The sequence below is a fragment of the Pseudoxanthomonas mexicana genome (genome assembly GCF_046736355.1).
Lineage (GTDB): Bacteria > Pseudomonadota > Gammaproteobacteria > Xanthomonadales > Xanthomonadaceae > Pseudoxanthomonas_A > Pseudoxanthomonas_A mexicana_B.
The window spans coordinates 114,549-343,708 of the sequence record NZ_CP157201.1 but is presented as its reverse complement, the minus strand read 5'-3'; the positions used below and the strand labels follow the sequence as shown (position 1 = coordinate 343,708).

General features: G+C 70.0%; 190 protein-coding genes, 4 pseudogenes and 2 riboswitches (2 of these 196 cut by a window edge). Of the genes and pseudogenes, 120 read left to right on the top strand and 74 right to left on the bottom strand.

Features of this window, described 5'->3' with window-relative positions; translation table 11 throughout:
* Both AAG688_RS01460 and AAG688_RS01455 read left to right on the top strand, forming a co-directional pair.
* A protein-coding gene (locus AAG688_RS01460; RefSeq protein ID WP_411833598.1) for a hypothetical protein crosses the window boundary here: on the top strand, window positions 1–104 show its 3' portion. 292 nt of this gene lie to the left of the window's left edge; 104 of the gene's 396 nt are visible here — the last part of the coding sequence; the start codon falls outside the window, past its left edge; the stop codon is at window positions 102–104.
* Between the two features lie 126 nt (window positions 105–230).
* Entirely contained in the window at window positions 231–710 is a 480-nt protein-coding gene (locus AAG688_RS01455) for a tRNA (cytidine(34)-2'-O)-methyltransferase (protein ID WP_411833596.1), read from the top strand.
* 103 nt (window positions 711–813) lie between these two features.
* On the opposite strand, the gene AAG688_RS01450 is transcribed toward AAG688_RS01455, so the two are convergent.
* The 5 genes from AAG688_RS01450 to AAG688_RS01430 form a co-directional block, all read right to left on the bottom strand.
* On the bottom strand, window positions 814–2,079 hold the full coding sequence (locus tag AAG688_RS01450; RefSeq protein ID WP_411833595.1) for an NAD(P)/FAD-dependent oxidoreductase: 1,266 nt from the start codon (window positions 2,077–2,079) through the stop codon (window positions 814–816).
* Window positions 2,076–2,798 (bottom strand): M15 family metallopeptidase, encoded by a 723-nt coding sequence (locus tag AAG688_RS01445; RefSeq protein WP_411833594.1) that lies wholly within the window; start codon window positions 2,796–2,798, stop codon window positions 2,076–2,078. The genes AAG688_RS01450 and AAG688_RS01445 overlap by 4 nt, the downstream gene beginning before the upstream one ends.
* A gap of 36 nt (window positions 2,799–2,834) precedes the next feature.
* On the bottom strand, window positions 2,835–4,415 hold the full coding sequence (locus tag AAG688_RS01440; protein ID WP_411834907.1) for a serine hydrolase: 1,581 nt from the start codon (window positions 4,413–4,415) through the stop codon (window positions 2,835–2,837).
* A gap of 83 nt (window positions 4,416–4,498) precedes the next feature.
* On the bottom strand, window positions 4,499–7,540 hold the full coding sequence (locus AAG688_RS01435) for a carboxypeptidase regulatory-like domain-containing protein (RefSeq protein ID WP_411833593.1): 3,042 nt from the start codon (window positions 7,538–7,540) through the stop codon (window positions 4,499–4,501).
* A gap of 15 nt (window positions 7,541–7,555) precedes the next feature.
* On the bottom strand, window positions 7,556–9,007 hold the full coding sequence (locus AAG688_RS01430; RefSeq protein ID WP_411833592.1) for a transglutaminase-like domain-containing protein: 1,452 nt from the start codon (window positions 9,005–9,007) through the stop codon (window positions 7,556–7,558).
* A 247-nt stretch (window positions 9,008–9,254) separates the two neighbouring features.
* Here AAG688_RS01430 and AAG688_RS01425 point away from each other — a divergent pair, with 247 nt between their 5' ends.
* From AAG688_RS01425 to AAG688_RS01400, 6 genes are all read left to right on the top strand, one after another.
* Window positions 9,255–10,697, top strand: a complete 1,443-nt coding sequence (locus AAG688_RS01425; RefSeq protein ID WP_411833591.1) for an SH3 domain-containing protein — start codon at window positions 9,255–9,257, stop codon at window positions 10,695–10,697.
* Between the two features lie 5 nt (window positions 10,698–10,702).
* Window positions 10,703–11,800, top strand: a complete 1,098-nt coding sequence (locus AAG688_RS01420; RefSeq protein ID WP_411833590.1) for a dipeptide epimerase — start codon at window positions 10,703–10,705, stop codon at window positions 11,798–11,800.
* An 80-nt stretch (window positions 11,801–11,880) separates the two neighbouring features.
* Window positions 11,881–12,735: a MurR/RpiR family transcriptional regulator gene (locus AAG688_RS01415; RefSeq protein WP_411833589.1), complete on the top strand. Its 855-nt coding sequence runs from the start codon at window positions 11,881–11,883 to the stop codon at window positions 12,733–12,735.
* A gap of 15 nt (window positions 12,736–12,750) precedes the next feature.
* Window positions 12,751–13,542 carry a L,D-transpeptidase family protein gene (locus AAG688_RS01410; protein WP_411833588.1) on the top strand — a complete coding sequence of 264 codons (792 nt, stop codon included), beginning with the start codon at window positions 12,751–12,753 and terminating at the stop codon, window positions 13,540–13,542.
* A complete protein-coding gene (locus AAG688_RS01405; RefSeq protein ID WP_411833587.1) occupies window positions 13,539–14,816 on the top strand; it encodes a dicarboxylate/amino acid:cation symporter in 1,278 nt (425 codons plus the stop codon). Before AAG688_RS01410 ends, AAG688_RS01405 begins: the two co-directional genes overlap by 4 nt.
* A gap of 221 nt (window positions 14,817–15,037) precedes the next feature.
* Window positions 15,038–15,646, top strand: a complete 609-nt coding sequence (locus AAG688_RS01400) for a diffusible signal factor-reguated Ax21 faimly protein (protein WP_411833586.1) — start codon at window positions 15,038–15,040, stop codon at window positions 15,644–15,646.
* A 293-nt stretch (window positions 15,647–15,939) separates the two neighbouring features.
* Here the strand turns inward: AAG688_RS01400 and AAG688_RS01395 are convergent, their stop codons facing one another.
* The 5 genes from AAG688_RS01395 to AAG688_RS01375 form a co-directional block, all read right to left on the bottom strand.
* On the bottom strand, window positions 15,940–16,962 hold the full coding sequence (locus AAG688_RS01395; RefSeq protein ID WP_411833585.1) for an NAD(P)H-dependent glycerol-3-phosphate dehydrogenase: 1,023 nt from the start codon (window positions 16,960–16,962) through the stop codon (window positions 15,940–15,942).
* Window positions 16,963–17,014: 52 nt separating this feature from the next.
* Window positions 17,015–17,530, bottom strand: coding sequence for a protein-export chaperone SecB (gene secB / locus AAG688_RS01390; protein WP_411833584.1), 516 nt, complete (start codon window positions 17,528–17,530; stop codon window positions 17,015–17,017).
* A gap of 95 nt (window positions 17,531–17,625) precedes the next feature.
* Window positions 17,626–18,060 carry a rhodanese-like domain-containing protein gene (locus AAG688_RS01385; RefSeq protein WP_411833583.1) on the bottom strand — a complete coding sequence of 145 codons (435 nt, stop codon included), beginning with the start codon at window positions 18,058–18,060 and terminating at the stop codon, window positions 17,626–17,628.
* 145 nt (window positions 18,061–18,205) lie between these two features.
* Entirely contained in the window at window positions 18,206–18,628 is a 423-nt protein-coding gene (locus tag AAG688_RS01380) for a hypothetical protein (RefSeq protein ID WP_411833582.1), read from the bottom strand.
* 76 nt (window positions 18,629–18,704) lie between these two features.
* Window positions 18,705–19,178: a YiiD C-terminal domain-containing protein gene (locus AAG688_RS01375; RefSeq protein WP_411833581.1), complete on the bottom strand. Its 474-nt coding sequence runs from the start codon at window positions 19,176–19,178 to the stop codon at window positions 18,705–18,707.
* Window positions 19,179–19,194: 16 nt separating this feature from the next.
* Between AAG688_RS01375 and AAG688_RS01370 the strand changes: the two genes are divergently transcribed.
* From AAG688_RS01370 to AAG688_RS01355, 4 genes and pseudogenes are all read left to right on the top strand, one after another.
* The gene (locus AAG688_RS01370; protein ID WP_411833580.1) at window positions 19,195–20,007 is read left to right on the top strand and encodes a uroporphyrinogen-III synthase; all 813 of its coding nucleotides are present in this window, start codon (window positions 19,195–19,197) and stop codon (window positions 20,005–20,007) included.
* Window positions 20,004–21,023 carry a uroporphyrinogen-III C-methyltransferase gene (locus tag AAG688_RS01365; protein ID WP_411833579.1) on the top strand — a complete coding sequence of 340 codons (1,020 nt, stop codon included), beginning with the start codon at window positions 20,004–20,006 and terminating at the stop codon, window positions 21,021–21,023. Before AAG688_RS01370 ends, AAG688_RS01365 begins: the two co-directional genes overlap by 4 nt.
* 10 nt (window positions 21,024–21,033) lie before the next feature.
* Window positions 21,034–22,291, top strand: a pseudogene (locus AAG688_RS01360) (heme biosynthesis protein HemY).
* Between the two features lie 230 nt (window positions 22,292–22,521).
* Window positions 22,522–23,604 (top strand): class I SAM-dependent methyltransferase, encoded by a 1,083-nt coding sequence (locus AAG688_RS01355; protein ID WP_411833578.1) that lies wholly within the window; start codon window positions 22,522–22,524, stop codon window positions 23,602–23,604.
* A gap of 87 nt (window positions 23,605–23,691) precedes the next feature.
* Here AAG688_RS01355 and AAG688_RS01350 read toward each other — a convergent pair whose 3' ends face one another.
* Complete coding sequence (locus AAG688_RS01350) at window positions 23,692–24,972, bottom strand: acetyl-CoA C-acetyltransferase (protein WP_411833577.1); 1,281 nt, start codon at window positions 24,970–24,972, stop codon at window positions 23,692–23,694.
* Window positions 24,973–25,088: 116 nt separating this feature from the next.
* Between AAG688_RS01350 and AAG688_RS01345 the strand changes: the two genes are divergently transcribed.
* Window positions 25,089–25,976, top strand: a complete 888-nt coding sequence (locus AAG688_RS01345) for a hypothetical protein (protein WP_411833576.1) — start codon at window positions 25,089–25,091, stop codon at window positions 25,974–25,976.
* Between the two features lie 186 nt (window positions 25,977–26,162).
* On the opposite strand, the gene AAG688_RS01340 is transcribed toward AAG688_RS01345, so the two are convergent.
* Window positions 26,163–26,738, bottom strand: a complete 576-nt coding sequence (locus AAG688_RS01340) for a superoxide dismutase family protein (RefSeq protein ID WP_411833575.1) — start codon at window positions 26,736–26,738, stop codon at window positions 26,163–26,165.
* 202 nt (window positions 26,739–26,940) lie between these two features.
* Between AAG688_RS01340 and AAG688_RS01335 the strand changes: the two genes are divergently transcribed.
* Window positions 26,941–27,243 carry a hypothetical protein gene (locus AAG688_RS01335; RefSeq protein ID WP_411833574.1) on the top strand — a complete coding sequence of 101 codons (303 nt, stop codon included), beginning with the start codon at window positions 26,941–26,943 and terminating at the stop codon, window positions 27,241–27,243.
* Between the two features lie 19 nt (window positions 27,244–27,262).
* Here AAG688_RS01335 and ntrC read toward each other — a convergent pair whose 3' ends face one another.
* The 5 genes from ntrC to glnA all read right to left on the bottom strand — a co-directional run bounded on the left by ntrC (window position 27,263) and on the right by glnA (window position 33,399).
* Window positions 27,263–28,699, bottom strand: a complete 1,437-nt coding sequence (ntrC, locus tag AAG688_RS01330; RefSeq protein ID WP_411833573.1) for a nitrogen regulation protein NR(I) — start codon at window positions 28,697–28,699, stop codon at window positions 27,263–27,265.
* Window positions 28,689–29,744 (bottom strand): two-component system sensor histidine kinase NtrB, encoded by a 1,056-nt coding sequence (locus AAG688_RS01325; protein WP_411833572.1) that lies wholly within the window; start codon window positions 29,742–29,744, stop codon window positions 28,689–28,691. Before AAG688_RS01325 ends, ntrC begins: the two co-directional genes overlap by 11 nt.
* 62 nt (window positions 29,745–29,806) lie before the next feature.
* On the bottom strand, window positions 29,807–31,111 hold the full coding sequence (locus AAG688_RS01320) for an ammonium transporter (protein ID WP_411834906.1): 1,305 nt from the start codon (window positions 31,109–31,111) through the stop codon (window positions 29,807–29,809).
* A 58-nt stretch (window positions 31,112–31,169) separates the two neighbouring features.
* Entirely contained in the window at window positions 31,170–31,508 is a 339-nt protein-coding gene (locus tag AAG688_RS01315) for a P-II family nitrogen regulator (protein ID WP_411833571.1), read from the bottom strand.
* 481 nt (window positions 31,509–31,989) lie between these two features.
* A complete protein-coding gene (gene glnA, locus AAG688_RS01310; protein WP_411833570.1) occupies window positions 31,990–33,399 on the bottom strand; it encodes a type I glutamate--ammonia ligase in 1,410 nt (469 codons plus the stop codon).
* 229 nt (window positions 33,400–33,628) lie between these two features.
* On the opposite strand from glnA, the pseudogene AAG688_RS01305 reads away from it, so the two are divergent.
* Together AAG688_RS01305 and AAG688_RS01300 are read left to right on the top strand one after the other, a co-directional pair.
* Window positions 33,629–34,422: pseudogene (locus tag AAG688_RS01305) on the top strand (undecaprenyl-diphosphate phosphatase).
* A 70-nt stretch (window positions 34,423–34,492) separates the two neighbouring features.
* A complete protein-coding gene (locus AAG688_RS01300; RefSeq protein WP_411833569.1) occupies window positions 34,493–35,314 on the top strand; it encodes a DUF4377 domain-containing protein in 822 nt (273 codons plus the stop codon).
* A gap of 36 nt (window positions 35,315–35,350) precedes the next feature.
* Here the strand turns inward: AAG688_RS01300 and AAG688_RS01295 are convergent, their stop codons facing one another.
* The 9 genes from AAG688_RS01295 to AAG688_RS01255 form a co-directional block, all read right to left on the bottom strand.
* Entirely contained in the window at window positions 35,351–35,974 is a 624-nt protein-coding gene (locus tag AAG688_RS01295; RefSeq protein WP_411833568.1) for a YbhB/YbcL family Raf kinase inhibitor-like protein, read from the bottom strand.
* 63 nt (window positions 35,975–36,037) lie between these two features.
* Entirely contained in the window at window positions 36,038–38,107 is a 2,070-nt protein-coding gene (locus AAG688_RS01290) for a tetratricopeptide repeat protein (RefSeq protein WP_411833567.1), read from the bottom strand.
* Window positions 38,108–38,331: 224 nt separating this feature from the next.
* The gene (locus AAG688_RS01285; protein WP_411833566.1) at window positions 38,332–39,318 is read right to left on the bottom strand and encodes a YheT family hydrolase; all 987 of its coding nucleotides are present in this window, start codon (window positions 39,316–39,318) and stop codon (window positions 38,332–38,334) included.
* Window positions 39,319–39,472: 154 nt separating this feature from the next.
* Window positions 39,473–40,270: a lysophospholipid acyltransferase family protein gene (locus AAG688_RS01280; RefSeq protein WP_411833565.1), complete on the bottom strand. Its 798-nt coding sequence runs from the start codon at window positions 40,268–40,270 to the stop codon at window positions 39,473–39,475.
* A 94-nt stretch (window positions 40,271–40,364) separates the two neighbouring features.
* Window positions 40,365–40,793, bottom strand: coding sequence for a hotdog fold thioesterase (locus AAG688_RS01275; protein WP_411833564.1), 429 nt, complete (start codon window positions 40,791–40,793; stop codon window positions 40,365–40,367).
* 142 nt (window positions 40,794–40,935) lie between these two features.
* On the bottom strand, window positions 40,936–42,900 hold the full coding sequence (locus AAG688_RS01270) for a phospholipase D family protein (protein ID WP_411833563.1): 1,965 nt from the start codon (window positions 42,898–42,900) through the stop codon (window positions 40,936–40,938).
* Window positions 42,897–43,469 carry a YceI family protein gene (locus tag AAG688_RS01265; protein ID WP_411833562.1) on the bottom strand — a complete coding sequence of 191 codons (573 nt, stop codon included), beginning with the start codon at window positions 43,467–43,469 and terminating at the stop codon, window positions 42,897–42,899. Before AAG688_RS01265 ends, AAG688_RS01270 begins: the two co-directional genes overlap by 4 nt.
* The gene (locus tag AAG688_RS01260) at window positions 43,466–43,942 is read right to left on the bottom strand and encodes a SixA phosphatase family protein (protein WP_411833561.1); all 477 of its coding nucleotides are present in this window, start codon (window positions 43,940–43,942) and stop codon (window positions 43,466–43,468) included. The genes AAG688_RS01265 and AAG688_RS01260 overlap by 4 nt, the downstream gene beginning before the upstream one ends.
* 22 nt (window positions 43,943–43,964) lie before the next feature.
* Window positions 43,965–44,597 carry an AAA family ATPase gene (locus AAG688_RS01255; RefSeq protein WP_411833560.1) on the bottom strand — a complete coding sequence of 211 codons (633 nt, stop codon included), beginning with the start codon at window positions 44,595–44,597 and terminating at the stop codon, window positions 43,965–43,967.
* 227 nt (window positions 44,598–44,824) lie between these two features.
* Between AAG688_RS01255 and AAG688_RS01250 the strand changes: the two genes are divergently transcribed.
* The 6 genes from AAG688_RS01250 (at window position 44,825) to AAG688_RS01225 (ending at window position 51,689) form a co-directional block, all read left to right on the top strand.
* The gene (locus AAG688_RS01250; RefSeq protein ID WP_411833559.1) at window positions 44,825–46,309 is read left to right on the top strand and encodes an AAA family ATPase; all 1,485 of its coding nucleotides are present in this window, start codon (window positions 44,825–44,827) and stop codon (window positions 46,307–46,309) included.
* A gap of 231 nt (window positions 46,310–46,540) precedes the next feature.
* The gene (locus tag AAG688_RS01245; protein ID WP_411833558.1) at window positions 46,541–47,215 is read left to right on the top strand and encodes an ABC transporter ATP-binding protein; all 675 of its coding nucleotides are present in this window, start codon (window positions 46,541–46,543) and stop codon (window positions 47,213–47,215) included.
* Window positions 47,199–48,188, top strand: coding sequence for an HlyD family secretion protein (locus AAG688_RS01240; RefSeq protein ID WP_411833557.1), 990 nt, complete (start codon window positions 47,199–47,201; stop codon window positions 48,186–48,188). Before AAG688_RS01245 ends, AAG688_RS01240 begins: the two co-directional genes overlap by 17 nt.
* The gene (locus AAG688_RS01235; protein WP_411833556.1) at window positions 48,185–49,153 is read left to right on the top strand and encodes an HlyD family secretion protein; all 969 of its coding nucleotides are present in this window, start codon (window positions 48,185–48,187) and stop codon (window positions 49,151–49,153) included. The genes AAG688_RS01240 and AAG688_RS01235 overlap by 4 nt, the downstream gene beginning before the upstream one ends.
* Complete coding sequence (locus tag AAG688_RS01230) at window positions 49,150–50,442, top strand: efflux RND transporter periplasmic adaptor subunit (protein WP_411833555.1); 1,293 nt, start codon at window positions 49,150–49,152, stop codon at window positions 50,440–50,442. Before AAG688_RS01235 ends, AAG688_RS01230 begins: the two co-directional genes overlap by 4 nt.
* Entirely contained in the window at window positions 50,439–51,689 is a 1,251-nt protein-coding gene (locus AAG688_RS01225; RefSeq protein ID WP_411833554.1) for an ABC transporter permease, read from the top strand. The genes AAG688_RS01230 and AAG688_RS01225 overlap by 4 nt, the downstream gene beginning before the upstream one ends.
* A 218-nt stretch (window positions 51,690–51,907) precedes the next feature.
* Here the strand turns inward: AAG688_RS01225 and AAG688_RS01220 are convergent, their stop codons facing one another.
* Together AAG688_RS01220 and AAG688_RS01215 are read right to left on the bottom strand one after the other, a co-directional pair.
* Complete coding sequence (locus AAG688_RS01220; RefSeq protein WP_411833553.1) at window positions 51,908–53,080, bottom strand: hypothetical protein; 1,173 nt, start codon at window positions 53,078–53,080, stop codon at window positions 51,908–51,910.
* Between the two features lie 58 nt (window positions 53,081–53,138).
* Window positions 53,139–54,053, bottom strand: a complete 915-nt coding sequence (locus AAG688_RS01215; RefSeq protein WP_411833552.1) for an AEC family transporter — start codon at window positions 54,051–54,053, stop codon at window positions 53,139–53,141.
* Between the two features lie 123 nt (window positions 54,054–54,176).
* Between AAG688_RS01215 and AAG688_RS01210 the strand changes: the two genes are divergently transcribed.
* The 4 genes from AAG688_RS01210 to AAG688_RS01195 all read left to right on the top strand — a co-directional run bounded on the left by AAG688_RS01210 (window position 54,177) and on the right by AAG688_RS01195 (window position 60,006).
* Entirely contained in the window at window positions 54,177–54,836 is a 660-nt protein-coding gene (locus AAG688_RS01210) for an alpha/beta hydrolase (protein WP_411833551.1), read from the top strand.
* Entirely contained in the window at window positions 54,833–55,996 is a 1,164-nt protein-coding gene (zapE, locus tag AAG688_RS01205) for a cell division protein ZapE (protein WP_411833550.1), read from the top strand. The genes AAG688_RS01210 and zapE overlap by 4 nt, the downstream gene beginning before the upstream one ends.
* Before the next feature lie 61 nt (window positions 55,997–56,057).
* Complete coding sequence (locus tag AAG688_RS01200; protein WP_411833549.1) at window positions 56,058–56,828, top strand: SIR2 family NAD-dependent protein deacylase; 771 nt, start codon at window positions 56,058–56,060, stop codon at window positions 56,826–56,828.
* Window positions 56,829–57,061: 233 nt separating this feature from the next.
* Window positions 57,062–57,362: riboswitch (cobalamin riboswitch) on the top strand.
* 277 nt (window positions 57,363–57,639) lie between these two features.
* Entirely contained in the window at window positions 57,640–60,006 is a 2,367-nt protein-coding gene (locus AAG688_RS01195; RefSeq protein ID WP_411834905.1) for a ribonucleoside-diphosphate reductase subunit alpha, read from the top strand.
* A gap of 45 nt (window positions 60,007–60,051) precedes the next feature.
* On the opposite strand, the gene AAG688_RS01190 is transcribed toward AAG688_RS01195, so the two are convergent.
* The gene (locus AAG688_RS01190; RefSeq protein WP_411833548.1) at window positions 60,052–60,405 is read right to left on the bottom strand and encodes a four helix bundle protein; all 354 of its coding nucleotides are present in this window, start codon (window positions 60,403–60,405) and stop codon (window positions 60,052–60,054) included.
* 68 nt (window positions 60,406–60,473) lie between these two features.
* Between AAG688_RS01190 and AAG688_RS01185 the strand changes: the two genes are divergently transcribed.
* Window positions 60,474–61,520 carry a ribonucleotide-diphosphate reductase subunit beta gene (locus AAG688_RS01185; RefSeq protein WP_411833547.1) on the top strand — a complete coding sequence of 349 codons (1,047 nt, stop codon included), beginning with the start codon at window positions 60,474–60,476 and terminating at the stop codon, window positions 61,518–61,520.
* A gap of 106 nt (window positions 61,521–61,626) precedes the next feature.
* The gene (locus AAG688_RS01180; RefSeq protein WP_411833546.1) at window positions 61,627–62,019 is read left to right on the top strand and encodes an acyl-CoA thioesterase; all 393 of its coding nucleotides are present in this window, start codon (window positions 61,627–61,629) and stop codon (window positions 62,017–62,019) included.
* A 104-nt stretch (window positions 62,020–62,123) separates the two neighbouring features.
* On the opposite strand, the gene metE is transcribed toward AAG688_RS01180, so the two are convergent.
* From metE to AAG688_RS01160, 4 genes are all read right to left on the bottom strand, one after another.
* Entirely contained in the window at window positions 62,124–64,403 is a 2,280-nt protein-coding gene (gene metE, locus AAG688_RS01175; RefSeq protein ID WP_411833545.1) for a 5-methyltetrahydropteroyltriglutamate--homocysteine S-methyltransferase, read from the bottom strand.
* A gap of 211 nt (window positions 64,404–64,614) precedes the next feature.
* Window positions 64,615–64,850, bottom strand: a riboswitch (cobalamin riboswitch).
* Window positions 64,851–64,930: 80 nt separating this feature from the next.
* Entirely contained in the window at window positions 64,931–65,353 is a 423-nt protein-coding gene (locus AAG688_RS01170; RefSeq protein WP_411833544.1) for a hypothetical protein, read from the bottom strand.
* 215 nt (window positions 65,354–65,568) lie between these two features.
* Window positions 65,569–66,360, bottom strand: coding sequence for an ABC transporter permease (locus AAG688_RS01165; RefSeq protein ID WP_411833543.1), 792 nt, complete (start codon window positions 66,358–66,360; stop codon window positions 65,569–65,571).
* Window positions 66,357–67,271, bottom strand: coding sequence for an ATP-binding cassette domain-containing protein (locus AAG688_RS01160; protein WP_411833542.1), 915 nt, complete (start codon window positions 67,269–67,271; stop codon window positions 66,357–66,359). Before AAG688_RS01160 ends, AAG688_RS01165 begins: the two co-directional genes overlap by 4 nt.
* A gap of 349 nt (window positions 67,272–67,620) precedes the next feature.
* Between AAG688_RS01160 and AAG688_RS01155 the strand changes: the two genes are divergently transcribed.
* Window positions 67,621–68,946 carry a M20 family metallopeptidase gene (locus AAG688_RS01155; RefSeq protein ID WP_411833541.1) on the top strand — a complete coding sequence of 442 codons (1,326 nt, stop codon included), beginning with the start codon at window positions 67,621–67,623 and terminating at the stop codon, window positions 68,944–68,946.
* 67 nt (window positions 68,947–69,013) lie between these two features.
* On the opposite strand, the gene AAG688_RS01150 is transcribed toward AAG688_RS01155, so the two are convergent.
* Complete coding sequence (locus tag AAG688_RS01150) at window positions 69,014–69,562, bottom strand: NMCC_0638 family (lipo)protein (RefSeq protein ID WP_411833540.1); 549 nt, start codon at window positions 69,560–69,562, stop codon at window positions 69,014–69,016.
* Window positions 69,563–69,694: 132 nt separating this feature from the next.
* On the opposite strand from AAG688_RS01150, the gene queF reads away from it, so the two are divergent.
* The 4 genes from queF (at window position 69,695) to AAG688_RS01130 (ending at window position 73,968) form a co-directional block, all read left to right on the top strand.
* On the top strand, window positions 69,695–70,510 hold the full coding sequence (gene queF / locus AAG688_RS01145) for an NADPH-dependent 7-cyano-7-deazaguanine reductase QueF (protein WP_411833539.1): 816 nt from the start codon (window positions 69,695–69,697) through the stop codon (window positions 70,508–70,510).
* 118 nt (window positions 70,511–70,628) lie between these two features.
* Window positions 70,629–70,931: a LysM peptidoglycan-binding domain-containing protein gene (locus AAG688_RS01140; protein WP_411833538.1), complete on the top strand. Its 303-nt coding sequence runs from the start codon at window positions 70,629–70,631 to the stop codon at window positions 70,929–70,931.
* A 38-nt stretch (window positions 70,932–70,969) separates the two neighbouring features.
* Entirely contained in the window at window positions 70,970–71,458 is a 489-nt protein-coding gene (locus AAG688_RS01135; RefSeq protein WP_411833537.1) for a hypothetical protein, read from the top strand.
* A 278-nt stretch (window positions 71,459–71,736) separates the two neighbouring features.
* Window positions 71,737–73,968 carry an NADP-dependent isocitrate dehydrogenase gene (locus AAG688_RS01130; RefSeq protein WP_411833536.1) on the top strand — a complete coding sequence of 744 codons (2,232 nt, stop codon included), beginning with the start codon at window positions 71,737–71,739 and terminating at the stop codon, window positions 73,966–73,968.
* A 180-nt stretch (window positions 73,969–74,148) separates the two neighbouring features.
* Here AAG688_RS01130 and AAG688_RS01125 read toward each other — a convergent pair whose 3' ends face one another.
* Window positions 74,149–74,355 carry a hypothetical protein gene (locus AAG688_RS01125; protein WP_411833535.1) on the bottom strand — a complete coding sequence of 69 codons (207 nt, stop codon included), beginning with the start codon at window positions 74,353–74,355 and terminating at the stop codon, window positions 74,149–74,151.
* A gap of 110 nt (window positions 74,356–74,465) precedes the next feature.
* Here AAG688_RS01125 and AAG688_RS01120 point away from each other — a divergent pair, with 110 nt between their 5' ends.
* The 4 genes from AAG688_RS01120 to AAG688_RS01105 all read left to right on the top strand — a co-directional run bounded on the left by AAG688_RS01120 (window position 74,466) and on the right by AAG688_RS01105 (window position 80,768).
* Window positions 74,466–75,344 carry a LysR substrate-binding domain-containing protein gene (locus tag AAG688_RS01120; protein ID WP_411833534.1) on the top strand — a complete coding sequence of 293 codons (879 nt, stop codon included), beginning with the start codon at window positions 74,466–74,468 and terminating at the stop codon, window positions 75,342–75,344.
* A gap of 29 nt (window positions 75,345–75,373) precedes the next feature.
* Entirely contained in the window at window positions 75,374–77,083 is a 1,710-nt protein-coding gene (aceK, locus tag AAG688_RS01115; RefSeq protein WP_411833532.1) for a bifunctional isocitrate dehydrogenase kinase/phosphatase, read from the top strand.
* A gap of 62 nt (window positions 77,084–77,145) precedes the next feature.
* Window positions 77,146–79,851 (top strand): GNAT family N-acetyltransferase, encoded by a 2,706-nt coding sequence (locus tag AAG688_RS01110; RefSeq protein ID WP_411833531.1) that lies wholly within the window; start codon window positions 77,146–77,148, stop codon window positions 79,849–79,851.
* Between the two features lie 65 nt (window positions 79,852–79,916).
* Window positions 79,917–80,768: a class I SAM-dependent methyltransferase gene (locus tag AAG688_RS01105; RefSeq protein WP_411833530.1), complete on the top strand. Its 852-nt coding sequence runs from the start codon at window positions 79,917–79,919 to the stop codon at window positions 80,766–80,768.
* 84 nt (window positions 80,769–80,852) lie between these two features.
* Here the strand turns inward: AAG688_RS01105 and AAG688_RS01100 are convergent, their stop codons facing one another.
* Window positions 80,853–81,848, bottom strand: coding sequence for an integron integrase (locus AAG688_RS01100; protein ID WP_411833529.1), 996 nt, complete (start codon window positions 81,846–81,848; stop codon window positions 80,853–80,855).
* A gap of 177 nt (window positions 81,849–82,025) precedes the next feature.
* Between AAG688_RS01100 and AAG688_RS01095 the strand changes: the two genes are divergently transcribed.
* From AAG688_RS01095 to AAG688_RS01035, 13 genes are all read left to right on the top strand, one after another.
* Window positions 82,026–82,571: a hypothetical protein gene (locus AAG688_RS01095; protein WP_411833528.1), complete on the top strand. Its 546-nt coding sequence runs from the start codon at window positions 82,026–82,028 to the stop codon at window positions 82,569–82,571.
* A gap of 2,661 nt (window positions 82,572–85,232) precedes the next feature.
* Entirely contained in the window at window positions 85,233–85,751 is a 519-nt protein-coding gene (locus AAG688_RS01090; protein ID WP_411833527.1) for a hypothetical protein, read from the top strand.
* A gap of 69 nt (window positions 85,752–85,820) precedes the next feature.
* The gene (locus AAG688_RS01085) at window positions 85,821–86,339 is read left to right on the top strand and encodes a DUF6933 domain-containing protein (RefSeq protein ID WP_411833345.1); all 519 of its coding nucleotides are present in this window, start codon (window positions 85,821–85,823) and stop codon (window positions 86,337–86,339) included.
* A 206-nt stretch (window positions 86,340–86,545) separates the two neighbouring features.
* Complete coding sequence (locus tag AAG688_RS01080) at window positions 86,546–86,905, top strand: hypothetical protein (RefSeq protein WP_411833344.1); 360 nt, start codon at window positions 86,546–86,548, stop codon at window positions 86,903–86,905.
* A gap of 1,784 nt (window positions 86,906–88,689) precedes the next feature.
* A complete protein-coding gene (locus AAG688_RS01075) occupies window positions 88,690–88,917 on the top strand; it encodes a hypothetical protein (RefSeq protein ID WP_411833526.1) in 228 nt (75 codons plus the stop codon).
* Between the two features lie 19 nt (window positions 88,918–88,936).
* A complete protein-coding gene (locus AAG688_RS01070; protein WP_411833525.1) occupies window positions 88,937–89,644 on the top strand; it encodes a hypothetical protein in 708 nt (235 codons plus the stop codon).
* A gap of 866 nt (window positions 89,645–90,510) precedes the next feature.
* The gene (locus AAG688_RS01065; protein WP_411833524.1) at window positions 90,511–90,813 is read left to right on the top strand and encodes a type II toxin-antitoxin system RelE/ParE family toxin; all 303 of its coding nucleotides are present in this window, start codon (window positions 90,511–90,513) and stop codon (window positions 90,811–90,813) included.
* On the top strand, window positions 90,810–91,106 hold the full coding sequence (locus AAG688_RS01060) for an addiction module antidote protein (protein WP_411833523.1): 297 nt from the start codon (window positions 90,810–90,812) through the stop codon (window positions 91,104–91,106). Before AAG688_RS01065 ends, AAG688_RS01060 begins: the two co-directional genes overlap by 4 nt.
* 59 nt (window positions 91,107–91,165) lie before the next feature.
* Window positions 91,166–91,597, top strand: a complete 432-nt coding sequence (locus AAG688_RS01055) for a hypothetical protein (RefSeq protein WP_411833522.1) — start codon at window positions 91,166–91,168, stop codon at window positions 91,595–91,597.
* A gap of 63 nt (window positions 91,598–91,660) precedes the next feature.
* A complete protein-coding gene (locus AAG688_RS01050) occupies window positions 91,661–92,194 on the top strand; it encodes a DinB family protein (protein WP_411833521.1) in 534 nt (177 codons plus the stop codon).
* Window positions 92,195–92,285: 91 nt separating this feature from the next.
* The gene (locus AAG688_RS01045) at window positions 92,286–92,564 is read left to right on the top strand and encodes a type II toxin-antitoxin system RelE/ParE family toxin (RefSeq protein ID WP_411833520.1); all 279 of its coding nucleotides are present in this window, start codon (window positions 92,286–92,288) and stop codon (window positions 92,562–92,564) included.
* Window positions 92,564–92,857, top strand: coding sequence for a HigA family addiction module antitoxin (locus AAG688_RS01040; protein WP_411833519.1), 294 nt, complete (start codon window positions 92,564–92,566; stop codon window positions 92,855–92,857). Before AAG688_RS01045 ends, AAG688_RS01040 begins: the two co-directional genes overlap by 1 nt.
* A gap of 101 nt (window positions 92,858–92,958) precedes the next feature.
* Window positions 92,959–93,501, top strand: a complete 543-nt coding sequence (locus AAG688_RS01035) for a pseudouridine synthase (RefSeq protein WP_411833518.1) — start codon at window positions 92,959–92,961, stop codon at window positions 93,499–93,501.
* Window positions 93,502–93,663: 162 nt separating this feature from the next.
* Here the strand turns inward: AAG688_RS01035 and AAG688_RS01030 are convergent, their stop codons facing one another.
* Together AAG688_RS01030 and hrpB are read right to left on the bottom strand one after the other, a co-directional pair.
* Window positions 93,664–94,029, bottom strand: a complete 366-nt coding sequence (locus AAG688_RS01030) for a hypothetical protein (RefSeq protein WP_411833517.1) — start codon at window positions 94,027–94,029, stop codon at window positions 93,664–93,666.
* Between the two features lie 94 nt (window positions 94,030–94,123).
* Window positions 94,124–96,664 carry an ATP-dependent helicase HrpB gene (hrpB, locus tag AAG688_RS01025; protein WP_411833516.1) on the bottom strand — a complete coding sequence of 847 codons (2,541 nt, stop codon included), beginning with the start codon at window positions 96,662–96,664 and terminating at the stop codon, window positions 94,124–94,126.
* Window positions 96,665–96,792: 128 nt separating this feature from the next.
* Here hrpB and AAG688_RS01020 point away from each other — a divergent pair, with 128 nt between their 5' ends.
* Window positions 96,793–97,581, top strand: coding sequence for a TatD family hydrolase (locus AAG688_RS01020; protein ID WP_411833515.1), 789 nt, complete (start codon window positions 96,793–96,795; stop codon window positions 97,579–97,581).
* Between the two features lie 41 nt (window positions 97,582–97,622).
* Here AAG688_RS01020 and panE read toward each other — a convergent pair.
* From panE to AAG688_RS01005, 3 genes and pseudogenes are all read right to left on the bottom strand, one after another.
* Window positions 97,623–98,565, bottom strand: a pseudogene (panE, locus tag AAG688_RS01015) (2-dehydropantoate 2-reductase).
* A gap of 134 nt (window positions 98,566–98,699) precedes the next feature.
* The gene (locus AAG688_RS01010; RefSeq protein WP_411833514.1) at window positions 98,700–99,470 is read right to left on the bottom strand and encodes an ABC transporter permease; all 771 of its coding nucleotides are present in this window, start codon (window positions 99,468–99,470) and stop codon (window positions 98,700–98,702) included.
* On the bottom strand, window positions 99,467–100,429 hold the full coding sequence (locus AAG688_RS01005) for an ABC transporter ATP-binding protein (RefSeq protein WP_411833513.1): 963 nt from the start codon (window positions 100,427–100,429) through the stop codon (window positions 99,467–99,469). Before AAG688_RS01005 ends, AAG688_RS01010 begins: the two co-directional genes overlap by 4 nt.
* Before the next feature lie 155 nt (window positions 100,430–100,584).
* Between AAG688_RS01005 and AAG688_RS01000 the strand changes: the two genes are divergently transcribed.
* The 5 genes from AAG688_RS01000 (at window position 100,585) to AAG688_RS00980 (ending at window position 107,311) form a co-directional block, all read left to right on the top strand.
* A complete protein-coding gene (locus AAG688_RS01000) occupies window positions 100,585–101,295 on the top strand; it encodes a ferredoxin--NADP reductase (RefSeq protein WP_411833512.1) in 711 nt (236 codons plus the stop codon).
* A 218-nt stretch (window positions 101,296–101,513) separates the two neighbouring features.
* Window positions 101,514–103,679, top strand: a complete 2,166-nt coding sequence (locus AAG688_RS00995) for a methyl-accepting chemotaxis protein (RefSeq protein WP_411833511.1) — start codon at window positions 101,514–101,516, stop codon at window positions 103,677–103,679.
* A 167-nt stretch (window positions 103,680–103,846) separates the two neighbouring features.
* Entirely contained in the window at window positions 103,847–105,352 is a 1,506-nt protein-coding gene (locus AAG688_RS00990) for an alpha/beta hydrolase (RefSeq protein WP_411833510.1), read from the top strand.
* Window positions 105,353–105,386: 34 nt separating this feature from the next.
* A complete protein-coding gene (locus tag AAG688_RS00985; RefSeq protein ID WP_411833509.1) occupies window positions 105,387–106,133 on the top strand; it encodes an ATP-binding cassette domain-containing protein in 747 nt (248 codons plus the stop codon).
* Complete coding sequence (locus tag AAG688_RS00980) at window positions 106,130–107,311, top strand: ABC transporter permease (RefSeq protein WP_411833507.1); 1,182 nt, start codon at window positions 106,130–106,132, stop codon at window positions 107,309–107,311. Before AAG688_RS00985 ends, AAG688_RS00980 begins: the two co-directional genes overlap by 4 nt.
* A 244-nt stretch (window positions 107,312–107,555) precedes the next feature.
* On the opposite strand, the gene AAG688_RS00975 is transcribed toward AAG688_RS00980, so the two are convergent.
* From AAG688_RS00975 to rpmH, 5 genes are all read right to left on the bottom strand, one after another.
* A complete protein-coding gene (locus tag AAG688_RS00975; RefSeq protein WP_411833506.1) occupies window positions 107,556–108,542 on the bottom strand; it encodes an energy transducer TonB in 987 nt (328 codons plus the stop codon).
* 102 nt (window positions 108,543–108,644) lie between these two features.
* Entirely contained in the window at window positions 108,645–109,982 is a 1,338-nt protein-coding gene (mnmE, locus tag AAG688_RS00970; protein ID WP_411833505.1) for a tRNA uridine-5-carboxymethylaminomethyl(34) synthesis GTPase MnmE, read from the bottom strand.
* A 205-nt stretch (window positions 109,983–110,187) separates the two neighbouring features.
* On the bottom strand, window positions 110,188–111,897 hold the full coding sequence (yidC, locus tag AAG688_RS00965; protein WP_411833504.1) for a membrane protein insertase YidC: 1,710 nt from the start codon (window positions 111,895–111,897) through the stop codon (window positions 110,188–110,190).
* Between the two features lie 37 nt (window positions 111,898–111,934).
* On the bottom strand, window positions 111,935–112,336 hold the full coding sequence (gene rnpA / locus AAG688_RS00960) for a ribonuclease P protein component (protein WP_411833503.1): 402 nt from the start codon (window positions 112,334–112,336) through the stop codon (window positions 111,935–111,937).
* An 85-nt stretch (window positions 112,337–112,421) separates the two neighbouring features.
* Window positions 112,422–112,562: a 50S ribosomal protein L34 gene (gene rpmH, locus AAG688_RS00955; RefSeq protein WP_024892171.1), complete on the bottom strand. Its 141-nt coding sequence runs from the start codon at window positions 112,560–112,562 to the stop codon at window positions 112,422–112,424.
* 352 nt (window positions 112,563–112,914) lie between these two features.
* Here rpmH and dnaA point away from each other — a divergent pair, with 352 nt between their 5' ends.
* The 12 genes from dnaA to AAG688_RS00895 all read left to right on the top strand — a co-directional run bounded on the left by dnaA (window position 112,915) and on the right by AAG688_RS00895 (window position 125,782).
* Window positions 112,915–114,261 carry a chromosomal replication initiator protein DnaA gene (dnaA, locus tag AAG688_RS00950; RefSeq protein ID WP_411833502.1) on the top strand — a complete coding sequence of 449 codons (1,347 nt, stop codon included), beginning with the start codon at window positions 112,915–112,917 and terminating at the stop codon, window positions 114,259–114,261.
* Window positions 114,262–114,490: 229 nt separating this feature from the next.
* Window positions 114,491–115,591: a DNA polymerase III subunit beta gene (gene dnaN, locus AAG688_RS00945; RefSeq protein WP_411833501.1), complete on the top strand. Its 1,101-nt coding sequence runs from the start codon at window positions 114,491–114,493 to the stop codon at window positions 115,589–115,591.
* A gap of 435 nt (window positions 115,592–116,026) precedes the next feature.
* Window positions 116,027–117,139, top strand: a complete 1,113-nt coding sequence (gene recF, locus AAG688_RS00940) for a DNA replication/repair protein RecF (protein ID WP_411833500.1) — start codon at window positions 116,027–116,029, stop codon at window positions 117,137–117,139.
* A 97-nt stretch (window positions 117,140–117,236) separates the two neighbouring features.
* Window positions 117,237–119,678 (top strand): DNA topoisomerase (ATP-hydrolyzing) subunit B, encoded by a 2,442-nt coding sequence (gene gyrB, locus AAG688_RS00935; protein WP_411833499.1) that lies wholly within the window; start codon window positions 117,237–117,239, stop codon window positions 119,676–119,678.
* Entirely contained in the window at window positions 119,679–120,464 is a 786-nt protein-coding gene (locus AAG688_RS00930; RefSeq protein ID WP_411833498.1) for a lysostaphin resistance A-like protein, read from the top strand.
* A 78-nt stretch (window positions 120,465–120,542) separates the two neighbouring features.
* Complete coding sequence (locus AAG688_RS00925; RefSeq protein ID WP_411833497.1) at window positions 120,543–121,352, top strand: M48 family metallopeptidase; 810 nt, start codon at window positions 120,543–120,545, stop codon at window positions 121,350–121,352.
* 136 nt (window positions 121,353–121,488) lie between these two features.
* The gene (locus AAG688_RS00920; RefSeq protein WP_411833496.1) at window positions 121,489–122,685 is read left to right on the top strand and encodes a heme biosynthesis protein HemY; all 1,197 of its coding nucleotides are present in this window, start codon (window positions 121,489–121,491) and stop codon (window positions 122,683–122,685) included.
* A 159-nt stretch (window positions 122,686–122,844) separates the two neighbouring features.
* Window positions 122,845–123,516, top strand: coding sequence for an energy transducer TonB (locus AAG688_RS00915; protein WP_411833495.1), 672 nt, complete (start codon window positions 122,845–122,847; stop codon window positions 123,514–123,516).
* Window positions 123,517–123,592: 76 nt separating this feature from the next.
* Window positions 123,593–124,348 (top strand): TonB-system energizer ExbB, encoded by a 756-nt coding sequence (exbB, locus tag AAG688_RS00910; protein WP_411833494.1) that lies wholly within the window; start codon window positions 123,593–123,595, stop codon window positions 124,346–124,348.
* Between the two features lie 45 nt (window positions 124,349–124,393).
* Window positions 124,394–124,819 carry an ExbD/TolR family protein gene (locus tag AAG688_RS00905; protein WP_411833493.1) on the top strand — a complete coding sequence of 142 codons (426 nt, stop codon included), beginning with the start codon at window positions 124,394–124,396 and terminating at the stop codon, window positions 124,817–124,819.
* A gap of 3 nt (window positions 124,820–124,822) precedes the next feature.
* Complete coding sequence (locus AAG688_RS00900; RefSeq protein ID WP_411833492.1) at window positions 124,823–125,233, top strand: ExbD/TolR family protein; 411 nt, start codon at window positions 124,823–124,825, stop codon at window positions 125,231–125,233.
* A gap of 132 nt (window positions 125,234–125,365) precedes the next feature.
* A complete protein-coding gene (locus AAG688_RS00895) occupies window positions 125,366–125,782 on the top strand; it encodes an ExbD/TolR family protein (protein ID WP_411833491.1) in 417 nt (138 codons plus the stop codon).
* A 64-nt stretch (window positions 125,783–125,846) separates the two neighbouring features.
* Here AAG688_RS00895 and AAG688_RS00890 read toward each other — a convergent pair whose 3' ends face one another.
* The 3 genes from AAG688_RS00890 to cls form a co-directional block, all read right to left on the bottom strand.
* Complete coding sequence (locus AAG688_RS00890; RefSeq protein ID WP_411833490.1) at window positions 125,847–126,614, bottom strand: pyridoxine 5'-phosphate synthase; 768 nt, start codon at window positions 126,612–126,614, stop codon at window positions 125,847–125,849.
* A 23-nt stretch (window positions 126,615–126,637) separates the two neighbouring features.
* Window positions 126,638–126,904 carry a hypothetical protein gene (locus AAG688_RS00885; RefSeq protein WP_411833489.1) on the bottom strand — a complete coding sequence of 89 codons (267 nt, stop codon included), beginning with the start codon at window positions 126,902–126,904 and terminating at the stop codon, window positions 126,638–126,640.
* A 67-nt stretch (window positions 126,905–126,971) separates the two neighbouring features.
* On the bottom strand, window positions 126,972–128,426 hold the full coding sequence (cls, locus tag AAG688_RS00880; RefSeq protein WP_411833488.1) for a cardiolipin synthase: 1,455 nt from the start codon (window positions 128,424–128,426) through the stop codon (window positions 126,972–126,974).
* Between the two features lie 148 nt (window positions 128,427–128,574).
* On the opposite strand from cls, the gene AAG688_RS00875 reads away from it, so the two are divergent.
* From AAG688_RS00875 to AAG688_RS00855, 5 genes are all read left to right on the top strand, one after another.
* Window positions 128,575–129,651 (top strand): PA0069 family radical SAM protein, encoded by a 1,077-nt coding sequence (locus AAG688_RS00875; RefSeq protein ID WP_411833487.1) that lies wholly within the window; start codon window positions 128,575–128,577, stop codon window positions 129,649–129,651.
* Window positions 129,652–129,808: 157 nt separating this feature from the next.
* Window positions 129,809–130,921: a GNAT family N-acetyltransferase gene (locus AAG688_RS00870; protein WP_411833486.1), complete on the top strand. Its 1,113-nt coding sequence runs from the start codon at window positions 129,809–129,811 to the stop codon at window positions 130,919–130,921.
* A gap of 92 nt (window positions 130,922–131,013) precedes the next feature.
* Entirely contained in the window at window positions 131,014–132,024 is a 1,011-nt protein-coding gene (locus tag AAG688_RS00865) for a GNAT family N-acetyltransferase (protein WP_411833485.1), read from the top strand.
* Window positions 132,025–132,205: 181 nt separating this feature from the next.
* Window positions 132,206–133,264, top strand: a complete 1,059-nt coding sequence (locus AAG688_RS00860) for an efflux RND transporter periplasmic adaptor subunit (RefSeq protein WP_411833484.1) — start codon at window positions 132,206–132,208, stop codon at window positions 133,262–133,264.
* Window positions 133,261–136,341, top strand: a complete 3,081-nt coding sequence (locus AAG688_RS00855) for an efflux RND transporter permease subunit (RefSeq protein ID WP_411833483.1) — start codon at window positions 133,261–133,263, stop codon at window positions 136,339–136,341. Before AAG688_RS00860 ends, AAG688_RS00855 begins: the two co-directional genes overlap by 4 nt.
* Before the next feature lie 134 nt (window positions 136,342–136,475).
* Here AAG688_RS00855 and AAG688_RS00850 read toward each other — a convergent pair whose 3' ends face one another.
* Window positions 136,476–137,267 carry a hypothetical protein gene (locus AAG688_RS00850; protein ID WP_411833482.1) on the bottom strand — a complete coding sequence of 264 codons (792 nt, stop codon included), beginning with the start codon at window positions 137,265–137,267 and terminating at the stop codon, window positions 136,476–136,478.
* 182 nt (window positions 137,268–137,449) lie between these two features.
* Here AAG688_RS00850 and AAG688_RS00845 point away from each other — a divergent pair, with 182 nt between their 5' ends.
* The gene (locus tag AAG688_RS00845; protein ID WP_411833481.1) at window positions 137,450–137,920 is read left to right on the top strand and encodes an MgtC/SapB family protein; all 471 of its coding nucleotides are present in this window, start codon (window positions 137,450–137,452) and stop codon (window positions 137,918–137,920) included.
* On the opposite strand, the gene AAG688_RS00840 is transcribed toward AAG688_RS00845, so the two are convergent.
* Window positions 137,911–138,510 (bottom strand): DUF938 domain-containing protein, encoded by a 600-nt coding sequence (locus AAG688_RS00840; RefSeq protein ID WP_411833480.1) that lies wholly within the window; start codon window positions 138,508–138,510, stop codon window positions 137,911–137,913. The genes AAG688_RS00845 and AAG688_RS00840 overlap by 10 nt on opposite strands.
* Before the next feature lie 7 nt (window positions 138,511–138,517).
* The gene (locus AAG688_RS00835) at window positions 138,518–139,351 is read right to left on the bottom strand and encodes an NYN domain-containing protein (protein ID WP_411833479.1); all 834 of its coding nucleotides are present in this window, start codon (window positions 139,349–139,351) and stop codon (window positions 138,518–138,520) included.
* 139 nt (window positions 139,352–139,490) lie between these two features.
* Between AAG688_RS00835 and AAG688_RS00830 the strand changes: the two genes are divergently transcribed.
* The 10 genes from AAG688_RS00830 (at window position 139,491) to AAG688_RS00785 (ending at window position 152,922) form a co-directional block, all read left to right on the top strand.
* Complete coding sequence (locus AAG688_RS00830) at window positions 139,491–141,116, top strand: TldD/PmbA family protein (protein ID WP_411833478.1); 1,626 nt, start codon at window positions 139,491–139,493, stop codon at window positions 141,114–141,116.
* A 216-nt stretch (window positions 141,117–141,332) separates the two neighbouring features.
* A complete protein-coding gene (locus AAG688_RS00825) occupies window positions 141,333–142,967 on the top strand; it encodes a TldD/PmbA family protein (protein ID WP_411833477.1) in 1,635 nt (544 codons plus the stop codon).
* Between the two features lie 101 nt (window positions 142,968–143,068).
* Window positions 143,069–144,403, top strand: coding sequence for a TldD/PmbA family protein (locus AAG688_RS00820; RefSeq protein WP_411833476.1), 1,335 nt, complete (start codon window positions 143,069–143,071; stop codon window positions 144,401–144,403).
* 189 nt (window positions 144,404–144,592) lie between these two features.
* Window positions 144,593–145,300 (top strand): DUF4159 domain-containing protein, encoded by a 708-nt coding sequence (locus AAG688_RS00815; protein WP_411833475.1) that lies wholly within the window; start codon window positions 144,593–144,595, stop codon window positions 145,298–145,300.
* 76 nt (window positions 145,301–145,376) lie between these two features.
* Window positions 145,377–146,375: an AAA family ATPase gene (locus tag AAG688_RS00810; protein WP_411833474.1), complete on the top strand. Its 999-nt coding sequence runs from the start codon at window positions 145,377–145,379 to the stop codon at window positions 146,373–146,375.
* A gap of 10 nt (window positions 146,376–146,385) precedes the next feature.
* On the top strand, window positions 146,386–147,282 hold the full coding sequence (locus tag AAG688_RS00805; protein ID WP_411833473.1) for a DUF58 domain-containing protein: 897 nt from the start codon (window positions 146,386–146,388) through the stop codon (window positions 147,280–147,282).
* 109 nt (window positions 147,283–147,391) lie between these two features.
* A complete protein-coding gene (locus AAG688_RS00800) occupies window positions 147,392–148,585 on the top strand; it encodes a BatA domain-containing protein (protein WP_411833472.1) in 1,194 nt (397 codons plus the stop codon).
* Window positions 148,582–150,744, top strand: a complete 2,163-nt coding sequence (locus tag AAG688_RS00795) for a hypothetical protein (protein ID WP_411833471.1) — start codon at window positions 148,582–148,584, stop codon at window positions 150,742–150,744. Before AAG688_RS00800 ends, AAG688_RS00795 begins: the two co-directional genes overlap by 4 nt.
* Window positions 150,741–152,579: a carboxypeptidase regulatory-like domain-containing protein gene (locus tag AAG688_RS00790; RefSeq protein WP_411833470.1), complete on the top strand. Its 1,839-nt coding sequence runs from the start codon at window positions 150,741–150,743 to the stop codon at window positions 152,577–152,579. The genes AAG688_RS00795 and AAG688_RS00790 overlap by 4 nt, the downstream gene beginning before the upstream one ends.
* Window positions 152,580–152,610: 31 nt before the next feature.
* A complete protein-coding gene (locus tag AAG688_RS00785) occupies window positions 152,611–152,922 on the top strand; it encodes an I78 family peptidase inhibitor (RefSeq protein WP_411833469.1) in 312 nt (103 codons plus the stop codon).
* Window positions 152,923–153,108: 186 nt separating this feature from the next.
* On the opposite strand, the gene AAG688_RS00780 is transcribed toward AAG688_RS00785, so the two are convergent.
* Window positions 153,109–154,215 (bottom strand): DNA topoisomerase IB, encoded by a 1,107-nt coding sequence (locus AAG688_RS00780; RefSeq protein WP_411833468.1) that lies wholly within the window; start codon window positions 154,213–154,215, stop codon window positions 153,109–153,111.
* 125 nt (window positions 154,216–154,340) lie between these two features.
* On the opposite strand from AAG688_RS00780, the gene AAG688_RS00775 reads away from it, so the two are divergent.
* The 6 genes from AAG688_RS00775 (at window position 154,341) to AAG688_RS00750 (ending at window position 166,255) form a co-directional block, all read left to right on the top strand.
* Complete coding sequence (locus AAG688_RS00775) at window positions 154,341–154,706, top strand: I78 family peptidase inhibitor (protein WP_411833467.1); 366 nt, start codon at window positions 154,341–154,343, stop codon at window positions 154,704–154,706.
* Between the two features lie 537 nt (window positions 154,707–155,243).
* Window positions 155,244–159,701 (top strand): glutamate synthase large subunit, encoded by a 4,458-nt coding sequence (gene gltB / locus AAG688_RS00770; protein ID WP_411833466.1) that lies wholly within the window; start codon window positions 155,244–155,246, stop codon window positions 159,699–159,701.
* Window positions 159,702–159,816: 115 nt separating this feature from the next.
* Window positions 159,817–161,268 (top strand): FAD-dependent oxidoreductase, encoded by a 1,452-nt coding sequence (locus AAG688_RS00765; RefSeq protein WP_411833465.1) that lies wholly within the window; start codon window positions 159,817–159,819, stop codon window positions 161,266–161,268.
* Between the two features lie 402 nt (window positions 161,269–161,670).
* The gene (locus tag AAG688_RS00760) at window positions 161,671–164,595 is read left to right on the top strand and encodes a TonB-dependent receptor domain-containing protein (protein ID WP_411833464.1); all 2,925 of its coding nucleotides are present in this window, start codon (window positions 161,671–161,673) and stop codon (window positions 164,593–164,595) included.
* A 113-nt stretch (window positions 164,596–164,708) separates the two neighbouring features.
* Window positions 164,709–165,188: a hypothetical protein gene (locus AAG688_RS00755; protein WP_411833463.1), complete on the top strand. Its 480-nt coding sequence runs from the start codon at window positions 164,709–164,711 to the stop codon at window positions 165,186–165,188.
* A gap of 185 nt (window positions 165,189–165,373) precedes the next feature.
* Window positions 165,374–166,255, top strand: a complete 882-nt coding sequence (locus AAG688_RS00750) for a methylglyoxal synthase (protein ID WP_411833462.1) — start codon at window positions 165,374–165,376, stop codon at window positions 166,253–166,255.
* A 278-nt stretch (window positions 166,256–166,533) separates the two neighbouring features.
* Here the strand turns inward: AAG688_RS00750 and AAG688_RS00745 are convergent, their stop codons facing one another.
* Window positions 166,534–166,977, bottom strand: coding sequence for a hypothetical protein (locus AAG688_RS00745; protein ID WP_411833461.1), 444 nt, complete (start codon window positions 166,975–166,977; stop codon window positions 166,534–166,536).
* Between AAG688_RS00745 and AAG688_RS00740 the strand changes: the two genes are divergently transcribed.
* Window positions 166,976–167,401, top strand: coding sequence for a PepSY domain-containing protein (locus tag AAG688_RS00740; RefSeq protein WP_411833460.1), 426 nt, complete (start codon window positions 166,976–166,978; stop codon window positions 167,399–167,401). The genes AAG688_RS00745 and AAG688_RS00740 overlap by 2 nt on opposite strands.
* 44 nt (window positions 167,402–167,445) lie before the next feature.
* On the opposite strand, the gene AAG688_RS00735 is transcribed toward AAG688_RS00740, so the two are convergent.
* The 5 genes from AAG688_RS00735 to folE form a co-directional block, all read right to left on the bottom strand.
* Window positions 167,446–168,714: a TCR/Tet family MFS transporter gene (locus AAG688_RS00735; RefSeq protein ID WP_411835048.1), complete on the bottom strand. Its 1,269-nt coding sequence runs from the start codon at window positions 168,712–168,714 to the stop codon at window positions 167,446–167,448.
* A gap of 224 nt (window positions 168,715–168,938) precedes the next feature.
* A complete protein-coding gene (locus AAG688_RS00730) occupies window positions 168,939–169,826 on the bottom strand; it encodes a D-hexose-6-phosphate mutarotase (RefSeq protein ID WP_411833459.1) in 888 nt (295 codons plus the stop codon).
* Complete coding sequence (locus tag AAG688_RS00725; RefSeq protein ID WP_411833458.1) at window positions 169,823–171,130, bottom strand: lytic murein transglycosylase; 1,308 nt, start codon at window positions 171,128–171,130, stop codon at window positions 169,823–169,825. Before AAG688_RS00725 ends, AAG688_RS00730 begins: the two co-directional genes overlap by 4 nt.
* An 80-nt stretch (window positions 171,131–171,210) precedes the next feature.
* Window positions 171,211–171,609 (bottom strand): YchJ family protein, encoded by a 399-nt coding sequence (locus AAG688_RS00720; RefSeq protein WP_411833457.1) that lies wholly within the window; start codon window positions 171,607–171,609, stop codon window positions 171,211–171,213.
* 88 nt (window positions 171,610–171,697) lie between these two features.
* Window positions 171,698–172,300 carry a GTP cyclohydrolase I FolE gene (folE, locus tag AAG688_RS00715; protein WP_411833456.1) on the bottom strand — a complete coding sequence of 201 codons (603 nt, stop codon included), beginning with the start codon at window positions 172,298–172,300 and terminating at the stop codon, window positions 171,698–171,700.
* Window positions 172,301–172,449: 149 nt separating this feature from the next.
* Between folE and AAG688_RS00710 the strand changes: the two genes are divergently transcribed.
* On the top strand, window positions 172,450–174,312 hold the full coding sequence (locus tag AAG688_RS00710; RefSeq protein WP_411833455.1) for a DUF885 domain-containing protein: 1,863 nt from the start codon (window positions 172,450–172,452) through the stop codon (window positions 174,310–174,312).
* A gap of 223 nt (window positions 174,313–174,535) precedes the next feature.
* Here the strand turns inward: AAG688_RS00710 and AAG688_RS00705 are convergent, their stop codons facing one another.
* Window positions 174,536–174,763, bottom strand: coding sequence for a hypothetical protein (locus AAG688_RS00705; RefSeq protein WP_411833454.1), 228 nt, complete (start codon window positions 174,761–174,763; stop codon window positions 174,536–174,538).
* A gap of 431 nt (window positions 174,764–175,194) precedes the next feature.
* On the opposite strand from AAG688_RS00705, the gene AAG688_RS00700 reads away from it, so the two are divergent.
* The 6 genes from AAG688_RS00700 (at window position 175,195) to AAG688_RS00675 (ending at window position 181,525) form a co-directional block, all read left to right on the top strand.
* Complete coding sequence (locus AAG688_RS00700) at window positions 175,195–176,283, top strand: hypothetical protein (RefSeq protein ID WP_411833453.1); 1,089 nt, start codon at window positions 175,195–175,197, stop codon at window positions 176,281–176,283.
* A gap of 20 nt (window positions 176,284–176,303) precedes the next feature.
* On the top strand, window positions 176,304–176,975 hold the full coding sequence (locus tag AAG688_RS00695; protein ID WP_411833452.1) for a hypothetical protein: 672 nt from the start codon (window positions 176,304–176,306) through the stop codon (window positions 176,973–176,975).
* Window positions 176,976–176,991: 16 nt separating this feature from the next.
* Complete coding sequence (gene lnt / locus AAG688_RS00690; RefSeq protein ID WP_411833451.1) at window positions 176,992–179,463, top strand: apolipoprotein N-acyltransferase; 2,472 nt, start codon at window positions 176,992–176,994, stop codon at window positions 179,461–179,463.
* 268 nt (window positions 179,464–179,731) lie between these two features.
* A complete protein-coding gene (locus AAG688_RS00685) occupies window positions 179,732–180,244 on the top strand; it encodes a DUF2975 domain-containing protein (protein ID WP_411833450.1) in 513 nt (170 codons plus the stop codon).
* Between the two features lies 1 nt (window position 180,245).
* Complete coding sequence (locus tag AAG688_RS00680; protein ID WP_411833449.1) at window positions 180,246–180,467, top strand: helix-turn-helix domain-containing protein; 222 nt, start codon at window positions 180,246–180,248, stop codon at window positions 180,465–180,467.
* Between the two features lie 59 nt (window positions 180,468–180,526).
* On the top strand, window positions 180,527–181,525 hold the full coding sequence (locus AAG688_RS00675) for an alpha/beta hydrolase family protein (RefSeq protein ID WP_411833448.1): 999 nt from the start codon (window positions 180,527–180,529) through the stop codon (window positions 181,523–181,525).
* Between the two features lie 289 nt (window positions 181,526–181,814).
* On the opposite strand, the gene recD is transcribed toward AAG688_RS00675, so the two are convergent.
* The 3 genes from recD to recC are packed head-to-tail and all read right to left on the bottom strand — an operon-like array spanning window position 181,815 to window position 190,836.
* The gene (gene recD, locus AAG688_RS00670; protein ID WP_411833447.1) at window positions 181,815–183,758 is read right to left on the bottom strand and encodes an exodeoxyribonuclease V subunit alpha; all 1,944 of its coding nucleotides are present in this window, start codon (window positions 183,756–183,758) and stop codon (window positions 181,815–181,817) included.
* Window positions 183,755–187,471 (bottom strand): UvrD-helicase domain-containing protein, encoded by a 3,717-nt coding sequence (locus AAG688_RS00665; protein ID WP_411833446.1) that lies wholly within the window; start codon window positions 187,469–187,471, stop codon window positions 183,755–183,757. The genes recD and AAG688_RS00665 overlap by 4 nt, the downstream gene beginning before the upstream one ends.
* Window positions 187,468–190,836, bottom strand: a complete 3,369-nt coding sequence (gene recC, locus AAG688_RS00660) for an exodeoxyribonuclease V subunit gamma (RefSeq protein WP_411833445.1) — start codon at window positions 190,834–190,836, stop codon at window positions 187,468–187,470. Before recC ends, AAG688_RS00665 begins: the two co-directional genes overlap by 4 nt.
* 165 nt (window positions 190,837–191,001) lie before the next feature.
* Between recC and AAG688_RS00655 the strand changes: the two genes are divergently transcribed.
* The 6 genes from AAG688_RS00655 (at window position 191,002) to AAG688_RS00630 (ending at window position 195,240) form a co-directional block, all read left to right on the top strand.
* Window positions 191,002–191,787 (top strand): ABC transporter ATP-binding protein, encoded by a 786-nt coding sequence (locus AAG688_RS00655; protein ID WP_411833444.1) that lies wholly within the window; start codon window positions 191,002–191,004, stop codon window positions 191,785–191,787.
* 124 nt (window positions 191,788–191,911) lie between these two features.
* Window positions 191,912–192,661 carry an MlaE family lipid ABC transporter permease subunit gene (locus AAG688_RS00650; protein ID WP_411833443.1) on the top strand — a complete coding sequence of 250 codons (750 nt, stop codon included), beginning with the start codon at window positions 191,912–191,914 and terminating at the stop codon, window positions 192,659–192,661.
* Between the two features lie 33 nt (window positions 192,662–192,694).
* The gene (mlaD, locus tag AAG688_RS00645; protein ID WP_411833442.1) at window positions 192,695–193,213 is read left to right on the top strand and encodes an outer membrane lipid asymmetry maintenance protein MlaD; all 519 of its coding nucleotides are present in this window, start codon (window positions 192,695–192,697) and stop codon (window positions 193,211–193,213) included.
* Between the two features lie 5 nt (window positions 193,214–193,218).
* Window positions 193,219–193,881 (top strand): phospholipid-binding protein MlaC, encoded by a 663-nt coding sequence (locus AAG688_RS00640; RefSeq protein ID WP_411835047.1) that lies wholly within the window; start codon window positions 193,219–193,221, stop codon window positions 193,879–193,881.
* On the top strand, window positions 193,865–194,167 hold the full coding sequence (locus AAG688_RS00635) for an STAS domain-containing protein (RefSeq protein ID WP_411833441.1): 303 nt from the start codon (window positions 193,865–193,867) through the stop codon (window positions 194,165–194,167). Before AAG688_RS00640 ends, AAG688_RS00635 begins: the two co-directional genes overlap by 17 nt.
* Window positions 194,168–194,199: 32 nt before the next feature.
* The gene (locus AAG688_RS00630) at window positions 194,200–195,240 is read left to right on the top strand and encodes a VacJ family lipoprotein (protein ID WP_411833440.1); all 1,041 of its coding nucleotides are present in this window, start codon (window positions 194,200–194,202) and stop codon (window positions 195,238–195,240) included.
* A 17-nt stretch (window positions 195,241–195,257) separates the two neighbouring features.
* Here the strand turns inward: AAG688_RS00630 and AAG688_RS00625 are convergent, their stop codons facing one another.
* Window positions 195,258–196,586, bottom strand: a complete 1,329-nt coding sequence (locus AAG688_RS00625; RefSeq protein ID WP_411833439.1) for a DNA recombination protein RmuC — start codon at window positions 196,584–196,586, stop codon at window positions 195,258–195,260.
* Window positions 196,587–196,660: 74 nt separating this feature from the next.
* On the opposite strand from AAG688_RS00625, the gene AAG688_RS00620 reads away from it, so the two are divergent.
* Window positions 196,661–197,011, top strand: a complete 351-nt coding sequence (locus tag AAG688_RS00620; protein ID WP_411833438.1) for a DUF488 domain-containing protein — start codon at window positions 196,661–196,663, stop codon at window positions 197,009–197,011.
* 192 nt (window positions 197,012–197,203) lie between these two features.
* A complete protein-coding gene (putP, locus tag AAG688_RS00615) occupies window positions 197,204–198,688 on the top strand; it encodes a sodium/proline symporter PutP (RefSeq protein WP_411833437.1) in 1,485 nt (494 codons plus the stop codon).
* Window positions 198,689–198,760: 72 nt separating this feature from the next.
* Here putP and AAG688_RS00610 read toward each other — a convergent pair whose 3' ends face one another.
* The gene (locus tag AAG688_RS00610; protein ID WP_411833436.1) at window positions 198,761–199,930 is read right to left on the bottom strand and encodes a class I SAM-dependent rRNA methyltransferase; all 1,170 of its coding nucleotides are present in this window, start codon (window positions 199,928–199,930) and stop codon (window positions 198,761–198,763) included.
* A gap of 246 nt (window positions 199,931–200,176) precedes the next feature.
* On the opposite strand from AAG688_RS00610, the gene AAG688_RS00605 reads away from it, so the two are divergent.
* From AAG688_RS00605 to AAG688_RS00595, 3 genes are all read left to right on the top strand, one after another.
* Window positions 200,177–201,139: a TerC family protein gene (locus tag AAG688_RS00605; RefSeq protein WP_411833435.1), complete on the top strand. Its 963-nt coding sequence runs from the start codon at window positions 200,177–200,179 to the stop codon at window positions 201,137–201,139.
* Window positions 201,140–201,229: 90 nt separating this feature from the next.
* On the top strand, window positions 201,230–202,003 hold the full coding sequence (locus tag AAG688_RS00600; RefSeq protein ID WP_411833434.1) for a rhomboid family intramembrane serine protease: 774 nt from the start codon (window positions 201,230–201,232) through the stop codon (window positions 202,001–202,003).
* A gap of 127 nt (window positions 202,004–202,130) precedes the next feature.
* Window positions 202,131–203,273, top strand: coding sequence for a glycoside hydrolase family 18 protein (locus AAG688_RS00595; RefSeq protein ID WP_411833433.1), 1,143 nt, complete (start codon window positions 202,131–202,133; stop codon window positions 203,271–203,273).
* Window positions 203,274–203,534: 261 nt separating this feature from the next.
* On the opposite strand, the gene AAG688_RS00590 is transcribed toward AAG688_RS00595, so the two are convergent.
* Window positions 203,535–205,790 carry a TonB-dependent receptor gene (locus AAG688_RS00590; protein ID WP_411833432.1) on the bottom strand — a complete coding sequence of 752 codons (2,256 nt, stop codon included), beginning with the start codon at window positions 205,788–205,790 and terminating at the stop codon, window positions 203,535–203,537.
* A gap of 209 nt (window positions 205,791–205,999) precedes the next feature.
* On the opposite strand from AAG688_RS00590, the gene AAG688_RS00585 reads away from it, so the two are divergent.
* Window positions 206,000–207,025: an AIM24 family protein gene (locus AAG688_RS00585; protein WP_411833431.1), complete on the top strand. Its 1,026-nt coding sequence runs from the start codon at window positions 206,000–206,002 to the stop codon at window positions 207,023–207,025.
* A gap of 172 nt (window positions 207,026–207,197) precedes the next feature.
* The gene (locus tag AAG688_RS00580; protein WP_411833430.1) at window positions 207,198–208,223 is read left to right on the top strand and encodes a patatin-like phospholipase family protein; all 1,026 of its coding nucleotides are present in this window, start codon (window positions 207,198–207,200) and stop codon (window positions 208,221–208,223) included.
* A 257-nt stretch (window positions 208,224–208,480) separates the two neighbouring features.
* On the opposite strand, the gene AAG688_RS00575 is transcribed toward AAG688_RS00580, so the two are convergent.
* Together AAG688_RS00575 and AAG688_RS00570 are read right to left on the bottom strand one after the other, a co-directional pair.
* Complete coding sequence (locus tag AAG688_RS00575) at window positions 208,481–209,107, bottom strand: N-methyl-D-aspartate receptor NMDAR2C subunit (protein WP_411833429.1); 627 nt, start codon at window positions 209,105–209,107, stop codon at window positions 208,481–208,483.
* 109 nt (window positions 209,108–209,216) lie between these two features.
* Entirely contained in the window at window positions 209,217–209,696 is a 480-nt protein-coding gene (locus tag AAG688_RS00570; RefSeq protein WP_411833428.1) for an Lrp/AsnC family transcriptional regulator, read from the bottom strand.
* Between the two features lie 127 nt (window positions 209,697–209,823).
* Between AAG688_RS00570 and phhA the strand changes: the two genes are divergently transcribed.
* From phhA to AAG688_RS00545, 5 genes are all read left to right on the top strand, one after another.
* Window positions 209,824–210,711, top strand: coding sequence for a phenylalanine 4-monooxygenase (gene phhA / locus AAG688_RS00565; RefSeq protein ID WP_411833427.1), 888 nt, complete (start codon window positions 209,824–209,826; stop codon window positions 210,709–210,711).
* A 201-nt stretch (window positions 210,712–210,912) separates the two neighbouring features.
* Complete coding sequence (azu, locus tag AAG688_RS00560; RefSeq protein ID WP_411833426.1) at window positions 210,913–211,368, top strand: azurin; 456 nt, start codon at window positions 210,913–210,915, stop codon at window positions 211,366–211,368.
* Between the two features lie 104 nt (window positions 211,369–211,472).
* Window positions 211,473–213,602, top strand: a complete 2,130-nt coding sequence (locus AAG688_RS00555) for a TonB-dependent receptor family protein (RefSeq protein WP_411833425.1) — start codon at window positions 211,473–211,475, stop codon at window positions 213,600–213,602.
* A gap of 111 nt (window positions 213,603–213,713) precedes the next feature.
* On the top strand, window positions 213,714–214,820 hold the full coding sequence (locus tag AAG688_RS00550; protein ID WP_411833424.1) for a sensor histidine kinase: 1,107 nt from the start codon (window positions 213,714–213,716) through the stop codon (window positions 214,818–214,820).
* Entirely contained in the window at window positions 214,817–215,452 is a 636-nt protein-coding gene (locus AAG688_RS00545) for a response regulator (protein ID WP_411833423.1), read from the top strand. The genes AAG688_RS00550 and AAG688_RS00545 overlap by 4 nt, the downstream gene beginning before the upstream one ends.
* A 279-nt stretch (window positions 215,453–215,731) precedes the next feature.
* On the opposite strand, the gene AAG688_RS00540 is transcribed toward AAG688_RS00545, so the two are convergent.
* On the bottom strand, window positions 215,732–216,967 hold the full coding sequence (locus AAG688_RS00540) for an MgtC/SapB family protein (protein WP_411833422.1): 1,236 nt from the start codon (window positions 216,965–216,967) through the stop codon (window positions 215,732–215,734).
* 95 nt (window positions 216,968–217,062) lie between these two features.
* On the opposite strand from AAG688_RS00540, the gene AAG688_RS00535 reads away from it, so the two are divergent.
* Window positions 217,063–218,091 (top strand): class 1 fructose-bisphosphatase, encoded by a 1,029-nt coding sequence (locus tag AAG688_RS00535; RefSeq protein ID WP_411833421.1) that lies wholly within the window; start codon window positions 217,063–217,065, stop codon window positions 218,089–218,091.
* Between the two features lie 176 nt (window positions 218,092–218,267).
* Here the strand turns inward: AAG688_RS00535 and AAG688_RS00530 are convergent, their stop codons facing one another.
* Window positions 218,268–218,834: a nucleoside 2-deoxyribosyltransferase gene (locus AAG688_RS00530; protein WP_411833420.1), complete on the bottom strand. Its 567-nt coding sequence runs from the start codon at window positions 218,832–218,834 to the stop codon at window positions 218,268–218,270.
* A gap of 90 nt (window positions 218,835–218,924) precedes the next feature.
* Here AAG688_RS00530 and AAG688_RS00525 point away from each other — a divergent pair, with 90 nt between their 5' ends.
* Window positions 218,925–219,623 (top strand): 2OG-Fe(II) oxygenase, encoded by a 699-nt coding sequence (locus AAG688_RS00525; RefSeq protein ID WP_411833419.1) that lies wholly within the window; start codon window positions 218,925–218,927, stop codon window positions 219,621–219,623.
* Window positions 219,624–219,770: 147 nt separating this feature from the next.
* Here AAG688_RS00525 and AAG688_RS00520 read toward each other — a convergent pair.
* Window positions 219,771–223,486, bottom strand: a pseudogene (locus tag AAG688_RS00520) (indolepyruvate ferredoxin oxidoreductase family protein).
* 162 nt (window positions 223,487–223,648) lie between these two features.
* On the opposite strand from AAG688_RS00520, the gene AAG688_RS00515 reads away from it, so the two are divergent.
* A complete protein-coding gene (locus AAG688_RS00515) occupies window positions 223,649–224,275 on the top strand; it encodes a tetratricopeptide repeat protein (protein WP_411833418.1) in 627 nt (208 codons plus the stop codon).
* Window positions 224,276–224,421: 146 nt separating this feature from the next.
* On the top strand, window positions 224,422–226,137 hold the full coding sequence (ggt, locus tag AAG688_RS00510; RefSeq protein ID WP_411833417.1) for a gamma-glutamyltransferase: 1,716 nt from the start codon (window positions 224,422–224,424) through the stop codon (window positions 226,135–226,137).
* A gap of 68 nt (window positions 226,138–226,205) precedes the next feature.
* On the opposite strand, the gene AAG688_RS00505 is transcribed toward ggt, so the two are convergent.
* The 3 genes from AAG688_RS00505 to AAG688_RS00495 all read right to left on the bottom strand — a co-directional run.
* The gene (locus AAG688_RS00505) at window positions 226,206–228,269 is read right to left on the bottom strand and encodes a TonB-dependent copper receptor (RefSeq protein WP_411833416.1); all 2,064 of its coding nucleotides are present in this window, start codon (window positions 228,267–228,269) and stop codon (window positions 226,206–226,208) included.
* 140 nt (window positions 228,270–228,409) lie between these two features.
* The gene (locus tag AAG688_RS00500) at window positions 228,410–228,841 is read right to left on the bottom strand and encodes a DUF2946 family protein (RefSeq protein ID WP_411833415.1); all 432 of its coding nucleotides are present in this window, start codon (window positions 228,839–228,841) and stop codon (window positions 228,410–228,412) included.
* A 91-nt stretch (window positions 228,842–228,932) separates the two neighbouring features.
* Window positions 228,933–229,160, bottom strand: the 3' portion of a protein-coding gene (locus AAG688_RS00495; RefSeq protein ID WP_411833414.1) for an ExeM/NucH family extracellular endonuclease. The gene runs 1,545 nt beyond the window's last position; the window shows 228 of its 1,773 coding nt (coding positions 1,546–1,773); its start codon lies beyond the right edge, outside the window; the stop codon is at window positions 228,933–228,935.

The window sequence follows — 229,160 nt, the reverse complement described above, 5'->3', positions numbered from 1 at the left end:
ACATCACCGACCTGCCGGCCGTCACCGTGCGCCCGTCGGTGCAGGACATGCAGCACGTCGCCCGGCAGGCCGGCGCGCTGGCCGCCCAGTTGGCCTCGCGTTGAGGAAACCTCGCTCCACGCTGCAACGCTTGACCGGTTTCCCCGATGCAAGGCCGGCTGCGGCCGGTAGCAAACGCCACGACGTCCCCGCTGCATCGAGCGCCTTCCGCGCCGCGTAGAATGCGCGCGATGAGCGACTCGCCGGATATCGACGTCCTGCTGTACCAGCCGGAAATTCCCCCGAATACCGGCAATGTCATCCGCCTCTGCGCCAACACCGGCGCGCGCCTGCACCTGATCCAGCCGCTCGGCTTCGAGCTGGAGGACAGGCAGCTGCGCCGCGCCGGCCTGGACTACCACGAGTACGCCACCCTGCGCGTGCATCCCGACCTCGATGCCGCGCTGGCGGCCATCGCGCCGCGCCGCCTGTTCGCACTGAGCACGCGCGGCCGCCAGCGCTACGACCAGCCGCGCTACCGGCCCGGCGACGCCTTCCTGTTCGGCCCGGAAACCCGCGGCCTGCCGCAGCAGGTGCTCGACGCCCTGCCCGAACCGCAACGCCTGCGCCTGCCGATGCGCCCGGACAACCGCAGCCTCAACCTGTCCAACAGCGTGGCGGTGGTGGTGTTCGAGGCATGGCGGCAGATGGGGTTCGCCGGCGGCGCGTGATCGCCGCGCGTCGTGGCATCCGCCAAGCACGTGGGAGCGACGTGAGTCGCGACAGAGTCCTCCGGCAATCCGTCGCGACTCACGTCGCTCCCACCGCGGCTGGTCAGGCGAAGCGATCCAGCCGGTAGGGCGCCATCGCGATATCGGTCGCCTCGCCGGCCATCATCCGGTCGATCAGCCGCCCGCTGATCGGCCCCTGGGTCAGTCCCAGGTGGCCGTGGCCGGTGGCGATGTAGAGGTTCTCGCCGGCCACGCGGTCGAGGATCGGCAGCGAGTCCGGCGTGCACGGGCGGTTGCCGGCCCACTCGGCGTCGGGCTCGCCGGACAGCGCGGGAAACAGCGCGCGCGCCTGCGGATCCAGCCGGCGGATCAGCGCATAGCGCGGATCCCGGTCGAGCCCGGTCAGCTCCTTGATGCTGGTCATGCGGATGCCCTGCCGCATCGGCGAGACCACCATGTAGCGCTCGGCCCACAGCGTCGGCCGCCGCACCACCTCCTGGTGCTGCGGATACATCAGGTGGTAGCCGCGCGCCGGGATCACCGGCAAGCGCACGCCGAACGGCCGCAGCAGCCGGTTGCTCCACGCGCCGGCGGCGACCACCACCTGGCCGACCTGGGCCTCGCCGGCGCTGGTGCGCAGCCGGTAGTCGGTGCCGCGCCGCTCGATCGCCTCGACCCCGGCGATCAGCACCTGCGCGCCGCGCGCACTCAGGTCGTTGAACAACCGCCGGCAGAACTCGCCCGGATCGCGCATCGCCAGCGAATCGCGCTGGAACACCGCGCGCTGGAAACCCGGGCCGATGCCCGGTTCCAGATCGCGCAGCTGCGCGCCGTCCAGCACGTCGAAGGCCACGCCGCGCTCGCGCATCAGCTCGCGCTCCCACTGCCCACCCGCGAACGTGGCCTCCTCGCTGTAGACGTGCAGGTAGCCGGTGTGCGCGATCAGCTCCTGCGCGCCGATGGCCTCGCCCAGTTCCAGCCAGGCCGCGCGCGCGGCGGTGTTGATCGCGTGCAGCGCCTCGATGATCGGCATCACCCGCTCGCGCCGGCCCTCGCGCAGGAACCGCAGCAGCCAGCCCGCGTAGCCGCGGCTGGCGCCCCAGTCCAGCTTCAGCGGGGCCAGCGGATCGGCCAGCATCCGCAGCGCCTTCCACGCGATGCCGGGCGTGGACTGCGGCAGCAGGTTGCCGATGGAGATCGATCCGGCGTTGCCGAACGAGGTCTCGCCGGCGGGCCCCTTGGCGTCGATCAGCAGGCACGACAGTCCGCGCCGGCGCAGGTGGAAGGCCACCGACAGGCCGACGATGCCGCAGCCAATCACCGCCACGTCGGCGCGATGCGGCGGGCGCAGGGAGAGGGGAGGATTCATTCGATGGGGATGTCGTAGGCGGTGCGTGGGGCGGGTTCGGGTTTCAGGGTGTAGTGCCACCATTCCAGCGGATGGTTGGCGAAGCCGTGCCGCGCCATCGCGCGCAGCAACTGCTGGCGGTGCTCGCGCGGCGCGCCGACGATGCGCGGGTCGGCGGTGTTGGCCAGGGTGTCGAAATGATCGAAGCCGGTGCCCATGTCGAGCGGCGCGCAGGCCTCGCCGTCGCAGCGCGCCAGCGACAGGTCCACGGTGGCGCCGCGGCTGTGGCCGGAAGTCTCGGCGATGTAGCCGTCCAGCAGTCGAGGCTTGTCCAGGTTGGGGTAGTAGTCGGCCTTGCTGCGCTGATCGGGATCGCGCGCCCAACGCACGAAGGCGGCGACCGCACGCGCCGGCCGGTAGCAGTCGTAGACGATCAGCCGCAGTCCTTCCCCGCGCAGATCGGCGGCGACCCGGGCCAGCGCCTCGGCGGCCGGTCGCAGCAGGTAGCACTTCGGCGCACGGTAGCCGTCGACGGGTGCGCCGGTGAAGTTGTGTGGGCCGGCGTAGCGGATGTCGAAGATCGCGTCCGGCACATAGCCGGTGGCATCGACCAGATCGGTCTGCGCGAACGTGGTGGCCGGGGACACGACGACGGACGCGGCCGCGACGACAGTGGCCAGGCAGGCCAGCGACATGCCCAGCCAGCCGCGCACGATGGCGCGACGCAGCCTTCTATCCATCGTCGCCGCACTCACTTCCGCAGCCTGCGCCATCGTTCACCTGCAATCGCCCACGCGCTGGAAATCGAGATCCTGGTAGTCGTAGCTGAAATCCGCGTCCGGATCCACGTGCGACAGCTTCAGGCCGACGGGCGGCCCCGCGAAAAACGCCAGCCAGGCTTCCGCATCGACGCTGTCCTCGTGCCAGTCGACCAGCCAGCGCTCGCCGACCCGCATCACCCGGCCGGTCAGCATCGGCGAGCGCGCCGCGGCGAAGGTGACCCGATCGCCACCGCCGCAGATGTCCACCTCGCCGAACCACGGATCCCGGTAGCGGCCCAGCCAGTCCCGCATCTCGCGCGCGCTGGCCGGGCGGCGGCCGCGCGTGTCGATGAGTTCGCGGCTGGCCACGACCTCGGCGCGCTCGGCCGCCAGCGCGTCGGCATGGCGGGCCACCGTCTGCGTGGCGTCGCCGGGCCGGGTGTAGTGCTTGGTCAGCGCCTGTCCCAGCGCGGTGCGCGCGGCCTCGCCCTCGCCGTTGATCAGGATGACGATGCCGACCTTGCGATCCGGCAGCAGGATCACCGACGAGTACATGCCGGCCAGGGTGCCGGTATGCGCAACCTTCCACTGCCCGTCCACGTCGGACAGCCGCCAGCCGTAGCCGTAGGCGGAGAAATGCGTGTCGTCCCACTCACGCATGCGCCGGCTCACCGGCATCGGCATGTGCGCGGTCCACGCCGCGCGCCGCTGCACTTCCGACAGCCAGCCCGGATAGCGCCGCGGATCCAGCCAGGCGCCGATCCAGGTCAGCATGTCGTCCAGGCCGCACCGGATCCCGCCGGCCGCCATCGAGGTGATGTCGGGCACGACGTCGCCGTCCTCGCGGATCACCTTGTTGCCGGCCGCGGTGCGCGCGTGCGGCTGGGCGACGTTGCCGACTTGCCTGCGGTTCCACTGGCCGACCTGGCAGCGCGCCATGCCCAGCGGCTCGAACAGTTCGCGCCTGACCAGCGTGTCATACGGCGCGCCGCCGGCCGCCGCCGCGACTTCGCCGGCGACCACGTAGAGCAGGTTGTCGTAGGCATAGTGCGAGCGGAAGCTGTGGGTCGGCTTCAGGTGCGCCAGCCCGGCGATGATGTCGGCGCGGGTGAAGCGGTTGGGCTCGGGCCACAGCATCAGATCGCCGGCGCCCAGCCCCAGGCCGCTGTTGTGGATCAGCAGATCCCGCACCTGCATGTGCTGCGTGACCCACGGGTCGTACATGCGGAAGTCCGGCAGGTGCCTGATCACCGGATCGTCCCACTTCAGCTTGCCGGCATCGACCAGCCGCGCCAGCACCGCGGCGGTCATCGCCTTGCTGTTGGAGGCGATCTTGAACAGCGTGTCGGCGTCGATGGCCTGCCCGCCGCCGGCTTCCAGTTCGCCCGCCGTGCGGCGGTAGACGATCTCGCCATCCTCGATGACGCCGACCGCCAGGCCGGGCAAGGCGTAGCGTTCGAGCGTCGCGTCGAAGGCGGCATCGAAGGGCGGGGCCGCGCCCGCCAGGCCGGCGACAAAAAACAGGCCCACCGAAAGCAGGCGGGCCGGGAGGGAGAAACAGGTCTTCTGCGGTTGCCGGATCCCGGTCTTGCGCATCTCGTCCACGTCCATTGCATTGCGCCCCGAATTGCACCCCGAAAGGCTGTCCACCGCGGGGTGGACAGCCGGAGCCATCGGGATCAGAAGTTCCAGGTCACCACCAGCTGCGCATAGCGCGGCGACTGCCAGCGGGTGCCGGTGCCGAAGGTGGAACGTACGACACCCGGATTGGACTCGTAGCGCGCACGCACGTTGATCACTTCCTGTTCGTTGAGCAGGTTGTAGACCGACAGGCGGGCCTTCAGGTCGATGCCGTCGACCGGCAGCGTCCAGGTGACGTTGGCGCCCAGGTTGTAGATCCACGGCATGCGGCCGAACGCGCCGCGCGGGGAATATTCGTAGACGCGGTCCGTGTAGCGGTAAGGCTGGTTGGTCGCGGGATTGATGCCCGAGCAGTTCTGCACGCACAGCCAGCCGGTGCCGCCGCCGCTGCCTTCGCTGGTATAGCTGGCCACGGCGAAGTCCTCGTCCGGCCAGGTGACGCCGAAGGCGGTGATCGGGCCGCCGGACAGCGCCGTCAACGTGCCGCCGAAGGTCCACATCTCGTTGAGCTTGTAGCTGCCGCGCAGCTTGATCTGGTGGCGATGGTCGTTGAACAGATCGCCGTAGCGTTCGTTGTTGGCCGGGTGATCCCAGTGCTGGACCATGCCGGTGTCGCCGTAGTTGGTGTCGGAGTTGACCGGGCCTTCGTGGTTGCCCTCCGACCTGGACCACAGGTACGACGCATTGAACGCCCACTTGTCGTCCCAGGCGCGGTCGATCTGGAATTCCAGCGCCTTGTAGGTCCGCTTGGGCTTGGAATAGCCGATGATGCGGTTGCTGCCGACGGTGATGTAGCCCTCCTTGGAGGTGTCGATGGTGACCCAACCGTCCTGGGCGCAGCCCATCGCGGTGGTGCCCCACAGGGTCAGCTCCTCGCCCGGGTTGGCGATCGGCCACAAGGCGGCATGGCGCACGCCGCACAGGGCGTTGATGCGGATGTCGTCCATCGCGTTGGGCATGCGCCGGTAAGTGGCGTTGACGCCCCACGACCAGGCCTGGTTGATCATGGTCTGGAAGCCGAGGATGGCCTCGTCCTGGTAGACCGCGTCGAGGTCGTCGTCCACGCTCTGGCGGTAGTCGCGCACGCTGATGTTGAACTGATCGTCCACCGGGCCGATCTGCGCGCCGATGATCGGCGCCATGTAGGGCGCGCCGGTCACCGGGTTGGTCTCCTGCCGCCAGCCGTCCAGCACGTAGAAGCTGCGCTCGTCGAGCAGGCCGCCGGCGAAGTTGTAGCTGATGATGCTGGTGACCGGCATGTAGTAGCGGCCCAGGTTGCCGAACAGCTTGGTGCTGCCGTCGCCCTTCATGTCCCACGAGAACCCGAACCGCGGCGACACCAGCTTGTCCAGCTTGATGAAGCTGTCGCCGGCGGCGGTCTTGTTGTCGAAGGTGTCCATGCGCAGGCCGAGGTTCAGCAGCAGGTTCGGCGTGATGCTCCAGACGTCCTCCAGGTACCAGGCGCTGGCCTCGATGTCGAACACGCCGCCGTCGGCGCGCTCGCGCGCCATCAGGAAGGCATTGACGCCGGCGGGCAGCGGCGTGCCGTTGTCCAGCACCTGGGTCGCGCTGGTGCGGCCGTAGGCCGTGTACTGCTTGCCATCGCCCGGGTAGAAGGTGACCCGGTCGGTGGTCATCAGCTCGTGATCCCAGCCGAAGCGCAGCAGATGGTTGCCCAGCGCCCATTCGAAGTCCAGGCGCTTGGCCTTGCGCTCGTCCTCGTGCGAGACCACGTTGGAACCCGGATGGCAGCCGAGCGTCGGACTGCCCATGCCGCGGTAGACCGCACCGTAGGAGGCGTTGTTGTAGGTCACCCAGCTGCACGGACCGTCCACCGGCGAGCGCACGAAGCTGCTGCTGCGATTGATGCCGTACAGGGCCTTGGCGGTGAAGTTCTCGCCGAAGTGGCCGGTGTAGGCGATCGATCCGCTCTCGCCGCCGCTGGAGGAGGTGGATTCGGTGGGCGCCGCGCTGCCCCGGGTGGCGGTGTCGAAGTTGTAGGAATACTGGCTGTTGTCGACGTCGCCTTCGTCGGAGAAGGCGGTCAGCTCCAGCGAGTGGTTCTCCGTGATGTTCCAGTCCAGCTTGGCGCCCCAGAAGCCGTTGTCGGATCTGCTGTCGGTCCAGTTGCTGCCGGCGGAATTGGTATAGCCGGAGTTGCTGTCGCGGTGCTCGTACATCGCGAACAGGAACAGCCGATCCTCGATGACCGGGCCGGAGGCCCAGACGTTGGTCTTGGTGAAGCTGTTGCGGTCGTGGCTGCCGCGGACATTGGTGGTGCCATCGGCGTAGTAGCGGTCCTCGAAGGAGGAACGCCAGGCATTCGGTTCGAAGGTGACTTCCACGCCCCCCTGGAATTCGTTGCTGCCCGAGCGGGTCACCGCGTTGATCACGCCGCCGGTGCTGCGGCCGAACTCGACCGAGTAGCCGCCGGTCTTGACCTGGAACTCCCGGAAGAACGCGAACGGCGCGGTCGAGAAGCTGTGCCGCCGGTAGAAGTCGGTGACGTTCAGTCCGTTGATGAAGATCGAGTTCTCCGCGATCGAAGAACCACCGAAGGAGATGCCGCCGAAGCTGGCATTGCCACCGACCACGCCCGGCGCCAGCAGCGCGACCGAGCTCAGGCTCTGCGCCACCGGCAGGCGCGCGATCTCCTCGCGCGTGATGTTGGTCGCCGACTCGGTGGATCGCACGTCCACGCGGTTGACCACGCGCGAACCGATCACCTGCACGGCATCCAGGTTCACCAGGTTGCCTTCGCTGCCCAGGTTCACCGTGGTGGTGCCGCCCAGCGCCACGCTGACCGCGAGCGGGCTGCCCACTTCGGAGCCTTCGCGCTTGACCTGCAGGCTGTAGTCGCCCACCGGCAGCTGGGTCAGGCGATAGCTGCCGTCCGCGCCGACCGTGACCGTGCGGCTGGCGCCGGTCGCGGTGTTGGTGATGGTGATCTGGTCGCCCGCGTTGGCGCGGCCCGCGACCGCGCCGGTGACGCTCTGCGCGAACGCCATCGGCGCCATCGTCCCCAGACACGCACCCAATGCCAGGCACAATGCCGCTTTGCGAATAGTCTTGCCTTTCATCCCCGCTCTCTCCTGCTAGATGTCTGGTGTTGGTTGCGCCGGATACCGCTGTCCGCTGCCCTTGACCGGCAGCATCTTCCATTCGAAGTCGTAACCCCATTGATCGAAGTAGAGGTTGCCGCCGCTCCACTCCGCTTCCCCTCGCTGCAGATCGACCGTCTCGGAGCGGAAGTGCCGCTTGGCCGGGACGAAGTCGCGCGAATAGTCGTCGTTGAAGGCGATGCGGTACGCATCCAACCCGCCGAGGTAGAACCCGCGCAGCGCCGGATCGCCGCCGTCGAGCAGGCCGGTGGTGACGTCCATCGGCACCCAGCCGTAGGGCGCCAGGTACAGCCAGCCCCAGTCGTGCATGTTGTCGTAGCCGACGTCCTCGTCCGAGTACACCCAGCCGGACTGCCAGCGCGCCGGGATGCCGTTGAGCCGCAGCAGCGCGATCAGCAGCAGGGTCTGCTGGCCGCAGTCGGCGTGGCCGGCGTGCAGCGCGTAGTCGCTGATGTTGGAGATCGTCGAGTACTCGCGCGCGCCCGCCCACGGGATGTCGTCGACCGCGGCGAACAGTTTCTGCGCGATGCGGTAGGGATTGCGCTCGTCGCCGACCACGCGCTCGGAGAAGCGCCGCAGCGCCGGCGTGAACACCACGTGCGGCGCGCGCGGTTCGACGAACGGCGCCAGCTCGGGCGTGATCCGCGCCGGCACCACCTTGTCCGGATCGATGTCGAAGCGGCGCGCGTAGATCGTCAGCTCGTAGGTGACGTCGAAGCGGGTCGGCTGGCCGGCCTGCGCGGCGCGTTCCAGGTAGGCGGTGCGCTGCAATGCGGATGCCGGCGCCACCTGCGCGCCAGCCGGCGTGCTGGCGATCAGCGCGATGTCCTCCTGCTGGCCCGGGATCTGGCGCGGGTAGGGAATCCACGCGCGGATCGTCTCGCCCGCCGGCACCGCATCGGCCTTGACCGTCAGCGACTGGGTGATGCGCACGCGCCGTGGCGCCACGCTGGTGGAACCGCTGGCGTGCGCGGCCTCGACCACTTCGCGGTGGTGCGGATGCAGTCGCTCGTACGGGCCTTCGCTGAAAGGACGCGGCGAGGCGCGGCGCGCGGCCGCCTGCGGGCTGAGCCGGAACAGGTTGGAGACCGAGCGGGCGAAGTAGCGGCGCTGGCCGTCGATGTCCAGGTGCTCGATCAGGCCGGCCGCGTCCCAGGCATCGAACTCCGCCTCGCTGGCGTCGGGCACCTGCGCGCGCAACCGCGCCAGCGCCTGCGCGCGGTCGAGCGGGAAATCCAGGCGCATCCGCCGCATGCGCTCGCGCTCGAAGCGCAGCGCATCGTGCGTGCCGCTTTGTCCCGGCGAGGCGGCCAGCGCGGAGGCGATGCGGCGCTCGGCCTGCGCGAAGCGGCCGGCGTCGACGTCGGCGATCACCTGCGACAGCGTCGCGTCGATCGGCTCCGCGGCGGCCAGGGCGGACGCCATCAGGAGTACCATCACGCCGGCGCGCGCAAGTCCACGCCGCGCCCATGCCGTGCGCGCACGGCCGGCTGGCTGGCGATTGCGATGCTGGCCCCCACTGGTTTCCACGTCGTTCACGGCCCCGTCCGACTGGTGAAAGGCTGTGTAGCACGGCCGGAGACGGGGGTCAATAATTTATTCTTGTGTTTTTCAAGATAAGAAGTAAGTATTCCTAATGCCGCCGGACCGGCGGATAACGGACAGGGACAAGATGAAGCCGTATCCACCCGTCAATCCGCGTGCGGCCCGCGCCGCCGCGTACCACCGGCCGCTGCTGGCCGTGTTCCTGTTCTGCCTGGCCGTCCCCGCACTGGCCTATCGCGCGCCGCCGCCAACGCACGACACCGGCACCGGCGTCATCGGCCTCGAAGCCGTGCAGTTGCAGCCGTCGCACTGGATCGCACGGCAGCGCCAGCCGGACAAGGTCATCCTCGACCGCGCCGCGATCGCCGCGCAGAACGCGGCGATGCGCCAGCGCGATCCGTCGCTGCGCGACATCGAGGCGCTGCCGGCGCGGATGCCCGGCGCGCAGATCCGCAAGGAAATCGAATCTTTGTCGGCGCCCCCTGCGCGCGCGCTGTACGACGAGAGCGGCGCGGCCATCCCGGCCGATGCGCTGTCGCGCATTCAGGCCAACCTCGCGCTGGACGCGGTGCCGGCGCAGCAGGCCGTGCGCCACGGGCTGGTCGTGCACCGCGCCGACCTGCGCACGTTCCCCACCTCCCTGCGCGCGTTCAGCACGCAGGGCGAGACCGACATCGACCGCTTCCAGGAATCGGCGCTGTTCCCGGGCGACGCGGTCGCCGTGCTGCACGCCAGCGCCGACGGCCAGTGGTGGTTCGTCGCCAGCGAGCGCTACACCGCCTGGATCGAGCAGCGCCACGTCGCCCTCGGCGACAAGGCCGAGGTGTTCGGCTACGGCCGCAAGTCGCCCTACCTGATCGTCACCGGCGCGACCGTGCGCACCAACCACACGCGCGAGCGGCCGCAGGTCTCGCAACTGCAGCTGGACATGGGCGTGCGCGTGCCGCTGCGGGCCGACTGGCCGCCGGCGCAGCCGGTCAACGGCCAGCATCCGCACGCCTCGCACGTAATCGAGCTGCCGGTGCGCGACGACGCCGGCCGGCTGGCGTTCGCGCCGGCGCTGCTGCCGCGCAGCGCCGACGTGGCGCCGGACTACCTGCCGCTGACCGCGGCCAACCTGCTGCGGCAGAGCTTCAAGTTCCTCGGCGAGCGCTACGGCTGGGGCCACGGCTACGACGCACGCGACTGCAGCGGCTTCGTCTCCGAGATCTACCGCAGCTTCGGCGTGCTGCTGCCGCGCAACACCCGCGACCAGGCGGTCAGCCCCGCGCTCAACCGCATCGCCTTCTCCGAGGGCGACGATGCGCGCAGGCGCAGCGCCGTCGTCCGCGACCTGCAGGTCGGCGACCTGGTCTACATCCCCGGCCACGTGATGATGGTGATCGGCCACGAGGACGGCATGGGCTGGGTGATCCACGACACCAGCGGCGGCAGCTGGCGCGGCGCCGACGGGCAGCGCGTGCGCGCCGGCCTCAACGGCGTGTCGGTCACCCCGCTGGATCCGATGATGTTCAACGACACCCAGACCTACATCGATCGCATCACCAGCATCCAGCGCATCAGGCCCTGACCCCCATGAAGATCACCGACATCCAGCTCGGCATGCTGCGCGTGCCGCTGAAGACGCCGTTCAAGACCGCGCTGCGCACCGTCGACACCGTCGAGGACATCGTCGTCATCGTGCATACTGACAGCGGCCATGTCGGCTACGGCGAGGCGCCGGCCACCGCGGTCATCACCGGCGACACCCACGGCTCGATCGCAGAGGCGATCCGCCGCTTCATCCGCCCGCGCCTGATCGGCCAGGACATCGCCAACCTCAACCGCATCACCGACCTGATCCAGACCGCGCTGGAGCGCAACACCAGCGCCAAGGCGGCGGTGGAGATCGCCGTCTACGACCTGTGGGCGCAGCTCTACGGCGCGCCGCTGTACAAGATGCTCGGCGGCGGCGATCCGGTGATCACCACCGACATCACCATCAGCGTGGACTACATCGACAAGATGGTCGCCGACTCGATCAGCGCGGTCGAGCGCGGCTTCGAGTCGCTGAAGATCAAGGTGGGCAAGGACATTGGCCTGGACATCGAGCGGGTCAAGGCGATCTACTCGGCGGTAGAGGGACGCGCGCTGCTGCGGCTGGACGCCAACCAGGGCTGGACCGCCAAGCAGGCGGTGTTCGCGATGCAGCACCTGGAGGACGCCGGGGTGGTGCTGGAGCTGCTGGAGCAGCCGGTCAAGGCGCGCGACATCGACGGCCTGAAGTACGTCACCGACCGCGTGCACACGCCGGTGATGGCCGACGAGAGCGTGTTCGGCCCGACCGAGGTCATCGACCTCATCAAGATGCGCGCGGCCGACATCATCAACATCAAGCTGATGAAGACCGGCGGCCTCTCCAACGCCGTGCGCATCGCCGACATCGCCGCGCTGTACGGCGTGGACTGCATGATCGGCTGCATGATCGAGACCAGCATCAGCGTCGCCGCCGCCGTGCACCTGGCGGTGGCCAAGTCCGGCGTGATCACCAAGGTCGACCTGGACGGGCCGTCGCTGTGCCAGTTCAACCCGGTCGAGGGCGGGGTCATCTTCGACGAGTCGGAGATCTCGATCACCGACGCGCCGGGCCTGGGCATCCGCGAGATCCGCGGCCTGGAGCTGCTGCCGGAATGAGCGCGCGGCGGCCGCCGGTCCGCAGCGGCCGCAACCACGAGCCATTGCCATCGCCCCTGCCCGGAGACGAAGATCGGCCCATGCCGCCCCTGGTGAAAATCCGCTCCGAACGCGACCAGATGTCGGCCATCGAGCGCCGCATCGCCGACTTCATCCTCGAGAACGCGCACCTGCTGCGCGACTATTCCTCGCAGCAGCTGGCCAGCGCGCTCGGCATCAGCCAGTCCAGCGTGGTCAAGTTCAGCCAGAAGTTCGGCTTCAAGGGTTATCCGGACCTGAAGTACTCCATCGGCGAGGCGATCGCCCGCAACGGCAACGGCCAGCCGCAGCCGCGCGACGGCGGCGACAGCGCCGCGCAGGACGCCTACGCGCGCCTGCAGGACGACCTGCGCCGCAGCAAGGCCGCCGCCGAGGAGGAGACCCGCCTGCTCAACCCGCGCGAGCACATCGAGCCCATCGTCGAGCTGATCGACCGCGCCGGCAAGGTGTTCGTCTGCGGCCTGGGCGACGACGGGCTGTTCGCGCGCGAGTTCGCGATGCGGCTGTCGCTGCTGGGCCTGCTGACCGTGCACCACGCCGATCCGATCCTGATGATGGCCAACCTGTCGGCGGCGCGCCCGGGCGACGTGCTGCTGATGTTCTCCGAGTTCGGCAGGCTGCCCGAGCTTTCGCAGATCAGCCGGCAGTTCCAGGCCTGCGAGGGCAAGGTCATCTCGATCACCCGCCACACCGCCAACGCGCTGCGCGCGCACGCCGACGCCGCGCTGGTGATCTCCGCGCACGACCCGGCGCCGCACGTGGCGCAGCTGCTGTACCGCTCCTCGCTGCAATCGCTGCTGGACTTCCTGTTCGTGCTGCTGTGCCAGGCCAATCCGGATCGCCACCGGCAGTTGAACATCAACCTCGAACGCATCCAGCACCTGCTGGAGTCCTGATCCGCCGGAGCCGCCATGCCCCGCCTCTTCCGCGCCCTTTTCCGTCGCCCCGTTCCCTTCGCGCTGGCCCTGCTGGCGCTGTCGCTGCCCGCGCTGGCGGCGGCCGCGCCGTCGCCGCTGCCGTGGCGCGACGCGCGCCAACTGGTGCTGGTGCTGACCCCGGACTGGGACGCCACCACCGGCACGCTGCAGCTTTTCGAGATGCGCGACGGCCGCTGGCGCGAGGTCAATGCACCGCTGGAGATCGCGGTCGGCCGCAGCGGTTCAGCCTGGGGCGCCGGCCTGCATCCGGCGCAGCCCGGCGGCCCGCACAAGCGCGAGGGCGACGGTCGCGCGCCGGCCGGCGTGTTCGTGATCGGCGAGGCGTTCGGCTACGCCGCGCAGGCGGCCACGCGCATGCCGTACCGACCGATGCAGGCCAGCCACTACTGCATCGACGTGCCCGCCTCACCGCTGTACAACCGCATCGTCGACACCCGCGAGGTCGGCGAGGCGGCCGCCGCCGGCTCGACCGAGCCGATGCGCCTGGACCTGCACAACGACGGCGATCCGCGCTATCGCCTGGGCCTGGTCATCGGCCACAACGAGCGCGCCGAGGCCGGCGCGGGCAGCTGCATTTTCGCCCACCTCTGGCGAAAGCCCGGCGAAGCCACCGCCGGCTGCACCGCGATGGCGCCGGCGTCGATGGACGCCCTGCTGGCGTGGCTGCAACCGCAGGCGCGGCCGGTGCTGGTGCTGCTGCCGCGCGCCGAGCATGTGCGGCTGGCGCATGAGTGGGCGCTGCCCGGCGCGGAGCCGGCCCGGTGAGGTGGCCCGGCGCGACCGCGCGCGTACTGCTGGGCCTGCTGGCCGGCGCGGTGGTCGGACTGGCGCTGGCGCACTGGAACCCCGCCGCGGCCGAGCGCGCCGTCGCCATCGCCCAGCCGATCGGCCGGCTGTGGCTGAGCGGATTGCAGATGACGGTGGTGCCGCTGGTGCTGGCGCTGGTGATCCTTGGCGTGGCCACCGCCAGCGACGCCGCCGCGTCCGGGCGGGTGGCGCGGCGCGCGATGATCGTGTTCATCGCGCTGCTGTCGCTGTTCGCCGCCTACGCGGCCACCGTGGCGCCGCTGGTGCTGTCGGCGATGCCGCACAGTCCCGAGCTGACGGCCACGCTGCGCGGCACCCTGCCTTCCGCCGGCGAGGCCGCCGCGCCCGGCATCGCGGCCTGGGTCGGCGGGATCATCCCGAGCAACGCGATCATGGCCGCCGCGCAGGGCGCGATGCTGCCGGTGGTGGTGTTCGCGCTGTTCTTCGGCTTCGCGCTGACGCGCGTGCAGGCCGAGCGCCGCGCGCAGGTCATCGGCCTGTGCCACGGCATCGCCGACACCATGATCGTGATCGTGCGCTGGATGCTGCTGGCCGCGCCGATCGGCGTGTTCGCGCTGGTGCTGGCGGTATGCGCGCAGGCCGGCATCGGCGTGATCGGCGCGCTGGCCGGCTACATCGTCCTGCAATGCGGCATGTACCTCGGCGCCACGCTGATCTGCTATGCGCTGGTGGCGCTGCTGGCGGGCGGCTCGCCGCTGGCCTTCGCCAAGGCGATCCTGCCGGCGCAGGTGGTCGCGGCCAGCACGCAGTCCTCGCTGGCCTCGCTGCCGGCGATGCTGGAGAGCGCGCGCTTCCGCCTCGGCCATCCGCGCGCGGTCGCCGCGCTGGTGTTGCCGATGGCGGTGACGCTGTTCCGCATCACCAGCCCGATCCAGTACATCGTCGCCGCCTGCTTCGTCGCCTGGGCCTACGGCATCGAGCTGGGCGCGGTGACGCTGGCCGCCGGCGCGGCGCTGGCGGTGGTGATCAGCCTGGGTTCGATCGGCCTGCCCGGGCAGGTCAGCTTCATGGCCACGGTGATGCCGGTGACCCAGTCGATGGGCCTGCCGATCGAACCGCTGGGCCTGCTGCTGGCGGTGGACACCATCCCCGACGTGTTCGCCACCACCGGCAACGTCACCGGCGATCTCACCGCCACCAGCATCGTCGCCCGGCACAGCCCGGACGCGCAGGACAGCGACGAGGACGCGCCGGGAATCGCCGCGGATTGATTCCACTGTCGTGTGGCGTTGGCGGCTCCACCGTCGCCACGCCCGCGCGCATCGTTCCGGCACTCGCGAGGGCACACGGTGCGTGATGCGCAATGCATCACGCGGTGATGTGCCGGAAGTTCCGCAAGGCGCCGGGTGATTCATGTACCGCTCAGTTTGTTATTCAGTGCGCATTGCAGCGGCGAACGGATACTTCACGCACCGATAGCGCAGGCTTGCGCATGCACTTGGGCATCGGCACGACAAAACAAGAAAACAGAGGATTGTTGATCATGAAGAAGTCCTTGCTTGCCCTGACCCTGCTGGCCGCTGCCCCGTTCGCCGCCTCGGCCGCCGATGGCGTGAGCTACAATTACGTCGAAGGCGGCTATGTCGCCAGCAACACCGATATCGCCGATGCCGATGGCTGGGCGTTGAAGGGATCGGTCGCGCTCCATCCCAACTTCCACCTGTTCGGCGACTACCAGTCGCAGGAACTGGACGATTTCCAGAACGTCGACATCAACAACTGGCGCCTGGGCGTGGGCTACAACCACGGCCTGTCGCAGCGCGTGGACCTGCTGACCCGCGTCGCCTACGAGCGCTACGACATCGACTACGCGCCCAAGCTCGACGGCTACAGCGTCGAGGTCGGTGTCAACGGCGCGATGACCCACCGCCTCAACGGCTATGCGCTGGTCGGCTACGAGAACGGCGACGAATACGATGGCGATTTCTACGGCCGGCTCGGCGCGCAGGTGAAGTTCTCGCCGAACTGGAGCGCCTCGGCCGACGTCAAGTTCTCCGACGGCGACACCCAGTGGTTCGTCGGTCCGCGCTTCAGCTGGTAAGCGGATCCGCGGTTCCCGCGACGTGTTCCCTCTCCCCCACGTCGCACCGAAGCCCGGCTTATGGCCGGGCTTCTTCTTTATGGTGATGCCGGGATTGGGGATTGGGGATTAGGGATTGGTTGGAGCGTGGGTCGCCGGCATGGCGGGGAGCCGAGCAAGCTCGGCTCTACAGAGCCAAATACGTTGTAGAGCTGAGCTTGCTCGGCTCGCGCACCCACCGGCGGATTCTTCTTTTCCGAATCGCCAATCCCGAATCCCCGCTCTCAACGGACGAATGTCCGGTCATCCCCGCCTCAACGAAACAACGTCTGCGGATACTCGGGCTTCTGCTCGCGCGCCAGCAGCTGGCGCAGGCCCTCGGCCGGGGTCAGGTCGCCGTGCAGCACCGCGCGCACGGCGCTGGAGATCGGCAGGTCGATGCCGTGGCGCTCGGCCTGGCGCATCACCTCGTTGGCGGTCTGCACCGACTCGACCACCTGGCCGATCGCGCGCACCGCCTCGTCCAGCGACTGGCCGCGTCCCAGCGCCAGGCCCAGGCGGCGGTTGCGCGACAGGTCGCCGGTGCAGGTCAGCACCAGGTCGCCCAGCCCGGCCAGGCCCATCAGCGTCTCCGGCTTGCCGCCGATCGCCGCCGACAGCCGCAGCATCTCGTTGAGGCCGCGGGTGATGAGGCCGGCGCGCGCGTTGAGGCCCAGCTGCATGCCGTCGGCCACGCCGGTGGCCACTGCCAGCACGTTCTTCATCGCCCCGCCCAGCTCGGCGCCGACCATGTCCTCGCCGGTGTAGGCGCGGAAGGTCGGGCCGTGCAGCACCTCGGCCACGCGCTGGGCGAAGGCCGCGTCCTGGCCGTGCACGGTGACCGCGGTGGGCAGGTCGAGCGCAACCTCCTTGGCGAACGAGGGGCCGGTCACCACCGCCAGCGGCACGTCGGGGCCGAGGATGTCCTCGGCCACCTCGTGCAGGAAGCGGCCCGAACCGGGTTCGAAGCCCTTGGTCGCCCACGCCACGCCGGCATTCGCCGGGCGCAGCGGCGCCAGCGCGTGCAGGGTCTCGGTGAAGGCGTGCGAGGGCACCACCACCAGCACCAGGTCGACCCCGGCCATCGCCGCGGCCAGGTCGGTGGTGGCGCGCAGCGATTCCGGCAACGGGATGCCGGGCAGGTAGCGGGTGTTCTCGTGCGCGCCGTCGATGGCCGCGCTGACGGCGGCGTCGCGGCCCCACAGGACCACGCGATGGCCGTTGCGGGCCATCAGGGTGGCCAGCGCGGTGCCCCAGGAGCCCGCGCCGAGCACGCAGATGCGCAGCGGATCCGTCATCCGTCACCCCTGGCGGCGCGATGCGCCATGACGGGAGCGTGCGGCACGCCGATCAGGCGTTGCCGGCCGGTTCCGTGTTGGCCAGTTCGCCGCTCTGCTCCTGGCGCTGGCGCAGGGTCTCGGCGTACAGCGCGTCGAAGTTGATCGGCTGCAGGAAGAACGGCGGGAAGCCGCCGGCCTGGACCAGGTCGCTGATCAGCTGGCGCACGTAGGGGAACAGGATGTTCGGGCACTGGGTGCCGAGCAGCACGTCGATCGCCTGCGGCTCCAGGCCGACCAGGCCGAACACGCCGGCCTGCTGCACCTCGGCCACGTAGGCGGTCTTGTCGCCGGCCTTGCAGGTCAGGGTGACGCCGAGCACGACCTCGAACATGTTCTCGTTCAGGCGCTGCACGCGCTGGTTGAGGTTGAGCTGCAGTTCCGGCTGCACGTTCTCGCCGAAGATGGCCGGGGCGCCGGGGACTTCGAACGAGACGTCCTTGACGTAGATCTTCTCGACCGTGAAGGCGGGGCCAGCGGCGTCGGTGGCGTTGGGCGCGACCGCGCCGTTGGTGTTTTCGTCGGACATCTCGTGACTCCAGGAAATCGGTGGTTGAACGGTGAATGGGCGATTATGTCATGCCGATGGCGGCGCGCCCGGCTCGGTTCAAGGGGCCGGCGGGTTCAGCGACCCTTGACCAGCGGCAGATCGGCCTGCTGCCAGGCGGCCACGCCGCCGTCGAGCCAGTAGACCTTCTCGAAGCCGGCCTTCTTCAGCCGCTTGGCCGCGCCGGCCGAGGCCTGGCCGTTGCGGCACACCAGCACCACCGGCTGCGCGCGCGCGCCGGCCAGCAGCTTGCCCTGCGGATCGAACTGGCTGAGGGTGAGGTTGCGGCTGCCGGCGATGTGGCCCTTCTCGAAGTCGGCGATGGCCGACAGGTCGATCACCAGCGCGTTCTCGCGGTTGATGAGGCCGGTCAGTTCGGCCGGGCGCAGGGCCTTGTAGCCGCGGGTCAGGCGGGCGATCTCGGTGGCGATGATGGCCACGGTCAGGCCGGCCAGGGCCAACGACAGCATCGGGTGGCGACCGGCGAAGGCCAGCAGTTCTTCAGGATTCACGGCAGGGAGCGAGGTGTTCCGGCGGGGCGGCGATTGTCGCATAGCCCAGCAGGCCGGCGCGCCGGGCGCGTGGGGCGGCGGGAAGCCGGGCTTTGACAAGAGTCGTCATCCCCGCGCAGGCGGGGATGACGAGCGGAAGCGGGTTTCAACTGCCTTCCCAGAGATCCGGCAGGGTGTCGGCCAGCCACCAGCGCTTGGCCGCCTCGTCCCAGCGCCAGCGCTCGCGGAAGCGCTGGGTGCGCTCGGCCATCGTGTGGCGGTTGATCACGCGCAGCTCGATGACCCGGACCAGGGTGCCGTCGGCCTCGACCAGCGCGTGCAGGTCGCGGTAGCCGGAAACCTGGATCTGTTCGTAGCGGGCAAATTCCAGCTCGGTCATCGGATCGCGCTCGCGCACGGCCGGATCGACCATCTGCCAGGCGCCCTCGAAATCGCCCCAGCGGATCGCCGCGGCGAAGGCGTTCTGGGCCTGCTCCAGCTTGTTGCGCTGGCGCGAGTTGAGCGCGTCGGCCGGCAGCGCCTGCGCGATCAGCGCCGCCGCCAGCACCAGTTTGAGGATTGCCCGCATCGCCTGCTCCCGATCAGTGCCGCCATCCTAGGGCGTGCGACGCGGTTTGGGGTGAACGAAGGCCCCGCGGCCCCGCTCAGCCGGGCGCGGGCGCCTCCTTGGCCAGGGCGACGAAACGCCCGGACAGCGTGGCCGCCACCCCGCCTTCCGGCAGCGCGACCTCGGCGCGCAGCTGCACGCGGGCGCGCCCGCGCTGGGCCAGGGTGCGCAGGAACTCGTCCCACGACTGCCCCTCGTCGAGCGCGGCGCTCGCATGCAGGTCCGATCGCAACGGCGCCAGATAGCGGACCTGGCTGTCGGCGACGTAGACCTCGGCCGCCACGCCGGCGCGCTCCAGCCGCATCGCCACCAGTCCCCAGCCGGCCAGCGTCATCAGCGAGACTAGGCTGCCGCCGAAGGCGGTGCCCTTGTCGTTGACGTTGGCCGCCAGCGGCGCCGACAGCCGCAGCCGCCCGCCTTCCATTCCCTCGACCCGCACCTGCATGGCCGCCACCGGCGGCATCGCCGCGTATTCGCGCCGCAACGAGTGCAGCGCCGTTTCCTCACCCATCGACGATAATCTCCGCATGGCATCCCACGACGCGGCCCGATGGTACGTGATCTCGCTGCGCCCGCAGGGCGGCCACGCATCGCTGCGCCGCCTCGCGCGGCGCCACGGCGCCGGCCTGCTGGCGCTGTCGCCGTGGCGGCTGCAATCCCTCGACGGCGCCGCCGCGCGCGCGGCGCTGGCACGGGCGCTGGCGGCGGACGTGGTGCTGTTCACCAGTCCGGCGGCGGTGGTCGCGGCGCGGCGGCTGTCCGCGCTGGCGCCCCGGCGCGGCCAGTTGTGGACGACGGTCGGCGCCGGCACCGCGGCCGCCTTGCATGAAGCCGGCGTGGACGACGTGCTGGCGCCGGCGCGGATGGACAGCGAGGGCCTGCTGGCGCTGCCGCCGCTGCAGGATCTGCATGGCCGCAGCGTCGGCCTGGTCACCGCGCCGGGTGGCCGCGGGCTGATCGCGCGCACGCTGGCAGACCGTGGCGCTTCGATACGCCGTGCCGAGGTCTACCGGCGCCTGCCGTTGGCGCCCTCGCCGCGCGCGCTGGCCCGCCTGCGTGCGCTGCAGGCGCCGGCCGTGCTGCTGCTGAGCAGCGGCGAGGCGCTGGACACGCTGCTTCGGCAACTGCCCGCCGACGCGATCGCGCGGCTGCGCGCGCTGCCGGTGATCGCCGCCAGCGCGCGCCTGGCCGATCAGGCGCGCGCGCTCGGCTTCGCACCGGTGTCGCGCGCCGACGGCCCGCAGCCCGGGCAGTTGTTCGCCGCGGCGGCCGCCGCCGTCACGCCGCTGCGTTTAGCATCCGATTCCCTCCCGACCGCGCCAACCGGAACGCCCGCGTGACCGATGCAGCACCCGCCACCCCCGTTTCCCGCCGCGCCCGCCCGGGCCTGTGGCTGCCGCTGATCGCCGTCGCGGCGATCGCCCTCGGCGGCTGGTACGGGTGGACGCACTGGCAATCGCGCCAGGCGCGCATGTCGGCCGACGAGCAGGCCGCCCTGCAGCGCATCGCCGCGCTGGAACAGCGGGTGGACGCGCTGCGGCAGACCCAGCGCACCCAGGCCCAGCGCATCCAGGACGCCGTGACCACCCACCGCATCCTGCGCGACGAGGTGCTGGCGCTGGGCCAGCGCGGCGCGCTGCTGGAAGAGACGGTGGCGCGGTTGTCCGACTCCGACCGCCACGGCGCGCAGGCGTTGCGGCTGGACGAGGTCGAGCTGCTGCTGTCGCTGGCGGCGCAGCGGCTGGCCATCGCCGGCGACGCCGACGGCGCGCGGCGCGCCTATGCGCTGGCGGCCGACACCCTGGAAGGCATCGACGATCACCGCCTGCTCAACCTCCGCCAGGCGCTGGCGCAGGAGCGCGACGCGGTCGAGGCGCTCGGCGCCGGCCCGCAGGCGACGCTGGCGGCGCGGCTGGATCGCTTCGCCGACGCGCTGGCGCGGCTGCCGCGCGTGGACGCCACGACGCCTTCGGCGCGGCCGACCTGGCAGCGCGTGCTGGCGCCGCTGGTCGAAGTGCGCCCGACCCGGGCCGGCAGCCCGCTCGGCCCGGCCGATCGCCAGGCCGCCGAGGCGGCAATGCACATCGATCTGGCGCTGGCGCGCGCGGCGCTGGAGCGCGGCGACGGCGATGGCCTGCATGCCGCGCTGGCGCGCGTGGACGCCTGGCTGCCGCGGTTGTGGCCGGATTCACCGGCGCTGCGGCAAGGTCGGGCCGAACTGCGGCAGCTGCGCGAACTTCCGCTGGAGATCGACTCGCCGTTGATCGGCAGCACGCTGCGGCAGCTCCACGAAATCCGTCGCACCGGCGCGCCCGCGCGGCGGCCGCCATCGCAACCGCTGGTGGAAGCGCCGTAAGGAGGCACGAATGAAACCGTTCCGGACCGTGGTGATCCTGCTGCTGCTGATCGCGCTGGGCGTGTTCGGCGCGCAATGGCTGGCGCAGCAGCCGGCGCGCGATCTCGGCGAGGTGTTCGTCCGTTTCGGCGGCTACGACTACAGCACGACCGGTCCGCGCGCCCTGCTGGCGCTGGCGCTGGCGTTCTTCGGGCTGTGGCTGCTGGCGCGGCTGCTGGCGCTGCCGTTCCGGGTCTGGCGCCGGCACCGCCGCCGGCAGGCGCGCGCGCGGCTCATCGAGGGCCTGGCCGCCTTGCAGGCCGGCCACTGGCAGCGCGCCGAGCGCCTGCTCGAACGCGCCGCGCAGGATCCCGAAGCCGGCGCGCTGGCCGAAGCCGGGCGGGTGCGCGCCGCCGATGCGCGCGGCGACGCCGAGGCCGCGCTCCGGCACCTGCAGGCGCTGGCCGGTCGCGATCCCGCCGTCGCCGCGCTGCTCGCCGCCGAGCGCGCGCTGGCCGCCGGCGATCCGCGGCAGGCGCTGGCCACGCTCGACGATCCCGCGCTCCAGCCGCCGCCGCCGCGCGGCCTGGCGTTGCGCGCGCAGGCGCTGGCCGAGGCCGGCCGCGCCGGCGAGGCCTACGGCCTGCTCGGCGCGCTGCGCCAGCAGCAGGCGCTGTCGCCGACCACCCTGGCCGCGCTGGAAGCGCGCCTGGCCGCGCAGTCGCTGGCCGAGGCCGGCGACGCCAACGTGCTGGCCGAACGCTGGGAAGCCATGCCCAAGCCGCTGCGCAGCGATGCGGCGGTGGTGGCCGCCTACGCCCGCCGCGCCGCCGCCCTGCGCTGGGACGACGCCGCCGCGCACAGTCTGGAACACGCGCTGGACGAACGCTGGGACGAGGACCTGGCGCTGCTGTACGGCCGGTTGCCACTGGCCAAGCCCGACGCCCGCCGCGCCAGCGCGCAGCGCTGGCTGCAGGCGCACCCGGCCAGTCCCGGCCTGCTGGTCAGCCTGGCCCTGCTGGCGCGCCTGGCAGGGCCAGTGGACGCAGGCGCAGGAATTCCTGCACCGCGCGCTCGCCCAGGGCGCCGGCGCCGAAGCCTGGGAGGCGCTGGGCGACGGCCTGGCCGAAGCCGGCGACGACGCGCTGGCCCGGCTCAGCTACGCCAACGCCCTGCGCGCCGAGCGCGGCGAACCCGCGCAGGAACTACCCGGCCGCGACATGAGGCAGCGCATCCACGACCAAGCGGTCATCGAGGAACGCAACGAATTCGGCCTGCCGCGCGGCTGAAACAGCCGCCATGAGGTCGAAGGAAACCCCGCTTCATGGGTTTTGCCGTGGGCGCCATCCGTCGCGCCCGTGATTCTGCGTCCAGGCCCGGAAACCGCGGCGATCGCACAATCCCCGGCGTGGTGCCCGACCGCCGCATGCGATGGCGTCACGCCAGGCACGATGCATGTCCCGCCAGGCCAAACCTGTATCCTCAGGCGCACGCCCTGACTGCAGGAACGGCCAGAACAATGACGGATTACGCCAGCCGGCTAGCCCAGGAGAAGCACACGTTCGACAACAACGTATGCGTCCATGATCTTCCGGAGATATTCCATTACTGGTCGAACAAGTATCTCCGTCCGTTCATCAACACCTTCGGCTACGACAACATAGAACACTTCTTCGTGCTCGAGAGCAGCCGCACCTGGAAGCCCGGCGGCGCGCCGCTGCGCATCGCCAGCGTGGGCAGCGGTGACTGCGCCATCGAGACGAAAATCGCCTCTGGCCTGTCGGAAGCGGGCGTGCAATTCCGTTTCCTGTGCCTGGACATCAGCGACGCCGCGCTGGGCCGGGGTTCGCAGTTCGTGCAGGAAGCCGGCCTGAGCGATCGCTTCGACGTCCGGGTCCACGATTTCAACCAGGGGCTGCCAGAGGGAACCTTCGACGTCGTCATCGCCAACCAGTCCCTGCATCACGTGGTCGAACTGGAAAGGCTTTACGCGTCCATCAAGCGGCAGCTCGCCCCGGGCGGATGCTTCCTGGTCTCCGACATGATCGGCAGGAACGGCCACATGCGCTGGCCGGAAGCGCGCACGCTGGTGGACGAGGCCTGGGAATGGCTGCCGGAGCGGTACCGCTACAACTGGCAACTGCAGCGGCAGGAACAGCAATTCATGGACTGGGACTGCTCCCAGGAAGGCTTCGAGGGTGTCCGGGCGCAGGAAGTGCTGCCGTTGCTGCTGGAGCATTTCCAGCCGCGGGTCTTCATGGCCTGGGGGAACATCATCGACGTGTTCATCGATCGCGGGTTCGGGCACAACTTCCACCAGCAGAGCGAGTGGGACCTGAGCTTCATCGACCGCGTCCATGCGATCGACGAACAGGCGATCGCGGAAGGCCGCATCAAGCCCACCCACCTGCTGGCCAAGTTCCAGAACGAACCAGGCGACTGCGTGTGCCCGCCCGGGATGACGCCGCAAGGCGCCGTGCGCGTGCTTGCAGCTCCGCCCTCGTACCGCCCATTGCCGTTGCCACGCGCCCTGAAGGACGTGTTGCGGCGCGTACCCGGGCTGGTGCCGCTGTACGAGCGCCTGCGGGACGGGCCAAAGTAACGTCGTCGGAGCCGCCGATCGACAGGGCGATCCCGCCTGTGGGGGACGGAGGATGGGCGCGCGAGGCACCGCCTGCGCGATAACCGGCTAGCGCTCGACGATCGCCACCACGCCCATGCCGCCGGCGGTGCAGATCGAGATAAGGCAGCGGCCGCCGCCGCGCTGCTGCAGTTCCTTGGCGGCGGTGGCGACGATGCGCGCGCCGGTGGCGGCGAACGGATGGCCGGTGGCCAGCGAGGAACCGTTGGGGTTCATCTTGTCCGGGTCGATGCGGCCCAGCGGCGCGTCCAGGCCGAGGCGGTTGCGGCAGTAGTCCTCGCTCTCCCACGCGCGCAGCGTGCACAGCACCTGCGCGGCGAAGGCCTCGTGGATCTCGTAGAAATCGAAGTCCTGCAGGGTCAGGCCCTGGCGCCGGAGCATCTCGGCCACCGCCACGGTCGGCGCCATCAGCAGGCCCTCGCCGTGGACGAAGTCCACCGCCGACACGTGCGCGTCGCGCAAATAGGCCAGCGGCTCGTGGCCGTGCGCCTGCGCCCATGCCTGGCTGGACAGCAGCACCGCGGCGGCGCCGTCGGTCAGCGGGGTGGAGTTGGCGGCGGTCAGGGTGCCGCGGCCGGAGGTCTTGTCGAAGGCCGGCTTCAGCGTCGCCAGCTTCTCCAGCGAGGTGTCCGGGCGCAGGATGTTGTCGCGGGTCTGGCCGCGGAACGGGGCGATCAGGTCGTCGAAGAAGCCGCGCTCGTAGGCCGCCGCCAGCTTGTGGTGCGAGGCCACGGCGAGTTCGTCCTGCGAATCGCGCGAGATGTTCCACTGCTTGGCCATGTCCTCGCAGTGCTCGCCCATGCTCTTGCCGGTGCGCGGCTCGGCCACGCCGGGGAACTCGGGCTTGAACTCGCCGAACTTGAAGCCCGACGCCAGCGCCTTGAGCTTGTCCCGGGTGGTCTTGGCGCGGTTGGCCGCCAGCAGGCGCGCGCGCAGCTTCTTGCCGTAGACGATCGGCACCTCGGAGGTGGTGTCCGAGCCGCCGCCGATGCCCGAGTCGATCTGGCCTAGCGCGATCTTGTTGGCGATGTGGACGATGGTGTCCAGGCTGGTGCCGCAGGCGCGTTGCAGGGTGATGCCCGGGGTCAGCGGCGACAGTCCCGAGGACAGCGCGGCCTCGCGGCCGAGGTTCCAGTCGGAGGAGTGCTTGATCACCGCGCCCATCGCCACTTCGCCGAGCTGCTGGCCGTGCAGGCCGAAGCGCTCGACCAGCGCGCCCAGCGTGCGCACCGACATGCCCAGGTTGCCGACGTCCGAATAGGCGGTGTTCTGGCGGCAGAACGGGATGCGGACGCCGCCGAGGATGGCGACGGGACGTACGGATGGCATGGGCAACCTCATCGGGCGGACAGGCGTGGGGACGATGCTGAAAAAACGCCGCGCCACCTCGGCGGGCATAATGTGGGCCAGTGTAATCCGCGCTCCCACCGCCGCCAAACGCCGACATGACTCGATCCACAACAGAACATCACATGATGGGCGTGATGGCGCTTGAGCTTTCCGGCGGCGACGCGCCGGCGGTCGACGCGCTGCCGCCCGCGCAGGCCGGCCTGCTGGCCGAGCGGCTGGGCCGGGATCTGGCCGGGCTGGTGCCGCAGGTCGCGCAACTGGATCTGTGCCTGGCCGCCGCGCACTTCGATCCGGCCGAGGCGCTGCGCCCGGGCTGGCCGCTGCACCAGCGCCTGCTGGAACTGCGCCAGCGCGCGCCCGGCCGCGGCGAGGGCAACCGCATCATCGCCTTCGGCGCCGACGCGCACGGCGAGGTGCCGCAGCCGTTCCAGGCCGACCCCGGCCTGCGCGGCGGCGCGCTGCGGGTGCTGCCGTTCGTGCTCGCCGGCGAGGCGGAATTGCTCGACGCGGCGGCGGCGCGGCTGGAGGACACGCTGCTGGAAACCGGCATGGCCGGCGCCGACACCGCACTGCTGGCGCAGCAGGCGTTCGCCGCGCGCATCGAGCATGCGCGCTACCTGACCGCGCACGATCTGGCCGCGCTGATGGCGATGCAGTACCGCAACAGCGGGCTGGAGGCGCTGTGGCCGATCATCGAGACGGCGCTGATGGCCGGCGAGGAGATCGCCTGGCTGGACGCGCCGCCGGAACCGCTGCTGCGCTACGGCGGCGACGGCCAGGCGCAGATCGCGTTGTTCGAGCCGGCGGCCTGGCGCGCGCGCTATGCGCCGGCGCTGGAAGACGAGGCCCAGCTCGACCGCGCCCACCAGTATTTCCAGATGCGCCAGCAGCAGCTGGCGGCGGTGCTGGAGGCGCATGGCATCGCGGTGACCTTCGCGCATTGCCCGGGACAGGCGGATCCGCGACAGGCGCTGGCGGACTGAGCGCCGCGCGGCGGCCTTTGCGCATGCATGGAGCGGAGCGGGCTCCGCTCTACAAGATGGAAGGTGCCTGTAGAGCCGAGCTTGCTCGGCTCCGAGCGGACAAGCAGCGGAGCAAGCTCCGCTCTACAACAGCCGAGCTTGCTCGGCTCAGGAGGCGCCAGCTATCGAAATGAACGCCGGGACGAATCAGCGGGTGACGGTGATGACGCCGCAGGCCAGCCGCGCGCCGGCGTTGCCGGTGGGCTGGGTCCGGTAGTCGTCCGGGGCGGCGTGCACGATCAGGCCGCGCCCGGCGATGTCGTTGGCCGCGCCGCCGCCGAGGGTGACGCCGACCGCATGCGCATTGATCTTCGCCACGCCCTGCGCGTCGGACACGATGTTGTCCATGTCGCCGGCGTGGTGCGGGCCGGAGGCGGCCTTGCCGTGCGCGGTGTTGAAGGGATTGAAGTGCGCGCCGGCGCTGCTGGCGTCGGCCGCGCTGCAGTCGCCCTTCTCGTGCACGTGGAAGCCGTGCTGGCTGTTGGGCGGCAGGCCGCCGACCTCGCCGGTGATGTGCACGCCATTGCCCATCGGCGTGAGGGTGACCTTGCCGCTGACCAGGCTGCCGGAGGCCGAGGCCAGGTTGGCCACCGCCTGCTGGGCGGTGCCGACGGAAGGGGCCGGATCGGTGGCGGGCGCGGCCGGCACGGTACGCTCCGGTGCGCTGCTGCACGCGGCGACGGACAGGCTGGCGGCAAGGGCGATCAGGGCGGAACGGCGCATGTTCGGAATCTCCGGATGAAGCGTGGGCTCGGGGGCGGCAACGGTAACCGTCCCGGCATTCATGTTTCATGAAAAACGGCCTGCGCTTCGCTTCCGTGCATCCGGAGGCGCCGTCCGTCACCTGCATGCACGACACGCCGCCGCGCCGCCTCGCGCCTGAGGGAAGATGCGCGCCGGGTTCGACCGTCACAGGGGAATGTGCATGCCATCGAAGGGAAAGCGCCCGACCACCGGCTTCTGGCTGTTGCCGCTGCTGCTGGCCGCCTGCGGCGGCCTGAAGTCGCACGGCGACGATCAGTACAGCCTCGGCCGCACCGACCGCAGCGCCAACGCCTCGACGATACGGCTGTGGATCGATCTGGAAGCCGAGGCGCGCAACCATTGCAAGGGGATGGGACGGCAGTTCCGGCTGCTGCAGAAGGTCGGCGCGGACCGGCCGAAGCCGGTGCGCGCGCGGGTGTACTTCTTCTGCGACAAGCCGGCGCCGGCGCAAGCGGCGCGCTGACTCCGCGGCGCGGCGCCTTTCAGCGCTTGCGCCGGCCCGGCCCGAGCTTGCGGGTGACGGTGTTGCGGCCCACGCCGAGCCGGGCGGCGGCCTCGGCGCGCCGGCCCTGGGTCGCTTCCAGCGCCGCTTCCAGCAGCGCCTTGTCGAAGCGCTCGCGCGCCTGTGCGTGCAGCCCTTCCGCGCCCTCGGCCAGGCGCCGCCGCGCCCATGCCGCCAGCGCGGCGTCCCATTCGCCATCGCTGCCGCCGTCGCCCGGAGCGGCCTCCCGCCGGCCCAGCGCGCCCTCCACGTCGGCCGCGCCGATGACGTCGCCCGGGGCCAGCGCGGCCAGCCGCCAGCAGACGTTCTCCAGTTCGCGCACGTTGCCTGGCCATGCGTGCGCCTGCAGCGCTTCCAGCGCGGCCGGCGAGAACCGCTTGCCCGGCGTGTCGAGCCGGCGCGTGGCCGTGGCCAGGAAGTTCTCGGCCAGCTGCGGCACGTCGGCGCGCCGCTCGCGCAGCGGCGGCAGCGGCAGCCGCACCACGTCCAGCCGGTGCAGCAGGTCGGCGCGGAAGCGGCCCTCGGCGACCAGCCGCTCCAGCGGCTGGTGGGTGGCGGCGATGACGCGCACGTCGACGCGGATCAACTCGCGCCCGCCGACGCGGAAGAACTCGCCCTCGGCCAGCACGCGCAGCAGCCGCGTCTGCAAGGGCAGCGGCATGTCGCCGATCTCGTCGAGGAAAAGGGTGCCGCCGTCGGCCTGCTCGAAGCGGCCGATGTGGCGCCTCGAAGCGCCGGTGAACGCGCCGGCCTCGTGGCCGAACAGTTCGCTCTCCAGCAGTTCGGCCGGGATGGCGGCGGTGTTCAGCGCGACGAACGGCTTGCGCGCGCGCGGCGACTCGTGGTGCAGCGCGTGCGCGACCAGTTCCTTGCCGGTGCCGGTCTCGCCGGTGATCAGCACCGACAGCGGCGCCTGCGCCAGCCGGCCGATCGCGCGGAACAGCGCCCGCATCGCCGGAGTGTCGCCGATCAGGCGCGGGCGTCCGGCCGGTTCGCCACCGTCATCACCGGGACGGGCATCACCGCCCTCCTCGCCCGGCAGCGCGCGCGCCGCCAGCGCGATCGCGTCGTCGAGATCGAACGGCTTGGAAAGGAACTCGTGCGCGCCGCCGCGGAACGCGCCGGCGGTGCTGGCGACGTCGGTATAGGCCGACATCACGATGACCGGCAGTTGCGGATGGCTGGACTTCAGCCGCTCCAGCAGCGCCAGGCCATCGTCGCCGGGCATGCGCACGTCGGTGAACAGCAGATCCGGCGCGCCGCGCGCGTCCAGCGCGCGCATCACCGCGTCGGCGCTGTCGAAGCCGTCCACCGCGTAGCCGACGTCGCGCAGCGCGGTGGACAGCACGAAGCGCACCGAGCGGTCGTCGTCGACCACCCAGACCTGCGCCGATGCCGAAGCGCGATCAATGGACATGGCGGGATTCCTCCTCCCCGTCCTGCGGCTGCGGCAGCAGCAGGGTGAACACGGTATGCCCGGGCCGCGAGCGGTAGCTCAGCGTGCCGCGGTGCTCGCGCGCGACCTGCTGCGCCAGCGCCAGCCCCAGCCCGCTGCCCTCGGCGCGGCCGGACACCAGCGGCAGGAACAGGTGCTCGGCCAGCTCGTCCGGCACGCCGCGGCCGTCGTCGACGATCTCCACCCGCAGCGCCATCGCATGCAGGTGATCGTGGATGCGCGAGCCGTGCTCGACGCGGGTGCGCAGCACGATGCTGGCGGCGCCGGCCTGGAGGGCGTTGCGGACCAGGTTCCAGACCGCCTGGGTCAGGCGATCGGCGTCGCCCGGCAGCTCGGGCAGGCTGGGGTCGTAGTCGCGTTGCAGGCGCACCGACCAGCCGCCCTCGGCCTCGGCCAGGCGCAGCACGCGCTCCAGCACGGCGTGGATGTTCAGCGGCGCGTGCGGGCGCGGCGGCGAGGGCGACAGCAACTGGTCGAGCAGGCCGTTGAGGCGGCCGATCTCCGATTCGATCAGCGCGATCAGTTCGCGCTCGTCGTCGTTGTCGCCGCGATGGCCGGCGCGCCGCGCCAGCAGTTGCGCGGCGCCCTTCAACCCGGCCAGCGGGTTGCGCAGCTCGTGCGCCAGCCCCTTCAGCGCCGCGCCGAACGCGCTGGGCAGCGCCTGCGCCGGGTCCGGCGACGGGAACTCGTCGACCGGATGCGCCTCCAGCAGCCAGCCGCCGCCGTCCGTGCGCGACAGCCAGCCCTCCGCGAAGCGCGGCGCCTCGCCGGGCATGGCCACCGCCATGCGGTGCAGGCGCAGCATGTCGCGCCCGTCGGTGTTGTCCAGGAAGCGAGCCATCGCATCGCCCTCGATTTCCAGCGCCGCCAGCGGCTGCCCCAGCAGCCTCCGCGCGCTGACGCCCAGCCAGCGGGAGAAGGCGGGATTGACGCCGAGGATGGCGCCGCGCGGATCGGCCCAGGCCACCGGCGTGTTCAGCGCGTCGAGGCTGGGGTGGGAAGACATCGGAGGAGAATCCGGGAACGGCATTGCACCAGTTTAGTGCAAAGCCGTCCCCGACAGCGCGCTCAACTCTCGTAGGCCGATTCGCCGTGCGAAGTAATGTCCAGGCCCTCGCGCTCGGCGTCCTCGCTCACCCGCAGGCCGAACACCGCCTTGGTGACCAGCAGCGCGAGCGCGGTGACCACCGCGCACCAGGCGATGGTGAAGCCGACGCTGACCGCCTGGATCCAGACCTGCGCGCCGATGTCCAGGTCGGCCACGGTGCCGCCCAGCGACTGCGCGCTGAACACGCCGGTCAGCAGCGCGCCGACGATGCCGCCGATGCCGTGCACGCCGAACACGTCGGCGGTGTCGTCCACGTTGAGCAGCTTCTTCAGCCCGGTCACGCCCCACACGCAGAGCACGCCCGCGGACAGGCCGATGACGATCGCGCCGAGCGGGCCGACCGTGCCGCAGGCCGGGGTGATGCCGACCAGGCCGGCGACCGCGCCGGAGGCCGCGCCCAGCGCCGAGGGCTTGCCCTTGAAGATCGCCTCGACCAGCGTCCAGCCCAGCACCGCCGCCGAAGTGGCCAGCAGGGTGTTGATGAAGGCCAGCGCGGCCACCGTGTCGGCGGCCGCGGCCGAGCCGGCGTTGAAGCCGAACCAGCCCACCCACAGCAGCGTGGCGCCGATGAAGGTGTACGGCACGCTGTGCGGCTTGAGCGCGGCCTGCCCGTAGCCCAGGCGCTTGCCGAGGAACCAGGCGGCGACCAGCGCGGCCACGCCGGCGTTGATGTGCACCACCGTGCCGCCGGCGAAGTCGATCGCGCCCAGCTCGCCCAGGTAGCCGCCGCCCCAGACGATGTGCGCCATCGGGATGTAGCTGAAGGTGAACCACAGCACCGAGAACAGGATCACCGACTTGAACTTGATGCGCTCGGCGAAGCCGCCGACGATCAGCGCGGTGGTGATGCCGGCGAAGGTGGACTGGAACGCGACGAACAGCAGTTCCGGCAATCCGCCGTCGAGGGTGTCGGCGGTGATGCCGCGCAGGAAGGCTTTCTCGGTGAAGGAACCGAAGAACGCGTTGGCCTCGGTGAACACCGCGCTGTAGCCGTAGAACGCCCACAGGATCACCACCAGCGAGAACACCACCAGCACCTGGCTCAGCACCGACAGCACGTTCTTCGATCGCACCAGGCCGCCGTAGAACAGGGCCAGGCCCGGCACCGTCATCAGCAGCACCAGCAGGGTGGAAGTGAGCATCCACGCCACGTCGCCGCGGTCGTAGGCGGCCGCTTCCGCCAGCGGCGCGACGGCTTCCTGCGCGTTCGCCGCGATCGCCACGCCCATCGCCACCAGGCCGCACAGCGCGGCCAGGCACGGCATCTGCGCACGGGCCTTGAGCCCGTCGATCAATCGAGTCTTCATGTGGGGGCTCCGGGGATTAGATCGCGTCCGCGCCGACTTCGCCGGTGCGGATGCGGATGACCTGATCGATGGCGGCGACGAAGATCTTGCCGTCGCCGATCTTGCCGGTGCCGGCGGCGGCCTGGATGGCCTCGACGACGGCATCGAGGCGCTCGTCGGTGACCACGGTTTCGATCTTGATCTTGGGCAGGAAGTCGACGACGTACTCGGCGCCGCGATACAGCTCGGTGTGGCCCTTCTGCCGGCCGAAGCCCTTGACCTCGGTGACGGTGATGCCGGACACGCCCGCCTGCGACAGGGCTTCCCGCACCTCGTCGAGCTTGAACGGCCGGATGATGGCGGTGATCAGTTTCATGCGCATACCCCGATGGTGGATGGAACCGGCCGGCCCGAGCGCCGGCGGTTTCATTGCACCCGTGCGCACGGCCTCCCGGCGGTGGACACGAAGTCGGTGCGGAGCGATGCACGAACCGCATCCATGCCCGCCGCGATCAGCTGCGGCGGGAACGGACGACGTGGGAGGGAGCTGCGGTTCATGGACCTCTCCTGGGTTTGCCCGGTTACAGCGTTGTTGCGATCTCCTGAAGCGTTTGCGGCGTTGCCGGATGTTGCCCCGGTTCCCCAACCGGGCAGAGGCTGCGGCGATGGCGACGGGTGGGAGGGGTGAACCGTCTCCATCGCCGCAGTAACCCTGTCGAAACGGACTCCGTCGGCACGGTGCTGCGGGCATTGCAGCGGGCCGGGAAGGATGCCGGCGCAGCATTGCCGCGCATCCGTTCCGGATGCCCGCCGCGCCGCGGGGGCCGGATATCCGCCCCTCCGCAGCGCATTGCGGGTCAGCTCGCGTAGTACAGCTGGTATTCGAGCGGATGGGTCGCCGCGCGGAAGGCGGTGACTTCCTTCATCTTCAGCGCGATGTAGGCGTCGATGAAGTCGTCGCTCATCACCCCGCCGGCCTTGAGGAACTCGCGGTCGGCGTCCAGCGCCTCCAGCGCCTGGTCCAGGCTGGAGCAGACCTGCGGGATGTTCTTCTCCTCTTCCGGCGGCAGGTCGTACAGGTCCTTGTCGCTGGGCGCGCCCGGATCGATCTGGTTCTTGATGCCGTCCAGGCCGGCCATCATCAGCGCGGTGAAGGTCAGGTAGCCGGATTGCAGCGGATCCGGGAAGCGGATCTCGATGCGGCGCGCCTTCGGGTTGGACACCCACGGAATGCGGCACGAGGCCGAGCGGTTGCGCGCCGAGTAGGCCAGCATCACCGGCGCCTCGAAGCCCGGCACCAGCCGCTTGTAGCTGTTGGTGCCGGAGTTGGCGAAGGCGTTGATCGCGCGGGCGTGCTTGAAGATGCCGCCGATGTACCACAGCGCCATCTGCGACAGGCCGCCGTAGCCGTCGCCGGAGAACAGGTTGGCGCCGCCCTTGGCCAGCGACTGGTGCACGTGCATGCCGCTGCCGTTGTCGCCGACGATCGGCTTGGGCATGAAGGTGACGGTCTTGCCGTTGCGGTGGGCGACGTTGCGGATCACGTACTTCATCCGCTGCAGCTCGTCGGCCTTGGCGACCAGGGTGTTGAACTTGGCGCCGATCTCGCACTGGCCGGCGTTGGCGACCTCGTGGTGGTGCACCTCGACCTCGATGCCGACCTGCTCCAGCGTCTTGCACATCTCCGCGCGCAGGTCGTGCAGCGTGTCGGTCGGCGCCACCGGGAAATAGCCGCCCTTCACGGTCGGGCGGTAGCCGGTGTTGGTGCCGCCGTAGCTCTTGCCGGTGTTCCAGGCGCCTTCCTCGGAGTTGATCTTGAAGAAGGCGTGGCCCATGTCGTTGGCGAACTGCACCGAGTCGAAGATGAAGAACTCCGGCTCCGGGCCGAAGAACGCCAGGTCGGCGATGCCGCTGGCCTTGAGGTAGGCCTCGGCGCGCTTGGCGATGCCGCGCGGGTCGCGCGCGTAGCCCTGCATGGTGGCCGGGTCGAGGATGTCGCAGCTCAGCACGATGGTCGGATCGGCGTAGAACGGATCCAGGTAGGCGGTGCTGGCGTCGGGCAGCAGCACCATGTCCGACTCGGCGATGCCCTTCCAGCCGGCGATCGAGCTGCCGTCGAACATCTTGCCGTCCTCGAACAGCGCCGGCTCGACGATGCTGACGGGGAAGGTCACGTGCTGCTCGATGCCGCGCATGTCGACGAAGCGCAGATCGACGAATTCGGCCTTGCTGTCCTTGATCAGCTTTTCAACATTGTCCGCGGACATCGCTTGGAACCTCGGGTGGGTTTGGAAGGGTGAGCAGGGAATAGCAATCGCCGTGCCAAGCCCAAGGCCACGCCAAGCCCTTGATTTGCAATGAAACCGCCGGGCTCGCGGCAAGTCCACGCACCTTCATGGTGCGCATTCCGGATGGAACGCCCCGGCTGGGTGCGCGTGCCGCCGATCCGGCCCATCCTCTATGCTGTGCGCCCATTGCCCCCCGCGATGCCGCCCCATGACGGATACGCTCGCCGCGCTGCTGCTCGGCATCATCGAAGGACTGACCGAGTTCCTGCCCATCTCCAGCACCGGCCACCTGCTGATCGCCCAGCACTGGCTCGGCGCGCGTTCGGACTTCTTCAACATCGTCATCCAGGCCGGCGCGATCCTGGCCATCACCCTGGTGTTCCGGCAGCGGCTGTGGCAGCTGGCCACCGGCTGGCGCGAACCGGCCAACCGCGACTACATCGGCAAGATCGCGGTGGCCTTCCTGGTCACCGCGCTGGTCGGCCTGCCGGTGCGGCTGGCCGGCTGGGAGCTGCCGGAGACGGTGACGCCGGTGGCCTGGGCGCTGGTGCTGGGCGGCGTGTGGATGCTGGCGGCCGAACGGCTGGCCGAGCGCCGCGGCGACGTCGCCGCGATCACCTGGAAGGTCGCCGTGCTGGTCGGCTTGGCGCAGGTGGTGGCCGGCGTGTTCCCGGGCACCTCGCGCTCGGCGGCGGCGATCTTCATGGCTATGCTGGCCGGACCAGCCGGCGCTCGGCGGCCACCGAGTTCGTGTTCCTGGTCGGCATCCCGACCATGTTCGCCGCCAGCGGCTACGCCTTCCTGGAACTGGCGATGGAAGGCGATCTGCGCGAGGAAGCCTGGGGCCAGGTGGCGCTGGCCTTCGCCGCGGCCACCGTCACCGGTTTCGTGGTGGTGCGCTGGCTGCTGGGCTATATCAAGTCGCACCGCTACACCGGCTTTGCCGTGTACCGCATCGTGCTGGGCGCGCTGCTGCTGGCGCTGATGCCAGCCGGCAGTTGATCGGTTCGGCTTCACCCCGTTTTCCGCGCCGGTGCGTTTGACTGCATCCCATCTAACGAGGACTGCCCCCATGACCCGCGCACTCCTGCCTTCCCTGCTCGCGCTGGCGCTGGCCGCCTGCGCGCGTGACAACGCTCCGGACGCCTCCACCACGCCCGTCGCGCCGGCGACGCCGGCGGCCGTGACCGCAGCGGCCACCGACGCACCCGCCCTGGAGGGCTACCACTGGCAGCTCAGCAGTGCCGCCGACGCCCAGGGCCGGCGCATCGACACCCTGTTCGCGCGCGACGACAAGCCGGTGCAGCTGGAGTTCGGCGAGGGGCGAATCGGCATCGCCAATACCTGCAATCACATGGGCGGCAGCTACGCCGCCAGCGGCGACACCCTCACGGTCGGCCGGCTGGTCTCGACCATGATGGCCTGCACCGACAACGCGCTGATGGCCCTGGACCGCGAGGTCGGCCAGCGCCTGGAAGGCCCGCTGGCCTATGCGCTGCAAGCCGGCGAAATGCCGCAGCTGACCCTGACCACCGCCGGCGGCGACGTGCTGACCTTCCTCGGCAAGCCCACCGCGCAGACCCGCTACGGCGGCCCCGGCGAGCGCGTGTTCCTGGAAGTGGCGGCCGAGACCAAGCCGTGCAGCCACCCGCTGATCCCGGACAAGCAATGCCTGCAGGTGCGCGAGATCCGCTACGACGAGAACGGCGCGAAGATCGGCGAACCGGGCCAGTTCCAGCACTTCTACGACGAGATCGAGGGCTATGCCCACGAACCGGGCGTGCGCCACGTGCTGCGGGTGGACCGCTACACGGTGAGGAACCCGCCCGCCGACGCCTCCGCCCACGCCTACGTGCTGGACAGGGTGGTCGAATCGGAAACGGTCAGGCCGTAGGGCAGGTTCCAGCCCGCCAGCCCCGCGCTTCCATGCTCAGGCCCGGTCCGCCCGCAACCGCGGATTGAGCGTATAGGTGCCCTGCCACTGCGCCTGCGCCAGCACGTGCCCCTGCACGGCATCGCGCACGTCGGCGGCGGTGAAGCGCTCCGGCAGGTCGAGCCTGGCCACGTCCAGCGCGTACAGGGTGAACACGTAGCGGTGCACGCGCGCGTCGTTGAACGGCGGGTACGGGCCGTCGTAGCCGAAGTAGTCGCCGCCCATGTCGGCGTCGCCGGCGAACCAGCCGGTGTAGTCGTTCAGGCCCTGGCGCGCGCCGGGCGGACCGGAAGGCTCGCGCTTGCCGCCGGGGGTGACGCCGTCGCTGCAACTGCCGGCGGCGATGGCGCGCACGTCCGCGTCGATGTCGATCACCGCCCAGTGCACGAAGTCAGCTCGCGGCTGGTCGGCGGGGATCTCCATGTCGTCGCGGCCGACCGTCGCGGCCACCGTCGGCGCGTCCGGGTCCACGCACAGCAGCGCGAACGAGGCGGCGCCGGCCGGCACGCCGTCCCAGCCCAGCTGCGGGTTGCGGTTGGGCGCGAAGCCGTCCGCCCGCCCCATCGCGAACGGCTCGGGAATCGGCTGGCCATCATCGAAACTCTCGCTCCACAGACGCATGCGGTCCTCCTGTTTCGTGGGATGAGGCGGTCATCGCGGCGGCGCGACGGCCGCCGCGTGGATTCAGATCTCCGGGTAGCCCAGCCGCTGCGCCACCGGCTCCAGCGCAGCGAACGGCGCCTTCAGCGCCTGCGCATAGTTGCGCCAGTGGCCGGCCGGGAAGCGGCCCGGGCCGGGCGGCGGCGGCGGCGGCATCGCCGTCTCCAGCGCCTGCCCGATGGCGGCCGAGATCGCCGCCGGCTCGTGCAGCAGGCCGTCCAGGCGGATCAGGCGATGCGGGTAGGCGTCGCGCTCGTGCAGTTCGGCCACGTGGGCCATCACCGCGGCCAGCCACTCGGCGGCCTGCTGCAGGTCGGCGATCGCCAGCGGCGCCGGCGCGCCGAACGCCAGCCAGTCCAGCAGCATGTCGCGCGGGTCGCGCAGGCCGATCAGCAGCACGCCGTGCGGCAGTTGCGGGCGCAGCGCGTGCAGCAGCGCGTTGTCCCACCACAGCAGCCAGTCGACGATGTTGTCGCCGGCGATGGCGCGGGCCGGGAATGCCGCGCGCCAGCCTTCGATCAGCGCCTGGCCGGTCATCTGCCCGCCGGCCAGCGCGGCCGGGGTGTTGTAGTTCTGGAAGCCGTCCTGCGGCGGTCCGGCGGTGAAGCGATCGGCGCGGAGCCAGCCGCCCGGCACGTTGACCACCGCCGCCATCGCCTCCACGCCGCTGCCCGGCGCGCCCCACAGCAGCAGCGGGCGCGCGCCCTGCGGCTCCGGCGGCGACGCCAGCGCCGGCCAGGCCTGCACCGGCTCGGTCGGCGTCCACAGCGGCAGCCGCGACGGTGCGGTTTCCTGCGCCAGCGCGGTCCAGGTGGCGACCGCGTCGGCCTGGCGGCCGGCGCGGTCCTGCACCAGGCCGAGCCAGTTGCGCAGGTTCTGCCGGGCCAGCGGCTCCTGCGCGGCGTCGATCAGGGACTGCACGCGGGCGATGGCCGCGGCCGGTTCGTCGCGCGCCAGCAGCGCCTCGACCAGCCGCTGCTCGGCGCTGGTGCGGCCGGGTTCGCGCTCGACGATGCGCTGCGCCACCGCCTCGGCGGCGACGGCGTCGCCGGCGTGATCCAGCGCGGCCATCTGCGCTTCCAGCGCCGGCAGGTGCGCAGGCATCGCGTTGACCCAGCGCTGGGCGACCGCGCAGGCCTCCGCGCTGCCGATCGCTTCGAACAGCAGTCGCGCCAGCCACAGGTCGTGCGAGTCCGGCGTGGTCGCCAGCGCCGCGTCGAGCGTGTGGCGGGCGTCGTCCCGCGCGTCGAGCCGGCGCCAGGCCTCGATGATCGCCAGCAGGGTCTGGCGATCGCGCGGCTGGGCGGCCAGCGCGGTACGCAGCAGTTCCAGCGCCTCGGCATCCTGCCCGGCGGCCAGCCGCAGCTGGCCGGCATAGCGGTGCAGGGCCGGGCTTGCGCCGGACTTGAGCAGCGGCGCCAGCTCGTCGGCGGCCTCGGCCGGGCGGCCCTGGCGGTGGATCAGCTCGGCGATCAGGCTGTGCAGGCTGGTCGCGGCCGGGTTGCGCTCGACGATGCCGCGGAAGGCCTGCTCAGCGAACGCCCAGTGCTGCTTGGCCATGTAGATGAAGCCGAGCGCATAGCGGATCTGCGCATCGTCCGGGGCCTGCTGGCTGGCCGCCACGACCAGCCGCAGCGCCCGATCGGCGTCGCCGCGGCGCAGCGCGACCATGCCGTCGATGGCGGCCAGTTGCGGGTGATCCGGCGCGACCCGCGCGGCCAGCCGGCTCAGCCGCTCGGCCTCGTCCAGGTCGCCGCGGCCCAGCGCCAGCTGCGCCTGCATGGTGTAGGCCATGAACTGGTTGGGATCCAGGCCGCTGGAGGCGGCCAGCGCGGCCAGCGCCTCGTCGTTGCGGCGCGCGCCGATCAGCACGCCGGCGCGGGCCAGGTGCAGCTCGGCGTCTTCCGGCGCCAGCGCGATGGCGCGGTCGATGCTCTCCAGCGCCGCCTCGGCCTGGCCCTGCTGCTGCAGCGCGGCCGCCAGCCAGCGGTGCGCCTGGGCGTCGTCGGGATTCTCGCCGACCAGGATCTGGGCGGTGGTCAGCGCCATCGCGCTGTCGTTGCGGCGCAAGGCCTGGATGACGGGGTCGTACATGGATGCGGGTCTGCTGCGGGCAAACCGCGATTGTAGCCCGGTGCCCGCCGGCGGCCGGCGGTCGGAAATGGCGCCTGGGCCGCCGTGAGGCACGGGGCGGGCCGCCGGCAGGGCGGGGAGCCGAGCAAGCTCGGCTCTACAGCGTCAAACCTGTCGTAGGGCCGAGCCTGCTCGGCTCGCCGCGGACCAGGCGCGCGGCAAAACACTCCAGGTGCGTGACGCGCCTAGCCGGCCGCCGCCAGCCGGTCGGCCACCCAGCGCTCGGCGAAGCCGTCGCCGGCGGCGTTCTCGATGAAGCCGCAGTGGCCGCCCCACGGCGCGATCTCCAGCCGCGCCAGCGGCGGCAGCCGCCAGTGGCGGAAGCTGTCGAAGGGGATGACCGGGTCGTCCTCGGCCATCAGGATGTCGGCCGGCACCCGCAGCCCGGCCAGCCGCTCGCCGGCGATCGAATAGCCGTCGAAGTACTCGTCGAGCGAGGCATAGGCGGTGTGCCGGCGCACCAGCCAGTCGGTCAGCGCGCGGATGTCCAGCGCCAGCACGGCGTCGTCGAAGTCGTGCCGCCGCGGGAACAGCGCGCGCTTGCGCAGCAGCGAGCTGCGCCACTTGCGGGTGAAGTACCAGTCGTACAGCGCCGGGCCGCTTTCGATGTGGCTCATCGTGGTGGCCGGATCCAGCACCGGGCACACCGCCGCCACCCGCCGCAGCGGCAGGCCGGCCTGCGGCGCGCGCAGCGCCAGCCGCAGGGCGAAGTTGCCGCCCAGCGAATAGCCGGCCACCACCATCGGGCGGGGGGCGAAGCGCCGGCCGATGTCGGCCACCGCGTGCACCACCTCCTCGATCCGGTTGGAGTGGAAGATGTCCTCGTTGAGGTGGTGGGTGTCGCCGTGATCGCGGAAGTTCAGCCGCACCACCTCGTAGCCGAGCGCCAGCATGCGCGCGGCGGTCATGCGCATGTAGCTGGACTCGGCGCTGCCCTCCCAGCCGTGCAGCAGCACCGCCAGGCCGCGCGCCGGCTGCCCGGGCAGCGCGCTGTGCCAGCCCTGCAGGCGCACGCCGTCGCCGCCGTCGAGGATGTGCTCGGTGGTCACCGCACCGCTGCTGGCCAGCAGGCGCTGGCCGCGGTGGCGGCGCAGCGCGCTCGAACCCAGCACCGATTGCAGGTGCGGGTTGCGCAGCCAGCGCGGCGGGCGGTAGTCGGCGACGGCGGTCATGGGGGCAAGGTAGCGCGGATGACGGTGCAGTGCACCATTCCGTGGCTTCGCTGAAGGTTTCTCCGGGTCCGGGCCGCCCGCGCCGGCGCGGCCCTGCTTCTGCTGTCACGGAACCGGCGCGGCGCGGCGGACACCCGCGGCCGCGGCTCGCGGATCAATCCGACGCCATCGCCACGACGATGCGCTCGCGCGAGAGCTCGGCGATGCGCCGGCGGCCCTCGACGTCGGAGACGCGGATCGGCTCCAGGAAGCAGATGTCGGCGCTGCGCGCCGGCTCGCCGAGCAGGCGCACGAAGTTGGCGAAGAAGCTCTCGCCGGGCGCGAACGCCACCCGCGGCTGCGCCGCGCCGCGCGGCCCGTAGCGCAGCGCGACCGGCTGCACCGGCACGTCGGCCTCGACCGCGGCCAGGAAGATGCGCGCATGGAACGGCCCGACCGCGTGGCCGTCGCGGGTGCGTCCTTCCGGGAACACCCCGACCGAATGCCCCTCGCGCAGCCGCCGCAACATCTCGTGCAGCACCCCGCCCAGCGATTCCTGGCTGCCGCGCTTGTGGAAGATGGTCTGCCCGCGCGAGGCCAGCCAGCCGACCAGCGGCCAGCCGCGGATCTCCTGCTTGGCGACGAAGCCCATCATGCGCTGGCTGTGCAGCGCCTCGATGTCGATCCAGCTGACGTGGTTGGCGACGAACAGCGTCGCCCCCGGCAGCGGCGTGCCGACCCGGCGCAGGCGGAAGCCGAAGATGCGCATCAACCCGCCCGACCACCAGCGCACCACCGCGTGCTCCAGGCGCTCGCCGCGCACGCGCAGATCGCCCATCGGCGGCAGCATCAGCAGCAGGATCGCCGGCAGGCCGATCGACAGGTGCAGCAGCAGCAGCGGCAGCCGGTACAGGTAGCGCGCGGCGCGCGCCAGGCCGCCGCCGGCAGCGGCGGAAACGGGGGGGTTGTTCATGGGGCGCCACGATACCGGATGGTCCGCCGCAGCGCGAAGCCGGTCCGGTGCGGCCGCGCAATCCGGCCAGACCATTGGCAGACCGGCGCCGCCTTCATGGCCGCGCGACCGGCACCACTGCCAGGGTCAGCCGCGACACGCACACCGGCTTGCCGTCGTCGTTCTCGATGCGGATCTCCCACACCTGGGTGCTGCGGCCGACGTGCAGCGCGCGCGCGGTGCCGGTGACGGTGCCCTCGCGCATGGCGCGGATGTGGTTGGCGTTGATCTCCAGCCCGACCACCATTTCCCTTGTCGTGTCCACGCACAGGTTGCCGGCGATGCTGCCCAGCGTCTCGGCCAGCGCCACCGACGCGCCGCCATGCAGGATCCCGTATGGCTGCACCGTGCGCGCATCGACCGGCATCGTCCCGCGCAGCCAGTCCTCGCCGGCCTCGGTGAGGACGATACCCAGGTGCGAGACCAGGGTGTCGCGGGCGTGGGCGTTGAGGGCGGGGAGGTCTACGGGGCGGAGGAAGGGCATGGGATGGAGGGACTGGAGGCTAGGGGCTAGAGGCTAGGGGCTAGGGGCTAGGGGCTAGGGGGATGTTGCATCGACTGTGGCAATAAAGCACTCGCAAATTCCAAGGGCCTTTTCCTAGCCCCTAGCCTCTAACCCCTAGCCTCTAAAGAATAGGCACCAACCCCGCCCCGAACGCCGTCAGCACCCGCGTATACAGCCACTTGGCGCCGATGTTGACCTCGGGGAAGTCGCCGACCGGGACGTGGCAGCGGTGGAACTGCGGGTCGCGCGGGCCCAGCGGCTGCGGGCAGTCCGGACCGGGGCGGAATTCGTAGCTGGTGGCGTAGCGCCACGGCCATACGTCGAACAGCGGCAGCGCCTCGGACACCTTGCCCAGGCTGTAGTCCAGGCCGGAGAACACCGGCGGCTTGGCGCGCGGGGCGATCACCCACGAGTTGGCCGGCGCGATGTCGCGGCGGATGCTGGCCGCCAGCGCCTGCGCGAAGCCCTCGTCCTCGATCACCACCGCGCTCTCGGTGTTGTAGTTCTCCGAGCGCGGGTCGAAGTTGTGGGTGCCGATCACGGCGATGCGGCGGTCGATCACCATCGACTTGGCGTGCAGGCCCATGCGGATGCCGGCGCGCTTGAGCGGCAGCGGCTCGGAACCGGCGCCGCTGCTCAGGAACGAGGGCCGCGACTCGGTGCGCTGCAGCCGGCGGGTGGTTTCGCCAGCGCCGGCGCGCCCGGACGGACCGGTGGATCCGGACGGTCCCAGCGAACCCGACGGGCCGAACGGCCGCGGGCGCGGTTCACTGCCGGGCGGCGGCGGCGGTGCCGACAGCGCGGCGTAGTCGACCGGCGCGTCCTCCGGGAACGGCTTGTACTCGTAGATCTGGAAGCCGAGCTCGCGCAGGTGGCGGCGCTTGTACTTGAACGACATCGAGTAGACGACCGGGTTGTCGGTGGCCGCCAGGCTGTTGGTGGAGACGATGATCTCCGGCGGCGGCCGGGCGAGGCGAAGCTCGCGGAAGACCTCGCGCGCCCGCTTCGACAGCACCAGGTACGGGGTCTGCAGCAGCACCTCCTCGCGCGCGTTGCGGATCAGCGCCTCCAGTTCCGGCCCGGCCGGCGCCGCGTCCGGCACCGCGCTGCGGCGGTGCTTCTGCGGCAGGTCGGCGGCGTAGCGGACCGCGCCGACCGGATGGGCCTGCCGCACGAACAGCGCGTCCATCAATTCCGCGTCGTCGGCCTCGCGGCGGATCTCCTCGACCCGCGCCGGGCGCAGGAAGTCGCGCGCCGGCATCGCCGGCACGCCCTCGCGCAGCAGCGTGCGGCCGACGTCGTTGAGCGCCTCGGCCGGGGTGCTGCGGCGCGCGTTCCAGAACAGCTCGAAGTTCTCCGCCATCGCCCGCGCCTCCGGCCCGGCGATCAGCACGTCGCGGTCGCGGAAGTTGTACTCGGCGTCCCAGTCGTAGTAGTCGTCCTGGTAGTTGCGCCCGCCGGTGACGCCGATGCGGCCGTCGATCAGCAGCAGCTTGGTGTGCATGCGCTGGTTGAAGCGGCGGAAGCAGCACAGCACGCTGCCGGCGTAGTCGAAGTAGTTCAGCTTGGCCTTGCCGAAGCTGGGATTGTAGATGCGCACGGACAGGTTCTCGTGCGCGCCGGACAGCGCGGCCAGGATCTGCAGGTCGGCGATCGCCGAGAGCTGGTCGATCAGCAGGCGCACGCGCACGCCGCGGCGGGCTGCGGCCAGCAGTTCGTCCAGCACCAGCCGCGCGCTGTCGTCCTTGTCGAAGATGTAGGTCTGCAGGTCGATGCTTTCGCGCGCGCTGCGCAGCAGGTTCAGCCGCGCCAGCAGCGCGTCGCGGCCCTCGTCGAGGATCAGCGCGTAGTGGCGCGGCGCCTGCGCGGTCGATTCGGCCAGGGCGGCATCGCCCAGCGCGTGCAGCGGCGAGGCGATGGCGCAGTTGTCCGGGCCGGCGCAGTCGACCACGTCCGAGCGCGCGGCCGCGGCGATGCCGGCGGCGCGCTGCTTCTGCGCCTGCGACAGCCCGGCGCAGGCGCTGCACAGCAGCGCGAGCCACAGCACCGCGCAGCGCGCGGCCAGGCGTCCGGCAGGCAGGTTCATTCGGTATCGGTTTCCTTCACGCGTGCGCGCAGCACGAATACCACGCGGTCGTTGACCGCCAGCTTCCAGTCGTCCATGTCGAAATCGCTGCGCCGCACCGTGCCGGTAGCCACCACGTCGCAATCATAAGCCGGACGCGCGCATCCGGCCGGCGCGACGACCAGCGTCTCCGGCCGGCTGATGCCGCGGATCACCAGGTTGCCGGGCAGCTTCCCGCCCTGCGCCAGCAGTTCCGGCTCGTAGGGCCGGGAGGTGAACACCACCTGCGGCCAGCGCGCCGACTCGAAGAACTTCTCCCCGCGCGCCCATTGCGTGTAGCGCGGATGATCGAGGATCTCGACCTCGCCGGTGAACATGCGCAGCAGCACCTGCTGGCGGCCGTCGGGCAGCCTGCTCACCTGGCCCTCGTAGGTGGGGAACACGCCCTCCAGCTTCTGCCCCCAGCGCGTGCTGAGCTGGAAGCCCAGCCGCGTATGCGCCGGATCGAAGTCGCCGCCGGCCCAGGCGCACGGCGCGCACAGCAGCATCCCTCCCAGGCCCAGCCAGCCGCGCCGGGCGATGGGGGTCATGGCCACCAGAAGGCGGACAGCCGCGCCACGCCCGGTTCGATCGCGGCCTGGTCCGGCAGCGCCAGCACCGCGATGCCGGCGGTCGGCATGCCGCGGTAGTCGCCGGACTGGCCGCTGTGCATCAGCGCGGCCAGCCGCTCGAAGCCCGGGTTGTGGCCGACCATCATCAGCCGCCCGGTCTCGCGGTGGGCGTCGGCCAGCCCGGCCAGGGTGCCGGCGGTGGCCTCGTAGATGGCGTCCTCCAGCCGCTGCTCGACGTAGCCGATGGCGGTCAGCACGGCCTCCAGCGTCTCGCGCGCGCGCCGCGCCGGCGAGCACAGCACGCAGTCCGGCACCAGCCCGTTCTCGGCCAGCCAGCGCCCGGCCGCCTCGGCCTCGGCCAGGCCCTGCGGCGACAGCGGCCGGTCGATGTCGGCCTGATCGGGCAGGGTCGGCTCGGCATGCGCGTGGCGCAGCAGGATCAGTTCACGCATTCGCGCATCTCCGTCATGGGGTTCAGGCTTTCTTGATCCATTTCAGCAGCGGCTCCCAGTCGGCCTGGTGCTCGCGCACCTGCGCGGAGCGGTAGTCGAACAGGCTGCGGCCTAGGCCGGCCAGCACCACGTAGGCCTGGGTGTCGCGCAACTGGGCCACGACCGGGTACGGCCAGGCCTTGAGCATCTCCAGCGCCTGCTGCGAGGCGTTGGTCCACGGCTTGCTGCGGTTGATCACCAGCCCCACCGGCAGCTTGCGCTTGTGCACCCGCGGCACCTTGGCCAGGGTGTTGAGGAAGTTGACCGTGGCCTCGATGTCCAGCGCCGACGGCTGCACCGGCACCACGATGGCGTCGACGTGATCGAGGAAGCCGTCCAGGTCGTCGGCCATCGCGCCGGCGGCGGCGTCGATGACCACCCGCTCGGCGTCGTCCGGCAGCCAGGTGCGCCAGGCGCGGCGGCCGCTGGCGTCGATCGGCAGCACGGCGCTCTCCAGTTCGGCGCGGCGCTCGGCCCAGCGGGTCGAGGACCCCTGCGGATCGGCATCGACCAGCACCGTGCGCCTGCCCTCCAGCGCGAAATGCGCGGCCAGGTTGGTGGCTATCGTGGTCTTGCCGGCGCCGCCCTTGGAGCTGGCGACCAGAATCGTCTTCATGCGCGCACCTCGTTGTCCGGGAAACCGCAGCGTACACCGCGGGAAGTTAAGGGGGCAGGGGTGGGGCTTAGGGGCTAGAGGCTAGAGGCTAGAGGCTAGGGGCTAGCGACAGATACGCACTGTCTCCAGCGACACGCTCGTTCTTTTCCCTAGCCCCTAGCCTCTAGTCCCTAATCCCTAACCTCCGCCCCCCTGCTATCTTTCCCGCCTCACGCAACGGACGCCCCATGAACGAGCTGCAAGATCTGACCGCGCTGATCCGCGCCAACACCCCGCTGATCGTCGTCGAGACCCAGGACGAGGCGCGCGTGGTCGAGCTGTTCCGGCAGGCGCTGGCGCAGGTGTGGCGGGCGCTGTACCGCTGGACCATCACCGAAGGCCTGCGCCGCATGGACATGGACCGCGAGGACGAGGCCGAGGGCCCGCCCGACGCCAGCGCCGCGCTGCAGGCGATGAAGCAGGCCGAGCAGCGCGGCATCTACCTGCTGCTGGATTTCCACCCCTACCTGGGCTACGCCAGCAGCCAGCGCCAGCTGCGCGACATCGTCCAGCGCCGGCACACGCTGCCGCACGTGGTGGTGCTGATCGGCTCGAAGATCGAGCTGCCGCCGGAACTGGACGCGCTGGCGGTGCGCTTCAGCCCGCGCCTGCCCGACGCCAACGCGCTGCTCAAGCTGGTCCGCGAGGAGGCGGCGCACTACGCGCGCGAGCACGGCGGCCGCCGGGTCGAGGCCGACCAGGAGGCGGTGCGCCAGATCGTGCGCAACCTGCAGGGCCTGAGCCTGACCGACGCCCAGCGCATCGCCCGCCAGCTGATCTTCGCCGACGGCGCGCTCAGCGCCTCCGACCTGCCGCAGCTGGCCAGGCTGAAGTTCGAGCTGCTCAACCGCAGCGGCCACCTGCACTACGAATACGACACCGCGCAGTTCGCCGAGGTCGCCGGCGCGGCGCGGCTCAAGCGCTGGGTCGAGCAGCGCCGGGCGGTGTTCGTCTCCGGCAACGCGCCGCCGGGGCTGGACCCGCCCAGGGGCATGCTGCTGCTCGGCGTGCAGGGCTGCGGCAAGTCGATGCTGGCCAAGGCCACCGCCGCCGGCTTCGGCGTGCCGCTGCTGCGGCTGGACTTCGGCACCCTGTACGACAAGTACCACGGCGAGACCGAGAAGAACCTGCGCGCCGCGCTGGCCTCGGCCGAGCAGCTGGCGCCGTGCGTGCTGTGGATCGACGAGATCGAGAAGGGCCTGGCCAGCGGCGGCGGCGAGGACGGCGGGGTGTCGCGGCGCGTGCTCGGCTACCTGCTGACCTGGATGGCCGAGCGCAAGGGCGCGGTGTTCATCGTCGCCACCGCCAACCAGGTCCACGAGCTGCCGGCCGAACTGCTGCGCAAGGGCCGCTTCGACGAGATCTTCTTCGTCGACCTGCCCTCGCCCGACGCGCGCGTGGAGGTGCTGCGCGTGCACCTGTCGCGGCGCGGGCTGGACGCGGACGCCTTCAACCTGCCGGCGCTGGCCGCGGCCGGCAACGGCTTCTCCGGCGCCGAGCTGGAGCAGGCCATCGTCTCGGCGCTGTACGCCGCCCACGCCGAGCAGCGGCCGCTGGACACCGAGCTGGTGATGCAGGAGATCCGCGGCACCCGCCCGCTGTCGGTGATCATGGCCGAGCAGGTGCAGGCGCTGCGCGAGTGGGCGCGGGATCGCACGGTGGCGGCGGATTGAGAAGGCCCGGCGCGGCGGCGGCCGATTGCGCGGCCGCGGCGCCTCTGTGATGCTCGCGCCTGCCGTGACGGAACGCCCCCAGCCGATGAAGCCAGCCGAAGACCCCGATCGCCCCCGCCCCACGGATGGGCCTGCCGGCGGCACGCGCGCGCGGCCGCGCCGGGAACCTTCCCCGCGTCCCGAGGGTCATGTCTGGCCGGAACAAAGTCGCGAGCGGGGAATCGTGCGTCCATGATCGAACTGCGTGATGTGCGCCGCCACTACGCGATGAGCGGCCAGACCGTGCACGCGCTCGCCGGCGTGGACCTGCGCATCGAGGCCGGCGAGTTCGTCGCCATCACCGGCCCGTCCGGCTCGGGCAAGTCCAGCCTGCTGAACATCCTCGGCTGCCTGGACCACCCCAGCAGCGGCCACTACCTGATCGAGGGCCGCGACGTGGCAAGCCTGGACGACGAATCCAGCAGCGACATGCGCAACCGGCGCATCGGCTTCGTGTTCCAGAGCTTCCACCTGCTGCCGCGGCTGACCGTGCTGGAGAACGTGCTGCTGCCGTTGCGCTTCCACCGCCAGCCCCCGCCCGGCGCGCGCGATCGCGCGCTGGCGCTGCTGGATCGCGTGGGCCTGCGCGAACGGCGCGACCACCGGCCCAACGAGCTTTCCGGCGGGCAGATGCAGCGCGCCGCGATCGCCCGCGCGCTGCTGCTGCAACCGGCGCTGCTGCTGGCCGACGAGCCCACCGGCAACCTGGATTCCAGGAGCGCGGCCGACGTGCTGGCGTTGATCGACGAAGTGCACGCGGGCGGACAGACCGTGGTGCTGGTGACCCACGATCACGACGTGGCGGCGTGCGCGCCACGCCAGGTGAAGCTGCGCGACGGGAAGATCGAGCATGACCAGAAACATTGATCGCGCCCGCGCGCTGCTGCTCGCGTTGGGCCTGTGCGGCCTGCCGGCCCACGCGGTGGTGCTGACCGGCGAGGTGCGCGCGGTGGACGCGCAGCAGATCATCACCCCGCAATCCAACAGCTCGCCGGTGGTGATCCGCTACTACGTGCCCGAGGGCCAGCGGGTCAAGGCCGGCGACGTGGTGCTGCGCATCGATCCGGGCCAGTCGGCCAGCCGCATCCCCGACCTGGAGGCCGAGATCGAGCAGGCCCAGGCGAAAAGCGCCAAGGAAGTGGCCGAACTGGAAGTGAAGGCACTGGACGCCGGGCTCGCGCTGATCGACGCCGAGGCCGAGCTGGGCATCGCCCGGCTCGACGCCACCATCCCGCGCGAACTGATCTCCGGACTGGACTACGACCGCAACCAGGGCGAGCTGGATCGCGCCGGGCGCGAGGTCGAGCTCAAGCGCAAGGAGCTGGCGGCGGCGCGCGCGGCGGTGCAGCGCCGCATCGAAGACGCGCGGTTGCAGGTGCAGAAGCTGATCCTGCAACGCGACTACCACGCCGCGCTGGTGCTCACCTCGGAGGTGCGCGCCGACCGCGACGGCATCGTCGTCCACGGCTTCAACAACAATTGGATCGGCGGGCGCATCGACGAAGGCTCCTCCACCATGCCCGGCAGCAAGGCCGGCGAGGTGGTCAGCGGCGGCCGGATGAGCGTGCGGGCGTGGGCGCTGGAACCCGATCGCCGGGACCTGCGCGCCGGCCAGCCGGTCGAGTTGAGCTTCGACGCCCTGCCGGGCAAGCGCGTCCCGGGCCGGATCGAGTCCATCTCCGGCGCGCCCGACAGCAAGCCGGAATGGGGCAAAGGCCGCTATTTCGCCGTCGACGTAGCGCTCGACACCTCCGGCCTGGCGCTGATGCCCGGCATGAGCGTGCGGGTCGTCGCCCGACCGCAGGCGACGCCGGCCACCGGCGCGGGAGCGGTGCGATGAGGCGCGCGATGATGATCCTGCTGCTGGCCGCCGCGACGACGGCGCCGGCGCACGCGGCCGCCCTGCGGGTGGACGGTGAGGTCTATGCGCAGAGCAGTTCGCCGCTGATGCCGCCGGCGGTGGATCGGCTCTGGCAGTTCAACATCACCCGGCTGGCCCCGGACGGCAGCCGGGTCACCAAGGGCGACGTGGTGGTGGCGTTCGACAGCAACGAACTGGTCCGCCAGCTGAGCGAGAAGCAGAGCCTGTTGCAGGAGAAGAAGCGCGAGCTGGAGAACCTGGAACTGGACCTGGCCGAACGCGAGCGCAGCGAGCGCCTGGCCACCGCCGAGGCCGAGTCGCAGCAGGAGAAGGCGCGCCGCAAGACCGAGCAGCCGCGCCAGCTGGTCGCCGCGCTGGAGTACGACAAGCTGGTCGAGCAACGCCGCCGCGCCGAACTGCGCGCGCAGCTGGCGGCGCGGCGCGAACGGCTGGCGACCGAGCAGCGCAGGCAGGAGCGCCGGCTGGTGCAGTCGCAGCTGGCGCAGCTGCAGGCCGACGTGGACCGCCTGCAGGCCTCGATCGCCGCGCTCAACCTGGCCGCCCCGCGCGACGGCGTGATCATGCACAAGAGCAGCTGGAGCGGCGAGAAGTTCGACGTCGGTTCGCAGGTCTGGCGCGGCCAGACCATCGCCGAGATCCCCGACACCACGACCCTGGCCGTGCGCGCGCAGCTGCCCGAGCGCGATCTGCGCCGGGTGTCGGTCGGCGCGCCGGCACGGATCGTGGTGGAAGGCGGCGGCGGCAGCGTGCACCTCGGCAAGGTGGCGAGCATCGGCCGGGCGGTGCGCAGCAAGTCGCAGGTGCAACCGGTGCCGGTGCTGGACCTGGACATCCGCCTGGACGATCCGAAGGCGCGGCTGCGCCCGGGACAGGCGGTGCGGGTGGAATTGATCGTCGCCGGACCCCGGGAGAAGCAATCGTGAGCCGCATCCGGCATTCGCTGTGGCTGGCCATGCCCGCATTGCTCGCCGGCGCGCTGGTCGCCTGCGGCCCGGCCGCGCAACCACCGGCCAGCGAGACCGTGGTCCGCGGTCCGTTGGTGCTCAGCGTGGTCGGCGAGGGAGAGCTGCGTTCCTCCAGACCGACGCCGCTGAACGTGCCCGGCAAGAACTGGGCGGCCCGCCAGGTGACCTGGATGCTGCCCGAGGGCAGCCTGGTCAGGAAGGGCGACCTGCTGGCCCGCTTCGTCTCGCCCGAAGGCGAGCAGCAACTGGCGCAGGCGCTGATCGATCTACAGCGCAACGCGCTGGCGCGCGCGGCCAAGAGCGGTGAACTGGACGCCGGCCAGGGCCGCGTGGCGGTGGATCTGTCGCAGGTCGCGGTGCAGCTGGGCATCGCCCAGCGCTACGCTGAGGCCGATCTCGGCACCATCGCGCGCAACCAGGTGCTCGACGCGATCGAGGACGTGGGCTACCTGGAGGTCCGCCAGGACGTGCTCGAATGGCGGCGCGACCAGTCCGGCGTGCGCGGCGGCGCCGAGCTGGCCGTGCTGGACGCGCAGCGCGCGACCTTCGACATGAACGCCAGGACCCGCCAGGCCGACATGGACGCGCTGGAACTGCGCGCGCCCAACGACGGCGTGCTGCTGCTGACACCCAACTGGTCGGGCGACAAGCCGATGCCGGGCGCCAACCTGCGTGCCGGCTTCGAGTTCGGCAGCCTGCCGGACACCGCGGCGATGGAGATCGAGATCGACCTGCCGCAGATCGAGGCGCAGGGCGTGCAGGTGGGCGCCGCCGTGGAAATGCACCCGGTCGGGCGGCCCGACCAGCGCATCGCCAGCACCCTGTCCTGGGTCGCCAGCGCGGCCAAGGTCAAGGGACGCGAGAGCCCGGTGAAGTACCTGTCGATGCGCGCGCCGGTGCCGGCCGAGGCGGTCGGCAAGTACGGCCTGATCCCCGGCCAGCGCTTCCAGGCCAGGGTGGTGCTGCTGGACGCGCCCGAGGCGCTGGGCGTGGCCAACGTCGCCATCGAGCAGCGCGACGGCCGCGCCTGGGTGCGGGTGCGCGAGGGCGGGGAGTACGTGCCGCGCGAAGTGGAACTGGGCGTGCGCGGGACCGCGCGCTCGCAGGTGCTGTCCGGACTGAAGCCCGGCGATCAGGTACTGCTGTCGGCGGGCGCGCAGGCGCCCGCTCCCGGCGAGTCCGGGGAAGACGCAGCGCAGGCGGCCGCCGGCCAGGCCGGCGACGACAGCGCGGGAGCGGCGCGATGAACCGCCTGCTGACCCGTCTGCCCGCGGTCTGGCGCGAGGCCGTCGAGGAACTCTGGCGCCGCCGCCTGCGCACGCTGCTCACCCTGCTCGGCCTGATCTTCGGCGTCGGCGCCATCGTGGCGATGCAGGCGGTCGGCGAAGGCAGCCGCCGCGAGGCGCTGCGCCTGGTCGAGGGACTGGGCCTGCACAACCTGATCGCCGAGGCCAAGCCGCAGGACGAGGCGACGCTGAAGGAAACCCGCGAGCGCAGCCTGGGCCTGAGCGTGGCCGACGCCGAGGCCGCGCTGGCGGTGGTGCCCGGCGCCGAACGCCACGGCGCGGAAAAGCGCATCCGCACCCATTCGGTGTTCAGCGACAGCGGCCGCAGCGATGCGCAGGCCAGCGGCGTCGGCGCGCACTGGTTCGACCTGTCCTCGCTGCGGGCCGGCCAGGGCCCGCTGCTGGACGCGGACGACGAGGCGACGCTGGCGGCGGTGGCGGTGCTCGGGCACCAGGCCGCCGCGGATCTGTTCCCGCAAGGCGGCGCCGTCGGCGGGCTGGTCAAGGTCAACCACGTCTGGCTGGAGGTGGTCGGCGTGCTGGCCGATCGCGATCTCGGCCAGGACAGCTTCGAGGGCGTGCAGCTGGGCTCGGAAAGCAACCGCATCTACCTGCCGCTGGCGAGCGCGAGCGCGCGTTTCCGCTTCCAGCCGCAGGAGGACGAGGTGGATCGCTTCCTGCTGCGCCTGGACGACCCGAACAAGCTGGCCGCGGGCGCCGGCGTGCTGTCGGCGGTGCTGGACCAGCGCCATGCCGGCGTGACCGACTACCAGCTGATCGTGCCGCAGCAGCTGTTCCAGCAGCACCAGCAGACCCAGCGCATCTTCCAGGTGGTGATGGGCGCGATCGCCGGCGTCAGCCTGCTGGTCGGCGGCATCGGCATCATGAACATCATGCTGGCCAACGTGCTGGAGCGGCGGCGCGAAATCGGCCTGCTGCGCGCGCTGGGCGCGCGGCGACGCGACGTGATCGCGCAGTTCCTGCGCGAGGCCAGCGTGATCTGCATCGCCGGCGCGCTGCTGGGCCTGCTGTTCGGCGCGGCGCTGGCCTACCTGATCGCCACCTTCGCCGGCTGGCAGGTCGCCTGGGCGCCGCTGCCGATCCTGCTCTCGGCCGCGTTCTGCGCGCTGGTGGGCCTGGGCTTCGGCGTCTATCCCGCGCGCCAGGCCGCGCAGCTGGATCCCATCGCGGCGCTGCGGCACGAGTGAGGCCGGCGCCGCCGGCCGAACCAGCCTTGTAGAGCCGAGCTTGCTCGGCTTGCTGCTGCCCGGAGACAAGCAGCAGCCCTGGCAATGCCCGCCGCACCGCATCGCGGCGACCTGGGAGCCGAGCAAGCTCGGCTCTACAAGAGGAATAACCCCGCCTCGGACGCTCGTGCCGGACCGGCCTCGTGGAGCCGAACTTGCCCGACTCGCCCTCAAACGCGCTATGCGCCTGGACTCGCCTGCGCATCGTTCGGATTGCGCATCGCCTGATCCCGCGGTTGCCAATCCTGAGGCGGCTCCGGCGGTATCCCCTGCGCCTGCAGCAGCCAGCGCATCGCGGCCGGTTCGCCTTCGTCGATGAACCAGTCCGCATATCCTTTCGGCAGCGGCGCCTGATCCGGACCTGACGGCAGCATGCGCGCCAACGCGCTTTCATGAATCCAGCGGATCCGGCGCAGCCGCGCGCGCCAGCCGGCGTTGCCCGGCTCGCCTTCGGTCAGTTCGACCAGCCGCGGCAGCGCGACCATCGGCCCCAGCAGGGTGGACTCGTCGGCGGCGAGCAGGGTGAACACGCGTATGCATTCCGCGCGCCGGACGGCATCTTCGCGGATGGCCCGCGCCTCGCAGCGCCGGGGCACCTCCGCCATCGCCGGCATCGCCACCGCCGCCAGCATCGCAATGACGAAGGCGTCGGCCATGTCCTCGACTTCGGCCGGGCGTCCCAGGCCCATCCACACGCCGTGCGCATGCGCCAGGCGCGCGTCCAGCGGCGGCAGCGGGACTTCCCGCTGGATGTCGCGCAGCAGGCGGCCCAGTTCCAGGAAGCGGCTGCGATGGACCGTCGCTTCGGTGGCGGCGCGCCAATGCCGCTCGGCCGCCTGCGCATCGCCCCTGTGCGCCGCCTCGGCCAATGCGCGTAGCCGGATCTCGGCATTGTCCGGATCCTGTTGCAGCAGCGAGCGCAGCAAGCGCTCCCTGTCGCAGGGAGCGTCTTGCGACATGCAGACATTGGCCAGCGCCCAGTCCACCAGGACGTCGCGGGGATCGGCGCGGTCGGCCGCTTCCAGCCAGCCCCACGCTTCCGGCGCCATCCATGTTCCGGCTTCCACCCCGGCGTCTTCCCGGGCCGGCAACATCAGGGCCGCAGCGAGCAGTTCGCGCGGCGTCCCGCGCGCGGCCACCACAGGCAAGTGCGTCTCCAGCGCCAACCGATAGCGTCGCATCCAGTCGCGGTTCAACGCCTCCAGCCCGGGATCTTCCTGCAACCGCTGCGACTCGGCCAGCCAGGCCAGCGTGTCGGCACCCGCCTGGCCGGCAGGCGCGCCGGCCTGCACCGTGGCCGCCAGCATCAGGCCCAGCGACGCGCCGAGAAATCCCTTCGCCTTCCTGTTCATCGCACACTTCCGTTGCGGGCAGGCCGGTACCGTCGCACGGCGCACGGCTTCCTTCAACTCAGGCGAACCGCCCGGCCACCCACGCCCACATCGGCAGCGTGATCAGCGACAGCAGGATGCCGTAGCCGACCAGCGCGGCGGCCAGGCGCGGGGCCAGGTTGTGCGAGATGGCCAGCGCGGCGGCGGTGATCATCGGCGGCATCGCCGACTCCAGCACGTTGGCCTGCAGCATGCCGCCGTCCATGCCCCACAGCAGCGACAGCGGCAGCGCCAGGGCCGGCAGCACCACCAGCCGCAGCAGCAGGCCCACCGCCAGCGGCTTGACCTCGTCGCGCGGCATCCGCAGCTGGATGGTCAGGCCCACCGCCAGCATCACCAGCGGCAGCAGCGCGTCGGCCAGTTTCTGCAAGGCGTCGGCGATCCATTGCGGCGGCTGCGCCGGCATCAGCGTCAGCCCCAGCAGCAGCGCCCACACAGGCGGGAACCTGGCGATGCGCAACGCGATCCCGCGCGCGGTCGGCGGCGCGTCGCCGCCGTAGCGCGCCAGCACGTACAGGCCGAAGGTGGACAGCAGCACGAAGGTGCCGAACTGGTCGTACACCACCGCGTACGGCAGCGCGTCCTCGCCGACCAGCGCGCGCACCATCGGGTAGCCGATGAAGCTGCTGTTGCACAGCGCCACGCCCAGCAGCAGCACGGCGTGCTCGTCGCGGCGGAACTTCAGCCAGCGCGTGGCCAGCGCCACCAGCGCCACGGTCGCCAGCGTCAACAGCCAGGGCGTGACGATGACGCCGATCAGCGAGACGTCCACCCGCAGCCGCGGCACGTAGATCAGCACCGCCGCCGGCAGGCAGACGTACAGCACGATGCGGTTGAGCACCTCGGCGGCGCTGTCCGGCAGCAGCTTCAGGCGCGCGAACAGCATGCCGATGGCGAGCATCGTCAGGATCAGCGCGAAGGCGTCCAGGGCCATGTAGGCAAACCGCGTGGCGGAAGGCCGGCTGAGGATCGCACGCGTCCCGCGCTTCCGGGCAGCACCGGAGTCCACGGTTCGCGCGAAAAACGCGGCCGCATCGCCAGGCCGTATCATGGCGGCATGGACAACCCGCGCTTTCCCGCCGAATCCGGCCCCGTCACCCTGCAAGGCCCGGCCGGGCCGATCGAGGCGATCGTCGAATGGCCCGACGAGGGCACCCCGGCGCTGCCGCTGACCGCCATCGTCTGCCATCCGCTGCCGACCGAGGGCGGCACGATGCACAACAAGGTGGTGGTGATGGCCGCGCGCAGCCTGCGCGAGCTGGGCGCGGTGACGGTGCGCTTCAACTTCCGCGGCGCCGGCGAATCGGCCGGCAGCTTCGACCACGGCGCCGGCGAGGGCGATGACCTGCGCGCGGTCGCCGACTGGGTGCGCGCGCAACGGCCCGGCGCGCTGTGGCTGGCCGGCTTCAGCTTCGGCGCCTACGTGTCGCTGCGGATGGCGCAGGCGCTGCGGCCCGACGTGCTGATCTCGATCGCGCCGCCGGCCGGGCGCTGGAAGTTCGCCGAGATCGTGCCGCCGAAGGAGCGCTGGCTGGTGATCATGGGCGAGGAGGACGAGATCGTCGATCCGCAGGCGGTCTACGACTGGGTCGACGGCCTGTCCGATCCGCCCGAACTGATCCGCATGCCCGAGACCAGCCATTTCTTCCATCGCAAGCTGATGGATCTGCGCGGCGCGATCAAGCACGCGGTCAAGGGCTACCTGCCGTCGGCATGAATACGCGGGAACTGGAACAGGCGGCGGAAGCGCCGTCGCGCGCCTACGCGCGCGGCGTGGCCGAGGGACGCTGGCAGGACGATCCGGCCCAGCACGAGGCGTTGCGCGAGCTGGATCGCATCCACGCCGCGCTGCTCGCCGACGGCGGCGAGGGCTGGCTGGATCGGCTGTCGGCGCGCTGGCGCAGGCCCGCGCCGGTGCCGGGCCTGTACCTGTGGGGCGGGGTGGGACGCGGCAAGACCTTCCTCATCGATCTGTTCTACGAGCAGTTGCCGCTCCCTGTTTTCGTGACCGCAGGTCACGCCAAAGCGCAGAGCGGCATCCGCAACGGCAAGTACCGCACCCACTTCCACCGCTTCATGCGCCAGATCCACGAGCGCCTGCGCGAGCACGCCGGCCAGGCCGATCCGCTGGCGCGCATCGCGCAGGAATGGCGCGGCCGGCTGCGCGTGCTGGTGCTGGACGAGTTCTTCGTCACCGACATCGGCGATGCGATGCTGCTGGGCAGGCTGCTGGAGCGGCTGATCGCCGAGGGCGTGACCCTGGTGACCAGTTCCAACACCGCGCCGGAGAACCTGTACAAGGACGGCCTGCAGCGCGAGCGCTTCCTGCCGGCCATCGAGCTGCTGCGCCGCCATTGCGTGGAAGTGCACGCGATCGGCGCCGAGGACTACCGCCTGCGCGCGCTGACCCGCTCGCCGGTCTACCGCGCGCCGCTGGACGGCGGGTCCGACGCCTGGCTGTGCGAGCGCTGGAAGGAACTGAGCGCCGGCAGCGACGCGCGCGGCGGCCACATCGTCATCGAGGATCGCCGCATCGACGTGCGCGCGCGCGGCAAGGGCATGGCCTGGTTCGACTTCGCCGCGCTGTGCGAGGGCCCGCGCGGCACCGCCGACTACATCGAGATCGCGCGCGAGTTCCACACCGTGCTGCTCGGCGGCATCCCGCGCTTCGACGCGCTCAACGAGGACGCCGCGCGCCGCTTCGTCAACCTGATCGACGAGATCTACGACCGCCACGTCAACCTGGTCTGCACCGCCGCCGACGCGCCGACCGCGCTCTACGCCGGCACCCGCCTGCAGGGCGCGTTCGAGCGCACCGCCTCGCGCCTGATCGAGATGCGCAGCGCCGAGTACCTGGCCACGCCGCACCGCGCCTGAGCCGTTGCCATCGCCGCGCCGGTGGCGAAAGATGGCCAGGCAGAACTCGCGGGGAGACGCCATGACATCGCCGGCCCTCGACGTCGCCGCCACGCTGTCGGACTGGATCCGGCAGGCGCGGCGCATCTGCGTGCTGACCGGCGCCGGCATGTCGGCCGAAAGCGGCGTGCCGACCTTCCGCGGCGCGCACGACAGCTTGTGGTCGCGCTTCGATCCGCAGCGGCTGGCCACCGCCGAGGCGTGGCGCGCGGACAGCGCGCTGGTGTGGGGCTGGTATCGCTGGCGGATGGCGCGGGTGCGGCGCGCCGAACCGAACGCCGGCCATCACGCGCTGGCGGCGCTGACGCGCCTGCATGGCGATCTCGCGCTGGTCACCCAGAACGTCGATGACCTGCACGAGCGCGCCGGCAGCACGGTGGAGGCGCATGTGCACGGCAGCCTGTTCGCGCTGCGCTGCTTCGATTGCGCACAGCCATATGAAGGGGAATGGCAGGACTGCGATCCAGACACGCCGCGACTGCGACTGCCGCCGCCGGTCTGCACCGCTTGCGGCGGCCAGGTGCGACCGGGCGTGGTGTGGTTCGGCGAGGCGCTGCCGGCCGACGCCTGGAACCGCGCCGAGCAGGCCACGCTGCGTTGCGAGCTGATGCTGGTGGTCGGCACCTCAGGGCTGGTCCACCCGGCTGCCGGACTGCCGGGCCTTGCGCAGCGCCACGGCGCGCGCGTGGCCGAGATCAACCCGGAACCGACCGCGCTGTCGCCGTCGATGGATCTGGCCTGGCGAGCGAACGCCGCCGAAGCGTTGCCGGAACTGCTGCGGCGGATGGCCTGACCGCGAGCACGCGGGCTCCCTCCGCCCGTGGGAGCGACGTCAGTCGCGACGGTTATCGTATCGGCAACGCCCCTGTCGCGACTGACGTCGCTCCCACAGGGAGAAGGCAAGGAGAACCTGCCGCTTCATGGCCTGCGCGATTCCGCGTGACGCTTCTCGCCATGCGCAGCCGTGGCGCTACGAGGTTTCACGGTCCAACTACAACATCTAGGATTGACGCCTCCCCTACACCCCCCTATCTTGTGCCGGTCGGTTCCGGTGGTGGCTAGCCACCGGATTGAAAGGGAAGCCGGTGAAGGCCCGAAGGGCCCATTCCGGCACTGCCCCGCAGCGGTAACCGGGAACGAACCCGCCACGAAAGCACTGGGACCGCACGGTCCTGGGAAGCGGCGGCTAGGAAAGGGCAGGAGTGAGCGAGGAGAAGTGAGGAGTGAGCGGGGAGCAGAAAGCTCTTGCTCACTCCTCACTTCTCTCCCCTCACTCCTCGCCCCAGGCCCGCAAGTCCGAAGACCTGCCGACAGCCGCGCGTTGCACACCGCGCGGTGCCGGCCGCGGAATCTCCGGGGGGAGATGGCTGGCGAAGCAGGGACGGCCGCAGCCTCGTCTGCGCGATCTCGCCGCCTGCGACGCCGCTTTTCCATCCTGCGATCCGCGTACGGCCTGCGCAGCCTGCGAGGGACGGGCCGCCGCGTGCACCACGCACTGGAGCAAGCCCGTGACCCAGACCGATACCGCCGTGGCCGACGCCGCCGGCACCGCCCCGTCCCAGAAGGACGCGTTCTCGCTGACCTCGCCGCCCACGGCCACCGCGATGAGCGTGACCAAGCGCAACGGCAGCCGCGAGCCGGTGGACCTCAACAAGATCGTCCGCGCCGTGCAGCGCAACTGCGAGGGCCTGCACGCCATCGACCCGATGCGCGTGGCCACCCGCACCATCTCCGGCCTCTACGACGGCGCCAGCACGCGCGAACTGGACGAGCTGTCCATCCGCACCGCCGCGCTGCTGACCGGCGAGGAGCCCGAATACAGCCGCCTGGCCGCGCGCCTGCTGGCCGGCTACATCGCCAAGGAAGTCACCGGCCAGGAGATCCACGCGTTCTCGCAGTCGGTCACCCGCGGCCACGAGGTCGGCCTGATCAACGATCGCCTGCTGGGCTTCGTGCAGACCAACGCGCGCAAGCTCAACGACGCGCTGGACGCCTCGCTGGACCTGCGCTTCGACTACTTCGGCCTGCGCACGCTGTACGACCGCTACCTGCTGCGCCACCCGCACACGCGCAAGGTCATCGAGACGCCGCAGCAGTTCTTCCTGCGCATCGCCTGCGCGCTGAGCGAGGACGTGCCCGAGGCGCTGGCGCTGTACCGCCGGATGGGCAACCTGGACTACCTGCCCAGCTCGCCGACGCTGTTCAACAGCGGCACCACCCACGAGCAGCTGTCCTCGTGCTTCCTGCTGGACTCGCCGCAGGACACGCTGGAATCGATCTACCAGAAGTACGGCGACATCGCCCAGCTCTCCAAGTTCAGCGGCGGCATCGGCGTGTCGTACACCCGCGTGCGCTCGCGCGGCTCGCTGATCAAGTCCACCAACGGCCACAGCAACGGCATCGTGCCGTGGCTGAAGACGCTGGATTCGTCGGTGGCGGCGGTCAACCAGGGCGGCAAGCGCAAGGGCGCGGCCTGCGTCTACCTAGAGACCTGGCACGCCGACATCGAGGACTTCCTGGAACTGCGCGACAACACCGGCGACGAGGCCCGCCGCACCCACAACCTCAACCTGGCCAACTGGGTGCCGGACCTGTTCATGAAGCGCGTCGAGGCCGACGGCAACTGGTCGCTGTTCGATCCGCGCGTGGTGCCGGAGCTGACCGACCTGTACGGCGAAGCCTTCGAGCGCGCCTACGCGCAGGCCGAGGCGCAGGGCAAGGCGGTCAAGACGATCCCGGCGCGCAAGCTGTACGCGCGGATGATGCGCACGCTGGCCGAGACCGGCAACGGCTGGATGACCTTCAAGGACAAGTGCAACCGTGCCAGCAACCAGACCCTGCGCACGGGCAACGTGATCCACCTGTCCAACCTGTGCACCGAGATCCTGGAGGTCACCTCGGCCGAGGAGACCGCGGTGTGCAACCTGGGTTCGATCAACCTCGGCAACCACTTCGACAGCGATCCTGATGACGGCCGCGGCTTCTTCGATTTCGACAAGCTGGCCGAGACCGTGCGCCTGGCCGTGCGCCAGCTCGACCGCGTGATCGACCTGAACTTCTACCCGATCGAGTCGGCGCGGCGCGGCAACCTGCGCTGGCGCCCGGTCGGCCTGGGCTGCATGGGCCTGCAGGACGTGTTCTTCCGCCTGCGCCTGCCGTTCGACAGCGAGGAGGCGCGCAAGCTGTCGGCCAGGATCGCCGAGTCCATCTACTACCACGCGCTGGAGACGTCGGTGGAACTGGCGCAGGAGCGCGGCCGCCATCCGTCCTTCGCCGATACGCGCGCCGCCAATGGCGAGCTGCAGTTCGACGCCTGGGGCGTGGCGCCGGGCGCTCCTGATGGAAGCGGGGCCGAGCGCTGGAACGCGCTGCGCGAGCGCATCAAGGAGCACGGCCTGCGCAACTCGCTGCTGATCGCCATCGCGCCGACCGCGACCATCGCCTCCATCGCCGGCTGCTACGAGTGCGTGGAGCCGCAGGTGTCCAACCTGTTCAAGCGCGAGACGCTGTCGGGCGACTTCCTGCAGGTCAACCGCTACCTGGTCGACGAGCTGAAGAAGCTGGGCCTGTGGACGCCGGAGATGCGCGACGCGATCAAGCTGTCCGAGGGTTCGATCCAGGGCATGGCGCAGGTCCCGGAAACGCTGCAGCAGGTCTACCGCACCGCGTGGGAACTGCCGATGCGCGCGCTGATCGACATGGCCGCCGGCCGCGGCGCCTTCATCGACCAGTCCGCCTCGCTGAACCTTTTCATGGAAAGCCCCAACATCGGCGCGATGTCGTCGATGTACATGTACGCGTGGAAGCAGGGCATCAAGACCACCTACTACCTGCGCTCGCGCCCGGCCACCCGCATCGCCAAGACTACGGTCAGCACCGTCGCGGCCACCGAACCCAAGCGCGAGTACACGCCGACCGAAGCCATCGCCTGCTCGCTGGAGAACCCGGAAGCCTGCGAGGCCTGCCAGTGAGGCAGGAGTGAGCGGAGAGGAGTGAGGAGTGAGCGGAAGGCGGGTTCATGCGGGGCGGGAACGTTGGCGCAGGGTGGTAAGCATTCTGCTGATTTCGTCGATCAAGCCTAGCGGTATGGCCAACGAATCGGAGGGTAGCCAGCCCAGGCGGCCGCAAAGTAGAAGTTGTGTGTGCAGCTCTGACAGCGACCCATGCGCGACCGCCAGGAACTGCCGCCGCTCGCTCTTCGATTCACGCGTCCAGCCCTCCGCGATATTGCTGGCAACGGAAACGGCCGCGCGCGTGATCTGCAGGCGGATTCCGTATCGCTCCTCGCCCGGCAATCGAACCACGCTCCTGCACGCCAGTTCCGCCAATTCCATCGCCTTGTTCCATAGCTTCGTTTCCATGTAATGCATCGCGCGTTCCTCCACTGTCCATCGTGACCGGGTATCGCCATTCGCTCCATCAGAGGAATCCCATTCCCATGTCAGCCATTGCCCCACTCACTCCTCACTCCTCTCCGCTCACTCCTCGCCTCCTGGATCCCGGCTTCGAACTGACCCTGCGCCCGATGCGCTACCCGCAGTTCTACGACATGTACCGCGACGCCATCAGGAACACCTGGACGGTGGAGGAGATCAACTTCCAGATCGACATCACCGACCTGCACGCGAAGATGACCCCGGCCGATCGCCACCTGATCCACCGGCTGGTCGCCTTCTTCGCCACCGGCGACTCGATCGTGTCCAACAACCTGGTGCTGAACCTGTACCAGCACCTCAACGCGCCCGAGGCGCGCATGTACCTGTCGCGCCAGCTGTACGAGGAGGCGCTGCACGTGCAGTTCTACCTGACCCTGCTGGACAACTACCTGCCCGACCCGGCCGAGCGCTTCAAGGCCTTCGCCGCGGTGGAGAACATCCCGGCCATCAAGAAGAAGGCCGACTTCTGCTTCAAGTGGATCGACAGCATCCAGGATCTGAGGCGCATCGAGACCCGCGACCAGCGCCGCCAGTTCCTGCTCAACCAGATCTGCTTCGCCGCCTGCATCGAGGGGCTGTTCTTCTTCGCCGCCTTCGCCTACGTGTACTACTTCCGCTCGCGCGGGCTGCTGCCGGGGCTGGCCTCGGGCACCAACTGGGTGTTCCGCGACGAGAGCTGCCACATGGAGTTCGCCTTCGAGTGCGTGCGCACCGTGCGCGAGGAGGAGCCGGACCTGTTCGACGAGCGGATGCAGGAGCAGGTCTACGAGATGCTGGCCGAGGCGATCGAGTGCGAGGTGCAGTTCGCCGAGGACGTGCTGTCCGGCGGCGTGGCCGGCATTTCCACCCGCGACATGCGCCAGTACCTGCAGCACTGCGCCGACCAGCACTTCGCCAAGCTCGGCATGGCCAAGCGCTACGACGTGCGCAACCCGCTGCCGTTCATGGAATTGCAGGACGTGCAGGAACTGACCAACTTCTTCGAGCGGCGCGTGTCGGCCTACCAGGTCGGCGTGCAGGGCGAGGTCGGTTTCGATCACGCGTTCTGATCACGCCTCCCCGATTCCCCTGTGGGAGCGACGTCAGTCGCGACTCCAGGATTCGTCCAGCCCATCGAGAAGTCGCGACTGACGTCGCTCCCACAAGTTCATGCCCATGCCCGCCCCCACCGAAGCCCGCCTGCTGGAAATCGTCTTCCCCGACCACGCCAACCACCTCGGCACGCTGTTCGGCGGCCAGGCGCTGGCGTGGATGGACAAGGCCGCCTTCATCGCCGCCTCGCGCTACGCGCGGCGAACGGTGGTGACCGCGCGCTCGGAGCAGGTGGACTTCCGCGTGCCGGTGCGGCAGGGGCAACTGGTCGAATTGGTCGCGAAGGTGGCGGGGGTCGGCCGCAGCTCGATGAAGGTGGAGGTGGAGCTGTTCACCGAGGATCTGCACAGCGCCCGGCGCGAACTGTGCACCACCGGCCACTTCGTGATGATCGCGCTGGACGAGGACGGCAAGCCGGCGACGGTATCGCCATTGGCGCCTCTGGCCGGCGCGTAGGGTGACCCGGCCCGTCAGCCAAGCCCTGCCATCCCTACGAATCGCGCAACCCCGCCGGTGGGAGCGACGTCAGTCGCGACCGACGTCGCTCCCACCGGGCTTGTTCATGCCGCGGCGCGCAGGGCCTTGGCCGCCTCCACCATCGCGGTCAATGCGGTGCGCACCTCCGGCCAGCCGCGCGTCTTCAGCCCGCAGTCCGGGTTGACCCAGATCTGCTCGGGCGACAGCACCGCCCTGGCCTTTTCCAGCAACTCCACCATCTCGCCGGTGTCGGGCACGCGCGGGGAATGGATGTCGTAGACGCCGGGGCCGATCTCGTTCGGATAGCGGAACTGCACGAAGGCGTCCAGCAGCTCCATCCGCGAGCGCGAGGTCTCGATGGAGATCACGTCGGCGTCCATCGCCGCCACCGCGTCGATGATGTCGTTGAACTCCGAGTAGCACATGTGGGTGTGGATCTGGGTGCGGTCGGCCACGCCGGAGGCGGCGATGCGGAAGCACTCCACCGCCCACGCAAGATAAGCCGGCCAGTCGGCGCGGCGCAGCGGCAGGCCCTCGCGGATGGCCGGCTCGTCGATCTGGATGACGCCGATGCCGGCCGCCTCCAGGTCGGTGACCTCGTCGCGCAGGGCCAGCGCGATCTGCCGGCAGGTCCGCGAGCGCTCCTGGTCGTCGCGCACGAACGACCATTGCAGCACCGTCACCGGCCCGGTCAGCATGCCCTTCATCGGCCGCTGCGTCAGCGACTGCGCGTACCGCGACCAGCGCACCGTGATCGGCGCCGGGCGGGTCACGTCGCCGTAGATGATCGGCGGCTTGACGCAGCGCGAACCGTAGCTCTGCACCCAGCCCTGCCTGGTGAAGGCGAAGCCGTCAAGCTGCTCGCCGAAATACTCGACCATGTCGTTGCGCTCGAACTCGCCGTGCACCAGCACGTCGATGCCGATTTCCTCCTGGAAGCGCACGCACTTCTCGGTCTCGGCCTCGAGGAAGGCCTCGTAGTCGGCGTCGCTGAGCTTGCCGGACTTGTTGCCGGCGCGCGCCTCGCGCACCGGCTGGGTCTGCGGGAACGAGCCGATGGTGGTGGTCGGATAGGCCGGCAGCCGCAACGCCTGCGACTGCACCGCGCGCCGCGCGTCATAGGGCGACTGGCGGCGCGCCGATGCCTCGTCCAGCGCGGACAGCCGCGCGGCCACTTCCGGCTTGTGCACGCGCGGCGATTGCCGGCGCGATTCCAGTTGCCTGCGCGACTGCGCCAGCGCGGCCTCGGCCGAGGCCTCGCCGTCCAGCGCGTCGGCCAGCACCTTCAGCTCGCCGATCTTCTGTTTCGCGAACGCCAGCCAGCCGTGCAGATCCGCCGGCAGCGATTTCTCGCTGTCCAGATCCACCGGCACGTGCAGCAGCGAGCACGACGGCGCCAGCCACACCCGCTCGGCGCCGAGGCTGCCGGCGGCGTAGCGCGCCAGGATCAGCGCGTTGTCCAGCGGGCTGCGCCAGACGTTACGGCCGTCGATCAGGCCCAGCGACAGCACCCGCGGCTTCGGCAGCGCCTGCAATACCGCGTCCAGCTGTTCCTTGCCGCGCACCAGATCCACGTGCAGGCCCTCGACCTGCAGCCCGGCCGCCAAATCGAGGTTCTCGCCCAGCGCGCCGAAATAGGTCGCCAGCAGCAGCTTCGGCCGCGCCGCCTGCGCCAATGCGGCATAGGCGCGGCGGTAGGCGGCGTGCGCGGCTTCGTCCAGATCCAGTACCAGGCAGGGCTCGTCGATCTGCACCCATTCGGCGCCGGCGTCCTTCAGTTTCGCCAGCAGTTCGGCGTAGACCGGCAGCAGCCTGTCCAGCAGCGCCAGCCGGTCGCTGCCGTCGACCGTCTTGGACAGCAGCAGGAAGCTGACCGGCCCCAGCAGCACCGGCCGCGCGTCGAAACCGGCCGCGCGCGCCTCCAGGAACTCGGCCACCGGCTTGTCGTCGCGCAGGCGGAAGTCCTGCCCGGCATGCAGTTCCGGCACCAGGTAGTGGTAGTTGGTGTCGAACCACTTGGTCATCTCCAGCGCGCGCAGGTCCACGCCGTCCTTCTGCACGCCGCGCGCCAGCGCGAAGTAGCCGGCCAGCGGATCGGCGTCGGCCAGGCGGCGGTAGTCGGCCGGGATCGCGTCGAACAGGAAGGCGGCGTCGAGCACGTGGTCGTACAGCGAGAAGTCGTTGCTGGGCAGCACCTGCGCGCCGGCTTGGCGTTGCAGCTGCCAGTGGCGCAGGCGCAGCTGGCGCGCCTCTTCCTGCAATTGCGCGGCGGACGCTTCGCCGCGCCAGTAGGCCTCCAGGACGCGCTTGAGTTCGCGCCGTGCGCCGATGCGCGGGAAGCCGAGATTGGTTACCAGTGTCATGTTGCGTTTCCTCATGCGGGGTCGGATGAGGAACGAAGGAACCGCCAGGCCGCGCGCCCGGCGGCGCGTTGCCCACGACAGCGACCTTCGCCCCCTCGGGCGAACCGGAACCGCAAGCGGGGGCGCGGGCGGACGCGCCCATACCCGGCATCGGGCAGCACGCGTCGTACCGGCCACCTCCCCTCGGAGGTTCCAGGTCAGGCGGAAGACGGACGGGTCTTCCGGCCGAGGCAGGTCTTCGGGCTCATGGACGTGGCCTGGCGACAGGCCGCCTACTGCCCGTCGCTTCCCGGTCGCGGGGGACCAGTGCGGGTGACGGGGGTCGTTTCCAAATACCGCTGCGGGGCAGCGCCGGAATGGGGCGATGTAACGCCCGCACCGGCTTCCCTTTCAATTCCATCGCTTCATTGGGATGAAGCGATGGAAACCTCGACCCACGCAAGTTACGCCGTGCGGGAAGGGGCGTCAAGCGGTGGTTCTGGCCTTCAATCCGGACCACGGCGTCGGCTTGAACGAATCGCTCGACGCTATGGCGATACCTTCGCAAGGGTCACGTCCAGGCTGCCGCCGACGCCGCAGAAGCTGCGGCAATTTCCCGTGCTCCCGACGGTCACTCGATCCACCGAGAAATCGAACCTGATGACGCAGCTGCCATTTTCCTCCGGGACCCCATAGCTCTCATGGCCTTGCTTCCAGCGCCAGTAGGCCGGCTGGTTCCTGAAAAGGAAATGGCGTCCATCCTCGGCCTGCCTTGCAATACCCGGCGCCTCGCACCGGCGCTGCCCGTCGACGACAAGGCTGAAAGCAATCTCCTGCCCGCCCTGCAGCACAATCAGGTGCGCGCTCCCGTCCTCGCTGCGCCAGAAGCTGTCGCCCGGCTCGTCTGCGTGGACAGCGGGGGAAAACAATGCAGACGCGATCAGGACTGGAATCCAGCGCAGGGTGTCCAAGCGGCTAATCCCCCCGGAGTTGGGTCGAATCTCAAAGCATCCATCGAACGACTCGGAGGGCTGCTCCGAGTATTGAACCTGGAATGTCGATTCAACCTGCGTACCGATGCAACTCATTTGGCGAACGGCGTCCATCCCTTGCTGGACCGGATGCGCATGGTGCACGGATGAGTCACTACAGCCGCCGCTACACGATGCCGGCACGCGACGGCCCATCACGGATATTCGGCGCGCCGGAACTCCCACAGTCCCAGCGCCGTCACCAGCAGCGCGCCGCCGATGCTGAGCATCAACACCTGGGGCAGGTGATCCTGCGACTGGCTCAGCATCGACACCGGCAGCGACCAGGGGTACCACGGTCCGAACGTCTTCGACTGCCCGATCAGGAAGCCCATCACCGTCATGCCCATGCCGATGCCGCAGGCGACGGCGAAGCTGCGCCAGCGCAGCGCAATCCAGGTGTGCAGCGCCACGATCAGCAGGCTGGCGGCGAAGATCTTGCCAGCAGTCATGGCCAACAGCGGCCACGGCGGTGGCCCGGCGATGCCGAGCTTCGGCTGGAAGGCCGCCAGCAGCCATCCGCCGATCGGCAGCAGCAGGAAGAAGCACAGGTGGGCGATCGCCAGCAGCGCCGCCAGCATGATCAGCTTGGCCAGGTAGTACGCCTCGCGGCGCAGCGGCAGCGCCAGCAGGTGCCGCCACTTCTGCCCGCCATGCTCCAGCGCCGCCAGCAGCGCCGCCTCCAGGGTGACGAACAGCGGCAGCATCAGGAAGGCCCATAGCCCGAGCATCCCGTAGCAGAGCCGCGTCCATGCCTCCAGCGGTTGCAGCGCCGCGTTCGGCGGGTTGACCAGCAGTTGCAGCACCACCACCAGCCCGACCAGGCCCGGCGCGACCACGGACATCCACAGCACCAGCGTGCCGCGCAGCTTGAGCGACTCGGCGTGCAGCGCGCGCAGCAGCGACGACGCATGCGAAGGCATGCCCGCGGCCCGATCGGTGTTCATGCCGCGCACGCCTTGCCGGAACCGCCGGTCAGTTCGAAGAACAGCGACTCCAGCGTCACCGGTTCGAGCGCCAGGTGCGACACCGCCACGCCCTGCGTCACCAGGCGGCGGTTGATTTCGGCGGCCGGCAGGTGCGAGACGATGTGCAGCGTCCGCTCCGTATCGAGCGCGAGGCTTTCGCAGGCCTCGCCTAGCAGCGCCGTGGCGCGCTCCGGCGCATCGCAGCGCAGCGCCAGCCGCGGCCGCGCGCGCCGGCGCATTTCCTCCAGCGTGCCCTGGAAGCGCAGGCGGCCGCCGTCGAGCACGCCGGCATGGGTGGCGACCAGCTCGACCTCGGACAACTGGTGGCTTGAGACGAAGACGGTGATGCCTTCCTCGCCGGCCAGCCCGCGCAGGATCCTGCGCAGATCCTGGATGCCGGCCGGGTCCAGCCCGTTGCCGGGCTCGTCCAGCACCAGCAGCCGCGGCCCGGCCATCAGCGCCAGCGCGATGCCCAGGCGCTGGCGCATGCCCAGCGAATACTCGGCCACCTTCTTGCGGCCCACGCCGGCCAGGCCGACCCGCTCCAGCACCGCGTCGATGCGCGCCTTCGGCAGCGCCAGCAGGCGGCGGCTGATCTCCAGGTTGGCCCGGCCGTCCAGGTGCGCGTACAGCGACGGCATCTCGACCAGCGCGCCGACCTGCGCCAGTGCGGCGCGATCGCCGCGGTGCAGGGGCCGATCGAACAGCCGTATCTCGCCCGAATCCGGGCGCAGCAGATCCAGCAGCAGGCGGATCGTCGTCGTCTTGCCCGCGCCGTTCGGGCCGAGGAAGCCGTAGACCACGCCCTGCGGCACCGCCAGGTCGAGGTCGGCGACGCCGTGGTCGCCGGCGAAGCGCCGGGTCAGCGCGCGGGTCTGGATCGCGAGCATGGCGTCATGCGCCCGTTCGAGGATCGCGACGCCGGTCCGGCGTCGAGGACTCGCGGCTGCGGGAAACAACGTCGTGGCGCATGGGAACATCCTCCTTGAGAGCGCCGCCGCAAGCCGGATTGCGGGGCGCGTGCATCCCTGCGTTATAGCAGCCGGCCCGCGAGCCGGGCCAAGGCAGGAAGTCACCCAACGATCGGGCCGGGCGCATGCCGCCGCGACCGCACCTCCCGCGCACGATGCGCTCCGCCGCGTCGCTGGCGGGCGGTTTCCCCCGCCCGGGCGGCGTGCATTCGCCCATGCCCGGCCAAACTGCTCTAGCATCGGCGCATCGTCCCGCCGGAGTCTCCCGATGCGCCACGTCCATCGCTGCGTTTCCCCGTTGCTGTTGTCGCTGGCCATCGCCTGGCCGGCGCATGCCTGGCAAGCGCCCGCGCAACGCCCGGAAGTGGCGGCCGCCGCGCAGAAGCTGCAGCAGAAGGTGATCGACTGGCGGCGCGACTTCCACCAGCACCCGGAGCTGTCCAACCGCGAGCGGCGCACCGCGGCCAAGGTGGCCGAGCACCTGCGCGCGCTCGGCCTGCAGCCGCGCACCGGCATCGCCCACCACGGCGTGGTCGCCGTCATCAAGGGCGGCCGGCCCGGCCCGCGCATCGCCCTGCGCGCCGACATGGACGCGCTGCCGGTGACCGAGCAGACCGGGCTGCCGTTCGCGTCCAGGGCCACCGACACCTACCGCGGCGAGACCGTCGGGGTGATGCACGCCTGCGGCCACGACGCCCATACCGGCATCCTGATGGGCGTGGCCGAGGCGCTGGTGGCGATGCAGGATCGGCTGCCGGGCGAGGTGATGCTGATCTTCCAGCCGGCCGAGGAAGGCGCGCCGATCGGCGAGGACGGCGGCGCGCAGATGATGCTGGCGCAGGGCCTGTTCGCCGACTTCAAGCCGGAGGCGGTGTTCGGCCTGCACGTGTTCTCCTCGGTGCCGGTCGGCCAGATCGCGGTACGCCAGGGTCCGCTGATGGCCGCCTCGGATCGTTTCAGCATCCGCGTCGTCGGCCGGCAGACGCACGGCTCGCGGCCCTGGGGCGGCATCGATCCGATCGTCGCCACCGCCGACCTCATCGGCACCGCGCAGACCATCGTCAGCCGCCGCAGCGATCTGTCGAAGCAGCCGGCGGTGGTGACCTTCGGCGCGATCAAGGGCGGCATCCGCTACAACATCATCCCCGACGACGTCGAGGTGGTCGGCACCATCCGCACCTTCGACGAGGACATGCGGCAGAAGATCTTCGCCGATTTGAACAACGTGGCCTCGCACGTCGCCGCCGCGCACGGCGCGCGCGTGGAAGCCAAGGTGCCGGACGCCGACGGCAACCCGGCCACCGTCAACGATCCCGCGCTGACCGCGCGCATGCTGCCCAGCCTGCAGGCGGTGGCCAGCGCCGGCAACGTGTACGAGCCGCCGCTGCAGATGGGTTCGGAGGATTTCTCGCTGTACGCGCAGCAGGTGCCGTCGATGTTCTTCTTCGTCGGCGCCACCTCCGCCGGCATCGATCCGGCCACCGCGCCGAGCAACCATTCGCCGCAGTTCCTGCTCGACGAGCAATCGCTGGACGTGGGCCTGCGCGCGCTGTTGCAGGTGACGCTGGACTACCTCGACAAGCCGGCCGGATAGGGGCCTGCCCGGAGAACTTCCGGACGGGCATCGTCATCCCCGCACAGGCAGGGATGACGATGCTTGCTCAGGGATTCCCTGCCGGTTCGTCGACCAGCGCCAGCGACGCCATCGCCTGGATCGTCGCCGACGTCTCGCTCGACGTGGTCAGCGTGAACAGCAGGGCGGCGCGCTCTCCCGGACGGTGCCAGGCATAGGCGACCGTCCTCAGGGCGCCCCCGCTGGGCCCGGCATCGTCCCGGGGACTAGCCACCATCGGCGCCGGCGCGGTCGCCGCCAGGGCGGTGAAGCCGGCGTGGACCTGCTCGAGGTCGGCGCGCTGCGCGGACACCGCGCACACGCCGTCCTCGCGCAGCGCGACCACATGGCGGCCGGCGGCGGTGCGCAGCGTCCACGCCGTGCCCGGCTGGCCACCGAGGAAGAACGAGGCCGGCTGCTCCTTGATCACGCTGGCCCCGCGCGCGGACATCGCCTCGCGCAACCGGTCCTGCGCATGGAAGTGCGCCACGCACGTGGTCGCGAACAGGTCGATGAAGTCGGTGGCCGGCGGCGCCTGCGCCGCGGCGGCCTGGAAAGGCAGCGCCAGGGCCAGGGCGGCGGGCAGGAAGGTGCGCATGGCGGGATCCGGCGGAAGGCGGGCGGCAGGTTCGATGCGCGGCGATCTTATCGCCCTCCGCGTTCCGTGCCGCCGGCGGGCGCGCCTTCCGTATACCTGCCGCTCAAGCGGCAGCGCTTAGACTCGCGCCCCATGAACACCCCGCAAGATTCCAGCCTGGGCAAAGACGTCGCCTACCCGAGCCGGTTCGACCCCACCCTGCTGTTTCCCATCCCGCGCGCGCAGGGCCGCCAGGCCCTCGGCCTGGACGCCGGCGCGCTGCCCTTCACCGGCCACGACCGCTGGCACGGCTACGAGCTGAGCTGGCTCGACGCGCTGGGCAAGCCGCGGGTGGCCACCGCCACCTTCACCGTGCCGTGCGACTCGCCGCAGCTGATCGAATCCAAGTCGTTCAAGCTCTACCTCAATTCGCTCAACGGCACCCGCTTCAACAGCGACACCGCGGTGCTGGACCGGCTGACCCTGGACCTGTCGGCGCGCGCCGGCGCCGACGTCGCCGTGGCCTTCGGGCTGCCGCCGGTGATCGAGTTGGAGGAAGGCGAATCGATCGACACCCAGGGCATCGAGATCGATCACTACGGCCCGCCGCGGCCGCAGTACCTGGTCGCCGATCCGCAGGCCGTGGTCGACGAGACCCTGACCTCGCAACTGCTCAAGTCCAACTGCCCGGTCACCGGCCAGCCGGACTGGGCGAGCGTGATCGTGCGCTACCACGGCCCGCGCATCGATCGCGCCGGGCTGCTGCGCTACCTGGTCAGTTTCCGCGACCACGCCGATTTCCACGAGCAGTGCGTCGAGCGCATCTTCCACGACCTGATGACGCATTGCGCGCCGCGTTCGCTGTCGGTGGAGGCGCGCTACACCCGCCGCGGCGGGCTGGACATCAACCCGTGGCGGGCCACGCCGGGATTCCAGCCGCCGGTGGCGCGGCGCGATCCGCGCCAGTAGGCGCCGCGTGGCCGCCACGGCGCGGCCACGGCCTTCTTCACAAGACTGGCATGCCTTCTTAACGGGGGCCGTGCAAGGCTGCGTCCACTCCCGCGACTTTCCCGCAAAGGATGTGGACATGAGCACCGAGAAGAAGGCCGACTTTTCCGGCGTCAGCACCCGCGTCGACAGTTCCGAGCAGATCGTCGGGAAGGCCGATTTCTCCGGCGTCACCACCCAGGTGGACAGCTCCGAGGAAATCACCGGCATGCCGACCTACACGGTCGAGAAGGGCGATTCGCTCTCCAGGATCGCCCAGGCGCACTACGGCAACGCCAATGCGTGGAAACAGATTTTCGAGGCCAACCGCGACGTGCTCGACGATCCGGATCGCATCTTCCCCGGCCAGGTGCTGAAGCTGCCGCCGCAATCCTCGCTCTGATCCCTTCCTTACCTCCCCACCGCCAAGGACAGATCACCATGACCGCTACCCGTCTTTCCCACGCCCTGCTGATTGCGCTGGCCGGCAGCATCGCCCTGGTCGGCTGCAAGCGGGACGAAGAACCCGTCGCCGTCACCCCGCCGGCCGACACCACGCCGGCGCCGATGCCGACCGATCCGCTGCCGCCGCCGTCCTCGCCGGTGGCCGCCACCAGCGTCACCATCGGCAACAGCGCCGCCGCCGACCGCTCGGTCGCCGCGACCAGCACCTTCGCCACCAGCGACAGCATCATCGTCTCGGTGCGCACCGACGCCGCCACCCCGGCCGACGCCACCATCGACGCCAAGCTGACCTACCAGGACGGTCAGGTCGCCGGGCAGGAAACCGCCACCGTGCGCGCCGAGGACGCCGGCGTCACCAACATCACCTTCCGCAACAGCAACCCGTGGCCGGCCGGCCGCTACAACGTAGACGTGACCGTCAACGGCCAGCCGGTCGGCATGACCCAGGAAATCGAGGTCAGGTAAGCCGGAACACCCTCTCTCCCCACCCCTGTGGGCAAGCTCGGGCGTGGAGCCATCCACGCCCGCTTTTTTTGTCCTTTTTTCGCCCGACTCCGGTAAGGCTTCACCTGTAGAACGGAGCTTGCTCCGCTCTGCCCGGCGCCATCGCCCTCCCGGCACCGCGAGCGTCCCCGGGAGACGGCCAACCGGCTCCATACCCCGACGTTTTTGCCCTGCGCGCGGCCAGGCGCGACAATGGCGCGTTGACTTGCCCAACGTCCATTGCCGAGAGTCCTGATCCCATGTCGGATACCCCCCGCATCATCTACACCCTGACCGACGAAGCGCCGTTCCTCGCCACCCAGTCGCTGCTGCCCATCGTCGAGGCGTTCGCCGCCCCGGCCGGCATTGCCGTGGAGACCCGCGACATCTCGCTGGCCGGACGCATCCTGTCGCAGTTCCCCGAATACCTGTCCGAAGCGCAGAGGATCAGCGACGACCTGGCCGAGCTGGGCCAGCTGGCCACCCGCCCGGAGGCCAACATCATCAAGCTGCCCAACATCAGCGCCTCGGTGCCGCAGCTCAAGGCCGCGATCAAGGAATTGCAGGCGCAGGGCCATCCGCTGCCCGACTACCCGGACGAGCCGAAGGACGACAGGGAAAAGGACGCCAAGGCGCGCTACGACAAGGTCAAGGGCAGCGCGGTCAACCCGGTGCTGCGCGAGGGCAATTCCGATCGTCGCGCACCGCTGTCGGTGAAGAACTATGCCCGCAAGCACCCGCACCGCATGGGCGCGTGGAGCGCGGATTCGAAGACGCACGTGGCGCACATGGCGTCCGGCGACTTCTTCGGCAGCGAACGCTCGGCCACGCTGGCCAATGACGGCGCGCTGAGGATCGAACTGGTCGCCGCCGACGGCGCGGTCACCGTGCTGAAGGACAAGGTCAAGGTGCAGGCCGGCGAGATCGTCGATGCGGCGGTGATGAGCCGCAAGGCGCTGGCCGCGTTCATCGCCGGGCAGATCGCCGACGCCAAGGCGCAGGGCGTGCTGTTCTCGCTGCACCTGAAGGCCACGATGATGAAGGTCTCCGATCCGATCATGTTCGGCGTGGTGGTGGGCGAGTTCTACAAGGACGCGCTGGCCAGGCATGCCGCCGTGCTGGAGAAGATCGGCTTCGATCCCAACAACGGCATCGGCGACCTGTACGCGCGCCTGGGCGCGCTGCCGGCCGAGCAGCAGGAGGCGATCAAGGCCGACCTGCAGGGCGTCTACGCGGACGCTCCGGCCGTGGCGATGGTCAATTCCGACAAGGGCATCACCAACCTGCACGTGCCCAGCGACGTGATCGTCGACGCCTCGATGCCGGCGATGATCCGCGACTCCGGCAAGATGTGGAACGCCGAGGGCAAGCTGCAGGACACCAAGGCGGTCATCCCGGATCGCTGCTACGCCGGCATCTACCAGGCGGTGATCGACGACTGCAAGGCCAACGGCGCGTTCGACCCGGCCACGATGGGCAGCGTGCCCAACGTCGGCCTGATGGCGCAGAAGGCCGAGGAATACGGCAGCCACGACAAGACCTTCCAGATCCCGGCCGACGGCGCCGTGCGCGTCACCGACGATGCCGGCCAGGTGATGTTCGAGACGAAGGTGGAAGCCGGCGACATCTGGCGCATGTGCCAGACCAAGGACGCGCCGATCCAGGACTGGGTGAAGCTGGCCGTGGGCCGCGCGCGCCTGAGCAGGACGCCGGCGGTGTTCTGGCTGGACCGCAACCGCGCGCACGACGCGCAGGTGATCGCCAAGGTCGAGCGCTACCTGAAGGACTACACCACCGACAACCTCGACATCCGCATCCTGCCGCCGGAAGAGGCGATGAAGTTCTCGCTGGCGCGCATCCGCAAGGGCGAGGACACCATTTCGGTGACCGGCAACGTGCTGCGCGACTACCTGACCGACCTGTTCCCGATCATGGAGCTGGGTACCAGCGCCAAGATGCTGTCGATCGTGCCGCTGATGGCCGGCGGCGGCCTGTTCGAGACCGGCGCCGGCGGTTCCGCGCCCAAGCACGTGCAGCAGTTCCTGGAAGAAGGCTACCTGCGCTGGGATTCGCTGGGCGAGTTCCTGGCCTTGGCGGCGTCGCTGGAGCACCTGGGCCAGCGCTACCTCAACACGCCGGCCAAGGTGCTGGCCAACGCGCTGGACGTGGCCAACGGCCGCATCCTCGACGAGAACCGCTCGCCGGCGCGCAAGGTCGGCGAACTGGACAACCGCGGCAGCCACTTCTACCTGGCCCTGTACTGGGCGCAGGCGCTGGCCGCGCAGGACGACAACGTCGAGCTGAAGGCGAAGTTCGCGCCGCTGGCGAAGGCGCTGGCCGACAACGAGGCCGCCATCCTCGCCGAGTTGAACGGCGCGCAGGGCAAGGCCCTCGACATCGGCGGCTACTACCACCCGGACCTGGCGAAGACGTCCGCGGCGATGCGCCCCAGCAAGACCTTCAACGACGTGCTGGCGACGCTGTCGGCCTGATCGCGACGCGTCCCGTGGTACCCGCAACGCCCGGCATCATGCCGGGTGTTGTGTTTTTCGCCCCGTACTCTCCCCTGTGGGAGCGACGTCAGTCGCGACGCCAGGACCATCTTCGTCGCGACTGACGTCGCTCCCACGGAGACCTCCCCGGGACGTTCCAAGGAAACAGCGGCAACGAAGTCACCGCACGCAGGCGGCGGGCGCCGAGCCGCCGCACCGCGCATTGGTGGCGGGTCCTGTCGCGGCATCGTGGACGGGGCACCTGCATTCTTCCTGTTCCTGCGGCGCGGCCGTGCAGGGATGGGCGATGTGGCCATGCAGGAACAACATGCCCTGGCTCATCCCGCCCAGTTGCCGCCACCACCGCGATTTGTCTTCGCCATGCATGGGATTCGCTCCGTTGCGCCGTCTCCGGCTTGAATGGGCTGCCAAGGTAGGCGCATCATCGGCGCCAAAAAAGCGAAACTCCCGCAACCCAGTCTTGAGGTGGATTCAAGATGAGCCGATTGCCGCTGGACCAGGTGGACGCCTTCGTCACCGCCGCGCGGCTGCGCAACCTGACCCGCGCGGCCGAGGCCATGCACCTGACGGTCAGCGCGCTGAGCCACCGCATGCGCCTGCTGGAACAGCGGCTGGGGCACAAGCTGCTGGCGCGCGGGCCGCGCGGCGTGGAGCTGACGCCCGACGGGCAGCGCCTGTTCGACGCGGTGTCCGCGCCGCTGGACGCCATCGAGCACGCACTGCGCCGCGCCACCCTGCGCAACGATCACACGGTCACGCTCAGCCTGATCCCGTCGATGGCCACCGCCTGGCTGGTGCCGCGCCTGCCGGCGTTCCTCGCCGCGCACCCGGAGCTGGGCCTGAACCTGCAGTCCAGCACCCACGTGGTGGACTTCGAGCGCGAGCCGGTGGACCTGGCGCTGCGGCTGGGCGGCGGCCGCTGGCCCGGCGTGCAGGCGGAGTTCCTGTTCCACGAATGGATCACGCCGGTCGCCAGTCCCGCGCTGGTCAAGCGGCACGGCAGGCCGCCGGCCGACCAGATGGCGAGGCTGCCGCTGCTGGGCGATCCGGCCAATCGCTGGAAGGACTGGTTCGAGCACTTCGGCGGCCAACCGCCGGCGCGCTACGTGGCGCAGTTCGACGACACCGAGACCCTGCACCAGGCCGCCGCGCAGGGCGTGGGCGTGGCGCTGGCGCGCTGGACGCTGGCCGAACCGCTGGTCAAGGCCGGCCGGCTGGTGGCGCTGACGCGCAAGCGCCTGCAGGCCGACTTCGCGCATTACCTGGTGTACCCGGAGCGCAGCCTGGCCCATCCCGGCTTCCGCAAGGTGCGCGCGTGGCTGCTGGAGCAGGCGGGCGCGGCGGCGGAGCAATGACTCCAGCCGTGCGCGGCTAACATCGCCGCATGGTCCAAGCCGACGCCATCGCCCGCCTGATCCACGACGCCTTCGCCGACTACCACGCGCGCTTCGGCGAGATCACCCGCCGCGCGCGGCCGCGCTTCGAGGCGATGGACTGGGCCGGCGCGCGCGCCGATGCGGTCGAGCGCATCGCGCTGTACGACCAGTGCATCGCCGAATGCGCGCTGCGGCTGCAATCGGCCTTGCTGGAGGCCGCCCACGACCGCGCGCTGTGGTCGGCCGCGCGCGACGCCTTCGAACGCCTGGTCGCCGGGCTGATCGATCGCGAGCTGTACAAGACCTTCTACAACACCCTGACCCGGCGCTTCTTCCGCACCCGCGGCGTGGATGCGTCGATCGAGTTCGTCGCCCTGGACATCGAGCCGACCGACGCGATCACCCACCCGGTCGCCCGGCACAGCTACGCGGTGTCCGAGCAGCGGCCGACCGAGGCCTTCGCGCGCGTGCTCGGCGACTACGCCTTCGACGTGCCCTACGCGCACCGGACCCGCTGCGCGGCGGCGATCGCGGTGCGCCTGCAGGACGACCTGGCGCACTGGGGCGAGCATCCGGTGCGCTCGATCGAGCTGCTTGACACGGTGTTCTACCGCGAGCGGCGCGCCTACCTGGTCGGCCGCGTGTTCGGCGAGCACCGCTTCTCGCCGTGCGTGATCGCGCTGGTCAACGACGGCGGCAAGCTGCGCGCCGAGGCGGTGCTGACCCGGCGCGGCGACGTGGCGCAGCTGTTCGGCACCTCGCGCAGCTACTTCCATGCCGACCTGCCGACGGTGGGCGACGCGGTGGTGTTCCTGCGCACGCTGCTGCCGCACAAGCCGATCGACGAGATCTACACCGTGCTCGGCCGCGCCAAGCAGGGCAAGACCGAGCGCTTCCGCACCTTCTTCCATCATTTCCACGGCCATCCTGACGAACGGCTGGTGCACGCCGAGGGCACGCCGGGGATGGTGATGGCGGTGTTCACCCTGCCCAGCTACCCGCTGGTGTTCAAGGTGATCCGCGACCGCTTCGCCTATCCCAAGGCGCTCAGCCGCCAGGACGTGGAGGACAGGTATTCGCTGGTGTTCCACCTGGATCGCGTCGGCCGCCTGCTCGACACCCAGCCGTACCGCTTCCTGCGCTTCCCGCGCGCGCGCTTCGCCCCGGTCCTGCTGGACGAACTGCTGCAAGCCTGCACGGGCAGCGTCAGCACCGAGGGCGAGGACGTCATCGTCCACCTGTGCTACGTGCAGCGGCGGCTGCGCCCGCTCAACCTGTACCTGCGCGAGCAGCGGCCGGAGGCCGCGCGCGAGGCCGTGCTCGACTACGGGCAGGCGATCAAGGACATGGCGTGCAACGACATCTTCCCCGGCGACATGCTGCTGAAGAACTTCGGCGTGTCCCGGCACGGGCGCGCGGTGTTCTACGACTACGACGAGATCCGCCCGGTCACCGGCTGCGAATTCCGCGACTGGCCGCAGCCGGGCTGCCACGAGGAACGGATGGCCGCCGAGCCGTGGTTCCATGTCGGCCCGGACGACGTGTTCCCCGAGCGCTTCCGCCTGTTCCTCGGCCTGCCGGCGCCGCTGGCGCGCGCGCTGGAGGCCGCGCACGGCGAGCTGTTCGACCCGGCCTGGTGGCGCGATCTGCAGGCGCGGCTGCGCGCCGGCGACTGGCCGGACACGCCGCCGTATCCGCCTTCGCTGCGGCTGGCATGAGGCATGATCCGCTCACATCCCCCCGTGTAACGTAACCGCATGCGCGCAACGGCTGTCCCGCGATGAGTACCTACCGGCTTTCCTCGGTGTTCCGGCCGCAGGCGGTCGCGGTGGTCGGCGCCAGCCCGCGCGCCGGCTCGGTGGGCCGGGCGGTGATGCGCAACCTGCGCGCGGCCGGGTTCGCCGGCAAGCTGGCGCTGGTCAACCCGCGCTTCGCCGAGATCGACGGCATGGCCACGGTGGCGCGGCTGAAGGACCTGCCGTGGACGCCGGACCTGGTGGTGATCGCCACGCCGGCCGCGCTGGTGCCGCAGGTGGCCGCCGCCGCCGCCGACCAGGGCGCCGGCGCGGTCATCGTGCTCACCCCCGGCCTGGGCGAAGGACCCGGCTCGGCCGCCGCGCAGCTGGAAGAACTGGCGCGCGCGCGCGGGCTGCGCATCCTCGGCCCGCACTGCCTGGGCGTGATCGCCCCGCACGTGCGGCTCAACGCCAGCATCGCCGCGCACTACCCGCAGGCCGGCGACCTGGCGCTGATCTCGCAGTCCGGCGCCATCGCCGCCGGCGTGGTCGAGTGGAGCGCGCAGCGCGGCATCGGCTTCTCGGCGGTGGTCTCGCTGGGGCAGGCGATGGACGTGGACTTCGGCGACCTGCTCGACTGGTTCGCCACCGACTACCGCACCCGCGCGATCCTGCTGTACGTCGAGCGCATCGGCGATGCGCGCAAGTTCATGTCGGCCGCGCGCGCGGCCGCGCGCGCCAAGCCGGTGGTGGTGATCCGCCCGGGCCGGCACGAGCGCCGCCCGCGCCAGCGGCTGATGACCCATACCGCCGCGCTGGCCACCCGCGATGCCGCCTATGGCGCCGCGTTCCGCCGCGCCGGCCTGCTGCGCGTGCAGTCGCTGGACGAGCTGTTCGCCGCCGCCGAGACGCTGGGCCGCATCCACGGCTTCCCCGGTGAGCGGCTCGGCATCCTCAGCACCGGCGGCGGCGTGGGCCGGCTGGCGCTGGACCGGCTGATCGATCTGGACGGCCTGCCCGGCCAGGTGTCGGAGCAGACCCGGCAGGCGCTGGACGCCGCGCTGCCGGGGCTGTGGCGCGGCGAGGCGGCGGTGGACATCATCGGCAACACCGGCCCCGAGCGCTATGCGCGCGCGATCCACGCGATGCTGGACGAGCCCGGCAGCGATGCGCTGCTGATCATCAACGTGCCCACCGCGATGTCGCCGGCCAGCGAGTCGGCGCGCACCCTGATCGAGGCCTGGCGCTCGCGCCCGGCCGGCGCGCAGCGCAAGCCGGTGTTCGCGGTGTGGCTGGGCGGCGACGGCGAGGCCACCGCGATGCTGACCGCCGCCGGCATCCCCACCTTCGCCACCGAATCCGACGCGGTGGAGGGCTTCATGCACCTGGTCCGGCACCGCCAGGCGCAGGCCGCGCTGATGGAGACCCCGCCCAGCCTGCCGGAGGATTTCGTCGTCGCCACCGCTACCGCGCGCGCGCGGGTGGAAGCGGCGCTGGCCAACGGCCAGACCTGGCTGGATCCGCTGGCCGCCGCGCAGGTGCTGGGCGCCTACGGCATCCCGACCGCGCCGGTGTGGCGCGCGGCCGACGCCGCCGAGGCCGCGCGGCTGGCCGCGCCGCTGATCGCGCAGGGGCAGACGGTGGCGGTGAAGATCCTCTCGCCGGACATCGCCCACAAGTCCGACATCGACGGCGTGCGCCTGAACCTGATCAGCGAGGCGGCGGTGCGCGAGGCTGCCGAGGGCATGCTGCAGCGCGCACGGCTGGCGCGTCCGGATGCGCGCATCGAGGGCGTGATCGTGCAGCCGACGCTGCTGCGGCCGAAGGCGCGCGAGCTGATCGCCGGCATCGCCGACGACGAGGTGTTCGGCCCGGTGGTCGTGTTCGGCCGCGGCGGCACCGCGGTGGAGGTCATCAACGACAAGGCGCTGGCGCTGCCGCCGCTGGACCTGCGGCTGGCGCACGAACTGATCGGCCGCACGCGGGTCTCGCGCATCCTCAAGGCCTACCGCGACGTGCCGGCCGCCGACGAGCGCGCGGTCGCGCTGGTGCTGGTCAAGCTGGCGCAGCTGGCCGCCGACATCCCCGAGATCCGCGAACTGGACATCAACCCGCTGCTGGCCGACGCCGACGGCGTGATCGCGCTGGACGCGCGCATCGCGGTGGCGCCGACGCGGCGGCTGCACAAGGGCCGCGGCCACCCGCGCTTCGCCATCTTCCCCTACCCCAGGGAATGGGAGCGCACGCTGGTGCTGTCCGACGGCAGCATCGCGTTCGTGCGGCCGGTGCGGCCGGAGGACGAGGCGATGTTCCGCGAGTTCTTCACCCACGTCAGCGACGAGGACCTGCGGCTGCGCTTCTTCCAGTCGGTGCGCCACTTCAGCCACGAGTTCATCGCCCGCCTCACCCAGCTCGACTACGCGCGCTCGATCGCGCTAGTGGCGATCCGCCCGGAGGACGGCAGCATGCTCGGCGCGGTGCGGCTGCTGGCCGACGCCAACTACGATCGCGGCGAGTACGGCATCCTGGTGCGCTCGGACCTGAAGGGCCACGGCCTGGGTTGGCGGCTGATGACCATCATGATCGAGTACGCGCGTTGGCTGGGCCTGAACGTGGTCGAGGGCCAGGTGCTGCGCGAGAACCGCACGATGCTGGAGATGTGCCGCCAGTTCGGCTTCCAGGTCAAGCCGGATCGCGACGATCCCACGCTGATGGACGTGACCCTGCCGGTCGGCGACCACCCCGCCTGACCTGCACCCGGCCGCGCGCCGGCACATGCTAGGCTCGCGCCACCTTTTCCAAGGGAGACCCCAGCATGAACCGGATAGCCTTCTCGCTGGCGCTGCTGCTCGCGCCCGCCGCCCCGCACGCCCTGGCCCACGATCACGCCGCGCACGCCGGACACGCGGCGCAGGATGCGCAGGCCGCGCTTTCGCTGGACCAGGCGCTCAAGGGCGACTGGCGCACGCCCGACTTCGCCAAGCGCGACGCCTGGCGCAATCCCGCGCAGACGCTGGAGTTCTTCGGCCTGGCGCCGGAGCAGACCGTCATCGAGATCACGCCCGGCGGCGGCTGGTATTCCGAGATCCTCGCCCCCTACCTGCAGGCGCGCGGCCGCTACGTCGCCGCCGTGGTCGACCCGGCCGCGGTGTCCGATCGCGCACGCGACTACCAGCAGCGCGCGCGCGACTCGCTACAGGGCAAGTTCGCCGCCGCGCCGGCGCAGTACGGCAAGGCCGGGGTGGTGGCCTTCGACCCGAAGGCGCCGTCGTTCGGCCCGGCCGGCTCGGCCGACCTGGTGCTGACCTTCCGCAACGTGCACAACTGGCGCGCCAACGGCCAGGCCGAGGGCATGTTCAAGGGCTTCTTCGACGTGCTCAAGCCCGGCGGCGTGCTCGGCGTGGTCGAGCACCGCGCCAACGCCGACGTGCCGGCCGACGACAGGAGCGGCTACGTCGGCGAGCAGCAGGTGATCGAACTGGCGCAGGCCGCCGGCTTCCGCCTGGCCGGCAAGAGCGAGGTCAACGCCAACCCGCGCGACAGCAAGGACCACCCCAACGGCGTGTGGACGCTGCCACCGACCAACAACCACCCGGAAGCCGATCGCGGCAAGTACCAGGCCATCGGCGAGAGCGACCGGATGACGCTGAAGTTCGTCAAGCCGTAAGGGCGGGGATTAGGGATTGGGGATTGGGGATTCGCGCGATCCCCGGTCCTCTAGCCCAGGTAGCGCCGGCGAATGCGCGCCATCTCAATGATCGAGTGGACTCAGCACGCCCCCGGCGCCCCGATTCAGCACATGCGTGTAGATCTGGGTGGTGGCGAGGTCCTTGTGGCCCAGCAGCTCCTGCACGGTGCGGATGTCCGCACCGGTTTCCAGCAGATGGGTGGCGAATGAGTGGCGCAGCGTATGGCAGGTCGCCGGCTTGTCGATGCCCGCCAGCCGGCGCGCACGCTGTACCGCCCGCTGCAGCACGCTTTCATCCACGTGGTGGCGACGCAGCCGCCCATCGCGAGGATCGCGCGACAACCTGGCTGACGGAAACACGTACTGCCAGCCCGGATCACGGCACGCACCCGGGTATTTGCGTGCCAGCGCATGCGGCAGCCAGACCTCGCCCGCACCTTGCGCCAGATCACCGGCATGCAGCACCCGCGTCCTCTCCATCGCCGCCTGCAGCGCCTCGCGCAACCGTTGCGGCAATGGCACGCGCCGGTCCTTGCCGCCCTTGCCGTCACGCACCACGATCTCGTTGCGGGCAAAGTCCACGTCCTTCACCCGCAGCCGCAGGCACTCCATCAGGCGCATGCCGGTTCCGTAAAGCAGCGCCGCCATCAGCCAGGCCTGCCCCTCCAGCACGGCCAACAGGCTCGTCACTTCCCCGCGCGACAGCACGACGGGAATCCGCCGCGGCCGCTTGGCCCGCACCACATCCTCCATCCACGGCAGATCGATGCCCAGCACTTCGCGGTACAGGAACAACAGCGCCGCCAAGGCCTGGTTCTGCGTACCCGCCGCTACCTCGTGCCGGGTGGCCAGCACGGTCAGGAAGGCTTCCACTTCGGCAGCGCCCATCCCGGCCGGATGACGCTTGCCATTGGCCAGGATGAATCGCCGGATCCAGCCGACATAGGCCTGCTCGGTACGGCGGCTGTAGTGACGCACCCGCAGCGCCGCCCGCACCTGATCCAGCAACCGCGGCGGACGCCCGCCCGTTACACCTTCCACATCGCCTGCGTAACTCATACACCCGCTTCCCCGAGCGATAACGCAAGCACACTGGCAGCCTCCCGGCACCGTGTCTGTCATCCAACCCATTGATTCGAGGTAGGAATCTTCCGGTTGGAATTTCCCTTGCGACTATCCCATACTCCGCGCAACACCCCGTTTATGGGGTCGAATAGGTGTTAGGTTGCGCACCAGATGGCATTCTTAGCTGAAACATTAGTAGACGAGTGGCTTAACCGCCAAGGTTATTTCACTGTCCGCGGTCTCAAGGATGGTGTGTCAGAGATTGACCTGCTAGGCGTTCGTCCCGGCCCCAAAGGGCTTGAGGCATGTCATGTAGAGGTGCAGGCCAGCTTCAGGCCCGTTGGCTACATAACGCCAATAACAAAGGAGGATCTGGCTGGCTTCGCCAAGTCCAGAACCAGCGCAAAGGCCAGACCCGAGGCACTACTTCAAAGCAGCGTTGCTGCCTGGGTCAAAAAGAAGTTCACTTCACGCGGTAAGGTCGCAACAAGAGAGCGCGCTTGGCCCGGCTTGTCGTGGCAGTACATGTTCGTCCACGCCATCGTTCGCGAGCCGCTTGAGCTTTCGCTTATTGCAAACTACGGCATCAAGGTTGTTCCATTCCATGCCGTACTCAACGAGCTCAAGCATGTGTCAGCAACGCAGCGCGGCGGTGCGGGCACGGATATCTCAGAGATCGTGGAGTACTTTTCTCAGCATGGCGCAAGCGCAACCTAACAATTCATTCAAGCCGACGCCGCTTCGCGGCGCGGCTTAATTCAGGTGTTATACGTGGGTTGGCGTTCAGTAGTTCTTCGCGGCTTCGCCCACTTTCCCCGAGGCTGTTCCACCGCGTGCACACGGCACAGCCCGTTTCTGTTGCATGGCGTTCGCGCCGCGAGTCTTGCGGAGAGTTGGCCGGCTTGCGGCCCGGCGGCGCTGTCGGCTCCGGTGCCAGGCGGGCCTTTCCCTTGCTATCGGCTGGCGGCCGGTGAGGGTCGGCGCCCGGTCATGCCCGTCCCGTTGCCGTGTGGCGGCTTCGACGTTACCTTGGCGCATAACCAATCATTCAAGCCGAAATTGCTTCGCAATTCGGCTTAATTCAGGGCGTTATACGTGGGTTGGCGTTCAGTAGTTCTTCGCGGCTTCGTCCACTTTCCCCGAGGCTGTTCCACCGCGTGCACACGGCACAGCCCATTTCTGTTGCATGGCGTTCGCGCCGCGAGTCTTGCGGAGAGTTGACCGGCTTCCGGCCCGGCGGCGCTGTCGGCTCCGGTGCCAGGCGGGCCTTTCCCTTGCTATCGGCTGGCGGCCGGTGAGGGCCGGCTCCCGGCCATGCCCGCCCCATTGCCGTGTGGCGGCTTCGGCGTTACCTTGGCGCATAACCAATCATTCAAGCCGAAATTGCTTCGCAATTCGGCTTAATTCCGGCGTTATACGTGGGTTGGCGTTCAGTAGTTCTTCGCGGCTTCGTCCACTTTCCCCGAGGCTGTTCCACCGCGTGCACACGGCACAGCCCATTTCTGTTGCATGGCGTTCGCGCCGCGAGTCTTGCGGAGAGTTGACCGGCTTCCGGCCCGGCGGCGCTGTCGGCTCCGGTGCCAGGCGGGCCTTTCCCTTGCTATCGGCTGGCGGCCGGTGAGGGCCGGCTCCCGGCCATGCCCGCCCCATTGCCGTGTGGCGGCTTCGGCGTTACCTTGGCGCATAACCAATCATTCAAGCCGAAATTGCTTCGCAATTCGGCTTAATTCAGGGCGTTATACGTGGGTTGGCGTTCAGTAGTTCTTCGCGGCTTCGCTCACTTTTGACTTGGCTGTTCCTTGGCTAGCGCACGGCACAGCCCGTTTCAGTTGCATGGCGTTCGCGCCGCAGGGCTTGCGGAAGGTTGACCGGCTTCCGGTCTGGCGGCGCTGTCGGCTCCGGTTACAGGCGGGCCTCTCCCTTGCTATCGGCTGGCGGCCGGTGAGGGTCGGCTCCCGGTCATGCCCGTCCCGTTGCCGTGTGCCGGCTTCGGCGTTACCTTGGCGCATAACCATTCGTTCAAGCCGAAATTGCTTCGCAATTCGGCTTAACTCAAGCGTTATACGTGGGTTCGCTTTCAGTAGTTCTTCGCGGCTTCGCTCACTTTCCATCTAGCTGCTCCTTGGCTAGCGCACGGCACAGCCTGTTTCAGTTGCATGGTGTTCGCGCCGCAGGACTTGCGGAAAGTTGACCGGCCTCCGGCCCGGCGGCGCTGTCGGCTTCGGTGCCAGGCGGGCCTTTCCCTTGCTATCGGCTGGCGGACGGTGAGGGTCGGCCCCCGGCCATGCCCGTCCCGTTGCCGTGTGCCGGCTTCGGCGTTACCTTGGCGCATAACCATTCGTTCAAGCCGAAATTGCTTCGCAATTCGGCTTAACTCAAGCGTTAGGGGGCACATGAAAGTTCCTGTGGCGGCCACGATTCTTCTACTGCTATCTGGCTGTGCCCATTGGTTCGGCCCCGCCCACGGCACCTTTAATGCAGTTGGTGCCACGCCAGGCGATGAGCCGTGCCAGCTATCCGTAGGTCCAGTCGGCTCCAGCAACCCTGCACGGGAGTGGACCGTTTTGGGCAGCTTCCGCCAAAGCGTGCTGGTAAATCCTTCTCCCAGCGGCCATCGTATCGCCCTCATCTGTGATGGCAGATTGGCCGCGGAGCGCACGTTCAAGTATGGTCGTGATGTAGGTATTGGCGGGGAGCTTGCGGTCAATGGCAGTGCCCCCTAACAATTCATTCAAGCCGAACCCGCTTCGCGGGTCGGCTTAATTCTGGTGTTATACGTGGGTGGCGTTCAGTAGTTCTTCGCGGCTTCGCTCACTTTTCACTTGGCTGTTCCTTGGCTGGCGCACGGCACAGCCCGTTTCAGTTGCATGGCGTTCGCGCCGCGAGTCTTGCGGAGGGTTGACCGGCTTCCGGCCCGGCGGCGCTGTCGGCTTCGGTTCCAGGCGGGCCTCTCCCTTGCTATCGGCTGGCGGACGGTGAGAGTCGGCCCCCGGCCATGCCCGTCCCGTTGCCGTGTGGCGGCTTCGGCGTTACCTTGGCGCATAACTAGTCATTCAAGCCGAAATTGCTTCGCAATTCGGCTTAATTCAGGGCGTTAGGCCGCAGTGGGTCAAAGTTCGGGGCGGTTCCTGCCTCGGCAAATCCACCGGCTGTTTGCCGGTCGGCTCCGGCTACCGTTCTTCACTGTCTTCGGTGTCGGCAAGTTCGCGGCTTCGGTCTTGGCGTCATGGTTGCCACGCTCGGTTTGCACTTGGCTACGGTTACTCCGCGCGTCCGGCTTCATCGGGTCAAGCCCCGGCCATAGGGCTGTGGCATCATCTGCTTCCGGTACGTTGTTCAAAACAGGCAGCGCCGGCCCGGCTAGTAATCCCTCGGCCCATGCTGCCTAACAATTCGTTCAAGCCGAACAACAATCGCTACGCGATTGTTGTCGGCTTAACTCCGGTGTTAGGCGCAAATGGAGATGTGCTGATGAACTGGAAGACAAAGCTCCTATCGATCATGATCGCCCTGTTGCTTGGAGTAGTGCATTTCTATCTCCTGCTCCGGTTCTGGGGATTGTGGGCAGCGCAGAACCCTTTGCCGTCCTTCCTGATCAAGGACGCAGGAATGGGTGAGGCTTACCGCTGGGTCCTTTATCCCGTGGACTTTCTCACCTCCGTTCTTCTTTGCGTCCCGCTAGCCACCATCTTGCTCAGGCTTCGCCCTTCAAGAATCTGGCTCTACGTGGCAATCGCGGTGCTTCCGTATTTCGCATACAGCAATGCCCACCTTGTTGGTAATTCGGTACCAGGGCAGCTATTGCCCGCCTTCGCTTTCGGCTGGGTCATGGAACTGCTCATTGTTCCTGCGGCAGTCTTGTTGGTCGGCCTTCTGACGCGTCGGTTTGGCGCCTAACAATTCATTCAAGCCGACACCGCTTCGCGGCGCGGCTTAATTCAAGTGTTAGGCCGCATATGACACGTCATGGCTAATCTGATCATTACACGCGCCATAGCTACGAGAGCTCGTATCAAACGAGATCACTTGGGCGAAGCGCGGCCAACCGACGCGCCGCTTGGTAATTGGCACGTTACGTTCCTGCCAATGGCGGAGCGGAACGCCTTTGTATATATGAGTAGTCGCACTCAGCTGAGCTTCCTCATGCTGGAGGGAGAGCGCCTCACGCCCGAAAAGCTGTTCATTAGCCTGATTCGGGGCATTTCCCTAGTGCTTGAGCTCGCTGGTTACCCGGAGCATGTGCGAGATCGAGTGATGAACGGGTATCGCTCTGTTGCATTTGCGCGAGCTTCTGATCTTTCCCAGCTCGGCGTGCTGACCAACTATGCGCTCGACTATGAGGGTTTCATTGAGCAAGATGGTGGCTTGAATCGCTGCAGTCTTGACCAGTTGGTAATTGACATGAACGCTCGGCCCTCCAAGAAGCTAGGGTTCAGTACGCCACTTGAAGAGACCGCTAAGGCGCTCGGCGTGCGGCCTAACTAATCATTCAAGCCGATGCCGCTTCGCGGCATGGCTTAATTCTGGCGTTAGGCTTCAGCCAAAGACCATCACTAGGCAAACAAATGCTTCGATTCTTTATTGCCGCGCTACTCCTCTTGACGCTAATTGGCTGCACAGGGAGGGGGCCTTTTCAGCAAGTTCAACTTTGCTTACATAACCAAGCGGGCAGCCAACTCTTCGTTCACGAAATGAAGAAGATATCCATCGCGCATGGCATGAAATTCACGGACAGAAGCAGCGAGACGAACAGAGGACTTACAACACTCGGAAGGAAACCGGGCTATCAGGTCATGAATATCAGCGCCATAAGAGATGATGGCGTTGGCTGGGGCGCGGGGAATACGGGTTTGTCGGAGTTTGAAGTGAGCATTGGCTTCGGAGGGCTAAACTCCCCGGCAGCGCAGGAATTCGCTAATGCTGTCATTGGACTTCTTGAGCAGAATTGGCGTGTCTATCATGTGCCTCAGAATCAAGGCGCTTTCCCAAGGTGTGTGGCGCAGAAGCCTAACAATTCATTCAAGCCGAAGCCGCTTCGCGGCTCGGCTTAATTCAGGCGTTAGGCCGCAGTGGGTCAAAGTTCGGGGCGGTTCCTGCCTCGGCAAATCCACCGGCTGTTTGCCGGTCGGCTCCGGCTACCGTTCTTCACTGTCTTCGGTGTCGGCAAGTTCACGGCTTCGGTCTTGGCGTCATGGTTGCCACGCTCGGTTTGCACTTGGCTTCGGTTACTCCGCGCGTCCGGCTTCATCGGGCAAGCCCCGTCCATACGGCTGTGGCATCATCTGCTTCCGGTACGTTGTTCAAAACAGGCAGCGCCGGCCCGGTTAGTAATCCCTCGGCCCATGCTGCCTAACAATTCGTTCAAGCCGAACAACAATCGCTACGCGATTGTTGTCGGCTTAACTCAAGCGTTAGGGGGCACATGAAAGTTCCTGTGGCGGCCACGATTCTTCTACTGCTATCTGGCTGTGCCCATTGGTTCGGCCCCGCCCACGGCACCTTTAATGCAGTTGGTGCCACGCCAGGCGATGAGCCGTGCCAGCTATCCGTAGGTCCAGTCGGCTCCAGCAACCCTGCACGGGAGTGGACCGTTTTGGGCAGCTTCCGCCAAAGCGTGCTGGTAAATCCTTCTCCCAGCGGCCATCGTATCGCCCTCATCTGTGATGGCAGATTGGCCGCGGAGCGCACGTTCAAGTATGGTCGTGATGTAGGTATTGGCGGGGAGCTTGCGGTCAATGGCAGTGCCCCCTAACAATTCATTCAAGCCGAACCCGCTTCGCGGGTCGGCTTAATTCTGGTGTTATACGTGGGTTCGCTTTCAGTAGTTCTTCGCGGCTTCGCTCACTTTCCATCTAGCTGCTCCTTGGCTAGCGCACGGCACAGCCTGTTTCAGTTGCATGGTGTTCGCGCCGCAGGACTTGCGGAAAGTTGACCGGCCTCCGGCCCGGCGGCGCTGTCGGCTTCGGTGCCAGGCGGGCCTTTCCCTTGCTATCGGCTGGCGGACGGTGAGGGTCGGCCCCCGGCCATGCCCGTCCCGTTGCCGTGTGCCGGCTTCGGCGTTACCTTGGCGCATAACCATTCGTTCAAGCCGAAATTGCTTCGCAATTCGGCTTAACTCAAGCGTTATACGTGGGTGGCGTTCAGTAGTTCTTCGCGGCTTCGCTCACTTTTCACTTGGCTGTTCCTTGGCTGGCGCACGGCACAGCCCGTTTCAGTTGCATGGCGTTCGCGCCGCGAGTCTTGCGGAGGGTTGACCGGCTTCCGGCCCGGCGGCGCTGTCGGCTTCGGTTCCAGGCGGGCCTCTCCCTTGCTATCGGCTGGCGGACGGTGAGAGTCGGCCCCCGGCCATGCCCGTCCCGTTGCCGTGTGGCGGCTTCGGCGTTACCTTGGCGCATAACTAGTCATTCAAGCCGAAATTGCTTCGCAATTCGGCTTAATTCAGGGCGTTATACGTGGGTTGGCGTTCAGTAGTTCTTCGCGGCTTCGCTCACTTTTCACTTGGCTGTTCCTTGGCTGGCGCACGGCACAGCCCGTTTCAGTTGCATGGCGTTCGCGCCGCGAGTCTTGCGGAGGGTTGACCGGCTTCCGGTCTGGCGGCGCTGTCGGCTTCGGTTCCAGGCGGGCCTCTCCCTTGCTATCGGCTGGCGGACGGTGAGGGTCGGCCCCCGGCCATGCCCGTCCCGTTGCCGTGTGGCGGCTTCGGCGTTACCTTGGCGCATAACCAATCATTCAAGCCGAAATTGCTTCGCAATTCGGCTTAATTCAGGGTGTTAGCACAGTTGAGGTCGTCATGCCCGAGTATAGATATCAACCCTACTACAGCTACAACGGCCCTATGCATGAGCAGAAGTTCCGTGAAGAGCTATCTCCTGATGAGGTGGATCGTCGGATCGAATCGTTCTTCGCTGAAGTAGGAAGATACTTTGAGGATACCGGGGCGGTCATACAGCCGATTCAAGGCGGGATCGTAAGCATCACCACAGATGCTTCTCAGAAGGAATGCGACGAAAGGGTGAAGCGCTGCCTAAATAGTCTAGATCTTTATGCAGAGAAGATTAAATAGAACCCAGATGGAGAATCCAATGAGACTGATCTCCTTGATTTCACTACTAGCATTTACTGCCTCGTGCTCGGCAGAATCACAAGCTCCCGTTCCGCAGACACAAGAGCCACCTCAGCCGCAGATTAGTAAAATTGCAACGCCGGAAATACTAGGCACAACGGTAAAATATGCAGAGCACCTGATTGGCAGCCCCGCGATGCGAGAGGGTGCTGACTTGAGTGGAAATAAAATAAACACCTACCGCATGGAAAAATGCGTCATCGAATTAGGCATAGATGGGTCCAATGTTGTCAGCGTCAGGCTTCACCTAATCAACGGTTGCGATGTAGATGTGAGCGACATTGTAAACAAGCCCAATACGAAAGCGACAGAAACAACCTTCAAAGACTACGCCTACCGCGGCGACTTGCACTTCACAGACCCCCAACTCCCCTCATGCAACGCGTGCGGGGAAGGGCCTGTATACGCCCTAATCGATGGTGTTGGAGCAACTGGCAACTACGATATTCAGCTTGGTGCCTTCGGAGTCATCCATGATGAATATCAGGTATGGCGAGACCTGCTGCGGAGTGCCGGAGTTGATGGAGACACACTCCCCACCACAGCCGAAGGCTGTCCTCTTCGGAAGTACGATGAGCAGGCATTCTCGTTAATGAAGGACTTCAAGGTGGAGAGTATTGCGTTCGGTCAACGCGGATACTTACAGCCTGCATGCCGTGGAAACTAGCGGCAGGGTGCTAACAATTCATTCAAGCCGACGCCGCTTCGCGGCGCGGCTTAATTCAGGCGTTAGGCCGCTATGAAGAAGTTCGCGATCTTTTCAGTCATAGCTCTAATCCTGAGCGCTTGTGGATCTGGCACATCTGTAAATTTCCGCAACTCCAGCGAGCATCAGCTAGAACAGGTCATTCTTTCCGGTAGCGGTTTCGAAAAGAGTCTCGGAGCAATAGCACCAGGCCAGCTAATCCAAGTGAGAGTCCGCCCAACGGGAGAGTCGGCATTGGCCGTAAGCTTTGTAGCCAAAGGGCAGCATTTCAGCCATGAGCCACAAGGCTACTTTGAGGGCGGCGGTATGTATAAGGTATCCGTCACAGTCGGCCGTGATCTCTCGGTTGTGGTGGACTCCGAGATTGGGCCGTACTGATGGCGCGGCCTAACAATTCATTCAAGCCGACGCCGCTTCGCGGCACGGCTTAATTCTGGTGTTATACGTGGGTGGCGTTCGGTAGTTATTCGCGGCTTCGCTCACTTTTGACTTGGCTGCTCCTTGGCTGGCGCATGGCACAGCCCGTTTCTGTTGCATAGCGTTCGCGCCGCGAGCCTTGCGGAAGGTTGACCGGCCTCCGGCCCGGCGGCGCTGTCGGCTTCGGTTCCAGGCGGGCCTCTCCCTTGCTATCGGCTGGCGGACGGTGAGAGTCGGCCCCCGGCCATGCCCGTCCCGTTGCCGTGTGGCGGCTTCGGCGTTACCTTGGCGCATAACTAGTCATTCAAGCCGAAATTGCTTCGCAATTCGGCTTAATTCAGGGCGTTAGGCCTGCCTTCCAGGCTGCTCGGTGACTTGACAGTGATGTATCCCACCGGATACAGTGCGCCATGATCACGTTCCTCCGCACACCCGAGTTCGATGCTTGGCTCAAGGCGCTGCGTGACCCGATTGCCAAAGCCCGTGTTATTGCTCGCGTCCGCTCGGCGGAGGCAGGGAACCTTGGAGACGTAGCACCGGTTGGAGATGGCATCTCGGAGATGCGGATCCATGTAGGGCCTGGGTATCGGCTTTACTACTGCCGCCGGGGCGATTTGGTCTATTTGCTCTTGTGCGCTGGCGACAAGTCCTCCCAGCAGCGAGACATCCGCACAGCTAAAGCCTTGCTCCAAGGCCTGGAGAGTTCCCCATGAAAAAGATCGCCGTGTTCGACGCTGCGGACTACCTGGACAATGATGTCGTCATTGCCGAGTACCTGAACGCCGCTCTTGAGGACGAGAACCCCAATGTGTTCCTACAAGCCATTGCGGATGTGGCCAAGGCGCGCGGCATGACAAAGCTCGCCAAGGACACTGGACTTGGTCGCGAGAGCCTCTACAAGGCACTCGCTCCGGGGGCTAAGCCTCGCTACGACACTATTATCAAGCTTGTCCGTGCGCTCGGGGTCGAGCTTCACACGTCGCCAGCCCATGCAGGGCAGGCCTAACGATTCGTTCAAGCCGATGCCGCTTCGCGGCACGGCTTAACTCGGGTGTTAGGCGCTACATGGAACTTCTCGGCTTCTCAATTTCCAAGGACTGCATCTCGCTTAATTGTGGGTCTGACTGCTTTGACTTGCACAACAATTTCGACTTTCAAGGCTTGAGTTACAACCCGATCAATCGGACTTTGGAGTTGCTTTGGCATCGGGGGACTGGCAACTGGGTAAAGGACACTGACCCAGCCAGCCTCCGACTCGATTTCTCCGGGGTATACCTACTCAAGGCACAGGAACGTGATCCTGAGTTGCCATTCTCGGAAGACGATTGTTTGGACACGATTGGCTTCATTTGGGACGACATGCTTGTTGAGATGAGGGGCTATACATCCAATGAGCCAAAAGACGGCTGCTCTCACCTCATCACCAGTTTCATGAGTGGATTTAGCATAAAAATTGGCGCACAGTCAGCAGCCTTGCATGTAGCTGGTAGCGCCTAACAATTCATTCAAGCCGACGCCGCTTCGCGGCGCGGCTTAATTCAGGCGTTAGGCCTCACGCGAATGACACCCTCAGCTGTAACATTGATGGCAAATTACAACCGCTGGATGAATAAGCGGATGTACGAGGCTGCGGACAATCTCTCAGCAGAAGACATCGCAAGGGATCGCGGCGCATTCTTCGGGTCTATTCTCCAGACCCTTAACCATATCGCTGTTGCCGACACCATCTGGCTACACAGGTTCTCGCAGCATCCTAACGCGTCCGCGTTGCGGGAGGAGTTGGTAGCATTTCCTCAGCCAGACTCTCTACGACAAGAGCTAGCCAGCTCTCTCTACGATCTACGGCAGCACCGGGACAGGCTAGATGAGGTCATTCTAGGCTGGTCTAGCACCCTTACATCGGAGCAGCTTGCGTCTCCGCTCGTGTATCGCAATATGGCCGGACAGTCCTTCTCAAGGCAGTTCGGTTACCTAGTTCAACACTTCTTCAACCACCAAGCGCACCATAGAGGCCAGGCCAGTACTTTGCTATTTCAAGCAGGTGTAGACATTGGGGTTACTGACTTGCTTGCTGTAATCCCCAGTGAGGGCTAAAAATTCGTTCAAGCCGACGCCACTTTGCGGCGCGGCTTTACTCAGGGGTGAAGCGCTTGTTGCGTGATGCGCAACATGATACAGTTGCATCATGATCAAGACGTTCCGGCACAAAGGGCTGCGCCGCCTCTTTGAGACAGGCAGCACCTCGGGCGTTCAGGCTAGTCATGCCAAGAGGCTCCGGATGCAATTGGCCGCCTTGGACACAGCCCAGACAATCGAGGATATGGACATCCCGGGTTTTCGCCTTCACCCGCTTAAAGGTGAGCTACGAGGGCGCTGGTCAATCATGGTCAATGGCAATTGGCGAGTTACGTTTGAGTTCAAAGACGGAAACGCCTATGTCTTGGACTACGAGGACTATCACTAATGACTATGCACAATCCTCCTCATCCCGGTGAGTTCATCACCGACATCTATCTTGAGCCCTATGGCATCAGTGGTCGTGAGCTTGCGGACAAGCTGGACGTAGCTGCATCTACTCTCAGCCGCATCCTTAAGGGTTCCAGTCGGGTCACTCCCGAGATGGCGCTCCGCTTGTCCAAGGCCATTGGTCGCAGCCCCGAGAGTTGGCTTGCCATGCAGGATGCTCATGATTTGTGGCTTGCTCGCCAGAGTGTCAATCTGCAAAGGGTTGGCAAGCTCAAGCTGACCGCGGCCTAACAATTCAAGCCGACGCTGCTCGGTATTTCCTTCGGTTCAGCAGGCATCCTGATCTAATCCCCAGGCGTGGCCCAATGCCAAAGCCAGGCCCGATATCCCCCGTGCTCATCGCCTTCAACAAGCCGTTCAACGTACTGTGCCAATTCACCGCTCGCAGCGTGCCGCCGCGGCGCACGCTGGCGGAGTTCGGCCTGCCGCCGGGCGTCTACGCGGCCGGGCGGCTGGACCATGACAGCGAGGGGTTGCTGCTGCTGACCGACGACGGCGCGCTGGCGCACCGGCTGACCGATCCGCGCCACAAGCAGGCCAAGACCTATTGGGTGCAGGTCGAGGGCGCGCCGGACGAGGCGAAGCTGGATGCGCTGCGCCGCGGCGTGCTGCTGAACGATGGGCCGACACGTCCGGCGCAGGTGGCGCTGCTGGAAACCCCGCCGGCGTTGTGGCCGCGCGATCCGCCGGTGCGCCACCGCAAGACGGTGCCCGACCACTGGCTCGCGTTGACCATCAGCGAGGGCCGCAACCGCCAGGTGCGGCGGATGACCGCCGCCGTTGGCCTGCCGACGCTGCGGCTGGTGCGGGTGACGATCGGCAATCACGCACTGGGCGATCTGCAGCCGGGGCAGTGGCGCGAGGTCGGGCGCTGACGTCTTCCGGCCGGCCACGGACAGCCACGGCCGCCTTCTGCCAAATCCATCGCGCAAGCACACGACGAGGCCGGATGCGGCGATGACACGCATCCGGCCGGAGTTCCTTGTTCTGCTGCTTTTTTCGACTGGTATGCCGGGCGCCAGCCGCTCCGGCGACGCTTATTCGGTCGCTTCGGCCGAGGCCGTGCGGCGGCTGCGAGCCGCGCTCCTGCGCGCCGCGCCGTTGCCCTTGCGCGTCTCGATGCGGCGGGCATCGCCTTCGATCGGTGCGTGTTGCTGATCCTTCTTGCGCTTGCGGTAGACCGCATAGGCCAGCAGGCCCGCGCCGGCTGCGGCGGCGACCGCGACGGCGGGATTGCGGCGGATGAAGCCGCGCGCGACCTTCAGCCCGGTCTTGGCCGCGCCCAGCGCGGCGCCGGTCTGCAGCAGCTTCTGCGCGTTGGGGACGACAGCATGCTTGAGGCCGCTGCCGGCGTGGCTGGCCATCGACATGGCGCGGTCGGTGAGATGGGTCAGCTTGTTCATGGGGGATCCTGTAGCGAAACCGGACGAGGAACACAGTCTCCACCGGCCGGTGTCTACGGCGCGTTACGGCAACCGGCCGCGGCGTGGACGGCGTTCACGTCCCGCGCGGCTTGGCCCGGTGGGTGGCGGTGGCGGTCCACGGATCGTCCGGCCAGGGATGCCTGGGATAGCGTCCCTTCATCTCCTTCTTCACTTCCGGATAGGTGCGCTCCCAGAAGCCTTCCAGGTCCTGGGTCACCTGCAGCGGCTTGCCGCCCGGCGAGAGCAGGTGCAGCAGCAGCGGCACGCGGCCGTCGGCGATGCGCGGGGTCCGGGCCAGGCCGAACAGCTCCTGCAACTTGACCGCCAGCACCGGCGGCTGGCCGTGCGCGTACTCGATGCGCCGCTCCAGGCCCGAGGGCACGCTGATGCGCACCGGCGCCAGCGCGTCGATGCGCTGGCGCTGCGACCAGTCCAGCGGCGACTTCAGCGCCTCGGACAGTTCGCCCTCGTCCAGCGCGTCGAGCCGGGTCTTGCCGGCCAGCGCCGGGCGCAGCCAATCGCCCAGCGTCGCCAGCAGCGCCTCGTCGGACAGGTCCGGCAGATCCAGTTCGGGCATCCATTCGCGCAGGCAGCGCGCGCGTTCGCGCCATTGCCGCAGTCCTTCCGTCCACGGCAGCGCGTCCAGGCCCGCCTCGCGCACCGCTTCGGCCAGCGCGGCGGCGGCCAGCGCCGGGTCGACGCGGCCGGCCGGGCGGGCGTCGATCACGATGCGATCGAAGCGGCTCTCGCGCTGCGCCACCAGCGCGCGCCGTTCGCCGTCCCAGCGCACGAAGTCGCCAGTGACGAAACGATCGGCGAAATGCCGGCGCAGGTAGCCCTCGTCCACCGGCGCGCCGCGCAGCACCAGCCCGTCCTTGGCCTCGTGGCGCAGCTCGCCGGCGACGATCCACGGTTCACCGAACAGCGCGCTGTCGTCGAACAGCCGCGCCATCCGCCCGTTGGCCAGCGCATAGCGGCGCGGCTGCTGCGGGTGGCGCCAGCCGATGCGGTCCGGATAGGCATGCGCGAGCAAATCGCCGAGGCGGTGCGCCTCGACCTCGGCTGGCGGCGGCGCCTCGGCGCGCAGGCGGCGGCGCCACTGTTTCGCGGCGGCGTCGATCGCGGCCAGGCCGCCGCGGTGCGCGTCGGCCGGTGCGCGGCCGTGGCGGAACGCGGCCAGCGCCCGCCAGCGCGCGGCCAGCGCGTCGCCGCCGGCGCGCAGCGGATCGCGTGCTTCGACCAATGCGGCGAGATCGCAGGCCAGCGCGCGCTCGGCCCCGTCGCCGGCGGCCAGCAGCATCGCCGCCAGGCGCGGATGCGTGCCCAATGCCAGCATCCTGCGCCCGGCCGTGGTGATGCGCAGGCCGGCGTCGAGCGCGCCCAGCCGTTGCAGCAGTTCGCGCGCGGCGGCCAGCGCGCCGGTCGGCGGCGCATCGACGAAGCGCAGCGCGTCGCTGCCCCAGGCGGCCAGTTCCAGCGCCAGCGAGGCCAGTTCGACCTGCGCCATCTCCGGCCGCCGCTGCGGCTCCAGCCGCTGCGATTGCGGCCATAGCCGGTAGGCGAAGCCTTCGGCGACGCGGCCGGCGCGGCCGGCGCGCTGGTCCGCCGAGGCCTGCGAGATCGCCACCACGTCCAACCGCGCGAAGCCGCTGTTGGGGTCGTAGCGCGGCTCGCGCGCCAGTCCGCTGTCGATCACCACGCGCACGCCGGGCAGGGTCACCGACGACTCGGCGACGTTGGTGGCCAGCACGACGCGGCGGCGGCCGTGCGGATCCGGTTGCAGGGCGGCGGATTGCTGCTCGACCGACAATTCGCCGTGCAGGGGAAGCACGACTACGCTGTTTTTCGTCGCTGCCGGGTTGCCCCCACCCCGGCCCTCCCCCGCAAGCGGGGGAGGGAGCGACAGGGTTTCCAGCGCGGCCTGCAGCCGCGCGATCTCGCGCTGGCCGGGCAGGAACACCAGCACGTCGCCGGGATGCTGCGCCAGCGCGTGCTCGATCGCGCGGCGCGCCTGTGGCTCCAGCGCCTCGTCGCGGCGCGCGGGGAAGTGCGTGACTTCGACCGGATAACTGCGGCCGGCGCTGGACAGCCGCGGCGCGTCGAGGAACGCGGCCAGCCGCTCGCCGTCCAGCGTGGCCGACATCGCCACGATGCGCAGGTCCTCGCGCAGCTGCGACTGCACGTCCAGCGCCAGCGCCAGGCCGAGATCGGCCGACAGGTGGCGCTCGTGGAACTCATCGAACAGGATCGCCGCCACGCCTTCCAGCAACGGATCGTCCTGGATCATCCGGGTCAGGATGCCCTCGGTGACCACCTCGGCGCGGGTGCGCGCCGACACCTTGTTCTCGAAGCGGATGCGGTAGCCGACGGTCTGCCCGACCGGCTCGCCGAGTTGCGCGGCCATGAAGCCGGCGGCCGCGCGCGCGGCGACGCGGCGCGGTTCCAGCATCAGGATGCGCTTGCCGGCGGCCCACGACTCGTCCAGCAGCGCCAGCGGCACCTGGGTGGTCTTGCCGGCGCCCGGCGGCGCTTCCAGCACCAGGCGCGGATGCGCGGACAGGCTGCGGCGGATCTCCGGCAGCAGCGGGGTAATCGGGAATTCGGGCGAAGCCATGCGCAAAGCATAAGGCTTCCCGCTTCCGCGCCCGTGGGAGCGACGTCAGTCGCGACGCTTCCCGGTAAAGCCCCATCGCGACTGACGTCGCTCCCACATGTAAGGAGGACGCCCGCTAAAATGGCGGCATGCAACTGATCGACATCGGCGCCAACCTCACCCACGACTCCTTCGACCACGACCGCGACGCGGTCCTGCAGCGCGCGCGCGACGCCGGCGTGGCGCGCATGGTGGTCACCGGCGCCAGCCGCGAGCACTCGCCGAAGGCGCTGGAACTGGCGCGCGCGCATCCGGGCCTGCTGTACGCCACCGCCGGCGTGCATCCGCACCATGCGCTGGAATACACCGACGAGTGCGACGCGGAGATGCGCGCGCTGCACGCGCATCCGGAAGTGGTGGCGGTGGGCGAATGCGGGCTGGACTACTTCCGCGACTTCTCGCCGCGCCCGGCGCAGCGCAAGGCGTTCGAGCGCCAGTTGCAGATCGCCGCGGAGAACGGCAAGCCGCTGTTCCTGCACCAGCGCGACGCGCACGCCGACTTCGTGGCGATGATGAGGAACTTCGACGGCCGCCTCGGCCCGGCAGTGGTGCACTGCTTCACCGGCACGCGCGAGGAACTGTTCGACTGCCTCGACCACAACTGGCACATCGGCATCACCGGCTGGCTGTGCGACGAGCGCCGCGGCGCGCACCTGCGCGAGCTGGTCCGGCACATCCCCGCCGACCGGCTGATGATCGAGACCGACGCGCCCTACCTGCTGCCGCGCACGCTGCGGCCGATGCCCAAGGATCGCCGCAACGAGCCGGCGTTCCTGCCGCACATCGCCGAGGAGCTGGCGCGCGATCGCGGCGAAGACGTGGCCGTCACCGCTGCGGCGACCACCGCGACCGCACGCGCGTTCTTCCGCCTGCCTTAGAACATCCGCCGAGCAAGCTCGGCGCTACAACGGCGGCGGCTTCAGCCGCGCCTGGACAGCGTCGCCTGGTAGCACTGCAGGTGGACCCACGCAGCCCGCAGCAGCGGATGCGGCACGCCGGCGGCGGCGGCGCGCGCGGCCATGTCGCCGACGATGTGCGCCGCCTCGACCTGCTGGCCGGCCTCCAGGTCGCGCAGCATCGAGGACTTCACCTCCGAGCCGGGCAGGGTGAGGCCGGTGCGCGCCTGCTCGCGCGCCTTGTCCGGCACCGGCTGGCCGGCGGCGGCGGCCACCGCGAGGCATTCCTCGTGCAATGCGGCCATCAACGCCGCACCGCCCTCGGCGGCGACGATCCCGCCGATGCTGGCGCGCATCAGGCAGGTGCCGGCCGCCAGCGCGGCGAGGAAGCTGAACTTGTTCCACTGCGCCTGCGCGATGTCGGCGCTGTAGTCGTGCCCGATGCCGGCCGCCGCGCACAGCCGCGCCAGTTCGCGCAGGCGCGTGCCGCGGTGCTGGCCGACGCGCTCGCCGAAGGTGATCGAAGGCCAGGCCGAGGTGGAGGATCTCGCCGCGCGGCCCCAGCGTGGCGCTGATGAAGCACAGCCCGCCGAACACGCGCGCGTGGCCGAAGCGCGCGTCCAGCGCTTCGTAGTGGCGCAGGCCGTTGAGGATCGGCAGCACGTCGGCGCCGGCCTGCACCGCCGGCGCGATCGCGTCCATCGCGTCGTCCAGGTCGTAGGCCTTGCAGCTGAGCAGGACCAGATCGAAGCGCGCCTCGCCCAGCGCGTCGGCCAGCTCGGCGGTGGTCAGCACCGGCACGCGCAGGTGTGCATCGCCGAGCGGGCTGATCAGCTGCAGGCCGTGCTCGCGCAGCCGCGCGGCGCGGGTGGGCCGCAGCAGGAAGGTGACGTCCGCGCCGGACTGCGCCAGGCGTCCGCCGAAGTAGCCGCCGGTGCCGCCGGCGCCGAGGATCAGGATGCGCATGCGTGGTCTCCCGCCATCAAGCCGTCGTCGAACTTCAAGGTCCCGGCGCTCGCCCCGCCAGGTCCTGGCCACGATACCCGACCGGCGCGCGCGGCGCCGGGATCAGGCCGGCCGCGAAGATGCATCGCGGCCGATCAGCTGCGCAGCCCCACGCCCTTGCCCAGCAGCCGCAGCCCCAGCGCGCCCAGCGCCAGGACGAAGCCGATCATCAGCGCGTAGGCGATCCACAGCGGCACGTCGGAACTGCCGAGCAGGCCGTAGCGGAACGCGTTGACCATGTAGAAGATCGGGTTGGCGTGGGTGGCCGCCTCGGCCCAGCCGGGCAGCAGGGTGACCGAGTAGAACACGCCGCCCAGGTAGGTCAGCGGGGTCAGGATGAAGGTCGGCACGATGGCGATGTCGTCGAACTTGCGCGCGTAGACCGCGTTGACGAAGCCGGCCAGCGAGAAGATGGTCGCGCCCAGCAGCACGGTCGTCAGCGTCACCAGCGGGTGCGGGATGCGCACCTTCGTGAAGCACATCGCGATCGCCAGCACGATGGCGCCGACCATCAGCCCGCGCAGCACCGCGCCGGCCACGTAGCCGAGCAGGATCACCCAGTTCGGCATCGGGCTGACCAGCAGTTCCTCGACATGGCGGCCGAACTTGGCGCCGAAGAAGCTGGAGGAGATGTTGCCGTAGCTGTTCTGGATGATGCTCATCATCACCAGCCCCGGCACGATGAACTCCATGTAGGTGTAGCCGCCCATGTCGCCGATCCTCGAGCCGATCAGCCCGCCGAAGATCAGGAAGTACAGCGTCATCGTGATCGCCGGCGGCACCAGGGTCTGGCCCCAGATGCGCAGGATGCGCGCGACCTCGCGGCGGACGATGGTGCCCAGCGCGACCAGGTTGGGATGGCTCATGCCGCCTTCTCCCGCGCGCCTTCGCCGGTGAGCCGCACGAACAGCTCCTCCAGCCGGTTGCTCTTGGTGCGCATCGAGCGCACGGTGATGCCGGCGTCGCCGAGCGTGGCGAACACGCGATTCAGATCCATCGCCCGCGGCATGTCCAGGTCCAGCGTGTGCCCGTCCAGCGCAATCAATGTGGCGCCTTCGATCGCCGGCAGCTGCGCCGGCAGCTCGCCGTCGATGTCGAACAGGAAGCCCTCCACGTCCAGCTTGGCCAGCAGCGCGCGCATCGGCCCCTGCTCGACGATGGTGCCGTGGTCGATGATCGCCAGGTTGCGGCACAGGCTCTCGGCTTCCTCCAGGTAATGCGTGGTGAGGATGATGGTGGTGCCGGCGGCGTTGATGTCCTTCAGCGTCTTCCACATGCCGCGGCGGATCTCGATGTCCACGCCGGCGGTCGGCTCGTCGAGGATCAGCAGCTTCGGCCGGGTCATCATCGCCCGCGCGATCATCAGCCGCCGCTTCATGCCGCCGGACAGCGTGCGGCTCATCAGCGCCGCCTTGTCCCACAGCTGCGCGCGGCGCAGTTCCTCCTCGGCGCGCTGCAGCGCCTGCGCGCGCGGCACGCCGTAGAAGCCGGCGTAGTTGACCAGGATGTCGAGCGGCTTCTCGAACATGTTGAAGTTCAGTTCCTGCGGCACCAGCCCGAGCAGGCGCATGGCCGCGCTGCGCTCGCGGACGAGGTCGGTGCCGAACACCTCGACCGTGCCGGAACTCTTGTTGACCAGCGAACTGACGATGCCGATGAGGGTCGACTTGCCGGCGCCGTTGGGGCCGAGCAGGGCGAAGAAATCGCCCGGCGCGACCTGCAGCGACACGCCGCGCAGCGCTTCGACGCCGTTGTCGTAGACCTTGCGCAGGTCGGTGACCGCCAGCGCGGGAACGGCGGGGGAAGCGGGAAGCTGCGGTTGCATGGGGCCTTTGCCGCGCCTGCGGCGTGCGGGGGGACGCGAGCGCTTATTATAGGCGGCCCGCCGGGGCGGCCCCGGCACCACATCGTTCCATCGCAACCGTATTGGCCACCGTCCCCGCCTCCCGCCTGTTCCCGCTCAGGCTCGTCGAACGCCGCATGCTGGCCCCGGCCATGTGGCATTTCGCCTTCGCCCGCGACGACGGCGCACCGCTGGACTTCATCCCCGGCCAGTTCATCCAGATCCATTTCGAGCAAGCCGACGGCACGCCGCAGCGGCGCAGCTACTCGCTGGCCACGATCCACGATCACGCGCTGGGGCCGGGCGAGGCGGTGGAGATCGCGGTCAGCTTCGTGCCCGGCGGCGCGGCCACCGCGCTGTTCGAGGCGCTGCCGGTGGGCGGCCAGGTGCAGGCCAGCGGTCCCTTTGGCCGCTTCTGCCTGATGCCGGGCGATCGCAACCGCCGCTACCTGCTGATCGCCACCGGCACCGGGGTGACCCCGTACCGCTCGATGCTGCCGCTGCTGGCCGACCAGATCGCCGGGCGCGGCATCGAGGTGGTGCTGTTGCAGGGCGCGCGCTCGCCGGCCGAGCTGCTGTACGGCGGGGATTTCCGCGCCTTCGCCGAGCGTCATCCAGGTTTTCGCCACGTGCCGTGCTTCTCGCGCGAACTGCCCGCGCAGCCGCACCCGGACGTGCGCCAGGGCTACGTGCAGCAGCACCTGGCCGAGTTCGCGCCGGATCCGGAAGGCGACATCGCCTACCTGTGCGGCAATCCGGACATGGTCGATGCCTGCGCCGAAGCGCTGGCCGGCGCGGGGCTGTCGCCGGCGCGCATCCGCCGCGAGAAATACGTCAGCAACAAGTAGCCCACGCGACAGGGCGCCTGAAAACCACGCATCCGGCAAAGCGATTGGCGTGGATTGCTTCATGACGATGAACGAACCGCAGCCAAATCCGGCGCGGGCTTGACCCAGATCAAATCTTCGCCAATCCCCGTTCAATGCGCGCGGGCGCGGGTCGATAGCAGTCTGGCCCCCTGGATTGATCGTCGTCGGGGCGTCCCCCCACTACCTCAAGACAGACCATGAAGATGCTTCAACGCCTGCGGGTTGGCATGCGACTCGCGCTTGGATTCGGATTGCTGCTGGCGCTGCTGGCCGCCTCGACCTCGCTGGCCGTACACCGGCTCGGCGGCATCGAGGATCAGATCCACGAGATCACCGAAGTGCACAACCAGAAGCTGTACCAGCTGACCAAGATGCGCAGGGACAACCTCAGGATCGAAACCACGATCCGCGACCTCATCATCGCCCCGGCGCAGGCGCGCGACGGCATCGTGGCGCGCGTGGGCGAGTTGCGCGGCGGCTACGCCGAGTCCGCCGCCGCGCTGGATGGATTCAGCTTCACCGGCGCCGAAGCCAAGGCGCGCGAGGCCATCTCGGCCGCCGAACTGGCGGCGCGGGAAAAGACCAACGCGATCATCGAGATGGCGATGGCGGACCAACAAGAAGAAGCCGCCGCGATGCTGTTCGGGCCGGCCGTGGAGCTGTTCAGCCGCCGCTCGGCCGCCATCCAGGAAGCCGTCGACCTGGAGAACACCCTGCTCGCCGGTTCCGCGCAGCGTGCCAACGCGGCTGCGGTCGGCGCCACCTGGACGCTGCTGGTGTTCGGCATCGTGGCCGCGGTGGCCGGCGTGCTGTCGGGCTGGCTCATCACCCGCAGCCTGGTGGATCCGTTGCGGCGGGCGACCGGCGTGGCCGACGCCATCGCGCACGGGCGCCTGGACAATGCGATCCCGGAGCAGCCGGGCGATGAAACCGGTCAACTGCTGACCAGCATGCGGCACATGCAGGACGAGTTGCAGGCCGTGCTGGGGGCCTTGTCGGACATGGCCCGCCGCCACGACGAAGGCCAGATCAGCTTCCGCATGGACGACAGCCGGTTCGCCGGCGAATACGCCCGCATGGTGCGCGACACCAACGCGGTGGTCGGCTCCCATGTCGATCTGAAGATGCGCCTGGTGGCGATCATGCAGCGTTACGCGCTGGGCGACCTGAGCCAGGACATGGAGCGCCTGCCCGGCGAGAAGGCGGTGGTGACCGAGGCCATGAACGCCACCAAGGCCAGCCTTGCCGCCATCAACGGCGAGATCAAGCAGCTGGCCGGCGCGGCGGCGGCCGGCGACTTCAGCCGGCGCGGCGACGTCGAACGCTACCAGTACGACTTCCGCGAGATGGTCCAGGGCCTCAACCACCTGATGGAAACCACCGGCGGCAACCTGGACGAAGTCTCCACCCTGCTGCAGGCCATCGCCCGCGGCGACCTGACCACGCGCATGCAAGGCGACTTCCACGGCGTATTCGCCCGCATGCGCGACGACGCCAACGCCACCGTCACCCAGCTCACCGACATCGTCGGCCGCATCCAGCAATCCTCGCTGCACATCAACACCGCCGCCGGCGAAATCGCCTCCGGCAATGCCGACCTGTCGCGTCGCACCGAACAGCAGGCCGCCAACCTGGAGGAAACCGCCGCCTCGATGGAGGAACTGACCTCCACCGTGCGCCAGAACGCCGACTCCGCACGACAGGCCAACCAGCTCGCCATCGGCGCCGCCGGCGTCGCCTCGCAGGGCGGAGCGGTGGTCGGCCAGGTGGTCACGACGATGCTGGAGATCGAGCGGTCCTCGCACAGGATCGCCGAGATCATCTCGGTCATCGACGGCATCGCCTTCCAGACCAACATCCTGGCGCTCAATGCCGCGGTGGAAGCGGCGCGTGCCGGCGACCAGGGCCGCGGCTTCGCCGTGGTCGCCTCGGAGGTGCGCACGCTGGCCCAGCGCAGCGCCAGCGCCGCCAAGGAAATCAAGCAGCTCATCGACGATTCGGTGGGCAAGGTCGCCGAGGGTTCGGTGCTGGTCAACCAGGCCGGCAGCACGATGTGCGAGATCGTCGCCTCGGTGCAGCGGGTGACCGACATCATGGCTGAAATCTCCGCCGCCTCGCAGGAACAGTCGGTCGGCATCGAGCAGGTCAACCAGACCATCACCCAGATGGACGAGACCACCCAGCAGAACGCGGCGATGGTGGAGGAAGCCTCGGCCGCCGCGCGCAGCATGGAAGAGCAGGCCATCGCCCTGACCCAGGCCGTGTCGGTGTTCCGCACGCAGGCCGGATCGCCGGCGGGAGCAACGCGCGGGCACGTGGATCAGATCGTCGCCCGGGAGCCGCGCGAGCGCCTTTGCGCATAGGAGGCACGCCCTCCGCCCTGCCGCTCGCATCGTCGCGGACGGCAGGGCATCGGTATGCAACACGGCGCGGGCGGGCCTGCCCGCCGCGCCGTCGATGTCCCTGGGTCACATCCTGTCGCCGCGGCCGTCATGGCATGCTGTAACGGTTTTTCCCCAAGGACAATTCGATGCGCGAAACCAGATTGATGCTGGCCGCCGCGGTGGCGATGCTGCTGGCCGGCTGCCAGGCCGACGGCGGCGGCGACACGGGCGACGACGCCGTCCAACACTACGGCAAGATCGCCTTCACCCCCTGCACGCTGGCCACGCCCTACAGCACCCGCACGATCGCGGCCAAGTGCGCCACGCTGCCGGTGGCCGAGGATCCGCAGGCGCCGGACGGCCGCCGCATCGACCTGCACCTGGCCTGGCTGCCGGCGACCAGGCCCGGCGCGGCGACCGACGATCCGGTGTTCTACCTGGCCGGCGGCCCCGGCCAGGCGGCGATGGAAACCTGGCCCTCGATCGACGAGGCCTTCTCCGAGGTGCGCAAGCAGCGCCACGTCATCCTGCTCGACCAGCGCGGCACCGGCAAATCGCACCCGCTGCGCTGCAAGGACGACAGTGGCGCCAACGCCTACAGCGACGGCACCGACCTGGGCGAGGAAGCCAACCGCCGCTTCGCCCAGCGCTGCGCCGAAAGCCTGGACGCCGATCCGCGCCACTACGGCACCACCGACGCGGTGCGCGATCTCGACAGCGTGCGGCAGGCGCTGGGGGTGGAGAAGATCAACCTGGTCGGCAGTTCCTACGGCACCCGCGTCGCCCAGCAATACGCGATGCGCCATCCGCAGCACACCCGCACGATCGTCATCGACGGCGTGGTTCCCAACGAGCTGGTGCTCGGCAGCGAGCACGCGCGCAACCTGGACCAGGCGCTGGCGCTGCAGTTCGAGCACTGCCAGGAATCGCCGGCCTGCAAGGCGCGCTACGGCAGCGACATGCGCGAGCAGCTGCGCGCGCTGATGCAGCGCCTGCAGGCACAGCCGCAAACGGTGCAGTACCGCGATCCGTCCAGCGGCGAACTGCGCGAGGACAAGGCGACCGACGCCACGGTGGCCGGGTTGACCCGGATCTTCTCCTATGCGCCGCATGCCGCCGCGCTGCTGCCGCTGGTGCTGTCCGAAGCCGACCAGGGACGCTACGGCCCGCTGATGGCGCTGAGCCGGATGCTGCAAAACCAGCTCGGCGAGCAGTTCAGCCACGGCATGCAGCTGTCGGTGATCTGCAGCGAGGACGCCGACCTGCTGCAATCCAACCCGGACGACGCCGCCACCGTGCTCGGCAACACCCTCAACGACGCGCTGAAGGCGCAATGCACCGGCTGGCCGGTCAATCCGCGGCCGCAGGACTTCCACGCGCCGCTGAAGACGGACGTGCCGGCGCTGCTGCTGTCGGGCGAACTGGACCCGGTCACGCCGCCGCGCTACGGCGACCAGGTGGTCGCGCACCTGCCCAAGGGCCGCCACCTGGTGCTCAAGGGCCAGGGCCACGGCACCTTCGCCGTCAGCTGCATGCCCAAGCTGGTCAGCCAGTTCATCGAGAAGGCCGACGCGGCCGCGCTCGACGCCGGTTGCCTGGACAACCTCGACTACGTGCCGCCCTTCACCGGCTTCAACGGGTGGGAACCATGAGCCGTCCTTCCCTCGCACCAGGAGCAATCCCCGCATGATCATCGCCCGCGATCTGCACAAATCCTTCAGGACCAAGACCGGCACGGTCACCGCCGTGGACGGCGTCAGCTTCGAGGCCCGCGACGGCGAGATCACCGGCCTGCTCGGCCCCAACGGCGCCGGCAAGACCACCACCATGCGCATGCTGTACACGCTGATGCGCCCGGACCGTGGCGAGGTCACGGTCGACGGCGTCGACGCCGCGCGCGAGCCGCACAAGGTCCGCCGCGCGCTGGGCGTGCTGCCGGACGCACGCGGCGTCTACAAGCGGCTGACCGCACGCGAGAACATCGCCTACTTCGGCGAGCTGCACGGCCTGTCGCGCGCGCGGATCGAGCAGCGCACGCAGGCGCTGTCGGACGCGCTGGACATGGGCGAAATCCTGGATCGCCAGACCGAGGGCTTCAGCCAGGGCCAGCGCACCAAGACCGCGATCGCGCGCGCGCTGGTGCACGACCCGCGCAACGTGATCCTCGACGAGCCGACCAACGGCCTGGACGTGATGACCACCCGCGCGATGCGCGGTTTCCTGCAGCGGCTGCGCGACGAAGGCCGCTGCGTGATCTTCTCCAGCCACATCATGCAGGAGGTCGCCGCGCTGTGTGATCGCATCGTCGTCATCGCGCAGGGCCGCGTGGTCGCCGCCGGCAGCGCCGACGAACTGCGCGCGCAGACCGGCGAGCAGAACCTGGAAGACGCCTTCGTCAAGGTCATCGGCTCGGAGGAGGGCCTGCACGTATGAGTATCTTCAGCACGCTGTTGACGGTGATGCGCAAGGAACTGCGCGACCTGTCGCGCGACCGCCGCACGCTGGCGCTGACCCTGTTCCTGATGCCGCTGCTGTACCCGGCGCTGATCCTCGGCATGGGCGCGCTGGGCGAGCAGCGCGTACGCACCCAGATCGACAAGAAGCTGGAGGTGCCGATCATCGGTGCCGAGCGCGCGCCCAACCTGGTCGCCTTCCTGGCCACCCACGGCATCCACGCCGTCGAGGCGCCGGCCGATCTCGACGCCGCCATCCGCAGCCAGGAGATCGACGTGGCCCTGCGCGTGGACGAGCACTACGAGCAGGACTGGCGGCAGGGACGGCCGGCGCTGGTGGAGATCGTCATGGACAGCACCAGCCGCGCCGCCGAGATTCCCGCCGCGCGCCTGCGCACCGCGCTGTCGGGCTACAGCCAGCAGGTCGGCGCGCTGCGCATGCTGGCGCGCGGCATCGACGCCTCGGTCGCCAAGCCGGTCAACGTCGGCACCCGCGACCTGGCCACGGCCGAGGCCAAGCGCAGCAGCGTGATGGCGGTGATGCTGCCCTACCTGCTGATCCTGACCTCGTTCATCGGCGGCGCCTACCTGATCCTCGACGCCACCGCCGGCGAGCGCGAGCGCCATTCGCTGGAGCCGCTGCTGACCACGCCCGCCCCGCGCGGGGCCATCGTCAGCGGCAAGATCGCCGCCGCCTGCCTGGTCGGCCTGGCCACGCTGCTGCTGACGCTGCTGGCGTTCAAGCTCAGCGCCCAGCTCTCCAGCGACATCGGCCGGCGGATGGACGTGTCGTTCCTGGCGATCGGCAAGATACTGCTGGCGCTGCTGCCGATGCTGTTCATCGGCACCTCGCTGCTGACCTACCTGGCCGCCTCGGCCAAGAGCATGAAGGAGGCGCAGAGCCACATGACCTGGCTGATGCTGGCGCCGATGATTCCGACCTTCGCGCTGATGGTCAATCCGGTGAAGGCGCAGCTGTGGCAGTTCGCCGTGCCGTTCCTGGCGCAGAACCAGCTGCTGCTGAAGATCATCCGCCACGAACCGGTCAGCGCGCAGATCTGGGCGATCTACCTGCTGGCCGGCATGGGCATGGCCGCGCTGTTCTGGTGGGCGGCGGTGCACCGCTACCAGCAGGAGAAGCTGGCCATCGCCGGCTGACCGCGGCGCGGTCCGAAAGCGGAGCCCGGGTGCGCGAGCGCCCGGGCTTCGTCGTTCCTGCCGGCGTTCATTCCCATTCGGCCGCGGGAGGGTGTAGAGCGGAGCTCGCTCCGCTGCCCCGCCCGCGCATGGGCAAGGCCAAGCACCAAGCGTACTGATGAAAGGCGCTGCCGAAGCTGGCGTTCCACAACGAAGAAAGGGCGGATTTTTCCGCCCTTTCCGCTTGCTTGCCCATCGCCGGGTTTCAGCCCGGATTGAAGCCGATCGTGCGGCGGGTGGTGACCGGCGCCGGGACCGGCTCGAACTTCCAGCGGCGCACCGCGTTGATCGCCTCGCGGTCGAACACCCGCGCCGGATTGGAGCGCACCACGCGGGCGGCGGTGACCGAGCCGTCGGTGCCGACGGTGATCTCGACCAGCACCTCGCCGCTGGTGCCGGCGCGCAGGGCTTCCGGCGGGTAGCGCGGCGCCGGCGTGCTGATCGCGCGCAGCGTCGCGGCCGAGGCGGCCGGCGCAGGCGAGGCCGGCGGCGGCGCGGCGGCGGCGGCACGGGCGGCGGCGGCCTCGCGTTCGCGCTGGGCGGCGGCCTGGCGCTCGGCTTCCTGGCGGGCCGTTTCCTGCTGCGCCGCCAGCTGCTGGGCGGCGGCGGCCTCGGCCTGGCGCTGCTGTTCGGCCTGCTGGGCCAGGCGCTGCTGTTCCTGCTGGCGCCGCTGTTCCTCGGCCGCGGTGCGGGTCTCGGTCTCCTGAGCGCGCCGGGCCACCGTTTCCTGCGCGGTGGCGATGCTCTGCTTCAGGCGTGGCAGCGCCGGCGCCTTCGGGTCGGTCTTCTCGATCAGGGCGTACAGGCGCTGGGCCTCGGTGAATTCCTCGCGCGCGATGCTCTGCTCGGCGGCGATCAGCGTGTACGGCAGCAGGTCGGTCAGCGCGCTGGTCACGCCGGCGTCGGTGGGCAGCTTGTCGCGCAGCGCCAGGTAGTACTCCATCGCGTTGTCGCCGCCCGGCGCGTAGATGCGGTTGTCGCGCAACGCGTTGGTGGCCGACTCGCGCAGCTGTTCGGCGCTCATCGCCTGCACCTGCTCGGAGACCGCGGCCGGCGGCGGCACAGCCTTGGCGGCAGGCTGGCCGGCGGCGGGCTGGCCGGCCGGGACGTCGGTGGCCGGTTCCTGCTTGGAGCAGGCGGCCAGCGCGAACAGCAGCAGCAGCGGCAGCGCGTGCCGCGGCTTCACGGACATCTTGTTGGACAGCATTGGTACTTCCCCCGTAACCCGAATTGAAAACTTCCCCAAGGCGCCTAGCACGCGGCATGCCGCCGCATTTGTCAACCGATCGGCGCGCTATTTGCCGATGCAGAAGGTCGAGAAGATACGGCCCAGCATGTCGTCCGGCGACACCTTGCCGGTGATTTCGCCCAGCGCGTCGTGCGCCAGCCGCAATTCTTCGGCCGCCAGCTCCAGTCTTTCGTGACCCAGTTCACTGTTCGCCGCATCGGCATGGCGCTGCGCACGCGCCAGCGCCTCGACGTGGCGGGTGCGCGCGCTGAACTCGCCCTCGCCGCCCTCGCCAGCGTCCTGCAGCGCCAGCGCGCGCAGGCGGCGGTGCAGCGTCTCCAGGCCGTAACCGGTGGCCGCCGAGACGTGCACGGTTTCCCCGTCGTCCGCCGGCGGCAAGGCCAGCAGATCGACCTTGTTGTGGATCCACAGCCGGCGCGGCACGCCGGCCAGCGCACCGGCCACCGCCGCCGCGCCGCCGGCCGGGTCGCGCGCATCGACGACGATCAGCGCCAGGTCGGCGCGCTCCAGCTCGGCGCGGGCGCGGCGCATGCCCTCGCGCTCGATCGCATCGCCGCCCTCGCGCAGGCCGGCGGTATCGACCAGGTCCACCGCCAGCCCGTCCAGGCGGATGGTCTCGCGCAGGGTGTCGCGGGTGGTGCCGGCCACGTCGGTGACGATGGCGCGCTCGCTGCCGGCCAGGGCGTTGAGCAGCGAGCTCTTGCCGGCGTTGGGCGGGCCGACGATCACCGCGTGCACGCCGTCGCGCAGGCGGCGGCCGCGCTCGGCCTCGGCCAGCAGCGCGGCCAGCAGCGCGCGCGCCTGCGCCAGGCCGGCGCGCACTTCCTCGCCGCCGAGGGTCTCGATCGACTCGTCGGCGAAATCGATCGCCGCCTCGACGTGCACGCGCAGCGCCAGCATCCGCGCGGCGATGTCCTCGACGCGGCGCGAGAACGCGCCGTCCAGCGAACGCCGCGCCGCGCGCGCGGCGCGGCTGTCGGCGGCGGCGATCAGGTCGGCGATCGCCTCGGCCTGGACCAGATCCAGGCGACCATTGAGGAAGGCGCGCTCGCTGAACTCGCCCGGACGCGCGGCGCGCGCGCCCAGTGCCAGCGCGCGCGCGATCAGTTGTTGCAGTACGACCGGGCTGCCGTGCGCCTGCAGTTCGACCACGTCCTCGCCGGTGAAGCTGGCCGGCGCGGGAAACGCCAGCGCGATGCCATCGTCGATGGCGTCGCCGGCCTCGTCGCCGAAGCGGACGTGGTGCGCGTGGCGCGGACGCAGCGCGCGGCCGCACAGCCGATGCGCGATCGCCATCGCCCGCGGCCCGGACAACCGCACGATGCCCACGCCTCCGGCGCCCGGTGCGGTGGCGATGGCGGCGATGGTGTCGGTGGAGGGCATGGCTGGGGCTAGGGGCTAGGGGCTAGGGGCTAGGGGCTAGGGGCTGGGGGCTGGGGGCTGGGGGCTAGGGGCTAGGGGCTAGGGGCTAGGGGCTAGGGGCTGGCGAAAGCGTAGCTTCTTCGCGGGGCGGGTGTCGTTTCGATTTTTGCGCGCTTGCGAAGAACCCGCCTTGCGGCGGGTTCTTCGGGTGTCGCTTGTGCCGCGCTTACTTGGTCGCGGGCTTGGCGGCCGGTTCGCCGTGGCGCTTGGTCATCCACCACTGCTGCAACAGGCCCAGCGCGCCATTGGTGACCCAGTACAGCACCAGGCCGGACGGGAAGAACGCCATCATCACGCCGAACACCAGCGGCATCAGCTGCATCATCTTCTGCTGCATCGGGTCCATGCCCGGCGACGGCGTCATCTTCTGCGTCAGCCACATCACCACCGCGTTGAGCACCGGCAGGATGAAGTACGGGTCGCGCGCGGTCAGGTCCTGGATCCAGGCGAACCACGGCGCGTGACGCAGCTCCACCGATTCCACCAGCACCCAGTACAGCGCCAGGAACACCGGCATCTGGATCAGGATCGGCAGGCAGCCGCCCATCGGGTTGATCTTCTCCTTCTTGTACAGCTCCATCATCGCGACCTGGAACTTCTGCCGGTCGTCGCCATAGCGCTCCTTCAGCTGCTGGATGCGCGGCTGGATCTTGCGCATGCCGGCGAAGCTCTTGTACTGCTTGGCCGACAGCGGATACAGCACCAGCTTGACCAGGATCACCAGGCCGATGATCGACCAGCCCCAGTTGCGCAGGAAGCCGTGCAGGAAGTTCAGCACCCAGAACAGGCCCTGGCCCAGCAGCGCCAGGATCGAGAACTGGCTGTAGTCCACCGCGCGATCCAGGCCCTTGACGCCGGCCGCCTCGATCTTGTCGACCAGCTTGGGGCCGACCCACAGGCGGGCGGTGGTGCTGGCCTGCTGGCCGGGCGCGACGTTGACGCCCGGGCCCAGCTCGCGGATCAGCGCGCGCCGGCCGCCGGCCGGGGTGTCCAGCGAAATGGTCGTGGTGTCGGCGGACTCGGGAATCCACGCGCTGAAGAAATGGTGTTGCAGGATCGCGATCCAGCCACCGGTGACCTGCTTGTCGACGCGGCCGTCCTCCAGGTAGTCCTCGTTGAACTTGCGGCGCTGGTAGCCGCCATCCCACCAGGTCGCGCCGTTGAAGCTGAAGGACTCCGGGCTGGTCATGCCGGTCTTGATCTGCGGCGGCGTGCGCTGCAGCTGGCGGTAGACGTAGCCCTGCCAGGGCGCGCCGCCGGCGTTGGCGACCTCGTCGCGCACATCGATGGCGTAGTTGCCGCGATGCAGGGTATAGGTGCGGCGGATCGTCACCCCGTCCGGGCCCTGCCACAGGAACGGCACCGAGACCTGCGCCTCACCCTTGGCCAGCACGACCTCGCCGCTGCCGTTCTCGGGCACGAACCCGCGCTCATGGCTGGGCGCCGCGCCGCCGGCGCTGACCCAGCCGCTCTCGGCCACGTAGTAGTGCGCCGGATCCTGGCTGAACAAGCGCACCGGCCCGCTGCCCGGCTGCTTGCTCTGCGGGTAATGCAGCAGATCGGCCTCCAGCACGCTGCCGCCGTCGAGCACCAGCCGCAGCACGTCGGTGCTGACGGTGACGCGCTGGCCGGAGACGCTGGCGTCGGCGCTGACGACCGGCTCGACGCCGGGCGCCATCGGCACGCTGCCGCCGGTCGGCGAGGCGGGCACGGCCGCCGCCGGCGCGCCGGGAACGCTGCTGCCCGCCGTCTCCTGGACCGCGGCCACCGGCTGCGCCGGCTGGGCAGGGGCGGCCTTCTCCTTGCCCCACTCCATCCACAGCAGCACGGCCACCATCAGCCAGGCGAAAATCAGGAAAATGCGGGTCTGGTTCATCAGGCAGGCAGCCTCGACCGGCGCGGGCGTCCGGTTCTCAAGGGGAAGAGGATGGGGTGATAGTGGCCGGCGGCATTGTGCCGTCCGCTGCGGTCACGGGCAATGCGCCGGCACGGAGCAACACGCCCTGGAACGCCGCGCGCAGCTGCGCCGGCGAGGCCTGCGCGGCGCCGGGCCGGGCAACCACGACGTAGTCGCCGGCGTGCAGCTGCGCGCGCTGCGCACGGAACTGCTCGCGCAGCACCCGCTTGATCCGGTTGCGCACCACCGCACGGGTGCTGACCTTGCGCGAGACCGCCAGGCCCAGCCGCGCGGCCGTGCCGTCCTTGAGCCAGTGCAGGCTGAGCAGGGGATCGGAAACGCGACGCGCCTGCTCGAACACCCGCGCATACTCGCGCCGGCTGCGGACCCGGGCGCCGGGCGGGAAAGTGGCGGTCATGACACGACAGAAGCCCGCGCTTGCGGCGCGGGCTTTGCGTTTGCAACGGGCATTGCGAGGTCTTGCCGCGGATGCGGCAAAGCCATCAGGCGCTGAGGCGCTTGCGGCCCTTGGCGCGGCGGCGGGCCAGGATCTTGCGGCCGTCGGCGGTCTTCATGCGGGCACGAAAACCATGATCGCGCTTGCGCTTGAGGTTGCTGGGTTGATAGGTGCGCTTGGTGGCCATGGGGCCCTCGGGCGGTTGGCAGGTGGAAAGAACCGGAAATTCTATAGGAACCAGCGGTTTGGGATCAACTCCTGCGGTGGCGGCGGAACCGGCGGCGGTCCCACCGGCAAGTGTTCCACAGCTTGGCAACAACCCGGCCGGTGGCGGCCACCGCAAGGCCCGCCGGGCCTTGCGGCGCGGCAGGCGGGCATATCGGGCACCTTCGCACACGCCCCTCGCCACGTTTCATCCACATGTTATGCACAAACGTCGTTGGCGCGACCCGGAGGCGATGGTAGTCTGGCTGGCCCGGTTGTTCCGCCTGCGCGCGCGCCTTCGCGCGGCGCCTGGCCTTATCAAGAAGAGATTTCCCTTGTTCCAGTCGACCGATGCCTGGCCGCGATGCCTTGAACGCCTGGAGGCCGAGCTGCCGGCCGAGGACGTGAGCGCCTGGCTCAAGCCGTTGCAGGCCGAACAGCGCAGCGATTCGATGGTGCTGTACGCGCCCAACGCCTTCATCCTCGAACAGGTGCGCGATCGCTACCTCGGCCGCATCCGCGAGCTGCTGGATCACTTCGCCGGCCAGCGCGAGGTCTCGGTGGAAATCGGCTCGCGCAGCCGCAGCGCCGAGACGGCCGCGCCCGCCGCGGCCAACGCCGCCGCGGTCGGCATGGCCACGGGGTCCTACGAGCCGTTCGCCGGCAACCTCGATGGCCACTACACCTTCGACAACTTCGTCGAGGGCCGCAGCAACCAGCTCGGCCGCGCCGCCGCCTGGCAGGCCGCGCAGAAGCCGGGCGACCGTGCGCACAACCCGCTGCTGCTGTACGGCGGCACCGGCCTGGGCAAGACCCACCTGATGTTCGCCGCCGGCAACGAGATGCGCCGGCAGAACCCCGCCGCGCGCGTGCTGTACCTGCGCAGCGAGCAGTTCTTCAGCGCGATGACCAAGGCGCTGATCGAAAAGTCGATGGACCAGTTCAAGCGCCGCTTCCAGCAGGTCGACGCGCTGCTGATCGACGACATCCAGTTCTTCGCCGGCAAGGACCGCACGCAGGAGGAGTTCTTCCACACCTTCAACGCGCTGTTCGACAGCCGCCAGCAGATCATCCTGACCTGCGATCGCTACCCGCGCGAAGTCGAGGGCCTGGAGCCGCGGCTGAAGTCGCGCCTGGCCTGGGGCCTGTCGGTGGCGATCGAGCCGCCCGACTTCGAGACCCGCGCGGCGATCGTGCTGGCCAAGGCGCACGAGCGCGGCGCGCAGATCCCCGACGACGTGGCCTTCCTGCTGGCCAAGAAGATGCGCAGCAACGTGCGCGACCTGGAAGGCGCGCTCAACACGCTGGCCGCGCGCGCCAACTTCACCGGCCGCGCGATCACCACCGAGTTCGCCCAGGAGACCCTGCGCGATCTGCTGCGCGCGCAGCAGCAGGCGATCAGCATCCCCAACATCCAGAAGACCGTGGCCGACTACTACGGACTGCAGATCAAGGATCTGCTGTCCAAGCGCCGCACCCGCTCGCTGGCGCGCCCGCGCCAAGTGGCGATGGCGCTGGCCAAGGAACTGACCGAGCACAGCCTGCCGGAAATCGGCGACGCCTTCGCCGGCCGCGACCACACCACGGTGCTGCACGCCTGCCGCCAGATCCGCTCGCTGATGGAGACCGATGGCAAGCTGCGCGAGGATTGGGATAAGTTGATCCGTAAACTCAGTGAGTAAGCCGCGCCGGAACTGTGGACAACCTGTGGCCGCAAAATCGGCGACAATTTATCCACAACTTTCACGACCACTCCGAGGCGGCTTGTCCACGGGCTTGGAAGCAGAAGAAAACAGATAATAATCAATCGGTTAAAGCACTTCTGCACCGAAAATCGCGAAACCAGCACCACCAGCTTTAGATCTTTTCCTACGTTTTTAGAAGCATCAGGCACAAGGGGCGAGCATCCACATGCGTTTCAGTCTGCAGCGCGAAGCATTCCTCAAGCCGTTGGCCCAGGTGGTCAACGTCGTCGAACGCCGGCAGACGCTGCCGGTCCTGGCCAACTTCCTGGTGCAGGTGCAGGACGGACAGCTCTCGCTGACCGGCACCGATCTGGAAGTGGAAATGATCGCCCGCAGCGCGGTGGACGATGCGCAGGACGGCGAAACCACGATCCCGGCACGCAAGCTGTTCGAGATCGTCCGCGCCCTGCCCGACGGCAGCAAGGTCACCGTCAGCCAGAGCGGCGACAAGGTCACTGTGCAGGCCGGCCGCAGCCGCTTCACCCTGGCGACCCTGCCGGCCAACGACTTCCCGTCGGTGGACGAGGTCGAGGCGACCGAGCGCGTCGAGATTCCCGAGGCCACGCTGAAGGAACTGATCGAGCGCACCGCCTTCGCGATGGCCCAGCAGGACGTGCGCTACTACCTCAACGGCCTGCTGTTCGACCTCAACGAGCGCCTGCTGCGCTGCGTGGCCACCGACGGTCACCGCCTAGCGCTGTGCGAGTCGCCGCTGGAAGGCGCGGCCATGTCCAAGCGGCAGATCATCGTGCCGCGCAAGGGCGTGACCGAACTGCAACGCCTGCTGGAAGGCGGCGATCGCTCGCTGGAACTGGAAGTCGGCCGCAGCCACATCCGGGTCAAGCGTGACGACGTGACCTTCACTTCCAAGCTGATCGACGGTCGTTTCCCCGATTACGCCGCGGTGATCCCGATCGGCGCGGATCGCGAGGTGCAGTTGGATCGCGAAGTGCTGCGCGCGGCCCTGCAACGCGCGGCGATCCTGTCCAACGAGAAGTACCGCGGCGTGCGCGTCGAGGTTTCGCCCGGCCAGTTGAAGATCAGCGCGCACAACCCCGAGCAGGAAGAGGCGCAGGAAGAGATCGAGGCCGACACCAAGGTCGATGGCCTGGCCATCGGCTTCAACGTCAACTACCTGCTGGACGCCCTGTCCGCGCTGCGCGACGAGCAGGTCATCATCCAGTTGCGCGACGCCAATTCCTCCGCGCTGGTGCGGGAGGCCGGCAGCGAGAAGTGCCGCCACGTGGTGATGCCGCTGCGGCTCTGACGTTTCGTGTTTCACGTGGAACAGAACGCCCGGCATCGCCGGGCGTTCCTGTTTGCGTCCTTCGGACCTTGGGCGGCAATCGGCAAGCCGAGCAAGCTCGGCTCTACAAGATTGGCTGGTCCGGCATCGGGAGTGCCACTGGTGCCGTTGTAGCCGGCCGGGAGCGTTCGCTACGACGAAAGCCCCAGATATCCCCCTGTAGAGCCGAGCTTGCTCGGCTCCCCAGCCCAGCCCGCCGGCCTCTTGCCCTGCAGCGCCCCGGACACGCCGACAAGCATCTCCGAGTACGCAACACACCCTGCCCAGGACAATAAATCGCCGAAGAGTCCGCTACCTGTCTTCATTCCCCCTTCGGACATGACCCTTTCCCGATCCCGCTAGAATCACTCCCATGCCGCTCCCCGCTCCCGCTGTTTCCCCCAAGGCCTCCCCTCCATGCAGGTAACCCGCCTGGCCGTCGCCGGGCTGCGCCGTTTCGACCAAGCCGAACTGCTCCCGGCAGCGGGGTTGAACCTCATCTATGGCGACAACGGCGCCGGCAAGACCAGCCTGCTGGAAGCCCTGCACCTGATGGCCTATGGCCGCAGCTTCCGCGGCCGGGTCCGCGAAGGGCTGATGCGCACCGGCCGGGAGGCGGTCGAGGTCTTCGTCGAATGGCAGGAAACCGCCTCCCCGCGCCTGCGCCGGGCTGGATTACGGCATACCGGGCAGAACTGGACCGGCCGTCTCGATGGCGAATCCGTCTCCCAGCTGGGCGAACTGTGCGCCGCGCTGGCGGTGGTCAGCTTCGAACCGGGCAGCCATGCGCTGGTGACCGGCACCGGCGAACCCCGCCGCCGCTTCGTCGACTGGGGCTTGTTCCACGTGGAACAGGATTTCCTGAACCGCTGGCGGCGCTATGCCCGCGCGCTGAAGCAGCGCAATGCCCTGCTCAAGTCCGGCGCGCCGGAACGGCAGCTGGATGCCTGGGATCACGAGCTGGCCGACAGCGGCGAACCGCTGACGGAGCGCCGTCAGCAATACCTGGAACAGCTGCAATTCCAGCTGCAGGCCGTGGCCGGCGAGCTGGTCCCGTCGCTGGGAGAAGCCAGCCTCGGCTTCCAGCCGGGCTGGCGCCGCAGCGAGGTGTCGCTGGCCGATGCCCTGCTGCTGGCCCGCGAGCGCGACCGCAGCCTCGGCTACACCACCCAGGGACCGCATCGCGCCGACTGGAAGGTGCAGTATGCGTCGCTGGCGCCGGGAGAAACCCTGTCGCGCGGCCAGGCCAAGCTGACCGCGCTCAGCTGCCTGCTGGCCCAGGCCCAGGACTATGCCCGGCGCCGCGGCGAGTGGCCGGTAATCGCGCTGGACGATCTGGCGTCCGAACTGGATCGCCGGCACCAGCGGCGCGTGCTCGACCGGCTGGTGGCCAGCGGCGCGCAGGTCTTCATCACCGGGACCGAGGTTCCCCCGGGGCTGGATCCGGCGACGCGCCCCGGCGCCCTGTTCCACGTGGAACAAGGCCAGGTCCAGCGGCTCGAACCGCAGGCGCCGTCGGGGCCCGCCTGACCCCGGATGCTATAATTGCGTCCTGTTTCCCATCGCCCGTAAACCGCCGTTTTCCCTCCTGGAAAGCGCGGGTGCGCGATGCAGCCGACCGAAGCGAATGACCGACGAAACGACGACTCCTGTACCGAACGGCAACTACGATTCCAGCAAGATTACCGTCCTGCGCGGCCTGGAGGCGGTCCGCAAGCGTCCCGGCATGTACATCGGCGACGTCCACGACGGCACCGGCCTGCACCACATGGTGTTCGAGGTGGTCGACAACTCGGTGGACGAGGCGCTGGCCGGCCACGCCGACGATATTGTCGTCAAGATTCACGAGGACGGCTCGGTCTCGGTGTCGGACAACGGCCGCGGCATCCCGGTCGACATCCACAAGGAGGAAGGCGTCTCCGCGGCCGAGGTCATCCTCACCGTGCTGCACGCCGGCGGCAAGTTCGACGACAACAGCTACAAGGTCTCTGGCGGCCTGCACGGCGTCGGCGTGTCGGTGGTCAATGCGCTATCCGAGCACCTGTGGCTGGACGTCTGGCGCGACGGTTTCCACCACCAGCAGGAATACGCGCTGGGCGAGCCGCTCTATCCGCTCAAGCGGCTGGAGCCTTCCGAGCGGCGCGGCACCACGCTGCGCTTCCGGCCGGCGGCGGAAATCTTCACCGACACCGAGTTCCACTACGAGATCCTGGCGCGCCGCCTGCGCGAGCTGTCGTTCCTCAACTCGGGCGTGAAGATCACTCTGGTCGACGAGCGCGGCGAGGGCCGCCAGGACGTGTTCCAGTACGAGGGCGGCATCCGCAGCTTCGTCGAGCACCTGGCGCAGGTGAAGACCCCGCTGCACCCCAACGTCATCTCCGTCACCGGCGAGGCCAACGGCATCGTGGTGGACGTGGCCCTGCAATGGACCGACGCCTACCAGGAGACGATGTTCTGCTTCACCAACAACATCCCGCAGAAGGACGGCGGCACCCACCTGGCCGGTTTCCGCGCCGCGCTCACCCGCACGCTGACCAACTACATCGAGCAGAACGGCATCGCCAAGCAGGCCAAGGTGTCGTTCTCCGGCGACGACATGCGCGAGGGCCTGATCGCGGTGCTGTCGGTCAAGGTGCCGGATCCCAGCTTCTCCAGCCAAACCAAGGAGAAACTTGTCAGTTCCGACGTGAAGCCGGCCGTTGAAAGCACGTTCGGCGCACGTTTGGAGGAGTTCCTCCAGGAACACCCGAACGAGGCGCGCGCCATCGCGTCCAAGATTGTCGATGCCGCGCGTGCCCGTGAGGCCGCCCGCAAGGCGCGCGACCTGACCCGCCGCAAGGGCGCACTGGACATCGCCGGCCTGCCCGGCAAGCTGGCCGACTGCCAGGAGAAGGATCCGGCGCTGTCCGAGCTGTTCATCGTCGAGGGCGACTCGGCCGGCGGCTCGGCCAAGCAGGGCCGCAACCGCAAGAACCAGGCGGTGCTGCCGCTGCGCGGCAAGATCCTCAACGTCGAGCGCGCGCGCTTCGACCGCATGCTGTCCTCGGCCGAGGTCGGCACGCTGATCACCGCGCTGGGCACCGGCATCGGCAAGGACGAGTACAACCCGGACAAGCTGCGCTACCACCGCATCATCATCATGACCGATGCCGACGTCGACGGCTCGCACATCCGCACGCTGCTGCTGACGTTCTTCTACCGGCAGATGCCGGAGCTGATCGAGCGCGGCCACGTCTACATCGGCCTGCCGCCGCTGTACAAGCTCAAGCAGGGCAAGCAGGAGCTGTACCTGAAGGACGACGCTGCGCTGAACGTCTACCTGGCCAACAGCGCGGTCGAGGGCGCCTCGCTGGTCCCGGCCGACGGCGAGCCGCCGATCACCGGCGAGCCGCTGGAGAAGCTGCTGCTGGCCTTCGCCAACGCGCGCGAGGCGATCGCGCGCAACGCGCATCGCTACGATCCGCTGCTGCTGGAATCGCTGATCGACTTCACCCCGCTCGACGCGGCCCACCTGCAACAGAACATCGACGAGCGCCACGAGCTCGACGCGCTGGAATCGCGCCTGAACCGCGGCGGCCTCGGCAGCCCGCGCTACGCGCTGCAATTGCAGCCGGCCACCGAACAGCGCCCGGCCGCGCTGCTGGCCACGCGCCGGCACATGGGCGAGGAACTGATCCAGGTGCTGCCGCTGTCGGCGTTCGAGTACGGCGAGCTGCGGCCGCTGCGCGAGGCCGCCGCCGTGCTGCACGGCCTGATCCGCGAGGGCGCGCGCATCGTCCGCGGCAACAAGACGCAGACGGTGGCCAGCTTCGCGCAGGCGCAGGCCTGGTTGCTGGAGGAGGCCAAGAAGGGCCGCCAGATCCAGCGCTTCAAGGGCCTGGGCGAAATGAACCCGGAGCAGCTGTGGGACACCACGGTCAATCCGGATTCGCGCCGGCTGCTGCAGGTGCGCATCGAGGACGCGGTCGCCGCCGACCAGATCTTCAGTACGCTGATGGGCGATGTGGTCGAACCGCGGCGCGACTTCATCGAGGCCAATGCGCTGAAGGTCGCCAACCTGGACGTCTGAGTGTCCGTTTCCGGATCGGCCCGGCCACGGCCGCTGCGGCATGCGCTGGCCGACTTCGCCTGGAACGTGGTGCTGCTGGTGCTGCTGGTGTTGGTGCTGACCGCGCTGGCCGGCATCGTCTGGGCGCTGCTGGCGGGCGTGGCCGCGGCGATGCGCGGCGAAGACGTGGCCGCCGCGCTGCGATCCACCCCAGTCCTGGCGATGCTGGCGATCACCGTATTCGGCATGGCCGCCAGCGCCGTGTCGATGTACCTGCTGCGCCGTCCCGCATCGGCGACCGAACGTGCATTGTCCTGCGCCCGTGCGCGGCAGCCGCGGACATGGTTGCTGGCCGCCGGCGTGGGCGCGGGCCTGTTCCTGTCGGTCACCGCGATCACCGTGCTGGCCCGCAAGCTGGGCGTCGCCCCGGATCCTGCCAACCTGGCGCTGATCCGGCAGGCGTGGGCGAGCAACCCGATCCTTCTGGGGTTGTTCGTGATCGTGCTGGCGCCGCTCTACGAGGAACTGCTGTTCCGCCGCGTGCTGTTCGGCCGCCTGTGGGACGCCGGCTGGCCGTGGCTGGGCATGCTGTCGAGCGGCCTGGTGTTCGCGCTGGCCCACGAGCTGCTCTCGCTATTCCGGGACGCCAGCCCCGGCGCGTTCCTGCTGCTGGCCCTGTACATGTCGATGGGCGTGGTCTTCGCCTGGCTGTACCGGCGCACCGGCACGCTGTGGGCGCCGATCCTGGCCCATGCCGTCAACAACGCGCTGGCCCTGGCGGTGGCGACCGCCACCCTGAACGGCTAACGCCTTCGTCCGTGGGATTGACGGAACATTAAGCCCACCTTTCACACACTGCCCGCAACCACCGGGGGGAGACCTCACATGAAAAAATGGCTGCTGTGCCTTGCCGTCGCCGCGGCAGTGACCGCCTGCGCGACCACCACTTCCTCCACTGGCCGCAAGCAGTATGTCGGCGGCGTCTCGCAGGCGCAGCTCGACCAGCTCGGCGCGCAGGCCTTCACCGAGGCCAAGCAGAAGGGTCCACTCAGCACCGACGCGCGCCAGAACGCCTACGTGCGTTGCGTGGTCGATGCGCTGGTGCGACAACTGCCGCCGGAACAGCGCCAGGTGGCATGGGAAACGGCGGTGTTCAGCCAGGACGAACCCAACGCCTTTGCCCTGCCCGGCGGCAAGGTCGGGGTCAACTCCGGCATCCTCGGTGTGGCTCGCAACCAGGACCAGCTGGCGGCCGTGCTCGCGCACGAGATCGGCCACGTGGTCGAGCGCCACCACGACGAGCGCATCACCCGCCAGCAGGGAGCCGGCACCCTGCTCGGCCTGGGATCGGCGATCCTGGGATCGCTGTACGGCCAGGGCGCGGCCGATGCCACCACCCAGCTCGGCGGCGCGGCGGCGCAGGGCTTCGTGCTGCTGCCCAACAACCGCCAGCAGGAAAGCGAGGCGGACATCGTCGGCCAGCGGCTGATGGCGCGCGCCGGCTTCGATCCGCGCCAGGCGGTCAACCTGTGGGAAAACATGATCCAGGCCAGCAGCGGCAGCCGCGCCCCGCAGTGGCTTTCGACCCATCCGGATCCGGCCAACCGCATCCGCGAACTGCAGCGCGATCTGCCCGCCCTGCTGCCGGTCTACGAGGCCGCCCGGCAGGCCGGCAACACCCCGCGTTGCGGCTGACCCTACGCCCCCGACTTGCTGCCAAGCAGCATAAGCAGCGTTACCGCTGCGCGGCAGATTCTGTTAGCTTTGCGGCCCCCGGACGTCGTTGCCGGGCCGTTATGACACGCCCTTCAGGGGTTTCGCGAGGTACATCATGAAGTTCCAAAGCTCCAAGAAGACCGTGCTCAACCTGGTCCTGCTGGCGGCATTCGGTGGCGGCATCATCGCCGATGCGATGGCGTTCCAGGGCGCTGGTGCTCGTTCCAGTCGCGGTGATCGTGGCGCCAGCAAGAAACCGGAAGTGCGCTATCCCGATGCCACCCGTGAGGAGCCGAAGGCCAAGGCATCGAACATGCAGAACAAGCTGGGCAAGCTGTTCAAGGCCTACGAGAAGGACGACAACGAGGCCGAGGCGCTGGCGCTGGCCAACGAACTGCTCGCCGATCCCAAGGCCAGCAACCACGACAAGGCCATCGCCGCCCAGGTCGGTGCGCAGGCCGCCTACGGGCTGGACGACACCGCCACCACCAAGCGGATGCTGCAGCAGGTCATCGCCCTCAACGCGCTGGACAACAACAACCACTACCAGTCGATGCTGATGCTGGCCCAGCTGCAGCTGCAGGATGATGAACTGCAGGCCGGCGTGGCCACGCTCGACCAGTACCTCGAAGAGACCCGCTCGAAGAAGCCCGAGGATCTGTTGCAGAAGGGCCAGGCGCTGTACCAGATGGAGAAGTATCCCGAGGCGATCGAGGTGATCAAGCAGGCCATCGCCGCCAGCAGCGAGCCGAAGGACAGCTGGTACAACCTGCTGATGGCCTCCTATGCCGAGGCGGAACAGTTCGGTGAGGCAGTCAAGGTCGCCGAGCAGATGGCGAACAAGAATCCGGCCGACAAGCGCGCCCAGCTCAACCTGATCAGCGTCTACCAGCAGGCCGATCAGTTCGACAAGGCCGCCGTCACGCTGGAGAAGATGCGCGCCGCCGGCCAGCTGACCGAGGAGAAGGAGTACCGCCAGCTCTACGTGACCTACGCCAACATGGAAGGCAAGGAGAAGGAGGTCATCTCGGTGGTCAACGAGGGCCTGCAGAAGGGCATCCTCAAGGCCGACGACTACCAGAACCAACTGGCGCTGGCGCAGGCCTACTACTACTCCGAGCAGATCCCGCAGGCCATCGAGGCTTGGAGGAAAGCCGCGCCGCTGGCGCCCACCGGCGACACCTACCTCAACCTGGCCCGCGTGCTGTGGCAGGAGGATCGGATCCCCGAGGCCAAGCAGGCCGCCAGGGCCGCCCTCGACAAGGGCATCAAGAACCCGCAGGACGCAAAGAAAATCATCGCCCTGCCGTAAATGGAAGGGTGACGGCCTTCCCGGCACCATACGGTAATGATGGTGCTGGGCAGGTAGTTTGGTATAAGCTGGACTTTCCGCTAACCGATCGCATCGGCCACGGACAGAACGACGTGACGCCGCTCCGGCGTCCGGACCCAACACTGAGTTTACTGGCGCATGGCTGAACAACTGGTCATTAATAGGTATCGGGAAGAAGAGGAAACAGGCCTCAACTGGCCCCGTATCATCGGTATCGCCTTCGTGATCGCGTTGCACGCGGCCGCGCTGCTGATGCTGCTCATCCCCGCTGTGGCCCCGCCGGCGCAGAAGGAACAGGAAATCCGCACCTCCGTCGTCATCGTCGACGCCCCGCCGCCGCCGCCGCCGCCACCGCCGCCGCCGCCGAAGCAGGACACGCCGCCGCCGCCGGTCAAGAACCTGGCGCCGCCCAAGCAGACCCCGCTGCCGCCGCCGCCCGAGGCGCCGCCGATCCAGGTCGACGTGCCGCGCCCGACCGACGTCTACCAGCCGCCCTCGCCGCCGGCCCCGCCGGCGCCGGTCGCCGACATCGGCGCCAGCGTGGACATCTCGTCGAAGAACATGAACCCCCCGCGCTACCCGCCCGCCGCCGCGCGCGCCGGCATCGAGGGCACGGTCATCCTGATCATCGACGTCGACGCCAACGGCAACGTGACCAACGTGGCCGTGGAGAAGTCGAGCCGCAACCGCGACCTCGACCGCGCCGCGATGGAAGCCGCCCGCAAGTGGCGCTTCAATCCCTCCGTCGTCAATGGCCAGAAGGCCGCCGGCCGCGTCCGCGTCCCGGTCGACTTCAACATGGGCGGCTGACGGCGATCGCCGCCGGCCCCCGACTCTTCGTAACTCCGCAACACCCTCAATCAACACTTAGACAAAGGTAAGCGTCATGCTGCAGGAAACCATCATCGCCGCCGCGGCGGGGGGCAACAACGCCGCGAATGCCCTCTCTCAGATGGGCTTTGAACACATGATCAGCGAGATGATCAGCAAGCCCGGAGAGTTCGCCGTCTCCTGGGTCGTGCTGCTCACCCTGGTCATCATGTCCGCCATGTCCTGGTACTGGACGGTCATCAACGCCCTGAAGAACACCCGCCTGAAGAGCCAGGGCGATCGCGTCACCACCACGTTCTGGGAAACCCCGAACGCGCAGGACGCCATCCGCCTGATGGAAGAGCAGCCGCGCAACGAGCCGTTCTCCAAGATCGCGCTCGACGCCGCGATGGCCGCCGCCCACCACCAGCGCCAGGAAGGCACCACGCTGGCCGAGTCGCTGAGCCGTTCGGAGTTCGTCGACCGCGCCCTGCGCCAGGCCGTCACCCGCGAGAGCGCCCGCCTGCAGTCGGGCATGACCTTGCTGGCCACCGTCGGCGCGACCGCGCCCTTCGTCGGCCTGCTCGGCACCGTGTGGGGCATCTACGGCGCGCTGATCCGCATCGGCGCCACCGGCCAAGCCTCGATCGACGCCGTCGCCGGCCCGGTGGGCGAGGCGCTGATCATGACTGCCATCGGTCTGTTCGTCGCCATCCCGGCGGTGTTCGCCTACAACTTCTTCGCCAAGATCAACGGCTCGACGATCGCCAAGTACGACACGTTCGCCCACGATCTGCACGACTTCTTCGCCACCGGCTCGCGCGTGCGCTGAGTCGCGGGTCCGACAGTCATCAACACGCATTGACGGAGCCCGTTCATGGCTTTCAGTAGTGATAGCGGCAGCGGCGGCCCGATGGCCGACATCAACGTCACGCCCCTCGTGGACGTGATGTTGGTCCTGCTGATCATCTTCATCATCACCGCGCCCCTGATGTCCCACAAGGTCAAGGTGGAACTCCCCGAGACGAACATGATCGTCGAGGAGGCCGATGCGCCTCCGGTGCCGCCGATCACCGTCGCGGTCAAGGAAGATGGTTCGCTGTACTGGAACGATGAGCCGATCACCAAGGAGATCCTGGAGTCCCGCCTGTCCAGCGCGGCCCAGCTGCAGCCGCAGCCCAAGCTGAACCTGCGTGGCGACCGGACCACCAAGATGCGCACGATCAACGAAGTCACCAAGATCGCGCAGAGTCAGGGCATGCTGGACATCGGCTTCGTCGCGACCAAAGAGAAGGGACAGTAAGTCATGGCTTTCAGCAGTGGTGCAAACAAGGGCCCGATGGCCGACATCAACGTCACCCCGCTGGTGGACGTGATGCTGGTGCTGCTCATCATCTTCATCGTGACCGCGCCGATCATGACCTACCCGATCGAGGTGGCCCTGCCCCAGCGCGTGATCAATCCGCCCCCCCAGTTGCGTGAACCGCCGCCGCCGATCGACCTGCGGATCGATGCGTCGGGCCAAGTCTTCTGGAACAACGGGCCGGTCAGCGTCACCGCGGTGCAGGGCCTGATGGAAAACGAAGTCCAGCGCGATCCGACCAACCAGCCGGAGCTGCGCATCGACGCCAACCCCGACGCCCAGTACGAGGTGATGGCCAAGGTGCTGGCGGCGGCGAAGAACGCGCAGATGCAGAAGATCGGCTTCGTGCAGTAAACAGCAAGACGCAAACCTACCTTTACGGCACGCCGCCCCCCGGGCGGCGTCGTCGTTTCCGGGCCCGGGGCTTGCGCGGGCACGGGGGCAGGCGTAGCGTCGAACTCGAACCCGACCGCAAGGAGTCATGCAATGGCTTTCTCCGACGTTGCCGTGTCCGATTCGACGTATGCCCCGGCCCGCCCGCTGGCCGGCATCAACATCACCCCGCTGGTCGACGTGCTGCTGGTGCTGCTGATCATCTTCATGGTCACCGCGCCGATGCTGTCGCGGCCGCTGCCGGTGCTGCTGCCGGCCTTCGCCGACCGCGCGCCGCCGATCAAGCCGCAGCAACTGGACCTGCTGATTGCCGCCGACGGCGGCCTGCGCCTGAACGATCGCGCGCTGGACTGGGCGCAGCTGCAGCAGCGGCTGGAGGAGACCGCCGCCGCCGACCCGGGTGCGCTGCTGCGCCTGCGGGCGATGGACGATGCCGACTACCAGCAACTGGTCGCGGCGATCGCGCTGGCGCGCCGCAGCGGGCTGACCCAGGTCTCGCTGTCGGATTGAACCCCGGGTCGCCTCCCGGGCAGGAATCGATCCGCGCCCATGCTGCGTGAGGCGTCACGCGGTTTCAGGCCGGACGCTGCTGCACGCTTTCCAGGATGGCCAGGTATTGCTGGATGGTGCGCTGCAGCCCGGCATAGAGCGCCTCGCCGATCAGGGCATGGCCGATCGATACTTCCAGCACGCCGGGCACCGCTTCGAGGAATTCCTGCAGGTTGGCCTGGCTGAGATCGTGGCCGGCATTGACGCCCAGGCCCAGGGCTTGCGCCTCGCGGGCGGTGGCGGCGCAGGCGGCCAGTTCGGCCCTGGCATCGCCGCGGGCCAGCGCGGCCGCGGCCGGGCCGGTATAGATCTCGATGCGGTCGACCCCGATCGCCGCCGCCCTGGCCAGCGAGGGGCAGCCGGCATCGACGAACACGCTGACGCGGCAGCCCAGGGCCTTGAACTGCGCGACCAGTGGACGCAGGCGTTCGGCGTCCTGGTCGAAATCGAAGCCGTGGTCGGAGGTGATCTGGCCGTCGCCGTCGGGCACCAGGGTGACCTGCGCGGGCTGCGCCTGTCCGCACAGCGCGAGCAGCCCGGGATAGGCCTCGCGCGGCGGGGCGAAGGGGTTGCCCTCGATGTTGAGCTCGACGCCGTTCGCCGCGGTCAGCTGCGCCAGGTCGAGCACGTCGTCGGGGCGGATGTGGCGCAGGTCCGGGCGCGGGTGCACGGTGATGCCGTGCGCGCCGGCGTACAGGCAGGTGCGCGCGGCGCGCACCACGTCCGGTTCGCTGCCGCCGCGCGAATTGCGCAGCACGGCGACCTTGTTGACGTTGACGCTGAGCACGGTCATCGGCGGAGATTCTGCGGCGGCGATCAGGGCGCGGGCGGTTCGGGCGGCCTGGCGGCGGCGTTGGCCTTGCGGGCCTCGGCCAGTTCACGCAGGCGGTGCAGCTCGGCCGGGTCGATCATCTGCGAGGCGCCGCCGCCGCTTTCCCCCAGCCGTGCCGAGTACCAGCCCATCACCCAGGCGATCAGCAATCCCAGCGTGGCCAGCAGGCCGACGATCATCAGCGCCGGCGAGGTGGTGCGCACGGCGAAGACCAGCGTGCCGGCGGCCAGCAGCAGATAGAGCCAGTGCATGGAGCCATCCCCCAAGGACAAGGCCGGGCAGTTTACCGCTTCGTCCCCGCCACGGAAGGGGTCGCGATCACAGCAGCGGCGACAGCAGCCGGGCCAGCGCCTCGGGCAGGCGGTGCCGCCAGAAAGTGCGCTGGGCGGCCGGCTCGATCCGCTGGGCGACGGCGAACTCGCCCTCCAGCCACTGCGCCAGGGTGGCGCTCAGGCCGGGATGGCGGAACAGCATCGACAGCTCGAAATTGAGCCGGAAGCTGCGGTGGTCGAAATTGGCGCTGCCGATGATGGCCAGCCGGTCGTCGCACAGCAGCACCTTGCTGTGCATCAGCCGCGGGCCGTACTCGTAGACCTTGACCCCGGCGGCGAGCAGTTCGTCGAAGTAGGAACGCGCCGCCCAGGTCACCAGCCGCGAGTCGCTGAGCTTTGGCACCAGCAGGCGCACGTCCAGGCCGCCCAGCGCGGCCGAGGTCAGCGCCATCCGCGCGGCCTCGCCGGGGACGAAGTAGGGCGTGGCCAGCCACACGCGCTGGCGCGCCTCGTGGATGGCGCTCACGTGCAGGCGGTGGATCGGTTCCCAGACCGAGTCCGGACCGGATACCAACACCTGCGCGGCGATGCCGCCGGCGACGTCGTTCTCCGGCGCGCTCCACAGCCGCGTGCCCTGGAAATGCCGGCGCTGCTGGCCGGTGGCGTAGACCCAGTCCTCGACGAACACCTGCTGGATGTTGCGCACCACCTCGCCCTCGATGCGCAGGTGCAGGTCGCGGTAGGGGCTGGGATGGCAGCGCTCGTCCTGCTCGTCGGTGACGTTGATGCCGCCGGTGAAGGCGACGCGGCCGTCGACCACGACGATCTTGCGGTGGGTGCGCAGGTTGAACCACGGCCGCTTGAACGGGCGCAGGCGGGTGGGATGGAACCAGGCGCATTCGCCGCCGGCCTCGATCAGCGGTTGCAGGAAACGCCTGCCGACCGCCGACGAACCGACCGCGTCCAGCAGCAGGCGCACTTTGACGCCCTGGCGCGCGCGCTCGATCAACGCATCGCGCAGCAGCGTGCCGCAGCGGCCCGGGGTGAGGATGTAGTACTCCAGGTGGACGTGGTTCTCGGCGGTGGCGATGGCGTCGAGGATGGCGTCGTAGGTGGCCGCGCCGTCGACCAGCAACTGCACGCCGGTGGCCGTGGACGGCGGCAGGCCGGTGGTGCCCTGCGCCAGCAGGGCCAGCTCGGTGCAGTCGGCATCGGCCGGGCAGTAGGTCTCGTAGGTGTCCAGGCCGGTGCGCGACTGGTGGCGGCGCAGCTGCTGGCGCTTGATCTTCTGAGGACCGAGCAGGAAGTAGATGAAGAAGCCGACGTAGGGCAGCATCGCCAGCGACAGCACCCAGCTCAGCGTGGCCACCGGCTCGCGCTTCTGCAGGATGATCCACACGCACAGCGGCACCAGGTAGAGCAGCCAGGCGACGGTGACATAGGTCTTCAGGTGCGGGATGGCGCGGAACGCCTCCCAGGCCTGCTGCGCGGTGTCTAGCATGGGGGCGATTCTAGGCGGTGTTCGTGCACTTTGTAGAGCCGGGCCTGCCCGGCTTGCCTCGGCCTTGCGTGGGGCAGCGCGAGGCTGCGGTTCGGGGATGTGAAGGGAAGTCGCCCGGTGTGAGACGGCACCGGCCTAGGCTGTGCCGATGGGCGAGAGGATAAAAGGCCGGGGTTCGACGGGATGGCTGCCGGGCCGCTTCGCGGTCACCGTGGCCGAGGCGGCCGACGACGGCTGGCATGCGCCGCCGGCCGAGGAGGACATCGCGTCCCCGCCGCGCACGCAGCTGCGCGAGGAACGCGCGCGCAGCGTCATCAGCCGCAACACCTCGCCTGACATCGGGTTCTCGCAGTCGGTCAACCCCTACCGGGGCTGCGAGCATGGTTGCAGCTACTGCTTCGCGCGACCGTCGCACGCCTACCTGGACCTGTCGCCGGGACTGGACTTCGAGACGAAAATCTTCGCCAAGACCAACGCGCCGGACGTGCTGCGGCAGGAACTGGCCAGGCCCGGCTACCAGGTCAGCCCGATCGCGCTGGGCATCAACACCGACGCCTACCAGCCCAGCGAGCGCAGGCTGCAGCTGACCCGCCGCATCATCGAGGTGCTGGCCGAGGCGCGGCACCCGTTCACCCTGATCACCAAGAACGCGCTGGTCGAGCGCGACCTGGACCTGCTCGCGCCACTGGCCGCGCAGAACCTGGTGCGGGTGCACTTCTCGATCACCACACTGGACAACGGACTGTCCTCGCGGCTGGAGCCGCGCGCCGCGGCCCCGCATGCGCGGCTGCGCGCGCTGCGCCGCCTGCACGAGGCCGGCGTGCCGGTCGGGGTGATGTTCGCCCCGGCCATCCCGTGGGTGAACGACAGCGAGCTGGAAGCGGTGCTGGAAGCGGCGCGCGAGGCCGGCGCGCAGTCGGCCGGCTACGTGCTGCTGCGGCTGCCGCACGAGGTCGCGCCGCTGTTCCGCGACTGGCTGGCCACCCACGTGCCGGACCGCGCCGAGCACGTGATGAGCACGATCAACCAGCTGCGCGGCGGCAAGGACTACGACAGCGCGTTCGGCAAGCGCATGCGCGGCGAAGGCGTCTACGCCGACCTGCTGGCGCGGCGCTTCGCGCTGGCGCGCAAGCGGCTGGGGTTCGACCCGCACCGCCTGCCGGCGCTGGATTGCAGCCGGTTCACCGCCCCGCGCAAGCCGTCACCGCAGGGGGAATTGTTCTGACCACTGGGCGTGGCGGAAGGCATGCAGTGGCCTGAAACGATTGCGTTTGCCGTACAGTGGACAAAGCGCCTCGACATCCCGCTGCTGTTGAAGGCGCCACGTACAGGGGAAACGATGCCGTTTGCGATCCAGCCGCGCCATTCGCGCGCGAGCCGTCATGACCGATGACTACCAGGTGCGTCTGGATCCGCTTCCGGATCCAGACGTACTGCGCGAATCCTGGCAGGCGCTGGAAGCACGTTCGGCATGCAGCGTCTTCCTGCGCTGGCCCTGGATCGAGAGCTGGCTGGCGATGATCGGCGACTCGCGCGGCGATGCGTGGCTGGTGACGGTATCGCTCGCTGCAAGGACGGTGGGGCTGGGGCTGATCGTCGGCCGTCGCACGCGCAACGGGCTCGGAACCCGCGGATTGTGGCTGCACGAAACCGGCGATCCGGTGCTCGACAACCTGACCGTGGAATACAACGGCCTGCTCAGCGAAAGCGGCAGGGAGTCCGCCTGCCTGCAGGCCATGATCCGGCACCTGGCGCGATCCGGGCCACGCTGGTCGCTGCTGCACCTGCCGGGCATCCCCGCCCATCACCTCGACATGCGGCAACTGCAGGACGAAGGCCTGGACCTGCAGTGCAAGGAAAGCGCCACGCCTTATGTCGACCTGGCCGCATTGCGCAAAGGGGGACAGTCCTACCTGTCCGGGCTCAGCGCCAACAACCGCAGCGCGATAAGGCGCACCGCACGCAGGATCGAGCAGAAGTTCGGCGCCCTGTCGCTGCGGCTGGTCGACGGCGCCGGCGCGCGGCTGGAGGCCTTCGATCGCCTTTGCGACCTGCACCAGCGCCACTGGTCCGGGCGCGGCGGTGGCGCCTTCGCCGATCCCCGCATCGTCGCGTTCCATCGCCGCCTGCTTGCCGATCCGCGGATGCAGCACCAGCTGCAACTGCTCGCGCTGATGGCCGGCGAGCGGCCGGTGGGATACGTCTACGGCCTGATCTGGGGCGGGGCGACGTACTTCTACCAGGCAGGCATCGATTACGACGCGCATGCCGGCAGCGGCAGCCCGGGTCTGCTGATGCTTTCGCTGGCGGTGCAGCATGCCTGCGATGCCGGCCAGGCACGATACGAATTCATGGCCGGCGATTCGCGCTACAAGCGCGCCCTGGCCACGCAGGCCGATCGGCTGGTCTGGCTCACGCTGGATCGCAGCGGCTGGCTGCTGCGTGCCCGCCGCGCATGGCGGCGGCTGAAATCGCGCGGCGGGGCGGCGAGGTGAGCGTGGCGCTGCGGTGGTGCGCGTTGGAGGAGGTCGATGCCGGCACCCGGCAGGCCTGGACGCAGCTGGCGCTGGCGGCGGCCGAGCCGGACATGTTCGCGATGCCGCAGTTCGTCATGCCGGCGGCGCGCTGGCTGACACCCGGGCGGCCGCCGCAGGTCGCATTGTTCGAGCGCGTGGCGCACGGTCGGCGGGAACTGATCGGCGTCGGTTGCTTCACGCACGAGCGCGCCAACCTGTTCGTGCCGATGGCGCACCTGCGCGCCTATCGCTGCGAGCACACCTATCGCACCGGATTGCTGTGCGTCCCCGGCGAGGAACAGGCCGTGGCCGAGGCACTGATGCGACCACCTACACGCGGCGCGCGCTGGCGTGCGATCGCTTTCCACGACATCGGCGATGCGGCCGCTTTCGACGCGCTGCACGCGCAGGCACGGCGGCAGGGCGGCGGCTGGTCGGAGCTGCGCCGGTTCGAACGGCCGGTCCTGCGTTTGCGGGCTGGTCAATCGGCGGCCATGCAGGTGCGCCCGGCGGTGGCCAAGGATCTGCGCCGACGCCATCGGCGGCTGCAGGAACAGGGTGAATTGGAGGTGGCCATCGTCACCGCAGCCGACGGCATCGATGCGGCCATCGACCACCACCTGCGGCTCGAACACATGGGCTGGAAGAAGGACGCGGGCACGTCGCTGCTGGGCGACGATCGCCAGGCCGCGTTCTTCCGTGAGATGGCGCGGGCATTCGCCGGTATCGGCGCGGCCGCGTTCGTCGAACTGCGGCTCGACGGGGAAGTCGTCGCCTCGACCAGCAATTTCGTCGTCGGTGGCACCTTCAGCGCGTTCAAGACCGGCTGGGATCCGCGTCTGGCCGCATGCAGTCCGGGCAAGCTGGCGGAGTGGCTGTTGTTCGGGGTCCTGGGTTCGCGCTGGCCGGGGCTGCACAAGTTCGACAGCAATGCCGCGGCCGGTTCCTATCTGGCCGGCATGCTGCCGCACGGCGACACGCTGTTGTCCGGCTGCCTGACCCTCGACCGCCGCGCCACGCGGACGATGCGCTGGGCGCGCCCGCTGCGATCGCTGGCCTACCGGATCGGCCGGGAACCCTGAAGGCGCGCGGCCGCACCGGATGGCCGGCCGTTGGCGCAGGCTTCATCGCGTCCTGCGATCATCGCCGCCCATCACGCATTCATCGGCCCGGATCGGGCGCCGATACAATGCCGCGCCACCCTGGCCATCCGGAATACCCATGCCTGCAAGGATTCTCCGCCGTTTCATTCCCCTGGCCTTGATGGTCGCGCTCGCGGCATGCGGCGGCAAGGACGACCCGCCGCCGGAGGCCGCTTCCACCTTGGCGGTCACGCTGGCGCCGGCGCAGGTCCAGCAGGTGGCGCGCAGCGTGGTCGTCTCCGGGCCGGTGTCGCCGTACGAGGAGATGCAGCTGGGCGTGGAGGTCAGCGGCCTGCGGGTGACCTCGCTCAACGTCGATGTCGGCCAGTCCGTGCGCAAGGGGCAGGTGCTGCTGGAACTGGACAGCCGCACGCTGGACAGCGAACTGGCGCAGGCGCAAGCCTCGCTGAAGCAGGCGCAGGCCTCGCTGTCGCTGGCGCAGGTGAGCTACGAGCGTGGCGCCAGGCTCGCCGAAACCCAGTTGATCAGCGCCAGCCAGCTCGACGAGCTGCGCGCCGGCCGCGTGCAGGCCGAGGCGCAGGCCGCCACCGCGCGCGCCGCGCGCGATGCGGCGCAGCTGCGGCGCGACTTCACCCGGCTGCGCGCGCCGGCCGACGGCATCGTCTCCAAGCGCCTGGTGCAGCCGGGGCAGGTGGTCGCCGCCGGCGGCGAACTGCTGCGGCTGATCCGCGACGGCCGGCTGGAATGGCGCGCCGAGCTGCCGGAGGAGCAACTGGCCCGGGTCGCGCCCGGCGCGACGGTCGAACTGCCCTACCAGGGCCAGACGGTCGCCGGCCGCATCCGCGCGGTCAGCCCGGGCGTCGACGCGCAGACCCGTACCGGCACGGTCTACGCGGACCTCCCGCAACCCGGCCCGCTCAAGGCCGGCATCTACCTGGAAGGCCGCATCGTCACCGGCGCCGGCCAGGCGCTGATGGTGCCGAGCGCCGCGGTCGTGCAGCGCGACGGCCATGCCTACGTGTTCACCGTCGACGACGCGCAGGTGGCGCACCGCCGTCGCGTGCGCACCGGCCAGGCGATCGACGGCCGCACCGAGATCGTCGAGGGCCTGGAGGACGGCGAGCGCGTCGTCGCTCAGGGCGCCGGCTTCCTCGACGACGGCGACAAGGTGCGGGTGGTGGCGGACGCCGCCGAACCGGCGAAGGCGGCCACCCCATGAACTTCTCCGCCTGGGCGATCCGCCGGCCGCTGCCGGCGGTGATGGTGTTCTTCGTGCTGTGCGTGGCCGGGCTGTGGGGCTTCCACCAGCTGCCGGTGGCGCGCTTTCCCGACATCGCGTTCCCGATGACCACGGTGACCATCGTCCAGCCCGGCGCCTCGCCGACCCAGCTGGAGGCCGAGGTCACCCGCCGGGTCGAGGACTCGGTCGCCACCATCCCCAACATCAAGCGGGTGATGTCTTCGGTCAGCGAGGGCATCAGCACCACCAGCATCGAGTTCAAGCTGGAGACCGACCTGGCCACCGCGCTGGACGACACCCGCGACGCGGTCACCCGCATCCGCACCGACCTGCCGCAAGACATCCAGGAGCCGGTGATCTCCAAGGTCGACATCGGCGGTTCGCTGATGAGCTATGCGCTGGTCGCGCCGAGGATGACGCCGGACGAGGCGAGCTGGTTCGTCGATCGCGAGGTGACCAAGGCGATGTACGGCGTGCCGGGCGTGGCGCAGGTCACCCGCGTGGGCGGCGTCGACCGGCAGATCCGCATCGATCTGGATCCCAACGCGTTACAGGCGCTCGGCGTCACCGCCGGCGACGTGTCGCGGCAACTGGCGCTGATCCAGGTCGAGCGCGCCGGCGGCAAGGCCGAGCTGGAAGGCGCGCAGCAGGTCATCCGCACGCTGGGCACGGTGTCCGACGCGCAGTCGCTGCGCGACTTCTCGATCAGCCTGCCGGACGGGCGCGCGGTGCGGCTGTCGGCGCTGGCCAGCGTGACCGACGCCGCCGCCGATCCGACCGAGGCGGCGATGCTGGACGGCCAGGACGTGGTCGCGTTCTCGATGTCGCGCACGCGCGGATCCAGCGAGGTCGAGGTCGAGAAAGGCGTGCACGCGGCGCTGGAGCGGCTCAAGGCCGAGCATCCGGGCATCGACTTCCGCCTGGTCACCACCGTCATCGACGAGACCCACCGCTCCTACGATTCGTCGATGACGATGCTGTGGGAAGGCGCGCTGCTGGCGTTGCTGGTGGTGTGGCTGTTCCTGCGCGACTGGCGCGCGACCTGGGTGTCGGCGGTGGCGCTGCCGCTGTCGATCATCCCGACCTTCGCGGTGATGCACCTGTTCGGCTTCAGCCTGAACCTGATCACGCTGCTGGCGCTGTCGGTGGTGGTCGGCATCCTGGTCGACGACGCCATCGTCGAGATCGAGAACATCGTGCGCCACCTGCGCATGGGCAAGCCGCCGATTGAAGCCGCGCGCGAGGCCGCCGGCGAGATCGGCACCGCGGTCATCGCCACCTCGCTGACGCTGGCGGCGGTGTTCGTGCCGGTGGCGTTCATGCCCGGCATCGCCGGCAAGTTCTTCCGCGAGTTCGGCTGGACCGCGGCCACCGCGGTGCTGTTCTCGCTGCTGGTCGCGCGGCTGCTGACGCCGATGATGGCGGCCTACCTGCTCAAGCCGCATGGCGAGGAGAAACCCGAATCGCGGCTGATGAAGTGGTACCTGGGCTGGGTGGACGCGGCGCTGCGCCACCGCGCGCGCACGCTGTGGATCGCCACCGGCCTGTTCGTCGCCTCGCTGGGGCTGGTGCCGCTGATCCCGGCCACCTTCATCCCGTTCTCGGATCTGGGCCGCAGCAACCTGAGCCTGGAACTGCCGCCGGGCACGCCGTTGCAGGAGACCGTGGCGATGTCCGAGCGCGCCCGCGCGCTGCTGGCCGACATCCCCGAACTGAAGCAGGTCTACACCACCATCGGCAGCGTGCTGGACCTGGGCGATCCGTCGCGCACCGGCGTCGGCGAGGCGCGCAAGGCCACGCTGGTGCTGGACTGGGGCAGCGCCGACGATCGCGAGCGCGACCAGAAGGCGCTGGAGCGCGAGGTGCGCCGGCGGCTGGCCGATCTGCCCGGCGTGCGGGTCAGCTACATCAGTTCCGAACCGGGCGAGATGCTGCAGCTGGTGCTGTCCGGCGACGACCCGCAGCGCCTGCAGGAGGCCTCGATCGCGCTGGAGCGGGATTTGCGCGGCATTTCCGGGCTGGGCAGCGTGACCTCCTCGGCCTCGCTGCTGCGGCCGGAGATCCTGATCGTGCCGGACCCGGCGCGCGCCGCCGACCTGGGCGTGGCCACCGCCGACATCGCCGAGGCCGCGCGCATCGCCACCGCCGGCGACTACGAGCAGCGCCTGGCCAAGCTCAACCTGCCGGACCGACAGATCCCGATCCGGGTCGGCTTCTCCGAGGCCGCGCTGGCCAATCCGGCGCTGATCGGCCAGCTGCGCGTGCCCGGCCGCCACGGCCCGGTGCCGCTGGCGGCGGTGGCCGAGATCCGCGAGGGCAGCGGACCGTCGCAGATCTCGCGCTACCAGCGCCAGCGCAACATCACCCTGACCGCCGAATTGAACGGCCGTCCGCTGGGCGAGGTGATGACGCAGGTGGAGTCGCTGCCCAGCGTGCAGCGGCTGCCGCCCGGGGTGAGCTTCCTCAACACCGGCGACGCCGAGGTGTTCGTCGAGCTGTTCGTCGGCTTCGCGCTGGCGATGGTGGCCGGGCTGGTCTGCATCTACATGGTGCTGCTGCTGCTGTTCAACCACGCGCTGATGCCGCTGACCATCCTGACCGCGGTGCCGCTGTGCGCCGGCGGCGCGTTCGGCGCACTGCTGCTGACCCAGAACATGCTGTCGCTGCCGGCGCTGATCGGCCTGCTGATGCTGATCGGCATCGCCACCAAGAACTCGATCCTGCTGGTGGACTACGCGGTGATGGCCGAGGACGAGCACGGCCTGAGCCAGCACGACGCGTTGATCGACGCCTGCCGCAAGCGCGCCCAGCCGATCATCATGACCACGCTGGCGATGGGCGCAGGCATGATGCCTATTGCGCTGGGCTTCGCCGGCGATTCCAGCTTCCGCGCGCCGATGGCGATCGCGGTGATCGGCGGGTTGATTACGTCCACGCTGCTGAGCCTGATCGTGATCCCGGCCGCGTTCACGGTGATCGACGATCTGGGCGAGTGGATGGCGCGGCGCTTCCGCCACCGGTCGTCGCATCCGGCACGGCGGCAGCAGGTCCGTTAGCTTGTGGAAACGGTACCGCCTTCTCCCGCCAAGCGGAGAAGGCGGTTCGCGTAATCGCCGCGGCCGCCCAGGCAAAGTTGACGCCGGGGCCGCCGCAGGAAGCGGCGCGCCGGGCTTCCCGGCGCGCGCGTGCCTCAGGTCACGCCGAAGCGATCCACCGGCGGCTGCTCGTCGTAGTAGCTGCGGTAGCTGGCGTAGGCGTCGCGCACGGCCGGGCGCGCGCGGTCCCAGGGCATGTTGGCCGAGTAGGGGCTGCCGGCCCATTGATCGCGCAGGGCGTTCTCCAGTTCGTCGTCCCAGTCGCGATCGCGGTAGCGGCTGCGCGCCTGTGCGCCGTAGCGGTAGGCCGGGCGGTAGTCGTCGAACGCCGCGTCGCCGCGGTAATCGGCGCTGTCGAAGCGCTCGGCGAAGTAGCGGTCGGTGGCGTCGTAGGCGCGGTAGGTGTTGTCGGCGCGTTCCCAGGCGTCGCGCACGGCCGGCTTGGCGCTTTCCCAGTCCAGCCGCGACTGCCCGCGGGTGGAATCCCAGCGGCCGGCCAGGTCGCCCTCGGCTTCCTCCCAGCGGCGCGACGGCTCGGACTCGCGCGCCTGCAGGCCCAGGCCGTAGGCCACGGCGTAGTCGCGGTCGTAGTCGTAGTCCTTGCTGGCATAGGGGCGCGTGGCGTAGGTCTGGCGCCAGTATTCGGTCTCACCGGTCGGGTCGATGCGCTCGGCCACGCCCTTGCCGGCAGCCGCGCCGGCAAGGGCGCCGGCGGCTCCGCCGACCAGCATGCCGATGGGGCCGAACATCGCGCCGATGACCGCGCCGGCCGCGGCGCCGCCGGTGCCGCCCACGCCCACGCCGAGCGGATGCGATCCGGGCGTGCCGGTGATCGGATCGCGGTTGAGGTCGCGGCCGATGACTTCTTCTTCGCGCTTGCTGTTCATGTCTTTTCCCGTTGCAGATGTGGCGATGGATGCCGCGATGGCGGCGTACCGGCACGATGCCCGCGCGGCGGTGAACACAAAGTGCGAGGGATGTAAGCCGCAGGTGACGGAGGCTTTCACGCCGGCGTCATCGCGTGTCTTGCGACGCTGGCGGCGATTGGGTACGGGCGGGAAGCGATCGCATGCTGCAGGGCTGGGAACAGGATCTGGGCATCCTCGTGCGCGTCGGCGCGGCGATGCTGCTGGGCGGCGTGCTCGGCATCGAGCGCGAGCTCGGCCGGCACGCCGCCGGCCTGCGCACGCACATGCTGATCGCCGGCGCGGCGGCGCTGATCGTCGCGCTCGGCGACGTCATCGCCCAGCACTTCACCTACGAGTCCTACCGCGAACTGCTGCAGGTCGATCCGGTGCGCCTGATCGAGGCGGTGGTGGCCTCGGTCGGCTTCGTCGCCGCCGGCACCATCCTGCGCAGCTCGCGCAGCGATCGCGTGCACGGCCTGACCACGGCCAGTTCGCTGGTGATGGCCGCGGCCATCGGCATCGCCGCGGGGCTGGGCAAGTACCTGCTGGCGCTGGGCTGTTCGCTGCTTTGCGTGGTGGTGCTGGCGGTGTTCCGCAGGGTGGAGGCGCGGGTCGGCACCGATCAGGCGTGATCGGTACGGTGCCAGACCAGGCAGCGGTTGTTGGCCGGCATCGCCGCGTCTTCCTCCAATGCCAGGCCGATTCCGCGCGCCAGCGCGTCCACCGCCTCGAAGTCGCGGATGCCCGAGCGCGCATCGCGCGCCTTCAGCCAGCCGTCGAACTCGCGGTTGCTGTCGCTGGTGTAGCCGCCGCCGTAGTTGAACGGGCCGTACACCGCCAGCGTGCCGCCGCCGGCCAGCGTGGCGGCGACGCCGGCGAAGAACGCCTGCACTTCCGGCCAGCCCATGATGTGCAGGGTGTTGGCGCTGAAGACCGCGTCGCGGCGCCGCGCCGGCCAGTCCCCGGCGACGTCCAGCGCCAGCGGCGGCGGGGTGTTCGGCAGCGCGGCCTCGTCCAGCCAGGCGCGGATGCCCGGCAGGTGTTCGGCGCGATCGCTGCATTGCCATTGCAGCCACGGCATCGCCGCGGCGAAGTGCACCGCGTGCTGGCCGGTGCCGCTGCCGACCTCCAGCACGCTGCGCGCATCGCGCAGGTGGCGCCGCAGCACCGCCAGGATCGGATCGCGGTTGCGTTCGCAGGCGGGCGAGAAGGGCTTGTCCACGGAACCGTCAGTCGCGCGCTCGCACGTGGATGCGCTTGCCGCTGCCCTCGCCGCGCTCCTCGATCTCGAAATGGCGCGGGTGCTGGCGCAGCAGGTCGCTGAGCTTGCGGTGGCCGTACAGGCGCGGGTCGAAGTTCGGGCGGATCTTGTTGAGGTAGCTGCCCATCGTGCCGAGCAAGGCCCAGCCCTGGTCGTCGGAAGCCTCCTCGATGGCCTGGCGGATCAGGTCCAGCGGCAGCGGCTCGCTGCCCTTGGCCGGCGCCGGTGGCTGCACTGGCGCGACCGCTGCCTCGACGGGGGGCGGGATCCTGCCGGCGGCGGCCTTGCGCGTGCGCTTGGCCGGCCTGGCGGGAGCGGCGGCCGGCAGCGCTTCGGCGCGCAGCACCTCGGTATAGACGAACTTGTCGCAGGCCTGCACGAACGCGTCCGGGGTCTTGCGCTCGCCGAAGCCGTAGACGGTCAGCCCTTCCTCGCGCAGCCGTTGCGCCAGCCGGGTGAAGTCGCTGTCGCTGGAGACCAGGCAGAAGCCGTCGAAGCGGCCGGTGTAGAGCAGGTCCATCGCATCGATGATCAGCGAGCTGTCGGTGGCGTTCTTGCCGCTGGTGTAGGCGAACTGCTGCACCGGGCTGATCGAGTGCTTGAGCAGCGCCTGCTTCCACTGCGTCATCCGGGTGCTGGTGAAGTCGCCGTAGATGCGGCGCACGCTGGCCACGCCGTACTTGGCCACTTCCGCCAGCAGGCCCTCGATCACCGCCGGCTGGGCGTTGTCGGCGTCGATCAGCACGGCCAGGCGCCGCTGTTCGTCGTCGGATTCGGGGCGGGCGTTGGCGCGGGTCTTCATCGGCGTGCTCCTGCGGGCGATACGCGATTGTGCAACAGGCGCATGACCGACTTCACTTGACGGCCGCCGGCCGGCTGCGCAGAGTCGGGCGCTGCCTTCCATGCCGTGGCCCGCGCCGCGGCCCTTGCCGGGATCTCCTGTGGACAGACGCGACTTCCTCCAGACCTCCACGCTGGCGCTGGCCGGCCTGACGATGCCGGGCGCGCGCCTGATCGCCGCCGAGCAGCTGCTGGCGCCGGTCGACGCCGCCCGCCGCAAGGCGCTGGCCGACGCCGCGCTGGGCGCCGCGCGCGCGGCCGGGGCCAGCTATTGCGACGTGCGCATCGGCCGCTACCTGCGCCAGTCCATCCTGACCCGCGAGGACAAGGTGCAGAACGTGGTCAACGCCGAGTCGGCAGGCGTCGGCATCCGCGTGATCGCCGACGGCGCCTGGGGCTTCGCCGCCACCAGCCAGCCCGGCGCCGACGCGGTGGTGCAGGCGACCCGGCAGGCGGTGGCGATCGCCCGCGCCAACGCGCGCATCCGCGAGCAGCCGGTGCGGCTGGCGCCGACGCCGGGCGTGGGCGAGGTGAGCTGGAAGACGCCGATCGCCAGGAACGCGATGGCGGTGCCGTTGCAGGAGAAGGTGGACCTGCTGCTCGGCGTCAACGCCGACGCCATCAACGCCGGCGCCGACTTCGTCGCCTCGCGGATGTTCCTGATCAACGAGCAGAAGTACTTCGCCAGCAGCGACGGCAGCTACATCGACCAGGACGTGCACCGGATCTGGCTGCCGTTCACCGTGACCGCCATCGACAAGGCCAGCGGCAGGTTCCGCACCCGCGACGGGCTGTCGGCGCCGATGGGCATGGGCTACGAGTACCTCGACGCCGATCCGGCCGGCAAGGTGCAGTTGCCGGGCGGACTGGTCGGCTACGGCCGCTCCTACGACGTGCGCGAGGACGTGCTGGCCGCGACCCGGCAGGCGCGCGCCAAGCTCAGCGCGCCGTCGGTCAAGCCGGGCAGGTACGACCTGGTGCTGGATCCGTCCAACCTGTTCCTGACCATCCACGAGAACGTCGGCCATCCGCTGGAACTGGACCGCGTGCTCGGCTACGAGGCCAACTACGCCGGCACCAGCTTCGCCACGCTGGACAAGCGCGGCAGCTTCCAGTGGGGCAGCGAGCGGGTCAACTTCTTCGCCGACAAGACCCAGCCGGGCAGCCTGGGCGCGGTCGGGTACGACGACGAGGGCGTCAAGTGCAAGCGCTGGGATCTGGTCAAGGACGGCGTGCTGGTCAACTACCAGGCCACCCGCGACGAGGCGCACATCCTCGGCGAGGCCGAATCGCACGGATGCAGCTATGCCGACTCGTGGTCCAGCGTGCAGTTCCAGCGCATGGCCAACGTCTCGCTGGCGCCGGGCAGGCAGCCGCTGTCGGTGGCCGACATGATCAAGGACGTCGAGGACGGCATCTGGATCCACGGGCGCGGCTCGTACTCCATCGACCAGCAGCGCTACAACGCGCAGTTCGGCGGCCAGCTCTACTACGAGATCAAGAACGGCCAGGTGACCCGCCAGATCGAGGACGTGGCCTACCAGATCCGCACGCCGGAGTTCTGGAACGCCTGCTCGGCGATCTGCGACGAGCGCGACTATCGCCTCGGCGGCTCGTTCTTCGACGGCAAGGGCCAGCCCAGCCAGGTGTCGGCGGTGTCGCACGGGTCGAGCACGACGCGCTTCGACGGTATCAACGTGATCAATACGGCGCGCAGCCTGGGTTGAGGGAGGCCGGGATTGGGGATTCGATATTCGGGATTCGAAACGGCGACGCATTTTCGCCTTTCACCAATCCCGAATGCCGAATCCCCAATCTCGGCCCCTGCCCCCCTGCCAAAAGTCATTTGACGCCTTTCCGGCCCGGCGCAAGAATCGGGGACGGCATGCGTGCCGCGTCGCCTTCCAGCCTGCCCGCGCGGGCCTCACCGGTGGAGAACAACCTTGCAAAGACGTGACTTCCTGGCCCTGAGCGGCCTGAGCCTGGGCGGCCTGGTGGTGCCGTCGTACTTCGGACACGCCATCGCCGCCGAGCAGCTGCGCTCCACCCTCGACGTCGGCCTGAAGAAGCGCCTGGCCGACGCCGCGCTGACCGCCGCGCGCGGCGCCGGGGCGACCTATTGCGACGTGCGCATCGGCCGCTACCTGCGCCAGTTCGTGATCACCCGCGAGGACAAGGTGCAGAACGTGGTCAACACCGAGTCCACCGGCACCGGCATCCGCGTGATCGTCAACGGCGCCTGGGGCTTCGCCGCCACCAACCAGCTCACCGCGCAGGCGGTCGCGCAGGCCGCGCAGCAGGCCGCGGCGATCGCCCGCGCCAACAGCAGGACCCAGACCGAGCCGGTGCGCCTGGCCCCCGCGCCCGGCGTGGGCGAGGTCAGCTGGCGCACGCCGATCAAGAAGAACGCGATGGAAGTGCCGCTGAAGGAGAAGGTGGACCTGCTGCTCGGCGTCAACGCCGACGCCATCAACGCCGGCGCCGACTTCGTCAACTCGATGATGTTCCTGGTCAACGAGCAGAAGTACTTCGCCAGCACCGACGGTTCCTACATCGACCAGGACGTGCACCGCATCTGGGTGCCGATGACGGTCACCGCCATCGACAAGGCCAGCGGCAAGTTCCGCACCCGCGACGGCCTGTCCTCGCCGATGGGCCTGGGCTACGAATACCTGGACGGCGACGCTTCGCAGAAGTACGTCACCCCCAACGGCGTGATCAACTACGGCCTGTCCTACGACATGCGCGAGGACGCCATCGCCGCGGCCAGGCAGGCGCGCGCCAAGCTGGCCGCGCCGTCGGTCAAGCCGGGCAAGTACGACCTGGTGCTGGATCCTTCGCACACCTGGCTGACCATCCACGAGAACGTCGGCCACCCGCTGGAGCTGGACCGCGTGCTCGGCTACGAAGCCAACTACGCCGGCACCAGCTTCGCCACGCTGGACAAGCGCGAGCAGCGCTTCCAGTACGGCAGCGGCATCGTCAACCTGTTCGCCGACAAGACCCAGCCCGGCAGCCTGGGCGCGGTCGGCTTCGACGACGAGGGCGTCAAGACCAAGCGCTGGGACCTGGTGAAGGAAGGCAAGCTGGTCGACTACCAGACCATCCGCGACCAGGCCCACATCGTCGGCAAGAGCGAGTCCGACGGCTGCTGCTACGCCGACTCCTGGTCCAGCGTGCAGTTCCAGCGCATGGCCAACGTGTCGCTGGCGCCGGGCAAGGCCAAGCTCTCGGTGGCCGACATGATCAAGGACGTCGAGGACGGCATCTACATCATCGGCGACGGTTCGTTCTCGATCGACCAGCAGCGCTACAACGCGCAGTTCGGCGGCCAGCTGTTCTACGAGATCAAGAAGGGCGAGATCACCCGCCAGATCGAGGACGTGGCCTACCAGATCCGCACGCCGGAGTTCTGGAACGGCTGCGTGGCCATCTGCGACGAGAGCGACTACCGCCTCGGCGGCTCGTTCTTCGACGGCAAGGGCCAGCCGGGGCAGGTGTCGGCGGTCTCGCACGGCTCGTCGACCGCGCGCTTCAACGGCATGAACGTCATCAGCACCGCCCGCAGCCTGGGTTGAGGCGGTAGGGCGGAGCTCGCTCCGCTCCCTCCGCAGACCCGATGCCACACAGATCAAGAGCAGCGGAGCAAGCTCCGCTCTACCAGGAGCATGAAATCCCAATGAGCATCCTCACCGAAGCGCAGGCCAAGGCCATCCTGGACAAGGTCATCGCCCTGTCCACCGCAGACGAGTGCACCGCGTCGCTGACCGGTTCGATCGAAGGCAACATCCGTTTCGCGCTGAACAACGTCTCCACCAGCGGCATCGTCAGCAACACCGACCTGGGCGTGTCGGTGGCGTTCGGCAAGCGCGTGGGCACGGCCACCATCAACGAGTTCGACGACGCCGCGCTGGAGCGCGTGGTGCGGCGCGCCGAGGACCTGGCGCGGCTGGCGCCGGAGAACCCCGAGTTCATGCCGGCCATCGGCAAGCAGACCTATACCCCCACCGCCACCTTCAGCGAGTCCACCGCCGCGATCACGCCGGAGTTCCGCGCCCAGGTCGCCGCCGACTCGATCGCCCCGTGCAAGGCCGAGAAGCTGATCGCCGCCGGCTTCCTGGAGGACGGCCAGAGCTTCGTCGCCTTCGCCAACAGCAAGGGCAACTTCGGCTACCAGCGCGCCACCGCGTTCAACTACACCTGCACGGTGCGCACCGAGGACGGCCGCGGCTCGGGCTGGGTCGGCCGCAACGTCAAGGACGCCTCCGAGTTCAAGGCCGACCAGGACATCCGCGTCGCGATGCGCAAGGCCACCGAGTCGGCCGAGGCCAAGGCGCTGGAGCCGGGCAAGTACACCGTGATCCTGGAACCGCACGCGGCCGCGGGCCTGATCTCGTTCATGATGAACTTCTTCGACGCGCGCAGCGCCGACGAGGGCCGCAGCTTCCTTTCGAAGAAGGGCGGCGGCAACAAGCTCGGCGAGCAGGTCTACGATCCGCGCGTAAACATCACCGCAGACCCGTGGCACCCGGAAGCGCCGGTGATGCCGTGGGACGGCGAGGGCCTGCCGCGCACGAAGATGCCGATCATCCAGGACGGCAAGATCGCCAACCTGCGCTACTCGCGCTTCTGGGCGCAGAAGCAGGGCAAGCAGGCGACCGCCTCGCCGGGCAACCTGCTGATGAGCGGCGGCACCAAGTCCACCGCCGAGCTGGTGCGCGGTACCCAGAAGGGCATCCTGGTCACCCGCACCTGGTACATCCGCATGGTCGATCCGCAGACCGTGCTGCTGACCGGCCTGACCCGCGACGGCACCTTCTACATCGAGAACGGCCAGATCAAGCACCCGGTGAAGAACTTCCGCTTCAACGAGTCGCCGGTGATCATGCTCAACAACATCGAGGAACTGGGCAGGCCGATCCGCGTGTCCGGCGACGAGTCCAGCTTCGTGATGATGATCCCGCCGATGAAGCTGCGCGACTTCACCTTCACCTCGCTGTCGGACGCGGTGTAAGCGAGTTTTGTCCCCTCCCCGTGTGCGGGGAGGGCTAGGGTGGGGGGCGACGAAGTCGGAAAGTTTCCTGCATCGCCGATCGCCCAGAACCCGCTTCCGCCTTGCCCCACTACTTCCGATGAAACCCCGCCGGCCCTTGCCCCCACCCCAACCCTCCCCCGCAGGCGGGGGAGGGGGCCGTGCACGGGCATGAACCGCGCGCAATTCCTGCGCCTGATGCTCGGCGGCGCGGTCGGCGCGTTGCTGGGCGGGCATGCGCGCCCGGCACGCGCGGCGGCCGAATACGACTTCTGGTTCACCCGCCTCAAGTACGACTCCGGCGACTGGGACGTGGATGCGCGGATGCCGGCCAACCTCATCACCTCGCTGATCGACTACACCAACCTGCGCGTGGATCCGAAGGAGCACGTGCTGGCGCTGTCGGACCCGAAGATGCTGGTCGCGCCGTTCTGCTACCTGGCCGGGCACAAGCTGGTCGAGTTCAACCCGGACGAGCGGCGCAACTTCGAGCGCTACGTGCGCAACGGCGGCTTCGTGTTCGTCGACGACTGCAACCACGACATCGACGGGCTGTTCGCCAAGTCGTTCGAGGCGCAGATGGCCTCGATCTTCGGCGCGCGCGCGCTGAAGAAGCTGCCGAACTCGCACCCGCTGTATTCGAGTTTCTTCAGGTTCCCCGACGGCCCGCCGGCGACCGGCTTCGAGCTCAACGGCTGGGGCGACGACCTGATCCACGACTACCTCAAGGGCATCGAGATCGACGGCCGCCTAGGCGTGCTCTACAGCAACAAGGACTACGGCTGCGAATGGGACTACGACTGGCGCAACAAGCGCTTCCTGGCCGAGGACAACACCCGGTTCGCGGTCAATATCGTGATGTATGCATTGAACTCATGATTGCCCCCATGTAGAGCCGAGCAAGCTCGGCTCTACGCAACAGCCACCATTCGTTTATCTTCCCCCAGGATTTTCCATGAACGCCATCACCGAAACCGAGGTCCAGCAGCAACTCGCCCGCCTCGGCCAACTGCGCGACGCCATCGCCCAGGCCATCGTCGGCCAGGGCGAGGTGGTCGAGCAGTTGCTGATCGGCCTGCTCGCCGGCGGCCACTGCCTGCTCGAAGGCGTGCCGGGCCTGGGCAAGACGCTGCTGGTGCGCTCGCTGGGGCAGGCGCTGGACCTGCAGTTCCGGCGCGTGCAGTTCACTCCCGACCTGATGCCCAGCGACATCCTCGGCACCGAGCTGCTGGAGGAGGATCACGGCACCGGCCACCGCCACTTCCGCTTCCAGCCCGGTCCCGTCTTCACGAACCTGCTGCTGGCCGACGAACTCAACCGCACGCCGCCGAAGACCCAAGCCGCGCTGCTGGAGGCGATGCAGGAGCGCACCGTCAGCCAGGGCGGCGTCACCCGCGATCTACCGGCGCCGTTCTTCGTGCTGGCCACGCAGAACCCGCTCGAACAGGCCGGCACCTATCCGCTGCCCGAGGCGCAGCTGGATCGCTTCCTGCTGCACGTGCGCGTCGATTATCCGAGCGAGGCGGAGGAGCGCGACATCCTCGCCCAGACCACCGGAAGCGGCGGCGGCAAGGTGCCCAAGGTGATGGACGGCGAGGCGATCATCGCCGTGCAGGCGCGCGTGCGCGAGGTGCACGTCGGCGACGACCTGCTGACCTGGATCACCCGCCTGGTGCGCGCCAGCCGCCCCGGCGAGAGCGCCGCGCCGGAGGACGTGCGCAAGTACGTGCGCTGGGGCGCCGGCCCGCGCGCCGGGCAGTCGCTGGTGCTGGCGGCCAAGGCGCGTGCCCTGCTGCACGGGCGGCTGGCCGCCACCCGCGACGACGTGATCGCGCTGGCCGCGCCGGTGATGCGTCACCGCCTGCTGCTGTCGTTCGCCGCCGAGGCCGAGCAGAAGCAGGCCGACGACGTGATCGCCGCGCTGCTGCGCGCGGTGCCGTACCCGTCCGCCTGAGCCGCGCGCGATGGCGCAGCCGCTGATCCCGCCCGACGTCCGCAGCCGCCTGAAGGATCTGCGGCTGACCGCGCGCCGCGCGATCGGCGCGCAGGGCATCGGCCTGCACCACAGCCGCAGCCGCGGCGCCGGGCTGGAGTTCGCCCAGTACCGTGCCTACGAGCCGGGCGACGAACTGCGCCAGATCGACTGGAAGCTGTATGCGCGCTCGGACCGCTTCTTCGTCCGCGAGGCCGAGCGCGAGAGCCCGCTGGCGGCGTGGCTGCTGATCGACGCCTCCGCGTCGATGGCGCAGGCCGACCGCGCCGATCCGCAGCGCACGAGGCTCGACGCGGCCAAGGGCATCGCCGCCTGCATCGCCGAGCTGGCGCTGCGGCAGGGCGATCGCTTCGGCCTGATCACGCTGCGCGAGGATGGGCTGGGATTGATTCCGCCGGGCGCCGGCGCGCGCCAGCGCGATCGGCTGTGGCTGGAACTGCATGCCTTGTCCGCGCGGGGCCTCTTCCCGCAGGGCGATCGGCTCAACCCGGTGTGGGAGCGCATCGGCGCCGGCGACCTGGTCGTGCTGCTGAGCGACGGTTTCGACGACGGCGCGATCGCACTGGCCGAACGGCTGGCCGCGGCGCGCCGCGAAGTGATCTTCATCCAGTTGCTGACGGTGGAGGAGCGCGACTTCCCGTTCGACGGCGGCCACCGCTTCCGCGATCCGGAGACCGGCGAGGAACTGCTCGGCGACGGCAAGGCGATGCGCGCCGACTACCTGGCGCGCTTCGCGCAGGCCCAGCGCGAACTCGACGCGCGCCTGGACGCCAGCGGCATCGCGCATGTGCGCCACGTGCTGGACGAACCGCTGGACCTGCCGCTGCGGCGGTTGTTCGGCCGGCAGGCCGCGGCGGAGTACGCATGAGCGGCCATTGCCTCTCCCCTCGTGGGAGCGACGTGAGTCGCGACGCCGCCATCGTCCCGGCCTGTCGCGACTCACGTCGCTCCCACGAGGGCAAGGTTGCACACGCACCATGAGCTTTGCTCTCCTCCTTCCCGCCGCCCTGGCCGCGCTGGCCGCCCTGCTGCTGCCGCTGCTGATCCACCTGGCCCGGCGCAGCGAACAGCGACCGACCGACTTCGCCGCGCTGCGCTGGCTGCGGCAGAAACCCAGGCCGCGCCACCGCATCCGCTTCGACGAATGGCCGCTGCTGCTGCTGCGCCTGCTGCTGCTCGCGCTGCTGGCGCTGTGGCTCGCGCGGCCGGTGCTGCACGGCGCACCGGATCGCAGGCCGTACGTGGCGGTGATGCCCGGCGTGGCGCAGGACGCGATCGATCGGCAGGCATTGCCGCCGCAGGCGCGACGGCATTGGCTGGCGACGGACTTCCCCGCGCTGGAAACGCCCGCGCCCACCGATACGCAGCCGATCAGCAGCCTGCTGCGCCAGATCGACGCCGAACTGGCCGAAGGCGTGCCGCTGATCGTGCTGGCCACCGCGCAGTACGACGGCGCCGACGCGCAGCGCCCGCGCCTGTCGCGCGAGGTGGACTGGCGCATCACCGAGGGCGCGACGCCCGTAACGATGCCCGCGCCCCGGCCCGCGCCCCAGCCCGCGCCGCCGCGCCTGCGCATCCATGCCGACCATGCGCAGGCGGCGTCGGTGCGCTACCTGCGTGCCGCGGCGATCGCCTGGCACGCGGGCGACGATGACGTCGCGCCGGCCGATGCCAGTTACACGTTGCATGGCATCGACGATGCGCTGCCCGGCGATGCACGCGAGGTCGTCGCCTGGCTGGGCGCCGGCTCGCTGCCGCCGGCGTTGCTGCGCTGGGTCGAAGCTGGCGGCACCGCATTGATCGAGGCCGGCGCCTCGCTACCGGACGACACGACGGCCGCCCCGCTCTGGCGCGACGTCGCCGGGGAAACGCTGGCCGAAGGCGCCACGCGGGGCCAGGGCCGACTGCTGCGGCTGACCCGGCCGTTGCAGCCGCAGGCGATGCCGGCGTTGCTGGAGGCCGATTTCCCGCAACGCCTGCAGGCCCTGCTGCAACCCGCGCAAGCCGCGCCCTCCCGCGCCGACGCGCGCGCGCATGCACCGCTGGCCGGCGCGCGCGCCTTTCCGCAGTCCCCGCGCGATCTGCAACCCTGGCTGGCGCTGCTGATCGCGCTGGCGTTCGCGGCCGAGCGCTGGCTGGCCACGCGCGCGCGGCGCGGAGCGGCGCCATGAACGCCGACGCCCTGCCGCGCGCTGCGTGGACGGCCGCGCGCCGGCGCGACGCCGCCATCGTCGCCGCGTTCGCGCTGCCGTGGTCGATCGCGGCGGCCGTACTGGCCTGGCGCATCGGCGGCGACATGGCGGCGTTGGCCGCGTTCGCCCTGTCGCTGCTGGCCGGCGCCGCCGTCGCTGCGCTGCAATGGCGACGGCGCGACGCGCGCTGGCTGGTGCGCGAACTCGATGCGCGCCGCCCCGACATGGACGACAGCGCCGACCTGCTGCTGGCCGGCGCGGCGCGCAATCCGCTGCAGCGCTTGCAGCGCCAGCGCCTGCAACAGCGGCTGGTGGCGCGGCCGGCGGATCTGCGCGCGGCGTGGCCGCTGCGCGCGCTGGCGGGTTCGGCGCTGCTGGCGGCGCTGGCGGCGGCCGCCGCCGTCGCATGGCCAACGCGGCCTTCCGCGCCGGCTTCCTCCGCGCCCGGCGCCGTCATCACGGACGATGCCACCGGGCCGATCCGCCTGCTCGCGCATATCCTGCACGTCGCGCCGCCGGCCTATACCCGGTTGCCGCCACGCGACGAGGACGCATTGTCGATCAAGGCGCCGCAGGCTTCGCAGTTGCGCTGGCGGCTGCGCTTCTCGTCGCCGCCGCGACAGGCGGCGCTGGTCCTGCTCGACGGCCGCCGCATCGAACTGGCGCGCGACGGCGAGGACCGGATCGCCTCGCTGCGGCTCGACGTCTCCGCGCTCTACCGCATCGAGGTGGACGGGCAGGCGCTGGACGGCGGCAAGCCGCACCGCCTCGACGCCATCGCCGACCGGCCGCCGCAGATCAAGGTACTCGCGCCGGATCGCAGCCTGAGCCTGGTCGCGCCGGGCCAGCGCGCCTGGGACGTCGCCTTCGAGGCCAGCGACGATCACGGCGTGGCCGCGCGCGCGACGCTGCGCATCACCCTGGCGCAGGGCAGCGGCGAGAACATCACCTTCCGCGAGCAAACCGTCGGCCTCGCCGGCCAGGGCGAGGCCGCCCGCCGCCGCTACGCGCACCGGCTGGACCTGGCCGCGCTGGGCGTGGCGGCCGGCGACGACCTGATCGTGCAGCTGTCGGTGGACGACAACCGCGCCCCGCAGCCGCAGACCGCGCGCAGCCCCAGCCTGATCCTGCGCTGGCCGAGCGACCTGGGCAGCGAGAGCACCGGCATCGAAGGCATCGTCAAGCGCGTGCTTCCGGCCTACTTCCGCAGCCAGCGGCAGATCATCATCGACGCCGAGGCCTTGCAGAAACAGGGGCGCGCCCTGGCCGGCGAGGCTTTCCTGCAACGCTCCGACGCAATCGGCGTGGACCAGCGCATCCTGCGCCTGCGCTACGGCCAGTTCCTCGGCGAGGAATCCGAGGGCGCGCCGCAACCGCCGCCGCTGCCGACCAACGACGACGATTCGGATCACCACGACGACGACGGCCACGATCATGGCGCCGCCGCGCACGACGGCCACGACCATGCCGATCCCGCCGCGCCGGCCACGGTCTTCGGCCGCCAGGACGACGTGCTGGAAGCCTTCGGCCACACCCACGATCACGCCGAGGCGGCCACGCTGCTGGATCCGGAGACGCGGGCGACGCTGAAGCAGGCGCTGGACCAGATGTGGCAGTCGGAACTGCAACTGCGCCAGGGCCATCCGGATCGCGCGCTGCCCTACGCGTACAAGGCGCTGGAGTTCATCAAGCAGGTGCAGCAGGCCAGCCGCATCTACCTGGCCCGCGTGGGGCCGGAGCTGCCGCCGATCGACGAGGGCCGCCGGCTCGGCGGCAAGCGCGACGGGCTGGCGCCGCGCCCGGATGCGCTGCGGCCGGCGGCGAGCGGGGACACGGTCCTCGCGGATCTGTGGCGCGCGCTCGACGACGCGCCGGATGCGCGATCGCAATCCCCGGATCTCGACGCGCTGGAGCGCTGGCTGCGCGAGCACCCGGCGCGCGCGGCCGATCCGCTGTCGCTGCACGCGGCCATCGACGCACTGCGCCGGCAGCCGGACTGCGCCGATTGCCGCGCCGACCTGCGCGCGCTGCTGTGGCCACTGCTGGCGCGCCCGCCGGCCGCCGCGCCGCGCCGTCCGGCGGCCGACGCGCAGGGCCGCCGCTACCTCGATGCGCTGGAAGCGGAGTCGCGTCGATGAATCCCGCCCATTTCCCCCTGATCACCGCCGCGCTGCTCGCCCTGGCCGCCGCAGTATCGATGCTGCGGCTGCTGCACTGGCAGCGCCGCCGCGATCCCTCGCTGCCGCCACGCCACGGCCGGCTGGCGACGCTGCTGCTGGCCCAGCCGCTGCTGGCCGCGCTGCTGTACCTGGCGCTGTTCCCGCCGGCGAAACCCACCCAGGCAGGCACGCTGACCGTGCTGACCGCCGGCGTGCTGGCGCAGATTGCGCATACCACCGGCGACATCCTCGTCGCGCTGCCCGAAGCGCCGGCGCACGCCGAGGCCGAGGCCGTCCCCGACCTGGCCACCGCGCTGCGCCGTCATCCGCAGGCGCGGCGACTGCACGTCGTCGGCGCCGGGCTGGAGGCGCGCGATCGCGAGGCCGCGCGCGGCCGTGCGCTGGTCTTCGACGCCGCGCCACCGCCGACCGGGCTGGTCGATCTGGAATGGCCCGCGCAGATCGCCGCCGGCAACGACTTCACCGTGCATGGCCGTCTCGCCGGCCTGTCCGGCGCGGCGGTCGAACTGCTGGATCCGGCGGGGCAGCGGCTGCAACGCGCCGTCCCCGGCGACGATGGCCGCTTCGCGCTGCAAGGCGCGGCGCGCGCGGCCGGACGGGCGACGTTCTCGCTGCGCGTGGTCGACGCCGGCGGCGCCACGCGCGAGACGATGCCGCTGCCGCTGCGGATCGCCGCCCCTGCGCCGCCGCGGCTGCTGGTGCTGGCCGGCGCGCCCGGCCCCGAGCTGAAGTACCTGCGCCGCTGGGCCGGCGACGCCGGCATCGCCCTGCACACCCGCATCGGCACCGGCGCCGGCCTGGTCCTGGGCGATGCGCCGCTGCGGATCGACGCCGACACCCTGCGCCGCTTCGACGCGCTGCTGCTCGACGAGCGCAGCCTGCAATCGCTGGGCGACGGCGAGATGCGCGCGCTGTCGGACGCCGTGCGCGAGGGGCTCGGCGTGCTGCTGCGCATGACCGGCCCGCTTTCGTCCGCCGATCGCGCGCGTCTGCGCGGCTGGGGCTTCGGCGTCGATGCCGGCGCCGCTTCGGAAACCACGCGCCTGCGCGACGGCGACGCCACGCTGGCCGCGCTGCGCGGTCCCGGCAGCGCCGATGCGCCGCTGTCCGCCGACGAGCCGGTGCCCGCGCTGCCGTCGCTGACCCGCCGCGCGCTGCGCATCGAGGCCGCCGACGCCGTGCCGCTGCTGCACGACGCGCAGGAGCGCCCGCTCGCCTACTGGCGCGCGCACGGCCGCGGCCGCATCGCGCTGGTGACGCTGACCGACAGCTTCAAGCTGGTCCTGGCCGGGCGCGGCGAGCGCCATGCCGGGATCTGGAGCGAGGCGATCGCCATAGTCGCGCGCGGCGATGGCGCGAGCGCGCCGCCGATGCCGTGGCCGCTGTGGGAAGGCGAGCGCGCCACGTTGTGCGATCTGGCCGATGACGCCGGGATCGTCGCGCCCGACGGCGCGCGCATCGCCCTGCATCCCGACCCCGCCGGCGGCGCGCGCCGCTGCGCCGCGTTCTGGCCGGCGCAGCCCGGCTGGCACCTGCTGCGGCAGGGCGAGGCGGAAACCCCGTTCGCGGTGCTGCCGGCGCAGGCCGGCGCGGCATGGCAGGCGCAGCGCCGGCGCGAGGCGACGCTCGCCCTGGCTGCGCAGGCGCCGGCCGACGTCCCCGTGCAGGCGGGACCGCCGCGGCGCGGGCCGTCGTGGCCGTGGTTCCTGGCATGGCTGCTGGCCTCGGCCTCGCTGTGGGCGTTCGAGCGCCGGCGGCGGACGCCTTCGGCGGTATCGGCGGCTTCGGCGTAAGGTAGGCGCATCGCCTTCGCGGAGACGCGCCATGTTCCCTGCTCCCGTCCGTGCCCTGCCGCCGTTGCTGGCGCTGCTGTCGATGGCGCTGGCCGGCGCCTGCGCCTGCGCCAACGCGCCAGCCACCGGCGCCGGCCCCGGGATCTGCCACGCCGACGAAGTGCAATGGGCGGTCGGGCAACCCGGCGATCAGGCGACGATGGGCCGGGTCTGGCGCGAAAGTGGCGCCGGCCTGCTGCGCGCGATCGGCCCGGACCGGCCGGTGACCCGCGATCACCGCCGGGATCGCGTCAACGTGTTCCTCGACGCCGGCAACCGCATCACCGCGGTGACCTGCGGCTAGAAAGAATTTCCCCTACCTCCGTCGTCCCCGCGAAGGTAGGAACGACGGTCTTCAGGTTTTCCCCAAGTTCGGGGGAAACGCCTGTAGCGCCGAGCTTGCTCGGCGGATGCCTGCCGGGGGAGCGGAGTAAGCTCCGCTCTACGCCATGCCGGGGACGGAGGGTCCCGTGTCATTCGCGGCGGGCTTTCATCTCCCCGGGACGTGCCGCCGCCCGGCCTTGCGCCGCGCCGCGCGGCTGGCGCGCAGGAACCTCAGCGCCGCCTGTTCCCACTGCCGATCGCCGCGCGCGCCGGCGGCGGTCCGCTGCACGCGTCCCTCGCGCCAGCCGGCGAACACCTGCGGATCGATATAGGCCTTGCGGCAGACCGCCGGCGTATTGCCCAGCGCCACGGCCACCGCCTTGATCACCTCGTTCTGCGCACGCACGAGCGCCGCCTCGCTGGCCGGCTCCGGCAGCGGCAGCGCCGCCAGCCGCTGGAACGCCGCCAGCGTGCCGCCCCAGGTGCGGAAATCCTTGGCGGTGAACGCCTCGCCCATCGCCTCGCGCAGGTAGCCGTTGACGTCGGACGAATCGACCGGGCAAACCGCGCCGTCGTCGTCGCGATACTGGAACAGCGCCTGCCCGGGCAGTTGCTGGCACTGCCTGACCAACCCGGCCAGCCGTGCGTCGTCCACCTCGACGTCGTGCTCCAGCCCGCCCTTGCCGCGGAAGCGCAAACGCACGCGACCGCCGCGCACGAACTCGGCATGGCGGTTGCGCAGCGTGGTCAGCCCATAGGAGCGGTTGCTGCGCGCGTACTCGGCGTTGCCCACCCGCACCAGCGTGTCGGCCATCAGCGCCACCACCAGCGCCAGCACCTTCGCGCGCGGGAAACCGGGCAACGCCAGGTCGCGGCGCAGGCGCCGCCGCAGCTTCGGCAGCGCCTGGCCGAAGGCGGCCACGCGATCGAACTTGCCGTCGCCGCGCGCCGCGCTCCAGTCGGGATGGTAGCGGTACTGCTTGCGCCGGCGTGCATCGCGACCGGTGGCTTGCAGGTGTCCGTGCGGCAGCCGGCAGATCCACACCTCGGTATAGGCCGGCGGGATCGCCAGCGCGCGGATGCGCGCCAGCGTGGCGGTGTCGCGCACCGGCGCTCCGGCCGGGTCGCGGTAGGCGAAGCCCTTGCCGCAGCGGCGGCGCGCGATGCCCGGCTCGGCGTCGCTGACGTAGACCAGCCCGGCGGCGTCCGCATGCGCGACGGCCTCGACGCTGGCGGCGGGAACAGGGGCGACGTCCAGGGAGCGCGGCGGCATGGGGGGATTCTGGCCGGCGCCGATGAACGCGCCGTCAAGCCGCCCGACCCGGGCAAGTCCGGTTAACGACACGCGAATGCTTTTTCGGCGATGCTCCGCCCCATCACCTCCGAGGAGACCCGCGCATGACCCGTACCGCGATGACCGCCCTGCTGCTGTGCCTGTCCCTGTCCGCCTGCGACAACGCGCCGGACGAACAGACCACCGCGCTGGAACAGTCGCAGGCCGCCGCCGCCGAAGCCGCGCAACCGTCGACCGAGCCGCCGCTGGAAGCGCCGCCGGTACTGGGCAGCTGCGACGACTCGCAGGCGCAGTGGGCGATCGGCAAGACGCTGACCGAGGCCGAGGTCGTGCAGGTCCGCACCGACGCCAAGGCCGAGGCCACGCGCATCCTCAAGCCCGGCCAGGCGGTGACGATGGAGTACAACGCCAACCGCATCAACATCGAGCAGGACGAGCAGGGCGTGGTCACCGCCGTGCGCTGCGGCTGATCGCGCAGCACATCGCTGCATGACGCATCTCCATGCGCCAGGACATCTCGTTCGACCACGCGACACCTCCGTCGTTCCCGCCAAGGCGGGACGACGGAAAAATCTGATATCGAAAAATACTCTGGGGATGAGCTGCACGGAATGGATGCGGCCACTCCAGGCCGACACTGTTTCGCGGCGTCCCCATCCGCCTTCGGCACCTTCCCCCGCAAGCGGCGGAAGGGGGCTTCTGCTGGATTCTTTTTTCTTCCATCGCATGGCGCGTGGCATCCACGCATCGCCACGATGCATCGGCAGATGCGGAGTGCGGCAAATCCAGTCGAATACCTTTCGCGCATTCACCAAACCCCTTGTTTCCAGGCTTCTGGTGTTGCTTTGGTCTGGCTTCCGCACGCGCTCGAAAAGTTGCTTTTGCAACTAAGATTGCGCAGTTGCGGCACCGCAACATCTATGCTTTAGTCGGGCTTCCGGTGACATTTCGAAGTGCCGTTGCGCGGGCAGGGCACGGTGTCGCCGTCAGCACGCTTCGAGGCAGACATGGCCCCCCGCAATCGCCAAGGGCTCTACGATCCGAACGACGAACGCGACGCCTGCGGCTTCGGCATGATCGCCCAGCTCGACGATCAACCGTCGCGCGCGCTCGTCGACACCGCCATCGCCGCGCTCTCGCGCATGACCCATCGCGGCGGCGTCGCCGCCGACGGCCTGACCGGCGACGGCTGCGGCCTGCTGATCCGCAAACCCGACGCCTTCCTGCGCGCGCTCGCCGCCGAGGCCGGCATCGATCCCGGCGCGCGCTACGCCGCCGGCCTGGTGTTCCTGCCGCGCGATCCGGCGCTGGCCGCGCAATGCCGGCAGACGCTGCAAGCCGAGCTGGAAAACGCCGGCACGGCCGTGCGCGGCTGGCGCGTGCCGCCCACCGACGAGCGCGTCTGCGGCCAGCTGGCGCGCGACACGCTGCCGCGCATCGAGCAGGTGTTCGTCGCCGCGGGCGATGCGCAGGACGACGACGCGTTCGCTCTCGCGCTGTTCCTGGCGCGCCGCCGCGCCGAGCAGCGGTTGCGCGAAACCTCGTCCGATTTCTACGTGGTGACGCTGTCGCCGCACGCCATCGGCTACAAGGGCATGGTGCTGCCGGACAAGCTGGCGGTGTTCTATCCCGACCTGCAACGCGGCGAGCTGGCCAGCAGCGCGGTGGTGTTCCACCAGCGCTTCTCCACCAACACGCTGCCGCGCTGGCCGCTGGCGCATCCGTTCCGGCTGCTCGCCCACAACGGCGAGATCAACACCATCGAGGGCAACCGCCGCTGGGCGCAGGCGCGCAGCAAGGTGTGGAAGACGCCGCGCTTCGACATCGCCCAGTTCGACCCAGTGATCTCGATGCACGGCTCGGACTCGCAGAGCCTGGACAACATGCTGGAACTGCTGGTGGCCGGCGGCATGGAGCTGATCCAGGCGCTGCGCATCCTGGTGCCGCCGGCGACCCAGTCGCTGGAGTTCAAGGACGCCGACCTGGCCGCGTTCTACGAGTTCTACGGCCTCAACACCGAGCCGTGGGACGGCCCGGCCGGCATCGTCTCGATGGACGCGCGCTACGCGGTGTGCACGCTGGACCGCAACGGCCTGCGCCCGGCGCGCTGGATGCTGACCTCGGATCGCCACTTCATCGTCGCCAGCGAGGCCGGCGTGTGGGAAGTGCCGACCGAGCGCGTCGTGCGCAAGGGCAAGCTCGGCCCCGGCGAGATGATGGCCATCGACCTGAAGCGCGGCGACCTGCTCGACAGCGACGCGGTCGATCGCATCAACCGCGGCCGCGCGCCGTACAAGCAGTGGCTGCACCAGGGCGTGACCTACCTGCAGACCGAGCTGATCGATCCCTCGCTGACCGACGCGCCGTTCGACGAGAAGACCCTGCGCGGCTTCCACAAGCTGTTCCAGCTCACCAGCGAGGAGGTCGAGCTGGTGCTGCGCCCGCTGGCCGAGACCGAGCAGGAAGCCACCGGCTCGATGGGCGACGACACCCCGATGGCGGTGCTGAGCCGGCAGACGCGGCCGCTGTACGACTACTTCCGCCAGGCGTTCGCGCAGGTCACCAACCCGCCGCTGGATCCGCTGCGCGAGGACTGCGTGATGTCGCTGGCCACGCAGCTGGGCAAGGAGACCAACATCTTCCACGCCGGCGCGGAGACGGTGAACCACGTCATCCTCAACTCGCCGGTGCTGAGCCAGCGCAAGCTGCGCCAGATCGTGAAGATGGCGCCGTACGATCGCAAGCACCGCTACATCGATCTGTCCTACGACGCCGCGGAAGGATTGAAGGCCGGCATCGAACGCGTCTGCCGCGAGGTCGCGCAGGCCGCGCGCGAGGGCATGGTGATGGTGGTGCTGAGCGATCGCCGGCCGCAGCACGGCCGGCCGATGATCCACGCGCTGCTGGCCACCGGCGCGGTGCACCACCACCTGTGCCGCGAGGGCCTGCGCTGCGACGTCAACCTGATCGTCGAGACCGGAACCGCGCGCGACCCGCACCACATCGCCTGCCTGATCGGCGTCGGCGCCACCGCGGTGTACCCGTACCTGGCCTACCAGACGCTGTTCGACCTGGGCCGGCGCGGCATCCTCCAGATCAAGAAGGGCGGCGAGCAGGCGCAGATCGGCCGCAGCTACCGCAAGGGCGTCTACAAGGGCCTGTCCAAGATCATCTCGAAGATGGGCATCTGCACGATCAGCAGCTACCGCGGCGCGCAGCTGTTCGAGATCGTCGGGCTGGATCCGGACGTGGTCGATCTGTGCTTCGCCGACACGCCGGCGCGCATCGGCGGCGTGGGCTTCGACAGGCTGGACGCCGAGGCGCGCCAGCTCGAGGCGCGTGCCTGGGACGATCGGCACGCGCCGGAACTGGGCGGCCTGCTCAAGTACGTGCACGGCGGCGAGTACCACATGTACAACCCGGACGTGGTGACGACGCTGCAACGCGCCACCCGCAGCGGCGACGCGCGCGACTGGCAGGCCTACGCCGACGCGGTGAACTCGCGCCCGCCCTCGGCGCTGCGCGATCTGCTGCGGCTGAAGCGGGCCGCCACGCCGGTGCCGCTGGACGAGGTGGCCGACGCGTCCGACCTGCTTCGCCGCTTCGACACCGCCGCGATCAGCCTGGGCGCGCTGTCGCCGGAGGCGCACGAGGCGCTGGCGATCGCGATGAACCGGCTGGGCGGGCGCAGCAACTCGGGCGAGGGCGGCGAGGATCCGGCGCGCTACGGCACCGACAGGCGCAGCAAGATCAAGCAGGTGGCCTCGGGCCGATTCGGCGTCACCCCGGAATACCTGGTCAACGCCGAGGTCCTGCAAATCAAGGTCGCGCAGGGCGCCAAGCCCGGCGAGGGCGGACAGCTGCCCGGTCACAAGGTCAACGAGACCATCGCGCGGCTGCGCTACGCGCGGCCGGGCATCGGCCTGATCTCGCCACCGCCGCACCACGACATCTATTCCATCGAAGACCTCGCCCAACTCATCTATGACCTCAAGCAGGTCAATCCGCAGGCGCAAGTATCGGTCAAGCTGGTCAGCCATGCCGGCGTGGGCACCATCGCCGCCGGCGTGGTCAAGGCCGGCGCCGACCTCATCACCATCTCCGGCCACGACGGCGGCACCGGCGCCAGCCCGATCAGCTCGATCCGCTACGCCGGCGTGCCGTGGGAACTGGGCGTGGCCGAGGCGCACCAGGCGCTGGTCGCCAACCAGCTGCGCGAGCGCGCGGTGCTGCAGACCGACGGCGGCCTGAAGACCGGCCTGGACGTGGTCAAGGCGGCGCTGCTGGGCGCCGACAGCTTCGGCTTCGGCACCGCGCCGATGATCGTGCTGGGCTGCAAGTACCTGCGCATCTGCCACCTCAACAACTGCGCCACCGGCGTGGCCACGCAGGACGAGCGCCTGCGCTCGCAGTACTTCACCGGCCTGCCCGAGCGGGTGGAGAACTTCTTCCGCCTGCTGAGCGAGGAAGTGCGGCAGTGGCTGTCCTGCCTGGGCGCGCGATCGCTGGACGAGATCGTCGGCCGCACCGACCTGCTGGAACAGATCGACGCCTCGCCGCGCGACGGCGTGTGCGTGGACCTGTCGCGGCTGCTGGCCGGCGCGCGGCCCGATGCCGGCGGCTGCGCGGCGCAGCGCCTGTACGAGTCGCCGGACAGCCTGGCTACGCAGATGGACGGCCTGCTGGCCGATGCCATCGCGAAGAAGTCCGGCGGCGATCACCGCTTCCTGATCCACAACACCGATCGCAGCATCGGCGCGCGCCTGTCCGGCGCGATCGCCCGCGCGCACGGCAACCTCGGCATGGCCGATGCGCCGATCGGCCTGCGCTTCCGCGGCACCGCCGGGCAGAGCTTCGGCGCGTTCAACGCCGGCGGCCTGCACATGGAGCTGGAGGGCGAGGCCAACGACTACGTCGGCAAGGGCATGGCCGGCGGCCGGCTGGTGGTGCGCCCGCCGCGCGCGGCGCGCTTCGAGGCGCGCAACACCGCCATCCTCGGCAACACCTGCCTGTACGGCGCCACCGGCGGCGAGCTGTACGCCGCCGGCCGCGCGGGCGAGCGCTTCGCCGTGCGCAACTCAGGCGCGCTGGCGGTGATCGAGGGCGCCGGCGATCACTGCTGCGAGTACATGACCGACGGCATCGTGATGGTGCTGGGCAAGGTCGGGCTGAACTTCGGCGCCGGCTTCACCGGCGGGCTGGCCTACGTGCTGGACCTGGACCGCGATTTCGTCGACCGCTACAACCACGAGCTGATCGACATCCACCGCATCAGCCCGGAAGGCTTCGAGAACTACCGCCAGCACATCCACCGGTTGATCCAGCGCCACCGCGAACTGACCGGCAGCATCTGGGCGCAGCAGATCCTCGACGAGTTCCGCGACTACATCGGCAAGTTCTGGCTGGTGAAGCCGAAGGCGGCGAGCATCGAGTCTTTGACCGAGACGCTCAAGCGGGCGGCATGAGCGACGGGAATCGGGAATGGGGAATCGGGAATGGCCAAAGCCCGGTTCCGCAGCTCGCTTCCCGCCCTCGAGTACCGCTTTTCCGATTCCCCATTCCCCATTCCCCATTCCTGCCATGAGCAAGAAACACGTCTTTCAATTCCTCGACCTCCCCCGGCAGATGCCCCAGCGCATCCCGCTGGAACTGCGCACGGCCGGCGACTGGGGCGAGCTGTACGGCCGCTTCGGCAGGGAGGAAGCGCAGTACCAGGCCGGGCGCTGCCTGGATTGCGGCAATCCGTATTGCAGCTGGAAGTGCCCGGTGCACAACGCCATCCCGCAATGGCTGCAACTGGTGCAGGAGAACCGCATCGAGGAAGCCGCCGCGCTGTGCCATTCAACCAACCCGCTGCCGGAGGTATGCGGCCGGGTCTGTCCGCAGGACCGGTTGTGCGAAGGCGCCTGCACGCTGGAGCCGTTCGGCGCGGTCACCATCGGCGCGGTCGAGAAGTTCATCACCGACACCGCGCTGGCCAACGGCTGGCGGCCGGACCTGAGCGACGTCGTCCCCACCGGCAAGCGCGTGGCGGTGATCGGCGCAGGTCCTGCCGGACTGGGTTGCGCGGACCGGCTGGCGCGCGCCGGCGTCCAGGCGGTGGTGTTTGATCGCTACGAGCAGATCGGCGGGCTGCTGCAGTTCGGCATCCCCAGCTTCAAGCTGGACAAGAGCGTCATCGCCCGGCGCCGCGAGGTGCTCGAGGGCATGGGCGTGGCGTTCTGCCTCGGCGTGGAGATCGGCCGCGACGTGACCCTGCCACAGCTACTGGACGAATACGACGCGGTGTTCGTCGGCACCGGCGCCTACCGCTACACCGACGGCGGCCTGGCCGGGCAGGACCTCGACGGCGTGTTGCCGGCGCTGCCGTTCCTGGTGCAGAACGGCCGCATCGTCGGCGGCAACGATCCGTGGGGCCGGCCGATCGCCGGCTGGGAGGACAGGATCCAGCTGCCCGACCTGGCCGGCCTGCGCGTGGTCGTGCTCGGCGGCGGCGACACCGGCATGGACTGCGTGCGCAGCGCGATCCGCCTGGGCGCGGCGCGGGTGACCTGCGCCTACCGCCGCGACGAGGCCAACATGCCCGGCTCGGCGCGCGAGGTCGCCAACGCGCGCGAGGAGGGCGTGCGCTTCCTGTTCAACCGCCAGCCGCTGGCGATCGAGGGCGACGCCGACGGCAAGGTGGTCGGCGTGCGCGTGGTCGAGACCCGGCTCGGCGAGCCGGACGAACACGGCCGCCAGCGCGCGGAACCTGTGGAAGGCAGCGAATCGCTGCTGGAGGCCGACGTGGTGATCATCGCGTTCGGCTTCTCGCCCAGCGTGCCGCGCTGGCTGGCCGAGGCCGGCGTCGAGGCCACGCCGAACGGTCGCGTCGTCGCCGGCGGCGACGAGCGCCTGCCCTACCAGACCACGCACCCGAAGCTGTTCGCCGGCGGCGACTGCGTGCGTGGCGCCGACCTGGTCGTCACCGCGGTGGCCGAAGGCCGCGACGCAGCGGCCAGCATCGCCCATTGGCTGCGGATTCCGGGATAGGTTCCTGGACGACAGCTTGGTTCTGATCACGTTTTCTGGGGAATGCAGGTCTCACATCCGTCTGCCGCATGGGCCGGCATGAAAGATGGAATCGAGTCATCCATGCTCCTCATGGGCACGGGTTTTTCATGCCGCTGCAAGGCAAACGATGCCGATGCAGGAATGGGGAACCGGACAGATGGCGCGCGAATAACAGCCATTCGCATCATCTGGTCCGTGGTCCACGTCCGCTTTATGTCTTTGATTGATCGGTACTTGTACATCCCTTTGCTGATCACGGCCCTACGTTTAACAACGCTTTAATTATCCGGAAAGGGCACCTATCATCGGGTCGCCCGGCCTCTTGCAGATCTTTTCAGCCGGGATTCTTGGGTCCATGACCCCTATTCGGAGAGAGAGAGAATGAACTGTAAACGCAGCAAATTGCGCGACGCGGTTGTTTACGCATTGGCAGTCGGCATCGCCAGCTTCGCCGCTACCGGCAGCGTCCTGGCCCAGGCCCAGGCGCAGGACGAACAGGAAGGCGAAGCCACGACGCTCGATCGCATCCAGGTCACCGGTAGTCGCATCACCATCCCCGGCGTCGCTTCCACCACGCCTGTCGCCAGCATCGAGCGCGAGGACTTCCTGCGCACCCAGCCCGTGGCGGTGGAAGAGTTCGTCCGCGGCATGCCCAGCATCACGCCCTCGATTGGCCCCGGCACCAACAACGGTACGGGCGGCGCTGCGGAAATCGACATGCGCGGCCTCGGCTCCAACCGAACCCTGGTCCTCATCGACGGTCGTCGTCCCGTCCCGTATGACCTCGCCGGCGTGGTCGATACCAACACCATCCCGATTGCCCTGCTGCAGAGCGTGGACCTGCTGACCGGCGGCGCGTCGGTCGTCTACGGCGCGGACGCGATCTCGGGCGTGGCCAACTTCATTCTCCGCCGTGACTTCGAAGGCGCGGAATTCTCGTCCAGCTACGGTGAATCGAAGTACGGCGATGGCGCCCGCCAGCGCATGGAATTGACGCTTGGCGCCAACACCGACGACGGCCGCGGCAACGCCGTCCTCAGCTTCGGCCACACCAAGGTCGACCCGATTCTCCAGGGCAACCGCCCCTGGGGCGAATACGCGCTGTTCTCCGACGACGGCAGCCAGGGCGGATCCGGCACGACCATCCCGGGCCGGTTCTCCATCGCAAGCACCTGGGACCCGGATGACCCGAACCGCGTCCCCAGCATCAGCGGCCAGCAGATCGACATCGCCACCGGCAGGCTGGTCCCCAGCTACTATTTCTACAACTACAACCCGCTGAACTACTTCCAGACCGGCCTGGATCGCTATCAGGCCACCGCGCTGGGCCGGTTCGAGCTCAGCCGCCACGCCGAAATCTACGGCCAGCTCAACTACACGCGCTCCCAGGTCGGCTCCACGCTGGCCCCCAGCGGTGTCTTCGGTGAATCCATCAACGTGCCGATCGGCAACCCGTACCTGCCGGAGGCCATGCGCCAGCAGATCTGCGCGGTCCGCCAGATCGCGGCGGCCGACTGCGTCGCCGGCGCCAACGGAACCACGCTCGTGCCGATGTCGATTTCCCGCCGCCTGGTCGAACTCGGGCCGCGCCTGAGCGACTTCGACACCAAGACCTTCCAGGTCACCGCCGGCCTGCGCGGGGATATCAACGACAACTGGCGCTACGACGCTTTCTGGTCGCATGGCGAATCCGAACAGCTGCAGATTTCGGGCAACTGGGGCTCGCTGTCCAAGGTCCGGCAGGCGCTGAACGCGCTCAGCACCACCGCGTGCGTGGATCCGAGCAATGGCTGCGTCCCGCTGAACATCTGGGGTGATGCCGGCTCGATCACGCCCGAGCAGCTGGCCTTCATCAACCTCAGTTCGTACGCGCTGCAGAACGTCGAGCAGAACAACGCGGCCTTCACCGTGTCCGGCGATCTCGGCGAGCTCAACAGCCCCTGGTCCGATTACCCGATCGGCGTGGCGGCCGGCGTCGAGTACCGCAAGGCCAAGGCGCAGACGCGCGCCGACGCCGCCTCCCAGATCCAGGGCGAGGTCATGGGCACCGGCGCGCCGTTCCCGGATCGCCAGGGTGGCTTCTCGCTGAAGGAAGCCTTCGCCGAAGTCATCGTGCCGCTGGTCAACGGCGTCACCGGCGCCCAATCCCTGTCGCTGGAACTGGGTTACCGCCATTCCGACTTCAGCACCGACGCCGGCACCGGCGACGACTACGGCAGCTGGAAGTACGGCCTGGAATGGGCTCCGATCGAGAGCCTGCGCTTCCGCGGCATGTTCCAGCGCGCGACCCGTGCGCCGAACATCGGCGAGTTGTTCGCGCCGCAGGTCACCGGGCTGGACAACATGGCCGTCGATCCCTGCGCGGGCAGCGCCATCAACGTCGCCCAGGCCAACACCCCGGGAACGCTGTCCAACCTGTGCCGCGAGACCGGCGTGCCGGTGGCGTTCATCGGCAACCTCGATCAGCCGTCCGCGGCCCAGGTCAACGTCCTGACTGGTGGCAACCCGCTGCTGAAGCCAGAACTGGCCGATACCCAGACCCTCGGCCTGGTATGGACGCCGACCGGCAACCTGGCCATCACCTTCGACTACTGGAAGATCGAGCTGGAAGACGCGGTTTCGTCCCAGAGCGTGGCCGACGTGGTGGATGGCTGCTACAACGCGGCGCTGAACCCGGGCCTGACCTTCAACGCGAACTGCGCCCTGATTGGCCGCTCTCCCGCCAACGGCACGTTCAACGGCTCCGATGCGCCGGGCATCGGCCTGTTGATCTCCAACCTGGGCCGCATCAAGAAGGACGGCTTCGACCTGGGCGTGCGCTACGGCCACGAGTTGCCGGGATCGCTCGGCCGGCTGAACTACGCGCTGGACATCACCAAGGTCACCAGCGATGACTTCGAGGCCACCCCGACCTCGGGCGTGCGCGATTGCCTGGGCTACTACAGCACCAGCTGCACCCCGAGCCACGATCTGAAGTCGCTGCTGCGCACGACCTGGAACTACGACGCCCTCTCGGTGTCGCTGGCCTGGCGCTACAACAGTTCCCTCGAGGTGGAACCGGGCACCGGTCCCTGGTTCGAGCCGTTCGAGAGCATTCCCTCGTATAGCTACTTCGACCTGGGCGTGGGCTACGACGCGCCGTTCAATGCCCGCATCACCCTGGCGGTCAACAATCTCACCGACAAGAAGCCGCCGATCGTGGGCAGCGATATCGGTTCGACCACCCAGAACAGCGGCAACACCTTCCCGCAGTGGTACGACACCGTCGGCCGTTACTACAGCCTCGGCGTCACGTTCAACTTCTGACCGCAGTCATTGCAGCACTTCGGGAGACGGGCGCAAGCCCGTCTCCCTTTTACGCCGGATAGCCATCGCCATTCCGGTCCCCACGATGCGACATCTCCATCCGGAGCCTGGGCATGTTCTCCCTTGCATACAGACTGGCGTTTCTCCTCGCGCTCTCGCCGATCGTCCATGCCGAAGAAGGACCTGCAATCCCGCTCGACCTGGACAAGCTCCGGATCGAGCAGCAGCAGCTGCTCGCCGAAGTCGAGGCCGCGCGCGAACCGTACGACCGGATGCCCCGCCAGAAGCGCACGGATTTGATCGGCCACCAGCGGCGCGTGCTCGCCCTCCTGGAAGGGAAAGCCTCAACCGCCGAACTGACCACCGATGAGCACATGGCGATCTTCAACTCGCTCGAAGCAATCAACGCGACCGTCACCAAGGCCGAAGACGATCGCCTGATCTGCACCCGGGAAAAGCGCAAGGGCAGCCATCTGACGGTCCGCGTCTGCAAGACCGCCGCCCAGATGAGACAGGAGCGCGACGCTGCCAAGGAGCTTTTGGACAGGCCGGGTTGCCTGTCGAAGCAGGCATGTTCGGGCGGTCCGCGCTGAACGGCGTGGAAACCGTCATTCCCTCGGACTGATCGACTCGACCGGCAGCCGCGACAGTGGCTGTCATCGCCAGTGCCGTGCACTGGCCGCAACCGATGCGAAGCACGCCAGCTCCGCAAGGCGTATGGACAAGCGCGCCACACACTGATGATCATGGCGCATCACGCCTGCACCGAGGGATCGCGATGCGCCTGGGCCTTGCCGCCAACCGCCTGCACCACGCCACCGGGGACGCCGCGCTGTTCCGCTGGCTGCGCGCCTGCGAGCCGGGCATCCGCGAACTGGACCTGGGCCTGCATGCGGTCGGGCGCACCTACGACGCGATTGTCGCGGCCGGCATGCTGGCCGGCCATGCCGGCCTGCGGCGCTATCCGTACGGCCGCGACGGCGGGCTGATGAAGCTGGTGGCCGAGGTGGTCGGCATGGAAGGCGACGCGCGCACGCTCGACGGCGCCTTGTACCTGATCGATCCGGTCGATCCTTCCTCCATATTCCCCGAGGCCGTCGCGCTCAAGCGCCAGTGCGTGATCCACGGCAAGCCGTTCATCTCCACCGTCGCCAGCGCGCGCGACTGGATCGAGATGGAACGCATCCACGCCGGTCTCGCACCGGATCCCGGCGCCGACGACCTGCATGCGCTGGAGCGGCAGATCCTGGCGCTGATCGCCCACGACGCGATGAAGCCGCAGATGCTGGCCTTCGCCGCCGGGCATTTCGACCTGCTCTCGCGCTGCATCCACCGCGTCGCCACCGGCACCACCGGCCAGCTTCTCAACGAACTGGCCTGGAGCCGCGGCTGGCCGGCGGGCGAGCCGTGGGTCGAGCGCCACCTCAGCGGTCCGATGGGCGGCGACGCGCAGATCGCCGACCGCGTGCTGGAAGGGCGCTGCCAGCGCGCCATCTTCTTCGAGGACCCGCACGTGGCGCGCCAGCACGAAGCCGACATCCAGCTGCTGGAGCGCGCCGTCACCACCATGACCGACGAGGCGGTGTGCATCACCTCGCCCGTCGTGGCGGCCCGCTGGGCGGTGGCGGCGGAGAAGCGGAACGGGATGGCGTACGACTGAACATCGAGCGGTTCATGCCGGGCAACGCCATCAGCCTTCCGGCAGGGCCTTCGCGAATCCGGGCAAGCCGTTTTCATCCGGAATCGCGCGGATTGACAGAATCGCCCGGGAACGAATCCAATCCATGTCGAGCCTGCGGGAGTCGCTTCGATGGAAAGCCCGTTCCAATACAAGGGGCCTGGGCAAATGCAGGATCGAATCGCTTTCCACGCACCCGTGGTCCAGCCGTCATCCAAGCCGCCGTGCTTCCCGGCACGGCCTGATCCAGGCCTTTGGCCTCAGGAGGAACTTGTGGGACTCAAGCAGAAGGCGGCCATCCTGGCCGCGGTAATTGCGACGGTCATTTCCGCACTGGCGGCCGCCACCATCGTGGGACGCGAGGTGAGGGCGGTCGAATTGCTCGCGCTTTTCGCCGGCGGCTTCGGTTCGGGGGCATCGTTTGCCGTTGCGATCATCACGATACGCGCGGCGCGCAGGAGCGCATCGGTTTCCGATACCCCGAGCGCGGCCCCTGGTGATGCTTGACCGTCCGGCCGGGCCTTCGTGCCCGTGGCCGCATCCAGGCTAACACCCTCGATCGAAACGGCCCTGTCCCGGCGCACGTGCATCGCGGGCGCGGCATGGAGGCATTCATCCAGGTGCACGCCGGGTGATTCACCCGCTGATCGCGCGGGCTGTGACAGCGTGGCGCTTCCTGCAATGACGAAAGAGGAACCGATCATGCGCAAGTCCCTCCTGTCCGCCTGCCTGCTCGCGCTGCCGCTGGTGGCCGGCGCCACGCTGGCGCAGCAGACGATGACCGAGCCGCAGGTGCGCGCGCTGCTGGCCGAGAACGGCTACACCGACATCGACGACATCGATTTCGAGGACGGCATGTGGGAGGCCGACGCCACCAGCGCGGACGGCAAGCGCGTCGACGTGCGCGTCAATCCTTCCAACGGCAACATCCTGGCCGACGCGCAGGTCTCGCGCTTCAGCGAGGCCGACATCAAGGCGCGGCTGGCGGCCGCGGGGTATTCCAGGATCCACGACGTCGATTTCGACGACGGCATCTGGAAGGCCGAGGCCGACAACGCCAACGGCGACGACGTCGAGATCCACCTGGATCCCCAGACCGGCGAGATCATCCACGTCGAGGACGACTGAGCAAGCGCGGCGGTGGCCAACCGCCGCCGCGCAATGCCGGCTGGCTATCGCGTCGGCCCGCCCGTGCCGGTCGCCGGCGCGGGCCGCGCATGCCGCCAGGCCACCAGCACGCCGATCAGCAGGCACAGGCCGGCCAGCAGCCACGGCGCACCCGGCAGCGGCAACGGCGTGCGCGGGCCGATGAACAGCGCGAAGGTGCCGGCGAACAGCATCGGCCCAAAGATGCCGGCCAGGCTCGCCAGGCTGCTCAGCGCGCCCTGCACGCGACCCTGCTCGCGCTCGCCGACCTGGCGGGTGATCAGCGCCTGCGTCGCCGGCGCGGCCAGCGCCCACAGTGCGCTGATCGGCAGGCCGAGCAGGAACATCGCACCGGTCGGCGCCCATCCGTAGACGGCGAAACCGGCCACGCCGCACATCAGCCCCAGCAGCAGCGTGCGGCGCTCGCCGATGCGCCGGACGATCCGCCCGACCAGCACCGCGTTGACGATCACGCTCATCACCCCGACGCCGGCCAGCACCCAGCTCACTTCCTTCGGCCCCCACTGGTAGCGGTGATCGGCGTACAGCACGAACACGCTGGGATAGACGAAGTGGGCCAGGTTGGCGATGAACACCACCGCGGCCAGGCCGAACACCTGCGGGTAGCGCTTGAGCAGCAGCAGCGATCCCAGCGGATTGGCGTGCGACCAATCGAAGGCGGGCGTTCGCTTTTCCTTCGGCAGCGATTCGGGCAGCACGAACAGGCCGTACAGGAAGTTGAGCAGCGCCAGCCCGCCGGCGAACCAGAACGGCAGGCGCAGGTCGATCTCGCCCAGCGTCCCGCCGATCAGCGGGCCGATCACGAAGCCGACGCCGAACGCCGCGCCGATCATGCCGTAGGCCTGCGCGCGCTTCTCCGGCGCGGTGACGTCGGCGATGTAGGCATTGGCGGTGGTGAAGCTGGCCGAGAACACCCCGGAGAACACCCGCGCCAGCAGCAGCAGCGGCAGCGTCTGCGCCACCGCCATCAGCAGGAAGTCCAGGCCCAGGCCCAGGCACGACAGCAGGATCACCAGCCGCCGCCCGTAGCGATCCGACAGCGTGCCCTGCACCGGCGCGCAGACGAACTGGATCGCGTAGAACAGCGTGCCGAACAGGCCCACCCACAGCGCCGCGCGCGCATCGTCGCCGCCGGTAAACTCCTTCACCAGCGCCGGCAGCACCGGGATGATCACGCCGAAGGCGAGGATGTCGATCAGCACCGTGACGAAGATGAAGATCAACGCGGCGCGGCGCGCGCCGGGGACCGGGACGGTATTCACTGAGCGGCGGATCCGCGTGGAAAGGCCCGGCAGTGTACCTCCGGCGTGACTTTCCCCGGATGAGCGTGCATCGAGCACGCGCAAAGCGCCCTCCTCCGCCCTTCGGGCACCTTCTCCCGCAAGCGGGAGAAGGAATCCGCGGACAGCCAGGCAACCCATCCCACACCGCAATCCGGATACTCCTTTTGTGGGAGCGACGTCAGTCGCGAGGTGGCTTTCCCGATAGCTGTCGCGACTTACGTCGCTCCCACGGCGGTTATCCGTGACACTTCTTCCACCAGGATCCGTTGCGACAACGCATGCCGCGCCCCGGGCGCCAGCGTTACCGCATCGGCGCCGGCGTTGGCGGCCTCGACGCAGACGAACTGCCGCCAGCCATCGGCGGGCACGTCGGCCGGCGCGCCGGCCGCGCCGGGATTCCAGACCACCAGCGAGGCGCTGCCGCGGGTCTCGATGTGCAGGCGCCGCCGGTTGGCCGGATCGGACAGCACGTAGCGGCCGAGCGCATCGACATAGACGCGATCGCAGCGGCCGGGATCGCGTGGATCGTCCAGCGTCCAATCGCCGGCCTGGAGATGCTCGCCGCCGTCGAGCTTGTCGGCGTAGCGCAGTCCGTCCACGCCGGCCAGCGACGCCTGCATCGCATCGCCGACATGGAAGTAACTGTGCAGCGCCTGGCTGAAGGCGAGCGTCGCATCGCCGGTGTTGACCGTGGTCAGGGTCTGCTCCAGCACGTGCCCCAGCCGCAGCGTCTGCGCCAGCATCAGGCCGTCGCCGGGGCGCTGCGGCAGCGCCAGCGTGATGCGGACGACGCCGTCGGCCTCGCGTGCGGCATCGACCAGGTGCCAGCGCGACAGCCGCGCGTGGCCGTGCTGCGGCGCGTCCGCGGATTGGCCCTGGCGGCCGAAATACGGCCAGCACACCGGCACGCCGCCGCGCAGCGCGCCAGGCGGGCGCGTGGTGGCCGGCGACAGCCACAGCACGTCCTGCCCGCCTTCGGGCACGAACGACAGCAGCTGGCCGCCATGCAGGCTGATCGCCGCGCGGCACAGCGGCGTGTGCACGCACAGCGCCGGCAGGCCGGCGTGGTGGTCCATGCGCACGCCGGGCAGCAGCGGCATCATGGTCGCGCTTCCTCGATGCGTGCCGGCACCGGCACCGGCGGCGCGGGCGAAGCCGCCGGCAGCGCGATCGGCGCGGCGGCCTCGGCCTGCAGCGTGCGCAGGATCTTCGCGCCGGCGCGGCCGTCGGCCGGTTGCAGGCCCAGGCGCAACTGCTCGGCCTGGATCGCGCGGCGGGTCAGCGTGCCGATCATGCCGTCGGCGCTGCCGATGGCGTGGCCGCGCGCCAGCAGCAGCGCCTGCAGTTCGCGCCGCTGCGGGCGGCCCAGCCCGGGGTCGTCGGTCGGCCAGGCGGCGATCAACCCGCCGCCGCCACGCAGGCGATCGGCCAGCAGCGCGATCGCCAGTGCATAGCTCTCGGCGGCGTTGTAGGCATAGATCGCGTCGTAGTTGCGGAACACCAGGAACGCCGGCCCCTCGCGCCCGGTCGGCAGCAGCAGCGCGGCCGGAGTGTCGGCCGGCAGCTCGATGGCCGCGCCGTCCATGCGCGCCACGCCCAGCGCGCGCCACGCCGACAGCGGCTGCCGGCGCGTGCGCCCGGCCAGCGCGGCGTCGAGATCCGCCGGCACGCGCACCTCGTAGCCCCACGGTTGGCCGCTGCGCCAGCCGGCGCGCTGGAGGTAATGGGCCGTGGACGCCAGCGCGTCGGGAATGCTGGCGACCAGATCGCGGCGGCCATCGCCGTCGCCATCGACCGCGATGCGCGCATAGGTGGACGGCATGAACTGGGTATGCCCGAACGCGCCGGCCCAGGATCCGGCCAGGCCCTCGCCGCGCAGGTCGCCGTCCTGCAGCAGCCGCAGCAGCGCGAACAGTTCGCCGCGGAAGAACGGCTGGCGGCGGCCCTGGCACGACAGCGTGGCCAGCGACGCCAGCAACGGCCTGTTGCCGAACACGCGGCCGTAGTCGCTTTCCACGCCCCACACGGCGATCACCGTCGCGGCATCGACGCCGTAGTCGGCCGCCACCCGCACGAGCAGATCCCGGTGCTGCGCGAGCATGGCCTGGCCATCGGCCACGCGCTGATCGTCGACCAGCGCGGCCAGGTAGTCCCACAGCGGGGTGGTGAATTCCGGCTGCGCATCCAGCAGCGCCAGCACGCCGGGATCGGGCCGCAGGTCGCCGGTGTGCTGCGCGAACGTCTCGCCGGTGATGCCCTGCGCGGCGGCCTGCTCCCGCAAGGCGGCCAGGCAGGTGATGAAGGCAGCATCGGGCGCGGCGACCGGCGCCGGTGCGGCGGAAGGCACGGGTATCGGCGGCGCGGCCGCCTGCGTGGCGAGCGCCGCGGCGAGCAGCAGGGAGTTCATCGTCGGCCGTCCTGACCGGTGGGGGTGCGGCTACTTTGCCGGTTCGCATCGCCGTTGGCGACCGCCGGCGATCCTGCGCTTCATGTTCGTGCCCGCGGCATGAAGCCATCGACGTAGAACCAGCGGCCGTCCTCGCGCACGAAGCGGCTGCGCTCGTGCAGGCGCACCGCGCGGCCGCCGCCGACGCGGTAGCGGGCGACGAACTCCACTTCGGCGCCATCACCCTCGCCGCGATGCCATTTCACCTGCAATCCCAGCCAGGTCGGGCGTGCGCCATCGGCCTCGCCGAGCGGATCCCCGGGACAAGTGTCCGGATGCCAGGTCGCGCGCAGGTAACCGGCGTCGCGCAGCACGAAGGCGCAGTAGCGCGAGCGCATCAGCGCCTCGGCGTCGGGCGCGGGCCAGGCGTGCCAGCGGCCGCAGCAGTCCGGATAGCGGCGCGCCGAGCCGCAGGGGCAGTCGGCATTCGTGCTGGTCATTCGTTCCCCCTTTGTGGGAGCGACGTCAGTCGCGACAGGCCATCGGTAAAGCCCCGTCGCGACTGACGTCGCTCCCACCAGACGGCGCTCAGCGGCGGCCGCTGCCTTCGATGAAGCGCAGGAACTCGGCGCGGGTGCGCGCGTCCTCGCGGAACTCGCCGAGCATCTTCGAGGTGACCATGCTGACCCCGCGCTTGTGCACGCCGCGGGTGGTCATGCACTCGTGCGCGCCTTCGACCACCACCGCCACGCCGCGCGGCTGCAACACGTCCTGGATGGTCTGGGCGATCTGCGCGGTCATCTTCTCCTGCACCTGGAAGCGGCGCGCGTAGGCATCGACCACCCGCGCCAGCTTGCTGATGCCCACGACCTTGCCGTCGGGCAGGTAGCCGACGTGGACCTTGCCGATGATCGGCGCCATGTGGTGCTCGCAATGGCTTTCGTACTCGATGTCGCGCAGCACGATCATCTCGTCGTAGCCGGCCACCTCCTCGAAGGTGCGCGCCAGGTACTCGCGCGGGTCGTCGCGGTAGCCGCTGAACCAGTCGGCATAGGCCTCGGCCACGCGCTTGGGCGTGTCGAGCAGGCCTTCGCGCGCGGGGTCTTCGCCCGCCCAGCGCAGCAGCGTGCGCACGGCCTCCTCGGCCTGGGACTGGGTCACGGGAGCGTTGGACTTGTCTTGATCGGTCATGGCGCCGGCACCACGGGGGGGCGAGCATCGTACCCGACCGGCCCGGGCATCGCCTCCACCGGTGGCCGGGGCATGACGATCCTCATGGGTCGACGTGGTGGCCAGGCCGCAGAATGGGCTTCGCTTCCCGACTCCCCGGAGATCCGTCCATGCGTCCCGTCGTCGCCTGCAGCACCCTCGCACTCGCGCTCGCCCTGGCACTCGCGGCCTGCTCGCCTTCTCCTTCCGCCACCGATTCGCCCGCCGCGACCGCGCAGGTGACGCAGGAGGAATCGGCGCGCCTGAACGCCTGGTTCGAGGATCAGTACGAGCAACTGCTGCAGTTCAGCCCGATCCAGCTGACCTTCCTCGGCCGCAAGGAACTCAACGACCAGCTCGACGACATGTCCGAGGCCGGCATCCGCAAGCGGATCGACTGGCTGCAGGCCTCGGTCAGGGAGATGGAGTCCACCTTCGACTACGCCAGGCTGGATCCGGAAGCGCAGCTGTCCTGGGACCTGTGGAAGCGCCAGTACGAGAGCGCCCGCGACGGCCTGCCGTTCCTCGGCAACGGCTATCCGTTCGACCAGATGAACGGTATGCAGAACGCGGCGCCGACCTACCTGATCAACTTCCACAAGGTGGACGACGAGCAGGACTACCTGGCCTACGTCTCGCGCTTGCAGAAGCTGGCGATGCTGTTCGACCAACTGCTCGAGCGCGCCCGCGCCTCGGCCGGGCAGGGCATCCGCCCGCCGAAGTTCGCCTACGAGGGCGTGATCGACCAGTCGCGCAAGGTGATCGGCGGCGCGCCGTTCGATGCCGGCCAGGACAGCGCGCTGTGGGCCGACGCCCAGGCCAAGGCCGACGCGCTGGCCGAGAAGGGAACCATCACCGCCGAGCGCGCCGCCGAACTGAAGCAACAGGCCCGCGCCGCGCTGCTGGAGCACGTCGCTCCGGCCTACCGGCGCGTCATCGCCTTCGCCGAGGAGGAGCTGCCCAAGGCCGCCGACAACGCCGCCGGCGTCGGCAGCACCCACGCCAACGGCGCGGCCTACTACGCCTACCAGCTGCGCGAGAACACCTCCACCGCGATGACCGCCGGGGAGATCCACCAGCTCGGCCTGTCCGAGGTCGTGCGCCTGCGCGGCGAGATGGAGGCGCTGATGCAGCGCGTGCAGTTCCAGGGCGATCTGCAGGCGTTCTTCAGGTTCCTCGACAGCGACCCGCGCTTCCGCTTCCCGGACACCGACGCCGGCCGCCAGGCCTACATCGACGAGGCCACCGCCGCCATCGACAACATCAAGCAGCAGCTGCCGCAGTACTTCGGCCTGCTGCCCAAGGCCGACCTGGTGGTCAAGCGGGTGGAGCCGTTCCGCGAGCAGGACGGCGCCGCCCAGCACTACTACCCCGGCACCCCGGACGGATCGCGCGCCGGCGTCTACTACGCGCACCTGTCGGACATGAAGGCGATGCCGAAGACCGAACTGGAGGTCATCGCCTACCACGAGGGCCTGCCCGGCCACCACATGCAGATCTCGATCGCGCAGGAACTGACCGGCGTGCCGACCTTCCGCACCCAGCAGTTCGACACCGCCTACACCGAGGGCTGGGCGCTGTATTCCGAATGGCTGGCGAGGGAGATGCCCGGCACCTACCAGGATCCGTATTCCGAATACGGCCGCCTGATGTCGGACATGTGGCGCGCGATCCGGCTGGTGGTGGACACCGGCCTGCACGCGCAGGGCTGGACCGAGCAGCAGGCCTTCGACTACTTCCGCGCCAACAGCTCGGTGCCGGACGCGGCCATCCGCTCCGAGGTGCGCCGCTACCTGGTCAACCCCGGCCAGGCGACCGCGTACAAGATCGGCATGATCAGGATCCAGCAACTGAGGAAGAAGGCCGAGACCGCGCTCGGCGAAGGATTCGACATCCGCGGCTTCCACGACGCCGTGCTCGGCGGCGGCGCGATGCCGCTGGACCTGCTGGAGCGGCGCGTGGATCGCTGGATCGCGGAGAAGAAGGCCGGCTGATCCGCAGCGCATCCGCTTCGATGGCCCTTTGCTGCCCGTGGGAGCGACGTCAGTCGCGACGGACATGCGCATGACCTGTCGCGGCTGACGCCGCTCCCACAACCGATCAGGCATGCGTCGGTTGCCGTCTCGTGCGGATCCGGACTTCAGGCTGTGCCGCCGCTGCACCAATGTGCGCGGCATTGCTTTCGCGTGGTGGCAGTGGCGGAAGGCCGGGCAAGGTTCAGCCGGCGGTGGCACGGTCAGGCGCCGGACCGCCGCCGAGCAAGCGCGCCGGCAGCATCAGCAGCGCATGCAGGAAGGCGAACAGCGCCGAGAAGGTGATGCCGACCAGGCGGAACGGCAGCGACAGCAGCCACACCAGCGGCCATAGCACCAAGGCCAACAACGCCAGCGGCCAGCACAGCACCAGCAGCACGCACCAGGCCAGCAGGGCGATGAGCGTCTTCATCTTGGGGACACCTCGTTAACGGCGATCGGGACGGTCTGCAGGGTGCGGCGCGTCGGGCGCGGCGGCAAGCCGCATGCGACCGGATGCCATCGGGGCCGACAGGACCCCTGGACAGGCGACGAAGCGTGGTGCCATCGAACGCGCGCTCCATCGGATCGCGTTGTCCGCAAAGCCCAAGCCCTGCGGTAGCGTCCCGCTGCGATCGCATCGGGCCTGTCACCCATGATCCTTCCCGCCCCCCGCTTCTCGGCCCTGCTCCCCCCTGCTGCAGCGCAGAATGCGCAGCCTTGGCCCATACGCTAGCGTCCGGTCCGCGATGCCCCCCTCGGACGGCCGGCGGTGCCGGCGCCCCGTCGCGATGTCGAAGTTCGTTTTCCGTCGTAACGCCCGTGGCAGCCGCCGCGGGCGCACACCCGTCGAAGGGGAAAAGGATGAAGACCCGGTTACGCACCCTGGCCCGTCGGGGCCTGCCCGTCGTCGCACTGCTGGCGCTTTCCGCACCCGCGCTGGCCAACACCCTCAACCAGAACGTGTCCTGGACCATCGACCGCGCCGGCACCAGCGCCAAGTACCGCGTGGTCGCCTACGGCGATTCCATCTACGCCGGCTACAACGGCTCGATCAGCAACGCGGCGCGCTACTCGGCGCCGACGGTCGACGGCGAATACCTGTCCGCGCGCTGGAACGCCGACATCGAAACCATCCGCCGCACCAAGTCCGGCGCGGTCGCCAAGGACGTCTACGACAACAAGATCGTCGCCGAGCGCTCGTACATGCAGGCCGCGTCCACCCGCGTGGTCACCTTCGAGATGTGCGGCAACGACGGCCTGCAGGCGCGTTCGGCGTTCAAGTCGCAGTCCGGCACCTGCAACTACGGCGGGCTCGACGCGGCGGTGAACACCTGCAAGACCTACGTCGCCCGGGCGATGGACTACATCAACGCCAACGCGCACCCCAACACCCGCCTCAAGGTCATCTCCAACGTCTACTACCCGGGCTACGCCGCCGACAACGTGCAGAGTTCCTGCCGCGATTCGGCGACCGGGCAGACGGTGAACCTGCGCGACCGCTTCCTGCCGGCGCTGGCGAAGATGAACTACTGGATGTGCGAATACGCGCGGCAGAAGGGCTTCCAGTGCGCCGACAGCTTCGCCCAGTACATGGGCGCCGACCACGACAGCAACGGCGACGGCCGCATCGATTCGGACGCCTTGCGCTACGTGGCCGGCGAAACCGAGGCGGCCTACGTGCAGCGCGTCACCGTGACCCTGCGCGGCACCCTGCGCGACGCCAACACCAAGTTCGTCAGTGCCTCCAACTCGTACGACTACATCCAGTCCGACGACGTGCACCCGACCTACACCGGCGGCACGGTCAGCGCCGGCATCTGGGGCGGCAGCACCGGCAGCGGCGCGCCGCGCTATGCCAGCTTCACCAACGGCCGCAGCCCGATCTGGAACCAGTTCGGCCACGAGCGCATGGGCTGGGCGCTGTCGGTCTACAACCCGGCCTCGCCGTGAGCCGGGGCTAGCCGCAACGCATGGCCGCATCCCGTCCCCCGCGCGAAAGCACGCCGCCGGCCGCCGATGCCGACGGCGTGCGCGTGGTGCCGGTGCCGCGGCCGGCCCGGCGCGCGGCGCGCTGGGCCGTGGCAGCGGCCGTCGTCGGCATCGTCGGCGTGGCCGTGTGGTCGCTGCGCGCGCCGCCGTCCACGGTGGCGGCCGGCGCTAGTGGCGGCGACGCAGCGGCGCCGGCGGCGCTTCCGGCCGCCGCGCCGCCACCCGGTGCGTCCCTTGCGCTGGCGCGGCCGCGACCCGGCGGCGGGACACGGCCGGCGCCCGGCGCCGACCGCAACGATCTGGCCGCGTATTTCCGCCCCGGCGATCCTGAACCGACCGGCGCCGAGCTGATCCAGGCGCTGCACGAGACCGGCATCCGCACCGGCATCGGCGCGTTCAATCCGCCCGGGACCAGCCCGCCGCTGATCGGACTCGTCGTGCCCGACGGCTTCGTGCTGCCGGAAGGCTACGTGCGCCACCACCAGGTGACCGACGGCGGCGAACCGATCGCGCCGATCCTGATGTTCGCGCCCGGCTTCAGGCTGCTCGACGCGCAGGGACGGCCGGTCGCGATGCCGGAAGATCGCGTGGTGACGCCCGAACTCGCGCCGCCGGGGTTGCCGCTGCGCCGTGTCCGCATTCCCGGGCCGTGATGTCGCGGTCCGCCTCTTGTCCGCCTTGATGCGGCCGTTCCTGCACGGCCCCGGCGCGCGTCATGCCGCCGGCATCGCCGCCGCCGCCATGCTGCTCGCCGTCTATGCGCGCGTCCCGCAGGCGTGGGCGCTGGGCTTCGTCGTGCTGGTGCCGTGGCTGTGCGCGCTCGACGGCCCGCGCACGGCCAGGGGCGCGCTGCTGTCGGGCGTGCTGATGGCATGCGCGTTCGTCGCCGCGGTGTTCGCCTGGTTCGGCGCGGCGATCGGCGCCTACATCGGCATCGGCGCGCTGCCGGCGACGGCGCTGCTGATCGCGCTGGCGCCGCTGCTGCAGCCGCAGCTGATCGCCTATGCGCTGGTGCGGCAGCTGGCCGGCCGCCGCCACGGCCGCGCACTGGGCGCGCTGGCGGCCGCGTCGGCGTGGGTCGCCTGCGAGGTGTTCGCGCCGAAAATGCTCGGCGACACGCTCGGCCACGGCCTGCATGGATCGGCGACGCTGCGCCAGCTGGCCGACGTCGGCGGCGCGGCCGGGCTGACCTTCGCGCTGCTGCTGGTCAACGAGGCGATCGCCGGCGCGGTCGCGCATCGCCGCGCCGGCATGCGCCGCTGGCTGAAGCCGCTGGCCGCCGCCGGCGCCATCGTCGTGCTGATGGCCGGCTACGGTCTTGCAAGGCTGTCGGCGTTGCAGGCGCGGCCGGCCCCGGACACGCCGCCGCTGCGCATCGCGATGATCCAGGCCAGCATCACCGACTACGAACGCCTGCGCCGCGAGATGGGCGCCTACGCGGTGGTGCGCCACGTGCTCGACACGCACTACGCGCTGTCGTGGTCGGCGCTGCGCGACCACGGCGCCGACGCGCTGCTGTGGTCGGAAACCGTGTACCCGACCACCTTCGGCCAGCCGCGCAGCGAGGACGGCGCGCTGCTCGACGCCGAGATCCAGGCCTTCGTGCAGACCGCCGGCGTACCGCTGGTGTTCGGCAGCTACGACCGCGACGACGCCGGCGAGTACAACGCCGCGATGTTCCTCGAACCTGATCGCGGCCTGCTCGGCGTCTACCGCAAGACCCATCCGTTCCCGCTGACCGAACACGTGCCACGCTGGCTCGACGGCCCGCGACTGCGGCGCTGGCTGCCGTGGACCGGCGGCTGGCGGCCGGGCGACGGCGCGCGCGTGCTGCCGCTGCGCAGCCGCGACGGGCGCGAGGTCGACGTGGTGCCGCTGATCTGCCTGGATGACGTGCGCCCGCAACTGGCGATCGACGGCGCGCGGCTTGGCGCGCAGGCGATCGTCGGCATGTCGAACGATTCCTGGTTCACCGGCCATCCCATCGGCGCGCGCCTGCACCTGACCGTGGCCGCGTTCCGCAGCATCGAGACGCGGCTGCCGCAGGTGCGCGTCACCACCAACGGACTGTCGGCGATCATCGACGACTCCGGCGCCGTGCAGGCGCAGACCGCGATGGGCGACCAGGCCGTGCTGACCGCGCATGTGCATGCGCAGGCGCCGCCACCGACGCTGATGGTGCGCTGGGGTGATTGGGTCGGCCGCGCCGGCGCGGGATTCCTGCTCGTGCTGGCCGCGGCAGCGGGTTGGCGCGCGCTGCAGGCGCGCCACGCGCGAACGGCTGCAGAATCGCAGGCGCTTGACATCGTCTTGCTCACGCCATCCGCGCGTGTCCTCGTCGCCGCATTACGCCTGTGCGCGGCGGCCGGACTCGCCTGGCTCGCGCTCGACATGCTGCTGCGCACCGGCCTGCAGGTGGGTTCGCTGGCGCAGCTGCGGATCTTCGGCGCCACCGTCGTCGCGCCGCTCGTGCTCGCCGGCGGCATCGCCTGGACGTTCGCCGCCAGGGCGTCCGTCGGAGGCGACGCGCTGGTGCTGGCGCAGCGCCGGCGCCGGATCGAGATCCCGCTGGCGTCGATCGCCGCGTTGCGGCCGTGGCGGCTGCCGCTGCCGCAGGCGGGCTACGACCTCCTGCTGGCCTCCGGCCGCCGCTGGACGCATGGCCTGGCCGTATCGCCGCCGCAGGCGCTGCAACGCATGCTGGCCGCGGCCGGCGCAACCGCACGTATCGAGGACGGCGCAGGCGCATTGGCGGGGTTCGCCGAAGCGCGCGGCGCGGCCCGGCATCGACGCCTGGATCATCCGCTGCTGAAGTTCGGCCTGTTCCCGCTGCTGCCGGCGCTGATCGCGTTCCGCCTGCACCAGATCATCGCCTTCGGCGGTCCGTTCGGCGAATGGCAGACCTACGGCGTCGCCGCCTGGTTCACCGGCCTGCTGATCTGGTGGGCCTCGTGGTCGCTCGGGCTGATGCTGTTCGCCGCGGCGCTGCGGATCCTCATCGAGGCCGGCGGCGCGCTCACGTCGGCGCTGCGACCCGCCACCACTCCGGCGGCGCGCAACGCGCTGGAATGGATCGGGCGCGTCGCCTACTACCTCGGCATGCCGGCCTGGCTCGCCTGGCGGTTGCTCGCCGGCAATTGACGCCAGGGGCGAGTCCCCAACGGGCGCAAGCCTCGTGCCTGACCATGGCTCTCAACGTATCCGCTTCCGGCCAGAAGCTGACAACGGCCAACCTCACTTCTGACACCCGCACTTCAGCACTTTCTTAGCCAGGCGCCACCATGGGCCGGCCGACAGCCTGCGAAAGGATGGCGAGTGGCCCCCTTGCGTTGAGGGTATGACTTCCTGCATATTTATTGATATACGATATGTGACGTATCGTTTAACAACATCCCGTCTGGAGTTACCCATGAGCCGTATGCCCGCCCGAGCGCTTGCCATCGCCCGTCCCATCATCCTGGGGCTGACCATCCTCAACCTGCTGTACGCCGCCTCCATCATCTGCCTGTTCTGCGCCAGTTTCTTCATCGAAGGCTGGCCCTCGAAGCCGCTCGGGTTCGACCTCGCCACGATGCACCCGCAGGCATCGCTGGGCCTGCGCGCGATCATGGTCATCGGCGTCGTGGGCGCTGCGATCGTTCACACCGTCTTGCGACGCCTGCTGGCGATCGTCGACAGCGTGCGCGGCGGCGACGCGTTCATCCTCTCCAATGCGCAGCGACTGAACGCGATCGCCTGGAGCGTGCTGGCGATAGAGCTGCTGCGGTTGGCGGTGCTGGCGATCTCCGGCGCAGCATCGATCCCGGGGCGGATGGACGGGCTCTCGCCAACGCCATGGCTGGCGATGCTGCTGCTGTTCGTGCTGTCCGGCGTGTTTGCGCATGGCGCGCGCATGCGAACCGACCTGGAAGGAACGGTCTGACATGGCCATCGTCGTCCGGCTCGACGAACTCCTGCACGCGCGCCGCATGACCCTCACCGAGCTTGCCGCGCGCGTCGACATCACCCTGGCAAACCTGTCGATCCTGAAGACGGGGAAGGCGAAGGCCATCCGCTTCTCGACCCTTGAGGCGATCTGCATGGCGCTGGATTGCCAGCCCGGCGACCTGCTCGCCCACGATCCCGCGCTCGCCGCAGAGGATTGACCTCGCACGGCTCCACGCGCTCGCCCGCGTTCTTTCCATTTTCCTTCGAGACCACACGCATGCTTCGCACGCTGCTCGCCGCGCTCGCGGTGACGTTCGCCCTTGCCTTGCCCGCCATCGCCGGCAAGCCCGCCACGGCCCCAGCCGCCTTCCTCTCGCAGACCGATTGCTTCGAGGCCACTCCGGACTACACGAGCTGGCTGGCCTCGATCCCCCAACGCATCGAAGACAGGCCGCTCTCCAGGGCACTGGTGGAATCCCTGGTACCCGCCAAGGCATTCGCGTTCGCCCGCTCCGCGTTCGACTGCCGCATCGTCACGTATGCCAGCGGCGAACAAACCGTTTCCGGCTACGTCGTCCGCCCTAAAGCGAGCGCAACGGCCCGCGAGCTGCCCTTGCTGGTCTACAACCGCGGCGGCAACGGAACCTACGGCAGGCTCGACTCGCTGCAGGTGTTCCTGAAACTGCTGCCTTTGGCGAAGGCCGGCTATGTGGTGGTCGCCAGCCAGTATCGCGACTCGGACGAATTCGGCGGCAAGGACGTCGACGACGTCATGCGCCTAATCGACCTGTCGCTGGCGATGCCCGGCGTCGATGACGGTCGCATCTTCCTGCTCGGCCAGAGCCGCGGTGCGATGATGAGCTATATGGTCGCGCGCCAACGCGGCGACGTCACCGCTATGGCCACGATCGGAGGAGTCTCCGATCTGCTGGCGGGACTCGCATGGCGTCCGGAGATGGAGCGCGTCTATCGCGCCCGCATCCCCGGCTATGACAGCAACAAGCAGGCGGCGCTAGGCACGCGATCGGCACTTCGCTGGGCGGAACAACTGCCCGCCGACATGCCCGTGCTGCTGTTGCATGGCGAGGCCGATGATCGCGTCAATGTCGAGGATGCCCGCGCGATGGCGGATCGCCTGCGGCAGCTCGAGCGTCCGTACAAGCTGATCGTCTATCCAGGCGATGACCATGGCCTGCGGCAGAACTGGCGCGCCGCACGCACCGAGATCCTGGACTGGTTCAAGAATGCAGGACCTCTCAGGAAGGGGGCGAAGTGAGCCAATCTCTCCGTCTTGGTCGACGGCCTAACCTAGGTGGCGAAGTCCGACCCTGATCGATAGCAGGCATCCTATCCAAGAAGTCCGCTTCCGGCAGAAGCAGACATTAAGCCGGCTGCGCAGGCGTCGCGGCGAGCTCCCGGATCGACGCCCGGCGCTGTCTTTCAGGCTTGGAATCACATACACCAGCGCCCGCTTGCCCAGTGCTCACGAACAGTGCCAGGCTTGAACGCCTGGGAAACCTCGCGAGATCGCATGTGCAAGTCGTCAACGCGCACCCAATCAGGCATCACTCCCGTAGCCGCTCTCCCAATCCCGACCAGCGGCTCGCGTGGCGCGCCAGCGCTTCGGCAAGCACATCGGCGCTTGCCGCGACGTGCAATGCGCTGCGCGCGCGGGTCATGCCGGTGTAGACCAGTTCGCGCGACAGCGCGCGGTTGAAGCGCTCGGGCAGGATCAGCCAGACGCTGTCGAACTCCGATCCCTGCGCCTTGTGCACGGTCATGGCGAAGGCGCTTTCGTGCGCGGGCAGGGCGGCGGGATGGAACGGGCGCGGATGCTGCGGGTCGTCGCCGGGGAACCAGGCCGCGAGCGCGCCGCTGCCGTCGCGCAGGCATACGCCGATGTCGCCGTTGAACAGGCGGTGGCGGTAGCTGTTTTCGGTGACCAGCAGCAGACGGCCGTGAAAGTGGTCCGACCCGGCACCCCGGCGCGGTCCGCCGGCCAGCCCGCCTTCGGCCAGCAGGGTCTCGATGCGCGCGTTGAGGTTGCGCGCGCCCTGCGGGCCTTCGCGCACGGCGGTGAGCAGGCGCAGGCGGCCGGCGAGCGCGAGCGCCTGCGCCGGGGCGTCGGCATCGGCCAGCGCGCGCCAGTGGGCGAGGAACGCGTCGCGGTGCGCCAGCAGCGGATCGGCGAGATCCTCGTGGAAATGCACGCCGTCCAGCATGCCGCCGCGTAGCAGCGCCAGCGCGCCCTGCGCATCGCCGGCGCGCACGGCGGCGGCCAGCGGCGCCAGCTGCAGCGCCGCGCTCTGGCGGTAGCCGCGCCGCAGGTGGACGTGGCGGCCGGGGAAGGCAGGGTTGCCCGCGTCCGTCGGCGAGCCGGAAGTCGCTGGATTCCCGCCTTCGCGGGAGGAATCGCCCAGCAGCGGGCGCAGGATGTCGGCATCGTCGTGTACCAGGCGGGCGCCGTCGCCGGCCGCGCGCAGGATGCTGCTGAGCACGTCGCCGGCCTCGACCGACGGCAGCTGGTCGGGATCGCCCAGCAGCACCAGCCGCGCGCCGTCGGCCACCGCCTCGACCAGCTTGGCCATCAGCGGCAGGTCGATCATCGAGGCCTCGTCCACCACCACCACGTCGAACGGCAGCGGGTTGTCGGCGTGGTGGCGGAAGCGCGGCGAGTCGGGGATGACGCCGAGCAGCCGGTGCAGGGTGGTGCCGGCGGTGGGCAGTTGCGCGGCGAGCGCGGCGTCGATGCCGAGCGCGGGCAGCGCCTGCGCGGCGTTGCGCAGGCTCTCGGCCATGCGTTCGGCGGCGCGGCCGGTGGGCGCGGCCAGGGCGATGCGTGGCGCGGGCCGGCCCGCGTGCGCGGCCTGCGCGGCGAGCAGCACCAGCAGCCGCGCGATGGTGGTGGTCTTGCCGGTGCCGGGGCCGCCGGTGACCAGCAGCAGCGCGTGGCGCAGGGCGAGGGCGGCGGCGCGGGCTTGCAGATCCTCGGTTGGGAGCGGAACGGCGCCCTCTTCCGCCCCTTGCGGGACGGTGGCGTGCGGGGGTGAGGATGCGGGGAACAGTTCGTGGAACAGCGGGGCGAGCGCGGCCAGGTCGCCGGGGTCGGGCGCGTGCGCGCCGATGCGCCGGAGGCCGAGTGCGAGCCGGCGTTCGTATTCGCGGTAGCGGCGGAGGTAGAGCAGGCCGTGTTCGAGCACCAGCGGGGCGTCGGCGACGGCTTCGGCATCGGCGGCCGCGGGCTGCGCAACCCAGCGCGAGGCGGCGAGCGTGGCCAGCCAGGCCTCGGGCGCGGGCCAGTCGAGGTTGGCGTCGATCCATTGCGCCGGCTGCGCGGGATCGAAGCCGGCATGACCGTCGGCGACCGCGCGCGAGGCCAGTGCGGCCGCGGCGAGCACCGCATCGGGCGTGTCCGGATCGAGCCGGCGCAGGCTCTGCGCGAAGGCGTGGTCGAGGGTGCGCAGGGCGCCGGCGGCGGTGAGCGCGCGGAGCAGCGGGGAGGCATTCATCGGATGTTGGCTCCATCAGGCGCTGGAGCAACGGCGCCCCCACCCCGACCCTCCCCCGCAAGCGGGGGAGGGAGCTGTTGGCCGGCGAAGAGAGCGTCGAGCGCGTGCACAAGGTCCGATTCGAAACGCCAGGCCTGCACGCCGGGCGCGTCGGCGCGCGCGGCGTCCAGGCCGCGGCAGAACAGGTAGCGCACGCCGCCGAAGTCGCGCGCGTAGTCATACGCGCCGCCGAGGCGGAAGCGCAGCCAGCGGTGCAGCGCCAGCGTGTAGATCAGCGCCTGCAGGTCGTACTCGCTGTGCGCCATCGCCTCGTCGAGCCGTGCGGCGTCGTAGCCGGGCAGGCGGTTGGATTTGTAGTCAAGCACGTACCAGCGGCCGTCGTGGTGGTAGGTCAGATCGATCAGGCCGGTCATCAGGCCTTCCAGCCGGCGCCGCGCGCCGAAGCCGCGGCGGCCGCGCAGCAGGCCGTGGCGGTGCAGCAGCGCCAGCAGCGCATCGACCGCCGTCGGCGCCAGCGCGAACTGGAATTCGATCTCGGGCCGCCGCGCGTCGGCCGGCAGATCCGCCAGGCGCAGGCCTTCCGGCAGCGCGACGGTCAGTGTCTGCCCGATCAGCGGCGTCAGCAGGGCGACGCCGTCGTCGATGTCGCCGGCTGGATAACCGCCGGCGCGCAGCCTGTCCTCGATCAACGCGCGTTCGGCGGCGGGCACCGGCGCGGCGGGCGTCCACGCGCGCCACTGCGTGAAGTCGCTGCGCTCTAGCACGTCGTGCAGCACCACGCCGAAGCGGCTGCCGGCGAAACGCGGATCGAAGGCGTCGGTCCCGGGCGCGGCTTCGGCCTCCGCCGCGACGGGTTCGTCCCGGCCGCCGGGCGCCGGCTGGGTCGATGCGCTCGACGCGTCGCCGCCGGCCTCGGCATGGGCGAGCTGGGTGAAGCTGTAGACCCACCAGTCGTGCGGCAGCGCGCGGGTGGCCACGCGCGCCGGCGGCGCCGCGCCCTCGTCCTGCGCCGGCAGCCACGGCAGTGCCTCCGGCGGTTCGCCGCCGTCGATGGCGACGGCATCGCCGAGCACGGCGGCGAGCGCCTCGGGCTGCGCCACCATCGCCGCCAGCGGCGAACTGGCGTATTCGTGGAACAGGCGGCCGGCGAGCCACAGCGCATGCCGCGCGCGGGTCAGGCCGACGTAGAGCAGGCGCGCGTCCTCGGCGCGCTGCGCGTCGGCGGCCTTGCCGGCGGCCGTCTCCCAGCCCGAGGCCTCGGCCAGCAGCTTCCAGTGCAGCACGCGGCCCTCGCCATCGTGCACGACGACGCGCTGGCCGGCGGGCCGCGGCCTTGCGCCGATGCCGGCGAACGGCAGGAACACCAGCGGATACTCCAGGCCCTTGCTCTTGTGCAGGGTGACGATCTGCACGCGGTGGGCGTCGGATTCCAGCCGCAGCAACTGGGTGTCGTCGTTGGCCGCGGCCGCCGGGTCGGCCAGCGCCTGCGCGATCGCCTGCGCCAGCCCGTCGACCAGGCCGTTCAGGCCGGGCGCGCGTGCATGCGCCTGCTGCAGCAGTTCGGCCAGTTGCAGGTAGTTGGTCAGGCGGCGCTCGCCATCGAGCAGGCCGAGCAGGCGGCCGGCGTGCTGTGCGCAGAGATCGTTGATCAGCGCGAGCGGGCCGGCGTGCTGCAGGCGCTCGCGCCAGCCGAGCGCGGCCACCTGCCACCGGCGCAGGGCCTCGCCGTCGGCGTCGAGCGCGGCAATGTGCGCCGCGTCCTCGCCGATCAGCACCGTCGCCAGCGCCGTGCGCAGGCGGCCGTCGTCGGCGCCGTGCAGCAGGGCGAGCAACAGCGCATGCACCTCGCGCGCCTCGCCCGTCGCGTACAGGCTCTGCCTGCCGGCGGCGACCGCGGGGATGCCGGCGGCGGCCAGCGCCTGGCGGATGCGCGTCGCCTCCTGGTGCGTGCGCACCAGCACGGCGATGTCGCCGGACTGCACCGGGCGGCCCTCGATCGACGCCCTGCCCTGGCGCGCATCGCACAGCAGGCGGTGGATGGCGGCCACGCAGGCCCGCGCGGCCAGATCGCGCGAACGCGGCGCGCTGTACGGCTTCGGCGCGCCCGTTTTCGGATCCGGCGGCGGCAGCGGCGCGCGCCACAGCGTCAGCGCCGGCGCCGGGCGGCCATCGCGCAGGTAGTCGTCGTCGCGGCGCACGCCGCCGGGCTGCACTTCGCGGAAGGCGATGCGCGGATCCACGAACGGCGCGGCGCCGGCGGCGGTGGCCTGCGCGTACAGCGCCGAAATCGCGCGCAGCACCGCCGGGCGCGAGCGGAAGTTCAGCGACAGCGCCGGCGCTTCCTCGGCGGTGGCCCTGGCAGCGAGGTAGGTCTCGACGTCGCCGCCGCGGAAGCCGTAGATCGCCTGCTTCGGATCGCCGATCACGAACAGCGCCGGATCGGCGCTGCCGCGGCCGAACACGCGGTCGAAGATCCGCCACTGCCGCGGATCGGTGTCCTGGAACTCGTCGACCAGCGCGACCCGGTGCTGCTTGCGCAGCGCGGCGGCCAGCGCAGCGGCGCGCGCGCGCGCGGCGGGCTCCCCGCCTTGGTCGTCGAGCGCGTCGGCGACGCCGTCGATCAGGTCGTCGTAGGTCTGCACGCGGCGCTGGCGCTTGTGCCGCGCCAGCCGCGCGCGCGCGTCCTCGCGCAGCGCATGCAGCAGGCGCACGCGGCGCGCGTCCTGCCACGCGGCAAGCGCGGTCAATGCATCGAGATAGTCCGGCAAGACGTCGCAGACTGGCGACTGCGGCGTGCGGCCGGCGCTGGCCTTGCTGGTCCGCAGCAGCAGGGTGTCGCGGCCGAGGTTGGGCAGCTTGTCGTGCTCGAACGGAACCCCGGGTTCGGCGCGGTCGCACCAGGTCTCCAGCGCGGCGAACAGCGCGTTGATCCATTCGGCGCGATAGCTGTTGCCGTTGAGCACCTTGCCCTCGACCGCCGCCAGCAGCGATGCGCGGAAGTCGTCGCCGTGCGCGCGCAGCGCGGCCATCAAGGCCTCGCCGGCGGCGCGCAGCCGCGGCGCCGGATCGTCCGGCAGTCCGGCCAGCGCTGGCCGCAGCGCGCGTTCGCGCACCAGCGGCGACAGGTCGCCGGCGAGCTTCGGCGGTCCGCCCTTCCACAGCGCGAGCAGGTCGTCGGCGGCCTCGGCTGCGCTGCCGTGCGCGCGCCACAGGTCGGCGGCGACCTCGGCGCGCAGGTCGGCGTCGCTGGCCAGCAGTTCCGGCGCGTCGAAGCCCTGCCCGGCTTCCAGCGCATGCTCGCGCAGCACCCGCGCGCAGAAGCCGTGGATGGTGAAGATCGCGGCCAGGTCGATGCCTTCGGCGGCATCGCGCAGGCGCCGCTGCAGCACGGCGGCGCTCTCGCTGCCGCGCGCGAGGTGCGCCTCGATCGTCGCCCGGGTCAGCGCCCGATCCGCGTCCTCGTCGTCCACGCCCGGGGTATCAACCAGTGATGCGGCCAGCAGCAGCCGCTCGCGGATCCGCTTGCGCAGTTCCTGCGTCGCCGCGTCGGTGAAGGTCACCGCCAGGATCTCGCCGATGCGCAGGCCGCGCTCGACCACCAGCCGCACCACCAGCGTGGCCAGCGTGAAGGTCTTGCCGGTGCCGGCGGAAGCCTCGATCGCGCGGATGCCGTCCAGCGGCAGCGCCAGGTAGGGATCGGCGGCGGCGGTCATGGCGCGGCCTCCGCGTCGAAGTCGGATTCGAAGGCGCCGATCGCCTCGGCATCGACGCCGGCATGCACCACGCCGCGGGTCACCGCCAGGAACACCGACAGCGCGGTGTCGGCGAACTGCAGGCGGGTGTCGCCATCGCTGAACGGATCGCGGCCGCGCAGCGCGACGCGCAGCGCCTCGCTTTCGCCTTCGGCGAAACCCTGCGCGGAGCCGCGCCATTTCGACTCGGCCGCCTTCAGCCCCTGCTCGTAATCGGCGGCGTCGAAGAACGCCCAGCTGCTGTACGGGGCGAACGGCAGCGGCTCGCGCAGGCCGTAGGCGCGCAGTACCCGCAGGTGCGCGAGCGCGGCGCGCGCCTGCTGCGGATCCAGCGCCGCGCGCAGGTGCGGGCCCACGCCGTCGCGGCCGGCGTCGTGGAACTGCACCAGCGGCAGCGCCAGGCCGGCGGCGCTGGCCAGCAGCCAGTCGATGCCGTCGCGGATCGCCGAGGCGCCGTTCGGCTTGCCGAAGCGCAGCCGCGCCAGCCCGTGCGGATACGCCTCGGCGAGGCGTCCATGCAGCACGGTGCCGTCGATGTCCACCTCGGCCTGCAACGCACCGGCGAGGGCATCGCCGCGCCAGGCCAGGAACGCCCGCGCATAGGCATCGACCTCGGCGCGCACCGCCGACAGCGCGCGCCGGCCCAGCGGACCGGACGGCAGCAGCCCGCGCGCGCGCAGTGCCGCATGGGCGGCCGCGTCGCTGTCGCCGCGCAGCGCCGCGGCGAACACCGCCTGCTGCAGCGCATGCTTCTCCAGCCCGGCGGCCGGCGCGAGCAGCGGCTCGATGTCGTCGCCGGCGCGCTCGACCTCGGCCAGCCGCAGCCCGAGCTTCTGCTGCAGGAACGCCTGCGCCGGCGCGGCGAGGAAGCGCTTCAGCGCGTCCACCGGCAACCGCGCTTCCGGCTCGCCCATCGGCATGGCCATCGTCGCCCCGTCGAACCAGCGCGGCAGCGGGCCGCGCCGGCGCGCGCCGGCGGCGGCCTTCCACCAGGACTGCCGGTACGAGAACCGCCGCGGCTCGTCGCCGGCGCCGAACGCGGCCGGCGCGAACGGCTGCAGCGGGTGGTGCACGACCAGCGCCCGCGCCGCGTCGGCCGCGGGCGCGTGCTGCGCGGCGGCGACCGCCAGCAGGTCGGACACCAGCGGCGAGGGTTCGCGCGCGCTGCCGTCGCGCGGGTCGGCGCCCTGGTAGCTGAGGTAGAACACGTCCTGCGCGGCGGCGAACAGTTGCAGGAACAGGAAGCGATCGTCGTCGCGGGTGGAGCGGTCGCCGGGTCGGCGGCGCGCACCGCCGAGTTCGGCGGTCAGGCGGTTGAGGCCGGCGGCCGGATCGCGGCGCGGGAAATCGCCGTCGTCCATGCCGAGCAGGCAGATGACCCGGAACGGCAGCAGCCGCATCGGCACCATGCGGCCGATGCTGACGCCGCCGGTCAGCAGCGGCGCGCGGGTGTCGGCCTCGCCCAGCGCGGCGGCGAAATGCGCGCGCACCGCCTCGGCCGGCACCGCCGCCTCGAAGCCGGCGCGGCGCGCATCGGCGGCGAAGGCGTCGACGAGGCCGCGCAGGCGATCCAGCGCGCGCTGCGCCGAAGCCTGCGCGGGCATGCGCGGCAGCAGTGCGTCGAGCAGGCCGAGCAGGCGTTCGCGCCAGGCCTCCGGCGGCATCGCCTCGCCCAGCAGCACCGCGTGCCGCGCCAGCACGCGCAGCAGCCGGATCAGCGTGTCGAGGGCGTCGAGCGCGCTGCCTTCCAGCTCCGGCATCGGCGCGACCGACGATGCCGCGCCTTCGATCAGCGCGTCGCTGCCGCTGGCATGGCCGAGCAGCAGGCGATCCAGCGCGAACTGCCAGGTGTAGGCGTCGTCGGCCGGCGCCTCCAGCCGCGCGCGGTGGGTGGCGTCCAGCCCCCAGCGCGCGCCGGCCGCCGCCAGCCACGCCTGCAGGCGCGCGAACGCGGCCGCGTCCAGATCCGCGGCCTCGGCCAGCGGCGGGCTCGCCAGCAGGTCCAGCGTCTCGCCCAGCCCGAAGCGCGACACCGGCAGCGCCAGCAGGCGCAGGAACACCTCGGCCAGCGGTTCGCCGGCCAGCGGGCTGGCGTCGGCCAGCGCGTAGGGAATCGCATCGTCCTGGCCATGCCCGCCGAACACCGCGTCCAGGTACGGGATGTAGGGATCGATGTCCGGCGCCAGCACCGCCACTTCGCGCGGCTGCAGCGGCGGGTCGAAGCGCGGATCGTCGAACAGCGCGCGCAGCTGGTCGTGCAGCACCTGCAGTTCGCGCAGGCGGGTATGGCAGGCGTGCACCTGCAGGCTGGGATCGCCGCGATCGATCGCTTCGCGCGGCGGCGCGCCGGGGCTGGCGCGGCGATGGAACAGGTCGGCCTGCAGGCGTTGCAGCAGGCCGTCGCGCCAGGCGTCGGCGCGCGCGGCCGGGTCGGCGTGGGCCGGGATCTCGCCGCTGGGATGGACCACTTCGTAGCCGCCGAGCACCGCCATGAAGTCGCGGCCAGCCGCGCCCCAGGCACGCAGCAGCGGATTCTCCGCCGCGTCCTCCACGGCGGCGCCGGCGCGCGCGCGCTGCAGGTCGCCCCAGTAGTCCTTCGCCGGCGACGGCACGTAGAAATGCAGCGTGCCCGCGCGCGCCTGCGTGGCCAGCACGCGCAGCACGTCGGGCGAGACGTTGAGGGTGGCGAAGGCGAACAGCCGCGCCGGCAGCCCGGCCGGCGGCGGCGCGCCGGGCGCCTCGAAACGGTCGAGGTAGTGCTGGATGCGGCGGGCGCGGTGCCGGCGGCCGCGCGCCACGCGGCGCCACAGCAGCGCCTGCGGATCGTCCGGGTCGGCGCCGGCCTCCCAGCGCAGCAGCCAGTCGCGGCGCCAGGCCTGGTATTTCTCGAACACCGCGGCCAGTTCCCCGGCCAGCGCCCACGGCCGCAGCGGATCCGGGCCGGCCACGTGCGCGGCCAGCGCCGCCAGCGCGGGCTGCGCCATCCAGCCTTCGTCGGTCAGCGCCGCGTACAGGTGCCAGCGCAGCGCGGCGTCGTCGAGTTCGTCGCCGGCCGCCGGCGGCGCCTGCCCGGGATCGGGATTGGCCTGCAGCGCGCGCGCGACGAACTCGCCCGGGGTCAGGAATTCCAGGTTGGCGGCCACGCCGTGGCGCGCGGCCAGCGTGGCCTGCAGCCAGCGGCGCATCGCCACCTGCGGGATCAGCACTGTGTCCGGCGCCAGCAGCGGCTGTCCCGGCGCGGGCTCGCGCAGCGCCTCGGCCAGCAGGCCGGCCAAGATTTCCAGCGAGTTGGAGTGGTACAGGCGGAAGTCGGCGGCGACGGTCATCCCCGCCGATCTTGCACGGTTCGGTCGCACAGCACGAGACGGCCGGCCGGTTGCGATGCCGATGCCCGCGCGCGGTGCAAGAACGATGGCATCGCCCAGTCCGGCTGAGTTCAGCCAGCGGCCGCGAAGCTACCGCGTTTGGCCCATGCCCGAACGCCGCCTCCCATGAATCCCGCCGACGCCACCGCCGTGCGCCTGTCCGGCCTCCGCCTGGATCGCGGCACGCGCACGATCCTGCGCGACATCGACCTGGTGATGCCGCGCGGCGGCATCACCGTGGTGGTGGGGCCGTCCGGCTGCGGCAAGTCCACGCTGCTGGCCTCGCTGACCGGCGAACTGGTGCCCGCCGCCGGCACCGTCGAGGTGTTCGGCCAGTCGGTGCCGCGGCGCGCGCGCGAACTGCTGGAACTGCGCACGCGCATCGGCGTGCTGCTGCAGGGCAACGGCCTGCTGACCGACCTGAGCGTGGCCGACAACGTCGCCCTGCCGCTGCGCACGCACACGCGCCTGCCCGAGCCGCTGATCCGCCGCATCGTCGAGCTGAAGCTCAACGCGGTCGGCCTGCGCAACGCGGCTGAGGCCTGGCCGCGCGAACTGTCCGGCGGCATGGCCCGGCGGGTGGCGCTGGCCCGCGCGATCGCGCTGGACCCGCCGCTGATGATCTACGACGAACCGCTGACCGGGCTGGACCGGATCGCCGCCGGCATCATCCTCAGCCTGATCAAGCGCCTCAACGACACCCTCGGGCTGACCAGCGTGATCGTCAGCCACCACGTCCCCGAGACCCTGCCGATCGCCGACCAGGTGGTGGTGCTGGCCAATGGCGGGCAGGTGTTCGCCGGCACCCCGGCCGAGCTGGAAGCCAGCCCCGACCCGCTGGTGCGGCAGTTCCTGCGCGGCGAGCCGGACGGGCCGATCGCGTTCGACGCGGCGCGGAGGACGGCGGCATGACGCTGGATTCCTTCCCCCATGAGGGTTGGGGTGGGGACAAGCGTCCGCCCGCCGCCGCCTTCCGCCCTTCGGGCACCTTCCCCCGCAAGCGGGGGAAGGATGGACGTCCCGGAGGAAACTGCTGATGGCCTTCGCCGCCTCCCTCCGCTCGCTCGGCCGCGCCGGCCTGTTCTCGCTGTCGGTGCTGCGCGCCTCGATGCCCACGCGCGACTTCCTCGCCGAGCTGACCCGCGAGATCTACAAGATCGGCGGGCGCTCGCTGCCGATCATCGTGGTCGGCGGCGCCTTCGTCGGGCTGGTGCTGACGCTGCAGGGCTACCGCACGCTGACCACCTTCGGCGCGTCCGACGCGCTGTCCACGCTGCTGGGCCTGTCGCTGTACCGCGAGCTGGGCCCGGTGCTGACCGCGCTGCTGTTCATCGGCCGCGCCGGCAGCTCGATCGCCGCCGAGCTGGGGCTGATGCGCGCCACCGACCAGATCAAGGCGCTGGAGCTGATGGCCATCGACCCGATCGCCAAGGCGGTCGCCCCGCGCTTCTGGGCGGCGGTGCTGACCGTGCCGCTGCTGACCGGCTTCTTCTGCTCGCTGGCGATCAGCGCCAGCTGGTTCGAGGCGGTCAAGGTGCTGGGCCTGGACAACGGCACGTTCTGGTCGGCGCTGCGCAGCAGCGTGGATTTCTGGGACGACTTCGGCGTGGCGATGATGAAGTCGGCGATCTTCGGCGGCACCGCGGCGCTGGTCGCCGCCTACGTCGGCTTCCATGCCGAGCCGACCATCGAGGGCACCTCGGTGGCGACCACCCGCGCGGTGGTCAACGCCTCGCTGCTGGTGCTGATGTTCAACTTCGTGCTGTCGGCGCTGATGTTCCGCTGATGGCCTCTTCCGTACGCAAAGTGAGTGACTGACATGGCCATCCGTGGACCGAGACTCGAATTCGCCGTCGGCGCCTTCCTGCTGCTGGCGCTGGCCTCGCTGCTGGTGCTGGCGCTGGCCTCGACCAACCAGCGCTTCGGCTTCGGCGGTGACCGCTACGAGCTGACCGCGCGCTTCTCCCAGGTCGGCCAGCTGCGCGCGCAGGCGCCGGTCAAGATCGGCGGGGTGGTGATCGGGCAGGTCTCGGGCATCGCGCTGGATCCGGTGCGCTTCGACTCCATCGTCACCCTGTCCATCGACGGCCGCTACAGGGACCTGCCGGCCGACACCGCCGCCGGCATCTTCACCAGCGGCCTGCTCGGCGAGAACTACATCGGCCTGTCGCCCGGCGGCGATCCGGAAACGCTCAAGCCCGGCGAGGAGATCGCCTTCACCCAGCCGGCGGTGGACCTGCTGCAGCTGGCCGGAAAATACATGTTCAGCGGCGGTAGTGGCCCCTCGGGCGATACCGCCACCGACACCGCACCCCCCGTGGAAGAACCGCAACCATGACCGCAATCAAACGCTCCCTGCTCACCTCGGCGCTGGCCGCCGCGCTGCTCGCCGCCACCGCGCCGCTGCCGGCGCTGGCGCAGCAGGCGGTCGCCAGCGCGCCGGCGGCCAGCTCGGCCAGCAAGCTGGTGCTGGACAGCAGCACGCGCGTGCTGGCCACGCTGGAGAAGCGCCGCGCCGAGTTCAAGGGCAATCCGGCCGCGCTGCGGCAGTTCATCAACGGCGAGTTCAACACCCTGTTCGACCGCGACTACTCGGCGCGGCTGGTGCTGGGCCTGCACGGTCGCGGCGCCTCCGACGCCGACGTGAAGCTGTTCGCCGATGCGCTCAGCGACAGCCTGATGTCGCGCTACGGCACGGCGCTGCTGGATTTCAACACCCAGCTGCGCGTGCGCATCAAGTCAGAGACCGCGCTGCCCGGCAACCGCGGCGTCAAGGTGGCCAGCGAGATGCTGCGCCCGGACGGCGACCCGGTGCCGGTGGACTACCTGCTGCGCAACGTCGGCGGGCAGTGGAAGGTGTTCGACGTGATGGTCGAGGGCGTGTCGTTCGTGCAGACCTTCCGCAACCAGTTCGACGCCCCGCTGCGGCAGAAGTCGATCCCGCAGGTCGCCGCGGATCTGCGCGCCGGCCGCATGCAGGTCAGCGGCGATGCCGTCGGCAACTGACGCCACGCTGCGCCGCGAGGACGGCGCGCTGGTGTTCGCCGGCGCGCTCGACCGCGCCGCCGCCGCCGCGCTGTGGCCGCAGGTGCAGGCCGCGCCCACGGACGTGCAACGCATCGTGCTGACTTCCGTGACTACCGTGGACAGCGCCGGGCTGGCATTGTTGGCGGAACTGGCGGCGCGCCTGCGCGCGGCCGGCGCAAGCGTCGCCATCGAGGGCGAGCCTGCCGGCCTGGCGGACCTGCGCGCGGCCTATCGGCTGACGCCGGATCTGGACTATCCGGCCTAGCCGACCCCCCAAGCATCGCCCAAGGAAGCGGGATGAACCTGTTTCGCACCACCACCCTCCTCGCGCTGGCCGCCCTGCTGCCGGCCTGCGCCAGCTCGCCGCCGGCGGCCGCGCCAGCGCCGGCCGCAGCGTCCGTGGTCGAGGCCGCCAACGATGCGCCGCCGCCTGCCGCCGCGGATCCCGTCGTCGATGACGCCCCGGTCGTGGCCGATGCCGCGGCCGAAGTGCCGCCGCCTGCCGCTGGATCTCCCGCGTCGTCGCCGCGCACCCAGGCCGAGGACGATTTCGCCGCGCTCTACGGCGAGGACGCGTACAACCCGGTCGCCGATCCCACCCTGCCGGACGCGGTGCAGTCGCCGCGCGCCTACGATCCGTGGGAGAAGTACAACCGCCGCGTGCACCGCTTCAACAACGCGGTCGACCGCACCATCGCCCGCCCGCTGGCGCGCGCCTACGTGGAAGTGGTGCCGCGTCCGGTGCGGCTGGGGGTGACCAACTTCTTCGACAACCTGCGCTCGCCGGTGACCCTGGTCAACCAAGTGCTGCAGGGCCGCCCGCGCGACGCCGCGCAGACCCTGGGCCGGTTCGTGCTCAACTCGACGCTGGGCATCGCCGGCCTGTTCGATCCGGCCAGCGACCTGAAGATGAAGCGCCGCAGCGAGGATTTCGGCCAGACCCTGGGCGTATGGGGCTGGCGCGACTCGCGCTACCTGGAGCTGCCGTTCTTCGGCCCGCGCACCGTGCGCGACGGCTTCGGCCTGCTCGGCGACGCGCCGCTGTCGGTGACCCGCCAGGTCGACGACAACGCCACCCGCTATACGCTGCAAGGGCTGCAACTGGTGGACACGCGCGCGCAGCTGCTGTCGCTGGACAGCCTGCGCGCCGATGCGGTCGACGACTACGCGCTGGTGCGCGACTCGTGGATGCAGCGGCGCAACTACCAGATCGAAAGCGGCCGCCGCAAGGCCGAAGAAGACGAACTGCCCGAATACCTGCGCGACGAGGAAAGCAACCCGACCGTGCCGGTGGACGCGATGCCGATCCCCGACATCGGCACGCCGCCGGCGAGCTGAAGCGCGCCGGCGGCGCGTCAGCCCTCGCCGTCGCCCAGCAGCCGCTGCGCCTCCTCGCCCGGCAGCGCCTCGACGCCGCGCAGCTGGCGCTCGATCGCGCGGGTGCGCACGCCGGCGGCCTTGAGGCTGTTCTGCACGGTGTCGAGCTGGCCGTGCGCCTTCTCCAGCACGGTGGCGAACTTGCCGAACTCGCTCTTGACCGCGCCGAGCAGGTGGCGCACCTCGCTGGAGCGCTTCTCGATGGCCAGCGTGCGGAACCCCATCTGCAGGCTGTTGAGCACCGCCAGCAGCGTGGTCGGCCCGACCAGGGTCACCCGGTATTCGCGCTGCAGCGCCTCGAACAGGCCGGGCCGGCGCAGCACCTCGGCGTACAGGCCCTCGCTGGGCAGGAACAGGATCGCGAAGTCGGTGGTGTGCGGCGGGGCGATGTACTTCTCGTGGATGCGCCGGGCCTCGACCTTGATCTGCCGCTCCAGCGCCGCGGCCGCGCCGGCGGCGGCCTCGGCGTCGGCGCGCTCCTGCGCGTCGAGCAGGCGCTCGTAGTCCTCGCGCGGGAACTTGGCGTCGATCGGCAGGCGCACCGGCACGCCGTCCTCGCCGCCGGGCAGCAGCACGCAGAACTCCACGCGCTCGCCGCGGCCGGGCACCGGCGCGACGTTGCTCTCGTACTGCTCGACGGTGAGCACCTGGTCCAGCAGCGCGGCCAGCTGCACCTCGCCGAAGATGCCGCGGGTCTTGACGTTGCTCAGCACGCGCTTGAGATCGCCGACGCCGGTGGCCAGCTGCTGCATCTCGCCGAGGCCGCGCTGGACCTGCTCCAGCCGCTCGGAAACCAGCCTGAACGAGGCGCCGAGCCGCGCCTCCAGCGTGGTCTGCAGCTTCTCGTCGACGGTGGCGCGCATCTGCTCCAGCTTCTGCGCGTTGTCGGCCTGCAGCGACTTGAGCTGCTGTTCCAGGGTGGCGCGCAGCTCGCCGATGCGCTGCTCGTTGCGCTGGGTCAGTTCCGACAGGCGCTGGCCCAGGCCGTCGGCGAAGCGCTGCTGCGATTCGCCCGCCTCCAGCCGGCCACGGCGCGCGTCCTCGCCCAGCGCCTCGCGCAGCAGGTCCAGGCGCTGGTCGGTGCGGGTGGACAGGTCGGCCAGGCTGCGGGCGAAGCCGTCGATGCGCGCGTCCTGCTGGCGCGCCAGCACGTCCAGCTGTTCGCGCAGCTCGCCGCGGCCGCCGCGCTGCTCCTCGCGCAGCGCCTGTTCGAGGCGGGAGGTATCGGGCCGGCGCAGCAGCAGCGCCACCTGCAGGACGATGACGGCGCAGATCAGGCCGGCGAGGATCAGGGCTTCGGGTTGCATGGCGACAGTGTAGCCGCCGCCGTCTCAGCGGCTGCGCCATACTCGCCGCCACCCACAGAACCGGGCAAGCCGCGATGGATATCCGACTCAAGCGCGCCTACGAACCGGCGGAAGACGGCGACGGCGAGCGCTTCCTCGTCGATCGGCTATGGCCGCGCGGCGTGTCGAAGCAGGAATTGCAGGCCATCTGGCTCAAGGAGGTCGCGCCCAGCCCCGGACTGCGCCAATGGTTCGGCCACCGGCCGGAACGCTGGGACGGGTTTCGCCAGCGCTACCGCAAGGAACTGGACGCCGCCGACGAAGCCCTGGAGCCGTTGCGCCAGGCCCTTGCCGCCGGCCCGGTCACCTTGGTCTACGGTGCGCGCGACACTCGGCACAATGGTGCATTGGTGCTGCGCGAGCATCTGCTCGGCCACGGCCGCTAGATCGCGGCGGACGCGCGCTGGCGCCGGTCACCGCCAAACCCGCCCGCTTCCTCCCGCCATGCGGATGCCGCCGGCTGCAAGGCCGGCGTGGTGCGGCGCCGATTGCCAACCCCACGGCCCGCGCTTAGGCTGCCGCACGCCCTGGGTGGCCGATCAGGTGTGCGGTGCCCGCTTCCCTCCACAGGAATCCCGATGACCGCCAACGTGCCGCTGCTTATCACCTTCTCCGCCTACCTGCTGCTGATGGTCGGCATCGGATTCATCGCCTGGCGGCGGACCCGCACCTTCGACGACTACATCCTCGGCGGCCGCTCGCTGGGCAGCTTCGTCACCGCGCTGGCCGCCGGCGCCTCGGACATGAGCGGCTGGCTGATGATGGGCCTGCCCGGCGCGCTCTACCTCACCGGCGCCTCCGAGGCGTGGATCGCCATCGGCCTGATCATCGGCGCATGGTGCAACTGGCGGTTCGTGGCCGGCCCGCTGCGCGTGTACACCGAGCACACGCGCAACGCGCTCACGCTGCCGGACTACTTCACCCACCGCTTCGAGGACCGCAGCAGGCTGCTGCGCATCCTGGCGGCGCTGGTGATCCTGGTGTTCTTCGCGATCTACTGCGCATCGGGCATCGTCGCCGGCGCGCGCCTGTTCGAGAGCATGTTCGGGCTGCCCTACGGCCAGGCGATGTTCTGGGGCGCGGTGGTGACCATCGCCTACACCTTCATCGGCGGCTTCCTGGCGGTGAGCTGGACCGACACCGTGCAGGCCTCGCTGATGATTTTCGCGCTGCTGCTGGTGCCGGTCTTCGCCATCATCGGCGCCGGCGGCCCGGCCACGGCGATGAGCCTGATCGAACAGGTCGATCCGGCCCGCCTGCAGTGGATCGGCGCCGGCGGCCTGATCGCGGTGGTGTCCGCGGCGGCCTGGGGCCTGGGCTATTTCGGCCAGCCGCACATCCTGGCGCGGTTCATGGCCGCCGACAGCCTGGCCACCATCCCGCGCGCGCGCCGCATCGCCATGACCTGGATGATCCTGTGCCTGTTCGGTGCGATGGCCACCGGCTTCTTCGGCATCGCCTGGTTCGCCGCCCATCCCGAGGCCGCAGGCCCGGTCAACGCCAATCCCGAGCGGGTGTTCATCGCGCTGGCCGAGCTGCTGTTCAATCCGTGGGTGGCCGGCGTGCTGCTGTCGGCGATCCTGGCCGCGGTGATGAGCACGTTGTCGGCGCAGTTGCTGGTCTGCTCCAGCGCGCTGACCGAGGACTTCTACCGCGGCTTCATCCGGCCCCGCGCCGGCCACCGCGAACTGGTGTGGTTCGGCCGTTTTGCCGTGCTGGCGGTGGCGCTGCTGGCCATCTGGATCGCGCGCGACCCGGAAAGCCGCGTGCTCGGGCTGGTCGCCTACGCCTGGGCGGGTTTCGGCGCCGCCTTCGGCCCGGTGGTGGTGTTGTCGCTGTTCTGGAAGCGGATGACGCGCAACGGCGCGCTGGCGGGCATGGTGGCCGGCGCGGCGGTGGTGGTGGCCTGGAAGCAGACCGGCAGCGCGCTGTACGAAATCGTGCCCGGCGTGATCGCGGCCACGCTGGCGGTGGTGGTGGTCAGCCTGCTGGGCAAGGCGCCGCAGCCGCTCTATCCGCGCCATGAGCAGGTCCGCGCGAAGCTGCGCGAACAGGGCTACTGACCTTCCTCTGCGCCGCATGCACCGGCCCTGCGCCGGTGCGTGCCCTGCCGGCGGCGGATCGGCGCGCGGGAATCAGTCCAGCACGCGGCAGAACACCGCCTTGAGGTAGCGCGATTCGGGCACGTGCGCCATGAACGGATGATCCGGGCCGGCGCTGGCGACCTTGAGGATCTGGATCGTGCGCCCGGAGAAATACGAGGCGCGCCGCAGCATGTCGAGGAACTGGTCCTCGGCCACCAGCCCGGTGCAGGAGAAGGTGGCGAACAGCCCGCCCGGCTTGACCACGCCCAGCGCCAGCTTGTTCATGTCCAGGTACTTCTTCAGCGCGGAGATGACCTGATCGCGATCGCGGGTCATCTTGGCCGGATCCAGGATCACCACGTCGTAGCGGTCGCCGCGGTTGGCCGCGTCGCGCAGCCAGGGGAAGATGTCGGCCTGCACGAACTTCGGCCGCACGTTGTTGAGCCTGGCGTTGCCCTTGGCGATGGCGATCACGTCCTCGTCGATGTCCACGCCCAGCACCTCGGCGGCGCCGCGCGCCGCCGCGTAGACGGCGAAGCCGCCGGTGTTGCAGCACAGGTCCAGCACCGTCCTGCCCTCGACCTGCTGGCTCAGCCACTGGCGGTTCTCGCGCTGGTCGGCGAAGAAGCCGGTCTTGTGCGCGCCGGCCGGGTCGGCGCGGAACCTCACCCCGTGCTCGCTGATGATCGCAGGCTCGGTGGTGGTGTTGCCGTGGAAGTCGAAGCTCTCCTGCTTCTGCACGTGCTCGTCGGCGAAGCTGTGGAAGCGGCAGCCGGGGAACTGCGCGCGCAGCGCCGCGTAGATCCATTCGCGGTGGCGGAACATGCCGGCGGCGAAGAACTCCACCACGACGAGATCGCCGTAGCGATCCACCACCAGCCCGCTCAGGCCGTCGCCCTCGCTGTGGACCACCCGCCAGGCGTCGGAGACCGCGTCCAGCTTCAGCACCTCGCGGCGCAGCGACACCGCCGCGGCGATCCTGCGCGCGAACCAGGCCTCGTCCACCGCCACGTCCGGATCGGTCTCGAGGATGCGCACGGCGATGCGCGAATGGCCGTTGTAGAAGCCGCGGCCGATCCACTCGCCGTCGATGCCGATCACATCGACGATGCTGCCCGGCCTGGGCTTGGCGGCAGGTTTTTCCACCAGCTTCTGGAAGATCCACGGGTGGCTGGAACGCCAGGCGTTCTTCAGGCGGACAACGGGGTTGGCGGTATTCATGGGCGCCATTTTACCCGCGCGGTTGACCGCACCGGGCGCGGCCCGGACAATCCGCGCCAGAAGGGGAGTAGCTCCCATCGTGCCGGCCGTCATTTCGAGCGTCCACGCTCCGGTCCCACGGCAGCCTGCGGGCTGTGAGCCAGACCTTCGCCGCGATGGCGAAGGCATGTCCCCGGATCCCGAGATCTCCAGGTTCCCGTGACGCCGTCGCTCGCGGCCGTCCTCACCTTTTTCACGGGAATCTCGATGGAAACGATTGGCAACCCCTGGTTGTGGGCCGGCTTCGGCGGCCTGGTGGCGATTGCGCTGCTGGTGGACCTGGCGCTGATGCGCCACGGCGGGCCGCACAAGGTCACGTTCAAGGAAGCGCTGTGGTGGAGCCTGGGCTGGATCGCCCTGGCGCTGCTGTTCAACGGCGCACTGTGGTGGCACGTGAACGACACCGCCGGCCTGGCCGAGGCCAACCGCGTGGGCCTGGAGTTCCTGACCGGCTACCTGGTCGAGAAATCGCTGGCGGTGGACAACATCTTCGTCTTCCTGATGCTGTTCACCTACTTCGCGGTGCCGGAGGAGCAGCGCCAGCGCGCGCTGATGATCGGCGTGCTGGGCGCGATCGTGCTGCGCGCGATCATGATCCTGGCCGGCGCGGCGCTGGTGGCCAGGTTCCATTGGATGCTGTACCTGTTCGGCGCGTTCCTGCTGGCCACCGGCGTCAAGATCTGGATGGCGGCCGGCAAGGCGCCGGACATGGACAAGAACCCGGTGCTGCGCTGGATCACCGGCCACCTGCCGCTGATCAACCGCTATTTCGGCGGCGCGCTGTGGATCGGCCGCGGCAAGCGCCGCCGCTACACCCCGCTGTTCGTGGTGCTGGCGATGATCGCGGTGACCGACGTGATCTTCGCGGTGGACAGCATCCCGGCGATCTTCGCCATCACCACCGACCCGTTCATCGTGTTGACCTCGAACGTGTTCGCGGTGCTGGGCCTGCGCGCGATGTTCTTCCTGCTGGCCGGCATGGCCGACCGCTTCCACCTGCTGCCCTACGGGCTGGCGCTGGTGCTGGGCTTCATCGGCGCCAAGATGCTGCTGGTGGACCTGGTGAAGATCCCGGTGCCGGTGTCGCTGGCGGTGGTGGCCGCGATCCTGGGTTCGACCATGCTGCTGAGCCTGCGCCATCGGCCCGGCGCACGGCCGGCGGCGGACTGAAACGGCGGCGGGCGGATTCTCCCGCGCGCAGGAGGGTCCGTCCCGCGCGCGGCCCTTGCAAACGCGGCGGCCGGCGCCATCCAGTGAGGCATGGACCCGCATTCCGACGACGTTTCCGCCGATCCGGCCTCCCAGCATCACCACGACCGCCGCCGCATCGTGCGCGCGCTCAACTACAGCTTGGCCTTCGTGCTGCTGCTGGCGGTGGTGTTCTCCGCGCAGGGCAGCTTCGACTGGCGCGCGTTCGCCATCGCCCCGCTCAGCGCCGAGGGCCTGATCGGCATCCTGACCGCGCCGCTGCTGCACGGCTCGGTCGAGCACATCGCCGCCAACGCCACCGCGCTGCTGATCCTGGGCACGCTGGCCGGCAGCGTGTACCCGCGCGCGACGCTGTGGGCGGTGCCGCTGGTCTGGCTGGGCGCGGGGCTGGGGCCTTGGCTGATGGGCGATCCCGGCAGCTACCACCTCGGCGCGAGCGGGCTGACCCACGGGCTGATGTTCATGATCTTCATGCTCGGGCTGCTGCGGCGCGATCGCGCGGCCATCGCCGCCGGCATGATCGCGTTCCTGCTGTACGGCGGCATGGTGCTGAGCGTGCTGCCGCGCGAGCCCGGCGTGTCGTGGCAGGCGCACATGGGCGGGGCGATCGCAGGCTTCGTCGCCGCGCTGTTGCTGCGCAGGCTCGACCCGGCGCTGCCGCGCAAGCGCTACAGTTGGGAGGACGAGGAGGAAGCCGCCGAGGCGGCCTCGCAGGATCGCGACGAGCTGGAGCCGCCCAAGCCGCACGACGTGCCAGTGCTGTGGCAGCGCCCCGACGCGCCGAATCGCGTGGTGGTGCCGTTCCGTCCGCGCCAGCCCGACTGATGCTTTACCGGTGCGGGGATGACGGAAGCGTCATGGATTGATCCTTCTCCGGTGGTCTGGCTTTGGTCAGTTACCGGCCACCTCGCGGCTGCCTAGAATCGCGCTGGACGCCCGCCGGGAAGAACGCATGACCACTGCCTCCGCACGCAGCAGGATCCGCCGCCTGCTCGCCTGTCTCTGCCTGCTGTCCTGCGCGACCATCGCGCACGCCCGCCAGCAGGACGATCCGGTGCCGCGGCCGCAGGTGATCGGCTACGTGATGGATGGCGACACACTGCCGTCGATCGACGCGCGCAAGCTCGACGTCGTCAACTTCGCCTTCGCCCACGTCAATCCGTCGCACGAGGTCCATCTGCCCGGCGACACCGCCACGCAGATGCTGCGGCAACTGGTCGCGCTGAAGCGGGACAACCCGCGGCTGCGCATCGTGCTGTCGATCGGCGGCTGGGGCTCGGGCAACTTCTCCGAGGCGGCGGCCACGCCGCAGGCGCGGGCGAGGTTCGCGGCCACCGCCATCGCGCTGATGCGCCGGCACCGGATCGACGGCTTGGACATCGACTGGGAATACCCGACCCTGGCCGGGCCGGGCATCAGCCACAGCCCCGACGATCGCGACAACTTCACCGCGATGCTGCGCGACACCCGCGCGCAGCTCGACGCAGAGGGCGCGCGCACCGGCACGCACTACCTGCTGACCATCGCCGCGGCCGACGGCGAGGCGGCGCGCGGCCTGGACCTGCCGCGCATCGCGCCGCTGCTGGACTGGATCAACCTAATGACCTACGACTTCCACGGCAGCCTGACGCCGACCACCGGCCACCACGCCGCGCTGTGGCGCTCGGCCTCGGCCGCGCCCGAGGGCCGCACCACCGCCGGCGCGGTCGAGGAGTTCCTCGCCGCCGGCGTGCCGGCCGGCAAGATCAACGTCGGCGTGGCGTTCTACGGCCGCAAGTTCGCCGGCGTGCGCGCGGACAACGACGGCCTGCACCAGCCCTACCGCGAGCACGAGGCGTTCCTGTCCTGGCGCGACATCCAGGCGCATTACCTGGATCGCGATGGCTACGTGCGCCGCTGGGACGAGCGCGCGCAGGCGCCGACGCTGTGGAATGCGCAAGAGCGCGCCTTCATCACCTACGACGACCCGCAGTCGCTGCGCGCCAAGGCGCACTACGTGCGCGCGCGCGGGCTCGGCGGGATCATGTACTGGGAACACCGGCAGGACGACGGCGCGCTGCTCGATGCGGTGCGGGAAGGGTTGTACGGGCCATAGGAGGACTTTCTTGCCGCGGGTTCATCTTTCCGATGGTTCAACGGTAAGGACCCGCTTCTACCGTCATTCCACACCGTCATTCCCGCGAAGGCGGGAACCCAGCGCCTTTGCTTTCAACAGCCGCTTGAAGTCGCTGGATCCCCGCCTGCGCGGGGATGACGGCCTTGGAGGTTCCCGAGGTCTCCACGCCTTGGAGCATGCAAGTCATTCACCCCCTGCACGGAAGCGTTGCACGCCTCCATGCAGGGCGCGAAGCGGTTCTCAGAACCGCGCGGTGAACTCGACGCCCCAGGTCCGCGGCTCGTTGACGAAGCCGGTCAGGTTGTTGAAGTCGATGCCGCCGACGATGCGGGTCTGGTCGGTGATGTTGCGGCCGAACAGCGCCAGGTCGTAGCCGCCGTAGTTCCAGCCGTAGCCGATGCGCAGGCCGCCTTCCAGCGAAGAGCGGCCGCGGAACTCCGGCGATTCGTACAGGAAGAAGTTCACCTCGCCGCGGTAGGCCCAGTCGGTGTAGACGTACAGCTCGCTGCCCTCGCCCAGCGCGACGGCGTAGCGCGCGGTCAGGTTGTGCACCCACTTCGGCGCCTGCGGCAGCGGGTTGCCGTCGATGCGGGCGAAGCCGCCCACGATCGGATCGGTGACCGTGCAGCCGCCGCCGCAGGGCGCCACGCCGAGCGCGGCGTCCTTGATCTCGGTGTCGTTGTAGCTGCTGCCGACGGTGACCAGCAGGCTGTCGGTGAGGTAGGCCTCCAGATCCAGCTCGAAGCCCTGGCCGGTGGTGCGGTCGGCGTTGAGCAGGGTGGCGATGTTGGCGCCGCCGCCGACGGCGATGATCTGCTGGTCGTCGACGTCGTAGCGGAACAGGGTGAAGCCCAGCCGCGCGCGCTTGTCCCACAGGTCGGCCTTGATGCCGGCCTCGTAGGAGATCACCTTCTCCGCGCCGGCGGTGGACACGCCGCCGTTCGGCGCGCCGGGCGCGGCGAACAGCAGGCGGCCCTGGATGGACGGCGCGCGGAAGCCGGTGGCCACGCGCGCGAACAGGTTGACGTCGTCGCTGGCCGCGTAGACCGCGCTCAGGTCCCCGCTGACGTTGTCGGCGTCGGTGGAGACCGCGTAGGGCCCGCCCGCCGGCGCGCCGAACGGCGCGGCCTCCAGCACGCTGGCGCCGAAGTCCTTCTCGTCCTGCGTGTAGCGCACGCCGCCGCGCAGCTTGAGCTTGTCGGCCGCCTGGTACTCGGCCGAGGCGAACACCGCCCAGGCGGTGTTGTCCTGCCGCTGCACGGCATGGCCGGCGCGCGGGTTGCCCGGCGCCAGCGAGTCGTAGTTGAAGCTGTCGATGGTGATGCGCTCGTCGAACCAGAACAGCCCGGCCTGCCAGTTGAACGCGCCGGGGTAGTTGGATTCCAGCCGCAGTTCCTGGGTGATCTGGCGATGATCCGGCAGGCCGTCGGCCGATTCGGACGCGAACGGGATGACGCCCGGTCCGGACACCGGCAGGAACGCCGCGCCGTAGCCGCCGTCGATGTCGCCGCGGTTGAGCGATTCGGCGCTCTCGTAGCCGCTGATCGAGTACAGGCTGACGCTGCCGAAGTCCCAGCGCAGCCGCGCGCTGCCGCCCCAGGTCTCCAGCTCGGAGAAGTTGACCCCGTCCACCGATACCCGCTCGCGATCGAAGCCGGGCACGAAGCGGTTGCCGCCCGGCGCGATGATGTTGGCGCGGAACAATCGCGCGGTGCCGTTGAGATCGCGCCGGTGCAGGTTGAGCAGCGCCTCGAACGCCTCGCCCTCGTACAGGAACTGCACGCGCGCGGCGGACTCGTCGTAGCCCTCGAAACCGTCGTTGGGGCCGGAATGGGTGTTGCGCACCCCGTCGTCGCGGCGCTGGTACAGCGCCGACGCGCGCGCCGACCAGCGCTCGGACAGCGGGCCGCCGATCGCGCCCTCGAAGTTCCACATGTCGTCGCTGCCGTAGGCGATCTGGCCGTAGCCGTCGAGTTCGCGCGTTGGCCTGGCCGATTCGAACTTGACCGCGCCGGCCGGCGTGTTGCGGCCGAACAGCGTGCCCTGCGGCCCGCGCAGCACCTCGATGCGCTCCAGGTCGAACACCGGGAAGCCCTTCAGCAGCGGGCTCTCCTGCACCACCTCGTCGTAGATCAGCGATACCGGCTGCGAGGCGTTGAGATCGAAGTCGGTATTGCCCAGGCCGCGGATGTAGAAGCGCGGGAACGCGCGGCCGTAGGACGACTCGATGTTGAGGCTGGGCACGCGGCCGGACAGGAAGCGCACGTCGCTGCCGCCGGAGCCGAGCACGTCCAGCTTCTCCGCGCCGACGCTGGAGATCGACACCGGCACGTCCTGGATGTTCTCGACCCGGCGCTGCGCGGTGACCTGCACGGCGTCCAGCGTGGCCGGCGCGTCGGTGGCTTCCTGGGCCAGCGCGCCGGCCGGCGGCAGCAGCGCGGCGAGGGCGAGGGCAAGGCGCTGCGGCCGGACGGCGGAGCTGCGGAAGGGGGACATGGCGGTGGCGATCCGGAGGAGGGGGGAGGGGCACTGGCACGGCGATGTTGCAATACAGCAACCGGCGCGGCAATGGCCGCAAGTCAGTCAACCGATGGCCTGTCGGCCTGTGAACGGATCGCCGCGGGCAGGACTTCCGGCCATGCCCGGCGACGCATCACTGCGCCTAGACTCCTCCTCTTCCCACCCGTCCGCAAAGGAACGCCGCCATGAACCCCTGGTACCTGCACAACCCCGCCGACAACCGCCGCCTCGGCCCGCTCGACGACGAGGCCGCGCGCGCCGAAGCCGCCCGCAATCCCGCGCTGCTGGCCTGGCGCGAGGGCATGGGCGACTGGCTGCCGGCACGCAACATCGCCGAGCTGACCGCCGAGGCCGGCGGCAGCGCGGGCGGCACGCCGCCGCCGGTGCCGCGCAACGCCGGGCGCGGGCGCGCCGACGAGATCGACTTCCGCATCGTCGGCCAGGAGATGCAGTTCGTCGAAGTGGAACTGGATCCCGGCGAAAGCGCGATTGCCGAGGCCGGCGCGCTGATGTTCAAGGACGCCGCCGTGCAGATGGACACGATCTTCGGCGACGGCTCACACGGCGGCCAGGGCGGCGGCTTCATGGACAAGCTGCTGTCGGCCGGCAAGCGCGTGATCACCGGCGAGAGCCTGTTCACCACGATGTTCACCCACACTGGCAGCGGCAAGGCCAGGGTCGCCTTCGCCGCGCCGTACCCGGGCACGGTGCTGGCAATGAAGCTGGACGAGCACGGCGGCCGGCTGATCTGCCAGAAGGACAGCTTCCTGGCCGGCGCGCGCGGGGTGACGGTCGGCGTCCACTTCCAGCGCAAGATCCTCACCGGCCTGTTCGGCGGCGAGGGCTTCATCATGCAGAAGCTGGAGGGCGACGGCTGGGTGTTCGTCCACGCCGGCGGCTGCGTGATCGAGCGCGACCTGGCGGCCGGCGAGCGCATCGACGTCGACACCGGCTGCGTGGTCGCCTACCACGCCGGCGTGGGCATGGACGTGCGCCCGGTCGGCGGCATCAAGAGCATGTTCTTCGGCGGCGAGGGCGTGTTCCTGGCCACGCTGACCGGGCCGGGCAAGGTCTGGCTGCAATCGCTGCCGTTCTCGCGCCTGGCCGGGCGCATGCTGGCCGCCGCGCCGCAGGGCGGCGGGCAGAACCGCGGCGAGGGCTCGGTGCTGGGCGGGCTGGGCCGGCTGCTGGATGGCGACAACCGGTTCTGATCCGCGCCCCTCGCAATCAATCCTGTCGTCCCGGCACAAGCCGGGACGACGATCCGACGGGGCGTCCTGCCCGCGGTTCCGTTGCGACAGGGATGCACCCGCTCCGCCAGTCGCCGCCGGTTGTGCCGGCGGCCCGTATGCTGCACACCTTCGCTGCCCTTCCGATTCCCCGATGAAACCGTCGCGCCGCCTTTTCCTGTCCCTGCCGCCCTTGCTGCTGCTCGCCGCCTGCGGCGGCGGCAACACCCGCCCCGAGCCCGCGCCGGCGGCGGTTCCCGTCGTGCCGCCGGTCGCGATTCCGCCTGCGCCCCGGGCCAAGGTCGGCATCGCGCTGGGCGGCGGCGCGGCCAAGGGCTTCGCCCACATCGGCGTGATCAAGATGCTGCAGGCCAACGGCATCGAGCCGGTGGTGGTGTCCGGCACCAGCGCCGGCAGCGTGGTCGGCGCGCTGTACGCCAGCGGCATGGACGCGTTCCAGATGCAGCAGCGCGCGGTCGCGCTGGACGAGGCCAGCATCCGCGACGTGCGGCTGTTCGCCGGCGGGCTGGTGCAGGGGCAGAAGCTGCAGGACTACGTCAACGAGCAGGTCGGCAAGCGGCCCATCGAGAAGCTGCCGCGGCCGTTCGCCGCGGTGGCCACCCGGCTGGAGGACGGCGAGCGCACCGTGTTCGTGCGCGGCAACACCGGCCAGGCGGTGCGCGCGTCGAGCAGCGTGCCGGGCGTGTTCGAGCCGGTGGCGATCGGCGCGGCGCGCTACGTCGACGGCGGCGTGGTCAGCCCGGTGCCGGTGGACGCGGCGCGCCAGCTCGGCGCCGACTTCGTGATCGCGGTGGACATCTCCTCCAAGGCCAGCGGGCGCACGCCGGCCAACCTGCTGGGCGTGGTCAACCAGTCGATCAGCATCATGGGCCAGAAGCTCGGCGAGCAGGAACTGGCGCGCGCCGACGTGGTGATCCGGCCGAAGGTCAACGACATCGGCCCGGCCGATTTCCAGCAGCGCAACAACGCCATCCTCGAAGGCGAGAAGGCGGCGCTGGCGGCGATGCCGCAGATCAAGGCACGGCTGGCGCAGTTGCAGCGGACGCTGGACCAGGCGCACGCCGCGCGGCATGCGCCGCCTCCGCCGCCGGTCGAACCGCCGTGCAAACCGGGCTCCCGCCTGGGCCGGCTGGTCGGGCGCGGCGAGAAGTGCCCGTAGCCATCGCCTGAGCCGGTGGAATGCGGCGGTGGTTCGAGATTCGTGTGGGAGCGAGGTGGTCGCGACGGGTCAGATCCGCGTCGCGACTCACGTCGCTCCCACAGGATCAGAAGCGGGGTTTTATCGGTTGATGATTCCGCGATTCGGCATGAAGCACTCAGAGCCATCGCCTGAACCGGTTCTGTCTGTCGGGTATTGCGCAGCCTTCCATAGGCGCGGTAGCGAATCGCTCCCACGATCAGGAGTTGGTGGACGAGCTACCGGTTCGTAGTGGCCGTGATGGCGACGCGTAGGTTTTCTCTGGCGCGCGATTCCAGTGCCTCGCGGAAATGCGGCGTGCTGTACAGCACCGGGCGTTCGAGGAAGCCGCGCAGGATCGCGCGCCGCTTGCGGCGGAACAGCCAGCGCGGCACGAACGCGTATTCCTGCCGGATCTGCCGCTCGTACTCGTCGAAGCGCGGCCTCGGCGCACCGAGGATGGACAGGTCGATGTCTACCAGCAGGCGCGCGTCGGCATCGGCCGGCGCCGCGTCGTGGCGGGTGGCCATGATCAGATCGTCGATGCGATCCACGCTGTCGGCCGCCACGCCGGCCGCGGTCAGCGCCTGCCGCGCCCAGTCGGCGCTGCGCCGCTCGTTGTCGCCGGCGCGCACGTCGTAGATCGCGTCGTGGAACCACAGCGCCATCTCCACCTCGTGCGGCCGCTGCGCCAGCGCGCGCGCTGCCTCGAAATGGCCCAGGCATTCCTCCAGGTGCTGCAGCGTGTGGTAATGCCGCTGTGGCTCGGCATGGCGCGCCAGCAGTTCGCGCCGCAGCGCCTCGCCGTCGCCGGCCGCGCCGAGGCCGGGCCATGCGCGCTGCCATGAATGAGCCAGTACCTCCATGCGCACAGTCTACGCCGCGCCTGGACGCAGCGCGGAGCTTGCTCCGCTGCCCCCGGCTCCGGAACCGGCGCAGCCGGACAAGCTCGGCTCTACAGGGGGGTGGCGCAGGCTAATCCTTCGGCAGCGGCAGCCCGCCGAACGCCTTGACCGTGCGCAGCACGAAGCTGGAATTGACGTCGGCCACGCCGCTGGCGTTGAGCAGCCGGTCGAGCAGGAAGCGCGAGAAGTGCTCCAGGTCCTGCACCACGATGTGCAGCAGGTAGTCCATGTCGCCGGTCAGCGCATGGCAGGCGACCACCTCGTCCCATTCGCGCACGTTGTCGGCGAAACGGTCGATGCCGTGGCGGCCGTGCTTTTCCAGCTGCACGCGCACGAACGCCTGCAGGCCCAGCCCGACCGCCTGCGGGTCCACCCGCGCCGCGTAGCCGGCGATGACCCCGGCCGCCTCCAGCCGCTGGGTGCGGCGCAGGCAGGCGGACGGCGACAGGTTGAGCTGCGCGGCGATCTCCGTGTTGGGCGCGCGGCCCTGCCGCTGCAGCAGCGCGAGCAGGCGCAGGTCGGTGCGGTCCAGGGCGGCGGATTCGCTCATTCGATGCCTTGTTTCTTAATTATGCGCAATAATATTGCCGCATGGGCCTATATCGACGCAACTTCGCAATCCCGTTGCGCCGGTTCGGCGCTACGATTCCAAGGATGACCATCCCGGGAGCCTCGCCATGAACCAGCCGCGCCGCGTCGAGCACCAGCAGACCGACAAGGGCTACGTGCCGATCTACACCACCACCGTGATCGAGCAGCCCTGGGAGGGCTACAGCGCCGACGACCACGCCACCTGGGGCACGCTGTACCAGCGCCAGCGCGAGCTGCTGGTCGGCCGCGCCTGCGACGAGTTCCTCGCCGCGCAGGACGCGATGGGCATGACCCCGGACCGCATCCCGCGCTTCACCGAGCTCAACGAGGTGCTGCGCGCGGCCACCGGCTGGACGCTGATCGGCGTGGAGGGACTGCTGCCGGAGCTGGACTTCTTCGACCACCTGGCCCACCGCCGCTTCCCGGTGACCTGGTGGATCCGCCGGCCGGACCAGATCGACTACATCGCCGAGCCGGACCTGTTCCACGACCTGTTCGGCCACGTGCCGCTGCTGATGAACCCGGTGTTCGCCGACTACATGGAGGCCTACGGCAGGGGCGGGGTGAAGGCGCACGGCATCGGCGCCGACGCGCTGCAATACCTCACCCGGCTGTACTGGTACACGGTCGAGTTCGGGCTCATCGATACCAAGGACGGCCTGCGCATCTACGGCGCCGGCATCGTCTCGTCGAAGGGCGAGTCGCTGTACTCGCTGGAATCGGACGCGCCCAACCGCATCGGTTTCGATCTCGAGCGGATCATGCGCACGCGCTACCGCATCGACACCTACCAGAAGACCTATTTCGTCATCGACAGCTTCGAGCAGCTGATGGACGCCACCGCGCCGGACTTCACCCCGATCTACGCGCGCCTGGCCGAGCAGCCGGCCATCCCCGCCGGCAGCGTGCTCGACGGCGACAGGGTGCATGCGCGCGGCACCGGCGAGGGCTGGCTGGCCGACGGCGACGTCTGACGCGTCGCCGACCGCAGCGCCCCGAAGTCCCTGTGGGAGCGACGTCAGTCGCGACGGATCAGCGGTAGCGCCCCATCGCGACTGACGTCGCTCCCACAACGGCACCAGGGGATCCCGGCGACCTGTCGCGATAGGTCGTCGCGACCAAGGGATGCGGACGGCTGGCTTAGAATCGGAATACCGGCTCCCACACCTTCCCGCATGATTCGACACTTCTTGCCTTTGCTGGCGCTGGCCGCGCTGCTGTCCTTCTCCGTTTCCGCCCAGGCGCGCCACTGCGCCATCACCCTCGAAGGCAACGACGCGATGCAGTTCAACCTGCACACCATCCGCGTGCCGGGCGACTGCGAGAAGCTGACGGTGACGCTGGTGCACACCGGCCGGCTCGCCGCCGCGGTGATGGGCCACAACTGGGTGCTGAGCGAGACGCGCCACCACCGCGAACTCGGCCTGGCCGGCGGCCGCATGAAGCTGGCCGACGACTACCTGCCGCGCGGCGACGCGCGCGTGATCGCGCATACGCCGATCATCGGCGGCGGCCAGCGCACGCAGGTCACCTTCGCCACTTCCGCGCTGCGGCGCGGTGGCGACTACACGTTCTTCTGCTCGTTCCCCGGGCACTGGAACATGATGAAGGGACGGCTGATCTTCGGCTGACCCGGGCTTTCACCCGGGCTTGCGCCGTCGTTGGATTCAATGGCGCGGCGGCCGGCAGCATGCGTGCCAAGGCCACTTTCTCCCACACCGCCAACGGAGTCGCCGTGCCCGCCATCGCCGGATCGGACAAGCTCGCGCTGCCCCTGCTTTCCCTGCTGGCCGTTTCCCCGGCGCCCGCGCTGGCGCAAGCCGCCGAACCGCCGACGCTGCAGCGCGTGGAAGTGACCGCGCGGCTGCAGGGCGTATCGGCCTTCGACCTGCCGGCATCGCTGGATGCGATCGATCTGCGCGACGGCGCCGCCGCCACCTTCAACCTGTCCGAACGGCTCGGCCCGGTGCCGGGCCTGCTGGCGCGCGACCGGCAGAACCACGCACAGGACACGCAGTTGTCGATCCGCGGCTTCGGCGCGCGCGCGACCTTCGGCGTGCGCGGCGTGCGGCTGCTGGCCGACGGCATCCCGGCGACGATGCCGGACGGGCAGGGACAGCTCTCGCACTTCAGCCTGGCCGGCGCCGAGCGGGTGGAGGTCATGCGCGGGCCGTTCTCGGCGCTGTACGGCAATTCCTCCGGCGGCGTGGTGCAGATCTTCAGCGCCGAGGGCCGCGATCCGGGCGAGCTTTCGGCGTCGGCCTCGCTCGGCAGCGACGATGCGCGCCTGCTGTCGGCGCGCTGGCTGGGCCGGCAGCAGGCGCTGTCCTACGCGCTGGCGGCGTCGCGCTTCTCCACCGACGGCTACCGCGATCACGGCGCGGCGCGGCGCGACTCGCTCAACGGCAGGTTCGGCTGGCGCGCCGGTGGCGGCGGCGAACTGGATCTGGTGATCAACGCGCTCGACATGCCCGACACCGACGATCCGCTCGGCCTGACCCGCGCGCAGGCGCGCGAGAATCCGCGCCAGGCCACCGCGCAGGCGTACCAGTTCGACACCCGCAAGTCAGTGCGCCAGCGGCAGCTCGGCCTGATCTGGCGGCAGCCGCTGGGCGATGCGCAGTCGCTGCGGCTGATGGGCTACGGCGGCGATCGCGCGGTCGAGCAGTACCTGGCCCTGCCCGTGGCCGCGCAGGCCAACCCGCTCAACAGCGGCGGCGTGATCGATCTGGACAGCGACTACGGCGGCGTCGATGCGCGCTGGTCGTGGCAGGGCGCGCCGGGCGGGCGTCCGCTGGAGCTGACCGTCGGCGCCAACGCCGATCGCCAGCGCCAGCACCGGCGCGGCTACGAGAACTTCGTCGGCACGGCGCTGGGCATGCGCGGCGCGCTGCGGCGCGACGAGCGCAACGAGGTGGAGAACCTCGACCAGTTCGCCCAGGCCTGGTGGCGCGTCGCCCCGCGCTGGTCGCTGCTGGCCGGCCTGCGCCGCAGCCAGGTGCGCTTCCGTTCCGACGATCGCTACGTCACCGCCGCCAATCCCGACGACAGCGGCCGCAGCGACTATGCCGAGGTCACGCCGGTGGGCGGCGTCACCTTCCACGTTTCCGACGATGCGCGCCTGTACCTGTCGGCCGGCCGCGGCTTCGAGACGCCGACCTTCAACGAACTCGGCTACCGCGCCGATGGCGGCGCCGGGCTGGCGTTCGATCTGCGCCCGGCGGTCAGCCGCAACCTCGAACTGGGCGGCAAGTGGCGCAGTGGCCGCGGCGCGACCTTCAACGCGGCGCTGTTCCGCGCCGACACCGACGACGAACTGGCGGTGGCCGGCAATGTCGGTGGCCGCAGCACCTTCCGCAACGTCGGCCGCGCGCGCCGGCAGGGCGCCGAGCTGGCCTGGCACGCGCCGCTGGCGCGGGACTGGGACCTGCAACTGGCGTGGACCTGGCTGGACGCGAGCTTCCGCGACGGTTTCCTGATCTGCAGCGGCAGCGGCTGCACGCAGCCGACCACGCCGGTGGCGGCCGGCGCGCGCATCCCCGGCACGCTGCGCCGGCAGGGCTACGCGCGCCTGCAATGGACGCCGCGCGACTGGACGCTGGCGGCCGAAGCGGTCGGCGCCGGCGACGCCATCGTCAACGACGCCGGCAGCGAGTCGGCGCCGGGCTACGCGCTGCTGCACCTGGAAGCCGCGCGCGACTGGACGCTGCGCAACGGCCGCCTGCGCGTGTTCGCGCGCATCGACAATGCGCTCGACCAAGCCCACATCGGCTCGGTGATCGTCAACGAGGGCAACGGCCGCTACTATGAACCCGGACCGGATCGCGGCCTGCGGATCGGGCTGCGCTGGCAGGGGACGCGCTGACGGCGACGGCGGCCCCGGCGCGCGTTCCCGCATCCGCGCGGCGACCTGCCGGAAGTCACGACCTGCGCGCGCGGCATTGCCTGCCGGCGCATCGCCGCGCAGCATGTGCGCATGCGAACCCTGCTGCGACGACTGCGCGAACCGATGACGCTGGCCGGCCTGTTCACCCTGGCCGCGGTGGCGCTGTCGCTGCGCTTCCAGCCGGCGGCCTCGCTGCCGGCGGCGGCGGCGACGCTGGCCGGCTACAGCGCGGCCTACCTGCTGCTGTCGGTCGGCCCCGATCACTGGCGCCGCCTCCGCTGGGCGGCGCTGCTGGCGATGGCGCTGCTGGCGCTGCTGCTGGCCGGGCTGACCTCCCGCCTGGGCGTGGCGCAGGTGCTGCTGGTGATCTGGACCGCCTGCGCGTTCGCCATGCTGCCGCCGCGCGGGGCATTGCTGGCGATGGTGCCGCTCAACGCCGCGTTCTATGCGGTGATGCTGGAGAGCGGCTTCGGCTCGCCGCTGACGATGGTGCTGATCAACCTCGGCTTCCAGGCGCTGGCCGGGTTGTGCGTGCACTACGCGCGCGGGGCCGAGGAATCGCGCGACCGGCTGGCCCTGGTCAACGCCGACCTGCTCGCCACCCGCGCGCTGCTGGCCGACAGCGCGCGCACCGGCGAACGGCTGCGGGTGGCGCGCGAGCTGCACGACGTCGCCGGCCACAAGCTGGCCGCGATGCAGCTCAACCTGCGCGCGCTGGCCGGCGATCCCGCGCTGGTCGGTCATCCGCAGGTGTCGCTGCTGGAACGCCTGTCGCGCGAACTGCTGGCCGACATCCGCGACGTGGTGCGCGAGCTGCGCGATGCTCCCGGCCTGGACCTGCGCACCGCGCTGCATGCGCTGGCCGCGCCGCTGCCGTCGCTGGCGATGCGGCTGCACATCGACGACGACGTGGTGATCGACGACCCGGCCACTGCCGAGGCGTTGCTGCGGCTGGTGCAGGAAGCGCTGACCAACGCGGTGCGGCACGCCCAGGCCGGACGCATCGACGTCCATCTTTCCCGCAACGGCGACGGGCTGCGCGTGGTCATCGAGGACGACGGCCGCGTGCGCGGGCGCATCCGCGAGGGCAACGGCATCGCCGGCATGCGCGAGCGCGTGGCCGCGCTGCATGGCCGGCTGGAACTGGGTGCCGGCCCGGCCGGGGCGCTGCGCATCGAAGCGGAGCTGCCGGCGTGAGCGCCGCGCTGAGGATCGCGCTGGCCGACGACCAGGCGCTGGTGCGCGCCGGCCTGCGCGCGCTGCTGGAGCGCCAGCACATCGAAGTCGCGATCGAGGCCGAGGACGGCCAGCAACTGCTCGACGCGCTGGCCCGGCAGTCCGTCGACGTGGTGCTCAGCGACATCCGCATGCCCGGCATGGACGGCATCGAGGCGATGACCCGGCTGCGCGCGCGCGGCGACGCCACCCCGGTGCTGCTGCTGACCACCTTCGACGACAGCGAGCTGCTGCTGCGCGCCAGCGACGCCGGCGCGCAGGGTTTCCTGCTCAAGGACGCCGCGCCGGAGGACCTGCGCGCGGCCATCGCCCGCATCGCCGCCGGCGAGACCCTGCTGCAGCCGGTCAGCACCGACCCGGTGCGGGCGCGCTTCCGCTTCCGCGACGAGGCGCCGCCGCGCGACACCTTCGGCGAGCGCGAGGTCGCGATCCTGCGCCTGCTGGCCGGCGGCTATTCCAACAAGGAGATCGCGCGCACGCTGTTCCTGGCCGAGGGCACGGTGAAGAACTACGTCTCCACCATCCTCGACAAGCTCGGCACGCGCGACCGCACCCGCGCGGTGCTGAAGGCGATTACGTTGCGGATCATCTGATCCGCACGGGCCTCCGGGTCCAGGATCCTCATCGCTCCGGAAGCGGCCGTCGTGAGGCAAGAAGTGTGCTGCCGCATGGCGGGGAGCCGGGCAAGCTCGGCTCTACAACAAGTCCGCCGCGCAATCGATGTCGATCGCGTCGCCGTCGGCCACCTTGCGGCTCTGTAGAGCCGAGCTTGCTCGGCTCGCTGCGCCCGAAGCCATGAACGGTCTTGGCAAGGCCCAAGCTGCATCGCAGCGGACCAGGCATGCGGGAAAGCGCCCCAAAGTGGACGACACCTAAAGCAGCCAAACCACCATCACGCCCGCCGCCAGCGCGCCCAGCAAGCCGATCGCCACCCGCGCACCATAGGCCGCGCCGCCGCTGACCCAGGCGATCACCGACTTGGCGCCCAGGCTGGCGGCCAGCAGCGCCAGCATCCACAGCCGCGACGACTCGATCGCCAGCCCGCCGCGGGCGAACTGCGCGGCCAGCGTCGCCACCGCTGCGTGCAGTTCGGCCGTGGCCGACAGCGCCGCCGCCGCCAGCGCGCCGCGCGGGCCGACCCAGGCCGCCAGCGCGGCCGCCACGAAGCCCAGCCCGGCCACCAGCAGCGCGAAGCCGAGCGCATGGCCGAAGCGGAACATCCGGCTCTCGGCGGTCGGCGGCTGCACCGTCTCGTGGCGGCCGGCGCGCAGGCCGAGCAGCCCGCCGGCCAGCAGCACCGCCCCGATCGCCACCAGTTCCGGCCACAGCTGCCGCACCAGCGGCGGCGACACCGCCCACAGGATCGGCACGCACAGGCTCAGCGAGGCCAGGTTGGACAGCAGCGCCGCGGCCACCGCCGAGCGCAGCAGCGCCGGGGTCTGCCGCGCGCGCTGGCCGAAGCCGATCACCGCCGCGGTGGACGACACGTAGCCGGCGAAGAAGCCCGCCGCCGCCAGCCCCCAGCGGTTGCCGACCACCCGCAGCACGATGTGGCCGAGCGCGCTGATCGCCATCACCAGCACCACCAGCTTCCAGATCGTGGCCAGGTTGATCGCGTCGAACGGGCCGATTGGCCGGTCCGGCAGGATCGGCAGGATCACCAGCGCCGAGGCCAGCAGCAGCAGGCCGTCGAACACCTCGCGCTCGCTGAAGGTGTCGCGGGTCAGCGCGTGCAGCGGCTCCTTGGCGTACAGCAGCACCGCCACCACCACCGCCAGCCCGGTCGCCAGCGCCGGCATGCGCATGGCCATCGCGCCGAGCAGGAAGGTCACCACCAGGGTCACCTCGCTGGTCAGGCCGGGATCGTCCTGGCGCGTGGCGTTGTAGGCCATCGCCGCCAGCAGGCCGGTCACGCCCAGCCCGACCAGCAGCACCGGCAGGCCCAGCCAGGCCGCCACCGCCGCGCCCAGCGACACCAGCGCGTGCGTGCGCAGGCCGGCGATGGCGTGCGCGCGGCCGTGGCTGCGCTCGCGCACCAGGCCGATCAGCAGGCCCAGGCCCAGCGCCGAGGACAGCGCCAGCCAGGCGTCGGGTGAGGCTTCGTACATGACTTCCTCGCTACGAGTCGGGTCGGAGGGCGAATGGTCTTGCATTGGTCCCATCAACCCGGACAATGCCCGCGTCCTTCGCCGTGGAACCCATCATGCCCGCTTCCGCCACACCTGCCATCTCGCTGACCCGCTACCTGATCGAGGAGCAGCGCGCCGGCCGCATCGACGCCGACCTGCGCCAGCTGATCGCGGTGGTCGCCCGCGCCTGCACCAGCATCTCGATCGCGGTCAGCAAGGGCGCGCTCGGCGGCGTGCTCGGCGACGCCGGCACCGGCAACGTGCAGGGCGAGGCGCAGAAAAAGCTCGACGTGCTCAGCAACGACATCCTGCTGGAGGCCAACGCCTGGGGCGGCCACCTGGCAGCGTGCGCCTCGGAGGAGATGGACCACAGCCAGCCGATCCCCGACGCCTACCCGCGCGGCGGCTTCCTGCTGCTGTTCGACCCGCTGGACGGCAGCTCCAACATCGACGTCAACGTCTCGGTCGGCACCATCTTCTCGGTGCTGCGCTGCCCGGAAGGCGTGGAATGCGCGCGCGACGAGCATTTCCTGCAGCCGGGCCGCCAGCAGGTCGCCGCCGGCTACTGCATCTACGGCCCCAGCACGATGCTGGTGCTGACCACCGGCCACGGCACCCATGCCTTCACCCTGGACCGCGAGCAGGGCGCGTTCCTGCTGACCCAGCGCGACATGCGCGTGCCGGAGGAGACCCGGGAATTCGCCGTCAACGTCTCCAACCAGCGCCACTGGGAAGCGCCGATGCAGGCCTACGTGGCCGACCTGCTGGCCGGCCGCGAGGGGCCGCGCGGCAAGGACTTCAACATGCGCTGGATCGCCAGCATGGTCGCCGACGTGCACCGCATCCTGACCCGCGGCGGCATCTTCATCTACCCGTGGGACCGGCGCGAGCCGGGCAAGGCCGGCAAGCTGCGGCTGATGTACGAAGCCAACCCGATGGGCCTGCTGATCGAGCAGGCCGGCGGCGCCGCCAGCACCGGCCGCGCACGCATCCTCGACGTGCAGCCCGAGCAGCTGCACCAGCGCGTGCCGGTGTTCCTGGGATCGCGCGCCGAGGTGGAAGCGGCCGAGCGCTACCACCGCGAGCACGATGCCGCCCGCTAGCGTGGCGGCCTCATTCGTCGTCCCCGCGAAGGCGGGGATCCGGCGACTTTGCGAGCCGTCACGGGGCACGGGATGACCGGTCCCGTCCGGCCGTCGTAAAGCGTTTCCCGCCCTCGCGGGGATGACGGCTTCACCCGACCCGTCGCGCGACGCGCCGGCCGCGCCCCGGCCATCGATCAGCCGGTCGCCGCCGCCAGCGCGCGGTGGCCGCGTTCGCCCGCCAGGCCGGCATCGACATCGTGGCGCAGGCGCGCCAGCGCCTCGCGCGCGCCGCCGACCACGATCACCGACGGCACCGCCAGCATCAGGTTGACCGGCATGTCGAACTGCTCCAGCTCCCAGCCCTGCGCATCGCGGCCGGGCGTGGCCGAGGCATGCTGCGGGCAGCGCGCGGCGATGCGCTGTTCCAGGCTGCCTGCCTCCGGCACGTAGGCGTACACCGGCTTGCCGCGCGCCACCGCGTAGCCGACCTCGAAGCAGGTGCCGCTGTCGGGCTCGGCGCCGCGGAAGAAGTCCAGGTTGGCCAGCACCGCGTCGGCGCGATCCACCAGCTCCAGATCGACCCGGTAGATCCAGGCGGCGCGTTCGCGCGGGTCGGCGATGGGCTGCTCGGCGACCTGCCCGTCCAGCGGGTACAGGCCCTCGAAACCGTATTCGGCGCACAGCGCCTTCAGTCGCGCGCCATGCGCGGCGGCGTCGGGCCGGAAGATGTCCGGCCCGGCCAGGTAGAGCGATCGAATCATGGGAAACACCGTGGGAGCGATGGCCCATTGTCCCCCGCCGCCGCGCCGCTTCCCAGCGCGCGCCGACGGCCGGGCTGGTATCGTGGCCGCATGGAAACGGACTTCATCGAGATCTACGACCATGCGCTGGCGCCGGAACAGTGCGCCGCCCTCGTCCGCCAGCTGCGCGCCAGCGGCGAACTGCAGCCCGGGCAGGTGGGCGGCGGCGTCCATCCCGAGCTCAAGCACAGCCGTGACCTGCGCATCAGCGGCCACCCGCAGTGGCGGCAGGCCGAGGCGATGCTGCAGCAGGCGGTGTTCGCCGCGCTGCTGAAATACCTGCGCCGCTACCCGCAGGCGCTGATCTCGCCGCTGATGCTGCAGCAGCCCGGCCCGGACGGCGCGCTGCGGCGGCTGGACGCCGGCGATTTCGAAGCGATGCCCGAGCCCGTGCTGGCCGACCTGGCGCGCACCTGCCTGCGCCCGGGCGCGATCAACCTGCAGTGGTACGCCGCCGGCGAGGGCGGCTATCCGTACTGGCACTGCGAGCTGTACCCGCGCGATGCCGGCGCCGAGACGCTGCACCGCCACCTGCTGTGGACGCTCTACCTCAACGACGACTTCGACCAGGGCGAGACCGAGTTCCTGTTCCAGTGCCGCAGGATTGCCCCGCGCACCGGCAGCCTGCTGATCGCCCCCACCGCCTTCACCCACACCCACCGCGGCAACCGCCCGCACAACGGCGACAAGTTCATCGCCACCAGCTGGATCCTGTTCCAGAGCGCGGAGCGGCTGTACGCGGGAAACTAGCCTGGCGGCGAGCTGCGGCACGACCCGCCGCGCGCCCGGCCGTGTCCACGGTCGACCTGCGGAAAGGGGACCGTGCACCGCATGAAGGCAGGCCGTTCGGGAGGGACTCGTCGCCGAATGGCCGCGCCATGAATCAGGCTCTTTCGATCATGCCACCTGCACGATCCGCAGCGGGTCGTTCCACTGCGCCAGCAGCTGCGCCTCGCGCGCCTTGGCCGCGTGCAGGTGCGCTTCCTTGACGTGGCCGTAGCCGCGGATGTGGTCGGGGATGCTGGCGATCTCCACCGCCAGGTCCAGCTTGCCGGCGTCCAGCGACGGCAGCAGCTGCGCGAGGGTACTTTCGTAGTCGGCGATCAGCTGGCGCTCGCCGCGGCGCTCGGCGGTGTAGCCGAACACGTCGAACGCGCCGCCGCGCAGGAAGCGCAGCTTCGCCAGCAGCCCGAACGCCTTGAACATCCACGGGCCGTATTCCTTCTTCAGCAGCCGACCCTGTGCGTCCTTCCTGGCGAACAGCGGCGGCGCCAGGTGGAAGCGCACCTGGTAGTCGCCCTCGAACTGCTGCTGCAGGCGGCGCTGGAACTCGCCGCTGGTGTACAGCCGGGCCACTTCGTACTCGTCCTTGTAGGCCAGCAGCTTGAAATAGTAGCGCGCCACCGCCTCGGTCAGCGCGGTCGAGCCGGGCGCCTTGAGGTTCTCGGCGCTGCGCACGCGCGCGACCAGGTCGGTGTAGCGATCGGCGTAGGCGGCGTCCTGGTAGTCGACCAGGAACGCGCGCCGGCGCGCGATCAGCTCGTCGAGCGAGCGCGACAGGCGCAGGTCGTCCAGCGGCAGGAAGGCGACGCCGTCGCCGGCCGCGCCCGCGTCGGGCAGGCCGCGCAGTTCGCTCTCGTTGTCGAGGTTGCGCGGCGCGGCATTGGCGCCCCACTCGTTGCCTTCCCATTCGCGCGGCGGCAGCGGCAGCAGGTTGTGCGGGGTGCGCTCGGCCTCGGTGGGCGCGTTGCGGATCAGCCCGGCCGCTTCCTGCACCGCCTGCGGATCGACCACCGCCAGCCGGCCCCAGGCGAAGGCGGTCTTGTTCATCTCGATGGCCGCGCCGTTGAGCTCGACCGCGCGCATGATCGCGTCGAAGGAGATCGGCACCAGCCCCTGCTGCCAGGCGTAGCCGAGCATGAACAGGTTGGCGGCGATGGCGTCGCCCATCAGTGCGGTCGCCAGCTGGGTGGCGTCGATCAGCAGCGGATCGCGGCCGCCCAAGGCGACCTTGACTCCGGCGACGATATCGGCGGCCGGGAACTGCATGTCCGGATGGGTAGTGAAGGTGCCCGGCATCGCCTCGTAGGTGTTCAGCACCACCTGCGAGCGTTCGGCGCGCACCTTGGACAGCGCCCAGTAGTCGTTGACCACGACCATGTCGCAGCCGAGCACCAGGTCGGCCTCGCCGGCGGCGATGCGCACGGCGTGGATGTCGGCCGGCGTGCGCGCGATGCGGATGTGGGTGGTGACCGCGCCGCCCTTCTGCGCCAGGCCGGTCTGGTCGAGCACGCTGGCGCCCTTGCCTTCCAGGTGGCCGGCCATACCCAGCAGCGCGCCGATGGTGACCACGCCGGTGCCGCCGACGCCGGTGATCAGGATGTTCCAGGGCTGCGACAGATCCGTCCTGAACGCGGGCGCCGGCAGGCTGGCCAGCTTGTCCGCCGCGTTGGCCTTGCGGCCCTTGCGCGGCGCGCCGCCATGCACGGTGACGAAGCTGGGGCAGAAGCCGTTGACGCAGGAATAGTCCTTGTTGCAGTTGGACTGGTCGATCTCGCGCTTGCGGCCGAACTCGGTCTCCTTCGGCAGCACCGACACGCAGAAGCTCTTGACGCCGCAGTCGCCGCAGCCTTCGCAGACCAGCGTGTTGACCATCACCCGCTTGGGCGGATCCGGCATCCTGCCGCGCTTGCGGCGGCGGCGCTTCTCGGTGGCGCAGACCTGGTCGTAGATCAGGATGGAGACGCCCTTGACCTTGCGCAACTGCTGCTGCACCTCGTCGAGCTGCTTGCGGTCGTGGAACTCGACGTCGGCCGGGAACAGCTCGCGCTTGCTCCACTTGCCGATGTCGTCGGACACCACGACGATGGTGTGCACGCCCTCGGCGCGCATCATGTGCGCGATCTGCGGCACGCTCAGGGTGCCGTCCACCGGCTGGCCGCCGGTCATCGCCACCGCGTCGTTGTAGAGGATCTTGTAGGTGATGTTGACGCCGGTGGCCACCGACTGCCGCACCGCCAGCGAGCCGGAGTGGAAGAAGGTGCCGTCGCCCAGGTTCTGGAACACGTGCGGGGTGTCGGTGAACGGCGCCTGCCCGGACCAGGTGACGCCTTCGCCGCCCATGTGGGTGAAGGTGTCGGTGTCGCGGTCCATCCACGTCACCATGTAGTGGCAGCCGATGCCGCCGAGCGCGCGCGAACCGTCCGGCACCACCGTGGAGGTGTTGTGCGGGCAGCCGGAGCAGTAGTGCGGCACGCGCGGGAACACCGCGCGCGGCAGCGCCAGTTCGGCTTCCTTCTCCTCCATCCAGCGCAGGCGCTGCTCGATGGACTCGGTATTGATCGCGCTTGATTGGAGCAGGCGCTGGATGCGCCGGCCGATGACGCCGGCGATGGTGGCTGGGGTCAGCTCGCCGGTGGACGGCAGGATCCACTCGCCGGCCTCGTCGTACTTGCCGACGATGCTCGGGCGCCGGCCCCGTCGGCCGGCCAGTTGTAGAACTGCTCCTTCATCTGCCGCTCGATGAAGGCGCGCTTCTCCTCCACCACGACGATGTCTTCCAGCCCGCGCGCGAAGGCGGCGATGCCGGCCGGCTCCAGCGGCCAGGTCATGCCGACCTTGTAGACGCGGATGCCGATGTCGGCGCAGGCGCGCTCGTCCAGGCCCAGGTACTCCAGCGCCTGCAGCACGTCGAGGTAGCTCTTGCCGGTGGTGACGATGCCCAGCCGCGCGCGCGGCGAATCCAGCACGATGCGGTCGATGCCGTTGGCGCGGGCGAACGCCTGCGCGGCCTTGACCGCGTAGCGGTGCAGGCGCATCTCCTGCTCCATCGGCGGATCCGGCCAACGGATGTTGAGTCCGCCGGGCGGCAGGTCGAAGTCCTCCGGCAGCACGATGCGGCGCGCGAACGGATCCACCTGCACCGAGGCCGAGGACTCCACCGTCTCGGCGATGGTCTTGAAGCCGACCCAGCGGCCGGTGTAGCGGCTCATCGCCCAGCCGACCAGGCCCATGTCGAGGATGTCCTGCACCCCGGCCGGGTTGAGGATAGGCATCATCGCGCTGACGAACTCGTCCTCGCTGCCGTGCGGCAGGGTCGAACTGCGGCAGGCGTGGTCGTCGGCGGCCAGCGCCAGCACGCCGCCGTGCATCGAGGTGCCGGCGGCGTTGCCGTGCTTGAACACGTCGCCGCAGCGGTCCACGCCGGGGCCCTTGCCGTACCACATGGCGTAGACGCCATCGACCCGGGCGCCGGGGAACAGGTTGGTCTGCTGGGTGCCCCAGACCATCGTCGCGCCCAGGTCCTCGTTCAGGCCGGGCTGGAACTTCACCTGCGCCGCCTCCAGGTGCCGGCGCGCGCGCCACAGCTCCAGGTCGAAGCCGCCCAGCGGGCTGCCGCGGTAGCCGCTGACGAAGCCGGCCGTGTCCAGCCCGGCGGCTTGGTCGCGCAGCCGCTGCATCAGCGGCAGCCGCACCAGCGCCTGCACCCCGGACAGGTAGATCCGCCCGTCGGTGCGGGTGTACTTGTGCTCGAGGGTGTAGTCGGCGTCCAGCACGCCGATCTGCGGCGTGTTGGCGGACGAGGGGGAGGTCAGTTCGGCGGTGCTGGTCATGGCGGGCGCTTGCGGAATCGGCTGGCGTCGCCCGCCGGAGTGCGGGCTGAAGGGCGCGAATTGTAACAGCGCCCCCTTTTTTGCCCCTTGGCCGCCCCATTTGTGCGTTGCAGCGGTTAGGATGCAGCCGGGGTAGAGGTAGTGCGTGCTAGGGGGACTACGATGAAGGCGAAATACTTCCTGCCGGCGATATTGCTGGCGTCGTGGGCTTTGGGCGCAACCGCGCAGACGGTTCCCAGGCCCAAGGAGTTCTACTTCGACGAGGATCGCGGCATCGGCCCGATCGTCGTGGTCGAAGGCAGCGGCGAGGCGGCCATCGCCCAGTTGGCGAAGGCGCGCGAGCGCGGCCGGCGGATGATCGAGGCGACCGCGCAACTGGCCCACATCGCCATCGCCGACGGCCGCATCGACCTGGGCAAGCAGCTCTACCAGCAGGCGCTGGCGAGCACGCAGCAGGGCGCATCGACTTGGCGGGCAGTCGGCTGGAACTACGGCTGGGACCTGTACCGGCTGGGCGAGCACCAGGCGGCGCTGCAGCAGTGGGCCGCATTGATTCCGCCGGTCGGCGCGCCCTCGTGGCTGCCGCCGACGCTGGCGCTGGGCCTGTGGAGCGTGGATCGCAAGGACGAGGCGGTGGATTGGTACGCGGCCGCGGTGCGCACCGAGCCGCTGCTGTGGGGCAATCCGGCCAACCATGCGCGGCTGCTCCCGGACTGGCGCGACGAGGATCGCGCCAGGCTGGCCGAAGTGCACGCCGCCTGGCGCGCCAATCCGCCGGCCTGGCCGTAGCATCGGTAGCGGAGCAAGCTCCGCTCTACATGCCGGTTTTGTAGAGCCGAGCTTGCTCGGCTGCTTTGTCCGGCTGCTTTGGCGGGAACCGCACGCTAACATCGCTGGCTGAAGGCGCGCGCCGAGCGCGCCAACGGTCCCGAGCCATGCGCGCCTTGCTGTTCTGTTCCGCCCTGCTGCTGGCCCTGCCGGCCGCCGCCGCCGATCGCATCACCGGCCGCGCCTTCGCCACCCGCTCGGAGGTCATCGCGCCGCAGGCGATGGCGGCCACCTCGCATCCGCTGGCCACCCAGATCGCGCTGGACGTGATGAAGGCCGGCGGCAGCGCGGTCGACGCCGCCATCGCCGCCAACGCCGCGCTCGGGCTGATGGAGCCGACCGGCAACGGCATCGGCGGCGACCTGTTCGCCATCGTCTGGGACCCGAAGACGAACAGGCTGTATGGCTACAACGGCTCGGGCCGCTCGCCGAAGTCGCTGACGCTGGCGCATTTCCGCAAGCTGGGGCTGGACGAGATCCCGCCGCACGGTCCGCTGCCGGTCAGCGTGCCGGGTGCGGTGGACGGCTGGTTTGCCCTGCACGACCGTTTCGGCAGGCTGCCGATGGCCGACAACCTGGCGCCGACCATCCGCTACGCGCGGCAGGGCCACCCGGTCGCCGAGACCATCGCCTACTACTGGGCGCGCTCGGTGCCGCGGCTGTCGAAGTGGCCCGGCTTCGCCGCGCAGTTCACCCTCGACGGGCGCGCGCCGCGCACCGGCGAGTTGTGGAAGAACCCGCACCTGGCCGACACGCTGCAGAAAATCGCCGACGGCGGCCGCGACGCGTTCTACACCGGCGACATCGCCCGCACCATCGACGCCTACTTCAAGGCCCACGGCGGTTTCCTGAGCTACGACGATCTCGCCGCGCACCAAGGCGAATGGGTCGAGCCGGTCAGCACCGACTATCGCGGCTACGACGTATGGGAACTGCCGCCCAACGGCCAGGGCATCGCCGCGCTGCAGATGCTCAACGTGCTGGAGGCGTATGATTTTTCGAAGATCCCGTTCGGCAGCGCCGAGCACGTGCACCTGCTGGTCGAGGCGAAGAAGCTGGCCTTCGCCGATCGCGCGCGCTGGTACGCCGATCCGGCGTTCCAGCCGGCGCCGGTGGCGAAGTTGATATCCAAGGAGTACGCGGCCGAGCGCCGCAAGCTGATTTCATCCGACAAGCCGCTGCGCGAAGTGCAGCCCGGCACGCCCAGGCAGTTGCAGGAAGGCGACACCATCTACATGACCACTGCCGACGCCGACGGCATGATGGTCTCGCTGATCCAGTCCAACTACCGCGGCATGGGCAGCGGCATGGCGCCGCCGGGGCTGGGCTTCATCCTGCAGGATCGCGGCGAGATGTTCGTGCTGAAGGACTGCGAGCGCAAGCCGGCCCATCCCAACTGCTACGCGCCGGGCAAGCGTCCGTTCAACACCATCATTCCGGCCTTCATCACCCGCGACGGCAAGCCGTGGGTCAGCTTCGGCGTGATGGGCGGGGCGATGCAGCCGCAGGGCCACGTGCAGATCGTGATGAACCTGATCGACTTCGGCATGAACCTGCAGGAAGCCGGCGACGCCCCGCGCGTGCAGCATGAAGGCTCGACCGAGCCGACCGGCCGCAACACGATGATGAGCGACGGCGGCGTGGTGCAGCTGGAGGCCGGCTTCCCCTACGAGACGGTGCGCGCGCTGATGGACAGGGGCCACAAGGTCGAATGGGCGCTCGGCCCGTACGGCGGTTACCAGGCGATCGCCCGCGATCCCGAGAGCGGCGTCTACCGTGGCGCGTCGGAAAGCCGCAAGGACGGGCAGGCGGCGGGGTATTGAGGGCCGGCGTGTGTCCGCCTCGCACCGAAGCTGGCGACGCCGCCGGCAAGGCGGCGTCGCCGTAGGCTTCAATAGTTGAAGTTCAGTTTCACCCAGGCGGTCCTGCCCGGCTCGTTGATGCGGACCGGATCGGCGGGATAGCCGAAGTCCGCACTCCCGGACAGGTTGAGATGTTCGCTGTAGGCGCGGTCGAACACGTTGTCGATGCCCGCGGTCAGCTGAATCCGGTCATTGAGCCGGTAGCCGCCATTGACGGCGAGCGTGGCGAATCCGGCGCTGGGGCCGAAGTCCCGTCCTACGACCGTGCCGGCGTTGATGGACACCCGCTCCTGCCTGCTGGCCGCGCGCGCCAGCACGCCGAAGCTCCAGCGCTGGTTGTCGTAGCCGGCGCTCAGGCGGGCTTCCAGCGGCGGCATCTGCGGCAGCGCTCCGCCCGAAGTCCGGTTCTCGCCCCAGGCGTAGGCGATCGTTGCCCCCAGCTTCCAGTGATCGGCGGGGCGCAGCTCGATGCCGGCCTCGCCGCCGCGGACGCGGGCTTCCACGTTGGCGGCCGCCGACGTCATGCCCATCATCCCGCCCGGCATGTACGAAAACAGGATGTAGTCGTCGATGCGGCCCGCGTAGGCCGATACCCATGCGTCGAACCGGGCCGTGCGGTATTGCAGGCCGACGTCGAGCTGGGTGGTCTTCTCCGTCTCGATTCCCGCGAAGGCATTCACCGATCCGGCGGGTCCCATGCCCGGCGAGAACAGTTCCCAGTAGTCCGGCATGCGCTCGGTGTGGCCGAGGCCCGCATACCAGGTGAGCGGCGCCGAAGACACGTCCTGCTCGAAGCGGATGAACGCGGCCTGCAGCGTTTCCTCGCGGGTCAGCCCCGCGGTGGGATTGGGCATGCCCATCCTGCCGGCCGTGGCGCGCTGGTCGGTGACTTCGGCGCGGTCCGCGCGCGTGCCCGCGACCAGGCGATTGCCTGCGGCCAGCGTCCACGTGGCCTCGACAAAGACGCCCAGGTTCTTGAAGCTGGCGTCGGTCGTCCACGGCAGCGCGAGGTGGGCGTTGCGGCCCATGCCGCCGCGCTTGCGGTGGCGGCTTTCCTGGCCATCGATGCCTGCCGTCAGTTCCAGCGCGTCGGTCACCCAGGTCCAGGCGTTGCGGCCACCGAGGGTGCGGCGGTCCACGTTCGACGCCATCGGCATGGGCATTGAGCCCATCGGGTTGGGGTTGCGCAGGGTGTAGTTGTCCATCACGTGATCGGCGTAGTTGTAGAAGACGCTCGCCTCCACGCGGTCCAGGGCACCGGGCAGGCCGGCCCTTTCGAAGCGCACGCCGTAGCTGCGGCGCCTGAACTGCGCGCCGTCCATGCCGCGGCCGGCATATCGGGCCTCGCCGTCGCCGGTGCCGGCATTGAGTTCGAGCAAGGTGTCGGCATCCGGCGTCCAGCCCAGGGACAGGTCGGTGTTCCACTTCTTCCACGACGAGGCGATGGCATCGCCGTTGCCGTCCTCGTAGTCGTCGGACTCGGAGCGGTTCGCGCTCAACCGCGCATAGCCCATCGCCGCGCCCGCCGTCGCATCCAGGACCTGGTCGTTGCGACCGAACGATCCGCCCAGCAGGCTGCCGGCCAGCTCGACGCCGGGTGCGTCGAAGCGTGGCGTGTCGCGCTCGAAGCGCACGCTGCCCGCCGAGGCGCCCGGCCCCCACAGCACGGTCTGCGGTCCCTTGATGACCACCAGCCTGTCGAACGTCTCGGGCGAGACGTAGGACATGGGGTTGTCCATGCGCGAAGGACACGCCCCCGGCATGCTGCCGTCGTTGGTCAGCAGGTTGAGGCGCGAGCCGAACATGCCGCGCAGCACGGGGTCGCCGTTGGTGCCGCCGTTGCGGACGGCGGTGAAGCCGGGAATCGTCTTCAGGTAGTCGGCGCCGTCGCTGGCCGGGACCGGTTGCCGCGGCAGCCGGGGATCGGTCTCGTAGGTCAACGGCGAAACCGGCGCGGCGGTGACGACCACCGCTTCGAAATCGACCGTGGCCAGCAGATCGGTGCCCCGGGCTGCCAGTGGGCACGCCAGGGCGGATGCGACCGCGATGGAAAGACACGACGCGCGCAGCGTCGCGGGGAGGGAAATCGACATGGGAACTCCAGGACTCGGGGAGGGCGACACGGGCGTGTCGCGCAGCAGTGGGCGCAGGCGTCGTCCGTGGCCGCACGCTCAAGGCGTGGCTATCCGGGCAACGTCGTGGTGCGGCTACCGGCCAAGGCCGGCGTTGCAACCTACCCGCGTGCCGGAGGTGCCTGGCTCCCCAGTCCCCGCGTGTTCGTGGATGCCGGCAGGCGTGCGGTGACGAAGGCCGGTGGAGCGATCGCGTGGAAGGCATCGCGTTGGGGCGCCCACTGGAACGATGAGGTCCCAGGCGTATGCGAGGCCAGCGGGCAGTAGGCGCAATGTCCTTCCTCGCCCCAGGCGTTCTTCTGCCCGTGGTGATCCTCCGCGGGAGCCGGATGCTGCGCGTGTCCGGTGGCCTCTTCGTGGCAGCTGGCCTGGCTCGTCCCTGTCGCCGCGCTGGCCGGGTAGGCGACGACGCGACTGATGGACGGCGCGAAAGCCAGCAACAAGGCAGCGGCCAGCGCAAGCCAGCCCGTCCCGCGGCTGAGGCGCGCGGGCAGGATCGATGTTCCGGCTGGCTGGGACGTGGAACGCTGCATGGTGGCAAGCTTGCAAGGCATCACCCGTCCAGGCATTGACCTGGGTCAATGGTTGCCTTGGCGTGGGATCACTCCGGCCTGTCCCCGCCCCCTACCAATCCAGCCCGACGATCAGCGGGTCGTGGTCGGAACTGCGCCACGGCACCGAGGCGTCGCCCTGTGCATAGCCCTCGCTGCCTGGTTCGTCGGCGTTGATGTGCCACTCGGCCGCGCCGCGCAGCCGGCGCGCCAGCGATGGGCTCAGCAGCGCGTGGTCCAGCCGGCCGGACAGGCCGTTGTAGACGTAGCTGTAGGGTTGCTCGACCCTGGCGGCGGCGAA

Bases quoted from the DNA above. Each gene is read 5' to 3' on its own strand.
- AAG688_RS00635 (WP_411833441.1), top strand. From the start codon at position 193,865: ATGCCGTCGGCAACTGACGCCACGCTGCGCCGCGAGGACGGCGCGCTG.
- AAG688_RS01120 (WP_411833534.1), top strand. From the start codon at position 74,466: ATGAGCCGATTGCCGCTGGACCAGGTGGACGCCTTCGTCACCGCCGCG.
- AAG688_RS00530 (WP_411833420.1), bottom strand. From the start codon at position 218,834: ATGATTCGATCGCTCTACCTGGCCGGGCCGGACATCTTCCGGCCCGAC.
- AAG688_RS00785 (WP_411833469.1), top strand. From the start codon at position 152,611: ATGTTCCCTGCTCCCGTCCGTGCCCTGCCGCCGTTGCTGGCGCTGCTG.
- aceK (WP_411833532.1), top strand. From the start codon at position 75,374: ATGGTCCAAGCCGACGCCATCGCCCGCCTGATCCACGACGCCTTCGCC.
- AAG688_RS01295 (WP_411833568.1), bottom strand. From the start codon at position 35,974: ATGCGTCTGTGGAGCGAGAGTTTCGATGATGGCCAGCCGATTCCCGAG.
- exbB (WP_411833494.1), top strand. From the start codon at position 123,593: ATGCTGCAGGAAACCATCATCGCCGCCGCGGCGGGGGGCAACAACGCC.
- AAG688_RS00685 (WP_411833450.1), top strand. From the start codon at position 179,732: ATGAGCCGTATGCCCGCCCGAGCGCTTGCCATCGCCCGTCCCATCATC.
- AAG688_RS00895 (WP_411833491.1), top strand. From the start codon at position 125,366: ATGGCTTTCTCCGACGTTGCCGTGTCCGATTCGACGTATGCCCCGGCC.
- AAG688_RS01420 (WP_411833590.1), top strand. From the start codon at position 10,703: ATGAAGATCACCGACATCCAGCTCGGCATGCTGCGCGTGCCGCTGAAG.
- AAG688_RS00925 (WP_411833497.1), top strand. From the start codon at position 120,543: ATGAAAAAATGGCTGCTGTGCCTTGCCGTCGCCGCGGCAGTGACCGCC.
- AAG688_RS00580 (WP_411833430.1), top strand. From the start codon at position 207,198: ATGAAACCGTCGCGCCGCCTTTTCCTGTCCCTGCCGCCCTTGCTGCTG.
- AAG688_RS01130 (WP_411833536.1), top strand. From the start codon at position 71,737: ATGTCGGATACCCCCCGCATCATCTACACCCTGACCGACGAAGCGCCG.
- AAG688_RS01275 (WP_411833564.1), bottom strand. From the start codon at position 40,793: ATGCCCTTCCTCCGCCCCGTAGACCTCCCCGCCCTCAACGCCCACGCC.
- AAG688_RS01135 (WP_411833537.1), top strand. From the start codon at position 70,970: ATGACCGCTACCCGTCTTTCCCACGCCCTGCTGATTGCGCTGGCCGGC.
- AAG688_RS01225 (WP_411833554.1), top strand. From the start codon at position 50,439: ATGAACCGCCTGCTGACCCGTCTGCCCGCGGTCTGGCGCGAGGCCGTC.
- AAG688_RS01085 (WP_411833345.1), top strand. From the start codon at position 85,821: ATGGCTAATCTGATCATTACACGCGCCATAGCTACGAGAGCTCGTATC.
- AAG688_RS00535 (WP_411833421.1), top strand. From the start codon at position 217,063: ATGCCCGCTTCCGCCACACCTGCCATCTCGCTGACCCGCTACCTGATC.
- AAG688_RS00540 (WP_411833422.1), bottom strand. From the start codon at position 216,967: ATGTACGAAGCCTCACCCGACGCCTGGCTGGCGCTGTCCTCGGCGCTG.
- AAG688_RS01280 (WP_411833565.1), bottom strand. From the start codon at position 40,270: ATGAACAACCCCCCCGTTTCCGCCGCTGCCGGCGGCGGCCTGGCGCGC.
- AAG688_RS00585 (WP_411833431.1), top strand. From the start codon at position 206,000: ATGAACCCCTGGTACCTGCACAACCCCGCCGACAACCGCCGCCTCGGC.
- AAG688_RS01300 (WP_411833569.1), top strand. From the start codon at position 34,493: ATGACCCGCGCACTCCTGCCTTCCCTGCTCGCGCTGGCGCTGGCCGCC.
- AAG688_RS01255 (WP_411833560.1), bottom strand. From the start codon at position 44,597: ATGAAGACGATTCTGGTCGCCAGCTCCAAGGGCGGCGCCGGCAAGACC.
- AAG688_RS01395 (WP_411833585.1), bottom strand. From the start codon at position 16,962: ATGACGGATCCGCTGCGCATCTGCGTGCTCGGCGCGGGCTCCTGGGGC.
- AAG688_RS01380 (WP_411833582.1), bottom strand. From the start codon at position 18,628: ATGCGGGCAATCCTCAAACTGGTGCTGGCGGCGGCGCTGATCGCGCAG.
- rnpA (WP_411833503.1), bottom strand. From the start codon at position 112,336: ATGACCGCCACTTTCCCGCCCGGCGCCCGGGTCCGCAGCCGGCGCGAG.
- phhA (WP_411833427.1), top strand. From the start codon at position 209,824: ATGAACCAGCCGCGCCGCGTCGAGCACCAGCAGACCGACAAGGGCTAC.
- AAG688_RS01270 (WP_411833563.1), bottom strand. From the start codon at position 42,900: ATGAACCTGCCTGCCGGACGCCTGGCCGCGCGCTGCGCGGTGCTGTGG.
- AAG688_RS01095 (WP_411833528.1), top strand. From the start codon at position 82,026: ATGGCATTCTTAGCTGAAACATTAGTAGACGAGTGGCTTAACCGCCAA.
- AAG688_RS00805 (WP_411833473.1), top strand. From the start codon at position 146,386: ATGGCGCAGCCGCTGATCCCGCCCGACGTCCGCAGCCGCCTGAAGGAT.
- AAG688_RS00740 (WP_411833460.1), top strand. From the start codon at position 166,976: ATGCGCAAGTCCCTCCTGTCCGCCTGCCTGCTCGCGCTGCCGCTGGTG.
- AAG688_RS00920 (WP_411833496.1), top strand. From the start codon at position 121,489: ATGAAGTTCCAAAGCTCCAAGAAGACCGTGCTCAACCTGGTCCTGCTG.
- gyrB (WP_411833499.1), top strand. From the start codon at position 117,237: ATGACCGACGAAACGACGACTCCTGTACCGAACGGCAACTACGATTCC.
- mlaD (WP_411833442.1), top strand. From the start codon at position 192,695: ATGGCCATCCGTGGACCGAGACTCGAATTCGCCGTCGGCGCCTTCCTG.
- AAG688_RS00760 (WP_411833464.1), top strand. From the start codon at position 161,671: ATGAACTGTAAACGCAGCAAATTGCGCGACGCGGTTGTTTACGCATTG.
- AAG688_RS01440 (WP_411834907.1), bottom strand. From the start codon at position 4,415: ATGCGCAAGACCGGGATCCGGCAACCGCAGAAGACCTGTTTCTCCCTC.
- AAG688_RS00710 (WP_411833455.1), top strand. From the start codon at position 172,450: ATGCGTCCCGTCGTCGCCTGCAGCACCCTCGCACTCGCGCTCGCCCTG.
- AAG688_RS01285 (WP_411833566.1), bottom strand. From the start codon at position 39,318: ATGACCGCCGTCGCCGACTACCGCCCGCCGCGCTGGCTGCGCAACCCG.
- AAG688_RS01160 (WP_411833542.1), bottom strand. From the start codon at position 67,271: ATGCTCGCGATCCAGACCCGCGCGCTGACCCGGCGCTTCGCCGGCGAC.
- AAG688_RS01110 (WP_411833531.1), top strand. From the start codon at position 77,146: ATGAGTACCTACCGGCTTTCCTCGGTGTTCCGGCCGCAGGCGGTCGCG.
- AAG688_RS01200 (WP_411833549.1), top strand. From the start codon at position 56,058: ATGACATCGCCGGCCCTCGACGTCGCCGCCACGCTGTCGGACTGGATC.
- AAG688_RS01150 (WP_411833540.1), bottom strand. From the start codon at position 69,562: ATGCGCACCTTCCTGCCCGCCGCCCTGGCCCTGGCGCTGCCTTTCCAG.
- AAG688_RS01370 (WP_411833580.1), top strand. From the start codon at position 19,195: ATGGCATCCCACGACGCGGCCCGATGGTACGTGATCTCGCTGCGCCCG.
- AAG688_RS01060 (WP_411833523.1), top strand. From the start codon at position 90,810: ATGAAAAAGATCGCCGTGTTCGACGCTGCGGACTACCTGGACAATGAT.
- AAG688_RS01215 (WP_411833552.1), bottom strand. From the start codon at position 54,053: ATGGCCCTGGACGCCTTCGCGCTGATCCTGACGATGCTCGCCATCGGC.
- AAG688_RS01040 (WP_411833519.1), top strand. From the start codon at position 92,564: ATGACTATGCACAATCCTCCTCATCCCGGTGAGTTCATCACCGACATC.
- AAG688_RS00810 (WP_411833474.1), top strand. From the start codon at position 145,377: ATGAACGCCATCACCGAAACCGAGGTCCAGCAGCAACTCGCCCGCCTC.
- AAG688_RS01055 (WP_411833522.1), top strand. From the start codon at position 91,166: ATGGAACTTCTCGGCTTCTCAATTTCCAAGGACTGCATCTCGCTTAAT.
- AAG688_RS01185 (WP_411833547.1), top strand. From the start codon at position 60,474: ATGTCAGCCATTGCCCCACTCACTCCTCACTCCTCTCCGCTCACTCCT.
- AAG688_RS00775 (WP_411833467.1), top strand. From the start codon at position 154,341: ATGACCCGTACCGCGATGACCGCCCTGCTGCTGTGCCTGTCCCTGTCC.
- AAG688_RS00800 (WP_411833472.1), top strand. From the start codon at position 147,392: ATGAGCTTTGCTCTCCTCCTTCCCGCCGCCCTGGCCGCGCTGGCCGCC.
- AAG688_RS01250 (WP_411833559.1), top strand. From the start codon at position 44,825: ATGAACGAGCTGCAAGATCTGACCGCGCTGATCCGCGCCAACACCCCG.
- AAG688_RS01100 (WP_411833529.1), bottom strand. From the start codon at position 81,848: ATGAGTTACGCAGGCGATGTGGAAGGTGTAACGGGCGGGCGTCCGCCG.
- AAG688_RS01340 (WP_411833575.1), bottom strand. From the start codon at position 26,738: ATGCGCCGTTCCGCCCTGATCGCCCTTGCCGCCAGCCTGTCCGTCGCC.
- AAG688_RS00570 (WP_411833428.1), bottom strand. From the start codon at position 209,696: ATGAGCGAATCCGCCGCCCTGGACCGCACCGACCTGCGCCTGCTCGCG.
- AAG688_RS00885 (WP_411833489.1), bottom strand. From the start codon at position 126,904: ATGCACTGGCTCTATCTGCTGCTGGCCGCCGGCACGCTGGTCTTCGCC.
- AAG688_RS01315 (WP_411833571.1), bottom strand. From the start codon at position 31,508: ATGAAACTGATCACCGCCATCATCCGGCCGTTCAAGCTCGACGAGGTG.
- mnmE (WP_411833505.1), bottom strand. From the start codon at position 109,982: ATGCCCTCCACCGACACCATCGCCGCCATCGCCACCGCACCGGGCGCC.
- recC (WP_411833445.1), bottom strand. From the start codon at position 190,836: ATGACCGTCGCCGCCGACTTCCGCCTGTACCACTCCAACTCGCTGGAA.
- AAG688_RS00695 (WP_411833452.1), top strand. From the start codon at position 176,304: ATGGCCGCATCCCGTCCCCCGCGCGAAAGCACGCCGCCGGCCGCCGAT.
- AAG688_RS01030 (WP_411833517.1), bottom strand. From the start codon at position 94,029: ATGAACAAGCTGACCCATCTCACCGACCGCGCCATGTCGATGGCCAGC.
- cls (WP_411833488.1), bottom strand. From the start codon at position 128,426: ATGCTAGACACCGCGCAGCAGGCCTGGGAGGCGTTCCGCGCCATCCCG.
- AAG688_RS00680 (WP_411833449.1), top strand. From the start codon at position 180,246: ATGGCCATCGTCGTCCGGCTCGACGAACTCCTGCACGCGCGCCGCATG.
- AAG688_RS01430 (WP_411833592.1), bottom strand. From the start codon at position 9,007: ATGGCGTCCGCCCTGGCCGCCGCGGAGCCGATCGACGCGACGCTGTCG.
- yidC (WP_411833504.1), bottom strand. From the start codon at position 111,897: ATGAACCAGACCCGCATTTTCCTGATTTTCGCCTGGCTGATGGTGGCC.
- AAG688_RS01260 (WP_411833561.1), bottom strand. From the start codon at position 43,942: ATGCGTGAACTGATCCTGCTGCGCCACGCGCATGCCGAGCCGACCCTG.
- AAG688_RS00820 (WP_411833476.1), top strand. From the start codon at position 143,069: ATGAGCATCCTCACCGAAGCGCAGGCCAAGGCCATCCTGGACAAGGTC.
- AAG688_RS00890 (WP_411833490.1), bottom strand. From the start codon at position 126,614: ATGACCGTGCTCAGCGTCAACGTCAACAAGGTCGCCGTGCTGCGCAAT.
- AAG688_RS00995 (WP_411833511.1), top strand. From the start codon at position 101,514: ATGAAGATGCTTCAACGCCTGCGGGTTGGCATGCGACTCGCGCTTGGA.
- AAG688_RS01245 (WP_411833558.1), top strand. From the start codon at position 46,541: ATGATCGAACTGCGTGATGTGCGCCGCCACTACGCGATGAGCGGCCAG.
- AAG688_RS01345 (WP_411833576.1), top strand. From the start codon at position 25,089: ATGACTCGATCCACAACAGAACATCACATGATGGGCGTGATGGCGCTT.
- AAG688_RS00905 (WP_411833493.1), top strand. From the start codon at position 124,394: ATGGCTTTCAGTAGTGATAGCGGCAGCGGCGGCCCGATGGCCGACATC.
- glnA (WP_411833570.1), bottom strand. From the start codon at position 33,399: ATGTCCGCGGACAATGTTGAAAAGCTGATCAAGGACAGCAAGGCCGAA.
- AAG688_RS00855 (WP_411833483.1), top strand. From the start codon at position 133,261: ATGAACTTCTCCGCCTGGGCGATCCGCCGGCCGCTGCCGGCGGTGATG.
- AAG688_RS00795 (WP_411833471.1), top strand. From the start codon at position 148,582: ATGAACGCCGACGCCCTGCCGCGCGCTGCGTGGACGGCCGCGCGCCGG.
- AAG688_RS00900 (WP_411833492.1), top strand. From the start codon at position 124,823: ATGGCTTTCAGCAGTGGTGCAAACAAGGGCCCGATGGCCGACATCAAC.
- AAG688_RS00610 (WP_411833436.1), bottom strand. From the start codon at position 199,930: ATGAATACCGCCAACCCCGTTGTCCGCCTGAAGAACGCCTGGCGTTCC.
- AAG688_RS00600 (WP_411833434.1), top strand. From the start codon at position 201,230: ATGGACCCGCATTCCGACGACGTTTCCGCCGATCCGGCCTCCCAGCAT.
- AAG688_RS01140 (WP_411833538.1), top strand. From the start codon at position 70,629: ATGAGCACCGAGAAGAAGGCCGACTTTTCCGGCGTCAGCACCCGCGTC.
- AAG688_RS01010 (WP_411833514.1), bottom strand. From the start codon at position 99,470: ATGAGCCATCCCAACCTGGTCGCGCTGGGCACCATCGTCCGCCGCGAG.
- AAG688_RS01450 (WP_411833595.1), bottom strand. From the start codon at position 2,079: ATGAATCCTCCCCTCTCCCTGCGCCCGCCGCATCGCGCCGACGTGGCG.
- AAG688_RS00605 (WP_411833435.1), top strand. From the start codon at position 200,177: ATGGAAACGATTGGCAACCCCTGGTTGTGGGCCGGCTTCGGCGGCCTG.
- AAG688_RS00550 (WP_411833424.1), top strand. From the start codon at position 213,714: ATGCGAACCCTGCTGCGACGACTGCGCGAACCGATGACGCTGGCCGGC.
- dnaN (WP_411833501.1), top strand. From the start codon at position 114,491: ATGCGTTTCAGTCTGCAGCGCGAAGCATTCCTCAAGCCGTTGGCCCAG.
- hrpB (WP_411833516.1), bottom strand. From the start codon at position 96,664: ATGGCTTCGCCCGAATTCCCGATTACCCCGCTGCTGCCGGAGATCCGC.
- AAG688_RS00730 (WP_411833459.1), bottom strand. From the start codon at position 169,826: ATGATGCCGCTGCTGCCCGGCGTGCGCATGGACCACCACGCCGGCCTG.
- AAG688_RS01425 (WP_411833591.1), top strand. From the start codon at position 9,255: ATGAAGCCGTATCCACCCGTCAATCCGCGTGCGGCCCGCGCCGCCGCG.
- AAG688_RS01065 (WP_411833524.1), top strand. From the start codon at position 90,511: ATGATCACGTTCCTCCGCACACCCGAGTTCGATGCTTGGCTCAAGGCG.
- AAG688_RS01080 (WP_411833344.1), top strand. From the start codon at position 86,546: ATGAAGAAGATATCCATCGCGCATGGCATGAAATTCACGGACAGAAGC.
- AAG688_RS00860 (WP_411833484.1), top strand. From the start codon at position 132,206: ATGGTCGCGCTCGCGGCATGCGGCGGCAAGGACGACCCGCCGCCGGAG.
- AAG688_RS00650 (WP_411833443.1), top strand. From the start codon at position 191,912: ATGGCCTTCGCCGCCTCCCTCCGCTCGCTCGGCCGCGCCGGCCTGTTC.
- metE (WP_411833545.1), bottom strand. From the start codon at position 64,403: ATGACACTGGTAACCAATCTCGGCTTCCCGCGCATCGGCGCACGGCGC.
- AAG688_RS01240 (WP_411833557.1), top strand. From the start codon at position 47,199: ATGACCAGAAACATTGATCGCGCCCGCGCGCTGCTGCTCGCGTTGGGC.
- AAG688_RS01350 (WP_411833577.1), bottom strand. From the start codon at position 24,972: ATGCCATCCGTACGTCCCGTCGCCATCCTCGGCGGCGTCCGCATCCCG.
- AAG688_RS00845 (WP_411833481.1), top strand. From the start codon at position 137,450: ATGCTGCAGGGCTGGGAACAGGATCTGGGCATCCTCGTGCGCGTCGGC.
- AAG688_RS00985 (WP_411833509.1), top strand. From the start codon at position 105,387: ATGATCATCGCCCGCGATCTGCACAAATCCTTCAGGACCAAGACCGGC.
- AAG688_RS01375 (WP_411833581.1), bottom strand. From the start codon at position 19,178: ATGGGTGAGGAAACGGCGCTGCACTCGTTGCGGCGCGAATACGCGGCG.
- AAG688_RS01050 (WP_411833521.1), top strand. From the start codon at position 91,661: ATGACACCCTCAGCTGTAACATTGATGGCAAATTACAACCGCTGGATG.
- AAG688_RS00515 (WP_411833418.1), top strand. From the start codon at position 223,649: ATGAAGGCGAAATACTTCCTGCCGGCGATATTGCTGGCGTCGTGGGCT.
- AAG688_RS00915 (WP_411833495.1), top strand. From the start codon at position 122,845: ATGGCTGAACAACTGGTCATTAATAGGTATCGGGAAGAAGAGGAAACA.
- AAG688_RS01265 (WP_411833562.1), bottom strand. From the start codon at position 43,469: ATGACCCCCATCGCCCGGCGCGGCTGGCTGGGCCTGGGAGGGATGCTG.
- AAG688_RS00675 (WP_411833448.1), top strand. From the start codon at position 180,527: ATGCTTCGCACGCTGCTCGCCGCGCTCGCGGTGACGTTCGCCCTTGCC.
- AAG688_RS00525 (WP_411833419.1), top strand. From the start codon at position 218,925: ATGGAAACGGACTTCATCGAGATCTACGACCATGCGCTGGCGCCGGAA.
- AAG688_RS01325 (WP_411833572.1), bottom strand. From the start codon at position 29,744: ATGTCTTCCCACCCCAGCCTCGACGCGCTGAACACGCCGGTGGCCTGG.
- secB (WP_411833584.1), bottom strand. From the start codon at position 17,530: ATGTCCGACGAAAACACCAACGGCGCGGTCGCGCCCAACGCCACCGAC.
- AAG688_RS00980 (WP_411833507.1), top strand. From the start codon at position 106,130: ATGAGTATCTTCAGCACGCTGTTGACGGTGATGCGCAAGGAACTGCGC.
- AAG688_RS01165 (WP_411833543.1), bottom strand. From the start codon at position 66,360: ATGAACACCGATCGGGCCGCGGGCATGCCTTCGCATGCGTCGTCGCTG.
- gltB (WP_411833466.1), top strand. From the start codon at position 155,244: ATGGCCCCCCGCAATCGCCAAGGGCTCTACGATCCGAACGACGAACGC.
- azu (WP_411833426.1), top strand. From the start codon at position 210,913: ATGATTCGACACTTCTTGCCTTTGCTGGCGCTGGCCGCGCTGCTGTCC.
- AAG688_RS01400 (WP_411833586.1), top strand. From the start codon at position 15,038: ATGCACTTGGGCATCGGCACGACAAAACAAGAAAACAGAGGATTGTTG.
- AAG688_RS01045 (WP_411833520.1), top strand. From the start codon at position 92,286: ATGATCAAGACGTTCCGGCACAAAGGGCTGCGCCGCCTCTTTGAGACA.
- AAG688_RS01290 (WP_411833567.1), bottom strand. From the start codon at position 38,107: ATGTACGACCCCGTCATCCAGGCCTTGCGCCGCAACGACAGCGCGATG.
- AAG688_RS00625 (WP_411833439.1), bottom strand. From the start codon at position 196,586: ATGCAACCCGAAGCCCTGATCCTCGCCGGCCTGATCTGCGCCGTCATC.
- AAG688_RS00620 (WP_411833438.1), top strand. From the start codon at position 196,661: ATGGATATCCGACTCAAGCGCGCCTACGAACCGGCGGAAGACGGCGAC.
- AAG688_RS00590 (WP_411833432.1), bottom strand. From the start codon at position 205,790: ATGTCCCCCTTCCGCAGCTCCGCCGTCCGGCCGCAGCGCCTTGCCCTC.
- AAG688_RS00835 (WP_411833479.1), bottom strand. From the start codon at position 139,351: ATGAAGACCCGCGCCAACGCCCGCCCCGAATCCGACGACGAACAGCGG.
- AAG688_RS00505 (WP_411833416.1), bottom strand. From the start codon at position 228,269: ATGTCGATTTCCCTCCCCGCGACGCTGCGCGCGTCGTGTCTTTCCATC.
- AAG688_RS00755 (WP_411833463.1), top strand. From the start codon at position 164,709: ATGTTCTCCCTTGCATACAGACTGGCGTTTCTCCTCGCGCTCTCGCCG.
- AAG688_RS01190 (WP_411833548.1), bottom strand. From the start codon at position 60,405: ATGCATTACATGGAAACGAAGCTATGGAACAAGGCGATGGAATTGGCG.
- AAG688_RS01335 (WP_411833574.1), top strand. From the start codon at position 26,941: ATGCCATCGAAGGGAAAGCGCCCGACCACCGGCTTCTGGCTGTTGCCG.
- AAG688_RS01105 (WP_411833530.1), top strand. From the start codon at position 79,917: ATGAACCGGATAGCCTTCTCGCTGGCGCTGCTGCTCGCGCCCGCCGCC.
- AAG688_RS01180 (WP_411833546.1), top strand. From the start codon at position 61,627: ATGCCCGCCCCCACCGAAGCCCGCCTGCTGGAAATCGTCTTCCCCGAC.
- AAG688_RS00850 (WP_411833482.1), bottom strand. From the start codon at position 137,267: ATGAACAGCAAGCGCGAAGAAGAAGTCATCGGCCGCGACCTCAACCGC.
- AAG688_RS00790 (WP_411833470.1), top strand. From the start codon at position 150,741: ATGAATCCCGCCCATTTCCCCCTGATCACCGCCGCGCTGCTCGCCCTG.
- putP (WP_411833437.1), top strand. From the start codon at position 197,204: ATGACCGCCAACGTGCCGCTGCTTATCACCTTCTCCGCCTACCTGCTG.
- AAG688_RS00500 (WP_411833415.1), bottom strand. From the start codon at position 228,841: ATGCAGCGTTCCACGTCCCAGCCAGCCGGAACATCGATCCTGCCCGCG.
- AAG688_RS00725 (WP_411833458.1), bottom strand. From the start codon at position 171,130: ATGAACTCCCTGCTGCTCGCCGCGGCGCTCGCCACGCAGGCGGCCGCG.
- AAG688_RS01435 (WP_411833593.1), bottom strand. From the start codon at position 7,540: ATGAAAGGCAAGACTATTCGCAAAGCGGCATTGTGCCTGGCATTGGGT.
- zapE (WP_411833550.1), top strand. From the start codon at position 54,833: ATGAATACGCGGGAACTGGAACAGGCGGCGGAAGCGCCGTCGCGCGCC.
- AAG688_RS00975 (WP_411833506.1), bottom strand. From the start codon at position 108,542: ATGTCCGTGAAGCCGCGGCACGCGCTGCCGCTGCTGCTGCTGTTCGCG.
- rpmH (WP_024892171.1), bottom strand. From the start codon at position 112,562: ATGGCCACCAAGCGCACCTATCAACCCAGCAACCTCAAGCGCAAGCGC.
- AAG688_RS00865 (WP_411833485.1), top strand. From the start codon at position 131,014: ATGTTCGCGATGCCGCAGTTCGTCATGCCGGCGGCGCGCTGGCTGACA.
- AAG688_RS00665 (WP_411833446.1), bottom strand. From the start codon at position 187,471: ATGACCGCCGCCGCCGATCCCTACCTGGCGCTGCCGCTGGACGGCATC.
- AAG688_RS00720 (WP_411833457.1), bottom strand. From the start codon at position 171,609: ATGACCAGCACGAATGCCGACTGCCCCTGCGGCTCGGCGCGCCGCTAT.
- AAG688_RS01320 (WP_411834906.1), bottom strand. From the start codon at position 31,111: ATGCCGTGCCTGGCCGCGCTGTGCGGCCTGGTGGCGATGGGCGTGGCG.
- AAG688_RS00870 (WP_411833486.1), top strand. From the start codon at position 129,809: ATGACCGATGACTACCAGGTGCGTCTGGATCCGCTTCCGGATCCAGAC.
- AAG688_RS00575 (WP_411833429.1), bottom strand. From the start codon at position 209,107: ATGGAGGTACTGGCTCATTCATGGCAGCGCGCATGGCCCGGCCTCGGC.
- AAG688_RS01415 (WP_411833589.1), top strand. From the start codon at position 11,881: ATGCCGCCCCTGGTGAAAATCCGCTCCGAACGCGACCAGATGTCGGCC.
- AAG688_RS00655 (WP_411833444.1), top strand. From the start codon at position 191,002: ATGAATCCCGCCGACGCCACCGCCGTGCGCCTGTCCGGCCTCCGCCTG.
- AAG688_RS01020 (WP_411833515.1), top strand. From the start codon at position 96,793: ATGCAACTGATCGACATCGGCGCCAACCTCACCCACGACTCCTTCGAC.
- AAG688_RS01195 (WP_411834905.1), top strand. From the start codon at position 57,640: ATGAGCGTGACCAAGCGCAACGGCAGCCGCGAGCCGGTGGACCTCAAC.
- folE (WP_411833456.1), bottom strand. From the start codon at position 172,300: ATGACCGATCAAGACAAGTCCAACGCTCCCGTGACCCAGTCCCAGGCC.
- AAG688_RS00875 (WP_411833487.1), top strand. From the start codon at position 128,575: ATGGGCGAGAGGATAAAAGGCCGGGGTTCGACGGGATGGCTGCCGGGC.
- ggt (WP_411833417.1), top strand. From the start codon at position 224,422: ATGCGCGCCTTGCTGTTCTGTTCCGCCCTGCTGCTGGCCCTGCCGGCC.
- AAG688_RS01410 (WP_411833588.1), top strand. From the start codon at position 12,751: ATGCCCCGCCTCTTCCGCGCCCTTTTCCGTCGCCCCGTTCCCTTCGCG.
- AAG688_RS01355 (WP_411833578.1), top strand. From the start codon at position 22,522: ATGACGGATTACGCCAGCCGGCTAGCCCAGGAGAAGCACACGTTCGAC.
- recD (WP_411833447.1), bottom strand. From the start codon at position 183,758: ATGAATGCCTCCCCGCTGCTCCGCGCGCTCACCGCCGCCGGCGCCCTG.
- AAG688_RS00595 (WP_411833433.1), top strand. From the start codon at position 202,131: ATGACCACTGCCTCCGCACGCAGCAGGATCCGCCGCCTGCTCGCCTGT.
- AAG688_RS01000 (WP_411833512.1), top strand. From the start codon at position 100,585: ATGCTGGCCCCGGCCATGTGGCATTTCGCCTTCGCCCGCGACGACGGC.
- AAG688_RS01445 (WP_411833594.1), bottom strand. From the start codon at position 2,798: ATGGATAGAAGGCTGCGTCGCGCCATCGTGCGCGGCTGGCTGGGCATG.
- AAG688_RS01455 (WP_411833596.1), top strand. From the start codon at position 231: ATGAGCGACTCGCCGGATATCGACGTCCTGCTGTACCAGCCGGAAATT.
- AAG688_RS01210 (WP_411833551.1), top strand. From the start codon at position 54,177: ATGGACAACCCGCGCTTTCCCGCCGAATCCGGCCCCGTCACCCTGCAA.
- AAG688_RS00745 (WP_411833461.1), bottom strand. From the start codon at position 166,977: ATGATCGGTTCCTCTTTCGTCATTGCAGGAAGCGCCACGCTGTCACAG.
- recF (WP_411833500.1), top strand. From the start codon at position 116,027: ATGCAGGTAACCCGCCTGGCCGTCGCCGGGCTGCGCCGTTTCGACCAA.
- AAG688_RS01235 (WP_411833556.1), top strand. From the start codon at position 48,185: ATGAGGCGCGCGATGATGATCCTGCTGCTGGCCGCCGCGACGACGGCG.
- AAG688_RS01125 (WP_411833535.1), bottom strand. From the start codon at position 74,355: ATGCATGGCGAAGACAAATCGCGGTGGTGGCGGCAACTGGGCGGGATG.
- AAG688_RS00780 (WP_411833468.1), bottom strand. From the start codon at position 154,215: ATGCCGCCGCGCTCCCTGGACGTCGCCCCTGTTCCCGCCGCCAGCGTC.
- AAG688_RS00705 (WP_411833454.1), bottom strand. From the start codon at position 174,763: ATGAAGACGCTCATCGCCCTGCTGGCCTGGTGCGTGCTGCTGGTGCTG.
- AAG688_RS01155 (WP_411833541.1), top strand. From the start codon at position 67,621: ATGCGCCACGTCCATCGCTGCGTTTCCCCGTTGCTGTTGTCGCTGGCC.
- ntrC (WP_411833573.1), bottom strand. From the start codon at position 28,699: ATGTCCATTGATCGCGCTTCGGCATCGGCGCAGGTCTGGGTGGTCGAC.
- AAG688_RS01075 (WP_411833526.1), top strand. From the start codon at position 88,690: ATGCATGAGCAGAAGTTCCGTGAAGAGCTATCTCCTGATGAGGTGGAT.
- queF (WP_411833539.1), top strand. From the start codon at position 69,695: ATGAACACCCCGCAAGATTCCAGCCTGGGCAAAGACGTCGCCTACCCG.
- AAG688_RS01220 (WP_411833553.1), bottom strand. From the start codon at position 53,080: ATGAACAGGAAGGCGAAGGGATTTCTCGGCGCGTCGCTGGGCCTGATG.
- AAG688_RS00765 (WP_411833465.1), top strand. From the start codon at position 159,817: ATGAGCAAGAAACACGTCTTTCAATTCCTCGACCTCCCCCGGCAGATG.
- AAG688_RS01070 (WP_411833525.1), top strand. From the start codon at position 88,937: ATGAGACTGATCTCCTTGATTTCACTACTAGCATTTACTGCCTCGTGC.
- AAG688_RS00815 (WP_411833475.1), top strand. From the start codon at position 144,593: ATGAACCGCGCGCAATTCCTGCGCCTGATGCTCGGCGGCGCGGTCGGC.
- AAG688_RS00750 (WP_411833462.1), top strand. From the start codon at position 165,374: ATGCGCCTGGGCCTTGCCGCCAACCGCCTGCACCACGCCACCGGGGAC.
- AAG688_RS00630 (WP_411833440.1), top strand. From the start codon at position 194,200: ATGAACCTGTTTCGCACCACCACCCTCCTCGCGCTGGCCGCCCTGCTG.
- AAG688_RS01005 (WP_411833513.1), bottom strand. From the start codon at position 100,429: ATGCAACCGCAGCTTCCCGCTTCCCCCGCCGTTCCCGCGCTGGCGGTC.
- AAG688_RS00700 (WP_411833453.1), top strand. From the start codon at position 175,195: ATGAAGACCCGGTTACGCACCCTGGCCCGTCGGGGCCTGCCCGTCGTC.
- AAG688_RS01090 (WP_411833527.1), top strand. From the start codon at position 85,233: ATGCTGCCTAACAATTCGTTCAAGCCGAACAACAATCGCTACGCGATT.
- AAG688_RS00990 (WP_411833510.1), top strand. From the start codon at position 103,847: ATGCGCGAAACCAGATTGATGCTGGCCGCCGCGGTGGCGATGCTGCTG.